The sequence below is a fragment of the Streptacidiphilus sp. PB12-B1b genome (assembly GCF_014084125.1).
Lineage (GTDB): Bacteria > Actinomycetota > Actinomycetes > Streptomycetales > Streptomycetaceae > Streptacidiphilus.
The window spans coordinates 7412175-7636423 of sequence record NZ_CP048405.1 but is presented as its reverse complement, the minus strand read 5'-3'; the positions used below and the strand labels follow the sequence as shown (position 1 = coordinate 7636423).

The window sequence follows — 224249 nt, the reverse complement described above, 5'->3', positions numbered from 1 at the left end:
GTTCGGTACCCAGGCGCTGTCCGGCATCCGGGTCAGGCGCGGACCGCGCCGGTGACCAGCCAGGCGCCGGTCCGGGCGCGGACGCACAGGAACAGCAGCCGGACGACCATGCACAGGTCGATGGCGATCCACAGCGCGACCAGGCTGCCGCTGCCCAGCACCAGCGCGACCGGCGCGTACACGGCCAGGGTGGCCAGCATCGCCCAGGCCAGGTAGGGGCCGTCGCCCGCGCCCATCAGCACGCCGTCCAGCACGAACACCACCCCGCAGACCGGCTCGCTGAGGGCGGCGGCCAGCAGCACCGGGCCGAGCTGGTGCCGGACCGCCGGGTCGGCGGTGAACAGCGGCAGGTAGAGCGGCCGGGTGAGCAGCAGCAGCGCGCCCAGCACGACGCCCCCGCCGGCGCCCCACTCCACCATCCTCCTGGTCGCGGCCCGGGCCCCGGCGGCGTCCCCCGCGCCGAGGCAGCGGCCGATGATGGCCTGTCCGGCGATGGCGATGGCGTCCAGGGCGAAGGCCAGGAAGCTCCACAGCGACATGGCGACCTGGTGGGCGGCGATCGAGGCGTCGCCGAGCCGGGCGGCGACGGCGGTGGCGATCAGCAGCACCGCCCGCAGGCTGAGGGTGCGCACCAGCAGCGGCGCTCCGGCGGTGGCGCAGGCCCGGATACCGGCCAGGTCGGGCCGCAGGCCGGCGCCGGTGCGGCGGGCGCCGCGCAGGACCACGACGAGGTAGGCGGCGGCCATGCCCCACTGCGAGACGACCGTGCCGATGGCGGAGCCGGCGATGCCCAGGCCCGCGCCGTAGACCAGGGCCAGGTTGAGCAGCAGGTTGACCGAGAACCCGGCGACCGCGACGACCAGCGGGGTGCGGGTGTCCTGGAGCCCGCGCAGGACGCCGGTGGCGGCCAAGACGCCGAGCATCGCAGGGATGCCCAGGGCGCTGATCCGCAGGTAGGTGACGGCATAGGGCGCGGCGGTGGCGGAGGCGCCGAAGAGGTGGCAGAGCGCCGGGGCCAGCGGTATCGAGGCGGCCACGATCGGCACGGAGAGGATCAGGGCCAGCCAGATGCCGTCGATGCCCTGCTGGACGGCGGCCCGGCGGTCGCCCGCGCCGACCCGCCGCGCGACGGCCGCGGTGGTGGCGTAGGCGAGGAAGACGAAGACGTTGACCAGGGTGGTGAGCAGGGCGGCGGAGATGCCGAGCCCGGCCAGTTGGGCGGTGCCGAGGTGGCCGACGATCGCGGAGTCGCCCATCAGGAACAGCGGTTCGGCGATGAGCGCGCCGAAGGCGGGGACGGTGAGGGCCAGGATCTCCCGGTCGTGTCTGCGGCGTCCGGTGGCGCTGGGTGTGGGAGATCGCATGGTCCTACCGTAGTCATCCACATGTAAGGGACGCAAGCCCCATAAGACCGTTACCGAAGGGTGCGGCCGGTAGTCGTTCGCGCACCCCTTGTCGGGATCGCTGCGGCGTTCGTGAAGTTTTTCTCCTGCACAGCGGGTGGACGAAGAAACCACAGGCCAGAGCGTTGCCGGAGGGATCTTCGCGGGGTTGTCCACAAGTTGTCCCCCGCGTCGTGCACAGCTTCGGGGCAGTTCTCCACAGCCGGGGCTCCGTCATCCACATGGCCTGTGGATAACCGTCTTGGAGTATGGGCTGTTCCCCCCTTAGCGTGGGCGCTCTGCCGACGCGCCACACCCGCGCGCTGGAGCCCGTTGTGTCAGAGCGGTGCCGTATAGAAGAGGTGACGCGCCGGTCCGCTCCGGGTCGGCGCGGGCAACGACCAGCAGGGCTCGGCACGGGAGGCGCGCGATGAGCGAGGTACGCGGGACAACCCCCGGCGGGAGCCTACGATGACCGACCTCCCCTACGACGTCCACGACGACGTCCCGCCGCCCGACGACGAGTGGCCGCCCCCGCCGGAGCCCGGCGGCGGCCCCGGCGACCGGCTGCCCTTCAAGCGCATCGGCGGCACCCCCGCCGACCGGGCCTCCTACTCGGCCGGCTCCGGGCGCGCCAACGGCCAGGGCGGCGGCCGGAGCGACCGCGGCGACGACCGCGACAACCGGGGCGAGGGCCGCGGCGGCTACGACGGCGGCTCGGCTGCGGCCGCGTACGAGCGCGTCCCCCCGCAGGACCTCGCCGCCGAGCAGTCCGTCCTCGGCGGCATGCTGCTGTCCAAGGACGCCATCGCCGACGTGGTCGAGGTCATCAAGCCCAACGACTACTACCGCCCGGCCCACGAGCTGATCCACGGCGCCATCCTCGACCTGTACGCGCGCGGCGAGCCGGCCGACCCGATCACCGTCGCCAGCGAGCTGGTCAAGCGCGGCGAGATCACCCGCGTCGGCGGCCCCTCCTACCTGCACACCCTCGTCAACTCCGTGCCGACGGCCGCCAACGCCGAGTACTACGCAGAGATCGTCCACGAGCGCGCGGTGCTGCGCCGCCTGGTCGAGGCGGGCACCCGGATCGCGCAGATGGGCTACGCCGCCGAGGGCGACGTGGACGAGATCGTCAACGCCGCGCAGGCCGAGATCTACGCCGTCACCGAGGCCCGGACCAACGAGGACTACGCCCCGCTCGGCGACATCATGGAGGGCGCGCTCGACGAGATCGAGTCGATCGGCTCCCGCTCCGGCCAGATGACCGGCGTCCCCACCGGCTTCGCCGACCTCGACGCGCTCACCAACGGGCTGCACCCCGGCCAGATGATCGTCGTCGCGGCCCGTCCCGCCATGGGCAAGTCCACGCTGGCGCTGGACTTCGCCCGCTCCTGCTCGGTCAAGCACAAGATCCCGAGCGTCTTCTTCTCCCTGGAGATGGGGCGCAACGAGATCGCCATGCGCCTGCTCTCGGCCGAGGCCAGGGTGGCGCTGCACCACATGCGCTCCGGCAACATGACCGACGAGGACTGGACCAGGCTCGCCCGGCGCATGCCCGAGCTGAACGACTCCCCGCTCTACATCGACGACTCCCCCAACCTGTCGATGATGGAGATCCGGGCCAAGTGCCGCCGCCTGAAGCAGCGCAACGACCTGCGCCTGGTCGTCATCGACTACCTCCAGCTGATGCAGGCGGGCGGCTCGCGCCGCCCCGAGAGCCGCCAGCAGGAGGTCTCCGAGATGTCCCGGAACCTGAAGCTGCTGGCGAAGGAGCTGGAGCTCCCGGTCATCGCGCTCTCCCAGCTGAACCGAGGCCCGGAACAGCGCACCGACAAGCGGCCGATGGTCTCCGACCTCCGCGAGTCCGGGTCGATCGAGCAGGACGCCGACATGGTCATCCTGCTGCACCGCGAGGACGCCTACGAGAAGGAGTCCCCCCGCGCCGGCGAGGCCGACCTCATCGTCGCCAAGCACCGCAACGGCCCCACCGCCACCATCACCGTCGCCTTCCAGGGCCACTACTCCCGCTTCGTGGACATGGCCCAGAGCTGACCCCGGCGCGGGGGCGGCTGCCGAGGTCAGGGTCTTCGCTGAAGGCCGGCGGGGGGACTTCAGCGTGGCCGGAGGCCGTCCATGAGGAGGTCGAGCAGGCGCTGGGCCTGGGCGGGGTCTCCGGACCTGGCGGCGACGGCGAGCATGGCGAGGACGCCGGCGGAGACGTCTTCTGCGCGAGCGTCGGCGCGGATGTCCCCGGCGGTGGCGCCGGCATCGAGGATCGTGGTGATGGCCGACAGGAGTTCCTGACGGGTGTGCGCGAGGGAGATCTCGCCGGAGTCGATCATGGCGAGCAGGGTGTCGGTCATGCCGTGCTTGGTGGCCAGCCAGTCCCCGAACAGGTCCATCCACAGGCGCAGCGCCTGCGCGGGCGGATGGCCGGCGAGCAACTCCCGTGCCCCGGACGTCAGTCGGACGACCTGGTCCTGGTAGACGGCGTCGACGAGCGCTTCCCGGGTCGGGAAGTGGCGGTAGACGGTGGCGACGCCGACGCCCGCCTGCCGGGCGATCGCGCGCATCGACGGCTCGGTGCTGGAGGTGGCGAAGGCGCGGGTGGCCGCTGCGAGCACGGTCTCGCGGTTGCGCGCGGCGTCGGCGCGCAGCTTCTGGGAGGCAGCCGGGGACGGGTCAGTGGTCATGTCTTAAACGGATCGCGTTCCATGTGAGTCGGTCATCGGGTTAGTCTAGGCCCGAGTCAAACGGAACGCGTTCCGATTAACCCCTGGAGGAGACCTCATGGCCGAAACCGCTTCCGCGCCGGGCACCATGCGCACGGTGCGCTTCCACCGGAACGGCGAGCCCGCCGACGTCCTGCGCCTGGAGACCGCTCCCGTGCCCGCGCCGGGAGCCGGCCGCATCCGCGTCGCCGTGCACGCGTGCGGACTGGCCCCGGCCGACTGGGCGCTGTGCCGCGGCCTCTTCCCCGGGGCCCTGCCGCGCGGCATCGGCTGCGACGTCTCGGGCATCGTCGAGGCCGTCGGCGCGGGCGTCACGGACGTGGCCGTCGGTGACCGCGTGTTCGGCACCGCCGACTTCGCCGGTCAGCCGAGCGCCGGGGCGGCGGACCGCGCCGTGCTGGACCACTGGTTCGCCGTGCCCGAGGGGCTGGACCTCACCCGGGCCGCCGCGCTCCCCATGGCGCTGAGCACCGCATCCTGGCACCTCGCGCGACTCGGTCTGACCGAGGACAGCACGATCCTGATCAACGGAGCCGGAACCACCGTCGGCTACGCGGCCGTGCAGATCGCCCTCGTCCGCGGAGCGCGGGTGATAGCCACCGCCGGAGAGACATACGCCGAGCAGTTGCGCGAGCTCGGAGCCACGGTGGTCGGCTACGGCGACGGCCTGGCCGAGCGGGTCAGGGCTCTCGGCGTCGGCCAGGTCGACCTCGCCTTCGACACCGCGCCGCCCGGCGGGGCCCTGCCCGAACTCGTCGAGATCGTCGGCGGTGCTCCCAAGCGGGTGCTGACCTGCTCCGACATGGCCGCGGCGGCGGGGCTCGGGGCCCGCGACACCTTCCACGAAGACCCCGCGACACGGACCGACGAGGAGCGCTTCGGCGTCTTCCCCGAGTTCGCACGGCTTGCCGCCGAAGGCAGGTTCACCGTGCCGGTCGCCGGAACCTTCCCCCTGGCGGAGTGGCGCAAGGCCCTGGAGATCAGCCTGACCCGGCACGCCCGCGGAAAGCTCCTGCTGCTGCCCGCCGACGGCGCCGAGTAACCGGAGAGACCGCCCGGGGCGTGACGGTCGAGGGCGCCGCGTTGGCGGACGAGGTCGGGCTCGAACAGGTGACCGTGTCGCAGGTGGCGCGGCGGCTCGGCGTGAAGGACGCGAGCCTCTGCACGCACGTCCGCAGCCTGGACGACCTGCGCGGACGGATCGCGCTGCTGGCGGCGGACGAGAAGACCCTGCGCATCGCGGAGGCGACCGCCGGGCGGGCCGGCAAGGAGGCGCTGGTTGCCTTCGCCAACGCCTGGCGGGAGTACGCCCACCAGCACCCGGGCCGCTACATGGCGACGCAGACCCCGATGCAGATCGGTGTTCGCCGCGGGCCTGACGAAGGACGGCGACACCGCGGCGCCGAAGGCCGAGGTCGGGCTCCCGCCGCAGGCGGCGGCGCGGGCCGAGCAGACGATGGCCGACCTGCCGTACTTCGTCGGACGCATCGTGCCCGCTTTCCTGTCCTGCACCCCGGACGTCCAGCGGCTGGGGGCACTGTCGGACCGGCTCGTCCTCGCCTGCGGCCAGGACTCCCGCGGCGAGCTGCCCTACCGCCCGGCCGCCTTCCTGGCCGAGCGCCTGGGCACGGAACCCCAGCACTTCCCCGGCGGTCACACCGGCCTGACCACCCACCCCGCCGAGTTCGCCGAACGCCTGCGCAGGGCCCTCGTGGCCTCGGCCTGAAGAACCGCAGCCCACCGGGTGTCAGGGGGTGGGGCGGAGGGATTGCAGGATGAGGGAGATGCCGAAGGCGAAGCGCTGGTCGAAGGAGACGTCCTCCAGGTGGGCGGCGACGCGGCTGAGGGAGGGGTAGCCGCCGGGGGCGAGGGCCGGGGCCAGGGTGTGGTCGGCGGTGTCCTGGAGTGCCTGCTGCTCCTGGGTCAGGCCGAGGGTGAGGTAGAGCACCGACCAGAAGGCCCAGGCGGCGTCGCGGTCGCTCAGGCCGCCGTGAAGCAGTGACTCGATCATGGCGTCCGCGAAGCGGAGGGTGGCCGGTTCGGCGGCGTAGGTGCCGGCGACGATCGCGGCCCCGTCGCGGTGGGCCAGCAGGGTGCTGCGGTAGCGGCGCGCCAACTCCCCGACGCGTTCCCGCCAGTCGTCCGGGAGGCCGTCCAGCGACACCCCGGCGACGATCGCGTCGGCCATGAGTTCCAGCAGCCGGGCCTTGGTCTTGGCGTGCCAGAGCACGGTGTTCATCCGGACGCCGAGCCGGTCCGCGGTGCCGCGCACCGAGACCGCCTCCGCGCCCTTCTCCTGCAACAGGTCGAGGGCTGCCCTGACCACGGTGTCGGGGTCCAGCCGGACCCGGGCCGGTGCTTCGGCGGATTCCTGGGCTTGCTTCTTGGTCACTGACCTAGTCTACTGGGTTGCGCAATTGGTCACCGACCAAGGAGAAGTCATGGAGCAGATCATCGTCGCCGGAGCCGGTCCCGTGGGGCTCTGGCTGGCCGCAGAGCTGCGGCTGTACGGCGTGCCGGTCACCGTCCTGGAGGCCCGGACCGAGCGCGACCCGCACTCGAAGGCGCTCACCGTCCACCCGCGTACGCTGGAGGTGCTGGCCTTCCGCGGCCTCGCCGAGCGCTTCCTGGCCGAGGGGATGCGCATACCGAGCGGCCACTTCGCCGCGCTGGCCGAGCGGATGGACTTCGGCGTCCTGGACACGCCCTTCCCGTTCACGCTCTCGCTGCCGCAGGCCCGCACCGAGGAGCTGCTGGAGGAGCACGCCCGGTCGGTCGGTGTCGAGGTGCTGCGCGGGCACCGGGTGACCGGCCTCGCCCAGGACGACGACGCCGTCACCGTGGACGTCGACGGGCCGGACGGCGTCCACCGCCTGCGCGCCGCCTACCTGGTCGGCTGCGACGGCACCCGCAGCGCCGTGCGCGGCGCGGCCGGGATCGACTTCCCCGGCACCGGCGCCACCGTCTGGGCCTGGCTCGGCGACGTGGTCCTGGACCAGCCGCCCGCCAGGCCGTCGGTCTCCGGGCCGAAGGGCGCGCTGATGGTCTTCCCCCTGCCCGGCGGGCTGCACCGGCTGGTCGGCAACGACGTGGACAGCCTGCACGCCGAGCGCCCCGGCCCGCTGGGCTTCGAGGAGCTGCGCGCCAACGTCCGGAAGATCGCCGGAACCGACTTCGGCATGCGCGACCCGCGCTGGCTCTCCCGCTTCGGCAACGCCACCCGCCAGGCCGAGCGCTACCGCGATCGCCGGGTGCTGCTCGCGGGCGACGCCGCCCACATGCACTTCCCCTCCGGCGGACCCGGCCTGAACGTCGGCATCCAGGACGCCACCAACCTTGGCTGGAAGCTGGCCGCGACCCTGGCCGGCGCCGCGCCGGACGGGCTGCTCGACAGCTACCACGGCGAGCGCCACCCGGTCGGCGCCGACCTGCTGCTCAGCACCCGCGCCCAGACCGGCCTGATGACCACCTACTCGCCCGAGGGCCAGGCGCTGCGGACCCTGCTCGGCCACCTGATCGCCACGGTGGGCGACTTCTCCAAGGAGCTGGCCGAGCGCGCCTCCGGCCTGGCGGTCGGCTACCCGGCCGGGCCGGACGCGCACCCGCTGACCGGCCACCGCGTCCCCGATCTGGCCTTCGGCGGCGCCCGGGACGATGCCGGACAGCAGCAGACCACGCTGTTCGCGCTGCTCCGGGACGGCCGCTACCTGCTGCTGGACCTGACCGGCACCGGCCGTGCGGCCGCCGGCGTCGAGCGGCCGGCCCGGGAGGTCCGCCCGGGGCTGGCCGTCCACAGCGTGCGGCTGACCGAGGGGCACGGACGGCCGGGCTGGTCCGAGGCGCGCGCCGTGCTCGTCCGCCCCGACGGGCATGTCGCCTGGGCGAGCGCCGAGCGCGACGACGACGCGCTGGCCGCCGCCGCCCGCGCGGCCGTGGCCGCCACCTGGCGCGGCTGACCGCCCTGCGGGGGCGGGTGACCGCCCTGCGGGTGCGGTTGATGGCCCTGCGGGCAGGCGGGCCGAAAAGGGGATCGACGGGCGGGGCGGGGCCCAGATAGCGTTTCCGGCATGTCTGATGTGACTGGCTCTGCTGACACCGGCGCCGCCCCGGTGCCCGGCCCGGTGCTGCTGCGGCAGCGGTTGCGGGAGGCGCTCACGGGCGCGATGAAGGCCCGCGACCGCGCCGCCGTGTCGGCGCTGCGCTCGGCCCTGGGCGCGATCGGGAACGCCGAGGCGGTCGAGCGTCCGGACTCCGTCGACGAGCGGCTGGCCATCGAGCAGATCCCGACGGGCCTCGGCGCGGCCGAGGCCGAGCGGCGGGAGCTGACGGAGCCCCAGGTGGCCGGGATCGTCCGGGCCGAGGTGGCCGAACGTCAGGCCGCCGCGCTCGACTACGAGCGGGCCGGACGCCCGGACCGGGCCGCGCTGCTGCGGGCCGAGGCCGCGGTGCTGACGGTGCAGCTGGACGCGCACGACGCCGGGCGGCCGACCGCCGCCACGCCCGGCTGACGTCCCCCGCCCCCGCGGCCGGGCGCGGCTGCGGTTGGATGGGGGGATGGAGACGACGCCTGCTGTGCACCCCGCCCTGTCCCGGCCGGAGCTGCTGGCCGCACCGGTCGCCGCCGCGCTCGCGCGCTGGAGCGACGCGGCCGCCGCCGAGGTGGAGGCGGCCGAGATCGATCCCGACCTGGCCGACACCGCCGTGTTCTGCGAACGCTACGGGGTCGCCATGGCCGACTCCGCCAACTGCGTGATCATCGCCGCCCGGCGCGGCGCCATCACCACCTATGCGGCCTGCATGGTCACTGCCACCACCCGCGCGGACGTCAACGGCCTGGCCCGGCGGCACTTGGACGCCCGCAAGGCGTCCTTCGCACCGGTGGACGCGGTGCTGGCGGCGACCGGCATGGAGTACGGCGGGATCACCCCGATCGGCCTGCCGGAGGGCTGGCCGGTGCTGGTGGACGCGGCGGTCGCCGCGCACCCCCGGGTGATCGTCGGCTCCGGCATCCGGGGCTCCAAGCTCTGGCTCCCGGGCCGACTGCTGGCCGGGCTCCCGGGCGCACGCGTGCTGGACGGGCTCGGCATCCCGCTCGGCTGAGGGCGGCGGCGAAGGGCGCGGCGGCGTCGGAGGGGTGGCGTCGCGGCCGGGGGTCAGCTCGGGGGTGCCAGGTCGGCGAGGCGGGAGCGGGCGGCTTCGGCGTCGGGTGCGCCCAGCCGGTCGAAGATCTGCACCGCCTCGGCCAGGGCCGTCCGGGCCTCCTCGGTGCGTCCGGTGCCCTCCAGGGCCTGGCCCAGGCAGGAGAGGGTCACGGCCCGGCCGTGCTCGGTGCCGATGGCCGCGCACAGGTCCAGCGCGACCCGGCAGTACTCGACGGCCTCGGCGTAGCAGCCCAGGGCCACGTACGCCTCGCCGAGGTTGCTGACGATGGCCGCCTCGGCGTAGCGGTGTCCGGCGGCGCGGCTCAGTTCCAGGCCCTGCTGGTAGCTGTCGACCGCGTCGCGAGGCAGCCCTTCGGCGATCTGCAGCATGCCGAGGTTGCCCAGGGTGACGGCGGCGGCGCCCGGGTCGTCCGCCTCCAGCTGGATGCGCAGGGCCTGCCGGGCGGCGTCGATGCCCTCGCGGTGGCGCCCCTGAGCGACCAGGACGCCGGTGAGGTTGGACAGGGCCAGCGCCTGCAGGTCGCTGCGGCCCATCTGCCGGTAGGCGTCGATGGCCGTACGCGTCACCTCGGCCGCCTCGTCGAAGCGGCGCAGGTCCAGGTAGGCGGTGCCCAGGCCGTCCCGCATCCGGGCCGCGCCGAGCGGTTCGCCCGCGCTCTCGGCGGCGGCCAGGCCGGTCTCGTAGGTGCTGACCCAGTCCGACCAGGGGCGGCGGACGATGAAGTACTGGCGCATGGCCTCCGCGAGCCGCCAGCAGAACTCGGCCGTGCCCGGCTGCTGCGCCCGGGCGCTGAGGGCGACCAGGGTGGGCAGCTCCGCCTCGAACCAGTCCAGGGCCTGGTCCGGGGTGCGGAAGCGGGGCAGCTCCGGTCCGCGTCCGGCGGGTCGCGGGGCGGCGGGAGTGCCGGCGGACGTCTGGCCGGAGGCCGCCTGGCCGGAGGGGCCGAAGAGGGCCGGGCGGCCGGCCGGGCGCAGCAGCTCGGCTGCGGACTCGGCGCCCGCCAGGTACCAGGACAGCAGCCGGTCCAGGGCCTGCGCGCGGGCGGCCGGGGGCTCCTCGGCGTCGGCCGTCTCCTCGGCGTAGAGCCGGGTGAGGTCGTGGAAGCGGTACTGGCCGCCGTAGGGCAGCTCCAGCAGCCGGTGGTCGACCAGCGTCTCCAGCACGGCCTCGGCCTCGTCGACCGGGATGCCGAACAGCGCGGCGGCGGCGGTCGCGCCGAACTGCGGGAGCCGGCCCAGCCCCAGCAGCCGGAAGCAGCGGGCGAGGCTGGGCCCGTCGCCGTCGTCCGGCCTGGGGTGCGGGCCCGGGCCCGAGGCCGGGGGTGCGGTGGCGCCGTGCAGGCCGGCGTAGCCCAGGGCCAGCCCGGCCCGGACCGACAGTTCACCGGCCGTCAGCTCGCTGAGGGTCCGCCTGGTGTCGGCCAGCCGGTCGGCGAGGCGGCCGATGGTCCACCGGGGGCGGGTCGCCAGCCGGGCGCCCGCGATCCGGACGGCCAGCGGCAGCCCGCAGCAGCTGCGCAGCACGGCCGCGACCGCCTCGGGCTCGCGCCTGGTCCGGTCGGCGCCGACGATCCGTTCGAACAGCGCGCGGCTCTCGTCCAGGGAGAGCGTCTCCAGGTCGACCGCCCGGGTGTTGGTCAGCGCGGGCAGGTCGTGCCGGGCGGTGACCAGCACCGACGAGGCCCCGCTGCCCGGCAGCAGCTCGCGGGCCTGGGCGGCGCTGCCGACGTCGTCCAGCACGATCAGCACCCGGAGCGGGGCCAGCACCGTGCGGTACAGCGCGGTGCGCTCCTCGGGCTGGGCCGGGACGGCGTCCGGCGGGGTGCCGAGGGCGCGCAGGAAGCGGCCCTGGACGTCGTGGGCCGAGACCGGGTCCGGGCCCGCGCCCGCCATGGCGGCGAACAGCTGGCCGTCCGGGAAGTCCGGGCGCAGCTGGTGGGCGACGTGCAGCGCGAGCGCGCTCTTGCCGATACCGGCCGGGCCGACGACCGCCGCCGAGCGGGGCGCGCTGCGGCCGTCCTGCGCGGGCGCCCGCAGGTGGACCAGCAGCTGCCCGGCGGGGGCGGTACGGCCGGTGAAGTCGTCGGTGAGAGGCGGCAGTTGGGCCGGGGCGGGCGGCGCGGAAGCGGCGGGTGCCGGTGCCCCGGGCGGTGCGGCGGAGCGGTGCGGGGCGGTCGGCGGGAGGTCCAGCTCCGGATCGCGGCAGAGGATGCGCTGGTGGAGTTCCTGCAGGGCGCGCCCGGGGGCGACCGCCAGCTCCTTCACCAGGGTCCGCCGGGTGCGCTGGTACGCCTCCAGCGCCTCGGCCTGGCGCTGGCTGCGGTAGAGGGCGAGCATCAGCTGCCCGGCGAAGCGTTCACGCAGCGGGTGCTCCTGGGCCAGCGCGGCCAGCTCGATCACCGCGCCCTGGTGCAGGCCGAGTTCCAGATCGGCCTGGAGCCGCAGTTCCAGCGCCTGCAGCCGGGCCTCGGTCAGCTGCCACACCAGCTCGCCCCGGCCGGCGATGCCCGGGACGTCCTGCAGCGGCGTGCCCCGCCACAGCGCCTGGCCCTGGAGCAGCAGCTCGCGGCAGGCCGCCCAGTCGGCGTCGGCGGACGCCTGCTCGGCCTCGGTCCTGAGCCGGGCGAAGCGGTGGACGTCGTACTCGTCCGGGGCGACCTCGACCCGGTAGCCGGAGCCCTGGGTGACCACGCGCCCGCCCGCCGCGCCCAGCAGCCGGCGCAGCCGCAGGGTGTAGCCCTGCAGGGTGGTCCGCGCTCCGGAGGGCGGGCGGCCGTCCCAGACGCAGGCGGCGAGCTCGTCCCACTCCACGGTGTGGTTGGCCCGCAGCAGCAGCGCGGCCAGCAGCGCCCGCTGACGCCGCGCCGAGACCTGGCGCTCGCCCGCGCCGTCGTCGACCAGCAGCGGCCCCAGCAAGCCGAACAGCATGAGTTCCCGCCCTGTGGATGCCCGCGTTCCGGATCGGTCCCTGCAGAGGTGTCAAGGTAACAGCAGGTCGGAGGTATAGACCAGGCTGCCGGGAGGTGCGTGCGCTCCGCTTGTCTCCCGCTGGTGCCGGGCGGGCGTCCGGCCGGGTGCGGGCGGTCGAAGGCGGGTGGCGCCGGGGCGGACGCGTGCGCCCCGCTTGTCTCCGGGTGGTGGAGCGGTCCGCCCGGCGGGCGGGATCTTGACCGTGCACGTGGTCCGAGCCAGGCTCACTGTGGCACCAGACGAAAGGGACGCAGTCGGCGTATTCGGCCCGCGGCGTCCGCTGTTCGAACGGTCCGGCACCTGGACCCCGCGGGGGTGGGCCCAGGCGCCGGGGGGCCGCGGTTCCGGGGGCACGGCGGCGCTCCCGGAACCGGTCCGGGCCGCCGGGCCGGGCGTCCGCGCGACGTCCGGCCCGGCGGCCGGGCACTGCCCGGCGTCGGCCTCGGCCCGGTGCCGACCGGGGACGGCCGGGGAGCGGGTCAGGCGACGCCCCGGGGGCGGAACTGGATGCTGATCCGCGGGCCGGCCGCTCCGGGGGCCTTGGGGACGCAGTGGTCCCAAGTCCGCTGGCAGGAGCCGCCCATGACCAGCAGATCGCCGTGGCCCAGGGCCTGCCGTACGGACGGCGCGCCGCCGCCGCGCGGGCGCAGCCGCAGGGTGCGGGGTTCGCCGACGGACAGGATGGCGACCATGGTGTCCTGGCGGCCGCCCCGGCCGATCCGGTCGCCGTGCCAGGCGACGCTGTCGCGGCCGTCGCGGTAGTAGCACAGCCCGGCCGAGCGGAAGGGTTCGCCGAGTTCGGCGGCGTAGTGCGCGCTCAGCAGCGCGCGGGCGCGGGCCAGCACCGGGTGCGGCAGCGGCTCGTCCTCCCGGTAGTGGGCGAGCAGCCTGGGCACGCTCACCACCTGCTCGTACATCTGCCGCCGTTCGGCGCGCCAGGGGACGGTCCCGGCCAGGCAGGCGAAGAGGTCGTCCGCGCCGGTGAGCCAGCCGGGCAGGACGTCGATCCAGGCGCCGTGCGCGAGCGCGGTCCGGCGCAGGCCGCCGAGCGGGCCGAGGCCGACCGGGTCGGCCGCCGAGAACAGGGATCCCTGGAACGCTGCCGTCATTCCTCCAGCGTACGTCCTGTTCGAATGTATTTTCGATTATGTGGCCGAGGTACGGACCGCTCCCCGGTCGGCCGTCCCCGGATTGCCGCCGGGGTGCGGGCGCCGGACGATTGAATCCGGTGCGGGGGGCACCTGGAAGCCTGTGCGAAGGGCACCGAGGGGAGCAGATGGCCGCGGCGACGTACGAGGCGGCGGGTCGACGGATGGCGTCCGGATGGTGACCCCGCACCGGCTGCTGGAGATCGACCGCGTGCGGCGGCGCTGGGCGGTGGCCGCCACCGTGGCCCGCTGCCTGGTGGCCACCGCCGTGATCATCACCATCTACTACTTGCTGCCGCTGGAGGACGCGCACCCGGACACCTCCACACTGGAGCGGCTGACCGTCGGCGGGCTGGTCTTCGTCGCGGTCATGGCGTACGAGCTGCGGCGCATCCTGCGCGCGGACCTGCCGCAACTGCGCGCCGCGGAGGCGGTGTTCGTCGCGCTGCCGCTGTTCCTGGTGGCCTTCGCCAGCGCCTACGTCTCGCTGGCGCACGCGGACCCGGCCAGCTTCAGCCAGCACCTCGGCCGGACGGCGGGGCTGTACTTCGTCGTGGTCACCCTGGGCACCGTGGGGTACGGCGACATCACCCCGGTCACCGACTTCGCCCGCATCCTGGTCAGCGCGCAGATCGTGGTGGACCTGGCGTTCCTGGCCCTGGTGCTGCGGGTCGCCGTCGGAGCGGCCCGGATGAGCCTGCAACGCGGGCGGCCGGACGCCGCCGAGGGCGCCGGGGGCGCCGGGCCGGACGTCGGGCCCGGTGCCGACGAGGGCACGGGTGACGGCGGGAACGGCGGCCCGGGGACACGGTAGCGCCGACGGCTCCGGCCGCGGGTGGGTTGTCGGCGACCGCCCGGTGAACATCTCGGCGACGGCTACCGTCTGTGGTCAATTTTCTGTCATGCCCACCGAATCCTCACGACCGTTGCCACCAGGAGGAATTGCCCCGATGGGCCCGCTGGGTGCCCTGCTGTCCCCTATGAAATGCACGGGAATGCCCGGTTCACCATCAATTGACAATCCAGTCCACTGAACTGACGATGTGGGTTGTCCTCATGGGGGAGAAGTGCCTCCGGTTGCCGGTGTTCCCGGCCTGACGCCCGCTGCGTGCGCGCCGTTGTACGTCCCCCCACGACGTCAACCCTGTGCTCTTGATCCAATCGATGGGGAGAACGTGTCCATATCCCGCCGAACCGCTGTCGCGGTGCGTACTCTCGGTGTCGCCTCCGCGGCAGCCGCGCTCAGCCTGGGCGTCGCCGGCAGTGCCTTCGCCTGCCAGATCGCCGACTTCCACGCCTCCGTGGCCTGCGACTCCACCAGCGGCACCGCCACCATCACGGTGACCGACAACGACGCCAACGGCCCCACCGCGCGGGTCGGCCTGTACAACGGCAGCACCCAGATCGGCAGCACGGAGACCGTCAGCGGCGGCACCCAGGGCAGCCCGGGCCAGGTCAGCTTCACCAACGTGCCCTGGCTGTCCAGCGGGGAGTGGACTGTCCACGTGACGGTCAAGCACTACATCGACGACCAGACCATCGAGGTTCCGGCGACCGGCGGCGCGTGCTCCGCGCCCACGCAGCCGACGACCCCGCCCACGCAGCCCACCACGCCTCCGAGCACGCCCCCACCACCGCGCCGCCCACGTCCGCGCCCACCACGCCGCCGACCGGCTCGCCCACCACCCCGCCCAGCGGTGGTGCCAGCTCCTCGCCGTCCACCAGCGCCTCCGCCCCGGCGGCCTCGCCGTCCACCAGCGTGGACTCCTCGGTGTCGGCCTCGCCCAGCGGCCCCGCCCTGGCCGAGACCGGTGGCGGCAACGACAGCGGCCTGATCGCGGGCATCGCCGGGGCGCTGGTCGTCGCCGGTGGTGGCGTGGTCTTCGCGCTGCGCCGCCGCAGCGCCGCCGGACGCCACTGACATTTCATCACGTCGCTTCTCCCTCATGAGAGTTGGGGGAGAAGCGCGGACGCCGGACAGGCGCGTGCGGTGCTCCGTACGCGCCTGCGGTGCGTCCTCCGGGCCGCCGCCACCCCTGCCGAACTGGGGTCAACTGCCGTGACTGGACTGGACAACCTGGTCAATGAGCTGGTCCGGAAAGGGATTTGGGGGTACAAAGAAGGTGGGCCGTCCCCCAGTCGGGTGGCTGCTCCGACAGACCTTCGCCGACTCCGCCGCGAGCACACCAACCGGACCAGGGTGGCCGCCGACGGCAGTCGCACCGCTGCGACCGCGACCGCCGCAGACCCGCAGCCGTCCGCACCAGAACCGCACCGCACCCGCATCCGGGACGTGCGCCGCTCCGAGGGTGGTGATCGACCGGTGCACGAACCGTGCCCCGACGCGCGCCCGCGTCCCGACAACTCCCCTGCGGCGCCGCCCCTTACGGCGCCCCCGGCGCCGGCCGACTATGGCTGCGTCTGCACCCTCACCACCCACGGGCGGACCGTGGTGCGGCTCGTCGGCGAGATCGACCTCGCCACCAGCAGCCTGATCACCACCCACCTGATCCAGGTCACGGCCGGTGCCCGCCCGTCGGTCGTGGTCGACCTGCGGGCGGTCACCTTCATCGACGCCGCCGGGCTCGACCCGCTCGCCAGGGCCCGCGACCGGGCCCTGCGCCGGGGCGGCGAGCTGGCGCTGATCTGCACCGACCCGCGCATCCTGCGCACCCTGCGACTGGCCGGGCTGCTGCCGGTCTTCCCGCTGGTGCCGCCGTCCGCGGCGGCGTCCATGCCCGTGCCCGCGCCCGTGCCGAGGACCGGGCGCCGCTCGGACGCCTGACGGCACCCGCGCGACCGGCGCCGGGCACACAGCGGCTTCACCGTAGCGGGGTACGCACGGCGATGGCGAGGGTTTGCCCCGGTCTGGCTGCAAACGATCGTCCGTGACCGGTTGCGGCGGGCCCGGCTGCGCCGCTGGTCAGCGGCGGTATCGGCGTTGTCGGCGACCGCTCCGGCGGCCCGGCGCGCCCGGACTCCCGGCTCCCGGTGCCAGGCACGCCTGCGGGCGGGGAAGTCCAGGCGGGGGTGCGGATGGTGAGCCTGTCATGCCGCGGTGCGGGGGGCGGCTTCCGGCCGTATCGCCACGATTGGTAGTCGTTCGGTTGCTTTGCGCGTTTGTCCTGGGCCAGGGTCAAGGGGGAAGGGCCGTCGTAGCCGACATCGCGGGCGTGTGTTTCACGTGAAACGTGCGCTCGCCCGGGTCTGGACGTGGTGGGTTCCGTGAGTGCAGGGGTATCGCAGGGTCCGGTCGGCCCGAGGGCGGGGCTGCGGTGCGCGGCCTGCCGTCGCGCGGTGCGCCCGATCCGGCGCCACCCGCGGCAGCCGGGCCGGCACCCGCGCCGCCGCCCGGCCGAGGCGCGGACGCCCCGCCGGAGAAGACGCCGGCTGCCCGGCTGCGGAGGGGTCGGCGCCGCCCGGCCGCCCCGGTCGGCCGCGGGCAGGACCCAGTCGCCCCCGCGCGCCCGCCGCCTGGCCCGCACACCCCGCGCAGCGCCCCCCGCCCCCGGCCGCCGCCCCGCGCCCCGGAAGCCGCCGACAGTCCGGCCCTCCCCGGAGCCCAACAGAAGACCGCGCCCGTGGCCGCCCGTATGAGGGGCGGCCACGGGCGCGCTACGGCCCGGCCGGCCGCGCCGGCCGTGGCGGCCGGGCGCAGTCGCTCAGGGGCGGTGCAGCTAAGGGGTGGTGCAGCTAAGGGGTGGTGTAGTAGCCCTCCACGTCGGCGATGAGCTGGACCGTGCCCCCGGAGCCGTTGTAGAAGTCGACCGCTCCGTCCACCACCGGTACCACCACCAGGTTGGGGATGGTCTCGCCGGTGGTGAAGTTGAGGTTGGACGCCGTTGGCAGGGGCTGCCCGTCCGCGAACACCGTCAGGTGTCCGGCCGTGGTCGGGGCGGTTGCGGTCACGTTCAGCACGACCGCGGTCACCGTCCCCGAGATCGGCAGGCCGGGCAGGTCCGTGACGTTCAGGGAGACGGCCGCGTCGGGGGCGATCGCGCCTCCGGCGCCGCCCAGCCCGGAACGGGTGTCGATCGCCCGGATCGGCCGCACGGCCTGGAACGACGATCCGCTGGGGCCGAAGTACCCGGAGATGTCGGCGAGGAGGTCGGCGGTGCTGCCGGAGGCGTTGTAGAGGTCGACCTTTCCGTTCGTGACGGGGACGACGACCAGGTTGGGGATGGTCTGTCCGGCGGTGAAGTTGAGGTTGGATGCGGTGGGCGCGGGTTGGCCGTCGGGGTAGACGGTGATGTGTCCGGCGTCGGTGGGGTCGACCACGGTGACGTTCATGGTGACGGCGGTGACGCCGCTGCCGGGGACGCCGCCGCGGCCGTCGACCTGGAGCGCGACGGTGCCGTCGGCCTTCACCCGGGCCTTCGGAGCGCCCGTGCCGTTACGCGTGTCCAGGATCCGCGACGGGCCGACCGTGGTCAGCGCCGAGCCCTTGCCGTCCGCCGTGTCGTACCCGGTGACGTCGGCGAGGAGGTCGGCGGTGCTGCCGGAGGCGTTGTAGAGATCCACTTTCCCGTTCGTGACGGGGACGACGACCAGGTTGGGGATGGTCTGTCCGGCGGTGAAGTTGAGGTTGGACGCGGTGGGCGCGGGTTGGCCGTCGGGGTAGACGGTGATGTGTCCGGCGTCGGTGGGGTCGACCACGGTGACGTTCATGGTGACGGCGGTGACGCCGCTGCCGGGGACGCCGCCGCGGCCGTCGACCTGGAGCGCGACGGTGCCGTCGGCCTTCACCCGGGCCTTCGGAGCGCCCGTGCCGTTACGCGTGTCCAGAATCCGCGAGGGTGTCACCGGAACGAACAGGCTGTTCGGCGTGGGGCTGGCGGCCGTGACCTTGTACGCGTCGGGCAGGTACCCGGGGGAGGGTGTGCCCGCCGAGTATCCGGCGTTGTCCACCACCAGGTCGTAGCTGCCCGGGGCGAGGCTGAAGGCGTTGAGCGTCAGGGTCAGCGCGGTGCCGGTGGAGTTGATCCCGGTTGCCGTGAACGCGTAGCCCGATGACGGGCTGCCGTTCTGGGCGAGGGCCACCGGCGTGCCCAGATTCAGATTGGTGCCGTGCACCACCACCTGGCTCTCCGAGCCGGCCGGCCCGGAGGCGGGCGTCAGCGAGGAGACCGTCGGCGCAGGGGGCGGCGTGGCGCAGCCCTGCTGGCACACTCCCTGCACGGTGTAGCCGATCGGCGTCGGCGCGGTGCTGGGGGTGAGCAGCATGACGGCCTGCGTCGGCTGGGTGACCGAGTAGTTCTGACAGGTGTAGCTGAACTGTCCGACGTTGTTGCCGTTGCAGTAGCCGATGCCGTTGGTCCAGTTGGCGGTGGAGAACATGCTGATCCAGGGCACGTTGGCGCCCGCCTCGGTGTCCGTGCCGTAGACGCTGAACTCCTCCCAGGGCTGTTCGGGCTTCAGTTGCACCACGGCGCAGTACGCGGTGGAGGTCTCGGTCAGCGTCCCGCTCATCGGCGCGAAGCCGTTCACGGACAGCTGGTGCGCGGTGCACTGCGGAGCCCAGCCGGAGGCGGTGCCCACCACCCAGGCGTCCACGTGCGCCGGTATGGCGATCCCGGCGTAGTTCGCGGCGGTCACGATCAGCTGGTAGCTCGCGGAGCCGGTGAGCTGGCAGGAGACGCCCCACTGGCGGCAGACCTCGGTGCCTGCGGCGTTGGTGACCTGGAGCACCGCACCGGCCGGGGCGGGCGTGTTGGTGCGTACGTCCGTGTAGATGTCGTCAGCCGCAGCGCCGGTGACCCGTATGCAGGCGGTGTCCAGGGCCGAGGTGAGCAGCAGCCCGGTGGAGGGGCCGCCGACGGTGGTGGAGGCGGGCTTGGAGCAGTCCGCGGTGGAGGTCACGTCCCGGCGTACCAGGCGGTAGGTGTCGGCCTGGTCGGTGGAACTGCTCATCAGCGCGGTGTAGGCGACGCCCGGCTTGAACGCGCAGATGGCGGTGGAGTTGCCGAAGCAGACGGGGGCCCCGCTGGGGTCGTTGATGTTGATGGAGCCGTCCACCTTGTTGGCGATGTTCGAGTAGTCGATCATCTCCCCGGTGGAGTGCTGGTTCGCCGGAATGCTGAGGCACTTGATGGTCGAGGTGGTCGTCAGTGAGACCGTGGCGCCCCAGGAGCCGCCGTAGCCGGACTGCGGCCAGTCGGTGCAACCCGTGGTGGAGCTGGTGTGCTGGACCACTACCGAGTAGCCGTCTCCCGGGTACAGCTCGGAGAGGACCGCCCGGAACGGCGCGGTGCCGGTCAACGGGCAGACGGCGTAGCTGAAGTCGGCGCTCGGGCACTGCTGGGCCCCGGTTGCGTCCAGGACCTGGATCTGCGGCTCGGTGCCGTCGGCGGTGGGCTGGTCGAACACGTAGTCCGACTGGCCGGAGGCGGTCGGCAGGGTGAGGCAGACCTCCTCGCCGACACCGGCGAACGGCCCGGTCGCCGGACCGGTGCCGAAGTCGGTGTCACCGGTGGCCTTGCAGCCCTTGCTCTCGTCCGCCGCGATGAACACCACAGCAAAGTGGGTGACCGTGCCGGGGGTCACGTTGGCCACGAAGTTGTAGCTGCCGACGGCCAGTTGGCAGCTCGGCCCGGAGTTGGTGCAGGCCGGGGTGCCGTCCGGCTGGTAGAGCGTGCCGCTCAGGCCGCCGGTGTCCGGGCTTGCCGCGTAGACCTGGTACTGGCCGGCGGTGGTGACGTCCAGGGTGCGGCAGGCGACGGTGGAGCCGGTGTCCGGCGCGGTGCCGTAGCTCTGCTGGGGGGCCGCGACGCAGCCCTGCGGCTGGGAGACGGTGTTCAGCTGCAGGTAGTAGCTGTCGGCTGCGGCGTTGATGTCGCTGGCCAGCGCCCGGTACGGGGCGGTGCCGGTCAGGGTGCAGACGCCGTCCTGCTCGCCGCAGACCTGGGTGCCGGTCGCGTCGAAGACGGCGACAGTCACCTCCTGGTACGGATCGGAGGCCGAGTTGACGTCCAGCACGCTGCCGCTGGCTGCCGCCAGCGTGTAGCAGGCGCCGGTGGAACCCGCGGGGAGCGTGCCCTGCATGGTCGGTGCGGCGAACGAGGTGTCGACGGTGGTACAGGAGGTGTCCGAGAGCAGCGGGGTGTACGCCAGCGTGTAGCCGGCACCGTCGTTCTGGATCTGCACGGTGTACGTGCCGGCCTGCGAGGTCGCGCACTGCGAAGCGGTGTAGTTGTCGGTCGGCTGGCAGGAGACGCTGCCGGCATTGGGTGCGGTGACGGCTGTCTGCAGGTCCTGGCCGCTGCTGTTGATGGCGCGCACCAGCAGCAGGTCGGTGCTGTCGGGCAGCGTCAGCGTGTAGCTGTCCGTGCCGGTGGCGGAGGGCGTGGTGCACGGGTAGACCGTGTCCGCGGTGATCGCCCCGGAGCAGGTGTCCGCCACGGTGCTGTGGGCGAGGGCGCTGCGGACCGCGGCCGCGCGGAGTTGCTGGGCGTTCTTGGCGGCAGCGGGCGTGCGCACCGAGGGCGGCGACGTCGGCTTGGTGACCGCCTTCGCCCGCGCGGGTTTGGCCGTCTGCCCGGCCGCGGGCCTGGTGGCAGGCGTCTTCGCGCTGCCTGGCCTCTGCGGGGCAGCTGGTGCCTTGGCTGTGGCCGCCTTGGTCGTCGTCGGCTGGACCACGGCCGCGTAGGCGGCTCCGGTCGGGCCGACCACCGTGACCAGCACGGCGACGAGCAGTGCGGCCACGCCTGTCAGGCGTTTGTGCCGGTGTGTTCCGGATAGTGGCATTCGGGTGCCTTCCCCCCTTTTTGCGCCATTCCCGCCTCTGTGATAGTGCGGGGGCCTGTTGAGCAGGCGGAGCCTAGCAAGACCCGCTGTCACCGGCAGCCCCATATTCCGGGCCGCAGTACGCTCGATGTACGTGCTGTCCACAGCGGGAGTTGACATGACTGGTCAGCGACAGTCGGATGAGCCGCCGGGCCCTCTGGAGGAGTTGGAGTCGGCCGGTGTGGACGATCTCTTCCTGCCCCGCTCGAAGTCCGGCCACCGGCCCGATGCGTCCGCCCCGGTGCTGGGTGACGAAGCGGAGGAACTCTCCTGGGGCCTGCCGCCGGGCAGGGCGGCGCGGCCGGCTGGGCACCCGTCCCGGGCCGAGGACTGGGAGGGGCCCGAGCTCGACGGCTGAGTCGAGTCGTGGGGCGAGCCGTCCAGCAGGCGACGCAGACCGGATCATGCGGAGGTTGCCGTGGTCAGGGGTGAGTCGGTCAGGGGCGAGTCGGTCGGAGGCGAGCCGGTCAGGGGCGGGTCGACCGGCGAGGCGCCGACCGGTGGCGGCGAACAGGTCGGCTCCCGGGTGCGGGAGGACGGCCGATGGCAGGCGTTCGGCGGTCGGCTGGTCTCCGGGCTGCGCGCGGTCCGCGACTCCGGGCCCGGCGCGCTGCTGCGGCGCTTCCCCTTCACCCTGGCCACCGTCGGCCTGATCCTGGTGGCGGGCCTGGCCCTCGGCGCGCTGGGGAATCCGCTGCAGCAGCGCTCCTGGTATCCGGACGTGGCCTTCGGCCTGCCCTCCTTCGAGCACAACCGCTGGTGGACGCTGCTGACCGGCTCGCTGCTGGGCGCGCAGCCCTGGGACTACCTCGCCATCCTGCTCGGCATGCTGCTGCTGGTGGGCTTCGCCGAGGCCCGGATGGGGACGCGCTGGGCCGCCGCGGTGACCGTGGTCGGGCAGGTGTGCGCCGTCCTGCTGGCTGCCCTGGTGCTGCTGGTGCTGCGGACGACCGGCTGGTCCTGGGCGGTGGACGTCTCCCACCAGCTGGACGTCGGCTTCTCCGCCGGGATGCTGCTGGCCGGTGCGATGGCGTCGGCGACCCTGCGCTCGCCGTGGCGGCTGCGGCTGCGGCTCGCGCTGATCGCCTACGTGACGGTGTCGCTGCTGTACGTCGGCACGGTCTCGGACGTGGAGCACGCCCTGGCGGTCGGGCTGGGCCTGGCGGCGACCGGCTGGATCCGGGTGCCCGGCCGGGTGGACGCCTCGGGGCAGCTCTCCCGGCGCGAGTGGCGGCTGCTGGCGGTCGCGGGCCTGGTGCTGATCTCGGCGATCTGGGTGATCGTCTGGCTGGCCCCCAGCCGGGGGCCGCTGGGCTCCACCTACGGCCTGGGAGCCTCCTGGGCGCAGACGCTGATCGGCCTGGCCCTGGCCGCGCTGCTGGTCAACGGCCTGCGGAGGGGACGCCGCCGCTCCTGGCGCTGGACCGGCGCGGTGGCCACCGCCTATGTGCTGCTCGGGCTGCTCATCGCGGTGGTCTTCACGGTCGCCAAGGCGACCGGCAACCCGGTCACCATCACCGGCGGCGCGGTGCTGATCCCCACCGCCGTGCTCTGGGCCGCCGAACTGGTGCTGCTGGTCCTGGGCCGCGAGGCGTTCCGGGTGTCCTCGCGTCCGCTGCTGCGCCGGCGCGCCGGTAAGGCGGCCGACCTGATGCAGCGGGCCCCGGCCGGCGGCCGGGGGTCGGAGCCTACGGCGGTGCACGGCCATGACGACGCGGTCGCGCTGCTGCAGCGCTACGGCGGCGGCCACCTCTCCTGGATGACCACCTGGCCGGACAACTCCTACTTCTACGCCTCCTCGGAGCAGTCGTACGTGGCCTACCGCGAGCACGCCGGGGTGGCGGTCGCGCTCGGCGATCCGATCGGCTCGGAACAGGCCCGGGAGCGGGCCGTGGTGGAGTTCGCCGAGCAGTGCGACAGCTCCGGGCTGATCCCCTGCTTCTTCTCGGCGACCGGCCAGGTGGCCCGCGCGGCCGAACCGCTGGGCTGGCAGCACGTCCAGGTGGCCGAGGACACCGTGATCGAGCTGGAGCAGCTGGAGTTCCGCGGCAAGTCCTGGCAGGACGTGCGGACCGCGCTGAACCGGGCCAGGAAGGAGGGCATCGACTACCGCCCGGTCACCCTGGCCGAGGAGCCCCGGGCGCTGGTGAGCCAGGTCCGGACGCTGTCCGAGGAGTGGGTCGGCGACATGGGGCTGCCCGAGATGGGCTTCACCCTGGGCGGTGTGGAGGAGGCGCTGGATCCCCGGGTGCTGGTGGGCCTGGCCCAGGACGGCTCCGGGGTGATCCAGGGCGTCACCTCCTGGATGCCGGTCTACGGCGGCGACGGGGCGGTGGAGGGCTGGACGCTGGACGTGATGCGCCGCCGCCAGGGCGGATTCCGGCCGGTCGTGGAGTTCATGATCGCCTCCAGCTGCCTGGCCTTCCGTGAGCGCGGCGCGCAGTTCGCCTCGCTGTCCGGCGCGCCGCTGGCCCGCAGCGCACCGGCCGAGGGGGACGGCGGTGACGGCGGACGCGCCCTGGAGCGGTTCCTGGACCAGTTGGGGGAGAAGATGGAGCCGTACTACGGCTTCCGGTCGCTGCACGCCTTCAAGGCCAAGTTCCACCCCCGCTACGAGCCCATGTACCTGATCTACCGCGACGAGGCCGACCTGCCCCGGATCGGCGTCGCGCTGACCCGCGCGTACATGCCCCAGGCCGGGCCGCGCGACCTGCTGCGGGCGTTCGCCAAGCCCAAGGCGTGAGCCCGCCGTCCGAACCGAGCCGGGAGCGGGAGCGCGCGGGTCAGTCGTCGGGTGCGCCGCCGAGGAAGTCCTTGAACGCGTCCATCCGGGTGCGTCGGCCGGGCGGGTAGCGCTTGCGCGAGCGCCGCTCGCCGCGCGAGCCCGGCCGGTACCGCCAGCGAGCCCACGGCGAGCCCGGCTTGGCCAGCCGCAGGCAGGCCACCAGGGCCACGAACGGGACGAGCAGGCCGATGATGCCGAGCGCGTGCTTGCCCTTGAGGATCGCCACCAGCGACAGCAGCACGTTCACGGCCAGGCCGATGGCCAGCGAGATCCGGTTCTCCCCGGCGGTGCCGGAGAGCGGGTTGATCCCGGCCAGCAGGAACAGGCCGACGCCCGCCGCGATGAACACGGCGTCGACGGACTTGCGGCCCTCGCGCGACCAGTAGACGTCGTCCAGGTGCAGCCACAGCGCGAACTCGTCCAGGGTGAGCGCCGCGCCCAGCCCGAACATCACCGCCAGGATCTGCCCGCCCGGGCTGCCGGGCTGGTAGGTGAACTCGATGGCCCCGGCGACCAGCATGGCGATGATGCCGTAGACCTCGTGGTGCACATGGGTGTCGCCGACCTCCATGTTGCGGAACGGCCCCCGGCCCGAGCGGATCAGCCGGGTGACCAGGCGGGTGGCCACGAAGGTGACGATGAACGCGAGCATCATCCACAGGCCGAGGCCGAAGCTGCCCACGCTGAGGTCCAGGGTCACGCTGACGCCCCTCTGCACGGCCGCACCGGGCATCGGCGCGGTCACCGGGCAGCCCGGCACCGGCCGCGATCTGCCCCCTATGCCCTATCTTGCACACCCGGACCGGTGCCCGCAGTGAACCGGCGAACCAGGCATGTCGGGAGCGTCGGCGGTGACGAATCCGGCATTGCCGTCACGCCCGCCGGCAGAGCCGACACCCCTGCTGCCGGGCGCCCGGGCCACGTGTAGGATCCCGATCCTCATACCCGGCAGTGATCACGACTGCTGCCTCAGCGGGCCCAACGAGCCCGCTCCTTCGGGGGATGCCCATGATGTCCGATCACCTGATATTCGATCGCCCACGCCTGCGAACGGCGGCGGCCGCCGCCTTGCTGCTCGCCGCGACCGCACTGGGGGGCGGCACCGCAGCCGCAGCCGCCACCCCCTCGGCCGGAAGCTCCTCGGCCGGTAGCTCCTCGACCGGAAGCGCCCTGGTCGGGACGCCGGTCACCTTCGCCGGGCCCGTCCAGAACGACCCGGCCCCCGACCACCTGCTCAGCGCCGGCACCACCGGCTTCCTGCACCAGCCCGCGGGCGGCACCGACTACCTCTGGACCACCTACGGCACCGGCGGGACGACGACCTCGCTGGGCACCCTCGGCGCCACCGGCGAGCGCTCCGTCGACGCCGGCTGGTACGGCGCCGGCTCCGACCTGGTCGCCTCCTACCAGCGGACGTCCGCCACCCAGGCCACGGTCACGCTGACCGACATGGGCCACGCCGCCGCCACCAGCACCGTGCAACTGGGCTCGCTGACCTACGGCGGGACGTACGGCGACACGGTGATCGGCTTCGAGCCGCAGGCGTCCGGCGGCCCGTGGGCCGACTCCGTGCACCTGCTGCGCGCCGACGGCTCCGGCGGCACCACCGACACCCCGGTCACCGGCATCCCGGCCGGGGCCGACGTCTACGCCCGGAACACCGCGGGTGACGCCGCCTCGGCCTTGGTGCAGTACCGCGACTCCACCGGCGCCTGGCACCAGCTGATCGTCGACCTGGCCGACGGCACCAGCACCCCGGTCGTCCTGTCCACCACCCTGGTCCAGGCGGCGCAGGTCACCTTCACCCCGACCTCGATCGTGGTCGCCCCCACCGTCGGGAGCAACGTCCTCTCGTTCTCCCGGACCGACCCCACCGCCCTGGCGCAGTTCGTCGTGGTGAGCAACCTGCCGCGTCCGCTGGCCTTCTCCAGCGCCGCCCAGGTCGGCAGCTCGGTGCTGACCCTCGGCTCCCCCGGCGGCGGCCTGTGGAGCAGCCCGCTGAACGGCGGCTCCTCCGACGAGGTCCTCCAGCTGGCCCAGGACCAGATCCTGGAGACGCCGGACGGCGGCGCCCTGGTCGAGGGCGCCCCGCAGGCGGCCGTCGGCGGCTCGTGGAACTGGGGCTACTACCGGTTCTCGGCCGCAGCCGCGGGCCCGCAGCAGACCGCCCCGATGCAGATGGTGCCCGAGCCCGTCAGCGGCCTCTCGCTGGACAAGGGCCAGCTGGACATGGTCAGCGGCGATCCGGCCGCGGCCGGCACCTACCAGCTGACCAGCCGCACGGTGAACCCCCAGGCCACGCCGCCGGTCTCGGCCCCCACCACGCTGCAGGACCTCTACGCCCCCAGCGGGGTGACCGCCTCCGGCAACGGCCAGGCGGCCTTCGTCTACGGCGGGCAGATCGAGGACACCCAGGAACCCTCCGGCACCCACTTCGTCCCCGAGGCCACCGGCCGGATCGCCGACGCCGACGGCGACTACGTGCTGAGCGGCGGCGGCGACACGGTCACCGCCGGTGACTTCGCCACCCAGGACGCGCTCGGGTCGATCCGGACCGACGCCGCCGGGGCGGCCGCGCTGTGGCACGGCTTCGCGTACGTCGGCGAGAACGCACCGACCGGTGCGGTCGGCGTGATCGACCTGGCCGAGCAGCGGGTCGCCGCCACCCTGAACACCGGCGCGCCCTGCGCCGTCACCGACGTCCAGGTCACCGACCGCTGGCTGTACTGGGACTGCGACACCCACACCGCGGGCGTCTACGACCTGGCGACCGGCGCCCGGTTCCGGCTGCCCGCGAGCGGCTCCGGCTACGGCGACGCGCTGCTCGGCGACGGCTACCTGGTCCACCACGACCCGGTCGCCCAGCAGCTGGTGATCGACGACATCCACACCGACCAGGCGGGGGCCTCCTCCGCGTTCGCCGTCCCGGCCCAGGGCGCGGCCACCGCCGACCGGCGGGTCAGCTGGACGGTGGACCGCTACAGCCAGGAGCTGGCCTGGCAGGACGCCAGCGGAACCGTCCACATCGCCCCGGTGGACGTCCCCGCCTCGGCCGCCTGGACCTTCGGGTACACCGCGCCGAGCGTGCCCGGCTGGCTGGTCCCGATGGCCTACTCCTTCGACAACCAGACCCAGTGGCGGGTGTGCACCGGCGTCCGGATCTCCCCGAGCCGGATCCTGACCACCGCCGACTGCGAGACCGGCCACGGCGACGACGACTTCGGCTGGACGTACAGCGGCGCAGGCGTGCTCCAGGGCGGCGGCGGCGCCCCGCAGTACCTCCTCGACCAGGGCTACAAGTCCGCCACCGGGCAGGACGACCTGGCTGTCGCCGCCACCGGCAACGCCTCGCGCACCGTGGCGCCGCTGGCCGGGGCCTCCGACAGCGCGCTCTACCGGCCCGGCACGGCGGCGACGTTCTACTCCTGGTCCGGCCTCGGCTGGGACGGGGGAGCGGAGTACCGCACCCCGCACAGCGAGAGCACCGTCGTCGACTCCGCCGCCACCTGCACCGCGCTGCTCGGCCACGCGCTGCCGGCCGGCTCGCTGTGCACCTCGCCCGCGCCGGGCGCACTCTGGGCGGCGGCGCAGGACCAGTGCACCGGCGACGCCGGGGGTGCACTGGTGGCCGGCGGCAAGGTGATCGCCACCGCGGCGACCCCCGCCACCGGCTGCGCCGCCAACGGCGTCCGGGTCTACACGGCCACCGCGCCGGACACCGCGCTGATCGTCGGCTGGGGCCGTGACCTGGGCGCCTGGGGCGACGGACTGACCTTCGGCGGGATCACCGCACGCAGTTCGGACGGCATCATCTACGCCTTCTGCTCCAGCGACATGAACGACTGCCTCAAGGGCGAGACCGGCAACCTGGTCGACGGCCAGGACGAGTACAACGTCGCCGTGTCCGCCGGGGACATGGACGGCGACGGCCAGCAGGACGTCCTGATCCGCAGCAATTCCGGCGCGCTCTACCGCTTCTGGGGCCTGGGCTACGGCGATGTCGACCTGGACACCAAGGACAAGGTCTGGCTGGGCAACGGCTGGAACGCGTACAAGACCATCCTGGTCCCGGGCGACCTCACCGGCGACGGCATCAGCGACGTGCTGGCAGTGGACGGCTCCGGCACCATGTGGCTCTACCCCGGCACCGCCAAGGGCGGCCTCGGCGCCCGGGTCCGCATCAGCGGCGGCTGGAACGCCTACAACCTGATCACCGCCCACGGCGACCTGACCGGCGACGGCATCGCCGACGTCGTGGTCCGCGACCCCCAGGGCCGCCTGTGGACGTACGTCGGCAACGGCAAGGGCGGCTTCCAGACGCACCGGGTGTACGTCGGCTCCGGCTGGGGCGGCTTCAACGCGCTGGTCGTCGGCGGCGACCTCACCCAGCAGGGCCGGATGCAGCTGATCGGCCGGACCTCCGGCGGCACCTGCTACCTGTACACCTCCAACGGCGCCGGCGGCTTCAGCTACAACGGCGCGGTCGGCGGCAACGCCTGGATCAAGGCGGCCCGGCTCAGCTGACCTCCGACCCGCGCCCCTCCGGGCCGCACCACCCCGCGCCGCGCGCCGTCCCCGACCCGGGGGGCGGCGCGCGGCGCCGTGAACGGCCCGCACGCCCCGCGCTTTCGGAGCCGAAAGCAGGTGTGCGCCGGGGTGCGCGGGGAAGCCTGGAGACGTGGGGTCGCGGCCTAAGGGAGGTTGCCATGAGCCTGCCCATGAACGAGAAGCGGATCCTGGCCGACATCGAGCGGGATCTGACGGCGCTCTACCCCCGCCTCGGGCGGCGGATGGCGTCCTTCGGCGGTCCCGCCGCGACCGTCCACCGGGTACGCGGCGTGCTGCGCCGGCGGGCCCGGCTGGCGGTCGGCGCCGCAGTCCTGGCCGGCGGCATCATCGCGCTCGGCGTGCTGGCGATCGTCCTGGACTCGGCCACCTTCGGCGCCTGGAGCGTGACGCTGGCCGCTGCGGCCGCCGGAGTGATCGCCGTCTGCGCCGTCGGCCGCGACACGGACAGCCACGGTGCGGGAGCGGACAGCCACGGGTCGGACGCCCACGGAACCGGCAGCCGCGGGGGCGGCGACCCCGCCGCGCACTGACCGCTGCGCGCTGACGGCCGGACGGGGTACGGGTCCGGGCGCACAGTGGCACGCGCGCGGCAGCCGCACGGAGGGGCCATGGGCATGGCGGCAACTCATCGATCGACGTTGGGCTCCCTCCTCGGCGCTGGCGCATGCGGCTGGCGATCGCCAGGCTCGCACCCCGCTTCCGCCTGGGACAGACTTCGCCGGGTCTGCAACGACGGGCCCCGGCGCAGAGCGCACGTGTCCGGGCGTGAGGACGGCTGCCTCCCGGGCAGGCGGCTGACCACCCGGGGGCCGAGAACCGGCAGCTCGCCGCCACCGGCTTCCGGGACCTGGCCGGGCGCCGCCGCAGAGGCGTGGGTACGGCGCTGCTGTGCGCGGTGCTGTCGGTGCCGGAGGCGGAGGGGCGCACCCGGGGTGCACGGCCACGGCCCGCTGATGGCGGCGACGGCGAACCTCGCCGGGCTTCGACCGCACCCACGGCTGGTTCCGGCAGTAGCTGACCGTAGCCGTAGCCGTAGCCGTAGCCGTAGCCGACGCCGACGCCGACCCGGCCCGACGCCGACCCGGCCACGCGCGCTGTCGCCGGGCTACCGGCTGGAGCACTGGGCCGGGGCGGCGACCGAGCCGTCGGCCGCCTCGTCCGCGCGCACGCGGGAGGCTGTCCACGAGCCACTGGCGAGGTCGTCGGCCGGACTGAGCCGGAGCTGCGCCCGGCTGACCCCCCGGGGGCGGCCGCGCAGCGGCTCGCCGCCGTCCGCGCCGCCTTGCGGCCGAGGCTCCCGTTGCGGCCGGGTTTCTACCACCGGCCCCGATCCCGCAAGGGATATGACGGTTCGTCAGAACAAGGTCGGTGGGCCGGTGGGGAGTGGTTCGGGCAGGGGGTCGAGGCCGGGGACAAGGGCGCTGACCTCGTCGTGGAAGCGTCGGGCGAGGGTGAGGGCCTCGTCGTTGTTCGGGGTGTGGATGAAGACCGTGGGCGAGCGGCCCTCGCGCAGCCAGTCGGCGACGGTGGCCGTCCAGTGGTGCCAACTCTCAGCCGACTGCTGCAGGTTGTCCCTGCTGATGTAGCGCACGACCGGGTCGGCGGTGAGCGCGCGGGAGCGGCGCGGCAGCCGGGGCTTCTTCTCCCACGCCTCGCGTTCCGCCGCGCTGGTGGGTGGGGCGGCGAACAGGTCGGTCGTGTCGAAGGACGTCCACTCGGCGCCGACACCGTCCAGGACCCGCTCCAACCGCCCCTCCCAGCGCGGGTCTTCGAAGAACGCGGGGTGGCGGACCTCGACGGCGTAACGGAACTCGCGCGGCGCCCGGTGCAGGAACGCGGCCAGCGAGCCGAGGTCCGACGGGCCGAAGGAGGCCGGAAGTTGGATCCACAGGGCGTGCACGCGCGGGCCGAGCGGCGCGACCACGTCGACGAAGGCCCGCACCTGGGCGTCGGTGTCGGTCAGCCGGCGCTCGTGGGTGATCGGTTTGGGCAGCTTGAACAGGAACCGGAAGTCCGGTGCGGTCTGCGCGGCCCAGGACTCGACCGTGGCGGCGGACGGCGTCGCGTAGAAGGTGGTGTTGCCCTCGACCGAGTTGCACCAGCTCGCGTAGGCGCGCAGGCGCTCCCGGGGCGCGAGCGGGTGCGGCAACAGGCTTCCCTGCCAGGCGGTGTGGGCCCACATCGCGCATCCGACGTGGAGTTTCATAACCCGAGCCTAACGGACGCCACGAACGCCCACCGGACGCCCAACGGACGGCCGAGCGTCAGGACGGCTGGTCGACGGCGAGATCCTGGGTGCCGATGACGGAGAGCAAGTCGAGTTTGTCGACCGCGTCGGTACCGGCCACCGGGCTGAACCACAGCAGCCGCTGACGGCCGTCCTCGCTGAGCAGGTTGAGGCAGTTGACGTCGACGGGCCCGAGCACCGGGTGCAGGATGCGCTTGCGGTCGCCGCGGCGCACGGCCACCTCGTACCGCTCCCACAGCACCGCGAACTCCGCGCTGCGCCGCAGCAGTTCCTCGACGATGGCGGCGGCCTCGCGGTCGTTGTGGTCGCGCCGGGCGACTGCGGCGCGCAGGTCGGCCACGAACGTCCCGGACTGGTGCTCGTGGTCCTCGGCCGGGTAGATCTCGCGGGCGGCGGGGTCGGTGAACCAGCGGTAGACGAAGCTGGCCGGGAGGCCGGTGGCTGCGGGCACCGGCCCGAGCAGGGCCAGGGCCAGCCGGTTCTGCACCAGGGTCACGTGCAGATCGGTGATGACCCGGGCGGGCGTGCCGGTCAGCCGGTCCAGCAGGTCCAGCATCCCGGGGTGGACGTGCGCCGCCGGCCCGGCCGTCGGCGGTAGGGGCCGCCCGGCGAGCCGGTACAGGTGGTCGCGCTCGTCGGACGTCAGCCGCAGCGCCCGGGCCAGCGCGGCCAGCATCTGCTCCGACGGCTGCGCCCCGCTGCCGCGCTCCAGCTCGATGTAGTAGTCCACGGACGCCCCGGCCAGCTGCGCCACCTCGTCCCGCCGCAGGCCCGGTACCCGGCGCCGGGGCCCGGTGGGCAGCCCGACGTCGGACGGGCGGATCCGGTCACGCCGTGTTCGTAGGAAGACGCCGAGGTCAGCCAGGTTCATACCCCCAGTCTGCCCGGTGGCCCGCCGTGGAGGGCCGCCGAGGCAGGGGCTGCCGACCCCTGGGTCGACGCCAACTGGTTACCCCCGCCGAACCGGTCCAGGGTGAAGGAGTCGGGGTCGCCGAGGACCGCCCGGGAACCCCCGGGAACACCGGGCCCAGGACCATCGAGGATTCGGAGGAGCCCATGACCGGGTCATCACACCGCACCGCCGTCGTCACCGGCGGCACCCGTGGCATCGGCCGCGAGATCGTCACCCGCCTCGCCGAGGACGGCCACGCCGTCGTCATCGGCTACGCGGGCCGCAAGGACCTCGCGGACGAGGCCGTCGCCGCAGTACGCGCGGCCGGCGGCGAAGCCATCGCCCAGCAGGCGGACGTCGCCGACGAGAACGCCGTCGCCGCCCTGTTCGACGCCGCCGAGACCGCCTTCGGCGGGGTCGACGTGGTCGCCCACGCGGCGGGCAGGATGGCGCTGTCCAGCGTCGCCGAGCTCGACCTGGCCGTCCTGGACGACCTGCACCGCACCAACATCCGCGGCACCTTCGTCGTCGCGCAGCAGGCGGCCCGCCGGCTGCGCCCCGGCGGCGCCCTGATCACCTTCTCCACCTCGGTGGTCGGGCTGGCCTTTCCCGAGTACGGCGCGTACAGCGCCAGCAAGGGCGCCGTCGAGGCACTGACGCTGGTCCTCGCGCGCGAGCTGCGCGGCAGGGACGTCACGGTGAACAGCGTCGCCCCCGGCCCGACCGCCACCGACCTCTTCCTCGAGGGAAAGGACGAGCTGACCGTCGCCCGGCTGGCTGCCCAGCCCCCGCTGGAGCGGCTGGGCACGCCGGGGGACATCGCCGAGGTCGTCGCCTTCCTGGCGAGCCCGCAGGGCCACTGGGTGAACGGCCAGGTCATCCGCGCCAACGGCGGCATCGTCTGACCGCCCGGCCGGTCCGAACCACCCGCACCACCCGAGTCGTCTGAAAGGAGGGGCCATGATCGTCCTCATCACCGGAGCGTCCTCGGGCTTCGGCGCGCTCACCGCCCGCGCCCTGGCCCGGGCGGGCCACACCGTCTACGCGGGCATGCGCGCCACCACCGGCCGCAACGCCCCGCGCCTGGCCGAACTGGCCGAGCTCGCCACGGCCGAGGGCGTCGACCTGCACGGAATCGAGCTGGACGTGCAGGACCAGGGCTCGGCCGACGCGGCCGTCGCCCGGATCGCCGCCGAGCAGGGCCGGTTGGACGTCGTCGTCCACAACGCCGGGCACATGGTGCTCGGCCCGGCCGAGGCGTTCACCCCCGAGCAGCTCGCCGAGCTGTACGACGTCAACGTCGTCGGCACCCAGCGGGTCAACCGGGCCGCGCTGCCGCTGCTGCGCCGCCAGGGGTCGGGCCTGCTGGTGTGGGTGGGCAGTTCCAGCACCCGCGGCGGCCACCCGCCCTTCCTGGCACCGTACTTCGCGGCCAAGGCGGGCATGGACGCGCTCGCCGGGAGCTACGCCGCCGAGCTGATCAAGTTCGGCATCGACACCGTGATCGTGGTGCCCGGCGCGTACCCGCACGGCACCGAGCACTTCGCCCACGCGGGCGCCCCGGCCGACGCCCGCCGGGCCGCCGAGTACGACAGCGCGTACGGGGAGTTGCGCGACCGGATCGCCCAACGCCTCGCCGACATCTTCCCCGACGGCCACACCACCGACGAGGTGGCCGAGGAGATCGTGCGCGTCGTCGGCCTGCCCGCCGGGCAGCGGCCGCTGCGCGTACACGTCGACCCCAGCCGTGACGGCAGCGATGTCGTCTCGATCGTCAACGACCGGATCAGGGCCGAGTTCTACCGCCGCATCGGCATCGGTGAACTCCTGCCCGCCCTGGCCGGCCGCTGACACCACCCGGCATCAACCGGACAGCACACCAACAAGACAGGAAACCGCACCATGCCTTTCGCCAACTTCAAGGTCCTCGCCGGAACCCTCACCCCGGAGCAGAAGGAGACCATCGTCCACCGCACCACCGACCTGTACGCCGAGATCTACGGCGAGCAGGCCCGGCCCAACACCATGGTCCTGGTCGAGGAGGTGGCCGACGGCGGCTGGGGCATCGGCGACAACGTGCTCACCCTCGCCAAGCTCCACGCCCAGGACTGACCCGCCCCGCCCAGGGGGCCCGGCCGGTGGCGGCGCCGGGACGTTCAGAACGCGTACCGGACCCGCAGCCAGGGAGCGTGGTCGGCGATGAGGTCCCGGAGGCGGGCGAGAGCCTTCTGCTTGACCTCCAGCGCGTAGCGGACGTTGTCCGCGCCGTTCTCCGAGCGCTTGGCCTCCTGGGCGGCCGGCTGCCAGAGGACGTCCTCGGCACGGGGGTGCCAGCCGAGGTTCACCTCGTGCAGCTGCCGGTTGTGGGTCAGCATGATGACCTCGGCGGCCGACTGCTGCTTCACCCGGGCGGGCAGCACGTCGTCCAGGTGGGCCAGCAGTTCGGCCCAGTCCCGCTGCCAGCCCGGGCGCAGCACCACCGGGGAGAGGTTGAAGTGCACCTCGTAGCCCGCGTCGAGGAAGGCGGCGGCGGCGGCGATGCGGTCCGCGACCGGGCTGGTGCGCAGGTCCAACAGACGCGAGTCGCTCGCGGGCATGACCGAGAACCGCACCCGGGTGCGGCCCTGCGGATCCAGCGCCAGCAGGTCGGGATTGACGAACTTGGTGGCGAACGACGCCTTGGCGGTGGGCAGAACGCGGAACGCAGCGACGAGATCGGCGGTGTTGTCGCAGACCAGGGCGTCGACGGAGCAGTCGCCGTTCTCGCCGATGTCGTACACCCAGGCGTGCGGGTCGCACTGGTTGGGCTCCCGCTTCGGCCCCTGCGCCTGTACGTGCCGCCGGATGTGCGCGGTGATCGCCTCGATGTTGGTGAACAGCGTGATCGGGTTGGCGTAGCCCTTGCGGCGGGGGACGTAGCAGTAGGCGCAGGCCATGGCGCAGCCGTTGGAGGCCCCGGGGGCGATCCAGTCGGCCGAGCGCCCGTTGGGGCGGGTGGTGAGGGTCTGCCGGACGCCCAGGACCAGGGTCTCGGTCTTGACGCGGGTCCAGCGGGCGACGTTGCCCTGGTTGCCGTGCAGGGAGGGGATGCGCCAGTGGCTCGGCACCTCGGTGACCGGGACGCCGGGCAGCCCGGCCATGATCTGCCGACCGCGCGGCGAGGCGAGCGCGGCCGGCTCGGCGTACACCTCGCGCACGTCCAGCATCCGCCGCGCCTGCGGGCTGTCACGGAACCCGCCGTCGCGCGGAGGGGGCGGGGGCGCGGCGTCCTCCCACCCGAACAGCGCCTGCTGCTCGGGCCGTTGGCGTTCGGGCCGCTGCTGCTCGGGCCGCTGCTGCTCGGGCCCCTGCGCGGAGGGGCCGGTCGGGGGCTGGGTCACGGCGCTGCTCCTGTCCTGGTCACGGTCCTGGCCCACTCCCCGCCGAGGCCGGACCCGGCCCGGGCTGACCCGGTCCCGACCGGCCCGACCTGATCGCCGAGGGCGGATCCGACCCTACGCGGGGCCCGCGCCCGGGCGGGCGCAGGCACGACCGGGCGCGTCCCGGGGGCCGCACCCCACCGGCCGCCGGGCATGCCGGAGTGTCGGCGTGCGGGCACGGAGGGACGCTGGCAGCATCGGTCCGGCCGGGAGACCTCACGGCCGCCGGGCGCCGCACCGCACCGCACCGCACGGCGGCGGTCCGTCGGCACCCCCGACCCACCCCGCCCCGGTCCCGGCGTCCCGACACCCGTCGTCCCCGAAACGGACACGGTCACGGAGACGGAGACGGTCACGGAGACGGCGACGACCGCGAGAGGCGGACCGCATGGCCGCACGCCCCCACTGGCTGTTCGGCGACCAGCTCGGTCCGCACTTCCTCGATCCGCGCCACGGCGGACCGGACGCCCACGCGCCGGTGGTCATGGTCGAGGCCCGCGCGGTCCTGCGCCGCCGCCGCTTCCACCGCGCCAAGGCCCATCTCGTGCTGTCGGCCATGCGGCACCGCGCGGCCGAGCTCGGCGAACGGGTCAGCTACGTCCGGGCCGAGACCTACACCGACGGCCTGGAACAGGCCCTGGGCGAACGGCCGTCCCGCCGTACCCGCCCGGCGGCAGCCCCGTGCGCCGACAGCCGGTTGACGGTCTGCCACCCCACCTCGCGCCGGGCGCTGGAGTTCGTCGGCGCGCTCGACGAGGTGGAGGTCCTGCCCGCGCGGGGCTTCCTGGTGGACCGGTCCGACTTCGCGCAGTGGGCCGGTCGGGGCAGCGGTCAGGGCAGCGGGCAGAGCCTGCGGATGGAGGGCTTCTACCGCTGGGTGCGCGGGCGGCACGGCCTGCTGATGGACGGGGACGAGCCCGCGGGCGGCCGGTGGAACCTCGACCACGACAACCGCGAGCCGCCCCCGCGCGGCAGCCGCACCCTGGACGTCCCCGGCCCGTGGCAGCCGTCCGAGGACGAGATCGACGAGGAGGTCCGGCACGACCTCGACCGCTGGGAGCGCGACGGCGAGGTGTCGTTCGTCGGCCGGGACGGCCCGCGCCGGTTCGCCGTCACCCGGCGCGAGGCGCTGGCCGCGCTGCGGCACTTCGTCGCCCACCGGCTGCCCGACTTCGGCCGCTACGAGGACGCCATGCTCGCCGCCGACCCGGTGATGAGCCACAGCCTGCTGTCGGTGCCGCTGAACCTCGGACTGCTCGACCCGGCCGAGTGCGTGGAACGCGCCGAGCAGGCATGGCGTACCGGCGCCGCGCCGCTGAACAGCGTCGAGGGCTTCGTCCGGCAGATCGCTGGCTGGCGCGAGTACGTCTGGCAGCTGTACTGGCACTTCGGCGAGGACTACCGGGCCCGCAACGAACTGCGCCACACCGCCCCGCTGCCCGACTGGTTCCTGGAGCTGGACGCCGACGCGGTCACCGCCCGCTGCCTCTCCACCGCTCTGGCCCAGGTGCGGGACACCGGCTGGACCCACCACATCCCCCGGCTGATGGTCCTGGGCAGCCGCGCGCTCCAGGACGGCTGGGATCCGGCGGCGGTGACCGACTGGTTCCACCGCTGCTTCGTCGACGGCTACGACTGGGTGATGCTCCCCAACGTCGTCGGCATGTCGCAGTACGCCGACGGCGGGCTGATGACCACCAAGCCCTACACCTCCGGCGGCGCGTACATCCACCGGATGAGCGACCTGTGCGGCCCCTGCGCCTACCGGCCGACCGACCGCACCGGCGAGCACGCCTGCCCCTACACCGCCGGCTACTGGGCGTTCCTGCACCGCCACCGCGACCGCCTCGCCGCCAACCACCGCACCGCCCGCGCCGTCCAGGGCCTCTCCCGGCTGAAGGACCTGCCGCAACTGCTCGCCGCCACCGAGCAGCGCGGCGACGCACCCCCCTGACCGCGCGCCCCCGCCGCCCTCCCGCCGTGTCGCGCGGTGCCACCGGTTGGGGTCAGCGCTCCACGGTGCCGGTGATCCGGCCCCGGGCGAGGACGGGGGTGCCGACGGAGGACAGGAGGGCGCGGGGTCGGGCCCGCTCGGCTGCGGCCCCGCCCGGGGTGGCGCCCAAGGGGGCTGCGAGGGCGAAGAGTTGGAAGGTGTAGTGGTGCGGCCCGTGGCCCTTGATCGGCGCCGGGCCCTGGTATCCGCGCCCGATGACGGAGCGCAGCAGCGTGACCCCGGTGCCGGGTTGCCGTCGGGCCAGGGCGCCGGGCGCCAACTCCCGGACCGCCGGGTCGATCAGGGCCATGCAGTGGACGGCGGGCCTGGCCTGGGGGACGTCGGTGTCCTCGACCACCAGGAGCAGTTGGGCGGTGGCCGTCGGCGGCGGACTCCAGGCCAGCTGCGGGGAGAGGTTGCGGCCGCCGATGTACTTGGCCCAGTGGTCCTGCGGGATCGTCCCGCCCTGGTCGAAGCTCCGGCTGCTCAGCTCCAGCGGTTCGGCGGCGTGCAGGTTCGGCCGATTCCAGGCCGCCTGGGCCTCGCCCGACCTGCGGTTCTTCAGGAGCCGACCGAGCAGGCTCATCGGGTCGCCCCCAGCATGTCCAGGATCTCGCCGGTGGTGGCGGTCTCGCCGAGCTTGGGGAAGACGCGTCCGACGCTGTGCCGGTGCGCCTCGGCGTCCGGGTCGGCGACGGCATCGGTGGCCAGGACGACGTGGTAGCCGTGGTCCGAGGCCGAGCGCGCGGTCGACTCGACGCCCGAACTGGTGGAGATGCCGGTCAGGACGACCTGTGTGGCACCAAGGTCCCGCAGCAGCGTGTCCAGGCCGGTGTCGTGGAACGCGCTCCGCCGCCGCTTGCTGATCAGGTGGTCCGTCGGCTGGACGTCGAGCTCGTCGATCAGGTCGGTCCAGCCGGGCGGGAGGGCGGACGCGGCTTCGGACCGGCCCCGGTCGGTGCGCCCGGGAGCGCGTCCCGTGACGTTGACCAGGACCACGGGCAGGCCGCATCGCCGGAACGCCGCCGCCAGCTCCGCCGACCGCCGGACTGCGCCGGTGACGGCCTCGTCGCTGTGGGCTGTGACGATGCCTTTCTGCAGGTCGATCACGACCAGCGCGGGTGTGGGGTCTATCGCTGTCAGGGCCATGGTGTCCTTCCGCATGGGTGGTTGACGGCGGGCCGTACGCGCGGTGGGCTCGCCTTCGGGCCGCCGGGTCAGATGCGCTGGGCCAGCCGCTCGAGCAGCGGCGCTGCCGCCGCGAGCTGCTCCAGCTCCTTCGGTGTGAAGCCGTCCGCCAGTGCCTGCGCGATCAGCTCCGTACGGGCGCTGCGCTTGTCCGCCAGCGCCTGCCGACCCGCGCCGGTCAGCGCCAGCAGCACGCGCCTGCCGTCCTGCGGGTCCGGGTTGCGCTCGACCAGGCCCCGGGCCTGGAGGCCGCCGAGCGTCGCCCCCATGGCCTGCGCGGTGATCTGCGCCTGCCGGGCCAGGGCCGACGACGTCGTCGGGCCCGCGTGGTCCAGCAGCGACAGGGCGGCCCGCTCGGGCATGCTGAGCTCGCCCTCGACCCGCACCTGACGCGCCCGCCGCAGCAGCGCGCCAACGCTCGCCAGCAGGGCCGTGGCGAGCGTGCCGGTGCCCAGCTCCTCGCTCATGTACTAAGGCTACTTTATCAATCAGCCTTAAGAAAGTCGGTGGTCCGGCGGTCCACCGCCAGCAGCACCCGACACGCCCGCGCGGGAGCCATGGCACCTTTGACTGGATCAACCAGCCGCGCCAGGCTGCCTGTTATGGGTTCCTCGACATACCGAACGGCCAAGCTCACCGCGCCTCTCGTGCTCGCGTCGGTTCTCCTGAGCGGATGCGCGGGGAGCCACGCCCCCGCATCGACCCGCACCGCCTCCGGCACCGCGCCGTCGCCGACCGCACCGGCGCCGACGTCGCCGACGGCCCCGACCGCCTCGCAGAGCAGCGCCGCCGAGCCCGCCCTGGTCGCGGTCGAGCGCCGCTACCACGCCCGGCTCGGCGTCTACGCGCTGGACACCGCGACCGGGCGCACGGTGGCCTACCGGGCGGACGAACGGTTCGCGTACGCCTCCACCTACAAGGCCCTCGCCGCCGGGGTCCTGCTCAAGCGGGACACGGACGCCCAGCTCGACCGCGTCATCACCTTCGGCGCCTCGGACCTCACCTCGTACTCCCCGATCACGTCCCAGCACCTCGGCACCGGCATGACCGTGCGCGCCCTCATCGCGGCCGCCCTGGACTACAGCGACAACACCGCCGCGAATCTGCTGCTGGACCAGCTCGGCGGGCCCGCCGGGCTGCAGGCGGCGCTCCGCAGCACCGGCGACACGACCACCGACGTCAACCGGACCGAACCGACGCTGAACCAGGCCACCCCCGGCGACCCCCGGGACACCAGCACCCCGCGCGCTCTCGGCACCGACCTGCGCGCCTTCGCCCTGGGCGACGCGCTGCCCAGCGGCCGGGCGCAGCTGTTCACCGCCTGGCTGCGGGCGAACACGACCGGCGGCCCCTACATCCGGTCCGGCGTCCCGGCCGGCTGGAAGGTCGGCGACAAGACCGGCAACGGCGGATACGGCACCCGCAACGACATCGCCGTCGTCTGGCCGACCAGCGGCGCCCCGATCGTCATCGCCGTCCTGTCCGACCGGGGCTCCGCGGGCGCCTCCTCCGACGACCCCCTGATCGCGGACGCCACCAAGGCGGCCCTCGCCGCCCTCGCCTAGAGCGGCGCTCGCCCAGGGCGGCGCTCAGGACGCCTGCCCGGCGCCGGTCATCATGGCGATCCAGCTGTGGGGCGCGTCGTCGCCGAGCATGAGGCCGTAGACGTCCTCGCCCCCGGCTTCGTCGGCGGTGCGCGCGAACACGGCCGGTCGGCATCTACGCCTTGCCGGCGGGCCTGCCGCAGACGCTCGTCGCAAGCGGGACGGTGGACCGTAACGGCAACTTCTCCGCCTGGTACAAGGTGACCCGGAACACCCGCTTCTCCGCCTGGTTCACCGGTGACTACTTCTACGGCACCGCCTGGGCCGACCGATGGGTCAACGGCTACGCCGCCATCGCAGACGTCCTGGTCAACTCCTATGGCAGCAAGACGTACGCGGGCTACAAGTTCCAGCTGTTCCACAAGTCGAAGCCGCCTGTGATGGGCATCGCGGTCGGTCCGGACAAGGGCAACCAGTGCATCACCGTGTACGGCCAGTGGTACAACGCGGGTGCCTGGCACAACCTTGCTCCGCTGGGGTGCTTCTCCCTCAACAACAACGGGGTGGTCGGGATCCGGCTGGACTTCGGCAGCTTCCCGCTGGGATCGCACTTCCGCATCGAGCCCCAGTACGGCGGTGACGGTATCAACGCTGCGACCTGGGGCAACTGGCTCTACATCAGCGTCACCAACTGACCGCACCACCAACCGTCCCGGACCTTCCGCACCCGCCCGCGCCTCCCGGCGTTCAAGGGCCGGTTACGTGCCAGTGGGCCCTGTTCACGGGGCGATGACCGAAGTGGTCCAGTCCGCCTGGTCCGGGCCGAAAGGCGTCGCGCCTGCGTGGCGCCATTGTCATCCTCTCGTCGGCCGGTTGCGTACATCCCTGTGACCGGCACGGCAGCCACGAGGGTTGCATGGCGGTTCCGACTTTTGGTGGCTACGTCCGTCTCCCGTTCGGGACCATCGAAGCCGAGCTGACGGACCTGGTGGACGCGGCGGGCTGGACTCAGGTCGAAGCGGCGAGGCGGAGAACGAGGACCGCCCGACGAGATCGGTGGTGCGGCTCGGGCGGTAGCTCCGGGGTGGCAGCTGCGGGCATACTGTCGGTAATGACAAATATGCGTATGGCCAAGCGCCACCTGCCGTCCAGTCCCTTCAAGCACGTAGCTGCGCCTCCGGGCGAGCTCTTCGCGGTGGGCAGCCGAGTCACCCACGACGTCTACGGCCTGGGCCGGGTCACCGCGGTCGAGGAGGGTGTCGCGGTCGTGGTGGACTTCGGTGCGATCCTGAAGCGCGTCGCCAGCCCCTACGCCAAGATGACCGGCCTGTAGCGGTTGTCCGAGCTCGGCCGGGGCGCCGCCGCCGCACTGGCAGGGCCGAGACGACTGCCGGGTTGGCCTGCGTGGTGTCGGCCGGCGTCTGCAGCTTTGCCCTGCACTTTTCTGCCGAGCATCGCCCGTAGCGCCCCTATGCCTGCTACAGTCGTTCTTGTTGCAGTTGTGGTTCCCATGAACTTATGTGTGCGCCTGCTGGCTTTTAGCGACAGGCGCATTTTTGTTTTCCCGGACATGCTCCGGGCTGGTCATCATCACGGCGGCGCGAGACGCGCGGCATGCGGGTTTCGGTACAGGCCCCATCAAGGAGAAATTTATATGGCTACTGGCACTGTGAAGTGGTTCAACGCGGAAAAGGGCTTTGGCTTCATCGAGCAGGACGGTGGCGGCGCTGACGTGTTCGCCCACTACTCGAACATCAACGCCCAGGGCTTCCGTGAGCTGCTTGAGGGCCAGAAGGTCGAGTTCGACGTCACGCAGGGCCAGAAGGGCCCGCAGGCCGAGAACATTCGTCCGCTCTAACGCCTGACCGCAGCACGTATCGCTGCGAAGCACCTGCCCGCACCGCACACGCGTCGGCGCGGGCAGGTGGCACCACCCTCCTGAACTTCTTTCCGGCCCGTTGTCCGGGCCCTCTGGCTCCGCCACCGGCGACCCACCCTCGCGAGACGCTCAGCGCCGCGTTCGGGTGCCGCCCCTGCCGTGACTCTCTGGTTTTTCTTCTTGCGAGTACGGTTCGAGGTTTCTGCCGCCCCGCCTTTCGGGCGTGCGCCGACCGTAGGTGACGTGCCGCACGGTTCCACCGTCCACGCCCCGCATTCATTCTTCCGGCCCGTTCGTGTGATCTCCCCGCGCCCGCTCCGGCGCGGCCTGGAGCCTTCCTCGACACGCGCCCCCTTGAGGAAGGTCCTCCCGTGATCCGCTCCAACCGCTCTTCCGACCGCAGTTCCAGCCCCCATGCCCGCGCGAACACGCGCACCGAAGGCACCGGAGAGTCCTCCTACGGACGCCGCCCCAGCACCGGCCGGCGCCCCGCAGCCCCGAGGGGACGTCAGAACTCCTCCGCACAGGGCGAGTTCGCGCTTCCGGCCAGCACCACCCCCGCCCTGGCGGCCGTTGAGGCGTTCAGCGACCTGGACATGCCCCGCGCCCTGCTGGACACGCTGGCGCGGCAGGGCGTCACCGCGCCGTTCCCGATCCAGGCGGCAACGCTGCCCAACTCGCTGGCCGGGCGCGACGTGCTGGGGCGCGGCCGGACCGGTTCGGGCAAGACCATCGCCTTCGGCCTGGCCGTGCTGGCCCGCACCGCCGGCCGCAGGGCCGAACCGCGCCAGCCCCTGGCCCTGGTGCTGGTCCCCACCCGCGAACTGGCCCAGCAGGTCACCGACGCCCTGACCCCCTACGCCCACGCGGTCCGGCTGCGGCTGGCGACGGTGGTCGGCGGCATGTCGATCAGCCGCCAGGCCCAGGCCCTGCACCGCGGCGCCGAGCTCGTGGTCGCCACCCCGGGCCGGCTGAAGGACCTGATCGAGCGCGGCGACTGCCGCCTGGACCAGGTCGCCGTCACCGTCCTGGACGAGGCCGACCAGATGGCCGACATGGGCTTCCTGCCCCAGGTCACCGAACTCCTGGACCAGGTCGCCCCCGGCGGGCAGACCATGCTCTTCTCCGCCACGCTGGACCGCAACGTCGACCGCCTGGTCCGCCGCTTCCTGAACGACCCGGTCACCCACTCGGTCGACCCCTCCTCGGCGACCGTCAGCACCATGGAGCACCACCTGCTCCACGTGCAGAACAGCGACAAGAACGCGGCCGTCGCGCACATCGCCTCCCGCACCGGCGGGGTGATCATGTTCACCGACACCCGCCACGGCGCCGACCGCCTGGTGCTGGAGCTGCTGGCCAACGGGGTCAAGGCGGCGGCGCTGCACGGCGGCAAGTCCCAGCCCCAGCGCACCCGCACCCTGGACCAGTTCCGCAACGGCCAGGTCACCGCGCTGATCGCCACCAACGTCGCCGCCCGCGGCATCCACGTCGACGGCCTGGACCTGGTCGTCAACATCGACCCGCCCACCGACCACAAGGACTACCTGCACCGCGGCGGACGCACCGCCCGCGCCGGCGAGTCGGGCACCGTGGTCACCCTGGTCCTGCCCAACCAGCGCCGCGAGATGACCCGCATGATGCACACCGCCGGCATCACCCCCCACACCACCCAGATCCACTCCAGCGACCCCGAACTCGCCCGCATCACCGGAGCCTGCGCACCCACCGGCATCCCCGTCGTGATCAGCAACCCGGTGATCGAACGCCCCCGCCGCGACGCCCGCTCCGGCCGCAGCAACCCGCGCAACCGCCCCACATCCGCCACCACCCGTACCGCCCAGGGCACCCCCGGCACCCGCAGCCGCTCACCCCGGCGCGCCCCCGTCGCAGCCTAGGAACTGGGCATACGACATCCCCCACCTGCGGAGATGGCTACGGGGCAAGCACATTGGCGTCGGGTCTGTACGGTCTTCGGTGTAACTCCCGATCATGGAAGTAGCACTGATGAGCGACGTGACTGCCAAGGTTGAGGCGGTTGAAGAGGTCCGTTCGGTCGAGTCGCCGGCGGACGTGCTGGACGAGCAGTTGATCAGCCAGCTGGTGGACCGGGCCCGCGCGGGCGGGCTCCAGCTGACCGGTGAGGGAGGGCTGCTGCAGCAGCTGACCAAGCGGGTGCTGGAGTCCGCGCTGGAGGGCGAGATCACCGATCACCTCGGCTACGAGAAGCACGATCCGGCCGGTTCGGGCAGCGGCAACAGCCGCAACGGTGTCCGCTCGAAGACCGTGCTGACAGATGTCGGTCCGGTGGAGATCACCGTTCCGCGGGACCGTGATGGCAGCTTCGAGCCGCAGATCGTCAAGAAGCGCCAGCGCCGGCTGACCGGCATCGATGAGATGGTACTGTCGCTGTCCGCGCGGGGTCTGACGCACGGTGACATATCCGCCCACCTGGCCGAGGTCTACGGCGCGAGTGTGTCCAAGCAGACCATCTCGACCATCACCGACAAGGTCATGGACGGCATGGCCGAGTGGCAGAACCGGCCCTTGGACCCGGTCTACCCGGTGATCTTCATTGACTGCATTCACGTGAAAGTCCGCGACGGCCAGGTGGCCAACCGGCCGATCTACGTGGCTCTGGCCGTGACCGTCGAGGGCACCCGCGACATCCTCGGCCTGTGGGCCGGCGACGGCGGCGAAGGTGCCAAGTACTGGCTCCAGGTGCTGACCGAGATCAAGAACCGCGGCGTCCAGGACGTCTGCATGGTCGTCTGCGACGGACTCAAGGGCCTGCCCGACGCGATCGGCACCGTCTGGCCCCAGGCAGTGACGCAGACCTGCGTCGTTCACCTTCTGCGGGCCTCGTTCCGCTACGCGGGACGCCAGGACTGGGACAAGATCTCCCGCTCGCTCAAGCCCGTCTACACCGCGCCGACCGCGCAGGCCGCCGAGGACCGGTTCCTGGAGTTCCAGGAGGAATGGGACGACAAGTACCCGGCGATCGTGCGGCTTTGGGAGAACGCCTGGGCCGAGTTCGTTCCGTTCCTCCAGTTCGACGTCGAGATCCGTCGGATCGTCTGCACGACCAACGCGATCGAAAGCGTCAACGCGCGCATCCGCAAGGCCGTCCGCGCCCGCGGGCACTTCCCCAACGAGGCCGCCGCGCTGAAGTGCGTCTACATGGCCGTCATGAGCCTGGACCCCACCGGGCAGGGCCGCAAACGCTGGACCATGCGATGGAAGCCCGCACTGCAGGCCTTCGACATCGCCTTCGACGGCCGACTCTCCATCGGCCGCCGCTAACTCACACCAACGAGTTACACCGTTGACTGGACAGGCCCTTGGCGTCCGCATCGCCCGCAAGGGGATCGACTACGGGAGGGCTTCCGCCAGGAAGGGGTAGTCCGTGTAGCCACGGTGGTCGCCGCGGTAGAACGTGGTGCTGTCGGCCTCGGTGAGCGGTGCGCCGACCTGGAGGCGGTGCACCAGGTCGGGGTTGGAGACGAACAGTGTCCCGAACGAGAGGATGTCCGCCAACCCGTCGTCGATCAGGCGCAGTTGGCGGGGTCCGGCGGGCCAGTCGTGGTGGGTCTCGTGCGGATTGAGCATGAACACCCCTGCCCAGCGCTCCCGTAGCTTCCTGGTGAGGTCGCGGTGGCCCGGGAACTCGAACACGTGCAGGTACGCCAAGTCGCTCGGCAGACCGTCGACCAGGGCCGGATAGAGCGCGTGCGGGTCGGGCTCGTCGAGGCCGAAGGCGGTGCAGCCGGGGGAGATCCGCAGCGCGAGCCGTTCGGGGCCGATGCGCGCGGCGACGGCGTCGACGAGGTCGAGCGGGAACCGGACGCGCCCGGCGATGCTGCCGCCGTAGCGGTCGGTGCGGCGGTTGGCGTTGCCGGAGAGGAACTGCTGGATGAGGTAGCCGTAGGCTCCGTGCAGTTCGACGCCGTCGAACCCGGCGTCGATCGCGTACGCGGCCGCGTCGGCGAAGTCGGCGATGGTGTCCGCGATGCCCTGCGTGGTCAGCGCGTTCGGCACCGGGTACGGCTTGCGCACGGCCGGTTCGCCGCCGTGTACGCGCACGACGCCCTCGGCGGCGCACGCGGACGGCGCGAGCGGGTGCAGCCCGCTGCCGAGGAGTTCGGGGTGGCTGTTGCGGCCGGCGTGCATGAGCTGTGCGTAGATCCGGCCGCCCGCATCGTGCACCGCGCCGGTCACCTGGCGCCAGGATGCGGCCTGCGCGGCTTCGTGCAGACCGGGGGTGTCGGTGTAGCCCTGGCCGACCCGGCTGGGTTGGGCGGCTTCTGCGACGATCAGTCCGGCGGTCGCGCGTTGCCGGTAGTACTCGGCCATGAGCGGGGTCGCCGACAGACCGTCGCCGTAGGCGCGGCGGCGGGTCAGCGGGGCCATGGCGACGCGGTTGGGGAGGGCGAGCGGGCCGATGGTGACCGGGTCGAACGCGTGGGGCATCGGGACTTCCTTCGCGGGGCGGCGGGTGTGCGTGCCCCTTCACCATCCCCTCGCGCCGGGGCCCGAAGGGGGAACACCGTCCGAGCGGGCGCGATCCGACACCAAGGCCTCGTGCGCGGCGCTATCCGACGATCGCAGCCGCCCCCTTGAGCACCCGTGTGCTCGGCGCGGTCTCCACCGACAGCAGTCCGGGCAACGCCGCCACCGGGCCCGTCAGGTACGCGTACAGGGCCGTGCCCGTGGGGCACCGCACGCTCGCGTACAGGTTGGAAATGCCGGTGGTGGCCGCCGCGAAGTTCACCTGCGGATGCCCCGCCAGCGTCTCGCCCGCAGCTGCCAGCTCACCCGGCGCGACCCGCAGCCACAGCGCCGCCGACGTCCGCGAGCCCAACAGTGCCGGGTCGGCGTCGACGTCGAAATACACCACCCCGCCCGAGCGCAGCTCCGCCAGCCGCCGCCGCACCGTCGTCTGCGACCAGCCCGTCGCCGTGGCCAGTGACCGGAACCCGGCCCGTCCGTCCCGCGCGAGCGCCTCCAGCAGCGCCTCGTCCTGCCCCGACAGTTCCACCGGCTCGGTCACGGGTTCCACCGCCGGTGGCCGCAGTCGCGCGCACTGCTCCGCCGTGAGCGGTCCGTTCTTCGTCAGCGTGCTCTCGCTCCCCCCGAAGAAGGCGTGCAGCACGCGATGCGCCGTCACCTCGGTGACCTGGGGCAGACGGGGCAGGCGGGACAGCACGCTCGACGTGTCCGTCACCGTGTGCACCATGCACAGGATCTCCGCGCCGCCCGAGGCGATCTGCACCCACGACGTCTCGGCCTGCTTCGCCAGCCCTCGCGCGAGTCCCGCCACCGCCTCCGGTACGCACCGCACCCGCACCAGCCACAGCTGCCCTCCCACCGCCTCCGGCCACACCGCGCCGATCACCCGAACGCCCGCCTCGTTGCGCAGCCGCGCGTACCGGCGCGCCACCGTCTGGTCCGAAACCCCCAATACTGCACCGACCAGCGAGAACGCGACCCGCCCGTCGATCTGGAGCGCCTGCAGCAGCCCGCGTTCGACCGTGTCCAGCATGTGTTCCTCCGCCCCCTTGGCAAATCTCTCAACGCTCATTATCTTCATGTTAAGAGACTTTCTGGTTCGCGGAAGGAGACAGCCATGGCATGCGACGAACTCGACGTCATCGTCGTCGGCGGGGGTCCGGTGGGGCTGATGAGCGCGGCGCTGCTGGACGCGGCAGGCGTCCGGGTGGAGGTGTACGAGCGCAACGCCGGGCCCAGCACGGTGTCCAAGGCCACCACCATGCACCCGCGCACCCTGGAGGTGCTCACCATGCTGGACTTAGGCGCGGGTCGGCGGGTCGGCGACGTCCTGGTGGAGCAGGGCAGGAAGGTCCCGCACGCGCACTTCGCCGCGTTGGCGAGCATGCTGGACTACAGCGGCCTGGACACGCCGTTCCCGTTCGTCCTGATGATCCCCCAGTGGCGGACCGAGCACGCGCTCGCCGACTACCTAAGGGCCTGCGGCGTCCCGGTGCACTACGACGCCGAGGTGACCTCGATCGTCCAATCCCCGGACGCGGCAAGGATCACGGTCGGCGGCAGGACGCGGCAGGCGGCCTATGTCATCGGGGCCGACGGCGCGCACAGCACGGTCCGGCACGCCGCAGGCATCGACTTCCCCGGCAGCACGCCCACCATGGTCGGCTTCGTCGCTGACGTGGCGGTGGCCGAACCGGCGCAGCAGGCACGGTACTTCTGGCACCAGGAGGCCGGCCTGGCCGCCGTCGTGCCGCTGCCCGGCGGCGAGTACCGCGTCTTCGGCGTCGAGGCGGCCGACACCGGGCTGACCGGCGACCAGGCGCGGCGCCGACAGGCCGAACCGCTGACGATCGAGGAGCTGCGGACCGCGCTGCACCGCATCTGCGGCACGGACTTCGGTGTCCACGACCCGTCATGGCTCTCCCGATCGGGCAACAGCAGCAGGTACGCGCGGCGCTACCGCGACGGCAGGCTGCTGCTCGTCGGCGACGCCGCCCACGTCCACCTGCCCGCCGGCGGCCAGGGCCTGAACGTCGGCCTCCAGGACGCCGTCAACCTGGCCTGGAAACTCGCCGCCGAAATACACGGCTGGGCCCCGGACCAGCTGGTCGACGGCTCGGCGGGGTACGAAGCCGAACGGCGCGCCGTCGCCCAGCGCCTGCTGGTCGACACCCTGGCCCAGGACGCGTTGATGCACACCTTCAGCCCCTCGGGACAGGCACTGCGCGAACTCTTCCGCGGACTCATCGCCCGGGGCGGCGAGGTCGCCCAGGAACTGTCCGGCTGGCTCTCCGGCCTTGAGGTCACCTACCCACGGCCCGAAGGGACTCATCCGCTGACGGGGGTGAAGGCACCGGACGGTGTCCTCGGCGGCGACGGACTGCTGCGCTCCCTGCGCCCCGACCGTTTCCTGCTGCTGGACTTCAGCCCGGACGGAGCGTACGCGAAGCTGGGTTCCGCACGGGTCGAGGTTCGCACCGCGCAGCGGCACACCGGCCCGTGGGCCGGCGTCCACGCGGCACTGATCCGCCCGGACGGGCACGTCGCGCACGCCGTCGCCACGCCCGGACCCGCGGGCACCGAAGCCGCTGCCGGACCCGCCGCCGGACCTGCTGCCGCCGCCGAAGCCGCCGTCGCCGAACTCGCCGAAGCGGTCACCGCCTGGACACTGCCGACGGTCCGCCGCCCGCCCGGCCCGACCCCGCCGGGCGAGGCATGATGCCGCGCGGCCTGCCCGCCCTGGCGGTCGGCGCGTTCGGGATCGGGGCGACCGAGTTCTCCGTCATGGGCGTGCTGCCGAAGGCCGCGAAAGGGGTACGCCGACGGCGCGGCACTCGGCGGCGCGACCATCGGCTCGGGCCCAGGCTACGGCGCCGTGAGCCCGGCCGGTGCGCTGCTGACACTGATCGGGCGCGTCCTCGCCCTGTGCTCCGGCAGACTCGACCGGTCCGCGGCTCCGGAACCGGCGATGCGGGAACACAGAGAACCCCACCCCTCCCCGTACGAGGAGCACACACCGAATGACAGCGGAAGGCGGCGACCGCCGAGTGGAACAGGACTACGTCGACCAGCTCATCGAGGTCGTCGCCCGCACCCACGACCCGGCCGTGACCGAGGCCAAGGCGCTGGCCTACCGACTGCGTAGGCTCGCGCACCGGCTGGAGACCGACATCAAGCGGGAACTGACCCCCCAGGGCATCGACCTGTGGGAGTTGGAACTGCTGGGCTGCCTGATGCGGACCGAGCCCCACCACCGGCTCTCCGCAGGGCAGCTCATGGCACAGCTTCAGCTGACCTCCGGCGCGATCACCAACCGGGTCGCCAAACTCGAACAGAACGGCTGGGTGACCCGGGACCTCGACCCGAATGACCGCCGCTCGGTCCTCGTCACCCTCACCGCCGCCGGAGCCCGGCGTGCCCAGGAGGTGTTCGCAACCAAGACCAACACGGAGTACACCCTGCTCTCCCCGCTCTCCCCGGCTGCCCAGCACCGCATCAACAACGAACTGCGCACCCTGCTGCTCTCCCTCGAAGGGCCGGCCTGACCCGCGCCCGCCCCCGGCCGGACCCCGTCCAGGACCGGCTGCGGGCCGAGCAGGACGGGGCCCTGTCGGCGGGCCGGCTCACCAGGGGACGACCCCGTTTCGTCGTCGAACAGCCGACCGGTCGGGCCGTCGTCCGACCGGGTGGACGGTGACGGCGTTGAGGTAGGTCTTCGCCGGGCGTGGTGTGCAATGCCAGGGCCCCGACGGGGCTTGACCGGTTCACGATCCGCAGGTGCTGCGAACGGCGCGGCAGCGGCAGCACCGCGTTGGTGCCCCGACCTCCCGAGGGGCCGACGGCTCAGCTGCGGAGCCTGACGCAGCTCCTGGTGAACGAGCGCATTCCTCATTCGTGCGGAACCGGCTCTCGCACATGCGAGTGCCCGAGGCACAGTCGATGACCGGCCTGACCCACCTTCACCGCCGCCATCCACCGGCGTCGCTTCACCGGCAATGCCCGGTCGATCCTGTCAACGACCGCTCAGTACCGGAACGGACGGATCCCGGTCATCGACCACCCCTGCGCGAGTCGGCCGTCGCGCACCGTCAGCAGGTCGGCTCCGCCCACGACGTCGCCGTCCGGGCCTGTGGACGTCCACAGGAACGCGACGCGCCCGCGGGCGGGGTCGACGACCGGTGACCGGTGAACCGCGACAGCCCCGCCGGACCACCGTGAGGCCAGGCCGGCCAGGCCGTCCGGACCGGCCGCGTCACCGTCCGGGCCCGCCCCGGAGAACAGCGTGAAGTCGCCGGTCACCAGGTCCCCGGCCGACGAGGCCTCGCCGTTGCGCAACCGCAGCCAGCGGTGCAGCAGGTCCTCGATCAGGGTCGGGTCGGCCGGGCCGAACCCCTCCGCAGCGGAGTCCGGCCGTTCGCAGCGGCGCTCCGCCACGAACGTCCAGTTCTCGTCGACGAGGTCGCCCCGCAGGACGTTGACGTCCATCCCGCTCCGCACCGTTCCGTCGGGCGCCCGCACGTCCCACAGGTATGCGAACCGGTCACCGCCGTCGGCGAGCACCCGCGGGGTGAAGGCGTTGGCGCGCTCCACGCGGTACCGGGCGGCGCACCGCTCCTGCTCCTGCGCGCCGACCGCCGAGTCCAGGCTGGTGAGGCGGTCGGACCACTGCACGCACGTGTCGGTCATCAGATCATGTGCCAGGGACGGGTCCTCGTCCCACATCCGGCACCAGAGGGTCATGCGCTTCTCGTTGTTCATGCAGACCAGCCTCGCAAACCGCGGCGACACCGTCCTGTCGGTGTTCCAGGTCACATTCCGGGGGCCGGCCCGGGGCCGGGCGGCTCGGCTCGTGCCATGCTCCGACAGGAGGGCGGCCGGCTGCCGCGGTGCGGTGGCAGGTTCGGGTCGGGGGTTCGACCCGTGTCACGATCCGGCGGGTTCGGCGGCCAGCCGCCGCAGTTCGGCTGCCCACTCCTGCCCGCGCGGGACGACCCGTTCGTCCGACAGTTCCGCCGACGCGATCCGGTCCAGCTGGAAGCCGCGTACAGCGGACCGGAGCCGGCACCAGCCCGCGAGATACCAGCCGGACGGTCCCCACAGCAGCCCCAGCGGTTCGACGTCGCGCGCCGTCACGGCACCCTCCCGATCGGTGTAGCCCAGGCGCACGACCCGCCCGGAGACCAGGGCGTCGCCGATGACGTCGCCCCACGCGGCGCCGACGGCGGGCGAGTGCCCGCCGACCCGCCGCACCCGGTCGGCGAGTTCGGCCTCCCGTCGGCGCACGTCAGCGGGCAGCACCGCCAGCACCTTCTGCGCGGCGCGGCGCGCAGCCGCCGCCAGCGGGAAGGCGCCCGCCGCCCGCACGGCGACACCGACGGCCAGCGCCTCGCCGGGCGTGAGCGTCACCGGCGGGAGCGTACGGTCGCGGTCCAGGCTGTAGCCGCCGACCCGCCCGGTGTCGCTGCGGATCGGCAGCCCTGACTGCCTCAGCGCGTCGAGATCCCGCTCGACGGTACGCACACTGACCTGGAACCGCCGCGCCAGCCACGGGGCGCTGCGCGGCCTCGGCGAAACCGCTCGCAACTCCTCGACCATGGCGAACAGGCGATCAGTGCGGTTCACCCACCCAGAATAACGTCTCGCCACTCTCCCAACGGCTCGCGCCGGCCGCCGCCACCTCCGCACCAGGCTCCGCAAACACCCTGAGTACGGGTACCTCAGCCCGCTCGAATCCAGAGCCAGACTGCGGCACGGCTCCACCCCCGCAGCGTAAGCAATCGCTGTCAGGGAGGAACTTCACAGCCTCAAGGACCTCATGCGCGCATGAGCCAGTCCTCGACCCGCGCCGCGATCATCCACCAGCACTCCAGCAGGGTCCAGGCCAGTCCGTAGCAGTCATCCGGTCCGAAGCACTCGACCAGTGCACTTGCCTCCTCCGCGGTCACGGGTCCGGAGATGGCGCGCAGCTGCCGGCCGCGTCGGTTGATCTCCTCTTCGGTACCGCTCCAATCAGGGAGGGAGCCGTCAGAGATGAACGCCAGCACTTCGGATCGCATCGCGCCGTGATCTGACGCTGCTTGCACGGCTGCGAGAGCCAACCCCGGCTCTGAGCTTGGGAATCACAGCGGGTAGCGGCCCTAATCGCGCCCTGACCTGCACGAACGTGGGCTGACGGTTCCCAGTGCTCGGTCCGTTGATCCTCTTGATTCACCGTGGCTGACCGCCCTATCTGGTGCACATCTGGTGCGCGGGCGCGGGCGGAGTGAGGGGTGGGTCATGCCACCATTCCGGCCCCGAGGTGGCTCCCGGAGGCCATCCACTGCCACCCCCCTTGAACTCCGCCGCACGAGTGCAGACCCGCGAGTCGCAATGCTCTCAACCGTAGGGCCTGACACTGACAGGCCACGAGTCCTGGAAGAGTCCGTTCCCGGATGGCGACTGACCAGGCGATCCGCTGACCTGCGGCGGAGCGTCGCTCTCGCCGTTGTTCCCCGCGACTCCCCGCCGTTGCCCTTCAGGACGGGCATACAGCGGGCATGCCGTTCAGTTGGCGTCCAGCACTCCGCGCAGACCCTTGATCATGAGGAAAACCCCCAAGGCCACGAACAGGCAGAGACCAGCCCGGTTTATCACGACGCCAGTGCGATAGAACTTGCGTTCTGGTCTCATGCCCCCGCGAAGGTTGATCCGGTAGGCGACCCCTCGGAAGTTGATGACATAGGCCACGAAGGCGAGTGTCAGCACGGTGCTGACAGACAAAAGGACCCAGTAGCCCGACGGGCTCAAGTGGTTAACGTCGATCACATTTGCAGCCAGCACTTGGCCTCCCCTGCGGGCAGTCTATCGATGTGCTGCGGGGAACTCCGTCGGCGTCATAGGCACGGCAGATGTCGAAGAAGTGATGCACCAGTTCGATGACCTGCGGCCAAACCGCCGACCCCTCCCCCTGAGCTGTGGGAGAGCGGTCGGCGGTTGTCGTCGTTGTGCACCCTTGGTCACCCTCGCACGGCCCCGAGACGACCCAAGGGGGCTGGTGGGGTCTGGTGGCTCGGCTGGCTCAAGGGTGAGGCGGTCCCGCAGGGGGTTTGCCGTGCTGGGCTACAAAGCTCGCGTAGTCCTCAGTCTCAAAGTGATCGACTGCGCCAAACAGGAAGCGCAGCTCTGCGATCTGTCTCCAGCCACCTGTCAAGTATGCCTGCACTGGAGGCAGAGGCGGTTGGGGTTCGCACACCCATTTGCCATCGACGCAGCGGATCTTGATGGTATTGGGTGCGGTCATGCGCGGAAGGCTATCGCTGTCGGGGTCAGCTCTGGGCCGGGCCCCCGGCTCTCCGCAGGAACCACACCCCTCCCCGCAGCCCCCACCCTTAGCCACGATCTAATACTCCAGCCGTAGATCGTGATCTTGCTACTGCTTGGCGGCGAAGGTGTGGAGGTAGAGGTCGCGAAGGACACCGAGTTCGCCACCATGGTGAGCGGTTTCGTCCAGGGCATGAAGGGCCAGCAGTAGGTAGCTCTCCTGGGCGTATGCGCCAGCCCGGGGACCCATGGGCTGGAGAAGGCGGTCATCGCCGAGGGATTCAACTCGGGTTCGGAATCGGGACCAGTCATTGGTCAGCATCCGCACGCCTTCGGCCGCCGTGCCCGGCCACAGATGCCGGTCACCGCTCTGGGATTCGTCTTCAAAGAAGCGGCCGTAGCCGCGCAGGCAGTCCGCACCGATGTGCCAAGTGCGCCAGGCGATCGTAGTGAACGGCGCCGGTCGGGCATCGCCTGCGGGCTGTGGGTCGGCACGGAACACACCGTTCGTATCCGCACGGAGCGTCATGCACGAGGCAACGGGCTCCCAGAGGTATTCGGCGTCGGTGAGGCCGTCAAGGCGAGCGATGGTTCTGGACCGTACGTCGTCAAGGGTTTCGAGCAGATCTCTGGTGACGGGGCCGGGTGAGGCCATTGGCAGCTCCAGGTTCGCCGATGGGTGCGGCCACCGTTGATCATCAGTGTGTGAAGACAGAAGATCATGAAGTGGCCGCGGGGCACAGCGTAGACCCTGCCCACTGGCAGAGGGCCTTCGAGGGCCTGATGGACCGGATCGCGGGCCGGTTCGCGCGTGTCGAACCCCGCCGACGGATACGGCGGCTGGTGCTCGGACTGCTCTCGGACCTGCCCCGGAAGAACTGCTGGACCATCGCCGAGTGGGCCGGGGAGACGAGCCCGGACGGCATGCAGCATCTGCTGAACCGCGCCAAGTGGGACGCTGACGCCGTCCGTGATGACGTGCGCGAATACGTCGTTGATCACCTCCGCGACGAGGCAGCGGTGCTTGTTGTCGACGAGACCGGCGACGTGAAGAAGGGCACCCACACCGTCGCCGTCCAGCGCCAGTACACCGGCACTGCCGGCAGGATCGAGAACTCCCAGGTCGCCGTCTACCTTGTCTACGCGGGCGAGCGGGGACACGCGGCGGTGGACCGGGAGCTGTACATCCCGCGCTCCTGGACGTGCGACCCGGAACGCTGCCAGGCAGCGGGGCTCGGCGAGAACACCGTCTTCGCGACCAAGCCTGAACTGGCCCGCACGATGATCGAACGGTTTCTTGACGCCGGGCACCGCGTCAGCTGGGTCACCGGGGATGAGGTCTACGGCGGCAACCCGAAATTGCGGACGGCTCTGGAAGGACACGGCATCGGCTACGTCCTCGCGGTGGCCTGTTCGACTGAAGTCCCCACCCAAGCAGGCAAGTTCCGGGCAGACCGCCTGGCCAAACTGCTGCCGAAGCGGGCCTGGCAGAAGCTGTCGGCCGGACGCGGTGCGAAGGGGAACCGCTTCTACGACTGGGCGGTCATCGACCTGAACGCCACCTGCCCGGGCCGCCACCAACTGCTGATCCGGCGCAACCGCGTCACCAGTGAACTCGCCTACTACCGGTCCTTCTCACCCCAGCCGGTGCCGCTGACGGAGCTGGTGCGGGTCGCCGGATCCAGATGGCGGGTGGAGGAGACCTTCCAGACTGAGAAGGGACTGGCCGGACTCGATGAGCATCAAGTCCGCCGCTACTCCTCCTGGACCCGCTGGGTCACCCTCGCCATGCTCGCCCACGCCTTCCTCGCCGTCGTCCGTGCCGACGAACACACCCGCCGTCCTGGGCCGGCAGACCTGGTCCCGCTGTCCTGCAACGAGATCCAGCGCCTGTTCATCGCGCTCGTCGTCCGGCCGGTCCACGACGCGGCCCACCGGCTCAGCTGGTCCGACTGGCGACGCCGCCATCAAGCCCGGTCTCGCACCAGCCATTACCGGCGACAGGCCGCATCCCGGACATGAAGATCACGATCTACAGCTGGAGTACTAACCGGTGGCCGCTGGCCGGGCCTTGGCCATCCCGGAGCCGGAGCGCCCCCGCCGGAGGCATTGTTCTGACCGGTGGGCTGGGATCTGGGTCAGCCCTCGCTGGTATCCCTGTCTGAGCAACTGGGCGCGCGGGGTGGCTGGCGCGCTGGAGCGGGGCGGAGACAGGAGCGGCGGCGCGTTGGACGCGCCGCGCGCCCGGAGGAGCGTTAGCGACGACGGGCCTTGAACTCGTAGAGAAGGTTGTTACTCACTGAACTCCGAGCGCCGGTTGGTGAAGGCGCAGAGCAGGGTGTAGCGGATGACTGGCTTGCCGGGCGGTGGAAGCAGAGGCAGGTAGAGCACCGGGCGGGCGGTCCACTCAAGGTGTGAGCCTGGGAAGGTTGCTGTGATGGTGATGGGCTGACCGCCGGTCAGGGCGGCGACGGCTTGGGCGTGATCGCTGGCCATCCAGCGGGTGAGGTGGTCGTGCTCGTTGGGGTCGACCGTGTAGAGGATGGTGCCGAGGCCGTGGCGGATCCAGCGGATTGCCTGTGCTGCGTCGGTGGCGTTGTGGAGGGCCACCAGTTCGGGGCCTTCGCCTGTGGCCGGGTTCATGGAGCGGCACTCGCTGCGGTAGCCACGGTGGATCAGAGATGCGGCTTGGATGGTCATGGGATGCCTTCCAGCAGGTGGGGGAATGGGGGTGGGGTGGAGCGGTGGTCACTGAGCCGGGATCTGGAGTACGGCGGTGACAGTGCGCCCGAGGTGGTCACCGGTAATCGCGACCTGGTGGGCGAGGACGTGGACGATGTCGAGCCCGCGGCCGTGAGTGGCATCAGCGCCGGCCTGCTGCACTTCGGGGGAGTGGAGCTTGGTGCCTCCGTCGGTCACGGCGACTGTGAGCGTGTCCGGGCAGACAGTGACGGTGACGAGGAACGTGCCTCCGCCGTCGGAGCTGGCGGTGTGGCGGAGGGCGTTGGTGCTCAGCTCGCTGACGATCAGGGCGGCGTCGTCGGCGCATGGTGTCTCGCGGAGGATTTCGCTCACCCAGCGGCGGGCCCGGCTGATTTCTTGTGGGCAACCTGGGCAACTGAGCCCCCAGACCCGTGGACTACTCATATACTCGTCCATATAAGTTCCTTTATGCTGGTGGGCCGCCATGGGTAGTCGCTTCGAGCTAGATGAGTTTGACGCCGTCGTGCGCTCGGACGGCTGCCGGTGCCACGGCGTCCAATGCGTCCAGGACGCGGATCGCATATGCCTCGTCGGCCAGGTCGGTGACCTCGTCGCGGCTGGCCCAGCGAAGTGCGCGGGTCTCGTCGCCGGTGGTCAGGTTGCCGTCGAGGGCCTCGCAGCGGAAGACGAGGGACACGATCAAGCCGGTCATGTTTTTGTACACGCCAGTGAGGACGGCCGGAAGCGCGATCTTGATGCCGGTCTCTTCCAGCACCTCGCACTGGAGGGCGTCGGGGATCGTCTCTTCCGGTTCGAGCACGCCGCCCGGGGGCTCCCAGTGGCCGTTGTCCCGGCGCTGAACCAGAAGCGCGCGGCCCCGGTCGTCGACGATGACTCCGGCGACGCTCACGGAGTGGGGGCGGTCAGTGCTCACGTTCCTCAGTCCCCTCGAATGGCTAGGCTCTCCACCGTAGCAATAAAACTCACCTGCTCGTCTAGATGTCCTAAGGAGTGCAAATGCCGCCTCTCTCCTCCGGCCTGCTCGGTGCGCTTGATGCGACCAGCGACCGCGCCGTGTTCCGCCAGATCGCTGACCAGCTGCGTGAGGCGATCGACAAGGGGCGTTTCGCCGAGGGGGACAAGCTCCCCTCCGAAACGGAGCTGATCGAGCACTACGGCGTATCGCGGATGACCATCCGCAACTCGATCTCGGTCCTCCAGGGGGAGGGGTTGGTTGCGTCGGAGCACGGCAAGGGCGTGTTCGTCCGCCCGCGCCCCCCGGTCCGGCGCCTCGCCTCCGACCGCTTCGCCCGCCGGCACCGCGAGCAGGGCAAGTCGGCCTTCACCGTGGAAGCGGAAGCGGTCGGGGGCCACGCCGAGGTCGACGGCCTGGTGGTGCGCGAAGAGAAGCCGTCCCAGGACATCGCTACTCGCCTGGGGGGTGCCCGCAAGGTCCTCGCGCGGCGTCGCCGCTACCTGCTCGACGGGCGGCCGGTCGAGTTCGCCGTGTCGTACCTCCCGCTCGACCTGGCGCGGAACACGCCGATCGCCGAGCCCAACCCGGGCCCCGGTGGCATCTACGCCCGCCTCGAAGAGCTGGGCCACCGCCTCGACCACTTCGATGAGGAGGTCAGCGCCCGCATGCCCACCCCGGAGGAGGTCAAGACGCTCCGCCTGGCGTCCGGAGTACCGGTGATCCACCTGATCCGCACGGCGTACGACACCGAGGGCCGTCCGGTGGAGGTCTGCGACACGCTGATGGCGGCGGACGCCTATGTTCTCGCCTACCAACTGCCTGCCACCTGAGGGTCGATGGGGGCGCCAGCGGGGTCGCCGGTGTCATCTCCTGGAACTCGTACACGGCAACACGCCAACTTATCTAGACGAGTAGCTGACTCCCGTGGCACAGTGGTTCCCGCAGCCAGCTTCGCCGGTTGCAACCAGTGTTACTTGTATAGACGAGTAGCTGTCTTGATGAGGAGAAGGCGTTGCGTTCCATTCGAGTTGAGACCTCGTCGGCAACGATCCTGCTGACCGAGGCCCCGGAGACCAAGGTCAAGAACCGGCAGACCGGCGAGATCGCCAAGGACGCCGTCAGCGGCGAGACGCTGAAGACGGTCGGGGTCGTCTACATCGAGGACGGGGAGTCCTCGCTGATCAAGGTCACTATTCCGGAGAGCGGGGTGGGAGAGGGCCTGGCCCTCGGTTCGCCGGTCTCGCTGCCCGGTCTGGTGGCCCGCCCGTGGGAGAGCACGTTCAACGGCCAGCAGCGGCACGGCATCGCGTTCCGTGCCACAGCCGTGATGGCCGGTGCTTTCCCGATGGCGATCGGGGCCTGACGGAATGTCGGACCTACTGACGCTCATGGAGGTGGGTGGTCCGGTCGCCGCGCTCGGTGGTGGGGCTGCCTACCTCCGGGCCCAGCGCCCCGCCGCCTACTGGTGCACAGTCGGCCTGCCGCTCTCCACCGCGCGGCTGCTGGGTTCCTACGGCTCGGTCATGGACGCGTGCGGGCTGACCGTCGCACCGTCCAGACCGCGTGTCATGCCCGACCGGGCCACCGCCCGCCGCGAGGTACGGCCGGTTCAGCCGCACGCGGGGATCTGTCCGACCTCGACCGGCATGCGCGGTCGGGGAACGGTTGGGCAGCCCGAGGAACGGTGATTGCTACGAGGAGCGCGCAAGGGGCGCGGCCGATGATTTGCGCTCGAACAGCAAAGAGGCCCGGCCTGGGGATCATGTCCCTAGGCCGGGCCTTTTCTGTGGAGCGGGTGACGAGAATCGAACTCGCGCTCTGAGCTTGGGAATCTCAAGATCCTTGACCGCATTTCCCCAGGTCAGGGCGATACAGCCTCCACCATGTCGCCCCGATCAAGGGTCGGCCATGGCCACTGTTGACTCCTGCGTACCGCTCCTACCGGTGCGCGGGTGGTGCGCCGAGCTTCGGGGAGGGTCGATACGGAAGGGGCACCCTGCGATGTCAGCCCTGATCGGTAGCTTGTTGCTGGCACGTGCGGCTGCGCGTGAGTCCTCTGGGGGAAGGCGTAGTTCATGGGCGCGAAAACGGGATTGCTGATCTATTCGCACGGTGCGGCGGCCGACGCCCTGCGGCGAGCGACAACGATGGACGCCCGCCGCACGGCCGCACTTCTCGCCCGCGTCCACCCGGGCTGCGAGATTCAGTCCGCAGACGGCAACACTCTCGGCGACGGGACCTACCCACCCGATGGAGTCTCCTACCTGGCCGCCTTTGAGGACGCGGAGGTCATCTGCGACCGCCAGTGGATGGACTACCTCCCGTCCGAGTTGCCCGCTCACCTTGTCGAGGCGAGCGCCGGTCGGAGACTCGTCCTGCACGCCATGCACAGCGTGGTGGACGCACTCACCTTCGCGGTCTGGGAGGACGGCCGGCTCATCCGCTCCCTCAGCCTGTCCCCCGACAGCGGAATCATGGAGAACATCGGGACGCCCTACGCCTTCGAAGCGCCGTACTGGGCCGGTCAGCACCCGGTGGACCCCGACCCCGACTGGGAGGACGAGGAACCGTATCCGCTGCCGTTCCATCCCCTCGAACTCGGCGAGGACGCCCTGCGCACCTTGGCCGGATTCATCCTGGAGGGCCAGCCGCACCCAGACGATGTGGACCCGTACACCATCCCACTGAACGGCTACCGGGTGACCGCCCCCCACGCCCCCGATCCAGCACTGGCGCGAGCCGCTCTCGAACGGGCCGTGAAGTCCATGGGCCCACCTCGGATCCTCCGCTTCAATCCCGACGGCTCAATCACCACGTCGGCCGGCGCATAGACCGCTGAACGGCTACCGTGCAGCCGTGACCAGCCCAGTACTGCCCCCACTGCTCTTCCTCGACGTCGACGGACCGCTCATCCCCTTCGGGGCGACACCGGAGCAACTCCCGGACGGGTATCCGACGTACCGGACCCCGCCCGAACTACGGGGCGTCAGCGCGAACCCACTCCTTGCCAGAATCGATCCCGCGCTCGGCCCCCTCCTCGCGGCCCTGCCGTACGAACTGGTCTGGGCCACGACCTGGATGGCCGACGCCAACGAGTGCGTCGCGCCCCGCCTCGGACTGCCGCAGCTTCCGGTGGTGGACTGGCCAGACCCCTCGGACGACGACGAGTTTGGCGCACTGCACTGGAAGACGCGCCCGCTGCTGGCCTGGGCCGCCGACCGACCGTTCGCCTGGGTGGACGACGAAATCACCGACGCAGACCGTGCCTGGGCAACCGCCCACCACCGCGGCCCCAGCCTGCTCCGACGCATCGACCCCAGCTTCGGCCTGCTGCCGGACGACTTCACCGCGCTCACCGCATGGGCCGCCGCACTCGGCCCACACTGAACACCGGCCCGTGTCAGAAACCCCCGTGCCGTCCCCTGCCCACCGCATCTAGGCTGCCGCCATGGATCGCAACCAGCGGGTGACAGGTGCCGTCGTTGGCTCGGCGGTCGGTGACGCGCTCGGTGCGCCCTTCGAGTTCAGCAGGGAACGCACGTTCTCCAAGCGCTTCCCGCAACCGGACCCCGACAAGGAGATGTGCGGAGGTGGAAGCTGGGAACCCGGCGAGGCCACCGACGACACCCAGATGGCCGTCCACCTCGCCGAATCCCTGCTGGAGCGCGGCGGCCTGGACCTACCGGACATCTTCGACCGCTTCCAGCGCTGGGCCACCGACGACCCCATGGACATCGGCCTCCAGACCGAGAGCGTGCTGACCAACGGCTACCCCTGGGACCAAGCCGCCGCCGTTCACTTCCAGACCCACCACCGCGCCGCGGGCAATGGCTCGCTGATGCGCGCCACGACCTCCGCCGTCTACTTCGCCCGCTCCGGGCAGCAGACCACTATGGACGCGGCCCGCCGCATCGCCGCCCTTACCCACGGAGACCCGGCCGCCTGGGAGGGCACCGCGATCTTCCACGAACTCGTCCGCATCGCCCTGGACGGCGACGACCCCCTCGCCGCCCTGCCCGACATCCTGCCCCTGATCGACCCGGACCAGCGCGAGCGCTACGCCGTCGTCCTGGCCCCCGACTGGCACCCCGACCAGGCCACCGAGTTCAACGGCGCCGTCTGGCCCTGCCTCGGCTCCGCTGTCTGGGCCCTACGCACCACCACCTCCTTCGACGCCGCCCTCCGCACCGCTGTCGACCTCGGTGGCGACACCGACACCGTCGCAGCCGTCACCGGCGGCCTCGCCGGCGCGGTCTACGGACTCGACGCCGTCCCCGCCCCGTGGACGCGCCCGCTCCATGTCCTCCTGCCGGGATCCGGCGGCCGGGAGCTGGATTTCACCGACTTGGCGGAACTCGCCGCGCGCCTGGAGAAGCAGCCGGTCGAGTAGGTCAGCTATGGTGCGGAGCCTCGAAATTGGCTGGACTACGAGCAAGCCCCGGGCTACTGGCCTGGGGCTTTGTATTGGAGCGGGTGACGAGAATCGAACTCGCGCTCTGAGCTTGGGAAGCGTTGCCGAACCAGCCGGGGGAAACCAGCTTTGACCTGCACGTTAGCCCCGCCGTACGCGTAGCATCACATGATCAAATGTGCCGCGGGTTCCCGTGGTTTACCGCCTGGCTCCGCCCCAAGGGGCACGCCGGGGGCACGCACGTACAATCACTCACTGGTCGGCCTCAGCTTGGGTGGGGCTGACTCACTCTTGGTGTCGAGCGCCCGGATGATGCGCCATGTTGCCTCGGTGGGCACTTCATGCTCCCAGACGCGCACAACGGTCCATCCTGCTGCCGTAAGGGCCTCATCTGCAGCTCGGTCACGGGCGACGTTACGCTCAAGCTTTGGCCCCCAGTACTGACCGTTCACGCCTGGCTGTCGGCCGTGCTCGGGGCAGCAGTGCCAAAAACAGCCGTCAACGAAGACGGCAACCTTCGCACGAGTGAACAGGATGTCCGGCCGGGGGCGCACGCCATCCAGGTCCAGGCGAACATCGACGCGGTACCGCTTGCCTGCACCATGCAGCAGCGAGCGGATCTCGCGCTCAGGCTTGGTGTCCCTGCGCTTGATCGCAGCCATGTTGCGCGAGCGGCCTGGCGTCGGAGGCTGCAAGGCAGTTGGATCGCTACTGTGGGCCATCAGTCACATCGTACTCACGAGTGTCAGACGCGTGGTGTTCGATGAGACAGGATAGTAGTCCTGTTGTAGGTCCCGATCCGGAGGTACGAGCGTGGCTGATCTGTCCGCCCTGGAGATCTGTGCGGGCGCTGGAGGACAGGCGCTCGGTCTTGAACTGGCAGGCTTTGACCATGCCTTGGCTGTCGAGCTTGACCAGAACGCTGTGGCCACGCTTCGCGCAAACAGGGAATGGGATGTACGTTCTGGTGACGTTGCCGACGAAAGCGTCTGGAATCCGAAGGAATACGTGGGAATCGACCTCCTCGCTGGTGGCGTCCCATGCCCTCCGTTTTCGATTGCCGGTAAGCAGCTCGGCGCCGCGGACGAACGTGATCTCTTTGCGTGGGCCGTTGAACTTGCGGGCAATGTAAAGCCGCGGGCGCTTCTCCTGGAAAACGTACGCGGCCTATCTATGCCACGTTTTTCGGCCTACCGTCAGCACGTCAAGGACCGACTGAAGGAACTGGGTTACTGGTCCGACTGGAAGCTACTGCACGCCAGCGACTACGGGACGCCTCAGCTGCGTCCTCGTTTCGTCCTAGTTGCTATGCGGCATGAAGATGCGCAGTGGTTCGAATGGCCAGACGAATCGCCGTTCGTTGGGTCTGTGGGAAGCGCCCTTTATGAGCTAATGGCGGCAGATGGTTGGTCCGGAGCTGCCGACTGGGCGAAGGGCGCGACTGGCATTGCTCCGACCATCGTTGGCGGCTCCAAAAAGCACGGTGGCGCTGACCTGGGACCGACACGGGCGAAGGCAGCTTGGCGTGCCCTTGGAGTGGACGCCCTCGGAGTGGCCGATGCGCCGCCAAACTCCTCTCATCCTCGGTACTTTGTCCCAAAGCTCACGACCGAGATGGTCGCCCGCATCCAAGGCTGGGGCGCTGAACCAGCATATGAGTGGACTTTCACGGGCCGTAAGACTACTCGTTACCGTCAGATTGGAAACGCTTTTCCGCCGCCGGTGGCCCGCGCAGTGGGCACATCAATCGCGAATGCATTGAATCGCAAGGGTCAGCCCAAAGACGTTGCTGATGTAGAGAACGAAGTCATGCATGATCACCTCTATCTTGCACTAAAGGCGACTTCAACTTTCCTGACCGAAAGAGAATTGGTCAAGCTGTCCGGCGAGAAGATTGATTCCGCGACTTTCGAGCGACGGATGGCAACTCTTGCTCGAGACTTTGTAATCGATGAAGTAGAGCAGATCGAGGGCCGCGCGTATCAGCTCACGGGCTTCAAGGGATTCACTGGCCAGGCCGACCATGAGCGGCATGCACGATTTGCCGAGGAGCGTTCGCGCATTAGCTAGGATTCACCCAAAGTCCGTTGCAGATATGACATCAGCTGTTCGCGCTCGTTGTGTGAGAGATTTCGGGCGCGATCGTATGCTTGATCAAGTCGCGATCGGCTTCGTTCGCCACTTTGCATCCAGCTAGAAAGCTGACGGAGCTCTGCAGTTCTGAGCTGCCTGATTTCGGCAACTACTTCGTCGTACTGCTCGGGATCCGGAAGTTCGTTTCGAACTGTCTCATTGCACCGCGAGCACTCGGTTCGCCAGTTATCGATATCATCGGCGGCACCGCGAGACCGAAGCCTTTCCTGAGGCACACGGTGCCCAATCGTAAGACGGGCTTTAGCATTCGGCTCCCCTGGGTAGGATTCACCGACCCCAATTCCGCATACCCGGCAGCGTGATCCGTCACGATCGAGAACGATCCGCCGGACACGCTGAGAAGGCCTGAATGCCTGCTGAGCAGCGCGTTCCTCGTCAATCCAAAGCTTGGCACCCTTCACCTCTACCCGGTAGGTATCCGGCGGGAGTTGGCGGTCATCCTTATTGGAGGGAATTTCCCACCCTGCATCCCGGAGTTCCCGCAGCCGCCGGTTGAGATGCTCGGAGCTTCCTTCGAGATCTGATCCGAGGGCGGAGCGGAGCTCACGCATTGTGAAAGTGTCCCCTAGTTCCTTGCGGAACCACAGATAGGCGGCAACTCGACCGACCTGCCCAAATGGTCGCTGCGTGCCTGGCCGATAGGACAACTCCCACCAGAGGGTGCCATCGGGAGCTCTTGATTCGTCGTAGTCACTCGCATCCGCAGGCATGTACCGGATTATGGCCGGCTCTGCCGATCGATGCCCAGTGATCGCAGAACTATCCGTTGGCCTCTGGAGTCTCACGAAAGACTCTGTCCACATAGCTACCGATCAGCCTGGCGTGCCAAGGTGGAAGGTGCGGCTCCGCAAGGGCACGACGATGCCCGCTGCTATCCCGTCTGCCGTCGTCCCACACCTCGGTGGAGCGGGCCTGCCCCCTGGGTGTCCAGGTGGAGCGCCCTACTGGACGTACGACCTGGACACCCAGGGGGCAGGCCTGCTCGGCTCTGCCTGGGGCGACGGCAGACGGGATAGCAGCTCCACACCTCAACCAGAACCAACCTGAACGCGCTGGCTGGACCGTGGTCATCCCGGAGCCGGGGCGTTCCCCGCCGGAGGCATCGTCTGAAGCCACTGCGCTCGGCACTACCCTTGGCCGCTCGGGGTTCGCCCTGCATGCCCCTTGGCCTATCTCTTGCGGGCGCGGGGTCCGGCGAGCCGCGCGGAGCGGGGCGGAGACAGGAGCGGCGCGCGAGCGCGCCGGACCCCGCGCCCGGCGGAGCGGCAGCGACGCCGGGTGCCTTGATACAGGGGAGAAACTTGGAACAGCTCCGCTGGCTACGGCTTGGCGTCAGCACGCTCGGCAAGTCCGCGCAGCTCTGGCGAAGCTGACCTCCCTGCGACAAGCATGAGTTCGCGAATCGTCTCGCGCGCCGCGATGTGAGTACTGACCATCTCTGGAGCAAGCTCCTCAGCCTGGAGCAAGTACTCCAGAGCTTCGCCTGGCTGGCGTCGCTGGGCATAGGCCCGGCCTAGATCCATCAGCAAGCGTGCCCGCCGCTCTACCGAGAGGCCAGACGCGTCGATGCCCTGGCTGATGTCGATGGCCTCACCGGCATCGCCCAGCTCGACAGCGCTGGCAACGGCTTGGATCTCAACGTTCGTAGGGCCAAATTCGAGATTGAAGTCGTTGCGATCTTCGCCGATTCGCCGGGCAACGGCCCGGGCTAGCCCGATCTCATCCCGCGCCTTGGCACGGTCACCCGCCTTCGCGTGCACGGTGGCGAGCTGAAGATGGAGAGCGCCAAGAACGGAAAGTGCCTCAGGTTCGCCATCCACCTCGGTGTACTGATGCAAGGCATTCACCGCCGTGGTGGCGGCATGCTCAGCCTGGTCGAGACGCTTGAGGCGGACGAATGCCTGCGAGAGTCGATAGATGCCAGCGAAGACCTGAAGCGGTTGGCCGGACCGTTCGGCTGCACTGATCGAGCGGTCAGCCGCCACCCATGCGGCATCTGGCTCGTCCTGGCGGACGAACGCCGCGGCAAGGGCCTGGTAGGTGCGTCCCAGAAGTTGCCACAGTTCAGGGCGGTCTTTGGCCGGTGCGGTGCGGGCTGCCCGCTCGAGCCGCGGGATCAGGGGTCCGAGACTGGCGCTCAGTTCCGCGAATTTGTCGGCGTGTGTCAGATCCCAGATGCGATCAACTGCTGCTCGCAGCTCGGGAAGGCTGGCCCGGTTGCTGCCCGTCTGGTCTGAGAGCAGAACCTCAGGCACGGGATGGCCGGACAGGAGCAGCCGGGCCTGGTCGAGGTCGTTTGGCTTTACTTCGTCCGCGATCGCGGAGGACGGCGCGTCCAGCTCGGGGAGGTCGGGCCGCAGCGTCGCGCGCGAGACCCCCAAGGCATCGGCCAGCATGCGGAGCACAGGAAGGCGGTTGACGGGCTGGATGCCCCGCTCCACCTGTGAGAGCCAACTCGCAGTACGGCCGATTTCTGCCGCAAGCTCGGCTTGGCTCTTGTCTCGCTCCCTGCGGTACGCGGCAACTCTGGCCCCGAACGCGACGTCCTCAGCGGTCACGCTGCCACCGGCCCCTTGCCTGCCTGTGCGTCCAGGAAGGTGACCTGCAGGGCGTTGATGTACTGCTCTCGCTCGGCAAGGAAGTGCTTCGTGTGGGGCTGCTGCTCGTGGGCGTCGAAGGCGTCGCGATCGGCGTACAGCTCGTAGAAGACCCTGACGTTGGGCTCATCGGGGACGGTGTGCACCACGTAGATCAACGTTCCCGGCTCGTGGGCCTTGATGCCCTCCGCCGTTTGCGACACGAGCTGATCGAACCCGGCTGCTGCTGTCGCATCGTGCAGCTCGAACCGGACGACCAGACCAAACCCGCTGCTCATGGAGCCTCCTATGTAGTCACAGACAGAGTCCCAGAATCACAGCAGGACTGCTACTCGCAGATTCTCTTGACTCGCAGTTTTTCTGTGAGTACTGTCATAGACATCCTGCTACTCGGTGTGAGTGCCGGGTGCCGACTCTGGGAGTTGCCCAATGCGTTCCATCCCCGTGGACACGTCGAATGCCATGATCATGCTGGCTCTGCTGCGTGGGCCGAAGATCAAGGACCGCAAGACCGGTGAGCTGGCCACCGATGCCGACACCGGTGCGACGATGATGCTCGTGGACGTCACGTTCATCGCGGACGGTGCGGCCGAGGTCCTGTCCCTGTCCGTCCCCGAGCCCGGCATCCCCGAGGGCCTGACCCCCGGCATGCCGGTGCGGCTCACTGGTCTGGTGGCCCGGCCGTGGGAGAACACCTTCGGCGGGGAGAAGCGCTCCGGCGTTGCCTTCCGCGCCGCTGCCGTGACCGCGATGGCTCCCGTGACGGCGAAGGGCTGACCTGCCATGACCGCAGAGCAGATCCTGATCCTGATCGGCCTGTTAGCCGTGGTGGCTGGGCTGGAGGTGGCGCGTCGGGTACGTCCGGGCGTGTTCTGGGCGCTGGTGGGCCTGCCGCTGGTCCTGGTCCGCTTCGCGGCTACCTACCGCTCGACCATGGAGGCCTGCGGGCTGACGGTCCCGCCCTCGCGGCTGCGGCTGCTGGTCCTGCGGGCCGCGTCCCGTGAGCGGGAGATCCGCCCGGTCCCGCCGAAGATCCGCCGTATCCGCCCCACCACCACCGGCCTGCGGGTCCGCCTGCGCCTGGCCCCAGGACAGGAACCGGACGACGTGGCCGCGGCAACCGAGCGGCTGCGGCACACCTGGGGCGTGCACGGCGTCCACGTCCACCCCGTCAAGCCCGGCACGGTCGAACTGCGGCTGGTGGGCTTCGACGTCCTGCGCAAGGTGATCATGCCCCGCAAAACCCCCGGTGCCGGGCCGCTGTCGATCCCAGTGGCGGTGCGCGACGACGCGACCGTGTTCCTGCGCGAATACCTCGTCGTGCCCCACGCGCTGACCCTGGGGGCCACGCTGTCGGGCAAGTCGGTGTATGTGCGCAACCTGATCGCTGGACTGGCTCCGCAGCCGGTGGCCCTGGTGGGCATCGACTGCAAGCGCGGGGTGGAACAAGCCCCGTTCGCGCCGCGCTTCACGGCGCTGGCCACCGATCAGGAGCAGGCCGCGAAGCTCCTGCCCGCCCTGGTGGCGGAGATGGAGGAGCGCTTCGACCTGATCCGTTCCTGGCAGGGCTTGCCGGATGCGACCCCGGCGGAGTCGATCACCTCCGACATCTGGGGCCTGCCGGAGTCGGTGCGCCCAGTGCCGCTGGTGCTGCTGATCGATGAGGTCGCGGAACTGTTCTTCGTGCCGTCCGCGAAGGAGGAGAAGCGCCGCGACCAGATGGTCACCGACCTGATCCGCCTGGCCCAACTCGGCCGCGCGGCAGGGATGTTCATCGAGGCCTGCGGGCAGCGCTTCGGCTCGGAACTGGGCAAGGGAGCAACGATGCTCCGCGCGCAGCTCACCGGCCGGGTGGTGCACCGCGTCAACGACATCGAAACCGCCCGCATGGGCCTGGGCGACATCGCCCCCGAGGCCATGGCCGCGGCCTGCGAGATCCACCCCGACCGGCCCGGCGTCGCGGTGGCCGGGAACACCTCGGGTGGCTGGTCCCGCATCCGCACCCCGTTCCTGACCCTGGCCGACGCGGCCGCCACCTGCCGCACCTTCGCCCACCTGACCCCTGAGATCGCGGCCCTGGCACAGTTCCGCCCGCCGCGCCCGGTCCCGGCCCCGGTGACTGACCACCCCTCGCTGGTCAAGCCCATCCCGGTCACCGACTAACACCCCCTGCACCACAGTCGGCGTGACCGCTTCGCGCCCTGTCCCTACCCCCACCATGCCCGAAACCGGAAGGAGTTGACGTGCCGGACCTCTACTTCGCGGAGGGCGACCCGCGCCGCGACGACGTGAACCGCCTGGGTGACCTCTACGAATGCCTCAAGCATTACGTCTGGTCCCGCAAGGGCACCGCCGCCTACGACCACCAGTTCGCCACGGTCGTGGCCTCCGCGCTGGAAGCGGAGCACTCGGCCTGGAACCGCGGCACCTACCCCCCGGCCGGGCACGACTTTGCCCGGCAGGACTGACCGATGGCCACCGCCCGCAAGCGCACCCCCGCGAAACCCAAGCCCGCCCCGGCCCCCGTGCCGTGTGAGCCGTGCGAGGGGACCGGCCTGGTCTCCACAACGGTCCGCGTGGGCCGCCGTCAGCGCAACGTCGGCTCCCAGCAAGGCGCATGCCTGGCCTGCTGGGGCACCGGCGAAACCGTCCCCGACCCGAACTGATCCACCCCACGACCGCCGGTACCGGGCGGCAGGCCATCCCCTCGCCCCGCCCGGTCCCGGCCCCAACCCACCTGGAGGTGAACCGACATGCGCCGCGCCCTCGCCCGCGTGAACCCCGTCCTTGTTCAGGCCCTGATCGCCGCCGCCCTGTCGTTTGCTCACCTGCACGACATCGCCACCGCCGCCGGGCAGCACGGCTGGAAGGGCTGGGCCTACCCCGTCTCCGTTGACCTGCTGCTCGTCGCCTCCTGGCGCAGGCTGCGGACTAACCGCGCCACCGGCGCACCGATCCGCCTGGCCTGGGTCTGGTTCATCGTCGCCCTGACCGCATCCCTCGGTGCCAACGTCGCCACCGCCGGACTCATGGACCTGCACGCCGTCCCCTCCTGGCTGCGCATCCTCGTCGCCGGATGGCCCGCCGCCGCCTTCCTCGGCGGCACCCTCCTCGCCCACACCACCACCCCCGCCGAACCGGCCAAGGTCAATCCGACCCCCGGACCTGCTCCGGCCCCGGCCCCGGTCCCGGTGGAGCCGACGCCGGAGCCCGTCTACCTGCCCGCACCCACCCCGGCCCCGGCGCCGGTCCTGAGTGCGGCACCCGCGCCGGCCGAATCGGCCAACTCGACCGCCCCCGCTGCTGCGGTGCCTGCGCCGTTGCTGGCCCACGCGCGGAAGGTCGCCGACGAACACGCCACCCGCACCGGCTCCCCGATCGACACCGCGACCCTACGCAACCGGCTCGGCATCCCGCCGCAGCTCGCCGCCGCCATCACCGCCCAACTCACCTGACAGGAGACCTGAGCCCATGCCCCGACCCACCCGCTTCCGCGACGTGATCCGCATCGGACCCGTCCAAGTCGGCACCCACTACGACCAGCGCGGACACCTGCGCTACGCCGCCGTGTGCACCGCCCCGCGCTGCGACTTCTCCGCCGACTACCACAACCGCCCCGCCGCCGAACTCGCCGCCCGCACCCACCGCTGCACCCCCAACTAGCCAACAAGGAAACGCAGATGACCATCTCGCTGCCCCTGGTCGTGGTCCTGGCCCTGCTCGCCTGGATGGCCATCAAGTTCTTCGCCGTCCGCCTGTGGATCGTCGCCGTCCTGGTCCTGCTCGGCTTCTACCTCGCCCACAGCTTCCTCGCCCCGGCCATCGACTCCACCACCCGAACCGGTGTCCACATCGTCAACGACCACTGACCCCGCCCGCCCCGGCTCAACCCCACGAACAGGAGAACCGCCATGCTCCGCCCCCGCTACCCCGCCCCGACCGTCTACCCGACCACCATCGTCCAGCCGACCGCGCCGCCCGCCGCGCTCGCCCCGTACACGCCCCCGGCGGCACCTGTGGCCCCGGTCTATCTCACCCACCCCACCCCTGCCCGGCGTCCGGTCGCCCCCTACGTGGCTGCCGGAGCTGGGGCGGTCGCCGCGGTCCTGGTCGTCGGCACGGTCCTGACCGCGCTGCTCCTCGCCGTCGCGGTCACCGCGCTGTCGCTGGCCGTGGTCGCCGTGGTCCTGCGCCTGCTGCTCAACCAGACCAACCAGGGGCGATGACCATGACTGTCTACGTGGACGAGCTCATCGACTACGGCGACTTTGCTCGTGAAGTTGGCTTGCGCACCACCCGCTGGGGGCACCTGACGGCCGACACCCGTGAGGAAATGCACGCCTTCGCCGCCTGTATCCGCCTGCGCCGCGCTTGCTTCCAGGACCACGGCAATTACCGCTGGCACTACGACGTGACTCCCGGTAAGCGCGCCGCTGCGCTGCGCCACGGGGCTCAGTCGATCGACCGCGCAGGCCTGGCCGCTCTCATAGCCAAGCGCTACGCCGCGCACACCTAGTTCCGCCTCGGGGCGACCGCCCGATCCCTGCCAGGAAGACCGGTCGCCCCGAGCACCCTGCCCGCCCAACAAACGAAACAGGAGACCACCATCATGCCCGGCCCCACCACCACTGACAGCCGCGTGTGCGCGCACTGCGACGGCTTCCCCACCGTCGAGATCACCACCGGCGCACGCCGCCTGGACGGCACCCGCGCCACCATCACCGCCCACTGCCCCAACTGCCACGGCACCGGCCACACCACCCCGGCGCGTCCGACCCTCGCCATGAGCGGCAGGTGATCGCCATGGCGCTCCTGAACTGGCGTGACAGCTCCCACTGGTCCGACGCCCCGGCCCCGTGCGTGCTGTGCGACAAGCCGACCAACCTGCGCTCGGACCGCGGCAAGCCCGTCCACAAAGTCTGCGCCGAGGACTGGACCTCCACCCACCCCACAACGGCCACCGCCACCCCGGGACGGAGGAACCGCCGGTGACCACACCTACCCTGGACCCTGAGACCCTGAGCGACCTGGTGCGCGTCGCCGCGCGCCCGGACTTCGACCGGTGGCGGCACCAGGTCGCCCGCACCGGCGGCTGCGCGGCCCCGATCCGCATGCGCGGCTGGACCCGCACCACCGACCGCAAGACGGGCGTGGTCCTGCACCAGTTCTCCACCCACGACCAGCCCGACGGGGTACTGCGCCTGGCCTGTGGCAACCGGCGTGCCTCGCGCTGCCCCTCGTGCGCGGCCACGTACTCCGCCGACACGTACCACCTGATCCGCGCCGGGCTGGTCGGCGGCACCAAAGGCGTCGGCACCGGCGTGCGCACCCACCCCCGGGTATTCGCCACCTTCACCGCCCCCTCCTTCGGCCCGGTCCACAACCGCCCCGACCGCGGCACCTGCCGCTGCGGAACCCACCACCCCGACGGTGCCGACGTGCTCGGCACCCCGCTGGCCCCCGAGCGGTACGACTACACGGGGGCGGTGCTGTGGAACAACTACGCCGGGGACCTGTGGCGCCTGTTCGGGATCTACCTGCGCCGCGAAGTCGCCGCCCACGCCGGAATCACCCAAACCGCCCTCAAGACGGTCGCCCGCGTCTCCTACGCGAAGGTGGCTGAGTTCCAGCGCCGCGGGGCGGTCCACTTCCACGCCGTGATCCGCATCGACGGCCCCGAGGGCACCGACGACCCGCCCCCGGCCTGGGCCAAAGTGGGGCTGCTGGGTGATGCGATCCGGGCCGCGGTCCGCCGCGCCGCCGTCGCTGTCCCGGCCGCCGGACCGCACCCCGCCCGCGCCCTGCACTGGGGCACGCAGCTCGACGTGCGGCCCATCAAGGCCTTCGGCGCAGGCACCGACCTGACCGAACAAGCGGTCGCCTCCTATGTGGCCAAGTACGCCACCAAGGCAGCCGAGAACACCGGCACCGTCGACCGCCGCGTCGGCAGCCGCGAAGCCCTCGACCTGCTAGGAGTCCCGCCACACCCGCGCCGCCTGATCGAAGCCTGCTTCGACCTGGACCGCCACTACCCCGAACGCCGCCTGATGGCCTGGTCCCACATGCTCGGCTTCCGCGGCCACTTCGCCACCAAATCCCGCCGCTACTCCATCACCCTGACCGAGATCCGCACCGAACGCGCCGACTACCGCGCCGCCGAACAGCGCGCCGCCCTCGCCCTACCCGACCCCGACGACCCGGACGCTGGGACGGTGCTGACCCTGGCCCACTGGGTCTACGCCGGACAGGGCCACACCCCCGGCGAATCCCTCCTCGCCCAAACCATCGCCGACGACCTGCGCGAAACCCGCCGCCTGGGCCGCGAAGAACACGCCCACCTCATCGCCACAGAAGGAGCAGCATGACCAGCGCATCCCGTACCGCCGATCCCCTGCTCACCGTGGCCGAGGTCGCCCAACGCCTTGGCACCTGGAAGGACTCGGGGGAGCGGTTCCCCCGGCGGCTGATCGCCGAACGCCGGATCGAGTTCGTGCGCATCGGTCGCCACGTCCGTATCCGCGAATCCGTCGTAGAGGCCTACATCGACTCGGGCACGGTATTGCCCCTGACCCGGCGCACGCGCCGACTGAGGACAGCCGTCTGATGGCGACGAACCGGCGGCAGTTCGGCCGCATCCGCAAGCTCGCTTCGGGCCGTTGGCAGGCTCGCTATCCCGACCCGGAGGGCCTGTTGCGGCCTGCTCCGGATACGTTCCGCACCAAACGTGAGGCCGAGGTCTTCCTGTCGCTCATGGAGACCGATCTCCGGCGCGGTGACTGGCGCGACCCTGACGCGGGGGCGGTCAACTTCCTGGAGTACGCGGAAGCCTGGATCAAGGAAAGGGACCTTCGGCCGACCACTCTGGAGCTGTACGCGCGGCTGCTGCGGCTGCATATCGCCCCGACCTTCGGCAAGTTGGACCTCGCCCAAATCACGGCGCCGCGCGTGCGGGCCTGGCGTACTGCGCTCCTGGAGGCGGACAAGCGGATCACCGCTGCCAAGGCGTACCGGCTACTGCGCTCGATCCTGGCGACTGCTACCGATGACGACCTGATCCGGCGCAACCCGTGCCGAATCCGGGGCGCGGGCAAGGAGTCGTCCCCGAGCGCGGGACGGCGACGATCGAGCAGGTCTATGAGTTGGCCGAACTGGTGGGCCTGCGCTGGCGGGCGTTGGTGCTGCTGGCCGCATTCACCACGCTGCGGCCGGAGGAACTGGCGGAGCTGCGGCGGAAGGACATCGACATGACGGCCTCGACCGTTCGGGTCCGGATGGCTGCCCCGGAGCTAACCACGGGCCGCCGGGTGGTCGGCGACACCAAGTCGGACGCTGGCAAGCGGGTGGTGACCATCCCGTCTGTGATTCTTCCGGAGATCCAGCACCACCTGGATGTCTTCGCGGAGAAGGGGGCGAACGGACTGGTCTTCGTTGGCCCGGAGGGTGGTGCGTTCCGGCGCTCGTCCTTCGGGCGGATCTGGCGCAAAGCCCGCGACAAGGCGGGCCTGCCGGAGTTCCGGTTCTACGATCTGCGGCACACCGGGAACACCTTGGCAGCGGCAACCGGGGCCAGTCTCAAGGAGCTGATGTCGCGCATGGGGCACGCCTCGGTTCGGGCCGCGATGATCTACCAGCACGCCACATCCGAGCGTGACAGGAAGATCGCAGACGGCATGGATGCGGAGATCAAGAGCAAGCGCAGCGGGGGCGCGGCTAACCCGGCCGGAGAGGCTCCTCCGGGGTGAGGGGCACGTAGGGGGCACGACCGCCAAAACGGTGCTGGAAAGCAAAGAGGCCCGGTCCGGGGATCATGTCCCTGGCCTGGGCCTTTAGCTGTGGAGCGGGTGACGAGAATCGAACTCGCGCTCTGAGCTTGGGAAGCTCATGTTCTACCATTAAACTACACCCGCGTGATCGGCCGTCAGGGACGGCTGATGTTGCTCACTCTACCCCATGGTCGTCGGGGTGTGCATCGAGCGGCTCGGGGTGTTCCGGGTGGGGGTGGTGGGCGTACTGTGGCGGGCGGATTCCGGGGGTTGGGCGGCGGCGAGCCTTGAGGTGGAGTGTCCGGAACATCCCTTAATGTGATGCCGCCGCGCTGTGCGGTACGGGAGGTGACCGCGCGTCCACGGGTCCGCTGGTGCGGGCCAGTTGGTCCTGCTGCGCGGCGGTCGGCCGGGTGGGGCCGCGGCGGTCCGCCCGTATGCCGTCCGATGGGGAAAGGAAGCAATGGAGCGCACCGTCGTCCGTTGTGCCGAGGGGCACCTGTTCAGTACCGCCACGTTCCCGATGCAGAATCTCGGGGCCGGGCGGATCGGCCCCGGGCGGTTGATCCGCTGCCCCCGGTGCGCGCGGCTGCGCAGCTCCGTTCCGGCCGATCTCGCCGCTCTCAGCCGGGAGCAGATCCAGCAGGCGCTGCGGCGCGAGGCCGTCGAGTTCCTGGCGTAGGCGCGCGCTCCGGACGGGCTGCCCCCGCTGATTGGGCGGGGGCAGCCCCGGGCACGTAACCTCATGACGTGCTGCTCTCAGACAAGGACATCCGGACGGAGATCGAATCCGGGCGCGTGGTCATCGACCCGTACGACCCGGCCATGATCCAGCCGTCAAGCATCGACGTACGGCTCGACCGGTACTTCCGGGTGTTCGAGAACCACAAGTACCCCCACATCGACCCCTCGGTCGAGCAGCCCGACCTCACCCGGCTGGTCGAGCCCGAGGACGACGAACCGTTCATCCTGCACCCCGGCGAGTTCGCGCTGGCGTCCACGTACGAGGTCGTCACGCTGCCGGACGACCTGGCCTCCCGGCTGGAGGGCAAGAGCTCGCTGGGACGGCTCGGGCTGCTGACGCACTCCACCGCCGGCTTCATCGACCCCGGCTTCAGCGGGCACGTGACGCTGGAGCTGTCCAACGTCGCCACGCTGCCGATCAAGCTCTTCCCGGGGATGAAGATCGGCCAGCTGTGCATGTTCCGGCTGACCTCGCCCGCGGAGCACCCCTACGGCTCGGCCGAGTACGGCTCCCGCTACTTCGGCCAGCGCGGGCCGACGGCCTCCCGCTCGTACCTGAACTTCCACCGCACCCAGGTCTGAGGGTGCCGTAGTCCGGGGACGCGCCGGGAGGCCGCCGAGAAGCCGCCGGGGGGCCGCTAGCGGCGCTTGGGGGTGGTGACGGCGGTCAGCTCGCTGCCGTCCTCGCTGAGCCGCAGCTCGGTGCTGAGGCCCGCGAGCTCGCCGAGGCCGTGCAGGTGGGTACCGCCGCAGAAGATGGACGCGTGGCCCTCCGGCAGGTCGCAGGCCCAGCGGCGGCGGGCGGTCAGCTCGGGGCCCGGGGCCTCGACCCGGACCGGCGCCTCGGCCGCGACCCAGGCCGCCAGCTGCTCGTTGACGGCGGCGGTCAGCGTCGGCAGGTCGGCGGCGAGGTCGTCCGCCGTGAAGCCCTTCTTCCGCAGCGACTTCCCGATCCGGTAGACGTCGGTGCTGGCCTGGGCGTCCATCCGGGAGGTGTCCATGGCGAGGCTGTCGAAGTCCGGGTGGCCGAGGGCGTCGGCGCGGCCCGGGTCCTTGCGCCAGCGCGGCGCCAGGGCGGCGTTCAGGGCCAGGGCCAGCAGGTGGCAGCCGGTGTGGGCGGCGGACAGGGCGGCCCGGCGGTCGGCGTCCACCCGCAGCTCGACCGTCTCGCCGACGGCGACCGGCGCGCCCACCCCAGCGGCGGACCCGACGACGTGGACGACCAGCCAGGCCCACGCCTCGTCGCCGCGGCGGACCGGGATGTCCGGACCCAGCGACAGCTCGCCCTCGGGGCTGACCCCGCCGGTGACGCAGTCCAGCACCGGCAGCTCCGCGCCGTCCGCGGTCAGCAGGCTGCCGGTGTCGGCGGGCTGGTCCGGCCAGGTGTGGTCGAGCGGGTGGAACGGGGTGGTCCCGGTGACCACGCCGTAGCGGTCCTCGGGCAGCGGTACGACCGCCAGCACCGTGGAACTCCCGCGGACCTCACCTGCCGGGAAGGTCACCTGGGTGGACGCGGAGGGGAGGGACATGGGTGATTCTCCTGGTGCGGGGACGGCGCGGGTACGGCGCGGGACGGTGCGGGTGGGGTTCGGGCAACGGCGGTGGAACGGGTGATCGAACCGACTACCGGTCCATCTTCCCTCAGCCGACCGCGGGCAGGGTGATCAGGAGCAGCAGCGCGATCAGTTGCAGCGCCGCCGCGCCCGCGGCCTTGCCCCAGGGCAGGTCGTGCACCTGGCGCACCATGGCCGTCAGCAGCCAGGCGCAGACCAGCCAGGTGACCCAGCCCAGCAGCTGCACCACGCCGTTGGAGGGCGCCAGCACCAGCATCAGCAGCGCCCGGGGCAGGTTGGTGCCCCAGGCGATGAGCATGGACAGGCCGACGGTCGGGGCCCACGGGCCGTCGCCGCCGAGCCGGCGGGCCAGGCCGCAGGTGACGGCCCCGAAGACGATGCCGGTGGCGACGAAGCCCAGCGCGCTGAAGACCAGGGCGAAGACGGCCAGGCCGAAGGTGGAGTCGAACACCTCGCCCCGGAGGCCGCCGATGCCGAAGGTCGCCAGCACGCCGTACAGCCCGGAGACCGCCAGCGCCGGGCCCCAGACCTGGTGCGAGCGCATCTGCGCGAAGGTGCGGGTGGGGCGGCGGTATATCCCGGCGAGCAGCTCCCGCCAGGGGAGTCTGGCGGTGCCGACCTCGGGGTGCCGCTGACCGGCCCGGTAGGTGGTGATGTGCTCCACGGGCGCGGGCACGGACACCTCCGGGACGGTGAAGGCACGGGTGTGGCCCGGCTGGTCGCCGGGGTCGACGGCGACCGCCGGGGGAGCGCTCCGGGCGCTCTCACGGGTCCGGGTGAACGGAAGTCCTCTAGCACGCACCCTCTGACCGTACCCGCACTGTCCGACACGCGAGCACGCTTCCCGGGACGGACGCCCGGACGGGGCCCGGCGCTGCGTCGGCGCGGGGAGGGGTACGGGCGCGGGTCCGGGCGTGCGGCGGGGTGGGCGCCGCGCGGACGTCCGGGACGGGAGGGGCGTTGGCGCCGGCGCGGTAGGCGGTAGGGGCGCGGGCGTGCGGTGGGTGGGCACGGCGTGGATCGTGGGCGGGGGACGCCGGGCGGCCCGGCTGCGGGAGGGGTTCCGCGGCCGGGCCGGGCGGTGGGCGTCAGGGGCGGTCGGCTGGGCGGCCGGGGTGGGGGCCCGGCCGCCCGGGCCGGGGATGCGTCGTCAGGAGGTGGCGGGTTCCGGTTCGGGGGCGTCTTCGGCGGGGGCCTGCGGGAGGGCCTTGACGGAGTCCAGCAGCAGCTGGGCGACGTCGACCACGCGCAGGGCCTCCTTGGCCGCGCCCTCGCTCTTCTTGCCGTTGGCCGAGTCGGAGAGCATCACCAGGCAGAACGGGCAGGCGGTGGAGATGATGTCGGGGTTGAGCGACAGCGCCTCGTCCACGCGCTCGGTGTTGATCCGCTTGCCGATGCGCTCCTCCATCCACATCCGCGCGCCGCCGGCGCCGCAGCAGAAGCCGCGCTCCTTGTGGCGGTGCATCTCCTCGTTGCGCAGTCCGGGGACGGCGGCGATGATCTCGCGCGGCGGGGTGTAGACCTTGTTGTGCCGGCCGAGGTAGCAGGGGTCGTGGTAGGTGATCAGGCCCTCGACCGGGTTGACCGGCACCAGCCTGCCCTCGTCCACCAGGTGCTGCAGCAGCTGCGTGTGGTGGATGACCTCGAAGTGGCCGCCGAGCTGCGGGTACTCGTTGGCGATGGTGTTGAAGCAGTGCGGGCAGGTGGCCACGATCCGCTTGACCGGGGCGTCCTCCAGCACGGTGTTCAGGGTCTCGACGTTCTGCGCGCCGAGCATCTGGAACAGGAACTCGTTGCCCAGGCGGCGGGCGGAGTCACCGGTGCAGGACTCCTCCTTGCCGAGGATGGCGAACTTCACGCCCGCGGTGTGCAGCAGTTCGGCGAAGGCCTTGGTGGTCTTCTTGGCCCGGTCCTCCAGGGCGCCGGCGCAGCCGACCCAGTACAGGTACTCGACCTCGGCCGGGTCGATGTCCTCGCCGATGACGGGGACCTCGATGCCGGTCTCCTTCTTCAGCTCCTTCACCCAGTCCAGGCGGGCCTTGGTGGCCATGCCCCACGGGTTGCCCTTGTTCTCCAGGTTCTTCAGCATCGTCCCGGCCTCGGTCGGGAACGAGGACTCGATCATGACCTGGTAGCGGCGCATGTCGACGATGTGGTCGATGTGCTCGATGTCCACCGGGCACTGCTCGACGCAGGCGCCGCAGGTGGTGCAGGACCACAGCACGTCCGGGTCGATGACGCCGTTCTCCTCGGCGGTGCCGATCAGCGGGCGCTCGGCCTCGGCCAGGGCGGCGGCGGGGACGTTCGCCAGCTGCTCGGGGGTGGCCTTCTCGTTGCCCTCGGCGTCCTTGCCGCCGCCGGCGAGCAGGTAGGGGGCCTTGGCGTAGGCGTGCTCGCGCAGGTTCATGATCAGCAGCTTGGGCGAGAGCGGCTTGCCGGTGTTCCAGGCGGGGCACTGCGACTGGCAGCGTCCGCACTCGGTGCAGGTGGAGAAGTCCAGCAGGCCCTTCCAGGAGAACTGCTCGACCTGGGAGACGCCGAAGACCGCGTCGTCGGCCGGGTCCTCGAAGTCGATCGGGGTGCCGCCGGAGGTCATCGGGCGCAGTTCACCGAGGGCGACGGAGCCGTCCTGCTCGCGCTTGAAGAAGATGTTGAAGAACGCGAGGAAGCGGTGCCAGGCCACGCCCATCGAGGGGTTGAGGCCGATGGTGATCGCCCAGGTGAAGGAGATGGTGATCTTCAGCATCGCCACCAGGTAGATCAGGTTCTTCAGGGTGCCGGTGCCGAGGTGCGAGAACGCCGCGACCAGCGGGTAGGTCACGAAGTAGCTGGCCTCGTAGTGCGTGACGCCCTCGAGCGCGCCCTCCAGGCCGCGCAGCACCAGGATGCAGATGCCGATGCCGAGGATGACGTACTCGACGAAGAACGCCTGCCAGGCGATGGAGCCGGCGAAGCGGGACTTGCGTCCGGCCCGGCCGGGCAGCGACAGCAGCCGGACGACGATCAGCACCAGGATGCCGAGCGTGGTCAGGGTGCCGACGATCTCCTCGAAGACCAGGTAGGGCGCCCAGTGGCCGATGACCGGCAGCGCGAAGTTCGCGTCGAAGATCTGCCCGAAGGCGGTGACCAGGGTCAGCACCAGGCAGAAGAAGCCGGTGGCGACGAACCAGTGGGCCACGCCGACGACGCCCCAGGTGGTCATCCGGGTGTGCCCGAAGAACTCCTTGGCGACGGTCTTGCCGCGTCGCACCGGGTCCGCGGTGCGGGCGCGTGGCGGCTCGTCGGCGCCGAGCGTGACGAAGGTGTAGATGTACAGGGCGGCGCGCGCGGCCAGCGCGGTACCGACCAGAGTCGTGACCAGTGAGATCACGATCGCGGCGAGCTGCATCGGCTCCGTCTCCTCGGGCTGCTGACTGGCTGCGTGGGATCGCAGGGAGAATCCCACCGAGTGTACCGGCCGGTAACTTAGCTGGGCGCCATCGCGGCGAAAACCACGTCCACATGTGACCGTGTCGTCACCGAGTCACCAGGGCCGATCAGCCGGACCATATCGCCCATGGGCCCCTTGTGCCCCTATGTAGCCCGTCACACCCGGAAGCACTGGTCCGGTCGTGGTCCGGGCGGCACCCGTTCGGCGCCCGGTCGGCATAAGGGATCAATAAAGTTGAGCCGTCACCACTCAGCTCTGTTGACGTACTCTGCTCCCGGGTGCATGATTGAGCCTGTTCTACTCAACTTGTTTCTGGAGGGTTCCACGATGGCTCGTGCGGTCGGAATCGACCTCGGTACGACGAACTCTGTCGTCAGCGTCCTCGAAGGCGGTGAGCCCACCGTCATCACCAACGCCGAGGGCGCCCGGACCACACCGTCCGTCGTCGCCTTCGCAAAGAACGGCGAGGTGCTGGTCGGCGAGGTTGCCAAGCGCCAGGCGGTCACCAACGTGGACCGGACCATCAGGTCCGTCAAGCGCCACATGGGGACCGACTGGAAGGTCAACATCGATGGCAAGGACTTCACCCCGCAGCAGATGAGCGCCTTCATCCTGCAGAAGCTCAAGCGTGACGCCGAGGCGTACCTGGGCGAGAAGGTCGCGGACGCGGTCATCACCGTCCCCGCGTACTTCAACGACTCCGAGCGCCAGGCCACCAAGGAGGCCGGTGAGATCGCCGGCCTGAACGTCCTGCGCATCGTCAACGAGCCCACCGCGGCCGCCCTGGCCTACGGCCTGGACAAGGACGACCAGACCATTCTCGTCTTCGACCTCGGCGGCGGCACCTTCGACGTGTCCCTGCTGGAGATCGGCGACGGCGTGGTCGAGGTCAAGGCCACCAACGGCGACAACCACCTCGGCGGTGACGACTGGGACCAGCGGGTCGTCGACCACCTGGTGAAGCAGTTCCAGAACGGCCACGGCGTCGACCTGTCCAAGGACAAGATGGCGCTCCAGCGTCTGCGCGAGGCCGCCGAGAAGGCGAAGATCGAGCTCTCCTCCTCGACCGAGACCACGATCAACCTGCCCTACATCACGGCCTCCGCCGAGGGCCCGCTGCACCTGGACGAGAAGCTCTCCCGCTCGCAGTTCCAGCAGCTCACCGCGGACCTCCTGGACCGCTGCAAGACCCCGTTCCACAACGTCATCAAGGACGCCGGCATCCAGCTGTCCGAGATCGACCACGTGGTCCTGGTCGGCGGCTCCACCCGTATGCCCGCCGTCGCCGACCTGGTCCGCGAGCTGACCGGCGGCAAGGAGCCCAACAAGGGCGTCAACCCGGACGAGGTCGTCGCCATCGGCGCGACCCTCCAGGCCGGCGTGCTCAAGGGCGAGGTCAAGGACGTCCTGCTGCTCGACGTCACGCCGCTGTCCCTCGGCATCGAGACCAAGGGCGGCATCATGACCAAGCTGATCGAGCGCAACACGACCATCCCGACCAAGCGCTCCGAGATCTTCACCACGGCCGAGGACAACCAGCCGTCCGTGCAGATCCAGGTCTACCAGGGCGAGCGCGAGATCGCGGCGTACAACAAGAAGCTCGGCATGTTCGAGCTGACCGGCCTGCCGCCGGCGCCCCGCGGCCTGCCGCAGATCGAGGTCACCTTCGACATCGACGCCAACGGCATCATGCACGTCTCCGCCAAGGACCTCGGCACCGGCAAGGAGCAGCGCATGGCCGTCACCGGCGGCTCCGCGCTGCCCAAGGAGGACATCGCGCGGATGATGCGCGAGGCCGAGGAGTTCGCGGACGAGGACCACCGCCGCCGCGAGGCCGCGGAGACCCGCAACACCGCCGAGCAGCTCGTCTACACGACCGAGAAGTTCGTCAAGGACAACGAGGACAAGGTCCCCGCCGAGGTCAAGGACGAGGTCGCGTCCGCCGTCGCCGACCTCAAGGAGAAGCTGAAGGGCGAGGACAGCGCGGCCATCCGCGAGGCCACCGAGAAGCTCTCGACCACCTCGCAGAAGCTCGGCCAGGCGCTGTACGCCCAGACCGAGGGTGCGGCCGCGGCCGGTGCGCCCTCCGACGCCCCGCACGACGCGGCCGGCGCCGAGGACGACGTCGTGGACGCCGAGATCGTCGACGACGAGAAGCGCGACGGCGGTGCGGCGTGACCAAGGAGACGCAGGGCTTCGCTGAGGAGCCCGGCGCCGCCACCACCGGCGAAGGGAAAGGGGCCGCCGACAAGGCGGCCCCGGCCCCCGGTGCTTCGGAGGGCGCGGCGACGGGTGCGGGCGACGCCGCCGGCGGTGCCGCCGCCGGCGCCGAGGAGCTGGCCGACGCCCGCAAGCAGCTCGCCGAGCGGACCGCTGACCTGCAGCGGCTCCAGGCCGAGTACCAGAACTACCGCAAGCGGGTCGAGCGGGACCGGGTGACGGTGCGTGAGATCGCCGTGGCCGCCCTGCTGGAGAACCTGCTGCCGGTGCTGGACGACATCGGCCGCGCGCGCGAGCACGACGAGCTGACGGGCGGCTTCAAGTCCGTCGGCGAGTCGCTGGAGACCGTGGTCGCCAAGCTGGGGCTGCAGCAGTTCGGCAAGCAGGGCGAGCCCTTCGACCCGCAGCTGCACGAGGCCCTGATGCACAGCTACTCGGCGGACGTCGAGGAGACCACGTGCGTGCAGATCCTGCAGCCGGGGTACAAGATCGGCGAGCGGATCATCCGCCCGGCGCGCGTCGCCGTGGCGGAGCCCGAGCCCGGCGGTTCCGCCGCCGGCGAATCCTCCGATGAGGACGCCAAGGGCGACGGTGACAGCGAGGACTGATCCGGTGGAGACTGTGGGGCCGTACGCCGGGTTTTCCGGGGTGCGGTCCCACCGTCCCATCACACCGACTGCTTCTGCGGCACCTGCGGAGAGGAGGGAATCCTTTTGAGCGGCAAGGACTATGTGGAGAAGGACTACTACAAGGTTCTGGGCGTGCCCAAGGACGCCTCCACCGCGGAGATCAAGAAGTCCTACCGAAAGCTGGCCCGGGAATTCCACCCCGACGCGAACAAGGGGAATCCCGAGGCCGAGGAGCGCTTCAAGGAGATCTCCGAGGCCAATGACGTGCTCTCGGACGCCAAGCGGCGCAAGGAGTACGACGAGGCCCGGGCACTGTTCGCCAACGGCGGCTTCCGTACCGGCGCCGGCGCCAACGGCGGCTTCGGCTTCGACCTGGGCGACCTGTTCAACGGCGGCCAGCAGAGCGGCACGTTCGGTGGCGGTGGCGGCGGCGGGCTGGGCGACGTCTTCGGCGGCATCTTCAACCGGGGCGGCGGCACCCGTACCGCCCAGCCCCGGCGCGGCGCGGACGTCGAGTCCGAGGTCACGCTGAGCTTCGTCGAGGCGGTGGAGGGCACCACCGTCCCGCTGCGGATGACCAGTCAGGCCGCCTGCAAGGCGTGCTCCGGCACCGGCGCCAAGGCCGGCACCACCCCGCGGGTCTGCCCGACCTGCGTCGGCACCGGCCACGTCCAGCGCGGCCAGGGCGGCTTCGCGCTGTCCGAGCCGTGCCGCGACTGCAAGGGCCGCGGCCTGATCGTGGACGACCCCTGCGAGGTCTGCCACGGCAGCGGCCGGGCCACCTCGGCCCGCACCATGCAGGTGCGGATCCCGGCGGGCGTCTCCAACGACCAGCGGATCCGGCTCAAGGGGAAGGGTGCGCAGGGCGAGCGCGGCGGCAACCCCGGTGACCTCTACGTCACCGTGCACGTCCAGGACCACCCGGTGTTCGGCCGCAAGGGCGACAACCTGACCGTGACCGTCCCGGTCTCCTTCCCCGAGGCCGCGCTGGGCGGCACGATCCGGGTGCCGACCCTGGGCGGCCCCCCGGTCACCCTGAAGATGCCCCCGGGCACCGCCAACGGGCGCACCATGCGCGCCCGCGGCAAGGGCGCGGTGCGCAAGGACGGCACCCGCGGCGACCTGCTGGTCACCGTCGAGGTCGCCGTTCCGCCGTCGACCGAGGGCGAGGCGCTGACGGCACTGGAGCAGTACCGCGAGGCAACGGCCGCGGAGGACCCGCGGGCGGCTCTGTTCAAGGCAGCGGAGGAGGCGTGAGGTGAACGAGGCAGACAGCGGGCGCGGCGCCGGCGGCGGCCCGATCGGCGTGGGGCTCGGCGGCGGCCTGCCCGGCGGGGTGCCCGGCAGCCGCTCGGTGGGCGAGGCGCCCGGGGCGGCCCGGGCGGGCGCCCGCGCGGCGTACCAGCTGACCGAGTACACCCCGGTGTACGTGATCTCGGTGGCCGCGCAGCTGAGCGGGCTGCATCCGCAGACCCTGCGCCAGTACGACCGGCTGGGCCTGGTCTCGCCGGACCGGACGGCCGGGCGCGGTCGGCGCTACTCGGCGCGCGACATCGAGCAGCTGCGCGAGGTCCAGCGGCTGTCCCAGGAGGAGGGCATCAACCTCGCCGGGATCAAGCGGATCATCGAGCTGGAGAACCAGGTGGCCGCGCTCCAGTCGCGGGTGGCCGAGCTGCAGGGCGAGGTCGCCAGCGCCGGTCTGGCCGCCACCCAGCGCGAGGCGGCGGTGCACGCCTCCTACCGCCGGGACCTGGTGCCGTACGCGCCCGCCAGGCAGAGCAGCGCACTGGTGGTGTGGCGGCCGAAGCGCCGTGGTGAGTGAGCAACTGCCCATGCTGGAACGGGTACTGACGTTCGAGGGGCCGTACCCCAGGTGGGTGCGGCCCCTCAGGCGTCAGGCCGTACGGCCCGGGCGACTGGTGGGCACAGGCTCAGTTCCAGGCCAGGTCGGCCGGGGTTGCCGCGACACGGGACGCCGTGTTCCCAGTCGAGACTGTCGCCGAAGCGGTGCCGGTACTGAACACCAGCGCCGCAGCACAGACGGACAGAGCCAATGCGACAGTACGAACGTAGCGACGAGCAGAGCGCATGACACCACTCCCTTCCGAGTGGGGGATCACGGTGAGCGGGTGATCCTCGGTGAGTGCGAAGGTCCTACGGCCGTGTGGGCCGAACAGTCATCCATCACAATGGGGTACAGAACGGCGTCGACTCGGCGTTCGAGGGTGGCAACAAGTGGCCGATCTCGAAGTGGCCAGAGAATAATTCTGTCTAAAAAGGGATAAATTGACAATGACGGGTGTGCCACAGCCTCCGAACCTGAGCCCTGGTGCCGTGGCCGTCTACCGGGTGGCTCTGGGGGACGGTGAACTCCGCATGGACACGGCAGCGGACATCACCGGGCTCAGCAACGACGAACTCGCTCGTTACCGGGACGAACTGTTGCGTTGTCGATTGCTTCAACCGTCGGCGAAGGATGAGCAGACACTGCTGCCGGTGAACCCGGAGATCGCGGCCGCGCGCCTGGCCGAGCCCCTCGAGGAGACCATTCGTTCGTACCGCGAGGCGGTGGACTCTACCAGGGAGACGCTGCTGAAGCTCATGCCCGCGTATCTGGGCCGTACCATGTACGGGCCGGTCAACGGCGGCGTCGAGACCGTCTCCGACCCGGCCGAGGTGCAGCACCTGGTGAACCAGGCGTCGGAGAAGTGCTGCAAGGAGATGCTGAGCGTGCAGCCCGGCGGCTTCCGCGACCCGGTGGCGCTGGAGGCCAGCCTGCCCAAGGAGTTGGAGGCGCTGGAGCGCGGAGTCCGGTTCCGGGTGCTCTACCAGCACCCCACGCGCGCCCAGTTGAGCCTGCGCTCGCACGTGGCCGCCATCGTCAAGGCCGGTGCCCAGGTGCGCACCGCCGACCAGCTGGCCGAGCGGATGTTCATCTTCGACCGCGAGGTCGCCTTCATCCCCAAGCGCAGCAGCACCGACCAGGCCCCGGGCGCGGTGGTGGTCCGCGAGCCGGTCCTGATCGCCTTCCTGTGCGCGCTGTTCGACCAGTTCTGGGTGTCGGCCGTCCCGTTCATCACCGACGGCCCGGGCTACCAGAACGTCTCGGACGACCTGCGACTGGCCATCCTCGGGCTGCTGTCGCAGGGGCTCAAGGACGAGGTGGTGGCCCGCCGGCTGGGCATGTCGGTGCGCACCTGCCGGCGTCACATCGCCTCGCTGATGCAGGAGTTGGGCGCGGAGAGCAGGTTCGAGGCCGGGGTGAAGGCGGCACAGCTCGGCCTGCTCAGCAAGGAGCTGCACGAGTAGCGAAACACCCACATGCCAGTGGGGGGTAACTACATGACACAGCCATCGCGTGGACGCACAGGTGTGCGCCCCTGCACCATCGATACATCCCCCCGGATGGGTCGCCGGCGCCGGCCACCTCACCTCACAGGTCCCCCGTCGTACAGGGACTTGATGTTAACAGGTCAACTATTGCGATGGAGTGGAACATGAGCGAGTTGCAGGACGTGGAGGAGCAGACCCGCGTCACCGAGGACGAGCTCGCCGCCGACGCACGGCGCAGCCTGCGTGTGTTCCTCGCCGCCCCCTCGCTGCGGCTGACCGGCCCGGCCGACGGCGTGTTCCCGCTCGCCCTGCGCGGCAAGGTCACCGCCCTGCGCGACGCCCTGCTGGACGCCGGTGTGACCGTCTTCAGCCAGCACCACGACGACTGCTGGGCCACCCGCGGCCTGGGCACCGGCTTCCGCGTCCCCTCCGCGTTCCGCGGGATGCAGTCCGCCGACCTCGCCTTCGCCTATGTCGAATCGCCGCTCTCCGCCGGCGTGGGCATGGAGCTGGGCTGGGCCTCCGCCCTGCGCAAGCCGCTGGTGCTGCTGGTCGACCAGGCGGCGGCGCACAACCCGATGATCGCCACGCTGGAGGAGGTCTCCCCGGTGCTGCCGATCCAGTTCGACGCCGGCTGGTCGGCCAAGAACCTCCGGCACGCCGTGATCACCGCCCTGGACTGGGCCGACACCTCGCTGGCCTACCCCGAGTCGGCCTGAGCCCGAAGCCTGGGCCCGAAGCCTGGGCCCGGGTCCGGGCCCGACGCACGAGTCAGGGGTCCGGGCCCGAGGCGTGGGCCCGGGCTCCGGCCCCGGCCGTCTGAGCGGCGGCCGTCAGAACTTCGGGATGCCCCGGGCCTCGCGTGCGGCCTCCGCAACCGCCGCCAGGTCCGCCCCGGTCGAGGCCAGCACGCAGGCCGCGATCGCCCCCTCCACGAACGGCGCGTCCACCAGCAGCACGTCCTCGCGCTCCAGGTCCGCCAGGACCAGCCGCGCGGTGAGGACGGAACTGCCCAGGTCCGGTACGACCAGCACACCGCCGCCGCGGTCCGCCTCGGCCACGGCGGCGGCGATCAGCTCGTAGCTGGTGCCCAGCCCGCCGTCCTCGGTGCCCCCGGCGACGGCGATCGGGACCAGGCCGGCGGCCAGCTGGTCCATCAGGGTGCGCAGCCCTTGCGCCAGGTCGCGGCTGTGCGAGACGAGTACGATGCCAACATCAGTCATGCTCGCCCATGCTAGTGCCGCCTCCGCCACCCTGAGGAGCCGCGCCGTGAAGAAGCTGATCAATTCCCCGGACGAGGTCGTCGCCGATGCCCTCGTCGGAGTAGCCGCAGCCCACCCCTCGTTGCGGGTGGACGTCAAGGAACGAGTGGTGTCCCGCGCGGCGCAGACCCGCGTGGGCAAGGTCGCCCTGGTCTCCGGCGGCGGCTCCGGCCACGAGCCGTTGCACGGCGGTTTCGTCGGCCTCGGCATGCTGGACGCCGCCTGCCCCGGCGAGGTCTTCACCTCGCCCGTGCCCGGGCAGATGCTGACCGCCGCGCAGCGCGTGGACGGCGGCGCCGGCGTCGTCTTCGTGGTCAAGAACTACACCGGTGACGTGCTGAACTTCCAGCTGGCCGCCGAGCTGGCCGAGGAGGAGGGCGTCCCGGTGCAGACGGTCCTGGTCGACGACGACGTCGCGGTCCAGGACTCCACCTACACGGCCGGACGGCGCGGCACCGGCGCCACGCTGTTCGTGGAGAAGATCGCGGGCGCCGCCGCCGAGCGCGGCGACAGCCTGGCCGAGGTCGCCGCCCTGGGCCGCCGGGTCAACGCCGCCTCCCGCTCCTTCGCGGTGGCGCTGACCTCCTGCACCACCCCGGCGGCCGGTCGGCCCGGCTTCGACCTGCCCGAGGACGAGATCGAGGTGGGCGTCGGCATCCACGGCGAGCCGGGCCGCAGCCGGGAGAAGATCCGCCCGGCCCGCGAGATCGTCGCCGACGCGCTGGCGGCGATCCTCGCCGACCAGCCGCTGGAGTCCGGCGAGGAGGTGATCGCCCTGGTCAACGGCATGGGCGCGACCCCGCTGCTGGAGCTGTACATCGTCTACGGCGAGGTGGCCGCGCTGCTGTCGGCGCGGGGCGTGCGGATCGCCCGGAATCTCGTCGGCAACTACGTGACCAGCCTGGACATGGCCGGGGTGTCGATCACCCTGTGCCGGGCCGATGCCGAGCTGCTGGCCCTGTGGGACGCCCCGGTGGACACCCCGGCCCTGCGCTGGGGGGTGTGACCCGAATGGCCCAACCGGACGAGGCCGGTCTGCTGGACGCCGACGGCGCCCGCGCCTGGGTGCTGGCCCTGGCCGAGGCCGTCGAGCAGACCTGCGAGCAGCTCACCTCGCTGGACGCGGCGATCGGCGACGGCGACCACGGCACCAACATGCGCCGGGGCCTGCGCGCCGTGGTCGAGGCGTTGGACGGCTTCGACGCGGCCACCCCCGGCGAGGTGCTGAAGAAGGCCGGGATGACGCTGATCTCCAGCGTCGGCGGCGCCTCCGGCCCGCTGTACGGCAGTGCCTTCCGGGCCATGGGCAAGGCCCTGGACACCCCGCAGGCCGACGCCGGGCAGCTGGCCGGGGCCTTCGCCGCCGGCCTGGAGGCGGTGCAGCGGCTGGGCGCGGCCCAGGTCGGCGACAAGACCATGGTGGACGCCTGGGCCCCGGCCTCGGCCGCCTTCGCCGCCGAGGCGGTGCGGGGCCCGGCCGCGGCCTCCGCCACCGCGGCGCGGGCGGCCGAGGAGGCCGCCCTCGGCACCGTGCCGCTGCAGGCCCACAAGGGCAGGGCCTCCTACCTGGGCGAGCGCAGCATCGGCCACCAGGACCCGGGCGCCACCTCGACGGCGCTGCTGTTCCGGACCCTGGCCGACGTCCTGGCCGGGGGCCCGGAGTAGCCGGCCGGGACCTGCCGTCCGGGCGGCCGCGGTCACCCGGACGGCCCAGCGCTCCGCTGCGCGGTCCGGCTCAGCGCCGGGGTGCGGCGATGCCCATCAGCCGGTCCCGCAGCACCGGGAACTCCGCCCGGGTCTTGGCCACCAGGCCCGGATCGAGGTCCACGGTGATGACCTCCTCGCCGTCCCCGGCCTCGGCCAGGACCGTGCCCCACGGGTCCACCACCAGGCTGTGCCCGGCCTGCTCGACGCCGCCGTTGGTCCCGGCGGTGTTGCAGGCCAGGACGTAGCCCTGCTCCTCGACCGCCCGGGCGCGGGCCAGCAGCGTCCAGTGCTCGCGCCGCCGGGCCGGCCAGGCGGCGGGGACGACGAAGATCTCGGCGCCCGCGTCCAGCAGCGTCCGGAACAGCTCCGGGAAGCGCAGGTCGTAGCAGGTGGCCAGGCCCAGGGTGGCGAAGTCGGTGGCGGCCACCGAGATCTCGGTGCCCGGGCCCATGGCGGCGGCCTCGCCGCTGTCGAAGCCGAAGCGGTGGATCTTCCGGTAGGTGTGGGCCAGCTCGCCGGAGGGCGAGAACAGCAGCGAGGTGTTGTAGAGCGGCCCGTCGGGGTCGCGTTCCACGATGGACCCCGCGTGCAGCCAGACGCCGGCGCTCCTGGCGGCCTCGGCCATCGCCTCGGCGGTGGGGCCGTCCAGGGTCTCCGCCCCGGACGACCACAGGTCGTAGGCGAAGCCGCCGAGGTTCCACAGCTCCGGCAGGACCACCAGGTCGCTGGCGGTCTGGGCGCGGACCAGGGCCGCGACGCGGTCGCGTCGGGCGTCCACGGACTCGTTCGGGTTGACGTCGATCTGCAGCAGTGAGGCGCGCACAGTACCACCCGCTCTGGGAAGGGCTCTACGATCAACACGTGAAAGCGCTGACCCGGTGACATAGGGGAGCGTAACGTGCCACGTGTGCACCCGTCGGCTGTGACGAACGGTGCGAGGGGCACGAGGAAACCGATCGAGCGTCCGCCGCCGGGGTGCCCGGAGCCAAGGGGTCAACAACGTGACCGACACGCAGATAGTCCAGGCGTACGCCGACGCCTGGACCCAGTCCATCGAGGCCGTCTCCGAGTTGGTGGCACCGCTCACCGAGGGCGAGTGGAACCGCCCCACCGAGTGCCCCGGCTGGTCGGTACGTGACGTGGTCTCACATGTCATCGCCATGGAGACGGAGCTGCTGGGCGATCCGCGTCCGATCCACACCCTGCCGCGCGATCTGCGGCACGTCGTCGACGAGTTCACCCGCTACTGCGAGGTGCCGGTCGACAAGCGCCGCTGCCACACCGGGCCGGAGATGACGGCCGAGCTGGAGTACACGGTCATCCGCCGCGCCCGCGCCCTGCGCGACACCCGCTATGGGCCCACCGACGAGGTGCGCTGGCCGATGGGCCCGTACGCCCGCGACATCCCGTACCACCAGCTGCTGCGGGCCCGGGTGTTCGACGTCTGGACGCACGAGCAGGACCTGCGCCGGGCGCTGCGCACCCCGGGCGGCCTGGACTCGGCGGCGGCCGGGGTCACCCGCGACTACCTGGTGGAGATGCTGCCGAAGGCGGTCGCCAAGCTGGCCGGGGCACCGGCCGGGACGACCGTGGTCTTCGACGTCTCGGGCGCCCAGGAGTTCATGCGCACGGTGCGGGTGGACGAGCACGGCCGGGGCAGCGTGGACGAGCAGGTGCCGCTGGCCCCGGCGGTCCGGCTGACCCTGGACTGGGAGACCTTCGCCCGGCTGGCCTGCGGCCGGATCGCACCGGCCGCCGCGGGCGTCAAGGTCGAGGGGGACGAGGCGCTGGCGCGGCGCATCCTGGACAACTTCGCGGTCACTCCCTGAGCGGTCACCGCCGGGCGGTCACCGCTGACCCCGGGCGGCGGCCTCAGCCGGCCGGGCGGGTGCGCGGCCGGTGCAGGCCCAGCTCCGCCTCCCGGCGGGCGGCCAGCGGGCGCAGCCGGACGATCTGGCTCAGCCCGAGCGCCATCGGCAGGTACAGCACGCAGAAGGCCAGCCGGAAGGCGTGCGGGGTGTAGCCGTTGCCGCCGCCCGGGGTGAGCAGGTCCAGCACCAGGCCGATGCCGAACAGCGCCAGCACGGCGGCGACGAAGCCGCCCATGTTGACGATGCCGGAGACGGTGCCGCCGCGCTCGGGCGGGTTGACCGGCCGGGCGTAGTCCAGGCCGACCAGGGAGGCCGGGCCGTTGCTGCCCATGACCACCACCAGCACCAGCAGCAGCCACATGGGCACGTGCGGCCCGGGCCAGCTGAGCACTGCCGCCCACAGCGCGCCGGTGCCCAGCACCACCGAGAACACCAGCGGGGTCCGGGCGGCCGGGCGGCGTGACATCAACTGGCCGAACAGCAGCGCGAATCCCATGCTGACGACGATGATCAGGGAGAGCAGCCCGGCGGCCGTGGCCCGGGACTCGCCCTGACCCTGCATCAGGAACGGCATGCCCCAGAGCAGCAGGAAGGCCGAGGCGGGGAAGGCCGTGGTGAAGTGCACCCACAGCCCCAGCCGGGTGCCCGGCTCCCGCCAGGCCGCCCGGATCTGCGGCAGCAGCGGCGGCCGGGCCGGGGCCTGCTGCCGCTCCCGGCCGGGGTCGTGGGCCGGGTCGCGGAACAGCGGTGCGCGCGGGCGGCTGTCCGGGGTCTCCCGCAGGAACAGCAGCACCACGGCCAGGACGCCGAGGCCCAGCAGCGCGGTGCAGCCGAAGGTCGGGGTCCAGCCGGCGCTGTGCAGCACCTGCGACAGCACCAGCGTGCTGACCAGGTTGCCCACCGTGCCGACCAGGCCGGTGAGCTGCGCGATGAACGGGTTGCGCCGGGCCGGGAACCAGCGCGCGCCCACCCGCAGCACGCTGACGAAGGTCATGGCGTCGCCGCAGCCGAGCACCGCGCGGCAGGCCAGGGCGGTGCCGAAGTCGGTGGTGAGGGCGAAGCCGAGCTGTCCGGCGGTGAGCAGCAGCAGCCCGCAGCTGAGCACCCGGCGCGGGCCGAAGCGGTCCACCAGCAGGCCCACCGGCACCTGCATCCCGGCGTAGACCAGGACCTGCAGGATGGCGAAGGTGGAGAGCGCCGACGGGCCGATGCCGAAGCGCGCGGCGGCGGCGATCCCGGCCACGCCCAGGCTGGTGCGGTGGACCACGGCGAGGACGTAGACGCTGACGCCGATGCCCCAGGCGAGCCAGGCGCCGCGTCCGCCGGGGGCGGCTGTCGCGGGCCCGGGCGCCTGCCCGGCCGGGGGCGCGGTCGGGGGCGCTGTCGGGGCGGTGAGGGCGGTGGCGGGGGTGGAGACGGCAGGGACCAGCGGCATGGCGGAGTCGGCAGACATGATGCACTCATCCTATGGAGGGATGAATTGCCGTCGGCCGCCGGGATTTTTGCGGTGGTTGCCGGTGGTTTGTCGCCCGGGCCGGGGCGTCCGGTCAGTGGCTGAGCGCGTAGTTGTACAGGTAGAAGATCTTGTTGTCGAAGACCGGGCTGTAGCTGATCCAGGAGTTGGGGCCGCCGTACTGCAGCCCGCCGATCAGGCCGATGACGTCCCCGGTGTTGGTCCGGGAGTCCAGGTGGATCAGCCACGGACTGCCCGAGGTGCCCGAGTAGAAGCCGGTGCACAGGAACTGCATCTGGGTGTAGCCGGTCAGCTTTGTCGTCCAGTTCCAGCAGGTGACGGCCTTGTCGGCGGGCGCCGAGGCGGTCTCCGGGTAGCCGGTGACCCCGGCCCAGTTGCTGTAGGTGGGGGTGCGGGTGAGCACGTTGCCGCCGGTGACGTTCTGCAGCAGCCGCCCCCTGGTGTCCGGCGCGACCTTGGCGAAGGCGTAGTCGTAGTCCGTGCCGGTGCCGGTCGCCGCGTAGTGGCTGTCGGTGTAGACCGACTTCACCGACCAGATCCCGTACGGCTGGGTGCGCGCGCCCGCCTGGTAGTCGGGGACGAACGCCACCCAGTAGCCGGGTCGGCAGTGCGCCGCCGTCATGATCAGGTTCTTGCCGGGGCTCTGCACCACCGACGCCGTGCAGTAGTGGGTGGTGAGGTTCTTGTCGGCGTAGACCAGGATGCCGATCGACGGGCGGGCGTTGTCGTACGAGTGGCCCAGCGTGTTGTCGCTGCCCACCGAGGAGGTCCGGGCCAGGTCGGAGCCGCGGCCCGGGGTGGCGCCCTTGGGGCCAGCGGCGACGGGCGAGGCGGCCGCGGCGGCGAGCCGGGCCGGGGTCCAGAACTGCTGCAGGCTCTCGGTGGAGACCGAGGCGGAGGCGGTGGCCGTCCGCCGGGGCGCGACCGCGGTCGGGGCCCCGACGGCGGAGCCGCCCCCGGCCGCGCCGGTGCCGGTGGCCGTCACGGCGCTCCGGCCGGGCTGCGCCTGCGTCCCGATCAGCTGCCTGACCTGGGCGTCCGCCGCCGGTGAGAGCGAGGCCGCCAGCACGGCGGCCAGGCCGATCCCGGTCGCCAGCGACCAGGCGACGGCCTTGCTGCGCCCCCGCTTGCGTGCTCGCTTGTGTCCCACGTGATCCCCCGTACGCCCAGCCGACAAGATCGAACGAATGTATCAGCGATCGGTGACCCGGCTGTGCGCGGCCTCCCGAACAGCCGCCGGACGCCCGGATTCCCTCCGTGGGGCGGCAGTTGGCGCCCGGGCGGCCCCGGCGGCGGCACCGGTGCCGTCACCGGCGGCGGTGCCGTCACCGGCCGCGGACGGCCCAGCTGACCGTCGCGGTCATCCGGTCCCGGCGGAACGCCTCGTCCCGCAGCCAGGGCGTGCCGTCCTGCACGGCCGCGGTGACCTCGACCCACTGGCCCGCGCCCAGCCCCAGCCGGGCGGTGTCGAGCCGGTCGCCGTCGACCGCGGCGGCCGGCGCCCGGTGGCTGTCCACCCGCCAGTCCACCGTCAGCTGCCGCGCACCGACCAGCGGCACCGGGAAGACCCGCAGCTCACGGGGGGCGGAGACGACCCCGGGCGCGGGGTCGGCCCGGTCGATCGGCCGGACCTGGCGGTACAGCGACTCGATCAGCGCCTCCCGGGAGGGCAGGTTGTAGACCCCGCCCAGGGTCCGCATGATCGAGTCCCGGGTGGGCCGGTACAGCCCGTTGCCGCCGGGGTACGCCCCGACCGTGCCGCCGGTCGGGTCGGCCGCGCCCAGCCAGCGCCACCACTTCACCTGCTGCCGCAGCATGTCGGCGGCGTCGGTGGTGGCCAGGTTGGGAAAGCCCGGATCCGGCGGCGCGGCGTCGTACTCGTCGCCCAGGCCCCCGACCGAGTGGCCGAACTCGTGCTGCACGATCTGGTCCGCCTCCGGGGAGCCCGCCGCCAGCGTGGCCAGCCCGTTGCCGCCCTCGCCGCCGTACGAGTCGGAGTTGGCCAGCGCCACCACGTACACCCGGCCGCCGGGGCCGTGGCTGCGGCCGGTGTAGCGGTCGACCGCGCCGTCGTCCGCGCACAGCAGCCGGGGCAGGCCGTCGCAGCCGAAGTGCATGCCCAGCGGGGAGCCGGGGTGCAGCCCGGACACCGGCGAGACCACGTCCAGCCGGGTGACGTCGAAGAACCGCTGGTAGCTGCGGAACGGCTCGACCTCGGTCAGCGCCCGCCAGACCGCCGCCGCCTGGCTGCGGTAGCGGGGCAGCTCGGCGGCGGTGTAGCCGTCCCCGAGCAGGACGATGCTGATCCGGTTGGCCGGGCTGCCGTTGGAGACCAGCTGCCGGCTGCCGACCAGGCCGAGCCGGGGCCCGGCCGCGGCCGGGCGCGCGGCCGAGGCGGGCTGCAGCGGCGCCGGCCCGAGCGGCAGCACCAGCCCGAGCAGCAGCGCCGACAGCAGCGCCACCGGCCGGGCCCGGGTGCGGGTGAGGGCTCGGACGCCGGCGGGCAGGTACGCGGCGGCCCGGTTGCGCGGGCGGCGCATCGGTGGCATGGGGATACTCCTCCGCTTCACTGAACCGCGGAGGAGTACCCAGGCCCCTCGTCCGATCAGCGGCCGTCAGGCCGCTGTCACCCCGACGGGTCAGCCCCAGCTGATGAGCTTCTTGGGCTGTTCCAGCACGGCGGCGGTGTCGGCGAGGACCTTGGAGCCCAGCTCGCCGTCGACCATGCGGTGGTCGAAGGAGAGTGCCAGGGTGGTCACCTGGCGTGGCACCACCCGCCCCTTGTGCACCCAGGGCATCTCCCTGACCTGGCCGAACGCGAGGATGGCGGCCTCGCCCGGGTTCAGGATCGGGGTGCCCGAGTCGACGCCGAAGACGCCGACGTTGGTGATGGTGACCGTGCCGCCCTGCATGTCGGCCGGGGAGGTCTTGCCCTCCCGGGCGGTGGCGATCAGGTCGGTCAGCGAGACCGCCAGCTCGGTCAGGGTCTTCGAGCCGGCGTCCTTGATGTTGGGGACGATCAGCCCGCGCGGGGTGGCGGCGGCGATGCCGAGGTTGACCCGGCGCTTGTGCACGATCTCCTGGCTGGCCTCGTCCCAGGCCGCGTTCACCTCCGGGTGGCGGTGGATCGCGGTCAGCAGGGCCTTGGCGACCAGCAGCAGCGGGCTGACCCGCACGCCCGCGCCCAGCTCGCCGGACTCCTTCAGCTTCCGGACCAGCTTCATCGTGCGCGTGACGTCGACCTGCACCCACTCGGTGACATGCGGCGCGGTGAACGCCGAGGACACCATCGCGGCGGCGGTGGCCTTGCGGACGCCCTTGATGGGCACCCGGACGTCGCCGTGGTCGGCGGCCAGCGGCGCGGCGGCGGCCACAGTCGGGACGGCCGGTGCGGCGGCGGCCTGGACCGGCGCGGACGCGGCCGGGGCCGCGACCAGCGCGTGGACGTCCTCGCGGGTGATGGTGCCGTTCGGGCCGGTGGGGGTGACCGTGCGCAGGTCCACCCCGAGGTCCTTGGCGAGCTTGCGGACCGGCGGCTTGGCCAGCGGACGCGCGCCCTCCGCGACGACCGCCGGGGCGGCCTGCGGAGCCGGTGCGGCGACCGGGGCCGGGGCGGCTGCCACCGGAGCGACCGGGGCGGGGGCCGCCGCCGCTGCGGGCGCGGTCTTGCGGGCGCGGCGCTGGGCCGCGCCGGTACGCGGGCCGTAGCCGACCAGCACCTCCCGGCGTGCGGGCTCGGACTCGGTCTCGGCGGTCTCGGCGGCCGGTGCGGGCGCGGCCGGTGCGGCCTGGGCGGGCGGCTCCTCGACGGCCGCGCCGCCGGTCACCGCGACGCTGATGATGACCTGGCCGACGTCGACCGTGGTGCCCTCGCTGAAGAACAGCTCGCGGACCACGCCGTCGAAGGGGATCGGCAGCTCCACGGCGGCCTTGGCGGTCTCGACCTCGCAGACGACCTGGCCGTCCTCGACCTTGTCGCCCGGCTGGACGAACCACTTGAGGATCTCGGCCTCGGTCAGTCCCTCGCCCACGTCGGGCATCTTGAACTGGCGTACGGACTCTTTGGTGGTGCTCATGACGGTCTCCTCACACCCTCAGAAGGCCAGGGCGCGGTCGACAGCGTCGAGCACCCGGTCGAGATCGGGCAGGAAGGCGTCCTCGACCCGCGAGGGCGGGTAGGGGGCGAAGTAGCCGCCGACGCGCAGCACCGGGGACTCCAGCGAGTAGAAGCAGCGCTCGGTGATCCGCGCCGCCAGCTCCGCGCCCAGGCCCATGAAGACCGGCGCCTCGTGGACGACCACGGCCCGCCCGGTGCGGGCGACCGACTCGGCCACGGTGTCGAAGTCGATCGGGGACAGCGAGCGCAGGTCCACGACCTCCAGGTTCTGCCCGTCCTCGGCGGCCGCCGCGGCCGCCTCCAGACAGAGCTTGACCATCGGGCCGTAGGCGATCAGCGTCAGGTCGCGGCCGGGCTTGGCGATCCGGGCCTGGTGCAGCCCGATCTCCGCAGCGCCGTTCGGGTCCAGGGCGGCCTTGTCCCAGTAGCGCCGCTTGGGCTCCAGGAAGATCACTGGGTCGTCGGAGGCGATGGACTGCCGCAGCATCCAGTACGCGTCCACCGGGTTGGAGGGCGCGACCACCTTCAGGCCGGCGGTGTGCGCGAAGTACGCCTCGTGCGACTCGCTGTGGTGCTCGACCGCGCCGATGCCGCCCGCGAACGGGATGCGGATGGTGACCGGCAGCTTGATGTGGCCCAGCGCCCGGGCGTGCATCTTCGCCAGCTGGGTCACGATCTGGTCGAACGCCGGGTAGACGAACCCGTCGAACTGGATCTCCACCACCGGGCGGTAGCCGCGCAGCGCCAGGCCGATCGCGGTGCCGACGATGCCGGACTCCGCCAGCGGAGTGTCGATGACCCGGCTCTCGCCGAAGTCCTTGTGCAGGCCGTCGGTGACCCGGAACACCCCGCCCAGGCGGCCCACGTCCTCGCCCATGACCAGCGTCTTGGGGTTCTCGTCCAGGGACCGCCGCAGCGCCTCGTTCAGCGCCTTGACCATCGTGTACTGCGTGGCGGCCATCAGTTGTCCTCCCCTTCCGCGTCGAAGGAGGCAGCGTAGGCCAGGTAGCCCTCGCGCTCCTCGTCGACCAGCGCGTGGCCCTCGGCGTAGACGTGCTCGAAGATCGAGGACGGATCGGGGTCGGGCATGGTGCGCACGCCCTCGCGGACGCGCTTGGCCAGCTGCTCGCTCTCGGCCTCGACCGACTCCAGGAAGTCGGCGTCGGCCCAGCCCTCGCGCAGCAGGTACGACTTGACCCGCTCGATCGGGTCCTTCAGCCGCCAGGACTCCAGCTCGTCGGCGATCCGGTAGCGCGTCGGGTCGTCCGAGGTGGTGTGCGCGCCCATGCGGTAGGTGAACGCCTCGACCAGCACCGGGCCCTCGCCGTTGCGGGCCCGGTCCAGCGCCCAGCGGGTCACGGCCAGGCAGGCCAGCACGTCGTTGCCGTCCACCCGCACGCCGGGGAAGCCGAAGCCGGAGGCGCGCTGGTACAGCGGCACCCGGGTCTGCTTCTCGGTGGGCTCGGAGATGGCCCACTGGTTGTTCTGGCAGAAGAAGACCACCGGCGCCTGGTAGACCGAGGCGAAGGTGAACGCCTCGGACACGTCGCCCTGGCTGGACGCGCCGTCGCCGAAGTACGCGATCACCGCGTCGTCCGCGCCGTCCTTGGTGATGCCCATGGCGTAGCCGGTGGCGTGCAGCGTCTGCGAGCCGATGACGATGGTGTACAGGTGGAAGTTCTTCTCGTCCGGATCCCAGCCGCCGTGGTTCACCCCGCGGAACATCCCCAGCAGGTTCAGCGGGTCCACACCCTTGCACCAGGCCACACCGTGCTCGCGGTAGGTCGGGAAGGCGTAGTCGCCCGGGCGCATCGCCCGGCCCGAACCGACCTGCGCGGCCTCCTGGCCCAGCAGCGAGGCCCACAGGCCCAGCTCGCCCTGGCGCTGCAACGAGGTCGCCTCGGAGTCGAAGCGCCGCACCAGCACCAGGTCGCGGTAGATCGAGCGCAGCTCCTCCGGCGTGGTCTCCACGGAGAACTGCGGATGCTCCACCCGCACGCCCTCAGGGGTCAGCAACTGGACCAGGTCCGGCGGGCCGGGCTCCGCAGGGGCGCCGTTGGCGGCGCGGGCAGCCTTCGCCGCCGCCGCCTTGCTCTTGACGGTCACGTTCACTCCTCGGTCTCTCCGGCCTCCGGGATTGCCGGCAACCGGTCCGGTCGCCCTCTCCATGCTCTTCGCGCGGGGTGTGCGCAAGCGGTGAGGATCGGCGGTAGGTGTGCCCTGATCCTGCAGGAGAACGTTACCCAGCGGAAGACCCTGTCGCTTCTGTCCTAGGACGTCCACGTATTTTTCCCGGTCGGCGAAACCTGCTGAACATGAACAAATGCGGACATCAGGGTTGACCACTCCTGTCACTCCGATGCCATCGCGCCCCATCCGCACCCCGTTCGCGCCCCTGCGCAGGCTGGTGATCCTGCGGGATCGGCCCCGGAACAGGCTGTACAGCCGATACCATCGGAGCGTGACACAGTGTCGGACCGCTGCGCCGGCGGTGCCGGATACGGTGCACGGGATTCCGGTCGCGGCGGTGCTGCGGCGCTATCAGGACGTCATCGCCATCTCGGCCGAACGGGTGAGCCAGGGCCTGCTGAACCGTGCCCTGCGGATCACCGGACCGGCCGGCGGCTACTTCCTCAAGCAGTACCGGGACGATGCCAAGCATTCCTCGGGCGGTGCCATCGCGGCCCAGCACCGGGCCGTGGCCGGGCTGCGCGACCTCGGCCTGCCGACCGTCCCGCCGCTGGGCGCGCTGGACGGGCGCACGGTCGTGCTGCTGCGCGGGCGCCGCTACGCGCTGTTCCCGTGGGTCGAGGGGGAGCACCGCGCGGGCACCGCTCTCGACCGAGAGCAGTGCTCCGCACTCGGAGCGCTGCTCGGCCGGATGCACAGTGCTCTCGCCGAACTGCACCCGCCGGTCCCGCAACCGCAGGCCCTCCCCGGCGCCGACCCGGCCCAGACCCGGCGCACCGTCGCCGACCTGCTGGCGCTCGCCCGCGAGCGCACCCCGCAGGAGCCGCTGGACGCCCTGGCCCGGCGCCGCCTGCGGGAGCGGCTGGAGCTGCTGGACGCGTACGGCCACCGCCGCCCCGCCCCGGACGCCGCCCCGCCCGTCGGCTGGGTCCACGGCGACTTCCACCCGCTCAACGTGCTCTACCGGGGCTCCGAGGCCGCCGCCGTGGTCGACTGGGACCGGCTCAGCGTCCGCCCCCGCACCGAGGAGGCGGTGCGGGCGGCCACGCTGTTCTTCCACCACCCCGACACCGGCGTACTCGACCTGCCCCGGCTGCGCCGCTACGCCCGCGCCTACCGGGAGGCCTCCGGCAGCACCCCGGAGCAGGTCGCGGCCGGCGTCCACCGGGTGTGGTGGGAGCGGCTCAACGACTTCTGGATGCTGCGCTGGCGCTACCAGCGCCGGGACCTGCGGGCCGATCCGCTGTTCCCGGCCGCCAGCGCGCAGATCGCCTGGTGGTGCGAGGAGTACGAGCAGGTGCTCGACGCCTGCGTCAACTAGGGCCTCAGGAGGTGGGGTTGTTCCCGCCGCCGTGGTTGTTGCCGCCCGGCCCGGGGTTGCCGCCGCCCGCCTGGTTGGGCGGGGTCGAGGTGTCGGCGGGGTCGGTCGGCGGCGCGTCGGTCTGGGTCGGCGGCGCCGTGGTCGGGGGCGCCGACGGCGTGCTCGACGGGGTCGAGCTGGCGGTGCTGGACGGGGTGCCGCTGGCCGACGGCGTGGTGGACGCCGAGGCCGTGGCCGGGGTGCTGGGCGTGTACGGCACCGTCTGCGAGTAGGTGTCGCTCGGCGCGGTGCTGGGGGTGGTCTCGGTGGGCGCGGGAACGCTGGGCTGGCCCGAGTCGCTGGGCGTGGTGCTGGTGCTGGTGGAGGCCACCGGCGCCGGGCTGCCGCCGCCGGAGTGCCGCATGGCCAGGGCCACGCCCACGGTGATCGCCGCGATGGCGACCAGCACCGCGATCACCGCGAACACCGCCCGGCGGCTGTTGCGCCCGTCGTGGGTGTCGTACGGGTCGTCGTAGGGCCGGGCGCCGCCCGCCAGGGACGCCGCCTGGGTGCCCATCTGCTGGGTGGCGGCCGCGCCGCCGATCGCGCCCATGGCGGTGGTCCGGTAGCCGCCCGGGTCGCCGACCACGGTCGGGGCCGGACCGCGGCCGGACGCCGGGGTGGGCAGCACCTCGGTCATCGCCGTGCCCTGGTGCATGGTCCGCAGCGCGTGCTGGACATGCGCGCGCATCTCGTCGGCGCTCTGGAACCGGTCGTCCGGGTCCTTCGCCAGCGCGCGCAGCACCAGCGGGTCGAGCATCGCCGGGACGCGCCCGTTGGCCTGCGACGGCGGCACCGGGGCGTCCTGCACGTGCTGGTAGACCACGGACAGGGGGGTGTCGCCGGTGAACGGCGGGCGCAGCGTCAGCAGCTCGTAGAGCATGCAGCCGGTGGCGTACAGGTCGGAGCGGCTGTCGACCGGCTTGCCCAGGGCCTGCTCCGGCGAGAGGTACTGCGGCGTCCCCATGACCATGCCGGTCTGGGTCATGGTGCTGGTGGCCCCGGTCAGCGCCCGGGCGATGCCGAAGTCCATCACCTTCACCGCGCCGGTGGTCGTGATGATCACGTTGGCGGGCTTGATGTCGCGGTGCACGATGCCGTGCCGGTGGCTGTAGGCCAGCGCCTCCAGGATGCCCGCCGAGATGATCAGCGCCTGGTCGACCGGCGGCGGCTCCTCGCTCTGCAGCAGCTCCCGCACGGTGTGGCCCTCGACCAGCTCCATCACGATGTACGGGACGGTTTCGCTGCCGTGGGCCTCCTCGCCGGTGTCGTACACGGCGACGACGGCGTGGTGGTTGAGCGAGGCGACGGCGTGCGCCTCGCGGGTGAACCGCATCCGGGCGATGGCGTCCTCGGCGAGGTCCGGGCGCAGCACCTTGATGGCGACGGTGCGGCCGAGCCGCGCGTCCTGGGCCGCGAAGACCTCGGCCATGCCGCCCCGGCCGAGGCGGCGGGTGAGCCGGTAACGGCCCTCGCCGAAGAGGGACAGGCCGCCGGTGGAGGTGATCTGCTGCTCCTGCGACACCATTTCGGTCGGCGGATACGGCCGGTCACGCGGGGCGGGGCTGCCGAAAGCGGGCGTCACATCGGTGTCGCCACTGTCAGGTCGTGCGGAGTCACGCTGCGCGTCCGTGCCGTCAGCGCCACTGGCGTGCTCGTTGTCTGCCATTACTCTCCGCCGTCGGTCATCCGTCTGTGCACCCGGTGTCGCCGGGCTGGTCACCCACTGTCACGCTGCGCCGTCCGCGCGGGTCTTCAGAGCACGCTACCGGTTTCTCGGCGTGCGCGTGGTGGCCGGACCGCCCGTTCGCCGCACGGTGCACCGGCCCGATCCGGGCTCAGTCCGCGGACGGGTCGGCCTGGGCGGCGGCCACCGGCGCGGGTCGACCCAGGCCGCTGCCGTCGGAGTTGTCCTGATTCCGCGTCACCAGGGCCCCGATCAGGCCCAGGACGACCAGCGCACCGATGATCACGCCGACGATGATCGCCGCGATCCCGCACCCCCGGGCCGAGTTGGTGCGTGGGCGCACCGGCGGCATCGGCATCGGCGCCGGGCGTCCGGCCAAGCCCGGCGGCGGCGTCGCCGGGCGTATCGGCGGGTGCTGCGGCACCGGCGCGGGCCGGTACGGCGGCGGGGTCGCCATGCCCGGCCGCCCGTACGGCGGCGGCGTCTGCCGGGGAGGCATGGTCTGCCTCGGCGGCATGGGCTGCATCGGCTGCTGGTACGGCGGACGTTGCGGCTGCTGGCGTCCCGGTCCGGCCGGGCCCGGGCGGTACGGCTGCTGCTGCAGGCCTGGGCCGTACGGCGGCGGGCTCAGCGGCAGTGACGGCTGCGGGCCGGTGTACGGCGGCGGCACCGGCTGCTGGTACGGCTGCTGCGGCGCGGGCGGCGGCGTCCCGAGCACCCCCTGGGCCTGCGGGAACACCGCGTTCGCGCCGGAACCGCCGACCCCGGGACGGCCCGGGTAGGGCCCCTCGCCGGTCAGCAGCGGGGTGTTGGCGCCGGCGCTGCCGGTGACCCGCTCGCACTCGGCGCGCATGGTGTCGGCGTCCGGGAAGCGGTGGGACGGGTCCTTCCGCAGCGCCCGGGCGACCAGCGCGTCCACGCCCGGCGGCACGGCCGCGTTGAAGGCGGACGGCGCCGGGGGCGTCTCCTGCACGTGCTGGTAGGCCATGCCCAGGGCCGAGTCCGACTCGAACGGCAGCCGCCCGGTGAGGAGTTCGAACAGCAGGCAGCCGACCGAGTAGAGGTCCGAGCGGGCGTCCACGCCCTTGCCGAGCGCCTGCTCCGGGGAGAGGTACTGCGGGGTGCCCACGACCATGCCGGTCTGGGTCATCGACGTCACGCCGGACTGCATGGCCCGGGCGATGCCGAAGTCCATCACCTTGACCACGCCGCGCGGGGTCACCATGACGTTGGCGGGCTTGATGTCGCGGTGCACCAGGCCCTGTTCGTGCGAGACGGCCAGCGCCGACAGCACCCCGCCGGTGATCTGCAGCGCCCGGTCGGTGGGCATGGCGCCGTGCTCGGCGATGTCCCGGCGCAGCACCGCGCTCAGCGTCGAGCCCTCGACGTACTCCATGACGATGAAGGGGACCAGCACGCCCTCGTGGTTGAGGTCCTCGCCGCTGTCGTGCACCTGCACGATGTTGGGGTGGTTGAGCCGCGCCACCGCCTGCGCCTCGCGCCGGAAGCGCTCGCGGAACGACGGCTCCCGGCTCATCTCGCCCAGCATGGTCTTGATGGCGACCGGGCGGTCCAGGACCGTGTCGTCGGCGAGGTGGACGGTGGCCATACCGCCCTGGCCGAGCAGTTCCCCCAGCGTGTAACGACCGTGGCCGACCGTCCGAACCGCGCCGCTGCCGCCGCTGCCCTGCTCACTCATCAGTTATCTCTTCCCCCCGGCGCGCTGCAGCGCAAGCCAGCGACCGGCGCCTGTCGCGTACCAAGACGTAAGGCTATCGGGCGCCGAGGACCCGCGTCGCGGGGGTTCCGTGCCTGATTCCGTACCGTGACGACAATCTGACCGCACCCCAGGTCCGGGTGTCGACCCCGCGCCCGCACTACCGGCGGGTAGGGCGGTGCCCGCCGCCGACAGCGCCCCCCGGCGCACCGGCCGTGCTGCCACAGGTACGTGCTGCAGGTGCGTGCTACAGGTAGGGGCCGGAACGCACCGGGCCGTGGCCGTCCTCGTCGTCCTCGCCGGAGCCGGGCATGCCGGGCGGCAGCGCCCGCCGCATCTGCTCCAACTGCGCCCGTGCGGCCATCTGCTGGGCGAACAGCGCGGTCTGGATGCCGTGGAACAGCCCCTCCAGCCAGCCCACCAGCTGGGCCTGGGCGATCCGCAGCTCGGCCTCGCTGGGGATGGCCTCCTCGGTGAACGGCAGCGACAGCCGCTCCAGCTCCTCCACCAGCTCCGGGGCCAGCCCGGCCTCCAGCTCCTTCACCGAGCTGGCGTGGATCTCCTTCAGCCGCACCCGGCTGGCCTCGTCCAGCGGGGCCTGGCGGACCTCCTCCAACAACTGCTTGATCATGCTGCCGATCCGCATGACCTTGGCCGGCTGCTCCACCATCTCCGTGATCGGCAGCTCGCGGGGCTCGCCCGTGCCCTCGCTGCCGGCACCGGCGGCACCTCCTCCGGCTCCGCCCGGGGGCAGGGCACCGACGGGCATCCCGTCGGGACCGACGATCAGGACCTGGGGGCCGTCTTCCGGCCGCGCGTTCATCGGCATGCTCATACGTCCATTGTCTCGCACCCGGGCCGGTCCGGGGGCTGCACCCCGGAGAACGGGATCTCCGATCGCACAGGTGTCCCGGTCACAGCCGCCGCAGTTTCCAGCCGAACAGCGCCGCCCCGGCGCCGATCAGCGCCAGGCCCACACCCAGCGGCAGCAGCCGGTGCCGCAGTGTGCCCGCGTACCCGGCGGTCCCCGGCGCGGGCGCGGCGATCGGGCTCGGCTGCCCGGCCAGTGCCCCCGGCGGCAGCGGCGGCGGGCCCGAGGCGTCGCTGCGCCGCTCCCGCCACTCCTCCAACGGCTGTTCGGCGGCGGCCACGGCAGCCCCGGCATCGGCCGAGGCGGCGGAGGCGGCGGCCGAGGCGGCTGCGGCCACGGCGGCGGCCTTCGCCGAGGCGGCCTGGGCGGCGGCCGCGGCGGACACCCCGGCGGCGGCGCTGTTGCCGCCCGCCCCCGGCGGCGCGGGTGACACGGCGGTGGCGAGCGCCGGGCCGGACGCACTGCCGGACGCGGAGGCGCCCCAGGGAGCGGGGCCGGTCACCGCACCGGCCGGGCCCGAGGCCGTCCCGCTCCCGGGCCCGCCGGGCGCGGCCGGGTCCGGACCGGGCCCGGCCGGGTCCGGACCGGGCCCGGCCGGGGGCGTCCGGCCCGGGGCGAACGGCAGCATCGGCAGGGGGACGTCCGGCAGCGGCACCCCGGAGTCCGCGACCGGGACGACCGGCGCGGCCGGTGTGGCCGTGCCGCCGCCCGGCACGGCACCGGTCGGTCCGGGCAGCGCCTGCACCGGCGGCGCGGGCGGGGTCACCTCCGGCTCCGGGCCCTCGGGCGGTACGGCCCACCGCTGCCACCCGGCGACCGTCGCCTGCCCGGCCCGGCCCCCGCGCGGCAGCCGGACGGTGCGGCCGTCCGGGAGCCGCAGCAGCAGGCCCGCCCCGGGGCAGCCGTAGGCGACGGCTTGGGGTGCGGCCTGGGGTGCGGCCGGGCTGACGGCGGCGGGCGCGGCTGCGGCGAGTGCGGTGCCTCCGCAGGGGCCCGCGAGCGCGCCCAGGGCGAGCGCGGGGACGGTGAGGACGCCGAGGCCGGTGAGGCTGACTGCGCTGCGACGGGGAACGGCCACGATGTGCGTCCTCCAGGCCGGCGAGGGCTGCTGGGCCCGGATCGTGCCGACTCCGGATCTTCCTACGACGTTCCCATATATCCATAAAAACGGCATGTCAGACAGGATGCGCACCCCTCGCGTCCGCCGCGGCTCCGAGACATCACCGGGTCGGCCCAGCCGGACCGCGTCCGGCGGGCGCGGGTAGCGTCACCCCCATGAGCCCGGCGCCGCCGCCTTACCGCAGCACGGCCGACGACCTCGGCCGCCCGGTCCGGCTGGGTGCGGTGCGGCGGGTGGTGTCGCTGGTGCCCTCGCTGACCGAGGCGATCGCCGCCACCGCCCCCGGCCTGCTGGTCGGCGCGACCGACTGGTGCACCCACCCCGCCGACCTGGAGGTCGCCCGGATCGGTGGCACCAAGAACCCCCACACCGCCCGGATCATTGCCCTCGCCCCCGACCTGGTCGTCGCCAACGAGGAGGAGAACCGCGCACCCGACCTGGACGCTCTGCGGGCCGCCGGGATCCCGGTCTGGGTGACGGAGGTCCGCACCCTGGACCAGGCCCTGCGCTCGCTGGAGCGGATGCTGACCACCGCCTGCGGCCTGCCCCGCCCCGGCTGGCTCGACCGCGCCGAAGCCGCCTGGCAGGCCGTCCAGCAGGGCCAGGACGATGGCCAGGACGATGGCCAGGACCAGGACCGGGCCCTGGCCGCGCCGGTCCGCGCTGTCGTCCCGATCTGGCGGCGGCCGTGGATGGTGCTGGGGCGCGACACCTTCGCCGGCGACCTGCTGCGCCGCCTCGGCGTCCACCAGCTCTACGCCGACCATGCCGAGCGCTACCCGGCCGTCCCGCTCGACCGGCTGCGGGCGGCCCGGCCGGAGCTGGTCGTCCTGCCGGACGAGCCCTACCGCTTCACCGCCGAGGACGGCCCGGAGGCGTTCCCGGGCGTGCCCGCCGCCCTGGTCAGCGGTCGGCACCTGACCTGGTACGGCCCCTCCCTGGCCGAGGCCCCGGCGGTCGTGGCCGCCCAGCTCCGCCGGGCCCGGCCCTGGGACGGGCCCCCGCCGGGCTGACCGCGCGGCGCCCCGCCGCCCGAACGCCCCTGGCGGAGGCCGGATGGGGGTAGCGTCGGCCGCATGCGTGCAATCACCATTGCCGAGCCCGGCGGCCCCGACGCCCTGGTTCCGGCGGATGTCCCCGACCCCGTGCCCGGCCCCGGCGAGGTGCTGGTCCAGGTGGCCGCTTCGGCGGTGAACCGGGCCGACGTACTGCAGCGCCAGGGCTTCTACGACCCGCCGCCCGGCAGCTCGCCCTACCCCGGGCTGGAGTGCTCCGGGCGGGTCCTGGAGCTCGGCGAGGGCGTCAGCGGCTGGGCGGTCGGCGACGAGGTCTGCGCCCTGCTCTCGGGCGGCGGCTACGCCGAGAAGGTCGCCGTCCCGGCGGGCCAGCTGCTGCCGCTGCCCAAGGGCCTCGACCTGGTCAGCGCGGCAGCCCTGCCCGAGGTCGCCTGCACGGTCTGGTCGAACGTCTTCCAGGTGGCGTTCCTGCGCCCGGGGGAGACGCTGCTGGTGCACGGTGGCTCGTCCGGTATCGGCACCATGGCGATCCAGCTGGGCAAGGCCGTCGGCGCGAGGGTCGCGGTCACCGCCGGGAGCACCGCCAAGCTGGACGCCTGCCGGGCGCTGGGCGCGGACACCCTGATCAACTACCGCGAGCAGGACTTCGTGGAGGAGCTGCGCGAGACCACCGCGGGCAGCGGCGCGGACGTCATCCTGGACGTCATGGGGGCCAAGTACCTGGACCGCAACCTCGACGCCCTGGCCGTCAACGGCCGCCTCGTCGTCATCGGCATGCAGGGCGGCATCAAGGCGGAGCTGAACCTGGGCAAGCTGATGACCAAGCGCGCCGCCATCGCCGCCACCGGCCTGCGCGCCCGCCCCCTGGACGAGAAGGCGGCCATCGTCGCCTCCGTCCGCGAACACGTCTGGCCCCTGGTCGAATCCGGCACGGTCAAGCCCGTCATCGACCGCGCCCTGCCCCTGGCCGAAGCCGCCGAAGCCCACCGCCTCATGGAATCCAGCACCCACATCGGCAAGATCCTGCTGACGGTCTGACGCGACCCGCCTCGGAACAGGACAGCCATGGGGAGTGGTACCAGCCGGGTCCTGCCGGTCAGACGTCCTGCCGGTCAGATGTTCTGCCGGTCAACGACCCGGTGGTGGCTGTCGTACTCGGTCAGGGTCTTCGTGTGCACCCCGGCGCCGACCGCGATGACATAGGCGCTGAAGTCGGTGCCCGGGATGGTGACCTTCGGGACGGTGACCTGCGCGGCGTTGCCGAAGGTCATCGTCGCCGAGGACACGTTCCCGACCGGCGTGCCGTAGACCAGGCTGAAGCCGCCGACGAAGTCGTTCTGACCGACCCCGCCCAGGTTGGTGCTCATGTCGTGCGGGCCGGTGGCCGAGTCGCACTGCACCCCGTAGGGCGCGCTCGGCTTGCCGTCGACAGCCACGGCCAGACACACCAGCCCCACCGGGTTGTGCCCGGGGGCGTAGGACGACGGGGTGACCGGGTAGTACACCAGCTCGGCCGACCAGGTGTGGCCGTCCAACGTGCCGTGGCCGAGCGGGGCCGACCGCGGGGCCGTCGACTTCGGCGCGGCCGTGGGTACCGGGGTGGGCGCCACGGAGGGCGCGGCCATCACCGGAACCTGCTCCCGACGGGAGCCGTCGTCCCGGACGGCGCTCCACGACAGCAGGAGCGCAGCGGACGCCAGGCAGGCCGCCGCCCCCATCCGCACCCGGCGGCTGCGGATCCGACGGGCCCGTCCGGCGTGCAGGATCTCGGCGACCGGCGCCGGGGACGGGGCGATGCGGCTGGTCGATCTGGCCAGCGCGTCCTGGAGCTGGTCTGTCACGAGTTCGCTCCCATGAGGTAGGCGGCTTGGTCGGCAAGGGCCGGATCGGCACGGAGCTTGGCCAGCGCGCGTGACGCCTGGCTCTTCACGGTGCCCACGCTGCAACACAGTTCATAGGCGACCTCCTCCAAGCTGAGGTCCTCCCAGTACCGCAGCACCACCACCGCCCGCTGCCGCTCGGGCAGCCCGGCGAGGGCCGCGACCAGCAGGTCGTGGTCCTCGCCGGCACCGGACGGCGGCGACGGGGTCTCCGGCAGGAACGGCATCAGCAGCTGGGCCACCCGACGCCGCCGCACCCGGCTGCGGTTGTTGTTCACCAGCGCGCGCCGCACATAGCTTGCGACACCGTCCCCGCGGATCCGCCGCCACTGCGGGTACACCTTGGCCAGTGTCGTCTGCACCAGGTCCTCGGCCTCGTGGAAGTCGCCGGTGAGCAGGTACGCGGTGTGCACCAACGCACCCCACCGGGCCGCCACGAACTCGCTGAACTGGGCGTCGTCGCCACCCTGGGCTGAGCCACTGCGCACGAATCGCTGTCCTCGGGTCGGTTCGGGGTCTTCGGGCCGCAGCCTCGGAAGCCTCAGAGCTTCTGCTGGCTGACCAGGTGGTGGTGGCTGTCGTACTCGTAGAGGTTCTTCATCTGCAGGTGCGCGGCCACCGGGATGACGTAGGCGCTGAAGTCGGTGCCCGGAATGGTGACCTTCGGAACGGTGATGGACGGGGCATTGCCGAACGTCATGGTTGCCGAGGCCACATGCGCCAGCGGCTGGCCGAAGAACAGGCTGCTGCCGCCCGCGTAGTAGTCCTGACCGTAGTCGCCCAGGTCGCCGCTGGGGTCGTGCGGCCCGGTGACCGACATGCACTCCTCCCCGTAGGGGTTGGTCGGCTTGCCGTCCACGGTCACGGCTATGCAGAGCAGTTCCTTGGGGTTGTGGCCGGGAGCGTAGCCCGCCGGGGTCTTCGGGTAGTACACCAGCGCCGCTGACCAGCGATGGCCGTCCATCACGCCCGCGCCCAGCACCCGGCTCTCCGACTTGGCAGGGGAGCTCTTCTGCGCCACGGCCTGCTCCGACGCCGGCTGCACCACGGCCTTCGACGCCACCGTCCGGCTCTGCGCAGACTGCGGCTGAGCGGCGGACGCGGACGAGCTCAGCGCGAGGCCGCTCAGAGCGGCGACCGCAGTCGCACCGGCCAGGACCACCTTGATCTGCTTCATCGACACAGTTCTCCTCACACCATCAGGTCAGGCCGCAGAAGCGACCGGTGAAGCCAACCCTCACGCCCATAAGTACTCCCGCCCCGCCCGCCCGGGTTGCACGGGATCCGCGGAGCTTTTCGCCGTGCGCCGCCACCCCACAGCGATCCGACTGGACGCCGGGCAAATCACCCTGGGGGTACCGTCCCAAGGTCGAACGTCTTCCAGGTGGCGTTCCTGCGCCCGGGGGAGACGCTGCTGGTGCACGGTGGCTCGCCACCCTGCATTCCGCGTCAGGATCCTGCTCCAGTTCTGAGCCGCTTCGCCGCCCGCTCGACGGTATGGTGACTGGTATGGCAACGAAGAAGTACACGGTGACCCTGCCGGAGGAGCTGGCGGAGGAGATCCGGGCCGAGGTGGGCTCCGGCGGGTTCAGCCGCTATGTTGCGCAGGCCATAGAGCGTCAGCGGGAGCGCGACCACCTGCATGAGTTCGTCGGCTGGTGGGAGGGTGAGCACGGGGACGTCACCGATGAGGAGCTGGCAGGCGCGGAGGCGGAGAGGCTCGCACTGCAGCGCCGGCACGCGGACCGCAAGGCCCGGTCCGTGCCGGACCGCAGGGCGGGCTGATGTCCGAGCTCGTCTATCTGCTCGACAGCGAGGGCCTGTCCCAGGCAGTCCTCGGACATCGCTCGATGGGGGCCCGGCTCAAGGACGCAGACCGGTCCGGGATCCGGGTGCTGACGACCTCGATGACGCTCATCGAGGCGTATCACGGCCGGGTCAAGCGCAGTGCCTGGGCCTGGACACTCTCCAAGATCGCCGTTGAACCCGTCACGCGGGAGATCGCAGGAGAGGCGATCGGGCTGCTGGAGGCTGCGGGCCTGCACGGGCACACGTACGCCATCGATGCCGCTCTCGCAGCCGTGGCACTGCGCCAGCGCGGTGATGTCACCGTCTTCACCTCCGACGAGGAGGACATGAGGCTGCTCTGCGGCGACCGGATCGTCGTCCAGCGGATCTGAACACATCGGCAAGATCCTGCCGACGGCCTGTGCGCTTCGGGTCAGACCGTGATGACCTGCACCCTTGGCCCGCCAGGACCGCGTCCATGGCGTACGTGTGGCCGTGCAGCCCGTGGTGGCGCAGGAGGACGGCAGCCTGGGCTGCGAGTTCCCTGGTGACGTCGCAGATGTCGATGCGGGACAGCACCCAGGCGATGCGCGCCGGATGGACGCGCTCGTAGTCGGCCTCCAGTGTGGTCATCGCGGAGGTGACCACCCGGATGCCGCTGCGTCCCGGAGTCGCAGGGCGGCATCGGCGAGGGCTGTGTCGCCCCGGGCGCCAACCCTTAGGAGCACGTCCCTGGAGACAGCGGGTCAGTCGGGGGTGTCCAGGGACTGGAGGGCGGCGCGGACCTGGGTGCGGAGCCAGGCGTGGGCGCGGTCGTCGGCGTAGCGCCGGTGCCAGGCCAGGACGACCGGGATGGGCGCCGCGTCGAGCGGCAGCGGGAGGACGCGCAGGCCCAGCTCGCGCACCGCGGCCCGGGTCATCTGCTCGGGGACGGCGACCAGGATGTCGCTGTCCCGGGCGACGTGCAGCGCGGCCGTGCTGGTGGGGACGGCGGCGACCACGCGCCGCCGCAGGCCGCGCTCCTCGAGCAGGTCGTCGATGGGGTCGCGCAGGCGCCCCCGGCGGGAGACGGTGACGTGGTCCGCGGCCGCGTAGGCGTCCAGGGTGAGGCCGTCGGCGGCGCCGGGGTGGTCCGGGCGCAGGGCGACGACCAGGCGGTCGTGGGTGACCGTCTCGTGGTGGACGTCCGGCAGCTCCGGCGCGGTCGCGCCGATCTCCAGGTCGACCCGGCCCTGGCGCAGGTCGCTGCTGTCGGTGCTGGTCTCGCCGAGCAGCCGCAGGCGCACCTGCGGGGCCTGGGACCGGACGGTGGCCAACAGGGCCGGGCCGATCGCGTTCACCACGGCGTCGTGCCAGGTCAGGGTGAAGGTCCGGGTCAGCGTCGGCAGATCCGGTTCGTGTTCGGGCGCCAGCACCGACTGGGCCTGCTGGACCAGGGCGTGCACCTGCTGGCGGACGGCTAGCGCGCGCGGCGTCGGGGTCATCGTCCTGCCGGTGCGCACCAGCACCTCGTCGCCCATGACGTGCCGGATGCGGCCCAGCGCCCGGCTCATGGCGGGCGGGGTGAGGTGCAGCCGGTCGGCGGCGCCGGCCACGCTGCCTTCCTCCAGCAGGGCGTCCAGCGCGGTCAGCAGGTTGAGATCCAATTGCATGGGAGTAACTCTAGAGCTTACGAGCATGCAGTTGACGTTATCTGTGCTGATTTCTAGCGTGGAGTCCAGCGGTGAACACCTCCCCCGCACTCCATCCGGAAGAAGGCAGAGAAGTCATGACGATGCGTCAGCAAGTGGGAGCAGGGCCCGCGTTCGACGGAGTCAACGCCGACCGTGCGGCGGACGAGGCGCTGCTGGGCGGGGTGGTCGCGGCCGTCGTCGCGGCCGGTGCGCACCTGCGGGAGCGCTTCACCCCGGACGCCCGCCCGGGCAGCCTCGCCGAGGTCGTCGCGGCGATCCACGCCAACGACGCGGCCTCGCTGCGGTTCCTGCGCGAGCCGCTGGAGCGGCTGCGGCCCGGCGCGGCCTGGGCGGAGGACGAGCTGGAGAGCGGCGCGCTGCCGTCCGGCGAGTGGTGGGTCACCGACGCGGTCGAGGGCAACATCAACCACATCCACGGCATGACCGAGTGGTCGGTGACCGCCACCCTGGTCCGCGACAACCGGCCGGTGCTGACCGCCGTGCACCTCCCGCTCACCGGCGACACCTACACCGCGGTGCGCGGCGGCGGCGCCTTCCTGAACGGGGTCCGGCTGAGGGCCTCCGCCAAGGCCGGGCTGGACGCCGCGCTGGTCGGCACCGGCCAGGCCCGGCCCGGCGAGTCCGCGGACACCTTCCGCCGGATCGGCCTCTCGGTCGCCGCGATGCTGAGCAGCGCCCTGGTCACCCGGGTGTCGGTGCCGGCCACCATGCAGCTGATCCAGGTCGCGGCCGGGCGCATGGACGTGTTCTGGCAGTTCAGCGACGTGCGCTCGGGCCTGCTGGCCGGCGCGCTGCTGGTGGCCGAGGCCGGCGGAACGGTCACCGACGCCGCCGGGGCCCCCTGGAGCCTGTCCAGCCCGGACTTCCTGGCCGCCGCGCCCGCGCTGCACGCGGCGGCGGTCGAGGTCCTCGCCCCCATCCGCTGAAACGGCCACCGGCCACCGTCCACCAACCCCACCACCGAACGGAGCACCACCGTGAGCAGCACCGCACCCACCGCCGTCACCGTCCTCGGATCGGGACGGGTCGCCACCGCGCTCGCGGGCGGCCTGGCCCGGGCCGGGCACCAGGTCACCGTCGGGACCAGGAGCCCTGCCCGGGCGGCGGCGGCCTGGACCGGTGCGCCGGTCGGCTTCGCCGAGCCCGAGCAGGCCGTCCGGGGCGCCTCCGTGGTCGTCAACGCCACGCCGGGCGACACCAGCCTGGAGCGGCTGGGCGCGCTCGGCGGGGCGCTGCGCGGCACGGTCCTGGTCGACGTCGCCAACGCGACCGTGCGCGGCGGCGACGGCACGCCCGGCGGCCTGCTCTACCCCGGCGACAGCCTGGCCGAGCGGCTCCAACAGGCGCTGCCCGCCACCCGCGTCGTCAAGACGCTGAACACCATGGCCTCCACCGTGATGACCGACCCGCGCAGCCTGGCCGTGCCGCCGACGGCCTTCCTGTCGGGCGACGACCCGGACGCCAAGGCGCTGGTCGGCGGGCTGCTCGCGGATCTGGGCTGGCCCGCCGACTGGATCGAGGACCTCGGCGGCATCGCCACCGCCCGGGGGCCGGAGGCGCTGATGCTGCTGGTGCCCTCGATCATGCGCAACCGGGGGCCGCAGCCCTTCGCGCTCGCCGTCGCCGGGCCCGCGCCGCGCTGACCGCCCGCGACGGGTCAGCCGTTGGCGACGACCGAGCTGGCGTCGTTGCTGCTGATGGTGACCGGCTGGTCGTTCTGCAGCTCGCTGAAGAGGGTCTTGGACTGCGACTGGTCCCACAGCACGGTGTCGCCGTCGGTCTGGGTCTCGTAGTTGGCGTTGGAGATCGGCACGGTCAGCGAGTGGCCGCTGCCGCCGGAGACGCTCTTCATCGCCCAGAACATCTGCGCCAGGTCGTACGGGTTCATGTTCTTGTCGACGCTCAGGGTGTCGATGCCCGCGCTCAGCACCGGGTACAGCTTGAACGGGTTGAGCACCGTCGAGGGCGTCGCGGCCTGGTGCGCGACGGCGGCCAGGAACTTCTGCTGGTTGGCCATCCGGCTGAGGTCCTGCTGCGCGGCCTGGTGCCGCTCGCGGACGAACTCCAGCGACTGCGCGCCGTTGAAGGTCTGGCAGCCGGCCTTGAAGTCCGCGCCGGACGCCTGGTCCACCAGCGGCTGGCTCAGGCACATGTGCACCCCGCCGAGGGCGTTGACCAGGTTGACGAAGCCACCGAAGCCGATCTCCGCGTAGTGGTCGATGTGGATGCCGGTGTTGTACTCGACGGTCTGCGCCAGCAGCGCGCCGCCGCCCCAGGAGAACGCGGTGTTCAGCTTGTGCGTGGTCGCCGGGTAGTGCTTGCCGGAGGAGCCGGTGAACGCCGGGATGGTCACGTAGCTGTCGCGCGGCAGGCTGAGCAGGGTGTCGCCGTTGGATCCGATGTGCAGGATCATCATCGAGTCGCTGTTGCCGAACTGGCCCTCGTCGTCGGAGCCGGTGTGCAGCTCCTTCTGCTGCTGCGGGGTCAGGTTCTGGCGGTTGTCCGAGCCGGCGATGAGGTAGTTGGTGCCCTTGCCCAGGGCCGGCTGGTTCGGCAGCGCGCTGAGGTCGACCGTCCGGTCGAGCTTGTTGTCGGCCCAGACGTAGGTGCCGATGGAGGTGGCGACGAGCACGGTCACCACGGTGAGCGCGCCCCAGGTGATCCGGCGGCGCCAGTTGGGCCGGCCCTTGGTGCGGGTGCTGCCCAGGCCGCCCCCGGAGCCGGAGCGTCCGGCGCGATAGGTGGTGGCACCGCCGCCGCCGTTCCCGGGCTGCGACGACGACGACGGCGCGCCGCCGCTGTACGACTCCGTGCTCCGGCCCGGCGCGGGCACGGTGCGGCGCGGGGACAGCCCCGGCGGCAGCGGCGGCTCGCCCTGCGCGGGCCGTGCCTGCGCGGGCGGCGGTCCGTAGCCGCCGGAGCGCTGCTGTGTCTGCGGCATCGAGCGCGTCGCGCGATCCGCGTCGCCGCCGTCGGTCCTGCCCTCAGGCCATCCGTTCATGTATCGAAGTGTGCCCGCTCTCGGGGGTCGCAGTGAGGCCGTGGCGGTTCCGTAGCAGATCTGTTGAATTCGCCGCACAGCGCTGTGACAGGGGCCCCGGCCCCTGACCGGCGGCGGCCCCGACGGCATAGGCTGTGCGGCACGGGTCGGAGGGGGAGGGCGACGGTATGGACGTCGGCGAGCTGTGGTGGATCGTTCCAGTGGTGATCGTCGGTGGCGGCCGGCTCAGCGAGGTCGGCCGGAAGGCCCTGAAGACCCGCCACCAGCGGAAACTGGACCTGCTCACGGCAGAGGAGCAGAAGCGGCTCGCGGTCGAGGCGGCCAGCCGCCCGCCCGAGCCGGTCTGCGGCTGCACCCACCACCTGGCCAAGCACGACCGGTCCGGGAAGTGCCACGAGACGGTCGAGGCCCCGATCGCCTGGGACGCGGAGCGCAAGCCGGTGCAGTACGAGTCGCGGCCGTGCAACTGCCAGCAGTACATCGGCCCGGAGCCGCTGGGCACGGTCTTCGCCCAGCCGATCACCGACCAGCGCTGAGGACCGGGCCTTTCGGCCGGCGGCCGGCGGTCAGTGCGCGGTCGGGACCACCCGGTGGATGGCGATCACCCGGTCCCCCTGTTGCAGCGCCGCCGCCTGCGGGTCCGTGTAGAGCAGCCGCCGCCCGCCGCGGACGACCGCGACGACCAGGTCGCCGCAGTCCTGCGGGGCGCCGCCGACCTCGGCGTCGGTGACCTCGCGGTCGATCATGTCCAGGCCGCCGCCGACGGTCAGCAGGTCGTCCAGGACCGCGCCCGCGTTGGGGCTGAAGGTGGACATGCCGAGCAGCCGCCCGGCCGAGCCGGAGCTGGTGACGACCACGTCGGCGCCGCTCTGCCGCAGCAGCGGCGCGTTCTCGTCCTCGCGGACGGCGACCACGATGGTGGCCGTCGGATTCAGCTGCCGGGCGGTGAGCGTGATCAGGACGGCGGTGTCGTCCCGCTGGGTGCCGATGATGATCTGCGCGGCGTGCTGGGCCTCGGCCCGGCGCAGCACCTCGGTGCGGGTGGCGTCGCCGAGGACTCCGACCAGGCCGTCGTCGTTGGCGCTCTGCACCGAGCGGTGCTGCGGGTCGACCACCACGATCCGGCTCTTGGGCGCGCCCTTCAGCAGCAGCGTCTCCACCGCGTGGCGGCCCTTGGTGCCGTAGCCGACGACCACGGTGTGGCCGCTGCGGGACGGGTCGGTCAAGGCGGCCCTCCAGTTCTTGATCCGCCACAGTTGGCGGCTCCGGGCGGTCAGCACCTCCAGCGTGGTGCCGACCAGGATGATCAGGAAGACCACCCGCAGCGGCGTGATCAGCAGCACGTTGACCAGCCGGGCGTCGGCGCTGACCGGGGTGATGTCGCCGTAGCCGGTGGTGGAGAGGCTCACCGTGGCGTAGTAGACCGCGCCCAGGAAGTCCAGGTGGGCGTGGGCGTTGTCGTGGTAGCCGGCGCGTCCGGTGTAGACCAGGGCCACGGTTGCGGCCAGCACCAGCAGAGCCAGCAGCAGCCGCCGCCGGACCTGCCGCAGCGGCGGCCGGTTGGCGGCGGGCATCAGCACCTGGCGCAGCTCCGCGTCCTGGTCGCGGTAGGTCCGCGCGGCCCGGCGGCTCATCCCGCCGGGACCTCCAGCACCTCGACCCCGGCCCCTGCGGGCAGGCCGCCGGGCGGCACCACGGCCAGCCCCTCGGCCAGGGCCAGACCGCGCAGCATCGCCGGGCCGTCGTACGACAGCGGCAGCGCGCCCTGCCGCGGCAGCACCACCGGGACGAGCCGGGTGTCCTCGCGGTGGCCGGGCAGCGGCGCGGCGGTCCGCACCAGGTACGGCTCGGTCGGCGGGCATCCGGCCAGGGCCCGGAGCAGCGGCTCGGCCAGGGTCGCCGCGCCGGCCACGGCGGCCAGCGGATTGCCGGGCAGCCCGATCAGGTGGCGCCGGACGGTCTGCCCCTCGGCGGAGGGCAGCGCGGCCAGCACCATGGGGTGCCCGGGGCGCACCTGGACGCCGTCCACCAGCAGTCGCGCGCCGACCTCGGCCAGTGCCGAGTGCAGGAAGTCGACCGGCCCGGCGGCCGTCCCGCCGGTGGTGACGACCACGTCGGCCGGGCTGTGCCGGAGCGCGTCGCGCAGCAGCCCCAGATCGTCGCCGACCCGGCGCACGGCGAGGATCCGGGCGCCGTAGCCGCGCAGCCAGGACGGCAGCAGCGGGCCGAGCGCGTCCCGGATCCGGCCCTCCCGGGGCAGCCCGGAGTCCAGCAGCTCGTCGCCGAGGACCAGCAGCTCGACCGTCGGCCGCCGGTACACCGTCAGCTCGTCGCAGCCCGCGGCGGCGGCCAGGCCGAGCACGGCCGGGGTGACCGCGGTGCCCGGCGGCAGCAGCGGCTCGCCGCTGTGGCACTCCTGGCCGCGCGGGCGGATGTCCCGGCCCTGGTCCAGCGGCCGGGCGCCGCCGTCGTGCAGCAGCCGGGCCTCGCCGTGGCCGGGCCGGACCCGGCCGTCCTCGCTGCGCAGCACCGCGGTGGCGCCCGGCGGCAGCTGCGCGCCGGTGGCGATGCGCACGGCCGTGCCGTCGGCGAGCGTCCCGGCGCCGTGCTGCCCGGCGAGCAGCTGGTCCTGGGGCGGACGGCTGCGCTGCGGGGCGGCGGGGTCGGCGTCGGGGGCGGCGTTCGGGTCGGGGTCGGCGGCGTCGGCGTCCGGGGCGGGCCGGGCGTCGGGGTCGGCGGGTCCGGTGGCGAGCCCGGCGTCCAGCAGCCAGGGGCCCGGGCCGGAGACGGCCCAGCCGTCCATCGCCGAGGTGTCGAACGCGGGCAGGTCGGTGAGGGCTTCGAGCGGGGCGGCGAGGAAGCCGCCGAGGGCGTCCGCGAGCGGCAGCCGGACCGCCTCCAGCGGCGCACCGGCGGCGCGCAGCGCCCGGCGGCGGGCCTGCGGCCAGGGCAGCCCGGCGTCGTCGCGCCCGCCCGGCCCGCGCGGGGCCGCGCCGGGCGGTGCGGCGGCGGGGTCGTGGCGGTCGTCCGCCGCGGCGTGGTCGTACGGCAGGTCGGCGGCGCTCGCGGCACCGGCCGGGGGGTCCGCCGGCGCGGGGACGGCGGAGCGCACCAGGAACGGGTACGAGCTGAGCAGGTCGCTCTCGGGCGCGGAGTCGACGCTCATGCGCTGGGCCCCTCCGGCTTCCAGCCGTTCGCCAGCGCGGACACCTTGCGGTTGGCCTCGGCGACGGCCGCCGGTCCGCCGCCCGCCTGCGCCGCGGCGTAGCCGACCAGGAAGGCGGTCAGCGGCGCGGCAGGCCGGGCGACCCCGTGGGCGACGTCCCTGGCCATGTCGAGCAGGCCGGGCGCGTCGACGTCCAGGTCGATCCCCAGTTCGGACTTGGCAGCAGCGATCCAGTCATCCAGCATCCCCCCATCGTCGCCGATCCCGGAGCCGACCGCGTGCAGCGGGTCGTCGCGTTTCGGAGTCCACCCGTTCACCGCGCCGCGCGGCGGGGTTGGCGGGCGGTCAAGCGGGGTGGGCGGCTGGGGCGGAGTGGGGCCCGGCCCAGCGGCTGGGGCGTCGGGTGGTCAGCCGGGGGGTCGGGCGGCGCGGAGGCGGGCCTGTTCGAGGTCGGGCCAGGTGTCGCAGTCGGTGGCGACGGCGTCCGGGTCGGCGAGCCGGTGCGTCGGCAGGGCGCCGACCAGGCGGCGCAGCGGCTGACCGGCCGGATCGGGCAGCCGGGCCAGCGCCGCGCGCAGGGCGGCGGTGCGGTAGGCGGCGGCCAGCGGCTGCTCGCGTCCGTCCGCGTCGACCAGGACGGCGGCGTCGGCGCCGTCCGACCCGCCGAGGGCGGCGCGGAGGCGGGCGGCGCTGGGGGCGTCGAAGAAGGGCAGGTCGGCGGCGAGCAGCAGCACCGTTTCGGCGGTGACGTGCGGCAGGGCGGCGGCGACCGCCGCGACCGGGCCGCCGCCGGGTGGCTGCTCGCGGGCCCAGCGGACCGGACGCGCGGTGGTCCGCTCCGGGCCGACCACCACCGTCGTCCGGGCGTCCGCGCAGGCGGCCAGCACCCGGTCGAGCATGGTGGCGCCGCCGACCGCGAGGCCCGGCTTGTCCGCGCCGCCGAGGCGCCGCGCGGAGCCTCCGGCCAGGACCACCGCGTCGAACGCCGTCGGCTGTGGCGCTGCTGTCGTCATCCGGCCAGTATCGTCCAGCACTGCTGCCGGTGGCTCGGAGGGCAGGTCAGAGGGCGTGCTCGGCCAGGATCGCGCCGATCTCCTCCTCGTACGCCGGGGCCGGGCCGAGGAACAGCTCCAGGTACTTGGCCCAGGCGTGGTAGCGGTGCAGCGGGTAGTCCAGGTCCGCGCCGATGCCGCCGTGCAGGTGCTGCGCGGTGGAGGCGATGGTGCGCACGCCCTCGGCCGACCACACCTTGGCGGTGGCCAGGTCGGCGGCCAGCGGCAGCCGGTCCGGCAGCTCCGGGTCGTCCAGGCCGATCCGCCAGGCGGCCTGCCACAGGGTGGCCTCCATCGCCTTCAGGTCGATGTAGCGGTCGGCGGCCTGGACGGCGACGGCCTGGAAGGTGGCCACCGGGTGCCCGAACTGCTCGCGCCCGCTGGTGTAGTCGGCGGTGATCCGCAGGATCTGCTCGCCCAGGCCCAGGCAGAGCGCGGCGGTGCCGACGATCAGCAGCCCCCGGACGTACCGCCACGCGTCGCCGGACAGCGAGGGCGCGCCCAACTGCGCCGGGGGCCGGACCCGCGCGCCGTCGAACACCATCTCGGCCATCAGCTCGCCGCGGGCGGAGACCTGGCGGCGCAGCTCCACCCCCGGCGCGTGCGGATCGACCAGCAGCAGCAGGGTTCCGGCGTCGCACCGGGCGGGCACCAGCACCCGCTCCACGACCTGCGCGTACGGGACGGCGGTCTGGCTGCCGTGCAGCGTCCAGCCGTCCGGGCGGCCGTCGTCGCCGAGGGCCGGTTCGGCACGGACGGCCAGGTCGGCGGGCTCGTGGCCGCTGCTGCCGTGCGGGGCGACGCCGAGCAGCAGCCGCCCGGCGGCGACCTCGGGCAGCAGCCGTCGGCGCTGCTCCTCGCTGCCGAAGCGCTGCACGGCCAGCGCGGCGGCGCCGGTCTCCAGCAGCGGCACCCGCGCCAGCACCCGGGCGGACTCGCGCAGCACCAGGCACCAGGCGACCGGGTCGAGGCCGGAGCCGCCGTACTGCTCGCCCAGCGCGATGCCGGGCAGATCCGACTTGGCGAGGCGCTGCCACAGCTCGCGGTCGATGTCGTCGGAGACCGGTTCGACGCCGACGGCGGGGCTGGGGACACCTCCGTCCGGAGCCACGTCGGCGAAGGCCGCGCGGGCGGCCTCCGCTGCGGCCTGCTGCTCCTCGGTGAGGGTGAAGTCCACGGATGCCCCTTCCACGACCGGATGTGACGATCCGTCAGACTAGAACAGGTTCTAGGAGATGGGAAGCCAGGCGGCCGTCCCGGACCTGCGGCAGCCGCCGGGAGAACGGCAATCGCTGTCGCCGACCGGACGCGATCAGTACCTTTCTCGCAGACCCTCCAGACGCAGCGAAACGGGTACGCATGGCGGAGCAACCCAGCACGGCGGCCACCCCGGACCACTCCATACCCGACCCCGACCCCGACCCTGAGTCGTCCGCGTCCGCGTCCGCGTCCGCGCCCGCGCCCGCAACCGACCCCGACGCCGACCCCGAGGCCCCGGCCGGGCCGCGCCGGTGGTCGCGGGGCGCGCTGGCGGTGCTGGGCACGGCCGCCGCCGTACTGCTCTGCGCCACGGCCTGGCACCTCGCGGCGGTGTTCCTCTCCATCGCGCCCGCCAACACCCTCTCCACCAGGTACCAGCACCAGATCGACGGCTACGTCTATCCCGAGTTCGAGCAGAACTGGCAGCTTTTCGCGCCCAACCCGCTCCAGGAGAACATCGCCGTCGAGGTCCGGGTGCAGACCCTGGCGCCGGACGGCTCGAGCCCGCAGTCCGGCTGGATCAACCTGACCGCCCAGGACATCGCCAGGGTCCGGGACAACCCGGCCCCCAGCCACGCCGACCAGAACCTGTTGCGCCGGGCCTGGGACTACTACACCTCCTGGCACAACCAGAACACCGGCGCCTCCCTCGGCAGCGGCGGCCCGCTGTCGGTGGAGTACCTGAAGCGGATCGCGCTGCAGCGGATCGGCCGCGACTGGCGGGGCGAGCCGATCGCCGAGGTGCAGTTCCGCTCGGCGACCACCCCGGTCGTCGGACCGGCCTGGACCGGCGCGCCCGCGAAGGCCACGACCAGCTACCTCACCCTGCCGTGGTGGCTGGTGACCGACGCCGACGACCAGGGGCTGGCCCGGTGACCGCACCCGCTCCCGCCTCCCGACGCGGCGCCCCGGGCGCGGTGCGCGCCCTGCTGCCCGCCGACCGCCTCGCCGTCGGCTGGGCGGCCTTCACCGGCCGGGCCCTCGCGCCGTACCAGGCCGCCGTCGTCCGCATCGGCTTCGCGCTGTGCTTCGGCGGCTTCCTGCTCCGCGAGTGGCCGAACCGGCGGGTGCTCTACGGCGACCGGGCCGCCTGGAGCGTGGACCTGGCCCGGCAGATGCTCGCCGGGAACCACGCCTTCTCGCTGCTGGTCTGGTCCGGCGACCGCTGGTGGTTCGAGACCGTCTACACCGCCGCGATCCTGGTCAGCGCGCTGCTGCTGCTCGGCTGGCGGACCCGGACGATGTCGGTGCTGTTCCTGGTGGCCGTGGTGTCGGTGCAGAACCGCAGCGTGCTGCTGGGCGACGGCGGCGACAACGTGGTCCACCTGATGGCGATCTACCTGGCCTTCACCCGCTGCGGCCAGGTGTGGTCGCTGGACGCCCGGCGCAGAAGGCTGCGCCCGGAGCAGGCCGACGGCGGCCCGGCCGGGGTGCGGCTGTGGGCGGCTGTCGGCGCGCTGCTGGCCTGGGCGCAGTTCAGCGGCATCGCCAAGCTGGGGATGCTCGCCCCCGGCGTGTACAGCTGGAGCACGGTCTTCTGGGGCTTCTGGCTGCTGGCCGGGGTGTGGTGGTGGCTGGGCCGACGCGATCCGCTGGGCGAGCCGCGCGCCGTCATGGACGCCCTCGGCACCATGCTGCACAACTGCGCGATGCTGGTGGTCGCGGTCGAGGTCTGCTTCATCTACGCGACGGCGGGCTGGTACAAGATCCAGGGCTCGCTCTGGCAGGGCGGCAGCGCGCTGTACTTCCCGCTGCACCTGGACTACTTCAACCCGTGGCCGGGCCTGTCCGGGCTGCTGGCCGCGCACCCGGTACCGGTCTTCCTGATCACCTACGGCACGGTGATGGTGCAGGTGTCGTTCCCGTTCCTGGTGTTCAACCGGCGCATCAAGAACGTCCTGCTGGTGCTGATGATGGTCGAGCACGCGGCGATAGCGGTGATGCTGGGCCTGCCGTTCTTCTCGCTGGCCATGATCTCCGCCGACGCGGTCTTCCTGCCCACGCCGTTCCTGCAGTGGCTGGGGGAGCGGGTGGTGCGCGCGGCGGCCGGGGTGCGCGCCGGGTCCGCGTCCGGAAGCCGCCCCTCTTTCGAGGGACACCGCGACAAACCTCTGTCTCCCTCGCGCCCGGCACCGCACACTGGCTTGCATGCGCATGGAGATGGCGGGGGAGGCGCAGCGCCCGGACCGGGTCAGTGAGGACTTCGCGGCCGCGACGCCCGATGCCCTGGTACTGCTCGACGGTTCAAGCTCGCCCGCGGCGATGGAGTCCGGCTGCGAGCACGGCACGGCCTGGTACGCGCGGCGGTTGGGCGTGCACCTGCTGGCACGGCTGATCGACCGGCCCGACCGGACGATGGCCCAGTGCCTGGCGGACGCGATCGCCGAGACCGCGTCGCTGCACGGCGCCCGCTGCGACCTGGCCCACCCCAACACCCCGGCCGCGATGGTCGTCGCCGTACGCCGCCGGGGCGCGGCCCTGCAGTACCTCGTCCTCGGGGACTCGCTGCTGGTGCTGGACCGTTTCGGCAGCATCGCCGTCATCGGCGACAACCAGCCTTTTCCGGCGGGCGAGCAGCTCCGCCGGGAGGTCCACGCCACCACCCCGGGCAGCCCGGAGCGGATGACCCTGCACATGCGCTACGCGCTGGCGGTCAGAGCCGCCCGCAACACCGACCACGGCCCGTGGATCGCCGCCGCGCTGCCGAAGGCCGCCGACCATGCGGAGACCGGCAGTGTCCCGCTGTCCGAACTGCGGGCGCTGGCGGTGCTGAGCGACGGGGCGTCGCGCTATGTCGAGCGCTTCGACCTCGGCGGCTGGCCGGAGGCGATGAAGCTGCTGGACGAGCGCGGCCCGGCCGAACTGCTGCGCCGGGTACGGGAGGTGGAGGCCGGCGACACGGCCTGCGCACGCTGGCCGCGCGGCAAGGCCCGCGACGACGCCACGGTGGTGTACGCCCGGATGTAGCCGGCCCGGCCGCTCCGCCGGTTCCTGCCTGTGGCCACAGGCAGGAACCCTCATGCGGACGCGCTCGGCGCTGCCCAACTGCTGGCCAGGTGCTGCCTAGTTGGTGACGGTCCAGTACTGCCAGCCCGAGTTGCTGCCGCCGTTGGCGATGTCGCCGCCGTAGCTGACCTCGGTGCGGAACTCGTAGTTCTTGGGCCAGCTCGGCGTGAACTGGACGCCGTACACGCTGCCGGTCTGCAGCGCGAAGGAGTGCGGCGTGTTGGCCGAGACCCAGGCGTTGTTGACGTACGCCTGGACGGTGACCGTGACGTTCTCGCCGGACTTGTTCGGCGTGACCGTGCCCTGCAGGGTCGGGACCGACGAGGCGTGGAACTCGCGCACGGAGTGCCCGGCCCAGCTCTTGGTGGCGTAGTAGCGGCTGAAGCTGCCGGAGGTGGTCGAGCCGACGTGCACGGCCACGCCCTTGGTGGTGGTCGCGTTGTAGGCCGCGTCACCGGAGAAGCTCGCCCACCAGGTGCGGGTCTGCGACTCCCAGTAGCGCACCGACAGGTTGCCGGCGCTGTTGACCTTGCCGCTGGCGGCGAGGTAGGTGGCCCCGTTGCTCCAGTTGCGGGCGTAGAGCGAGACGGTGCGGTTGGTGGCGGTCGCGCCCAGGTGGATGTTGACGGTGATCCACTGGCCGTAGGCGACCGAGGTCGAGCTGTACGTGGCGGTCAGCGTCGCGGCCTTCTTGACGGCGGTCTGCGTCGTGGTGGCGTGGGTCGTGGCGGGCGCGGCGGCCATGGCCGGCGCAGCCGCCATGCCGATGACGCCGGCGGCAGCGGCCAGGACGGTCCCCACGGTGGTACGGAACTTCACTTGTGGCCCCCAGATGTGCGTGCCGGAGCACGGGCGCGATGCGAGCAGGGAAGCCCCCTGCTTCCTCGCTTTCGCGCCAACAATCAGGACAGTACGACACCGCACTGACAGTTCTCATCCGGGGCCCACAATTCGCACAGCCCGCTGCGGATATCAGTTGTGTTCTGCCGGGATTCGTCCGAATCGACCGCTCTGGAAGTCCTCCACCGCCTGCTGGAGTTCGCGGTGACTGTTCATCACGAACGGCCCGTAGTGCGCGACCGGCTCGCGGATCGGACGGCCGCCGAGGATCACCACGTCCAGGTTGGGCGAGCGCGACTCCTGGGTGGAGTCGGCCTGGACGGTGATGCTGTCGCCGTCGCCGAAGACCACCGCCTGGCCCATGCCGAACGGCCGCTGCTCGGCGCCGACGGTGCCGCGTCCGTTCAGCGCGTACACCAGGGCGTTGAAGTCGCTGCGCCAGGGCAGCGTGACGGCCGCGCCGGGGCTCAGGGTGGCGTGGATCATCGTGATCGGCGTGTGGGTGGTTCCCGGGCCCTGGACGCCGCCGATCTCGCCGGCGATCAGGCGCAGCACCGTGCCGCCGTCGGGGCTGGCGAGCAGCTTGACGTTGGCGCCGGAGATGTCCTGGTACTTGGGCTGGATCAGCTTGTCGGAGGCAGGCAGGTTGACCCACAGCTGCAGCCCGTGGAACAGGCCGCCGGAGACGACCAGATCCTCCGGCGGGGTCTCGATGTGCAGGATGCCCGAGCCGGCCGTCATCCACTGGGTGTCGCCGTCGCCGAGCGCGCCGCCGCCGCCGGTGGAGTCGCGGTGGATGAACTTGCCGTCGATCAGGTAGGTGACGGTCTCGAAGCCGCGGTGCGGGTGCCAGGGGGTGCCCTTGGGCTCTCCGGCGGCGTACTCCACCTCACCCATCTGGTCCATCATGATGAACGGGTCCAGCAGTTTCGTGTTGACGCGGGCGAACGCGCGGCGCACGGGGAAGCCCTCCCCTTCGAAGCCCTCGGGCGCGGTGGCGACCTGGACGACGGGGCGGGGGACGGCGATGGTCGGGTCCGGGGTCTCCACCCGCGGCAGGACCAGCGGGTTCTCGACGGTCACTGCGGGCATGTCAACCTCCTGAGCTGCCAGGTCGGCGGTGTGCCGACGTCAACCAAGGTAGTTGAAGCGTCAACATAAAGCAAGTTGAAATTTCAACCATGTGCCCACGCGTGTGCCGGCGGTTGGCATCAGTGCAGGTCAGGAATGATCTGGGCGTTCAGCCGTACATCCGGCGCATGGTGAAGTCGACCATCTGCTCCACGGCCTTGGCGTCGAACACCATCCGGTGCTCGCCCTCCATGTCCATGGCGAAGCCGTAGCCGGTGGGCAGCAGGTCCAGCACCTCGGCGCCGGTCACAGTGAAGTACTTGGAGTCCTTGCCCGCGTAGCGGCGCAGCTCCTTCAGCGAGCTGAACATCGGGATCACCGGCTGCGGGGTGTTGTGCAGGGCCAGGAAGCCGGGGCGCTCGCCGCGCGGGCAGAACACCTTGGAGGTGATGAAGATGGCCTGGAAGTCCTCCACCGGCAGCGAGCCCGTGGTGAAGGCGCGGACGGCGTCCGAGAGCGACGGCGGGGAGGGTTCGGGGTAGAGCGGCTGCTGGGGCTGCTGCTGCCCGTAGCCGCCGAGGTCGGGCCCGCCCATGCCGGGCTGGCCCATCGGCTGCTGCTGTTGCTGGTAGGGGCCGCCCTGGTAGCCCGGACCGGTGCCGCTCGTCGTCTGCTCGTAGCCGTACACAGGCTCAAGGCTATCGAGTCCGGCGTCCTCCGGACGGCCCACCGGGCTTGAAATAAGTTACCAATGGGTAGCATCATGGGGGGTACCGCTGGGATAGGGGGCGCCGAGGGCGTCCGTACAGAACCCGGCACCTAGCCGTTGCGATCACCGGAGCAGGTAATGGGTCACTACAAGTCGAACCTCCGCGACCTGGAGTTCAACCTCTTCGAGGTCCTCGGACGTGACGAGGTCTACGGCAGCGGACCGTTCGCTGACATGGACGTCGACACGGCGAAGAGCATCCTCGCCGAGATATCCCGCCTTGCCGAGAACGAACTCGCCGATTCCTTCGCCGACGCCGACCGCAACCCGCCGGTCTTCGACCCCGAGACCAACACCGCGCCGGTGCCGGACACCTTCAAGAAGAGCTACCAGGCGTACATGGACGCCGAGTGGTGGCGGCTGGGCATCCCCGAGGCCATCGGCGGCACCCCCACCCCCTCCAGCCTGATCTGGGCCTACGCCGAAATGATCCTCGGCTCCAACCCGGCCATCTGGATGTACTCCTCCGGCCCCGCCTTCGCCGGCGTCATCGCCGAGGAGGGCACCGAGGAGCAGCTGAAGGTCGCCAAGCTGATGGCGGACAAGGGCTGGGGCTCCACCATGGTCCTCACCGAGCCCGACGCCGGCTCGGACGTCGGCGCCGGCCGCGCCAAGGCCGTCCAGCAGGCCGACGGCACCTGGCACATCGAGGGCGTCAAGCGCTTCATCACCTCGGGCGAGCACGACATGTCCGAGAACATCGTCCACATGGTGCTGGCCCGCCCCGAGGGCCACGGCCCCGGCACCAAGGGCCTGTCGCTGTTCATCGTCCCCAAGTACGACTTCGACTGGGAGACCGGCGAGCTGGGCGAGCGCAACGGCGTCTACGCCACCAACGTCGAGCACAAGATGGGCCTCAAGGCCTCCAATACCTGTGAGCTGACCTTCGGCGACCGCCACCCGGCCAAGGGCTGGCTGCTCGGCGAGAAGCACGACGGCATCCGGCAGATGTTCCGCATCATCGAGTTCGCCCGGATGATGGTGGGCACCAAGGCCATCGCCACCCTCTCCACCGGCTACCTCAACGCCCTGGAGTACGCCAAGGAGCGCGTGCAGGGCCCCGACCTGGCCGAGTTCCTCGACAAGACCGCGCCCCGGGTCACCATCACCCACCACCCCGACGTCCGCCGCTCGCTGCTCACGCAGAAGGCGTACGCCGAGGGCATGCGCGCCCTGGTCCTGTACACCGCGACCGTCCAGGACGACATCGCGCTGCTGAAGGCGCGCGGCGAGTCCGCCGACGCCGCCGAGCGCCTGAACGACCTGCTGCTGCCCATCGTCAAGGGCTACGGCTCGGAGAAGTCCTACGAGCAGCTCGCCCAGTCCCTGCAGATCTTCGGCGGCTCCGGCTACCTGCAGGAGTACCCGATCGAGCAGTACATCCGGGACGCCAAGATCGACACCCTGTACGAGGGCACCACCGCCATCCAGGGCCAGGACTTCTTCTTCCGGAAGATCGTCAAGGACCAGGGCCAGGCGCTGACCGCGCTGTCCGAGCAGATCCAGAAGTCCGTCGCGGGCGGCCTGGGCGGCGACGAGCTGGCCGCCGAGCGCGAGTTCCTCGCCTCCGCCGCCGGCGACCTGGAGGCCATCGTCGGCGCCATGCTCGCCCAGCTCGGCTCGGTCGAGCAGGACACCCGCAACATGTACCTGGTCGGCCAGAACACCACCCGGCTGCTGCTCGCCTCCGGCGACGTCGTCATCGGCTGGCTGCTGCTGCGCCAGGCGTCGGTGGCCCAGGCCAAGCTCGCGGCCGGCGCCTCCGAGAAGGACAGCGCCTTCTACCAGGGCAAGATCGCGGCGGCCCGCTTCTTCACCCGGACGATCCTGCCGCTGGTCCACGGCCAGCGCCTGATCGTCGAGGCCGTCGACAACGCGCTGATGGACCTGCCCGAGGCGGCGTTCTGATCCCGCGCTGAGCCGCGCAGCCGCGCCATCCCGCGCACTGGGCGGCACGCCACGGCGTGACGGGGCCCCGAGGCACTGCCTCGGGGCCCCGTTTCCGTACCGCCCGCGTTCCCGCGCCTGCCCTGTTCCGTTCCCGAACCGCGCCTGCCCGGAAAAGTCGCGGCAACACGCGGCACCGTGCAGCAACCTGCCGCCGGGGCCCGCACACGTCGGTCGGATGGCCGTAACCCGCCGGTAAACCGCCCGCAAACCACCCGAACCGGGCGGCCCGACGACCGCCCGCCGCCGAAAGCCGGATCCTTACCGGGCAGTCAGCCTGTGGCGGCCCTGTGGAGCGGACGAATCCCGCCATGCTTCGGGCGTAGGCTCGACCGCAGACGGCCTCACGCCGCCCCTGCTCGCCTACCCTCACTCAGGAGCAGCATTGACCAGCGCAACCGGCGTGGGCACTGTGGCCTTCGACCGCAGCCACACCGACGACCTCATCGCCTACCTGCAGGCCAGCCCCTCGCCCTACCACGCGGTGGCCGGCGCGGCCGAGCGGCTGGAGAAGGTCGGCTTCCGCCAGGTCGAGGAGACCAGCGCCTGGGAGGGCACCCCCGGCGGCCGGTACCTGATCCGCGGTGGCGCGCTGATCGCCTGGTACGTCCCGGAGAACGCCACCGCGGCGACGCCGTTCCGCATCGTGGGAGCCCACACCGACTCGCCGAACCTGCGGGTCAAGCCCATCCCGGACACGGGTGCGGCGGGCTGGCGGCAGGTCGCCGTCGAGATCTACGGCGGCGTGCCGCTGAACACCTGGCTGGACCGGGACCTCGGCCTCTCCGGCCGGCTGGCGCTGCGCGACGGCAGCTCCCGACTGGTCCAGCTGGACGAACCGCTGCTGCGGGTACCGCAGTTGGCGATCCACCTGGACCGCAGCGTCAACGACGGCATGGTCCTCGACCGCCAGCGGCACCTCACCCCGATCTGGGGCCTCGGCAGCCCCACCGAGGGCGCGCTGATCGAGTACGTCGCCCGGTCCGCCGGGATCGATCCGGCCCTGGTCTCCGGCTGGGACCTGATGGTCCACGACATCCAGCCGCCCTCCTACCTGGGCCGGGACCGGGATCTGCTGGCCGCCCCGCGCCTGGACAACCTGCTCTCGGTGCACGCCGGCGCAGCCGCCCTGGCGTCCGTCTCCGGCAACCCCGGGCTCGCCTGCGTCCCGGTGCTGGCCGCCTTCGACCACGAGGAGAACGGCAGCGAGTCCGACACCGGCGCCAAGGGCCCGCTGCTGGCCACCGCCCTGGAGCGCTCGGTCTTCGCCCGCGGCGGCACCCTGGACGACCGCGCCCGGGCGCTGGCCGGAACGGTCTGCCTCTCCTCGGACATGGGCCACGCCGTGCACCCCAACTACAGCGAGCGGCACGAGCCGGGCCACCACCCGCTGCCCAACGGCGGCCCGATCCTCAAGGTCAACGTCAACAACCGCTACGCCACCAACGGCATCGGCCGCGCGGTCTTCGCGGACGCCTGCGAGCGGGCCGGGGTGCCCTGGCAGACCTTCGTCTCCAACAACGCCATGCCCTGCGGCACCACCATCGGCCCGATCACCGCCGCCCGCCTGGGCATCACCACCGTGGACTGCGGCATCGCCGCGCTGTCCATGCACTCCTCGCGGGAGCTGTGCGGCGCCGACGACCCGTTCCTGCTGGCGGCCGCGCTCAAGGCGTTCCTGGAGGGCTGACCGCAGCTCCGCCCGCTCTGCCCGCTCCGCCCCGCCGACGGCCCAGCGCCGTCGGCGGGGGGCCGGGCCTACTCGTCCATCCCGGCCAGCACCAGCGGCAGCCGCGACGCCGCGCCCGGAACCAGCCGCACCGGCACGCCCCAGTCCTGCTGGTGCACATGGCAGGTCGGGTACTCGATCGACGGGTCGTCGTCGCAGGAGGCCGCCATCGCGCTGATGTGCAGCACCCCCTCGGTGACGGCCGGGTTCAGCCGCAGCGGCCGGTGCAGCGCGGTGTCCGCGCCCGCGCCGTCCAGCAGCAGCTCCGCCGGGGTGGAGCTGACCAGCAGCCGGGTGGCCGGGCCGTAGGACTCGTCCAGCTTCTGCCCGCTGGGCGGGGTGAAGATCACGTCCAGCTGCAGGGCGCCGGGGGCGACCTCGGTGGCCGGCCGCTGGGTGCGGTGCGCGGTGGCCGCGACCTGCAGCGCCTCCTCCGGCAGCCGCAGCCGGGTGAGCCGGTGCCGGGCGGACTCGACCACGACGATGTCGCCGTCCACGACCACCGCGCCGCTGGGCTCGCGCAGGTCGGTCGCCAGGGTGCTGACCTCGCCCGCGGCGCCCTCCTCGGTCGGCGGGGCGTAGCGGCGCAGCGCGTGGTTGTAGGTGTCGCAGACCGCCACGGAGCCGTCGGGCAGCGCGGTCACGCCGAGCGGGTGCTGCAGCAGGGCCTGGGCGGCGTCGCCGTCCCGGTGGCCGAAGTCGAACAGCCCGGTGCCGACAGCGGTGCGGACGGTGTACGACCCGTCCGTTTCACGTGAAACATGGCGAAGCGCGGAGGTCTCGGAGTCCGCGACCCAGAGCCGGTCGGCCGTGGCGGCCAGACCCGAGGGCTGGGCGAACCACGCCTCCGCGGCCGGGCCGTCCACCAGGCCCTCGTTGGTGGTGCCCGCGGCGGCGGCGACCGTCGCCGTCTGCGGGTCATAGGTCCACAGCTGGTGCGTCCCGGCCATGGCGATCCAGACCCGGCCGTCGAACCAGGCCACGTCCCACGGCGAGGACAGGTCCACCTCGCGGCCCGGGCCGGACGTCGGCGAGTTCTGCCACCACTGGCGGCCGGTGCCGGCCAGCGTGCTGACCGCGCCCGAGTCCAGCTCGACCCGGCGCAGCGCGTGGTTCACGGTGTCGGCGACGACCACCGCGCCGTCGGGCAGCAGGGCCAGCCCCTGCGGCTCGCTGAAGCGCGCGCTGTCCGCCGGGCCGTCCGCGAAGCCCCGCTCGCCGCTGCCGATCCGGCGGACCAGCGTCTCGCCGTCCTCGGCCAGCTCCGCGAGCGAGTGGTGCCCGGAGTCGGCGACCAGGTAGCCCCCGGACGGCAGCCGGATCGCCTTGCCGGGGAAGCGCAGCACGCCGGGCTCGGCCGCCGGCGGCACATACGGGCTGTCGCCCCGGCGCAGCGTGCCCTTGGCGGCGTGCTCGGCCTCCAGCTCCTCCACCAGCGCGGCGATGGCGTGCGCATGGCCCTCACCGGCGTGCTGGGCCACCACGTAGCCCTCCGGGTCCACCACCACCAGCGTCGGCCAGGCCCGAACCGCGTACTGCTTCCAGGTCACCAGCTCCGGATCGTCCAGCACCGGGTGCTGCACGTCGTACCGCGCCACCGCGTCCACCACGGCCTGGTGCTCGGCCTCGTGCACGAACTTGGGCGAGTGCACTCCGACGATCACCAGCGTGTCGCGGTGCTTCTCCTCCAACTCCCGCAATTCGTCCAGGACATGCAGACAGTTGATGCAGCAGAAGGTCCAGAAGTCCAGCAGCACGATCTTCCCGCGCAGATCGGCCAGGGTCAGCGCCCTGCCGCCCGTGTTGAGCCAACCGCCCGCGCCGACAAGTTCGGGGGCGCGTACCCGTGCACGTGTAGCCATGCCTGTATCCAACCCCATCGGCCCGTGCAGGCATTCCGGGCGATGCCGGCGGGGATGCCCCGGCACTTCACGTCAGGGCGGTGTCACCATGACTGCACTCCTCTTCCTGGACGGGGCTTCCTGCCGTCGACGCGGGCGCGACGACGAATCTCCGGAGCCGCTGATGTGCCTGCCGCAGAGCGCGCGTGCCGTTCGGAGGGGCGGGGCCGGGTTCAGGAGGGGTGGAGGGGGGCGGCGGTCTTGATGAGGGGGGCGTCCCGGGAGAGCTCGCGGAAGCCGACGCCGTAGTACAGCTCGCGCGCGCTGGGGTGGGCCGGTGCGCCCAGGCAGGCGACCGTGGCGTGGGTGGCGCCGGCGGCCCGCGCCAGGTGCATCCCGTGCAGGAGCATCGCCCGGGCCAGGCCCCGACGCCGGTAGTCCGGATGCGTGCCGACCGGCTCGAACTCCACGGTCCTGTTGGCCTCGTCGAGCCACATGATCGTCGAGGATGCCATCGTCCCGTCCGGGGCCTCCACCAGGAGGTGCAGGTCGCCGCGGTACGCCGGTGTCTGCCGGACGCCCTGGTAGCCCTCGGCCGAGTACGTCGAGGGGGCCCATGCGTCCAGATGGGCCTGGACCGCCGCCTGCGCCCCGGCCTCGTCTGCGGTGCGGAACCGGAAGCCGTCCGGCAGCGCCGGCTGTTCCAGGTCCGCGAGGTCGCGCTCGTTGAGCTGGGTCCAGGACCCGGCGTCGCCGAGCGAGGCCGGGTCGGCCTGGTAGCCGTGCGCCGCCCACCGCCGCAGCCCGAACTCGTCGGCGGCGCCGGCCAGCACCGTGCGCTCGAGCCGTGCTGCCGTGCGGTCGTACCAGGCGATCACCTCGTCCACCAGCGCGGCGTGGTCGGGATGGACCTGGTACGCCAGGTAGGCGCCGGTGACGTCCGTCACCGAACCGTCGCTCCGCCGCACCCGGCGCGGAAGCCGGGCCCAGCCCCAGGCCACCAGCTCCCCGCCGGAGAACCACAGCTGACGCGGCCACCTCGTGCCCTCGGCGGCATGTCCCCTGCCCCAGTTCCACGCCAGCTCGCCGAAGGACGCGTCGCCGTTCACCAGGTCCGGACGCAGCGCGGTGACCCGCTGCGCCAGGCCCTGCATGAGCCGAACGTCTGCGGCGGACACAAGCTCCAAGCTCGTCATGGTGCGCCACTGTGTCAGGACTCCGCCGGACCGTCGAACCCTTTTCGGGCCACCGGTCGGGGCACCCCGGCACCCAGGCGCGCAGGTGGGCGGGGTCAGTGGCTGAGGAGGTCGGCGGTGGCGGCGAGGATGGCCAGGGAGAGCGCGGTGGTGAGCAGGACGCCGCGGTCGGCGAGGGGTTCGGCGATCGTGTATTCCTGGGCGAAGATGAAGGGTGGTGGGTGGCGGTGGATCCGGGACGAGCGGTGCGGGGGTGATCGGTGTGTGGGCGGGCATGGCGTCGGAGGCGGGCTCGGGCCGGGCGAACGAGGACTTCGCGGCGGTGGGCCCCGGGGTGGCCGTGGTGGTGGACGGGGCCGGGACGCCCGACGGCCTGCCGACCGGCTGCGTGCACGGGACTGCCTGGTACGCGCGGCAGTTGGCGGTGGCGCTGCACGCGCGGGCGACGGCGGGGAGCGAGGCAGGGAGCACGGCACGGGGCGTGGCCGGGGGCGGGCAGGGGCTGGACGGGTGTCTGGCGGACGCCGTCGAGGAGGTTGCCGCGATGCACGGCGGCGGCTGCGACCTCGGCGATCCGATGACGCCCTCGGCGACCGTGGCCGCCGTCCGGTTCCGCGAGGACGGGGCGGGCCTGCTGGAGTGGCTGGTGCTGGCGGACGCCACGGTCGTCCTCGACCTCGCCGGACCGCGCCCGGGACAGGACTCGGGACAGCGCCCGGGACCGCGCCCGGGGCCTGGGCAGGGCGCGGAGCCGGGCGGCCCGGTGGTGGTCTCGGACCACCGGGTGCAGCAGGTGGTGCGGGATCAACGGCTGCGCCTGGCAGACGAGTTGGCGGGCCTCGACCGGACTCGGCGGCTGCATGCGCTGGTCCGGGCGCAGCGGTCGGCGATGAACGTCCAGGGCGGCTACTGGGTGGCGGCCGCCGATCCGAAGGCCGCCGCCGAGGCGCTGACCGGGTCGGTGCCGCTGGCGCGGGTGCGGACGGCGGCGCTGCTGAGCGACGGGGCGGCGCGGGCCGTCGACGACTTCGGGGTGTTGGACTGGCCCGGCCTGCTGGCGCTGCTCGCCGCGCAGGGCCCGGAGGGCCTCATCGCCCGCACCCGGGAGCTGGAGCGCGGCGATCCGGACGGGCGGCGCTGGCCCCGGGGCAAGCGGCATGACGACGCGACCGCGGTGGTGCTGCGGTCGCGCGGCAGGTAGGCCCAGGCAGGCCCGGGGCACGCCCGGGCGGGCCCGGCGGGGCGGGGGCTATTCGCCGGTGGCGCCGTCGAGCCGCTCGCGGAGCAGGTCGGCGTGGCCGTTGTGGCGGGCGTACTCCTCGATCATGTGGGTGAGGATCCAGCGCAGCGAGAAGACCTCCTCGCCGTGGCTGCCGGTGGCGTCCAGCGACTCGGCGGCGTCCACGATGGCGCGGGAGCGGGCGCAGGCCGCCTGCCAGAGGGTGAAGGCCTGGTCGGGATCGGCCGACTCGACGTCGAAGACGCCGCCGTCGGTGTCGCCGCGCGGCCAGTGGCGCTCGACCTGCTCGCCGAGCAGCACCATCTGGAACCAGCTGCGTTCGACCTCGGCCAGGTGCCGGACCAGCCCGAGCAGCGACAGCGAGGAGGGCGGCACGGCCCGCTCGCGGAGCTGCGCGGGGGTGAGCCCGGTGCACTTCCACTCCAGCGTCTCGCGGTGGTACTGGAGGAAGGCGGTGAGCGTCGCGCGCTCGTCCGCCTGGAGCGGGGGTTCGTTTCTCTGGTGATCCTGCATGGCCCCATCATGGCGAGTGCGCTCCTCGCCCGCTCGGCATTTTCCGTCCCGTGCCCATGCCCGGGCGCAGCCCCATGCGTATGCCCGGCCCACCCCCGTCACAGCAGTTGCGGCGCGGGTCGCGGGCGGGCGTCCGGGTCTGTGGCAGGGTCGGACCGACGCGGCTCGAACCGGCGTGGCGGGGAACACGTCCCCGTAGGTGACGGACGACAGACGGAGGCGGCATGAGGTACCTGTTGCGGGACCGGATGTTCTCGATCGGCGACGACTTCTGGATCACCACCGAGCACGGCGAGAAGGTCTTCCTGGTCGACGGGAAGGTGCTGCGGGTCACCGACACCTTCGAGTTGAAGGACCAGCAGGGCTACAAGGTCGCCGTGATCAAGAAGAAGCTCGTGAGCATCCGCGACGCGATGAAGATCGAGCGGGACGGCGAGGTGGTGGCGACCGTCAAGAAGAAGCTGTTCACCCCCTTCCGTGACAAGTACGAGGTGAATCTGGCGGACGGCCGTGAGTACGAGGTGCACGGCAACTTCCTCGACCACGAATTCGCGGTCGAGGAGAACGGCCACCGGATCGCGCACGTCTCGCGCAAGTGGTTCTCGTTCCGGGACACCTACGGCATCGACATCCAGGACGACCAGGATGTTCCGCTGCTGCTGTCCGTCGCGGTGTGCGTGGACCACATGCAGGCGGCGGAGCACGAGACCAAGCTGTAGGTCCGGAGCGGGCGGCGAGGGGAGGGCCCGCCGGGCGCGCGCGATCCGCGCGGACGCCCGGCGGGCCCTCTTCCGTCCCCGAACGCGTCCCCGAACGCGTCCCTGAACGCGTCCCTGAACGCGTCCCTGAACGCGTCCCGGAACGGTGCCTTCGGTGCCGCCGGTGCTTCCGCAGACTAGTTGAGTGGAATAGACTCAACTTATGTCACGTTGACCGTGGCATAGCGCAGCGCACAGCGCTCCGGAGCAGCCGCCCGGCAGTCGAGCACAGCGAGTAGCAGGAGGACAACCAAGCGTGGACGCGAGCAAGCTCACCACCAAGGCACAGGAAGCCCTGTCGGCCGCGATCCGGCAGGCGTCGAGCGCGGGCAACCCCGATGTCACCCCGGTGCACCTGCTGCTCGCTCTGCTGGAGCAGCCGGACGGCATCGCCAAGCCCCTGCTGGAGGCCGTCAAGGCCGATCCGGCGCGGGTCCGGGCCGCGGCCGAGCGGCTGAGCGCCGCCCAGCCCAGCGCCCAGGGCTCCACGGTCTCCGCGCCGCAGATCGCCCGGCAGCTGGTCGCCGTGCTGAACGAGGCCGGCGCCCGGGCCGCCGACCTGGACGACGCCTACGTCTCCACCGAGCACCTGCTGGTGGGCCTGGCCGCCGAGGGCGGCCAGGTGGCCGACGCGCTCAAGGCCGAGGGGGCGACCCCGAAGGCGCTGCTGGCCGCGTTCAAGGACGTGCGCGGCAGCGCCCGGGTCACCTCGCCGGACCCGGAGGGCACCTACAAGGCCCTGGAGAAGTACGGCACCGACCTCACCCAGGCCGCCCGCGACGGCAAGCTGGACCCGGTCATCGGCCGCGACCAGGAGATCCGCCGCGTCGTCCAGGTGCTCTCCCGGCGCACCAAGAACAACCCGGTGCTGATCGGCGAGCCCGGCGTGGGCAAGACCGCCGTGGTCGAGGGCCTGGCGCAGCGCATCGTCGCCGGGGACGTCCCGGAGTCGCTGCGCGGCAAGCGCCTGGTCGCGCTGGACCTCAGCTCCATGGTGGCCGGCGCCAAGTACCGCGGCGAGTTCGAGGAGCGGCTCAAGGCCGTCCTGGCCGACATCAAGCAGAGCGAGGGCCAGGTCGTCACCTTCATCGACGAGCTGCACACCCTGGTCGGCGCGGGCGCCGGCGGCGACTCCTCGATGGACGCGGGGAACATGCTCAAGCCGATGCTGGCCCGCGGCGAGCTGCGGATGGTCGGCGCGACCACGCTGGACGAGTACCGCGAGCACATCGAGAAGGACGCCGCGCTGGAGCGCCGCTTCCAGCAGGTCATGGTCGGCGAGCCGTCGGTCGAGGACTCCATCGCCATCCTGCGCGGGCTGAAGGGCCGCTACGAGGCGCACCACAAGGTGCAGATCTCGGACGCCGCCCTGGTCGCCGCCGCGACCCTGTCCAACCGCTACATCACCTCCCGCTTCCTGCCGGACAAGGCCATCGACCTGGTGGACGAGGCCGCCTCCCGGCTGCGCATGGAGATCGACTCCTCCCCGGTGGAGATCGACGAGCTGCAGCGCTCCGTCGACCGGCTGCGGATGGAGGAGATGGCCCTGGACAAGGAGTCCGACGCCGCCTCCGTCGAGCGGCTGGCCCGGCTGCGCCGCGACCTGGCCGACCGGCAGGAGCAGCTGGCCGCGCTGACCGCCCGCTGGCAGCAGGAGAAGTCCAGCCTGAACAAGGTCGGCGAGCTGAAGGAGCGGCTGGACGACCTGCGCGGCCAGGCCGAGCGCGCCCAGCGCGACGGCGACTTCACCACCGCCTCCCGGCTGATGTACGCGGACATCCCGGCCGCCGAGCGGGAGCTGGCCGAGGGCCAGGACGCCGCCCGGTCCGAGGCGTCCAGCGCCTCCATGGTCAAGGAGGAGGTCGGCCCGGACGACGTCGCCGACGTCGTCGCCTCCTGGACCGGCATCCCGGCCGGTCGGCTGCTGGAGGGCGAGACCGCCAAGCTGCTGCGGATGGAGGAGGAGCTGGGCCGCCGGCTGGTCGGCCAGACCGCCGCCGTCCAGGCCGTGTCGGACGCCGTGCGCCGTTCGCGCTCGGGCATCGCCGACCCGGACCGCCCCACCGGCTCGTTCCTCTTCCTCGGCCCGACCGGCGTCGGCAAGACCGAGCTGGCCAAGGCCCTGTCGGACTTCCTCTTCGACGACGAGCGGGCGATGACCCGCATCGACATGAGCGAGTACGGCGAGAAGCACTCGGTCGCGCGGCTGGTCGGCGCGCCCCCCGGCTACGTCGGCTACGAGGAGGGCGGCCAGCTCACCGAGGCCGTCCGCCGCCGCCCGTACAGCGTGGTGCTGCTGGACGAGGTGGAGAAGGCCCACCCGGAGGTCTTCGACGTGCTGCTGCAGGTCCTGGACGACGGTCGGCTGACCGACGGGCAGGGGCGCACGGTGGACTTCCGCAACACCATCCTGATCCTGACGTCCAACCTGGGCTCGCAGTGGCTGATCGACCCCAACCTGGACGACGCCGCCAAGAAGGCGCGGGTGCTGGAGGCGGTCCGCACCGCGTTCAAGCCCGAGTTCCTGAACCGGCTGGACGACATCGTGGTGTTCGAGCCGCTGGGCACCGAGGAGCTGGCCCGGATCGTCGACATCCAGATCGCCTCGCTGGGCAAGCGCCTCGCCGACCGCCGGCTGACGCTGCACGTCACTCCGGCCGCCCGGGACTGGCTGGCGCTGACCGGCTACGACCCGGCGTACGGCGCCCGGCCGCTGCGCCGTCTGGTCCAGTCCGCCATCGGCGACCAGCTGGCCCGGGCGATCCTCGGCGGGCAGGTGCTGGACGGCGACACCGTGGACGTCGACTTCGACCAGGCCACGGACCGGCTGACGGTGCGCGCGGCCGAGCGCACCCCGACGTCGCTCACGAAGCAGGGCTGAGTTTGCCCGGCGGACGCTTCGCGGGAAGGGGCTGATGAGGCAGGATGGAAGAGCAAAGTCTTCGTGAAGGGAACTCGTCTCGATGAGCATCGACCCGTCGTCCATCCCGTCCTTCGGGGTGCCGCAGCCGCCGCAGCAGCCGTCGGGCGAGCCCGGTCCGCCGCCGGTGATCGTGCCGGACCAGGAGCTGGTCAAGCAGCTCCTGGGGCAGATGGAGCTGAAGTTCGCGGTCGACGAGGAGGGCGACCTGCTCGCCCCCTGGGAGGGCTTCCGCGTCTACTACATGTTCCGCGGCGAGCAGAAGGAGCTGTACGCGGTCCGCGCCTTCTACGACCGCGCGCACGACATCGAGTCCAAGACCGAGCTGCTCGAGGCCCTGGACGAGTGGAACCGCGAGACCCTGTGGCCGAAGGTGTACACCCACACGCATGACGACGGCGTGGTCCGGGTCATCGGCGAGTCGCAGATGATCGTCGGCATGGGCGTGAACATCAACTACTTCGTGGCGATGACCGCCAACTGGACCCAGTCCGCGGTGGCCTTCGACCAGTGGCTGGCCAACCGGCTCGGCCTGGTCGAGGACGTCGACGGCGAGGACGGCGAGGGCCCGGCGGACTCCGAGGGCTGACCCCGGGGACTGACCTGGCGGCGGACGCCACGACGGCGGGGCCGGAGCGCACAGCGCGCACCGGCCCCGCCGTCGTCCGTTGCTCCGGGACGGCGGCGAGCGGACGGTGCGCGGCTCAGATGGCGTACTGCCAGACGGTCAGCATGTAGCTGCCGAACCAGCAGCCGAAGAAGGCGATCAGGCCCAGCGCCAGGTACCCGTTGGCGCGCCGCGCCCGGGCCAGCGAGGACGCCAGCGGCAGCACCGCCAGCAGCACCGGGACGAGCAGCCGCGGCTTGGAGTGGTAGTAGTTGCTCTGCCCCAGCGAGGCCGCCAGGATCAGCATCCCGTACACCGCCAGTGGCGGCCAGGGCCGCTCCAGCAGCCCGGCCAGGCAGCCGAGCACGTAGCCGACCAGCACGAAGGCCACGCTGACCGGCACCCAGCCGTCGCTGCCGTGCAGGGTCGAGGCCACGAAGTCGACGGTGCTGCTGCCCCAGTCCCAGGCCGTGCCCCAGCCCGCGGACTGGATGTGCACCCAGCCGTCCGGGCTGCCCACCCGCAGCCCGACCCAGGCCAGGTACGCGGGCGTGCCGGCGCAGCCGAGGAGGCAGCCCGCCACCATCCGCCAGCCGGTCCGCCGCTCCCGGCGCACCGCCAGCAGCGCGGCCACCACCAGGGCCGCCGCGACCGCTGTCCCGGTCGAGCGGGTCAGCCCGGCGCAGCAGGTCAGCAGCCCGGCCCAGAGCCAGGACTCCCGCCGCGCGGCCAGCAGCGCGGCGGCGGCCAGCAGCAGGAACAGGCTCTCGGTGTAGGCGATCCACAGCGACACCGCCATCGGCTGGCAGAACACCAGCGCCACGGCGAAGCCCGCCACCCGCTCGGAGACCAGGCCGCACAGCAGCCGGTGCACCACCACGGCCGCGCCGAAGGCGCACAGCCAGGCCACGACCAGGGCCGCCGTGTCCGGGGCCAGCCCGGTGAGGGTGTGCACGATCCGGATCAGCAGCGGGTACAGCGGGAAGAAGGCCAGGTTGTTGCCGGTCAGCCGGCCGTCCGCGTAGGTGTAGCCGTGCGGGTAGCCGGACTGCGCGATCTGGACGTAGAACTGCGCGTCCCAGACGTGGAAGCGGCCGGCCAGGGTCTCGGTCGGGGTGTCCAGCCAGAGCAGCAGCAGGCAGTGCAGCAGCGCCGAGCCGGCGGCCACGCCGAGCGGCACCCGCAGCCGGTACCAGGCGGCGAGCGCGCGCCCCGGCGCGAGCGGGGAGCGCGCCCGCCGTGCCGCCCGCCCCCGGTCGGCTTCGCGCGCGCCGCGCGTTCCGGCGGGCGCGTCCGCCCGCGCGGCGTCGGCGGCGCCGCGCGCGTTGTCCAGCAGGGGCTCGTCCACCCGGGCATTCTCCCCCACCCGCCGCCGGGCGGTGTCACCACAAAGCGTTCGTGACCACGGTTGGCGATCCGTAAACTGTCTGTCGTGACCGACACGAACCAGCGCCCCGAGAGCCATGGGGACCACAGCGCCCTGGAGACCCTGCCGACCCAGTACGCGCCGGCGGAGGTAGAGGGCCAGCTGTACGAGCGCTGGGTCGCGGCGGGCTACTTCACCGCGGACGAGAAGAGCGACAAGCCGCCGTACACCATCGTCATCCCCCCGCCGAACGTCACCGGCGCGCTGCACCTGGGCCACGCCTTCCAGCACACGCTGATGGACGCGCTGACCCGGCGCAAGCGCATGCAGGGCTACGAGGTGCTCTGGCTGCCGGGCATGGACCACGCCGGGATCGCCACCCAGAACCGGGTCGAGCAGCAGCTCGCCGAGTCCGGGCTGTCCCGGCACGACCTGGGCCGCGAGGCGTTCGTCGAGAAGGTCTGGGAGTGGAAGGAGCAGTACGGCGGCCGGATCCTCGGCCAGATGCGCCGCCTCGGCGACGGCGTCGACTGGAGCCGTGAGCGCTTCACCATGGACGAGGGCCTGTCGCAGGCCGTCCAGACCATCTTCAAGAAGCTGTACGACGACGGCCTGATCTACCGCGCCGAACGCATCATCAACTGGTGCCCGCGCTGCCTCACCGCCCTCTCCGACATCGAGGTCGAGCACGAGGACAGCCCCGGCGAGCTGGTCTCGATCCGCTACGGGGACGGCGAGGAGTCCATCGTCGTCGCCACCACCCGGGCCGAGACCCTGCTCGGCGACACCGCCATCGCCGTCCACCCGGACGACGAGCGCTACGCTCACCTGGTCGGCCGCACCATCGCGCTGCCGCTGACGGACCGGCGCATCCCGGTCGTCGCCGACGCCCACGTCGATCCGGCGTTCGGCACGGGCGCGGTCAAGGTCACCCCGGCGCACGACCCCAACGACTTCGCCATCGGCCAGCGGCACGACCTGCCCAGTCTGAGCGTCATGGACGAGCACGGCGTCATCACCGTGCACGGCCCCTTCCTCGGCCTGGACCGGCTGGAGGCCCGCTCGGCCGTGGTCGGCGAGCTGCGCGAGCAGGGGCGCATCGTCGCCGAGAAGCGCCCCTACATGCACGCCGTGGGCCACTGCTCGCGCTGCCACACCATCGTCGAGCCGCGGCTGTCGCTGCAGTGGTGGGTCAAGGTCGAGCCGCTGGCCGCCGCGGCGGGCGAGGCGGTCCGCGACGGCCGGGTCCAGATCCACCCCAAGGAGCTGGAGAAGCGGTACTTCGACTGGGTCGACAACATGTACGACTGGTGCATCTCGCGCCAGCTCTGGTGGGGCCACCGCATCCCGGTCTGGTACGGCCCCCAGGGCGAGACGGTCTGCGTCGGCCCCGGCGAGCAGCCCCCCACCGGCGAGGGCTGGCACCAGGACCCGGACGTCCTGGACACCTGGTTCTCCAGCGGCCTGTGGCCGTTCTCCACCCTCGGCTGGCCGGAGCAGACCCCGGACCTGGCCAAGTTCTACCCGACCGACGTGCTGCTGACCGGCCACGACATCATCTTCTTCTGGGTCGCCCGGATGATGATGTTCGGCCTGTACGCGATGGACGGCCAGGCGCCGTTCCACACCATCGCGCTCACCGGCCTGGTCCGCGACCAGTTCGGCAAGAAGATGTCCAAGTCCTCCGGGACGGCGGTCGACCCGCTTGACTGGATGGACGAGTTCGGCGCCGACGCCGTCCGCTTCACCCTGGCCAGCGGCGCCAACCCGGGCGCGGACGTTCCGATCGGCGTGGACTGGGTCAAGGCGTCCCGCAACTTCTGCAACAAGATCTGGAACGCCACCCGCTTCGCGCTGATGAACGGCGCGACGCTGGAGGGCCCGCTGCCCGCCGCCGACCGGCTCTCGGCCGCCGACCGGTGGATCCTCTCCCGGCTCAGCGCGGTCGTCACCGAGGTCGACGGCCTCTACGACGACTACCAGTTCGCCAAGCTCAGCGACGCCCTCTACCACTTCGCCTGGGACGAGGTCTTCGACTGGTACGTCGAGCTGTCCAAGGCCACGCTGATCGCGGGAGGCCCGCAGGCGGACGCCACCCGCCGGGTCCTCGGCGAGGTCCTGGAGACCACGCTGCGGCTGCTGCACCCGGTCATCCCCTTCGTCACCGACGCCCTGTGGACGACGCTCACCGGCCGGGAGTCCGTGGTCGTCGCCGAGTGGCCGACCGCCGACGCCTCCCGCGCCGACGCCGCCGCCGAGCGCGAGATCGCCACCCTCCAGGAGGTGATCACCGAGGTCCGCCGGTTCCGCGCCGACCAGGGCCTCAACCCGGGGCAGAAGGTCCCGGCCCGGCTCGACCTGTCCGGCACCGCGCTGACCGCGCACGAGGCCGCGCTGCGCTCGGTCGCCAAGCTGCAGCAGGAGGGCGAGGGCTTCCACGCCACCGCCACCCTCACCGTCGCCGGCGCCACCGTCGAGCTGGACCTCTCCGGCACCATCGACGTCCCCGCCGAGCGCAAGCGACTGGCGAAGGACCTCGCGGCGGCGGAGAAGGAACTGGCGCAGGCCCGGGCCAAGCTCGGCAACGAGGCGTTCCTGGCCAAGGCCGCCCCCGCGGCGGTGGAGAAGATCCACGCCCGCCAGGCCAAGGCCGAGGCCGACATCGCCCGCATCACCGGCCAGCTCCAGGCCCTGCCCGCGAGCTGACCCCCGCACCGGGCCGGGCCCGCGCACGCGCCCGGCAGCACGGCGCACAGCCCGACCGCAGGGCGCACAGCCCGACCGAACGACCCCGACGGCCGGCCCCGGACAACCCCCAGCGGTTGCCCGGAGCCGGCCGTCGGCGTCCCGGCCCCCGGCCCGGGCTCCCGCTCCGGTGTGGTGGGCTTGCGTGCCACCCGGCGCCGGTCCGAGGATGAGCCCGAGCCGAGCCACGAGCCGAGCCACAAGCCGAGGAGCTGGGGAATGACTGCTAGGCCGCTGCTGAACCGCAGGCTGGACGGGCTGGGGACGACCATCTTCGCGGAGATGTCGGCGCTGGCGACGGCGACCGGCGCCATCAACCTGGGCCAGGGGTTCCCCGACACCGACGGCCCGGCCGAGATCGCCGAGGCCGCGGTCCGCGCCATCCGCGAGGGCAGGGGCAACCAGTACCCGCCCGGCCCCGGCATCCCCGAGCTGCGTACCGCCGTCGCCGAGCACCAGCAGCGCTTCTACGGCCTCGATTACGACCCGGACACCGAGGTCCTGGTCACCGCGGGGGCCACCGAGGCCATCGCCGCCGCCATGCTCGCGCTGCTCGAACCGGGCGACGAGGTGATCGCCTTCGAGCCGTTCTACGACTCCTACGCCGCCTGCATCGCCATGGCGGGCGCCACCCGCGTCCCGCTCACCCTGCGCGCCCCGGACTTCCGCCCCGACCTGGACCGGCTGCGCGCGCTGGTCACCCCGCGCACCCGGCTGCTGCTGCTCAACACCCCGCACAACCCCACCGGCACCGTGCTCACCCCCGCCGAGCTCGCCGCCATCGCCGAACTCGCCTGCGCGCACGACCTGCTGGTGGTCACCGACGAGGTCTACGAACACCTCGTCTTCGACGGCGCCCACCACCCCATCGCCGCCCTCCCGGGCATGCGCGACCGCACCGTCTCCATCTCCTCCGCCGGCAAGACCTTCTCCTTCACCGGCTGGAAGGTCGGCTGGGTCACCGCCTCCCGCGAGCTGGTGGCCGCCGTCCGCACCGCCAAGCAGTACCTGACGTACGTCAGCGCGGGCCCGTTCCAGTACGCCGTCGCCGAGGCCCTGTGCCTGCCCGACGCCTACTTCACCACCCTGCGCACCGACCTGCTGCGCAAGCGCGACCTCCTCGCCGACGGCCTGCGCGCGGCCGGCTTCGACGTCTTCACCCCGCAGGGCACCTACTTCATCACCACCGACATCACCCCCTTCGGCGAGAAGGACGCCTACGCCTTCTGCCGCGCCCTCCCCGAACGCTGCGGCGTCGTCGCCATCCCCAACTCCGTCTTCTACGACGACCCCGACGCCGGCCGCACCCAGGTCCGCTTCACCTTCTGCAAGCGCGACGAGGTGCTGGCGGACGCCGTCGACCGGCTCCAGGGGTTGCGCGGGTAGCCGCTGCCTGCCGGGAATCAGTGACGGGTCGGGAGCGAGTCGGCCCAGCGCCGCCACGCGTCCGACGGCACCGTGCGCTGGGCGTCCGTCGGCTCGGTCGGCTACTCATCATTGAAGGCCTGGGCCGCAGCGGCTCGCCGTGGCGGCCCCATCGGCCAGCACACTGTGATCTGCGTCACGCGATGCGGATGTCGACCAGTCTTGCTGCGCGCGGGCGCGGGCGTGCGCGGATCGTTTGGCCTGCAGCGCCTCCGTTCCGCCAACTGCGCAGTGCTGCTGCGCAGTGATGCTGCGCAATATCAGGGGTCAAGTCAGGGGGCATCGCATGAAGTCGGTCTTCGAGTTGCTTGAGAAGGCGATGCAGAGCACGGAAACCACTACGTGGACGGCGGCGGGGTTCCGGTGGTCATGCCGAGAGACCTGGCCGGTATCGGCATCAGCGCCGACGGCATCCGGAGGATTCCTGAGGAACGCGCCTCAAGCCTGGACCGGTTCCGGCTTCAGCCCGGTGACATCGTGGTGGCACGGCGGGGCGAACTCGGGCGTTGCGCTGTGGTGCGCGAGGCGGAGAAGGGCTGGCTCTGCGGAACAGGATGCTTCCTGCTACGACCGGCAGGTGACGTGGATCCGGACTATCTCGCAGCCTTTCTCCGTAGTCCGGAGGCTCGCGCGTGGCTTGATTCCCGCTCCACCGGGAGCATGACGATGAAGACCATCTCTTTGGACGTGCTGGCTGCTCTTCCTGTCACCCTGCCCGATCCTGAGGTGCAGCAACTAGTCGCCCGTTTGATGCGGAGCGCTGAAGAACACGACCGTCTGATGATGGAGGGCTTGGTGAGTACCCAGCGGATCCGCGATGACGCGCTTCGCGGGCTCTTCGGTGAGCAAGGCTGACCGCGACGATCTGGTTCACGGTAGAGGATATGGACCACCCGTGGGACGTGTACTAGTCTTGGTACATGTCCATGAAGCGAACGAACGTCTACGCGGATCCTGAGGATCTCACCATCATCAAGGAGGCGGCTGCACGTCGCGGCATCAGCGAGGCCGAGATCATTCGACAGGGCATCCACCTGGCCGCCATGGCCAACCGCGTCTGGGATGAGCCCCTGTTCTCCCGCACCTTCGAGGGGTCGGGCCGCACGCCCTCGAAGGAGGACGTGCAGGAGGCGGTGGCCGAGGCCGCCAAGCGCGGGACCGCGCCGGACGCCGCCGCGTGATCGTTGTTGTCGCCGACACGTCGGGCCTGCTGGCCGCACTGGACTCGACGCACCCTGAGCACCAGGGAGCGAACGAGGCCATCATGGCCGCAGGCCTGTTGGTCATGTCCCCGCTGCTGCTGGCCGAACTCGATCACGTCGCCACCCGGGAGCTCGGACGGGACGCTGCGATCAGCGCGGTCGACGACATCCGGCGCTGGATGCGCGTGGGCCGCGTCCTCGTGGCCGAGGTCACCGAATCGCATCTCGGCGCTGCGCAATCGCTGCGCGCCCGTTACGGATCATTCAACCTCGACCTTGCGGATGCGGTGAACGTGGCCTTGGCGTCGGAGTACGACACAGATGCCGTCCTCACGCTCGACCGCCGTGATTTTCGCGCGTTGCGCCCCCTGGGCCGTCACAAGTCCTTCCGCCTCCTGCCGGATGACCTCCCCATCTGACCGCGGAGGCAGCAGCTCGGGCAGCGTGCATGGGTGGATGAAGACGGAGTGGCCTGGGTCACCGCCTCCCGCGAGCTGGTGGCCGCCGTCCGCACCGCCAAGCAGTACCTGACGTACGTCAGCGCCGGCCCGTTCCAGTACGCCGTCGCCGAGGCGCTGCGCCTGCCCGACGCCTACTTCACCACCCTGCGCACCGACCTGCTGCGCAAGCGCGACCTCCTCGCCGACGGCCTGCGCGCGGCCGGCTTCGACGTCTTCACCCCGCAGGGCACCTACTTCATCACCACCGACATCACCCCCTTCGGAGAGAAGGACGCCTACGCCTTCTGCCGCGCCCTCCCCGAACGCTGCGGCGTCGTCGCCATCCCCAACTCCGTCTTCTACGACGACCCCGACGCCGGCCGCACCCAGGTCCGCTTCACCTTCTGCAAGCGTATGGGAGCTATGGATGCAGCAGTCAAGGGATTGACCGAAGGGCTCGCTGAGCTGCGGAAACGCTAGCGGTTGGGGCAGAGTCCAGGGGGCGACCCACCTCCACCCGTACGCAGTTGCCCGTTCCGGCGGAAGCGTGTGTGCCCTGTGTCCCGCCGGTGGCAGGCAAGCCACGTCTCGACGTCCTCCGGCGTCACGTGCTCGCTGCTGGATTCGCCGCAGTCGGCATCGTCGCCAGTGACGCACTCGGCGGCGTACGTCGGTGCTGCCGTCTCGTCACGGGCGATCGCGTAGTTCCGGAAGCGGTACCGGGTCGTCATACCCATCATCACTCCGGCCGCTGGCCGCCGGCCTCAGTGCCCGGCGGTGCCGTCCCAGGGCAGTGGGTCCGGGCACCGCTGCCACCACCAGCCGCGGAGTGCCAGTTCGAGACGGGGCAGCGCGAGGGCATCGCTCAGGGCCGCCCCCTCGTCGTCGGCGGTCCCCGTTCGGAAGTCATCGTCGACCTGGGCCAAGGCGATGGTGAGAGCCCCGGCAACCTGTGGGTCGAGGCCGGGGAGGAGAGCGTCCAGTGCGTCGCGGGTTTCCAGGTCCTGCTGGTAGTAGTCGGCCGGGTACCAGCCGTCCGGGGGCCAGTTCGACTTCATCCGGACCACCAATGCCTCCCATGCACCCAGGCGGGTTCGGGCGTACCACTCCGGATCCGCCGCGCCGCTGGGGCTCGCCTCGGTGGCCGCCCCTTGCCGGTCGCCCAGCCACTTGCTGAACGCCGTGGTCACTGGGGTGGGGACACGGCATTCCCGGATCACCTCCGGCTGCTGCTCAACCCGCAGATCGGGGAAGCCGGGCACCTGTTGTCCCACCGCGTCGATGGTGTACCCGGCGTCCTCCTGGTCCGACTCGTAGAGGCGCGCACGAGTGCGCAACCCACCAGGCGCTGTCAGCCAGTAGGCGCTAGGCGGGAACGACTGGGCCGGGCAGATCACGACCTGCCCCAGCCCCTCGGCCAGAGCGGCTGCAAGACCCACTTCGGACAAGGGCTCTGGTGGGTCATCGGCCGTGGTGACCTCCAGGGCCCAGGTGACGTCACCGTAAGCCTGCTCGTACGTGCAGCCCACGGCGGCATCCCAGTTCCGGTTTTCGTAGTCGTCCGCGTCCGAGACGTCCACATCATCGGGGGCGACGGCAAAAGCAAGAGCCAGCGTGGCCCTTACGCGGTCCGTCGCCAGCGATCCCATGAGAAAGAAGTTGTACATCACGCGAAGATCCGATTGAAGAGGGCCAGTGCGGTGGCGATGGATTGCGGGTCATTGACGAAGTGCGGCGCTCTGGTGAAAGCCATCACTTTCGCCGGATCGCCCCCTGCCTTGATGAGCTCCTTCAGAGCCGAGTACTCGTTCCGGCTCAGATTGACGATCCCGTCACCCGATGCCGGGAACACGGTGCCGGACGGCTCAATGCCGTAGCTTCTCCCGTTGATCGTGTAGCGCTGGGTCTCGGGGTCCCATTGTGCATTCCCAGCCGCGATCTGCGCGATGTCGTCGTTCACCGCTTGCTCGTGGCCCCGGAGAATAAGGCTGTTCTCGGCTTTCGGGGGACCGGCCTTCACACCGGAGACGGTGTGCCTTTTGTTGACCGGGCGCAGAGTCTTGCCGCGTGCGCTGCCCGCTATGTTGTCCCCCGCGGGCCAGGGCGGTCCTTCCGGAGGAACTCCCGGCCCGCCAGGACCGACGTTGTGTGTCTGTGGCGTTCCTGCCTCGCCGTCGCTCTGCCCGGGGGTGAGTTCATCTGAACCTGCTCCCGCCGCTTTCCCTTCGGCGGATTTGGTGAGGTTGTCGACGGTGTCGGCCTCGTTGGTGGCGGCGTTGTCGGCCACTTGGCCGGTCTTCTTCTCGGTGTCCTTGAGGATGCTGTGGTAGGCATCGGCGAAGTCGTGGGAGAGGCCCTGTTCGGCTTTCCTGGCGGCGTCTTCGAGGGCGCGGGCTATCTCTTCGCTCATGTGAAGCTCAGCCCCGCGATGCTGCCGGAGAAGGTCTGGGCGTGGCCTTGGACGGCCTGGGCGTGCTGGGCGAAGGTCTTGGCGTGGGCGCGCAGGTCGTCGGGGTGGATGGTGAAGCCGTCGCCGGGGCCGTTGCCGGAGACGCCGAGCATGTCCTCGAGGGCGGAGTAGGTCATGCCGGCGACGGCTTTCTGGATGACGCCGAGCAGCGGAGTCAGGGCGGCTTCGACGACTTCGGCGATGATGTACTGGATGAGGAGCTGCTTCATGTAGTCGACGGCCTGTTCGGCTGCTTCGACGATGAGGGCTTCGGCTGCTTCGGCGAGGCCGAGGGTCGCCACGGCTGCTGCCTGGTCGGCGACGAAGGAGACCGCCAGGGCGGTGAGTTCGGCGATGCAGCTGAGCTTCATGGTGACGATGTAGTCGGCGCCCGCGTCGAGCGCGGTGGCCAGCGCGCCGCAGGCGCCGAGCAGGTCGGTCATGTGGCCCTGGGACAAGTGGGCCCACTTGGATACCAGCAGGTCGTAGGAGTTCGCCTGGTAGGACGTGCCCATGGCCTTGACGGTGGCGGTGGCCTGCTGGTGGGTGCCCTCGATGTCGGAGGCGAAGGTGCGTACGTGGCCGGCGAACTCGCGCACGGTGTCCTCGTTCACCATGGGCCAGTTGACCCCGATGCACTGCAGGAAGGTCACCACCTCGCTGGGCAGCTCGATCGCCATCCGCACCCCCGTACGTATCCGCCGACTCGGCGTCGGCTCACGTTATCAAGCGTCGCAAGCACGTTCGGCGGCGCCGGAGCGCGAGGGTCTGGGGGAGGTTACGAAATGGTGATGGTTTTCATATCTACCCGATCTGGCTAGGAGTGGGAATCATTTTCATCTAGCGTGGGTGGGGTACAGCTTCGCCGGCCCCGAGGAGAGCCCGCCCCATGACCGTTGCCGCACCGCCGCACCGCCCGGAAGGGCGCCGCCGCCTGGCCGGGACCGCCCGCGTCCGGACCGCTCTGGCCGGGGCCGCCGGGGTGGCGGCGCTCGGGCTGGTCGCGGGCTGCGCCACGGTCGGCCCGGCCGGGGCGGCGTCCGGCGACGCGGCCGGGGGCGGCGGGGTGGTGCGGGTGGTGGCCGCGGAGAACTTCTGGGGCAGCATCGCCGCCCAGCTCGGCGGCGCCCACGCCCGGGTCACCAGCATCATCAGCAACCCGGACACCGACCCGCACGCGTACGAGCCGACCACCGCCGACGCCCGCACCCTCACCACCGCGCAGCTGGCCATCGTCAACGGCGTCGGCTACGACGGCTGGGCCGACAAGCTGCTGGCCACCAACGCCGACAGCGGCCGCACCGAGCTGAACGTCGGCGACCTGGTCGGCGTCCGGCCCGGCGGCAATCCGCACCGCTGGTACTCGCCGGACGACGTCCGGCAGGTCATCGCCCGGATCACCGCCGACTACAAGCGGATCGACCCCGCCGACGCCAGCTACTTCGACCAGCGCCGGAGCGTCTTCGAGACGCAGACGCTGGCGCCCTACAACCAGGCCGTCGCGGGCATCCGGGCGGCCTACGCGGGCACGCCCATCGGCGCCTCCGAGTCGATCGTGACGCCGCTGGCCGAGGGCCTGGGGCTGAAGCTGATCACCCCGGAGACCTTCCTGGACGCGATGAGCGAGGGCAGCGACCCCACCGCCGCCGACAAGACCCTGATCGACCGGCAGATCCGGGAGAAGCAGATCAAGATCTACGTGTACAACACCCAGAACTCCACCCCCGACGTCATCGCCCAGGTCGACCTGGCCAGGCAGGAGGGCATACCGGTGGCCACCGTCACCGAGACGCTCAGCCCCGCCCGGGACACCTTCGAGCAGTGGCAGGTGACCGAGCTGCAGGGGATCGCCGCGGCGCTGAAGGCGGCGGGTGCCCGATGACCATCAGCCAGACTGCCGGTCCCGGCAGCGCCACCCCCGCAGCCACCCCCGTGCTGGAGCTGCGCGACGCCGCCGTCCGGGTCGGCGGCCGCACCCTCTGGTCGCATGTCCACCTCTCGGTCCGGGCAGGCGAGTTCGTCGCCGTGCTGGGCCCCAACGGGGTGGGCAAGTCCACCCTGATCAAGGTCCTGCTGGGGGTCCAGCCCGCCGCCGAGGGGGAGGTCCGGGTGCTCGGGCTGCGCCCCGGCCAGGGCGGCGACCGGGTCGGCTACCTGCCGCAGCGCCGCTCCTTCGGTGCCGGGCTGCGGATCCGCGGCGTGGACCTGGTCCGGCTCGGCCTGGAGGGCGACCGCTGGGGCGTGCCGCTGCCCGGCAGCCGCCGGCGCAAGGAGCAGGCCCGGCGGATCGACGAGGTGGTCGAGCTGGTCGGCGCGGGCGGTTACGCGCACCGCCCGATCGGCGAGTGCTCCGGCGGCGAGCAGCAGCGGCTGCTGATCGCGCAGGCGCTGGTGCGCCGCCCCTCGGTGCTGCTGCTGGACGAGCCGCTGGACAGCCTGGACCTGCCCAACCAGAGCGCCGTCGCCGCGCTGATCGGCCGGATCTGCCACCAGGAGGGCGTGGCCGTGATGATGGTCGCGCACGACGTCAACCCGATCCTGCACCACCTGGACCGGGTGGTGTACATCGCCGAGGGCGGCGCGGTCTCCGGCTCCCCCGAGGAGGTCGTCACCTCCGCCACGCTGAGCCGCCTGTACGGAACGCCGGTCGAGGTGCTGCGCACCTCCGACGGGCGGCTGGTCGTCGTCGGCCAGCCGGAGGCGTGACGCCATGCAGGTATTTTTCAGCTGGAACCCGGTCGCCGACTTCCAGCAGATGTGGTCGTTCCCGTTCATGGTCAACGCCTTCCGGGCGGGCGCGGTGGTCGCGCTGGTCGCCGGGGCCATCGGCTGGTTCATGGTGCTGCGCCGACAGTCCTTCGCCGGGCACACCCTGGGCGTGGTGGCCTTTCCCGGCGCCTCCTTCGCCACCCTCGCCGGGATCAGCACCGGCTTCGGCTACTTCGGCTTCTGCCTGGCCGCCGCCCTGGTCATCGCGCTGCTGCGGCGCGAGGGCCGGGACGCCGGGGCGGAGGAGTCGGCGGCCACCGGCGTCGTCCAGACCTTCCTGCTGGCCTGTGGCTTCCTGTTCATCGCGCTCTACAAGGGGCTGTTGAGCGGCCCGGAGGCGATCCTGTTCGGCAGCTTCCTGGGCATCACCGCCGACCAGGTGCTGGTACTGGTGCTGGTCGGCGCGGCCGTGTTGGCGGCGCTGGCCCTGATCGGACGCCCGCTGCTGTTCGCCTCGGTGGACCCGCAGGTCGCGGCGGCGCGCGGGGTGCCGGTGCGGGCCCTGTCGATCGTCTTCCTGCTGCTGCTCGGCGCGGCGACGGCGGAGGCCGCGCAGATCACCGGCTCGCTGCTGGTCTTCGCGCTGCTGGTGCTGCCCGCGGCGACCGCGCAGGTGCTCACCGCCCGCCCGGCGCTGAGCCTGGCGCTGACCCTGGCCGTCGGCTTCGCGGTGACCTGGGCGGGGCTGGTCGCGGCCTGGTACTGGCCCTATCCGCTGGGGTTCTTCGTGACCAGCTTCGCCTTCGCCGGCTACCTGCTGGCCCAACTCGCCACCCGGCTGCGGGGAGCCCGCGTCCGTGGGGCCCGCGTCCGGGGGGCCGTCGCCGGGAGGGCGGTCGCGTGAGCGTCTGGAGTCAGGACTTCTTCCACCACGCCCTGCTGGCAGGGACGTTCATCGCCCTGGCCTCGGGCCTGGTCGGCTACTTCCTGGTGCTGCGCGCCCAGGTGTTCACCGGCGACGCGCTCAGCCATGTCGCCTTCACCGGCGCGATGGCGGCCCTGGCCGCCGGGTGGGACCTGCGGCTCGGCCTGTTCGTCGGCTGCGTCGGCGCCGGCCTGCTGCTGGCCGGGATCGGCCGCCGGGGGCGCGCGGACGACGTGGTCATCGGCAGTTCCTTCGCCTGGATCCTCGGCCTGGGCGCTTTCTTCCTGACGCTGTACACCACCTCGCGCAGCGGCTCGGACGTCGGCAACGCCGGTACCAGCGTGCTGTTCGGCTCGATCTTCGGGCTGAGCGGCGGGCAGACCCTGGTGGCCGTCCTGATCGCGGCGGGCATCACCGCCGTGCTGCTGCTGATCGCCCGTCCGCTGCTGTTCGCCACGCTGGACGAGGCGGTCGCGGCGGCGCGCGGGGTGCCGGTGAAGCTGCTGGGGCTGGGCTTCCTGGCGCTGGTCGGCGCCTGCGCGGGGGAGGCGACGCAGGCGGTGGGCTCGCTGCTGCTGCTCGGCCTGCTGGCGGCCCCGGCCGGTGCGGCGCTGCGGCTGACCGACCGGCCGTACCCGGGGCTGGCGTTGTCGGCCGGACTGGCGGTGGCGGAGATGTGGATCGGGCTGGCCCTGAGCGCGACCTTCACCAGCCTGCCGCCGAGCTTCTCCATCATGGCCGCGGCCACCGCCGTCTACGCGCTGGCCTGGGCGCTGTCCGGACTTACCCGGAAGGGTGTCGCGGCTTCCGCGCATTGACGCGGTCGCCTACCGTGCGAGTGACCCCCGCAGGGGTGAACTTCGGTACGGATAGTGCCTTCTGGCAATGCCTGCGGCATGTGTCAGTGAGCGGCGTCGGAATCGCCGTGGCCGGTGGGACGTGTTCCTTCCCTACTCCGGGCCTGTTTTGACATGTCACTGTGCAGAACGGGCGGACGGCCCGGCCCGGGCGCGAGGCAATCAGCCAGGGAATGATGGCTCCGCGGGGAAGTTGGGTAAATGCTCAACAAGCGCGGATTATTCGTGCTTCCCTGCTTCCTGAGTCCCCGAAAGTCACTCCGCCGTAAGGCAGTCGCGTCCACTGACAGCTGCGCCCGCAGCCGGTGGACGGACGCCCTCCTCGGCGCCGTCGAGCGACCCAAGTACGCGGAGCCACGAATGCTCACCACGCTTCAGACGACTTACACCGACACCCGCGCCGGGGATCTGGCGTGGTGCCTCGGCGGCGGCCAGCTGCCCGCACTCGCCGTCCTGGACCTGAGGATCGGCCCGACCGATCTCCAACTCCGCCTGCTCGGAGCCTCGCACCAGGTGATCCTGGGGTCGGGCGAGGAGGAGTGCTCGGAGACCGTCGCCTGCCTGCCCGGCCGGCGCACCCCGCTGCCGGCCCGGGTCGCCGAGTGCGTCCACGGCTGGGAGTACGAATTCGCCGCCCAGGTGGAATCGTTCCAGGAGGAGGGCTTCGCGCGGCGCGCGCAGGAACTCCTGGCCCTGGTCGAGAACCATCCGCACGGTCTGGCCGGGGTCTTCCCCGGGGATCCGAATGCCTTCACCGCACTGCTCGCGGGCGGCGGTGAGCGGGAGGTGTTCTGGCGCACCTGGCACGCCTATCCGCAGGAGGGGCGACTGGTGTGCACCCGGTCCTCGCTCAGGCTCCGGGAAGGCGAAGCGGAGCGCGGTTGAGACATGGCCGACCTGGTTCCGGAAGTGCCGTGCGGACGTTCGGACAAATAGCGCGCCTGAGCGACGGGTCAATACCGTGCGACGTCGGCTCAGCCCATCGGGGGAAGGGCTGGTGACCTGACGTCGCCTAGCGTTTATATGTGATCAGCCAAACCGCAGCACCCCCAGTCACCCAGGCCGTCGGCGGTCGGGCCGCCCGGTGGCTGGTGCTGCTGGCGGCCTTCGTCTGCGCCGCCTGCGGACTGGTGTACGAGCTCGAACTGGTGGCGCTGGGCAGCTACCTGCTCGGCGATTCGGTGACGCAGGTGTCGGTGGTGCTCTCGGTGATGGTCTTCGCCATGGGCGTCGGCTCGCTGCTGGCCAAGCGCTTCACCCGCCGCCCGGCGACCGCCTTCGCCGTGGTCGAGAGCGCGCTGGCGGTCGTCGGCGGGCTGTCGGTGCTGCTGCTGTACAGCTGTTTCGTCTGGTTCGGCCACTACCGGGTCGCCCTGGTCGCCGTCGCCACCGTCATCGGCGTGCTGATCGGGGCCGAGATCCCGCTGCTGATGACGCTGATCCAGCGGATCCGGCGGCAGGACGCCGGCCGGGCCGTGGCCGACCTGTTCGCCGCCGACTACGTGGGCGCGCTCGTCGGCGGTCTGGCCTTCCCGTTCCTGCTGCTGCCCTGCCTGGGCCAGGCCGAGGGCGCGCTGATCACCGGCGGGATCAACGCCGTCGCCGGCGGGGCGGTCGTGCTGTGGCTGTTCCGGGAGGAGCCGCCGCGGCGGCTGCGGCCGCTGCTGTGGAGCCTGTGCGGGGTGGTCCTGCTACTGCTGGCCGTCTCCGCCGCGCTGACCGGGGCGTTCGAGCGCGCCGCCCGGCAGGCGCTGTACGGCGCGCCGGTCCGCTTCAGCAGCCAGAGCCGCTACCAGGAGGTCGTGCTGACCGGCCCAGGGCCGGGGCCGGGCCCGGGGCCGGGCAGCGAGCGGGTGCCGCCGCAGCGCTCCGCCGCCGACGGCTACCCGCCGCGCGGCCCCGGCCCGGCCGCGCTGGCACCGGCGCCCTCCGGCCCGGCCGCCCTGGCCCCGGCCGCGCTCGCCGAGCAGGGGCAGGCCGAGCAGCGGCAGGGTGAGCAGCAGCAGCAGGGTGAGCAGCAGCAGGACGAGGAGCTGCGGCTGTACCTCGGCGGCCGGATCGCGGTCTGCGGCGACGACCAGGCCCGCTACCACGCCGCGCTGGTCCAGCCCGCGATGACCGGTCCGCGCGCCCGGGTGCTGGTGCTCGGCGGCGGCGACGGCCTGGCCGTCCGCGAGGTGCTGCGACACGCCGACGTCCGGCAGGTGACCGTGGTCGAGCTGGACCCGGCCGTGCTGCGGCTGGCCCGAACCGACCCGGTGCTCTCCCGGCTCAACGGCCGTGCGCTGAGCGACCCCCGGGTGCGGGTCCGCACCGCCGACGCCTTCGACTGGCTGCGGGCCGCCGTCCGGCGCGGCAGGCGGTACGACGTGGTCATCGCCGACCTGCCCGATCCCGACCTCGACCAGGGCCGCAAGTTCTACACCGAGGAGTTCTACGGCCTCGCCGAGCGGCTGCTGGCCCCCGGCGGGCGCCTGGCCGTCCACGCCGGGCCGGTGACCGGGAGCTTCTGGAGCGCCGACGCCTCGGTCCGCGCGGTCGGCCTGCGCACGGTGGACTACGCCGTCCCGGCCGGGCCGGACTGCGGCGGGCCCGCCGACTGGGGCTTCATCCTCGCCGCCCGCAGCACGCCCCGGCTGTGCCTGCCGGCCGACCTGCCCGAGGCGCCCGGCCTGGACCAGGCCGCGCTGCGGCTCGCGGCCGTCCTCGCCGACACCCGCAGGCCGACCCGCGCCGCCGCGCCGTCCACCCTGCTGCGCCCGGGGTGAGGCGTGGGGTGAGGCGGGCGGCGCGGACGGGCGGCGCGCGGCCGGCGGCAGCGCCGCCGACGGCAGAAAACACCGCTCCTCATACGTCCCTTCCATGCCCACAGGTCTGTACGCTCCCAAGGTATGGAGCATGAGGTTCAGGTACCGCTGTCGCCGCACACCGTCCGCCGGTCGCTGCGCCGCCCCGAACTGCTGGTCCGCTGCCTGCCGGGGTTCGTCCCGGCCGAAGAGGCAGGTCCGGAGGCCGGTCCGGACGGCTCGGTTCTGGCCGGACGCATGAAGCTGCGCATCGGCAGCTCCTCCATCACCTACCGGGGCACGCTCCGCTTCGAACCGGACGACGCACCGCCGACCCCTCCGGCGCAGGGCGGGCCCGACGGCGCGGGCGACGATCCCGGGCTGCTGGTGTCGGTCGCCGCGCAGCAGGCGGTGGGCGAGGGCGAGGTCGCCGGGACGGTGCGGGTGGCCGTGCTGCCGATCGAGACCGGCGAGGGCGAGCAGGAGGGCGCGGAGCGCAGCCGCATCATGTTCGACTGCGCCGTCAGCGGCAAGGGCCGGATAGCGGAGATCGACCCGCAGGCCGTGGTGCTCGCCTCGCGCCGCCTGCTGGATCGTTTCTGCGCAACCTTCGTGGTGGAGCTGGACGTCGAGTCCCCGCAGGACCCGCAGCTGTTCCAGGAGCTGGACGGGCTGCCCGACCTCGGCGACCTCGGCGACTTCCCCGGGCTCTCCGACCTCTCCGAGCTGTCGGACCTCTCCGAGCTGTCCGACATCGACTCCCCGGACATGTTCCTGATCGAGGAGTCCGTCGGCACCGGCCCGCAGGGCGTGGACGAGCCCTGGCCGGACGAGCCCGCGCTGCGTCGCAGCATGGTCGGCCGCTCCGCCGAGGAGGTGGACCACGCGCCGCCGCGCGGCCGCTACGGTCCCGCCCTGCCGCCGCGCAGCGCCCGCTCCCGGGCCGCCGCCCGCTGGGGCGCGCCGGAGCGCCGGATGGGCGAGCCGCCGTCCGCCGAGACCGAGTACAGCCGGGTGCCGTGGCTGGTCGGCGGCGGGGTCGCGCTGGTCGGCGGCGCGGTGCTGCTGGCCCGCGCCCTGCGCAGACGCTGACCCCCGTACGCACGGCTCACGCACGGCCCACGCCCGGCGCCCCCGTACCGGCGTCCGTACCGACGTCCGTACCGGCGCTCCCGGGACGCCGACGCCGCGCCCCCGGCCGGGGCGCGTACCGTCATCGGCGAACCACGCATCCGTCACGACGTACCCGCGCCGCCGCTCGCCCGGAGGCGCACTGCCTGGAGGTCCCGTGTCCCGCTCCGCCCCGACGACGTCGCTGCCGCCGGTCCTGCTCTCCGCCGGGGAGGCGCAGGTGACCGTCCTGCCCGGCGACGGCTGCCGGCTGGGCAGCCTGCGCGTGGGCGGCACCGAGCTGCTGCGGACCGCCGAGGACGAGGGGGCGCAGCCGGGGGACGTCTTCGGCTACGGCTCGTTCCCGATGGTCCCGTGGAGCGGGCGGGTCGACCACGGCCGCTGGCGGAACGCCCAGGTCAGCCATGAGCTGCCGATCGACATGCCGCCGCACGCCATCCACGGCACCGGCGTCCGCGCCGCCTGGGCCCCGGCCGCCGCGCCGACGGCGGAGGCGGGGGCCGCGAGCGCGGCGTTCTACTACGACCTGGCCGCCCCCTGGCCGTACGCCGGCCGGGTGACCCAGCTGTTCGAGCTGACCCCGGACTCGCTGCGGACCACGCTGTCGGTGGAGACCGCCGCCGACTCCTTCCCGGCCCAGGTCGGCTGGCACCCCTGGTTCCGCAAGCGGCTGAGCGCCGGCGGAGCCGCCGCCCGGCTGGACTTCGCCCCGGCCTGGCAGGAGGAGCGCGGCCCCGACCACCTGCCGACCGGCCGCCGAATCGATCCGCTGCCGGGCCCGCGCGACGACTGCTTCGGCATGCCGGAGGGGGTCGCCGCCACCCTGGTCTGGGAGGGCGAGCTGAGCCTGGGGATCAGCTCCGACTGCGCCTGGCTGGTGGTCTTCGACGAGCAGGCGGACGCCATCTGCGTGGAGCCGCAGTCGGGCCCGCCGAACGGCCTGAACACCGCTCCGCGCCTGGTCACCCGTATCGAGCCGTTGGAGGCGAGCACCACCTGGAGCTGGCGGCGGCCCTGAGGCGGTGGCCCTAAACTGGTGCCTCATGAGCAACCACCGCGACGAGCTTCTCGACGAGATCAAGGCCAAGGCCGTGGTCCACGGCAAGGTAACGCTGTCCTCGGGCCTGGAGTCCGACTACTACGTCGACCTGCGCCGGGTCACCCTGGACGGCCACGCCGCCCCGCTGGTCGGCCGGGTGATGCTGGACCTCACCGCCGACCTGGACTTCGACGCCGTCGGCGGCCTCACCCTGGGCGCCGACCCGGTCGCCACCTCGATGCTGCACGCCGCCGCGGCGCGCGGCAGCCGACTGGACGCCTTCGTGGTCCGCAAGGCGCAGAAGGCGCACGGGATGCAGCGCCGGATCGAGGGCACCGAGGTCAAGGGCCGCCGGGTGCTGGTGGTCGAGGACACCTCCACCACCGGCGGTTCGCCGCTGACCGCGGTGGAGGCGGTACGCGAGGCCGGGGGCGAGGTGGTGGCGGTCGCGGTGATCGTGGAGCGCGGCGCGGCCCCGGCGATCGAGGCCGAGGGCCTGCCGTACCTGGCCGCCTACCAGCTGGCCGACCTGGGCCTGTGAACTGCCGCCGGGGAGAGCCGGTGAGAGCCGGTGAGAACCGGTGAACGTTCGAGCCGGCAGCCCGCGCGGGCTGCCGGCTCGCCGCGCCCGGGGCCGGGGCCGGGGGTCGGATCGGGCGTCGGCGGCGTCAGCTCTTGCGGTGGCGTCCGCCCGAACCGGCCGCGCCGACCGGCTCGGTCGGCGTCGCGGAGCCGGAGCCCGCGGCGGCCTGGCCGCCGTCCTGCTTCTTGCGGTTCCGCAGCAGCTCCCGCAGCATCGGGGCGATCGAGACCAGCACGATCAGCCCCATCGCCGGGATCAGGTACTTGTCGATGAGCGGGGCGAGCGCCGCGCCGAACTGGTAGCCGATCAGCAGCATGGCCTCGGTCCAGACCAGCCCGCCGATGACGTTCCACACGAAGAACTGCCCGGCGGGCATCTCCAGGGTGCCCGCGACCGGGTTGAGGAAGGTCCGCACCACCGGGATGAACCGGGCCATCAGCACGGCCTTGGCCGGGCCGAACTTGTGGAAGTACTCCTCGGCCTTCTCCACGTGCTCGCGCCGGAACAGCCGCGAGTCCGGCCGGTTGAACAGCTTCGGGCCGGCCTTGGCGCCGAGCAGGTGGCCCAGCTGCGCCCCGGCGATGGCGCACACCGGCGCCCCGATCATCAGCAGGTCCAGGGGCATCCGGGTGCCCAGGGTCTTGAGTCCGGCGCTGGACGCCGCGACGCCCGCCAGGACCAGCAGCGAGTCGCCGGGCAGGAAGAATCCGATGAGCAGCCCGGTCTCCGCGAAGATGATCGCAAGCAGGCCCCAGGTGCCGACCTGCGAGATCAGGGCGTTGGCGTCGAGTACGTTCAACGCGAGATACGTGGTCACCCTGGCAGGGTAGCGGGCCTTGCCATCAGCCCCCTGTGAAGGGCGGCCTTTTCCCGGCGGATCATGCCGGTAATGAGCTTTTGAGATGGTCTGACCGGACTGCGGGTGAAAGGCGCAATCCGTCCCGGGCCCAGGTGAAGCCCGGGGCCGGGGATGGGAGAATGGCGCCGGTGCCCGGCCCTGGTCGGGGTAGCAGCAGTATCCGTAGGCGCATCACCGACAACAGGAGCGGATTCGAATGCCCATCGCAACTCCCGAGGTCTACAGCGAGATGCTGGACCGGGCAAAGGCAGGCAAGTTCGCCTACCCGGCCATCAACGTGACGTCCACGCAGACCCTGCACGCCGCCCTGCGCGGTTTCGCCGAGGCCGAGAGCGACGGCATCATCCAGATCTCCACCGGCGGTGCGGAGTTCCTGGGCGGCCAGCACAACAAGGACATGGTGACCGGCGCGGTCGCGCTGGCCGAGTTCGCGCACATCGTCGCGGTGAAGTACGACATCACCGTCGCCCTGCACACCGACCACTGCCCCAAGGACAAGCTGGACGGCTACGTCCGCCCGCTGCTGGCGATCTCCGCCGAGCGCGTGGCCCGCGGCGAGAACCCGCTGTTCCAGTCGCACATGTGGGACGGCTCGGCCGAGACCCTGCACGACAACCTGGAGATCGCGGAGGAGCTGCTGGCCCAGGCCGCCGCCGCCAAGATCGTCCTGGAGGTCGAGATCACCCCGACCGGCGGTGAGGAGGACGGCGTCTCGCACGAGATCAACGACAACCTCTACACCTCGGTCAACGACGCCGTCCGCACCGCCGAGGCGCTGGGCCTGGGCGAGAAGGGCCGCTACCTGCTGGCCGCCTCCTTCGGCAACGTCCACGGCGTCTACAAGCCGGGCAACGTCGTGCTCAAGCCCGAGCTGCTGCGCGAGCTGCAGGACGCCATCGGCGCGCAGTACGGCAAGACCGACCCGTTCGACTTCGTCTTCCACGGCGGCTCCGGCTCCAGCGCCCAGGAGATCGCCACCGCGCTGGAGAACGGCGTGGTCAAGATGAACCTCGACACCGACACCCAGTACGCCTTCACCCGCCCGATCGCGGACCACGTGTTCCGCAACTACGACGGCGTGCTGAAGGTCGACGGCGAGGTCGGCAAGAAGAGCACCTACGACCCGCGCACCTGGGGCAAGCTGGCCGAGGCCGGGATGGCCGCCCGCGTGGTCGAGGCCACCCAGAGCCTGCGCTCGGCCGGCACCCGGCTGAAGTAGCCACCGGCGGCCACGCGCAGCGCCCCCGCACCCGTCGTCGTCACCGGGTGCGGGGGCGCCGTGCGTTCCGGCCCGGCCTGGCTAGCGCTTCAGCTCGGCGTACGCCTCGGGGCTGCTGTCCTTGAGGAAGGACCAGCAGCGCTCGGCCTCGTCGGTCTCCTTGATCGCCTCGGCGGCGCGGGCGAGCGCGGCCAGGCAGCGCAGGAAGCCCCGGTTGGCGCGGTGCTCCCAGGGCACCGGGCCGTGGCCCTTCCACCCCGCGCGGCGCAGCGCGTCCAGCCCGCGGTGGTAGCCGGTGCGGGCGTAGGCGTAGGACTCGACCACGTGGTCCTCGGTGAAGGCGTCGTCGGCGAGCATGGCCCAGGCGAGCGAGAACGTCGGGAAGTCCGCCGCGACCTGGACCGGTGAGGCGGACTGCTCCGCCAGCAGCCGGTACGGCTGCTCGTCCTCCGGAAGCAGCGTGGGTTCGGGCCCGCCCAGCAGGTTCGTGTGAATGCTCATGGGATGCAGTCTGCCACCCGTGGATATGGGCTCTGTGAGGAACGGGCGTCAGGCCGCCGGGGGGACGGCCTGGGGGACGGTCAGCCGCCAGGCGCCGGGCGCGACGGTCCAGGTGCGCTCGCGGACCGGGCCGCTCACCGCGTGGTCGGCCTCGTAGGTGAACAGCCCGCCGGTCACGCTGATCTGCTGCGCCCGGCAGCGGTACGGCCCGCCGAGCACGCCCGGGCTGCTGACCAGCACCTCCATCAGCCCGCCGGTGGCCGCCCCGGCGCTGCCGGGCGCGACGGCCCCGCCGGGCGCGACGGTGCCGCGGCCGGGCTGCCTGGGGGCTCCGGGGCCGCGCCGCTGGCCGCGCCCGGCGGCCGGGGCGTCCTGGGAGGAGGCGTTCCGGACCGAGATCAGCCCGACCGGGTGGTCCCGGTCGGCCAGCAGCCGCCCGTCCGCCTCGATCCGCAGGAACTGGCCGGGTGCGCCGCCGTGCGCCAGCAGCGGCCCGGCCACGCTCCGGGCGGCGCTCCAGGCGGAGCGGCTGAGCTGGGTGCACCAGGAGCCGATGAGGCTGCCGTGGGCCCGTCCGGACGCCACTCCGTTCGCCCTTGGCGAACATGCTGCATGCGGATCCTTCCCGTGTTCCACCCCTGGTGCGGGGGCGTCCAGGACCGCCCCGGGAGCGGTCCGTCCGGCGTGCGCGACGGCCCTGTCGGCGGCCCCCGGCCCGGGCGGCTGCTCGGCCACGCCCCGGCCCGGAATCCGCAGCCCGCCGAGGACCACCCCGCCGTCCTCGTCCACCAGCAGGTCGAGCCGGCGCTCGGCCCCCGGGCGACCGCCCTGGCGGCCTCCACCGGGCGGCTCGCGGCCCCGAGTGACCTGGCCAGAGCCACTTTGTGGCCCTTTCCGACCGGGATGATCCCGACAGGTCCCGCCTCCAGTTCGCAGTGCCGGTGCAACAGCTGAACGACCTGGTGCAGGGCGTGATCGTCACCGATCACAACCAGTCGCCGACGACCCCTGCGCGAAAGCACCCGCTCCAGCTCGGCGAGGTCCCCGGGCACCACCGCCTTCACCGCGAAGGCGGCGCCGAGGACGTCCCTCGCCACCCTCACCGACTCCCCGTCCAGGGCCAGTGCCGTGGGCGACACGACCACCAGAAGGGCCTCTCCCGCCGAATGCGCAGCCGACACCGCGGTCCTTCCTCGGGTAATCTCTCGGTGTAAGAGCCCCTTGCGCTGTTGCGCCAGGGGCTTGGTCTATCCGGGGCCAGAACGGCGGCCTTCCCGCCGTCTGTTGTGCCCCGCCCGAAAGGGGTGTACGCCTGTGCCCGCACTTGTGCTGGTCGGCGCTCAGTGGGGCGACGAGGGCAAGGGGAAGGCCACCGACCTCCTCGGTGGCTCGGTCGACTACGTGGTCCGCTACCAGGGCGGCAACAACGCCGGTCACACGGTGGTCGTGGGCGATCAGAAGTACGCACTTCATCTGCTCCCCTCCGGCATCCTCAGCCCCAGTTGCACACCGGTGATCGGCAACGGCGTGGTCATCGACCCGGCCGTGCTCTTCTCCGAGCTGGTCGGCCTCCAGGAGCGCGGCGTGGACACGTCCAAGCTGCTGGTCTCCGGCAACGCGCACCTGATCACCCCGTACCACCGGACCCTGGACAAGGTGTCCGAGCGCTTCCTCGGCAAGCGCAAGATCGGCACCACCGGCCGCGGCATCGGCCCGGCCTACGCCGACAAGATCAACCGCGTGGGCATCCGGGTCCAGGACCTCTTCGACGAGAGCATCCTGCGGCAGAAGGTCGAAGCCGCGCTGCACGACAAGAACCAGATCCTGGTCAAGCTCTACAACCGCCGCGCGGTCCCGGCCGACCTGGTCGTGGACGAGTACCTGGGCTACGCCGACAAGCTGCGGCCCTTCGTCGCGGACACCGCGCTGGTGCTCAACCAGGCGTTGGAGCAGGACAAGGTGGTGCTGATGGAGGGCGGCCAGGGCACCCTGCTGGACGTCGACCACGGCACGTACCCCTTCGTCACCTCGTCCAACCCGACGGCGGGCGGCGCCTGCACCGGATCCGGCATCGGTCCCACGAAGATCAACCGGGTCATCGGCATCCTCAAGGCGTACACCACCCGCGTCGGCTCGGGCCCGTTCCCGACCGAGCTGCTGGACGCCGACGGCGAGGCGCTGCGCCGGATCGGCGGCGAGCGCGGGGTCACCACCGGCCGCGACCGCCGCTGCGGCTGGTTCGACGCCCCGATCGCCCGCTACGCGACCCGGGTCAACGGCCTCACCGACTTCTTCCTGACCAAGCTGGACGTGCTCACCGGCTGGGAGCAGATCCCGGTGTGCGTGGCGTACGAGATCGACGGCAGGCGGGTGGAGGAGCTGCCCTACTCGCAGACCGACTTCCACCACGCGAAGCCGATCTACGAGAACCTGCCGGGCTGGTCCGAGGACATCACCAAGGCGCAGACCTTCGAGGACCTGCCCAAGAACGCCCGGGCGTACGTCAAGGCGCTGGAGGAGATGTCCGGCGCGCCGATCTCGGCGGTCGGCGTCGGTCCCGGCCGCACCGAGACCATCCAGATCAACTCGTTCCTGGACTGACCCGGCCCCTCGCCCGGTACGGCCCCCGTCGCTCGCGCGGCGGGGGCCGTACGCGTTCCGGGCCGCCGCATCCTCCCCTTTTGCACTAGTGCAGATATTGATTGCACTTAGTTCAAAAAGTGCCTAGGGTCGGGGCATGCCCGCCAAGACACCCGCACCCGCCACCCTCTCCGGCCGCCACGTCCGGCTGGAGCCGCTGACCCCGGACCACGTCCCCGAGCTGTTCGCCGCCGGCGGCGGAGACGACGAGGTCTGGCGCTGGCTCGGCCACCCCACCCCCCGCACCGAGGACGAGCTGCGCGCCATCGCCGCCGACCTGCTCGCCCGGCCCGACGCCTACACGGCCTTCGCCGTCGTCGGCCTCGCCTCCGGCCGGGCCGTCGGCTGGACCACCTACCTCGACTGGGACACCCGGGACGAACGCCTGGAGATCGGCTTCACCTGGTACGCCCGCGCGGTCTGGCGCAGCCCGGTCAACACCGAGTCCAAGCTGCTGCTGCTCACCCACGCCTTCGAGGACCTGGGCATGGGCCGGGTCCAGTGGAAGACCGACCACCTCAACCAGCGCTCGCAGAACGCCATCGCCCGGCTCGGCGCCCGGCCCGAGGGCACCCTCCGCCGGCACCGGCTGCGCCCCGACGGCAGCTGGCGCGACAGCGTCTACTTCTCGATGCTGGCCGACGAGTGGCCGGCCGCCAAGGCCGCGCTGGTCGCCCGGCTGGAACGGGGCTGACCATGGCCGAGCCGACCGTCACCCCGGCCCGGGCCGAGGACAAGGCACGCTGGCGCGAGCTGTTCGAGGGCTACGCCGCCTTCTACGCCACCGCGCTCGGCGACGCCGACTACGAGCGGGCCTGGTCCTGGATCCACGACCCGGCCCGGGAGTCCCGCTGCCTGCTGGCCCGCGACGCCGACGGCCGGCCGATCGGACTGGCCCACTACCGCGCCTACGACTCGCTGCTGCGCGGCACCTGCGGCTTCCTGGACGACCTCTACGTCGACCCGGCCCACCGGGGCAGCGGCGCGGCCGACGCGCTGCTGCGGGAGCTGAACCGGATCGGCGCCGAGCAGGGCTGGCCGGCGGTGCGCTGGAACACCGCCGAGGACAACTACCGCGCCCGCGGCCTGTACGACCGGCACGCCGTCAGGACGGTCTTCCTGACGTACAGCATGACCCCCGGCACCGGCGCGTGATCGACTCTGACAGGGTGTCGCCCGAGGGCCGGATCGCCTGGCAAGGTGTTCATTCTCGTCCTCGGGCGGCCTCCGTAGGCTGGCGCTCATGAGCATCCCTGTCGACTCCGCTGCCGGGCAGGCCGTCAAGGCCGCCGACCGTGCCCACGTCTTCCACTCGTGGTCCGCGCAGGCCCTGATCGATCCCCTCGCCGTGGCCGGCGCGTCGGGCTCGTACTTCTGGGACTACGAGGGCAACCGCTTCCTCGACTTCTCCTCGCAGCTGGTGAACACCAACATCGGCCACCAGCACCCCAAGGTGGTCGCCGCGATCCAGGAGCAGGCCGCCAAGCTCTGCACCTTCGCCCCGGCCTTCGCCGTGGACGTCCGCAGCGAGGCCGCGCGGCTCATCGCCGAGCGCACCCCGGGCGACCTGGACAAGATCTTCTTCACCAACGGCGGCGCCGAGGCCAACGAGAACGCCATCCGCATGGCCCGGCTGCACACCGGTCGGCAGAAGGTGCTCTCCACCTACCGCTCGTACCACGGCGCCACCGCCAACGCGATCGCGCTGACCGGCGACCCGCGCCGCTGGGCCAACGAGACCGGCGTCTCCGGCATCGTCCACTTCTGGGGCCCCTACGCCTACCGCTCCCCTTCCACGCCGAGAACGAGGCGCAGGAGTGCGAGCGCGCGCTGGCGCACCTGGAGGAGACCATCGCGTTCGAGGGTCCGCAGACCGTCGCCGCGATCATCCTGGAGACCGTCGTCGGCACCGCCGGCATCCTGGTCCCGCCGGCCGGCTACCTGGCCGGCGTCCGCGAGATCTGCGACCGCTACGGCATCGTCTTCATCCTGGACGAGGTCATGGCCGGCTTCGGCCGGACCGGCGCGTGGTTCGCCGCCGACCACTGGGGCGTCACGCCCGACCTGCTGACCTTCGCCAAGGGCGTCAACTCCGGCTACGTGCCGCTGGGCGGCGTCGCCATCAGCGGGGCGATCGCGCAGACCTTCGCCGAGCGCCCCTTCCCCGGCGGCCTGACCTACTCCGGGCACCCGCTGGCCTGCGCCTCGGCCGTGGCCACGATCAACGCCATGGCGCAGGAGGGCATCGTCGAGAACGCCCGGCGCCTCGGCGAGGACGTCATCGGCCCCGGCCTGCGCGAGCTGGCCGAGCGCCATCCGGTCATCGGCGAGGTCCGGGGCCTCGGCGTGTTCTGGGCGCTGGAGCTGGTCAAGGACCGCGCCACCCGCGAGCCGCTCACCGCCTACAACGCGGCCGGCGCCGCCGCCGCGCCCATGACCGAGCTGGCCGCCGCCTGCAAGAAGCGCGGCCTGTGGCCGTTCGTCAACATGAACCGGCTGCACGTGGTGCCGCCGTGCAACAGCAGCGACGCCGAGGTCAAGGAGGGCCTGGCGATCCTGGACGAGGTGCTGACGCTGGCGGACGCGCACACCGTCTGACCACAACCGTCACAGGTCCGGACCGGTCGCGGCCCCGAAAACCCGTTGGGAGACGGGCTTCGGGGCCGTACCATTGGGGTCGCTATTGCGGTCAATTCATCGCAATCACCCGGTTCGCACAACTGCTCCACCCGTCCGCCCCTGGTCCGCCCCACGTCCGCCTCTGTCGTCCACCCCGGGAGGGTCGCCGTGCCGCGTGGCCGCCGCGACCCCGGCCCTGCCCTGCAACGGCAGGTGCAGCGCAGCAGCCTGCGCGAGCAGGTCGCGGGCGCGCTGCGGGAGGAGATGATGGCCGGGCGGCTCGCCGCCGGGACGCACTTCACCGTCAAGGAGATCGCCGAGCTGTACGGCGTTTCCGCCACCCCGGTGCGCGAGGCGCTGCTGGACCTCGCCGCGCAGGACCTGCTCTGGAGCGAGCACAACCGCGGCTTCACCGTCCCCCAGCTCACCTGGGACGACTACCTGGACGTGGTCGAGGCCAGGACCCTGGTCACCGACGGCATGTTCCGCCGGCTGGGCAAGGGCATCCGCAGCGTCGACTGGAGCCGGATGCCCTCGTTGCAGCGCCGCGCCGAGGCCGCCGCCCGCGCGGCCGTCTCCGGCCAGCTGGACGTGCTGGTCGGCTGCGACCGCCGGTTCTGGGGCGAGCTGGCGGGCCTGATGGGCAACCGCAAGCTGGCGGACTACCTGGACTGGCTGCGGGTCCAGTACTGGATCTTCGCCGCCCCGCACCTGCGCGGCCGCGACGACGTCGCCGTCTTCTGCTGGTCGGACCACCTGGCGCTGACCGAGCGGCTGCTGGCCCGGGACCGGCAGGGCGTGCACCGGATCCTGATGGGCTACAACCAGCAGTCGCTGGAGCAGATGGCCGAGCTGTGCGGGGAGAGCCTGGACGACGACCCGGTGGCCGGCTTCCTGCGCAGCTTCCACCCGCCCGCCGGGCCCGACGACCAGGCCCCGGCCGGGACCGTCGCGGACGGCGTCCCGCTGCCCCGGCAGGCGCTCGGACCGTCACGGTCGGTAGGTCAGTTGCCGGTCCGGTGACGCTCCGTGCGCGCCCGGGCCACCGCCGTCACCGGTGCCGCTGACCGCCGACGGCTCAGCCGTTAGGGTTGAGGCGACCGTCTCCCGACCGGTGCCTACGCGCCCAGGAGTGCCCGTGGCCTGTGACATCTGGCTCGTCCCGCTTGTCGATGTGCTCGTGCACAGCCCCGACAACCCGTTCGCCGAGGACCTGGCGGTCTACAACGCCTCACTCGCCGCTGGCGGGCTGCCCGAGGTGCCCATCTTCCGCTACATGCCGGGCCTCAGCGGCGACGTCGAGCCGATCGCCGCCTTCGACTACGACTCCCTGCACTTCCTGCGCCGCGCCTACCTGCTGCAGCTCACCGGCCTGGACGTGACCCCGGTGGACGCCCTCGGCGGCGACTACGAGCAGCTGCTGGAGATGTTCGAGGAGGCGGCCGAGGGCTCGCACCTGGTCTGGCACTTCGACCACGCCGGCGCGTACGTCCCGATCGACTTCGAGCGGCCGATCGTGGACGACGCCCTGCTGGCTGCCGGGGGGCCGCTCGGCTCCGCCCAGGGGCTGCTGCGCGAGCTGCAGGCGGTGGCCCCGTACATCGGGATCGACCACCAGCTGCCGCCGGTCCCGGTGCGGCCGGTCGCGCCGACCACGCTGGAGGGCCCGGCCTACCCGCCGCCCGGCAACGACGGCCCGTTCGCCCGCGAGCGGCACGCCTGGACCGGGCTGCACGCCGCCGCGGTCCGGGCGCTGGGCCAGGGATCGATGGTCGTCTTCGCCTGACGGCAGCGCCCGCTTGTGCAGCTGGACGGCGGTGGGGGCGGGTACGGACCTCCGTACCCGCCCCCACGGACGTCGTCATCGGCGTCACCGCGCCGGCCGTCAGCGCAGCGGGGACTCCGGCGGCCGCTGGCGCGGCATCGTCGGCCGTCCGCCCGCGCCCAGCGACGGCAGCACCCGCACCTGCGCGCCCGAACCCTCGGTGCGCCCGCCCCACACGCCCGCCGCCTGCGTCGGCAGCTGCGTCATCGAGGCCCGGAACTCCAGCATCCACTCCGAGGTCTCGGTGCGGACCATGTCCGAGACGTCCTCGCAGAAGCGGCGCAGCACGCCCAGGCAGCGCTCGGCGGCCTCGCTGGCGGTGCCCTCGGTCGGGCCGAGCACCTCGCGCACGCACTCCGAGGCCCAGTCGAACTGGAACGCCTCCAGCCGCCGCTGCAGCGCCTGGCCGGTGCTGACGTCCCGCATCCAGCCGCTGGTCAGGCCGAAGGCCCGGTCCGCGCCCAGGCAGGCGGCGGCGAGCAGCAGCAGCACATAGCCCCAGTCGGTCACCCCGTGCCGGACGCCCGTCAGCCCGACCAGCGGCAGCGCCGCCCCGGCCGCGCCGAGCAGCGCGGCGAGGTAGCGCAGCAGCCGGGCCCCGCGGCGCTTCCAGCGGCGGTCCCGCTGGTACCAGTCGATGGCCTCCAGGGCGCGCTCCTCGGACCAGCGGTACAGCTCCTCCAGCCGCTCGGCCGGCTCGCCCCAGTCGCCGAGCGGGAACTGCCGGACGCTGAGGTCCCGCCCGCGCGGGGCGCTGCCGGTGGCGGTGTCGCGCTCGGCGCTGGTGGCCGAGGCCGCCGACCGCTGCTCATCGGGCCCCGGCTCGGAACCCCAGGGGCTCTCTTCGGGCTGCATATCGGGCTGGCTCACCGCGAGAACTCCCTGTCCTTCGGCCCATCGGGCCCGATCGTCCCAGTCTGCAAACACCACTTCTTACCGCCAAATGGCTGACCATGGTTGCAGATTCGCCGGTATTGGTGCGGTGGGGGCCACCCCGGACCGGTACGGAACCCATGGCAGCCGCGTTGCGCTGCTCCATTGTGGTCCCCCGGGTTTCACCCCTTCGAGTGGGTGGCTCCCGGGAGCGGATCTGACCCCCGGGCGGTGCGCGGCGCAGCGCGGGTCCGGGGGCCGGGAGCGCAGGCACTAGGCTCGTCCCGTGAAGGTCCTCGTTATCGGCGGCGGCGCCCGCGAACATGCCCTGTGCCGCGCGCTCTCCCTCGATCCGCAAGTCACAGCCCTGCACTGCGCCCCGGGCAACGCCGGGATCGCGCAGACCGCCCAGGTCCACCCGGTCGATCCGCTGGACGGCGCGGCCGTCGCCGACCTGGCCGCCGAGCTCGGCGCGGAGCTGGTGGTCGTCGGCCCGGAGGCGCCGCTGGTCGCCGGGGTCGCCGACGCCGTCAGCGCGCGCGGCATCCCGGTCTTCGGGCCGAGCGGCGAGGCCGCCCGGCTGGAGGGGTCCAAGGCGTTCGCCAAGGACGTGATGGCCGCCGCCAACGTGCCCACCGCGCGCTCCTACGTCTGCACCACGCCCGAAGAGGCGGCGCACGCGCTGGACGCCTTCGGCGCCCCCTACGTGGTCAAGGACGACGGTCTGGCCGCAGGCAAGGGCGTCGTGGTCACCTCCGACCTGCAGGCCGCCCTGGAGCACGCCGCCGCCTGCGAGCGGGTGGTCATCGAGGAGTTCCTGGACGGCCCCGAGGTCTCGCTGTTCGCGGTCTGCGACGGCGTCACGGTCGTCCCGCTGCAGCCCGCCCAGGACTTCAAGCGCGCCTACGACGGCGACGAGGGCCCCAACACCGGCGGCATGGGCGCCTACTCGCCCCTGCCCTGGGCCGATCCGGAGCTGGTGGACGAGGTGCTGCGGACCGTGCTGCAGCCCACCGTGGACGAGCTGCGCCGACGCGGCACGCCCTTCTCCGGGCTGCTGTACGCGGGCCTGGCGATCACCTCGCGCGGTGTGCGGGTGATCGAGTTCAACGCCCGCTTCGGAGACCCGGAGACCCAGGTCGTGCTGGCCCGGCTGAAGACCCCCCTCGGCGGGCTGCTGCACGCCGCCGCCACCGGGCACCTCGCCGACTTCCCCGAGCTGCGCTGGAGCGACGGCGCGGCGGTGACCGTGGTGATCGCCGCCGAGGGCTACCCGCAGGCCCCGCGCGGCGGCGACCCGATCACCGGGCTGGCCGAGGCCGAGGCCGCCGACGGCACCGCCTACGTCCTGCACGCCGGGACGAAGCTGGCGCAGGACGGGACGACGGTGCTGAGCGCCGGCGGCCGGGTGCTGTCGGTCACCGCCACCGGCAAGGACATCGCCGAGGCCAGGGGCCGCGCCTACGAGGCCACCGAGCGGATCGCGCTGGCCGGGTCGCACCACCGCGGGGACATCGCCGCCCGGGTCTGAGCATCGCCGCCCGGGTCTGCGCCCGGCGCCCGGGGGCCGACCACCCGCCGGGAGCAACAGCCCCCGCCCCGCGCCGCCGCCCGGCCGCGCGGGGCGAACGGTCCCCCGGAGGCACACCCTTCGAGTGAAGAGGAGCCGATCCGGCTGACGCCCACGCGCCTTCGGCCTTATGGTGCCCAGGACCGCGCAGCCCGGCACACCCGGCAGGGCCGCCGCGGTGCCGCCGCGCGGGTACTCCGAGCGGCGAGGGGGCAAGCTGCGGTCCATGGGGAATCACTGATCCGAGTGGTTCCGGACCGTTCCTGGAACGCCGGTCGGCGCGCGGACGTCGGATCAGACAAGAACCTGATCCGACCCCGACGCACCGGGGCCGGCATGCGTTCAGCGGCAGGGGGTGATCCGAGAGATGGCCGGTACGAACGCCACCACCGGCGTCCAGTCGGCGCGGGCGCACGCGCGGGCGGTGCTGCGGCTGCGCGGCCGGGCGCTGGCCGTCGCGGTGCTGCCCGCCGCCGCGGCAGCGGTGCTGATAGCGGGCGGCCTGACCGGGCGCCTCGGCGCGGCCGGGGCCCCCGACGCCCCCGGCTGGGACGCCGCCCGCTGGGCGGTCTCCGCCGTGGCGCTGGCGGTGCTGCTGCTCACCGCCGGCTTCGCGCTGGCGGTCAGCCGGGCCGAGCGCCCGCAGGTCCCCGCCGTTCCGCTGTCCGGGACGGACGCCCCCGAGCTGTACCGGCTGGTCCGCGAGGTCGCCGAGCGGATGGACGTGCCCGCGCCCGCGCGGATCGCGCTCACCCCCGACTGCGACAGCTGGCTGGAGGACCCGCCGGACCGCCCGTCCCGCTCCGCACCGGCCGCCGCCGCCGACGGCCCGGACGGTCCGGGCGGCGGCGACACCCTCGGACGCGGCCGCTCCGCCGAGCCGGTCGCGCCCACCCTGGTCATCGGCTCGCCCTTCATCTGGTGGATGCGGGTCGCCGAGCTGCGCGCCCTGCTCGCCCCGGTGGTGGCCGGCACCGCCTGCTCCGCCGACCCGGACATCGCCGCCGCCCGCCGCTTCGTCCGCGGCCTGGACGCCGCCCTCGGCCTGGCCGCCGACGGCCGCCGGGGCGCCCTGTGGAAGCGCCCCGCGCTGCTGCTGCTCGGCCGCGCCTGCGCGCTGCTGCTGCGCCGCAGCGCGCCGCACGCCGCCGAGATGGAGCGCTCCGTCGCCGCCTGGGCCTCCGAACAGGCCCGGCAGGTCGACTACGGGCTGCGGCTGGCCGCCCAGGAGCAGGTCGGCCTGGCCTATGCGGGCTGGGACCGGCTGCTCACCCGGGTCGCCCTGCCCGCCTGGCGGATAGGCCGCTGGCCGAGCCGGCTGGACGCGGGCGTGGTGTCGGCGCTGACCGAGCTGTCCCGCCGGGACCGGCTCGCCGAGGGTTTCGAGACCCGCCTCGGCGAGCGCCCCGCCTGCGACCTGCTGGAGGAGCCGGGCCGGGTGGACGAGGCCGTCTCGCTGCTCGCCGCCCGGCTGTTCTCCGGCGGGCACGGCCTCGGCCGCCCGGATGCCGCAGCCCAGGGCAGTACCTGGTCGCCGGTCGACTGGGAAGAGTACCCGCAGGCCGTGGTGGAGCGGATCTGGCGGACCCGCGCCGCCCGGCTGGGCTCCGCCCTGGCCGGGGCCTCCACCGTGGCCGTTCCGGCCGCCGGGGCCGGGCCGACTGATCTGGCCGGGGTGCTGGAGCGGCTCCGCCGGGTTCCGGGGGCCGAGCTGGGCGTCCGGCTGGCGGCCCTGGCCGAGCGCCCGGTGGTCGCCTCGCAGCCCGTCCGCACCGGCGCCGACCTGGTGGCCGAGCACCTGGCCGCCCTGGTCTGCTGCGCCGCGCTGGACGCCGGGGCCGCCGAACCGGGCCTGGACTGGCTCGACGGCCCGGCGCTGGTCGTCGGCGGGGTCCGCCGCACCGACCTGGCCGCCCCGGTGGCCCTGGCCGTGGAGAGCGGCGACGAGGCCCCGCTGCGGGCCTGGCTGGACGAGGTCGGGGTCCGGCTGGAGAAGCCGGTACGGCTGGTCTGACGCTCCGGCCCGGTCCGGCAGTCCGGTCCGGCCTCTGCTGCGATCCCTCGCGGACCCGTACGATGAGGGAGCACCCGTGGTGAACGGTCGGGAGCGCTGGGTGATCGCCGTGCGCCCTGACGGCACGTCACGTTCCGGGGTACGGTACCGGCCACGGGGCGCCGGCCCGGGGCGGCCCGGGCTCGGGCCGGTCCGCCCGGGACCAGTCCAGTCAGGGGGTGAGCGCGGGGATGGACCACAGTCGCCGCTGGGAGTCAGGGGCGCTCGCGCACGGCGCGACCGATCCCTTCGGCCAGGGCCCGCTGCCGTGGCTGCGCGGCGCCGACCGGTACTTCGACGACACCGGCCTGATGGTGCCCTGGTACGTCGACCTGGGCCAGACCCAGGGCCAGCTGCCCCGGGCGCGCCGCGCGCCGGAGGACGACCAGAGCCCGACCATGGGCCGCCCCCGCGCCTCCGACGACGTCGGCGGGCAGATCAAGGGCTTCGCCGCGCCCGCCGCCGACGTCGGCGGCTCGCTGGACCTGCGGGTGAGCGTCCGCCCGGCGCAGGAGTTCACCGTCGACGTCTACCGGATCGGGCACTACGCCGGGGCGGGGGCCCGGCACGTCTCCGCCAGCCCGAGGCTGTCCGGGCTGGTCCAGCCCGCGCCGCTGGTCGCCGGCCGCACCGTCTCCTGCCACCACTGGTGGATGTCCTGGCGGCTGCAGATCCCGCCGCACTGGAGCCCGGGCGCCTACGTCGCGGTGCTGACCACCGCGGACCACCAGTACCGCAGCCACATCCCGTTCACCGTCCGGGCCGGCCCGGTCGCCGCCGACCTGCTGCTCCTGCTGCCGGACGTCACCTGGCAGGCGTACAACCTCTACCCGGAGGACGGCCGCACCGGCGCCAGCCTGTACCACGCCTGGAACGAGAAGGGCGAGCTGCTCGGCGAGGAGGAGGCGGCCACCACCGTCTCCTTCGACCGCCCCTACGCCGGGGCCGGGCTGCCGCTGCACGTCGGCCACGCCTACGACTTCATCCGCTGGGCCGAGCGCTACGGCTACGACCTGGCCTACGCCAACGCCACCGACCTGCACGCCGGCCGGGTGGACCCCTCCTGCTACCGGGGCCTGGTCTTCCCCGGCCACGACGAGTACTGGTCGGCGGCCATGCGCGGCGCGGTGGAGCGCGCCCGCGACCACGGCACCTCGCTGGTGTTCCTCAGCGCCAACAGCATGTACTGGCAGGTCCGGCTGGAGTCCGGGGCGACCGGTGAGGCCGACCGGCTGCTGGTCTGCGGCAAGCGCCAGGGCGAGTCGGCGCGCAGCCTGCTCTGGCGCGACCTGGGCGAGCCCGAGCAGCGGCTGCTGGGCATCCAGTACGCGGGCCGGGTGCCGGAGCCGGTGCCGATGGTGGTCCACAACACCGGCCACTGGCTGTGGGAGGGCACCGGCCTGCACGACGGCGACCGCATTCCGGGGCTGGTCGCGGGGGAGTCCGACCGCTACTTCCCGAGGACCCCGCTGCCGGAGCACACCGAGCGGGTGCTGCTGGCTCACTCCCCCTACCGGGACGCCCGCGGCGCGCCCCGGCACCAGGAGACTTCGCTGCACCGGGCGCCGAGCGGCGCGTACGTCTTCGCCAGCGGCACCTTCTCCTGGTCCCCGGCGCTGGACCGGCCGGGCCACACCGACGAGCGCATCCAGCGGGCGACGGCCAACCTGCTGGACCGCATCTGCAAGGTCCACTGAATCAGCGGCCTTCGGAATCCGCTGTGAAAGACTCGTGGCGGCCCCCTTCCCCCACGTTCTTTCATCTAGGGACTCACCTTGAGCGGATTTGTCGAGAAGCCCGAGCCGGTGCAGGTGCCCGGCCTCATCCATCTGCACACGGGCAAGGTCCGCGACCTCTACCGCGACGAGGCCGGCCGACTGGTGATGGTCGCCAGCGACCGCACTTCGGCCTTCGACTGGGTGCTGCCCACCGTCATCCCCGACAAGGGGCGCATCCTCACCCAGCTGTCGCTGTGGTGGTTCGAGCGGCTGAGCGGCATCGTCCCCAACCACGTCATCTCCACCGAGGTGCCCGCCGGGGCGCCCGCCGACTGGGCCGGGCGCACCCTGGTCTGCCGCAGCCTGGAGATGCTGCCGGTGGAGTGCGTGGCCCGGGGCTACCTGGCCGGCTCCGGCCTGGCGGAGTACCGGGAGTCGCAGACGGTCTGCGGCATCGCGCTTCCGCCCGGCCTGGAGGACGGCTCGGAGCTGCCCGCGCCGATCTTCACCCCGGCGCTCAAGGCCGAGGTGGGCGAGCACGACGAGAACGTCCCGTACGAGGAGGTGGCCCGCCGGGTGGGCGCGGAGACCGCGGCGACGCTGCGGCAGACCACCCTGGCCGTGTACGGGCAGGCCCGGGACATCGCCCGCGACCGGGGGATCATCCTGGCCGACACCAAGTTCGAGCTGGGCTTCGCCGAGGGCGCCGACGGCGAGCGGCAGCTGGTGCTCGGCGACGAGGTGCTGACGCCGGACTCCTCCCGCTTCTGGCCCGCGGACGAGTGGGAGCCGGGCCGGGCCCAGCGCTCCTTCGACAAGCAGTTCATCCGGGACTGGCTCGGCTCCCAGGAGTCCGGCTGGGACCGCCGCTCGGAGGAGCCGCCGCCCGCGCTGCCGGAGGAGATCGTCCAGCGCAGCCGGGCCAAGTACGTGGAGGCGTACGAGCGCCTCACCGGGCTCAACTGGGACTGACGCCCGCCGCGGTGCCCGCCGGTCGACCCGACCGGCGGGCACCGGCCGCTGCTGCCACACATACCGCTGCGCCGCACACGAACGACGAAGGGCGCACTCGATGAGTGCGCCCTTCGATCCTTCTGGAGCGGATGACGGGATTCGAACCCGCGACCCTCACCTTGGCAAGGTGATGCTCTACCACTGAGCCACATCCGCATGGCGTTCGCCTTCGATTTCCTTCGGCCTGCTGGCCTCCGGTCCTTTCCGGCGAGTCCTACTCTACCTGATCCCCCGAGTGGCTTTCGCCATCCGGTCGGACCGTCGAGTGGAGCAGGTGACAGGGATTGCACACTGTGCCTCTCCCCTGGAAGGGGAGCGCTCTACTACTGAGCTACACCTGCGAGTCCACCCCGTTGACCTGGCCTTTCGGCTTCCGTCTCCGGCGTGTTCCGCTGAAGAGAACACTAGCCCATCCGGCAGGCGTTGATCGCCCGGGCGGGGTGGTTTGCCCGATTTGGACCAAAAGTCTTTTTGATCCCGGGAGGGCGGCGCCGTCCGGCCTCAGCTGGCCTCGGAGAACGCCTCGTACACGTGCTTGGGCAGGCGGCCCCGGGCCGGCAGCTCGATGCCCCGCGACTGGGCCCAGGCGCGGACCGTCTTCGGGTCCGGTGCCACCTCGGTGTGGCGGATCGCCTTGCCGCTGCGGCTCTGCTTGCGGCCGGCCGCCACATAAGGGGCGAGCGCGTCGCGCAGTTTTTCGGCGTTCCTGGAGGACAGGTCGATCTCGTACGACTTCCCGTCCACCGCGAACTGCACGGTTTCCTCGGCCGCCCCGCCATCGATGTCGTCGGAGAGAGTGACCACTACGCGCTGAGCCATGATGCCAATCCTCTCGGGATCGGCCATCGTCGGAGCGATGGCGGAAGCCCGCAGGTCGGAGGTGTGTTCTGGGGCCCGCATCAGTGCGGACACCACTGCCGGCCGGGTTCGGTGCAACGCCGTTCCCGGTGGCACCATTCTGCCCCTAAAGCCGACGAAAATCGATGAGGCAACTTTTTCTTCTCGATATTCCGTGTCGGTTCGATACCTCGCCGATACTCGGTCGAAACCTATGGACAGTGGAGCTGGGCTGCTGGTATTGCGAGCGGCCCGCAGATCTGCGCGCTGAACTGCGCTGTTGATGCCCGGAACGCGGATGCGGGCCGCCTGAATGCGGCGAATGAGGTATTTCCGGACGTTGCGGTCGGCAGATTTCGCCGCAGGCGCGCTTGTGTGATCGTCCGCACGGCAACGGTCATCTACGCGCGTCGCCCTGGATGACAATCCAAACACGCTCCCGGCCCCCGGTACGCTGGAGTTCCCCCCGCACCAGACACCACCGGGAGTACCCGTGGCACGCGTCGTTGTCGACGTCATGCTCAAGCCGGAGATCCTCGACCCCCAGGGACAGGCGGTGCAGCGCGCGCTGCCGCGCCTGGGCTTCGCCGGGATCGCCGACGTCCGCCAGGGCAAGCGCTTCGAACTGGAACTGGAGGGGCCGGTCGACGAGGCCGCCCTCGCCCGTATCCGTCAGGCCGCCGAGACCTTCCTCGCCAACACCGTCATCGAGGACTTCACCGTGAGGGTGGAGGAGCAGCAGTGACAGCCCGCATTGGCGTCGTCACCTTCCCCGGCTCGCTGGACGACCGCGACGCGCAGCGCGCGGTGCGGCTGGCCGGCGGCGAGCCGGTCGCGCTGTGGCACCGCGACAAGGACCTGCACCAGGTCGACGCGGTGGTGCTGCCGGGCGGCTTCTCGTACGGCGACTACCTGCGCTGCGGCGCCATCTCCCGGTTCTCCCCGGTGATGGGGACGATCATCGAGCAGGCCGCCGTCGGCCTGCCGGTGCTCGGCATCTGCAACGGCTTCCAGGTGCTGTGCGAGTCGCACCTGCTGCCGGGCGCGCTGACCCGCAACGACAGCCTGCACTTCGTCTGCCGCGACCAGCGGCTGCGGATCGAGAACACCGCCACCGCCTGGACCGGCGCCTACGTGCCCAACGCGGAGATCACCGTCCCGCTGAAGAACGGCGAGGGCCGCTTCGTCGCCGACGAGCGCACCCTGGACGCGCTGGAGGCGGAGGGCCGGGTGGTCGCCCGCTACCTGGACGTCAACCCCAACGGCTCGTACCGGGACATCGCCGGCATCAGCAACGCGGCGGGCAACGTCGTCGGCCTCATGCCGCACCCCGAGCACGCGGTGGAGCCGCTGACCGGCCCCGGCACCGAGGGCCTCGGTTTCTTCGCCTCGATCCTGAAGCAGCTGGTGAACGCCTGATGAGCCTCGACACCGTCAAGCACGCGACCGGTACCCCGGACGCCGAGCAGCCCTGGGCCGAACTGGGGCTCAAGCCGGACGAGTACGCGCGGATCCGGGAGATCCTGGGCCGCCGTCCGACCGGCGCCGAGCTGGCCATGTACTCGGTCATGTGGTCGGAGCACTGCTCCTACAAGTCCAGCAAGGTCCACCTGAAGCAGTTCGGCGAGAAGGCCCCGGCCAACGACGCCATGCTGGTCGGCATCGGCGAGAACGCCGGCGTGGTGGACGTGGGCCAGGGCTACGCGGTCACCTTCAAGATCGAGTCGCACAACCACCCGTCCTACATCGAGCCCTACCAGGGCGCGGCCACCGGCATCGGCGGCATCGTCCGCGACATCCTGGCCATGGGCGCCCGCCCGGTCGCGGTGATGGACCCGCTGCGCTTCGGCGCGCCGGACCACCCGGACACCCGGCGGGTGCTGCCCGGGATCGTCGCCGGCATCGGCGGCTACGGCAACTGCCTGGGCCTGCCCAACATCGGCGGCGAGGTCGTGTTCGACCCCTGCTACCAGGGCAACCCGCTGGTCAACGCGCTGTGCGTGGGCGTGATGAAGCACGAGGACATCCACCTGGCGCAGGCCTCAGGGGCCGGCAACAAGGTCATCCTGTACGGGGCGCGGACCGGCGGCGACGGCATCGGCGGCGTCTCCGTGCTGGCCTCGGAGACCTTCGACGCGACCGGCCCGGCCAAGCGCCCGGCGGTGCAGGTCGGCGACCCGTTCCAGGAGAAGCTGCTCATCGAGTGCACCCTGGAGGTCTTCCGGGAGAAGCTGGTCCTGGGCATCCAGGACCTCGGCGGGGCCGGCCTGTCCTGCGCCACCAGCGAGCTGGCCTCGGCCGGCTCCGGCGGCATGCGGGTCGAGCTGGACACCGTGCCGCTGCGCGACGCCACGCTCTCGCCGGAGGAGATCCTCATGAGCGAGTCGCAGGAGCGCATGTGCGCCATCGTCGAGCCCGGCAAGGTCGAGCGCTTCCTGGAGATCTGCGAGAAGTGGGACGTGATCGCCACCGTCATCGGTGAGGTCACCGAGGGCGAGCGGCTGGAGATCTTCTGGCACGGCGAGCAGATCGTGGACGTCCCGCCGCGCAGCGTCGCCCACGACGGGCCCACCTACCAGCGGCCCTTCGCCCGGCCGTCCTGGCAGGACGCCCTGCAGGCCGACGCGCCCACCGCCGAGCGGCTGAAGCGCCCGCAGAGCGGCGAGGAGCTGCGCGCCGCCGCGCTGCAGCTGGTCGGCTCGCCGAACCAGGCCGACAAGTCCTGGATCACCAGCCAGTACGACCGCTACGTCCTCGGCAACACCGTGCTGTCGGTGCCGGAGGACTCCGGCATGGTCCGCATCGACGAGACCACCAACCTAGGCGTGGCCATCGCCACCGACGGCAACGGCCGCTACGCCAAGCTCGACCCCTACACCGGGGCGCAGCTGGCCCTGGCCGAGGCGTACCGCAACGTCGCCGCGACCGGCGCCAAGCCGCTGGCGGTCTCCGACTGCCTGAACTTCGGCTCGCCCGAGGACCCGGACGTGATGTGGCAGTTCGCCGAGGCCACCCGCGGCCTGGCCGACGCCTGCCAGGCCCTGGGCACCCCGGTGACCGGCGGCAACGTCTCGCTGTACAACCAGACCGGCGAGACCGCCATCCACCCGACGCCGGTGGTGGCCGTCCTCGGCGTCATCGACGACGTCAACCGGCGCACCCCGATCGGCTTCGCCGAGGAGGGCCAGCTGGTCTACCTGCTCGGCGACACCGCCGACGAGCTGGGCGGCTCGGCCTGGTCCCAGGTCGCGCACGACCACCTGGGCGGGCTGCCGCCCCGGCTGGACCTGGAGCGGGAGCAGTTGCTGGCCGAGGTGCTGATCGCGGGCTCCCGCGACGGCATGGTCGACGCGGCGCACGACCTCTCCGACGGCGGCCTGGTGCAGGCCCTGGCGGAGAGCTGCCTGCGCGGCGGGCAGGGCGTGCGGCTGGTCGTCCCGGACGGCCTGGACCCGTTCGTCTTCCTGTTCAGCGAGTCGGCCGGGCGGGCGGTGGTGTCCGTGCCGCGCAGCGAGGAGCTGCGGTTCACCGAGATGTGCGGGGTGCGCGGGCTCCCGGCCACCCGGATCGGCGTGGTGGACGGCGACAGCATCGACCTCCAGGGGCAGTTCACCCTGCCGCTGGCGGAGCTGCGGGCCGCCCACACCGGCGTCATCGAGGCCCTGCTCGGCTGACGATCCGTCAACTGGCATGCGCCGCTGCCCCCGTGACCACGGTCGCGGGGGCAGTGGCATGTCCGGGCGGAGGCGGCGGCTGTTGCGCCGCTGTGACAGGAGGCCGACAGTTCCACGATCTTCGGCTGACAGGCTTCTCTCATCGCACCGAGCAGCAACGATCGAACGGGTGGGCACCACCCGACCGTGGCGGCGCGGCTCAGCGACCGGCACAGCCATCCACTCACCCCAAGGACACGCCATGTCTGCCCGCCTCCGCCGCACCGCCGCCGCCGTCGTCCTCACCGCAGCCGTCACCGCGCTGCTGCCCACCGTCGCCGACGCCGCCACCGCCCACGCCCCCGCCGCCGTCAACGGCACCAAGGGCAACGGCCTGACCATCAGCGACGGCACCAGGTACGTCGTCATGAACGGCACCCGGGTCGACTTCGGCGTGACCGTCCGCGACCTGGCCTGGAACCCCAGCGGCAGCAAGGCCGCGTTCATCGACGGCAGCGGCAACCTGGACGTCGCCAACGCCAACGGCACCGGCCGGGTCACCGTCGCCAAGAACCCCGGCCGGCAGACCTGGTCCCACCCGACCTGGCAGGTCGCCGCCGCCTCCGACGGCGTCCCGGCCAAGGACAACCTGATCTTCGCCGCCGAGAAGAGCGGTACCACCCGGCTGGAGACCGTGGTCGCCACCGCCCACGACGCCACCCCGGCGCTGCTGCCGCTGGAGCACTACTTCGGCGAGGGCGAGACCAGCCTGCCGCAGACCGGCAACACCTGGCCGAACGCCGCCGGGGGCTACGGCAGCGCCGTCTACGAGAACACCCGCACCGGCGACGTCTACATCCGCGACGACTACCTGCGGCAGCAGGGCGGCGTGCTGGTCAAGGGCTCCGAGCCGGCGCTCTCGCCCGACGGCGACGAGGTCGTCTTCGTCCGCTCGGTCGCCGGACACGACCACATCTTCGAGGAGACCTTCGGCCAGACCAAGGCCACCGTCCGGGACCTCACCCCGCACGGCACCAGCTACTACACCGAGCCCACCTGGTCGCCGAACGGCAGCACCATCGCCTTCCGCACCCCCGACGGCATCGACACCCTGGTCGTGAGCGGCTCGCACAACCCGGTCCAGGTCTCCACCTACACCGGCCTGGCCGCCTACCGCGGCTGACCCCGCACCGCCCCGACCGTGCCCGCCGGGCCCGGACCGCACTCGGTCCGGGCCCGGCGGCGCGGGTGCGGTACCTTCGCGGGCGTGACCGACGACGCCGCCCTCACCCTGTTCCAGGAGCACCGGCGGGTGCTGTTCGGCATCGCCTACCGGATGCTGGGCAGCGCCACCGACGCCGAGGACATCCTGCAGGACGCCTGGCTCAGCTGGAGCCGGGTGGACACCGCCGCCGTCGCCCAGCCCCGGGCCTACCTGGCCAGGACCGTCACCAACCTCTCGCTCAACCGGCTCGGCTCGGCCGCCGCCCAGCGCGAGGCGTACGTCGGGCCGTGGCTGCCCGAGCCGCTGGTGACCGCCCCCGACGCCGGCGAGGGGGTGGAGCAGGCCGAGCAGGTCTCGCTGGCGGTGCTGGTGGTGCTGGAGTCGCTCTCGCCGCTGGAGCGCGCCGTCTTCGTGCTCAAGGAGGTCTTCGGCTTCGCGTACGCCGAGATCGCCGGGATGCTGGAGCGCACCGAGGCGTCGGTGCGGCAGGTCGGCCACCGCGCCCGCTCGGCGGTGCAGGCCCGCAAGCCGCGCTACCAGGCCCCGGCCGAGGTGCGCCGCCGGGTCACCGACGAGTTCCTGGCGGCCTGTGTGGGCGGCGACCTGAACCGGATGATGGCGCTGCTCGCGCCCGACGTCACGCTGTGGAGCGACGGCGGCGGCAAGATCCGCGCCGCGCTGCGCCCGATCGTCGGCGCCGACAAGGTGGCCCGCTGGATCTTCGGCATCCTGGTCAACCGCCCGCTGCCGGACATGTCGGTGCAGCTGGTGGACGTCAACGGCGCGCCCGGGGTGCTGGTGCTCTCCGGCGCGGTACCGGACAGCGTCCTGTGCGCGGAGGTGGACGAGCGCGGCATCACCGGCATCCGGGTGATCCGCAACCCGGACAAGCTGCGCCACGTCACCCCGCCCGCACCGGCCTGACCTCTATGGCCGCGCGCGGGCGCGGGCGCGGGGGAGCGGCCTGGCGGCGTGGGCCGGTCCGCCCCTAGGCTCGCCGCATGCCGTCTGCCGCCCGCCGCGTGCGCGTCCGCACCTACGACCCCGCCCGGACCCGCGACGCCCTGCGCGGGCAGGCCCAGGCGCTGGTGGACGCCGTCCACGGGCTGTGCGAGCGCGCCGACGCCGAACAGCTGCTGGCCGCGCCCACCCGGCTGGACGGATGGCGGGTACGGGAGCTGGTCGCCCACCTGGGCAGCGCCTTCGACGCGCTCACCGACCGGCTGGGCCTCCCGGCCGCCGACGGCCCGCCGCTGTCGCCCACCGACTGGGTGACGGCCACCCGCACCGCCGCCCCGGCCGTCGCCGACCGCGCCCGGCAGCGCACCGGCGCCGACGCCGGGCAGCCCGACGCCGGGCACGACACCGGCGCCGACGCCGGGCAGCCGTTCGGCGGGGCGCCCGCCGAGGTGGCCGCCGCGCTGGAGGCCGCCGTCCGGCGGGCGCTGCGGCTGCTGGACGGGGACCACCCGGCCGAGCTGCGGCTGCCCACCCGCTACGGGACGATGCTGCTCGGCGACTTCCTGGTCACCCGGCTGGTGGAGGCCGTCGTCCACGCCGACGACCTGGCCGACGCCCTGGCCCGCGCCGATCCGGCCGGTTTCGGCCCGGCCGACGGCTTCCGGCACGACCGGCAGGCGCTGGCCAGCGTGGTCCGGCTGCTGGCCGACACGTTGGCGGTGCAGGCCCCCGGCGGCGCCGTGGAGCTGCGGATCCCGCCGTTCGCGGTGGTCCAGTGCGTCCAAGGCCCGCGGCACACCCGGGGCACCCCGCCCAACGTGGTGGAGACCACGCCGCTGGCCTGGATCCGGCTCGCGTCCGGCCGCACCAGCTGGGCCCGGGCCACTGGCGCCGACGGCGACGTGGCGCAACTCACGGCCAGTGGCGAGCGCAGCGACCTCTCCTCGCTACTGCCCGTGATGGGCTGAGTCCGCAGGGCACGGATCTACGCGTGTCCACAACCCGGGCCGTGACCTGCGGTTGTCCCCCGTTCGGCTGCTACCGCCGGACTGCCCTAGACTCGGTAGCGTGCCACGCGGTGACGGACGACTCAGCCATGACCTCCTTCCCGGCGAGAAGGGCCCCCAGGACGCCTGCGGTGTCTTCGGTGTCTGGGCCCCCGGTGAAGAGGTCGCCAAACTCACCTATTTCGGGCTGTACGCCCTGCAGCACCGCGGACAGGAGTCCGCGGGCATCGCAGTGAGTAACGGCTCGCAGATCCTCGTCTACAAGGACATGGGCCTGGTCTCGCAGGTCTTCGACGAGACTTCCCTGGGCGCGCTCGTCGGCCATATCGCCGTCGGGCACGCCCGCTACTCCACCACCGGCTCCTCGGTGTGGGAGAACGCCCAGCCGACCTTCCGGGCGACCGCCCACGGTTCGCTGGCGCTCGGCCACAACGGCAACCTGGTGAACACTGCCGAGCTGGCGCAGATGGTCGCCGACCTGCCCGGCGAGCAGCACATCTCGCGCTCCGGCCGGTCGGCCGTCACCAATGACACCGACCTGGTCACCGCGCTGCTGGCGGGCTCCCCGGAGCTGACCATAGAGGAGACCGCGCAGCAGGTCCTGCCCAAGGTCAAGGGCGCCTTCTCGCTGGTCTTCATGGACGAGCAGACCCTCTACGCCGCCCGCGACCCGCAGGGCATCCGCCCGCTGGTGCTGGGTCGGCTGGAGCGCGGCTGGGTCATCGCCTCGGAGACCGCCGCGCTGGACATCGTCGGCGCCTCCTTCATCCGCGAGGTCGAGCCCGGCGAGCTGATCGCCGTGGACGAGAACGGCCTGCGCACCTCCCGCTTCGCCGAGGCCAAGCCCAAGGGCTGCGTCTTCGAGTACGTCTACCTGGCCCGCCCGGACACCACCATCGCCGGGCGCAACGTGCACCTCTCGCGTGTCGAGATGGGCCGCCGGCTGGCCAAGGAGGCCCCGGCCGAGGCCGACCTGGTGATAGCGACTCCCGAGTCGGGCACCCCGGCCGCCATCGGCTACGCCGAGGCCAGCGGCATCCCCTACGGCTCCGGGCTGGTCAAGAACGCCTACGTGGGCCGGACCTTCATCCAGCCCAACCAGACCATCCGACAGCTGGGCATCCGGCTCAAGCTGAACCCGCTGAAGGACGTCATCCGCGGCAAGCGGCTGGTGGTCGTGGACGACTCCATCGTCCGCGGCAACACCCAGCGCGCCCTGGTCCGGATGCTGCGCGAGGCCGGTGCGGCCGAGGTCCACATCCGGATCTCCTCGCCGCCGATCAAGTGGCCCTGCTTCTTCGGCATCGACTTCGCCACCCGGGCCGAGCTGATCGCCAACGGGCTGTCGGTCGAGGAGATCGGCGCCTCCCTGGGCGCGGACTCGCTCGCCTTCATCTCCACCGAGGGCATGGTCGAGGCCACCGACCAGCCCCGCGAGCGGCTCTGCACGGCCTGCTTCACCGGTGAGTACCCGATGGAGCTGCCCGATCCGGAGCTGCTCGGCAAGCACCTGCTGGAGGCCGAGATCGCCTCCGCCGGGCAGCCCCCGGCGGTGCGCGGCGCGGGCAAGCACCGCACGGACGCCGACGGCGTGCAGTCCATGCTCGGCGGCATAGGGGCCGCCGACGCCCTGCGCCGACCGTAACGCCCTCACCCTCTCCACCCTCCCGACCCGAAAGGGCCGTTCCTGTGAGCGACCAGACCAGCAGCGCGAACGGCGGGGCGACCTACGCCGCCGCCGGCGTCTCCATCGAGGCGGGCGACCTCGCCGTCCAGCTGATGAAGCAGTGGGTCGGCAAGGCCACCCGGCCCGAGGTGGTCGGCGGCATCGGCGGCTTCGCCGGGCTGTTCGACGCCAGCGCCCTCAAGCGCTACGAGCGGCCGCTGCTGGCCTCGGCCACCGACGGCGTCGGCACCAAGGTGGCCCTGGCCGCCGCCCTGGACAAGCACGACACCATCGGCCACGACCTGGTCGGCATGGTCGTGGACGACCTGGTGGTCTGCGGCGCCGAGCCGCTGTTCATGACCGACTACATCTGCGTCGGCAAGGTCCACCCGGAGCGGGTCGCGCAGATCGTCAAGGGCATCGCCGAGGGCTGCGTCCTGGCCGGCTGCGCCTTGGTCGGCGGCGAGACCGCCGAGCACCCCGGGCTGCTCGGCCCGGACGAGTACGACGTCGCGGGCGCAGGCACCGGCGTGGTCGAGGCGGACGCCCTGCTCGGCGCGCACCGGGTGCGGGCCGGGGACGTGGTGATCGCCATGGCCGCCTCCGGGCTGCACTCCAACGGCTACTCGCTGGTCCGGCACGTGCTGCTGAACCAGGCCGGCTGGAAGCTGGACCGCCAGGTCGAGGAGTTCGGCCGGACCCTGGGCGAGGAGCTGCTCGAGCCCACCCGGATCTACTCCCTGGACTGCCTGGCGCTGGCCCGCTCCACCGAGATCCACGCCTTCTCCCACGTCACCGGCGGCGGCCTGGCGGCCAACCTGGCCCGGGTGATCCCGGACGGGCTGCACGCCCGGCTGGACCGCGGCACCTGGAACCCGTTGCCGGTCTTCCGCACCGTCGCCGAGGTCGGCCGGATGGAGACGCTGGAGATCGAGAAGACCCTCAACATGGGCGTCGGCATGGTCGCCGTGGTCCCGCCGGAGTCGGTGGACGCCGTGCTGGCGGTCCTGGCCGACCGGGACGTCGAGGCCTGGCTGCTCGGCGACATCGTCGAGCGCGGCGGCGAGTGGGACAACGGCGGAGCCGCCCTCTACGGGGCGTACGGGGCCTGACCGGCGCCGGGCGCGGCGGCCGGACCGTCGCCGCGCCCGCGCGGAACACCGCAGGACACCGCCGCCCGGCTGCGGCCGGTCGGCAGGCCGCGGCCCGTCGGTCGGCGCCGCTCAACGCCGAACAGCCGACCCGGCTGCCACCGGATCGGCTCCTCGACTGTATGGACGAATTCAGGCGTGTTTGCGGTACGGGACCTCAGTCTCGTCCTCATCATCCTCATCGTCGTCATCGCCGTTGTACAGCTTCGCGTACGACGCGTAGGGATCATCGTCCTCGTCGTCATCGAATCGCCGCGGATTGACCGACTCGTTCGAAGACGACACGCCCAGCTCGTTGGCCAGACGGGTTGGATCGAAACCCACGTCGCCGTACTTCAGCTGGCGGGCGACCTTTGCCTGCTTGGCCTTGGCCCGGCCGCGCCCCATGGCTCGACCCCCTCAACGACGGGGCTCATGGCCCCGAGTCTTGACACGCGTTCATGATTGAGAAACGACCCCTCACAAGTGAGAGGGCCGGTCCTTTGAGCAATAACGGTACCTGCTTACAGCGCCCTACGGTACGCCGCCCGTGCGACGTTGCGCACGCTGCTCCCACTCACGACCGTGTTGCTGCAGGTCACAAGGGTAGCGGGCGGGTTCCGCCGGTCACTTCCCGGGGCGGTCACGGGGATCGCCCCAGGAAGATTATCCCCCGTACGGGCAGCGGCTATCCACCGTTCGGGCCAGCAGGTGAGAACGCCGTTCCTGTCGCCCGCGGAGGCGCCGCCGGGGGCAGCGCCCCCGGTGCCGCCGCGCCCGGCCGGTCAGCTGTGGCGGCCGTTCGGGCGCCCGCCGGGGACCAGGATCGACCGCAGCCGGCCGACGTCGGCCATCCGCCGCTCGGCCAGCCGGTCGGCGGCCACCGCCGGGGGGACGCCGTCGGCCTGGGCCCGGGCGAAGATCTCCAGCGTGGTGTCGAAGATCTTCGCGGCCTTGGCCTGGGCGCGCTCGAAGACGAAGCCTTCTATCTCGTCCGCGACCTGGATCACCCCGCCCGCGTTCACCAGGTAGTCCGGCGCGTACAGGATGCCCCGGTCGGCGAGGTCCTTCTCGACCCCGGCGTGGGCGAGCTGGTTGTTGGCCGCGCCGCAGACCACCGAGGCGGTCAGGGCGGCGACGGTGGCGTCGTCCAGCGCGCCGCCGAGCGCGCAGGGGGCGTAGACGTCCAGGCGGGCCCGGATCAGGGCCTCGGCGTCGGCGGCCACCTCCACCCCGGGGTGCGCCGCCCGGACCCGCTCCACGGCGTCCGCCCGGACGTCGGTGAGCACCACCTGCGCGCCGTCCTCCACCAGGTGCTGCACCAGGTAGTGGCCGACCTTGCCGACCCCGGCCACGCCGACCCGGCGGCCGGCCAGGGTGGGCGCGCCCCAGCGGTGCTGGGCGCAGGCGCGCATGGCCTGGAACACGCCGAAGGCGGTCAGCACCGAGGAGTCCCCGGCGCCGCCGTACTGCGGCGAGCGGCCGGTCACGTAGTCGCACTCGCGGGCCACCACGTCCATGTCGGCGACGTAGGTGCCGACGTCGCAGGCGGTGATGTAGCGGCCGCCCAGGGACTGCACGAAGCGGCCGTAGGCCCGCAGCAGCGCCTCGGTCTTGATGCCGCCCTCGGCGGCCGTGGCCGGGTCGCCGATGATCACCGCCTTACCGCCGCCGAGGTCCAGGCCGGCCAGGGCGTTCTTGTAGGACATGCCCCGCGCCAGGTTCAGCGCGTCCTGCACGGCCTCCTCCTCGGAGGCGTACGGGTGGAAGCGGGTGCCGCCCAGGGCGGGGCCCAGGGCGGTGGAGTGGAGGGCGATGACGGCCTTCAGGCCGCTGTCGCGGTCGTGGCACAGGACGACCTGCTCATGGCCGTCCCCGGGGGCCGAGGCGGAATCGGACGCGAAGATCCGGTGCAGCACACCGGAGCGCTCCTGGACGTTGGTCACGGTGGTGACTCCATGTCGTTGTTCGGACGGCGTCCGCGGGTGTGGTGCGGACGCCCTCCCCGTGGGCGCCTGTGGCGGCGGCCCGAACGGGATGGCAGCAGCGTAGATCCCCCGGGCCCGGATGCGGGCGGTGTAGCCGAACTCCCACCCGCTCGGAACGTACCCGTCACTTCCGGGCCACAGCGGGCGGTCTCCGTGCGACGATGCGGGCGTGCCTACATTGCGGACCTCGGTGCGGCCCCCCTACGCCGCCTACTTGCGCGTGTACGAGCCGCTGACGGCCTTTCCGGAGCCGGAGCGCTCGTACTGGCAGGGCTACGCCGAGGACCGCCGCGACCCGGCCGGCGAGCAGCGGACGGCGCTGGAGGAGGGCCGCCGCCGGCTCGCCGACCTGATCGCGGTGCCGCCGATGGCGGTGCCCGAGCGGGAGAGCGGCGACGCCTTCGTGCACGAGCTGGACGGCGTCACCTACCTCTGCCCGTGGCGGACCCGGCTGCGCAGCTGGATCGCCCTGGAGGAGCTCCAGGCGGCCCTTCCCGCGCCGCTGCTGGACGCCGTGGTGCCTCCGGTGGTGCGGGCCCAGGCCGAGGCCGACTGGGACCGCTGGCGGGCCCGCCACCCGGACGGCCGCCCGTGGATCCTCACCAGCACCTGGAACGTCCCGGTCTCCTGGTTCCTGCTGTTCGACGACGGCGAGCGGGAGTTCGTCCCGGCGCTGCCGCAGGAGGCCCAGCAGGCGCAGCAGCCGCCGGAGGGGGCCGAGCCGCAGGGGCAGGGCGCGGGCGGCGTGAAGCGGCTCTCCGCGCCGGTGCTGCGCTACCGGACGCCGATGGCCCAGGCCCGGCGGCGGTTCGCCCGCGGCTTCCGGGTGCTGCGGGAGAACCTGGACGACGGGCCGCTGGTGGAGGCGGTCGAGGAGGTCGGCCGCTGGCTGGAGGAGTTCCACCCGCGCTCCCTGGTGGAGCTGGACTACGGCGGGCTGGTGCACGCGGTGGCCGAGGCGTCGCTGGCGGAGGACCACACGGCCCGGCAGGTCGCCGCCGGGGTGGCCGCGCTGCGCGAGGGGGACGCCCTGCTGGCGGCCCGCTCGTACCGGGCCATCACCGAGCGCTGGCGGCGCATCCAGGAACTGCAGTACGCGAACTGACAGCCTCTGACCAGGGGCCATCGTCCACGGAGCAGCCCGGGCCGGGGGTGGCGGGGTTCCGCCACGACGGATCACGCCATGGCCGAAGACGGGAGCTGTCGGACACGCGTGGCATCCTTCCCTCATGTGCCACAGGGTCACTTATCCCCCACCCACATAGGACCAACGTCGCGGATCGGGTCAATACCCCATCAACGTGACGTGACTCACCGTTGACGCGAAGTACTCTGAGCGTGCCAAAATAGGACAACCAGCCTCACTGTGGATCGATCCGGCTTGTTCGGGACGATTTGCGGGGGATTGAACAGTCTTCGCGGGGGAGCGGGGGGTCTGGTGCATGCCATGACCGATCGTCACGCTTGCGTGACTGTCCGTTATGACATGGTCCATCGCCATCCGCCGAGCTTGGACCCGCAGGGGTCAATTCCGATGGTTTGGCCGATGGGGCTGGACGGATGGTGTAGTTGTAGTGCCGAGGACATGCCGTTCGTCCTATTACCGACTTGGTCGGGGTGTGCCATTTCGGGCATCACGGTCCAAGGTGCAGAATTTGAAGGAAAGAACCGCGTTGGTTCGGTTCTCCCGAGGAGGCCGCTCATGACCGCTCGCACCCCTGATGCCGAACCGCTGCTTACGCCGGCTGAGGTTGCCACCATGTTCCGCGTTGACCCGAAGACGGTCACTCGCTGGGCCAAGGCCGGCAAGCTCACGTCGATCCGTACGCTCGGTGGGCATCGTCGTTACCGCGAGGCCGAGGTTCGCGCACTGCTTGCGGGTATCCCGCAGCAGCGTGGCGAAGTCTGAGGCCGAGCAGATCTGAGTCACCCCCTCCGGCCAATGCGTCGGCTGCCCTGTCAAGGGGCATGTCCGTTCGGCACGCAGTAATTGGAGGATCTTGAAAGACTTGAAGCCGTACCGAACTCCGCCGGGTTCGGTGCGGCTTCGGTTTTTTCTGTCCCCCGGTGCTGTCCGGGCGGGTGTTCCGCCCGGGCGCAGAGCAGTGCAATTGTATATATAAAATGGGCCGGTCCGGTGGAGCTGTCGGGGCCGGTGTGAGTGAAGACAATATAAGTGACGCCGGTCACAGTCCAGTGCTGCGGCCGGATGCGCGTCGGCGGATACGCGAAAGGCCCGAATCCGGTGGATTCGGGCCTTCCCTGCTGCGACCTCGACGGGACTTGAACCCGCGACCTCCACCTTGACAGGGTGGCGAGCTAACCAACTGCTCCACGAGGCCATACATCCCACCGGTCCGTCGTCCGGACTTCCTGTGCGACAACGGAGACTGTACTCCATGACCGGGGCCGAGGTCGAACCGTCGCCCGGCTGTCACGCGGCCACGCCGCAGGTCGGGGCGGTCACACCCCGGACGCCCCCAGCAGCGAGCCGACGGCGTAGGTCACCACCATGGCGATCACCCCGCCCGCCACATTGCGCAGCACCGCCGGACGCGCCGGCGCGCCGCCCATCCGCGCGCTCCCCCAGCCGCAGCCGGCCAGCGCCGCCAGCACCGCCGCCACCGTGATCGGCAGCCGCGCCCCGGCCGACGGCAGCACCATCGCCAGCAGCGGCAGCAGCGCGCCCGCGGTGAACGCCAGGAAGCTCGCCCAGGCCGCGTGCCAGGGATTGCTCAGCTCGTCCGGGTCGATGCCCAGCTCGGTCTCGGCATGGGCCCCCAGGGCGTCGTGCCGGGTCAGCTGGACGGCCACCTCGGCGGCCAGCTCCCGGCTCAGGCCCTTCTGCTCGTACAGCCCGGCCAGCTCCGCCAGCTCGGCCCCGGGCGTCCGGGCCAGCTCCCGGCGCTCCTGGTCGAGCGCGGCCCGCTCGGAGTCGCGCTGGGTGGAGACCGAGACGTACTCCCCGGCCGCCATCGACAGCGAGCCCGCCAGCAGCCCGGCCAGCCCGGCGGTGAGCAGCGCGTCGGCCGAGCTGGTGGCCCCGGCCACGCCGACCACCAGCCCGGCCGTGGAGACCACCCCGTCGTTGGCGCCCAGGACGGCGGCCCGCAGCCAGTTCAGCCGACCGCCGAGGCCGTCGCGGTGCGGCTCGTCATGGCCCGGCACCTCGCGGCCCGGTTCCTCGCGGCCCGGCACCTCCTGGTCCGGCACCTCGCGTGCCCCGTCGTCCGCCCCGCCCTGTGTCGCATCCTGCGCCCCACCGTTCGTCACACCGGCAGTCTGCCCCGCGCGCCGGGGATCACCGCGCCGGCGGGGCCGACCGGCGGGGCGGCCTCAGCCGAACAGGGCGAAGCCCGCGAAGGCGGCGGCCAGCCCCAGCAGCAGGCTGCCCATCACATTCAGCCCGGCCTCGGCCAGCGAGCCGTCCTCCAGCAGCCGCACGGTCTCGAAGGAGAAGGTCGAGAAGGTGGTCAGGCCGCCGCAGAAGCCGGTGCCGAGCAGCAGGTTCACATCCTGCGGCAGGTGCTGGTGCGCGGTGGCGGCCGCGATCCCGCCCAGGATGAACGCCCCGGAGACGTTGATCAGGAACGTCCCCCAGGGGAAGACGCTGTCGTGGCGGCCCTGGACGGCCCGGTCCACCAGGTAGCGGACCGGCGCGCCCAGCATGCCGCCGAGGAAGACCATGAGGAAGGGCATCAGCGGTTTCCTGCTTCCTGGGCCCGGCCCGGCGTCCGGGGCTGCTCGGCGTCGGGGACGGTGGCGGTGCGGCCGGCCTCAGCGCGGCTGCGCGGGCCGCGCCGGATCGGCTTCCCGGCCGCGACCCGGGCCAGCGCGACCCCGGTCCACACCGCCGCCAGCCCGGCCAGCAGGGTGGACAGCGCGTAGGCGTCGGCCAGCGCCAGGTGGTGGCCGGAGATCAGCCCCCGGGTCTCCGACATGTAGGTGGAGAAGGTGGTGAATCCGCCGATGAAGCCCACCCCGATGAAGGGCCGGCGGTACCGGGCGGGCGGCCACACCTCGATCACGTGGACCATCAGCAGCCCCAGCAGCAGGCTGCCGAGGATGTTGGCGGTGAACGTCGCCCAGGGGAAGCCCCCGGACGGCGTGGGCCAGGCCCGGGCGATCCCGTACCGGGCGATGCTGCCGAGGCCGCCGCCCACGCCGATCACCGCCAGCACGTCCCACTCGCGCGGCCGTCCGGCCCGCTGCGGGGGGAGGCCGGGCAGGTCCGGGTCCATCGGCAGGACCTCGGCGGGCAGCGGAGCCGGGATCGCCAGGTCCCGGCTGCGCTGCCGGTCCGAGGAGCGGTCGGCGGGGCGCTCGGGCCTGTCGCCGCCCGGGGGCGGGCCGTCCGCGGGCTCGGGGGGTCCGGCGGGCTCGGGGGGTCCGGCTGGTCCGGTGCTGGGCATCAGCGCTCCAGGGTGCGTGCGGCCGCCGCGGACGGTCGGCCGCAGGGTCGGGGAGCCCGCGCGGCGGGCCGCACAGCGGCGCCCGACACGGGTGGTGGCGGTGTCGCCTGTGCTGCTCGGGGCATGGTTCTCCTACCTGAAGTCAGGGTCGCAGAGGCGACCGCCAGGTAGGGACCGTTGGCGACCGGTGTCCGGTCGCGGTTGTCGGCGAGCCCCTCCGCCGTCCTGCCCCACAGGATAGCCAACCCGCCGCGGCGACCGCGCGCGCCTCCCGGTCAGCCCGCCGCGGGCCCGTCGGCGGTGGGGGCGCCCGGGTCGGCGGTCGGGGCGTCCGGCGCGGCGGTCGCGGCGGCGGCGTCCGGGTCGGTGTCCGGGGCGGCCAGGCGCAGCGCCTCGGCGGCCAGGCCGGGATCGGCCAGCAGCGCGCCCAGCCGCTGGACCAGCAGGCCGGTGGGACCCTGCGGCCGCTCCTGGGCGAAGAAGCCGCGGAAGGCCGGAAGCAGTTCCGGTTCGTTGGCCAGGCTCACCAGCAGCATGGCCACGAACTCCTGCACCAGCCGCAGCTGCAGCTCCTCCCGGGGCAGCCGCGCGGGCTGCGGCTGGGACTCGTCCAGATCGGCCAGCCAGGCCAGCGCGGTGGTCTCGGCGTTGGCGATCCAGGAGCGGACGGTGAGCCGCACCCGGGCGCTGGGCACGGCCAGGTCGAGGTGGGAGACCACCTGCTCCAGCGCGGCCTGCCGGACCCGGTCGATCACCGCGCCGGTGCCCGGGCTGGCGGAGGCGGAGCCGCCGCGCAGCAGCGCCGCGAAGCCCGGCCCGTGCGACTCGACGAAGCCCAGGTAACGGCCCATCACCCGGTACAGCCGCTCGGAGAGCGGGCCCTCGCGGGGCTCCTCGAACAGCCCGGCCAGCTGCTCCCCGGCACGGCGGATGGCCTCCTCGTACAGGCCCTGCTTGCCGGGGAAGTAGTGGTACACCAGGGGCCGCGAAGCCCCCGCGGCGGCGGCGATCTCGTCGATCGACACCTCCTCGGGGGCCTGCTTGGCGAAGAACTCCAGGGCGACGGCGATGAGTTGTTCGCGCCGCTGCTCGACTCCGAGCCTGCGGCGCGGGGGTCGGGAGCTGGGTGATGCGCTCATGACGAACAGACTAGGCGCTGGCGCGGCCCCGCAGCGGTCGCGCCCGCCCACAACTCCGCTCGTCACCGAACTCCGCTCGTCACCGGGTGCCGGGGCTCACAGGTCGAGCACCAGCCTGCCCTCCCGGCTGCGGGAGACGCAGATCAGCATGGAGTCGCCGCGCTCCGCCTCGGTGAGCAACTGGTCGCGGTGGTCCGAGGTGCCGGAGAGCACCCGGGTGCGGCAGGTCCCGCAGAATCCCTGCTCGCAGGAGTACGGGGTGTCCGGCAGCCGCTCGCGGACGGCGCTCAGCACGCTGCGGTCGGCGGGGACGGCCAGCGTGCCGCCGCTGCGGGCCAGTTCGACCTCGACGGTGTCGCCCGAGGCCGCGCCCCCGGCCGGGTGGAAGCGCTCCAGCTGCGCGGTGGCGCCGGGGCGCAGCTCGGCGACGGCGGCGACCAGGGCGTCCATCAGCGGTTCGGGGCCGCAGACGTGGATCTGGGCGGCCTCGGGGGCGGCGGCGACGGCGGCGGCCAGGTCGGGCAGGCCCTCGGTGTCGGTGGCCACCAGGCGTACGTGGCGCTGCTCCGGATCGAGAGCACTGATCTCGTCGAGGAACGGCATGCTCGTCTGTGAGCGCCCGATGTACAGCAGCTGCCAGTCACCGCCGCGAGCGGCGATCTCGCGGATCTTGGGCAGGATCGGCGTGATGCCGATCCCGCCCGCGACGAACAGGTGAGCACTGCTCTCGTGAGCACCGCTCTCGTTTCGGAGCAGGGGGAAGCGGTTGCGCGGGGCGTGCGCGCTGACCCGCGCGCCCTCGGTGAGCGCCGCATGCACCTCCTTGGAGCCGCCCCGGCTGTCCTCCGTCAGCCGCACCGCGATCCGGTACGCCGTCCGGTCGGCCGGATCCCCGCACAGCGAGTACTGCCGGACCAGCCCCGAGGGCAGCAGCAGGTCCACGTGCGCCCCCGGCTCCCAGCCGGGCAGCTCGCCGCCGTCCGCCGCCGCCAGCCGCAGCTCGGCCACGCCCTCGGCCGGCTCCCGCCGCCCGGCGACCACCAGCTCCAGCGTGCCCGCGGCCCGGGCCGCCGCCAGCGCCGCCGGTGAACTGGCCAGGTACGCCAGTGCCTTGGCGGTCGAGCCCTCCTGGGTGGGGTGGTAGCGGCGGCGCATGTAGCGGGGCACGGCGGAGAAGATGTCCCGGGGCGCGGGCACCAGCTCGGCCTTCGCAGCCCGCACCCAGTCCCGGATGTGCGGTTCGGCGGCCCGGCGCTCGGCCGGGCTCAGCTCGGGGTCGTTGGCGATGAAGAACTTCACGCCGCGCACCCACAGCCAGAACATGGTCGGGAACACCGTGGTCATGGTGCGCAACCGACGGCCGTAGCCGCCGTCCAGGTGCTGGAACACGTCGAAGGCCACCGAGCGGTGCTCGACCTCCTCCGCGCCGTGCCAGCGCAGCAGGTCGACCATGGTCGGGTCGGCGCCGAAGCGTTCGAAGCCGCGCGCGTCCAGCACCCACTTGCCGAGGACGGCGGTGTAGTGCTCGATCGCCGCGATGATGGCGACCCGCTCCAGCAGCCACCACTTCTTGGCCAGCGGCGGCGCGGTGTTGTCGCCGAGCAGGTGCTCGAAGAACCAGTCCATCTGCGCCGTGTAGGGGGCCGGGTCCAGCCCCTGCGCCACCAGGTGGTCCAGCACGGTGGAGTGGGCCTGGGAGTGCATGGCCTCCTGGCCGATGAAGCCGATCACGTCCTCGCGCAGCTGCGGGTCGCGGATCAGCGGCAGCACCTGCTTGTAGACGTCGACGAACCAGCGCTCACCGGCCGGCAGCAGCAGGTGCAGCACATTGATCATGTGGGTGGAGAAGGGGTCGTCCGGAACCCAGTGCAGCGGGGTCGCGCTCCAGTCGAAGGCGACCCGGCGCGGCCGCAGGGCGTTGTACTCGGTGGACACGACGGTCATGGGAATCCTCCTGCAACGGCTAGCGGGGCGTCAGGTCACGGCGGGCGATGAGCCGCAGGGCGCCGGGCGAGAGCCGGCGCAGGGCCGACCCGATCCGGGCCTCGGCGGCGACGGGGACGACGGCGCGGTTCTCCCGCACCGCGCGCAGGACGGCGTCGGCGACCCGGTCCGGGCCGACGTTGCGCAGCCGGTAGAGGCGTTCCGCGTTGCCGCGCAGCCGCTCCTGCTCCGCGCCGTCCACCCCGACGTAGCGGGTCGCCCGGGCGATCCCGGTGTTGACGAAGCCGGGGCAGACCGCGCTCACGCCCACGCCCTGGCCCGCGAGTTCGGCCCGCAGGCACTCGCTGAGCATCAGCACGGCGGCCTTGGTGGTCGCGTAGGCGGGCAGCGTGCGTGAGGGCGTGAAGGCCGCCGCGGAGGCGAGGTTGACGATGTGGCCGCCCTCGCCGCGCTCCTTCATCTGCGCGCCGAACAGCCGGCAGCCGTGCACCACGCCCATCAGGTTGACGCCGAGCACCGCCTCCCAGTCGGCGGTGGTGGTGTCCAGGAACGCGCCGCCCATGCCGATCCCGGCGTTGTTGACGACGATGTCGGGCGTGCCGTGCTCGCTCTGGACGTCCTTGGCGAAGGCCTCCATGGCGGCGCTGTCGGAGACGTCCACGGTGTACGCGTGGGCCGGTACGCCCAGCAGTGAGGCGAGTTGGGCGGTGCGCGCGCCGGAGTCCCGGTCCAGGTCGGCGGCGACGACGGTGGCGCCGCCCTCGGCGAAGGCCAGTGCGGTGGCCCGCCCGATGCCGCTGCCCGCGCCGGTCACCACCACCAGCCGCCCGGCGAACTCGGGCCTGGCGGCCTGCTGTTCGGCGGTGCGGGCCTGGGCGCGGTCCAGCGCGGGGGCGGCCGGGGCGCCGTCGATGTGCGCGGCGAACTCCTCGATCCAGCGGGCCAGCACGCCTTCGTGGGTGAGCGGAGCCCAGTGCCCGGAGCGCAGCGGGCGCCGCCACAGCCGCTCCGCCCACGGCTGCGGGGCGTCCCCGGCCAGCGCGGGGGAGACGTACAGGTCCTTCTGCGGCAGCACGACCTGTACCGGGATGCCGGTGCGGCGCTGCCGGGGCCGGGCCATCCGGGGCAGCATGTTGGCCCGGTACAGGGCCAGCCCGCGGACCGCGTCGGCGGGCAGCGTCGGCGACGCACCGCCCCGCGGCACCCCCTCGACCGCGTGCTGCAGCGCGGGCCACGCCCTGGCCAGGCCGGTCCGCCACAGCAGCGGCGGCAGCAGCGGCAGTTGGAACCAGCCGACGTACCAGGAGCGCAGGCTCTGTCCGGCCAGCTGCGCCAGCCCGCGCGGGCGCGGGCTGCGGGCCCGGGCGCGGAACCAGTGCGCGGCGTGGTCCAGGCAGGGCCCGGAGACCGAGGTGAAGGAGGCGATCCGCTCCGCCAGCGCGGTGCCGGTGACCGCCTCCCAGGACTGGATGGAGCCCCAGTCGTGCCCGACCAGGTGCACCGGCCAGTCCGGGCTGACCGCGTCCAGCACCGCGCCCAGGTCGGCCTCCAGCGCGGCCAGGGTGTACGCGCCGATCCGCCGCGGCGCGCCGGAGGCCCCGGCGCCGCGCACGTCGTACGCCACCACCCGGCGCCCGGCGGCGAGCAGTCCGGCGACCGGCCGCCACACCGCGTGCGTGTCGGGGTAGCCGTGGACCAGCACCACGGCGGGCGCGGGCGAGTCCGGATCGCCCCACTCGTACACGGCCAGCCGAACCCCGTCCGGCGCGGTGACGAAACTGCGGCGGCCGTCGTCGGCGGGGGCGGCGCCGGGGGTGCGGGTGCTCATGCGGCCTTCTCCTTCGCGTCCTTGGCTTCCTCAGCGGCTTGCGTGGCTTGCGTGGCTTGCGTGGCTTGCGAGGTTTGCGCGGCTTTCGCGTCCTCGGCGGCTTGCGTGCCGTCTGCCTGCTGCGACCAGCGGCGGACGTGCGGCAGGTCGTCGTCCAGCCAGTAGGCGTCGTCCTCGGTGACCACCAGCAGCTCCTCGAACTTGGCGCCGACGCCGCGCAGCCCGAGGTGCGGCTCGACCGCCCACAGGCCGGGCGTGGGTGCGTGGGCCGAGGCCCTGCCGTCCGCCCACAGGGGCGAGCGGTGCTGCAGCCGCTCGGCGACCAGCTCCCGCCCGAGGGTCTGCAGGCTGCGGACGCCGAACCCGGCGACGACGGTGCGCGGGCCGCGCGTCCGCAGCCGGGTGACCTGGTGGGCGAGGACCCGGCCGGGGTAGACCCGGTGCCGGTTGTCGTAGCCGTGCCGGGCCGCCAGCGCGTCCACCGCGCGGTAGATGTCGGCCAGCGGACGGCGCTCGCGCACCTGGTCGAGGATCAGCTGCCGGTACTCCCGCAGGTCGTCCATGATCTGCTGCTGGACCCGGTTGCCGCCGAGGCTGCCGGCGTAGCCGATGTCGGCGGTGTAGCCGTCGGCGACCGGCGCGCAGTCGAGGATGAACGGCATGCCCTGCTCCAGCCGCCGGTCGGTCGGAAAGAACTGCAGCGGCGTACGGAAGCGGTGGAACACCGTCCGGGCGCCGAACCAGGCGAAGGGCACGTGGAACCAGTCGTCCGCGCCGTTCGCCTCCAGCCACGCGCGCATCCTGCGGGCGGCCTGCCGCTCGGTCACCCCGGCCTCGAGCCCGCCCGCCACAGCCTCCGCGCAGCGGTACGCGAGCTGCTGGACCTCGCGGAACCTGTCCAGATCCTCCGGCGTCCAGGCCGGCTGCTTATTAGACATTGTGTCAACATAGCGCGCGGCCCCCTCCCTCACCAGGCCCCGCACACCACGAATCCGCCCCCCGGGCAGAGCCCGGCACCGAGCGTCGGGGGCGCGGCGGGAGTGCTGCCGGACGGGCGGCGGTGTACGGCCGGGGCGAAGGCAGCCCCCGCTGACCGGGAACCGAGGGCCCGGGGCGGATGTCGGCGCAGATGGGTGCCTGAGGCGGGAGGTGCCGCCCGGACGGCCGGGGCCTGCTGGCGGCTCGGCCGGGGTTTGCTCACGCTCGGCCGGGCCGCCCCGTGACGGGTACGAGGCCGCCGCCGTGACGGGAGCGGGCTGCCGCCCTGGGGCCGGTTGCTCGCCGTCTTCTCACCGCCGCGCCCGGCCGCGACGTCACCGCTCGGGCCCGACGGGGTTCGACCGCTGCGGGCTGCCGGCCGCCTGGTGGCGGCCCGGGTCAGGCGGTGGTGGGGGACGGGAGGGGGCTGCCGCAGCGGTCGCAGTAGCGGGCGGTCGGGTCCGGGGCGACCCGGTCGCAGGCGGGGCAGACGCGGGCCAGCAGGCAGGGGGCGTCGCCGCCCTCCGCCGGGGGCGCGGGCGGCGCGGCGAGCGCGGACCGGGCGGCGGCGAGGCCCTTGATGTCCAGGCCCGGACGCCGTTGGTGGGCCGTGAGGTACACCAGGCCCTCGGAGCCTGCGTGCAGCGAGCGGCGCGAGCCCCGGGGCAGCCAGGCCACCGTCCGGGCGTGCAGCTCCTCGCGCGGCTCCGCCCCCCGCCCCAGGTGGCCGCCGCCCTCGACCACGACCAGCAGCACGTCCAGCTCGCCCTCGACGTGCTCGCCGACCTCGGCGCCGGGTGCGAGCCGCACCAGGTTGGCGTCCAGCTGGCGGCCGGGCTCGGCCAGCCGCCACAGGGCCCCGCCCTGCTGCGCCGCCGCCTGCCGCAGGCGTTCGTCGAGATCGGCCAGGACGTGCGCGGTCTCGCGGGTCGGGGACATCCGGACCGCCTCCTGATCAGCTGTCGGCCATCGGCCGGTCGGGCCCTCCGCATCGTACAAGCGGGCCCCGATCCCGCTCCCGGCCCCCGTGCCCAGCCCACGGTGCTCGGCGCTCACGTGGTCAGCAGGACCCCGGCGTAGGACACGCCCGCGATCATCACCCAGGAGGCCAGGCCGAGCAGCAGCGCCCGCCCGCCGGTGCGGACCAGCCTGCGCACGTCCACCGCGCTGCCCAGCCCGAACAGCGCCGCCGCCAGCACCAGGCTGTCCAGCGACTCGACGCCGTCGACCACGCCCGCGGGAACCGTCCCGGTACTGCGGACGGCGACCATGGCCAGGAAGCCGACCACGAACAGCGGCACGATCGGCGGACGCCTGGCGCCCACCCCGGCCGCCCCGCCTGCGCCGGACCCTGCCCCCGGCCGCATCCCCGGCGCCGCGCTGCGGGCCCGGCGGCGGGCGAGGGCCGTCCCGGCGACGATCGGCGCCAGCAGCGCCACCCGCATCAGTTTGACCACCACCGCCTGCGCCAGCGCCGCCGGTCCGGCCGTCTGCGCGACCGCCACCACCTGCCCCACGTCGTGCACGCTGGCCCCGGCCCAGCGGCCGAACTGCAGATCGCTCAGGCCGAGCGGGTGGTGCAGCAGCGGCAGGACGACGATGGCCAGGCTGCCGCACAGGGTGACCAGGGCCACGGCGGTCACCACGTCGTCCTCCTCGCTGTCGGTGACGCCGTTCATCGCGGCGACCGCCGAGGCCCCGCAGATGGAGAAGCCGGTGGCGATCAGCAGCGCCTGATCGCCGGGGAGGCCCAGGCGTACGCCCAGCCAGCGGGTTCCGAAGAAGGTCGCCGCGACCACCGCCACCACCACGGCCAGCGTCTGCCAGCCCAGCGCCAGCACCTCGCCGAGCGCCAGCTTGAGGCCGAGCAGGACGACGCCGAACCGCATCAGCCGCTTGCCCGCCAGGTCCAGGCCCGGCCTGGCGGCGGTGGGCAGCAGCCGCAGGTTGCGGGCCAGCACGCCCAGGACGACGGCGGCGGTGAGCGTGGCCACGGTGGGCAGCAACCGGTCGATCTCCCAGGCCAGCGCGGTCCCGACGGCAGTGCAGGCCAGCCCGGGCCCCAGCCGCCGCACCGCCTCCGCCCCGCCCCGGCCGCGCCGGGCCGTGGGCGTCGGCCCGGGCCCGGGCATCGGCGTCGGCTCTGGCGTCAGCGCGGGCGTGGGCGTCGGCGTCCGCCCTGGCGTGGGCGTCGGCGTCGGCCTCGCCGAAGGCCCGGGCGGGTGGCGGAGGAGGAGGGAGGGACCGGCCAGGTCGGAGGCGTCGTCGGCCCGGACCCGTCGCAGAGGGGTGATCACCGTTCCACGCTGCTCCCGCAGCCCCCGCCCCGGTACCCGGCAATCAGCAGGCACATCATAGGGTTTTCCTATGAGCACCGTTCCGGCAGGCGACGACCGGCCCGCCCCCGTCCCCCGGCGGCTGCCCGATCTGCACGCCCTGGAACTGCTGGTCGCCGTCGCCCGGACCGGCAGCCTCGGCCGGGCCGCCGCCCGGCTGGGCATCAGCCAGCCCACCGCCAGCAGCCGGATGCGCACCCTGGAGAAGCGCATCGGCCTGCCCCTGCTGCAACGCACCACCACCGGCTCCCAGCTCACCGCCGCCGGGGTACTGGTCACCGACTGGGCCGCCTCCGTCCTGGACCAGGCCGACGCCCTCGCCGAGGGCATCGCCGCGCTGAAGTCCCAGCTCCAAGGCGATCTGCGGATCGCCGCCAGCCTCACCCTCGCGGAACACCTGCTGCCGGGCTGGCTGATGGCGATGCGCACCCACTACCCGCAGGTCCACGTCGGGCTGCGGGTCACCAACAGCCGGATGGTCGTCCAGGCCCTGCGCCACGGCGAGGCCGAACTCGGCTTCATCGAGGGCCCGTGGACCCCCAGCGACCTGGCCTCACTGCCGGTCGCCCGCGACCGGCTGATCGTCGTCACCGCACCCGGCCACCCGTGGACCCGCCGCCGCCGACCCGTCTGCGGCGAGGAGCTCGCCACCGCGCAGCTGCTGCTGCGCGAGGCCGGATCGGGCACCCGGGAGACCCTGGAACGCGCGCTGCGCCCGTGGCACGGCCCGTCCGTGCCGCTGCTGGAGCTGGGGTCCACCGCGCCCCTGCGCAGCGCGGCGGCGGGCGGCGCCGCCCCGGCGGTCCTGTCCGACCTGGCGGTACGCGACGATCTGGCCGCCGGGCGGCTGGTGGAGATCCCGGTGGACGAGGAACTCGACCTGCGGCGGACCCTGCGCGCGGTCTGGCCGGTCGACGCCGACCTGCCGGAAGCGGCCAAGCACCTGCTGTGGATCGCCCAGACCGGGGCCGCCGGTCCGACCGCCCCGGCCTGAGCGCAGCCTTGGGCCGAGCGACGGGGCAGACCGCCGCGCCGCCCGCTGGAAGGATGGCGGCATGGAGATCTGGATCAACCCCGCCTGCTCGAAGTGCGCCTCCGCGCTGTCCCTGCTGGACGAGGCCGGCGCCGACTACACCGTGCGCCGCTACCTGGACGACCCGCCCACCGCCGCGGAGCTGGAGGCGGTCCTCGCCCGGCTCGGCCTGGAGCCCTGGGACCTCGCCCGCACCGGGGAGCCGGTCGCCGCCGAGCTCGGCCTCGCCGACTGGCCCCGGGACGCCGCCGCCCGCGACCGCTGGATCGGCGCACTCGCCGCGCACCCGGCGCTGATCCAGCGGCCCGTCATCACCGCGGACGACGGCGCCGCCGTCATCGGCCGCACGCCCGAAGCCGTCCGCTCAGTCCTCCCCGCGAGCCCGGAGCGTCCGGCGAGCCCGGCGCGGGCCTAGGCGCTCGGCAGCTCCACCCCGAGGGCCTGGACGAGGAAGTCCCGCTCCAGCCGCAGCAGGTTGTCCGCCACCCCCTCCCGGGCGACCAGGTGGCCCGTCCCCGGCAGCGGCAGCACCGTGTGCGGGCGGCCCGCGGCGAGCAGCGCCGCCGACAGCCGCAGCGTGTGCGCCGGGTAGACGTTGTCGTCGGCCAGCCCGTGCACCAGCATCAGCGGGCGGGCGAGCCGGTGCGCGAGCGGCAGCAGCGAGCAGCGCTCGTAGGCGTCGGGCTGGACGTCCGGGTGCCCGAGGAACCGTTCCTCCCAGTAGCTGTCGTACAGCCGCCGTTCGGCCGGGGCCGCGCCCGCGACCGCCGCGTGGAAGACGTCCGGGCGCAGCAGCACCGCGCCCGCCGCCAGGTAGCCGCTGAACGACCAGCCCCGGATGGCGACCCTGCCCAGGTCCAGATCGGGATGGCGCTCGGCGGCGGCGTGCAGCGCGTCCACCTGGTCGTCCAGGACGGGACGCAGCCGGTCGCCGAGGATGGCGCGCTGCCAGGCCACCCCGCGCCCGGGCGTGCCCCGGCCGTCCGCGACCAGCACGGCGAAGCCCTGCTCGGCGAACCACTGGCAGACCGCCGGCTGCCAGCCCTGCGCCAGGGTCACCAGCTGCATGGCCGGGCCCGCGTAGGGGCTGAGCAGCACCGGGAGCGGGCCCGAGCCGGGCCGGTGCCAGGACGGCAGGTGCAGTCGGCTGCGCAACTCCCGGCGGCCCAGCGTGAGATGGACCGGCCGGGGGACGACCGACGGCCGTTCGGCGAGCACCGCGATGGAACCGGCCGGGCGACCTGCGCGCAGCACGGTCACGGTGTGCCCGTCCGGGGTGCGGCTGTCCAGGACGACGGTGTCGCCCCCGGCGGCGGCGGTGTGCACCCCGGCCGCCGCCGACAGCTGCTCGAAGCCGCCCTCGGGGGAGTACGCCCAGACGTGGGTCTGCAACGGGTCCGCGCTCGCGGTGAACATCACCCGCTCCCCGACCGCCCCCAGCACCGCCCTGACCTGCAGTCCGGCCGGGGTCGGGCGGTCGCCCACGCGGATGCCGCGATCGTCGCCGCGCACGCACGGCAGCACCGGCACGCCGGAGGCGGTGTGCAGCGGCGTGCCCGGCGTGACGTCCACCCAGGCGTCGTCGCTGAGCCGGGCCACCGCCGCGACCTCCCCCGTCGCCGGGTCCGCGCGCAGCACCAGCACCGTCCGCTGGTCCCGGCTCTGCACAGCCACCACCGGCCCAGCCCCGCCCCACTCCGCCGCAACCAGATACTCAACCCCCTGACCCCACCGCCAGCCGTCCCCCGCGCTCTGGCCCGCGTCCCCGCCCAGCCCTGCGCCTGCACCCGGTTGCTCCGCGACCTCTGCGTGCTCCGCGCCTGCGCTCTGGCCCGCGCCCCCGCCCAGCTCCGCGCCCGGGTTCGGCTCTGCGCCCTCGCCCTGCTCTGCGCCTGCGCCCTGCCCGGCGTCCGCGCCCCGCCCCGCGCCTGCGCTTTGCTCTGCGCCTACGCCCCGCTCCGCGCCCGTGCCCGGCCCCTCGCCTGCACCCGGCTCCGCGTCCGCGCTCTGCGGCAGTCGGACCGGGACGCATCGGCCGTCGACGTCCACCAGCAGCAGCGACGTCCGGGCGTTGGGGGTGCCCGCTGCCGGATAGGGCACCGAGCGGGGCGGCCGGTCCGGGTGGACCGGGTCGGCGATGTACCGCCGCTGCACCCCGGCGGTGTCCACCCGCGTGACCAGCAGCGCATCACTGCCGGGCGACCACCAGTACCCGCGCGACCTGCCGATCGAGGCCCGCGCGGTGTAGTCCGGCAGCCCGTACGTCACCTCCCCCTCCGAGCCGATCCTCTCCGAGCCGGGCCCCTTCGCCCCGGTCCCCTCCGAGCCGGGCCCCTTCGCGCCCGGCGCGTCTGCCTCCGCGTCGGGCCCGGTCAGCGCCCGGTCCTGCGTGCCGTCCGCCCGGACGACCCGCAGTGCGCCGCCGGCGGCGTAGGCGATGAGCGTCCCGTCCGGCGAGGGGCGCGGGTCCGCCGCCGGGCCGGGCGTCGGCAGCCGGCGCGCCGCGCCCCCGTCCGTGCGCACCGTCCACAGCTCCCCGCCGACGGTGTACGCGACGACCACCGCCTCCCGGTCGGCGGCGTACGCCTCCACCCCGGCGCCGCCTGCGGGCTTCGCCAACGCCCGCTCCCGCCCGCCCTGGTACAGCCACAGCACCCCGCGCGCATCCGTCCCCGACACCGACCGCAGGAACAGCACCCGCTCCCCGTCCGCGGAGACCACGAACCCCTGCGGCACCCCCGACGAGAACCGCCGCGTCCGCGCGAACTGCCCCGGAAACCCCTCGACGTCCGCATTCCTGCTCCCCTCCATGGGCCCCCACTCGCTCTCTTCCCACCCGGGACGCTCGTTGCTGATTAGCCGTCAGAACCCCTGAAGGCCATGAAAAAGCCCCTAGCGAGGGCTCTCGCTCAGGGGCTGGTCGTGCGCATCCGCCGCTCACCGCGGCGCCCCGCCATTCTATCGCGTCCCGGTGGTGCGCGGCGTTGATCAGGCAGCGACGCCCGTGCCGTGGCCACACGTGATGCCATAGTGCAGGCGTTGCAGCTAAAATGCATGCATGACAGCGATCACCATCCGGGACGTCACGGACTCGACCCTCGAAAGTCTGAAACTCAAGGCCGCCCGAGGCGGAAAGAGCCTCCAGGCGTACCTGCTCGACCTCGTCACCCGAGAGGCGGCGACGCCCACACTGGCCGACATGATGGCTCGGCTCGATCGGGAGACCCGTACCGAGGTCAGCACTTCGGACATCCTCTCCGCGATCGAGGACGGCCGGGAGCGCCGGTGAGCGCGACTGTCGTCATCGACTGCTCCGCCCTGGTCCGCGCTCTCACGGACAACGGCCCCGCCGGGTTCGCCGTCCGCAGCCGTCTCGGCGGGCTGGAGGGGCTCGCCGCCCCTGGCTTGCTGGACTACGAGATCGTCTCGGCCCTCTTCGGCATGGTGCGGGGCGGCAAGCTCACGGAGAAGGAGGCCATCAAGGCCGTCGCCGACTACCAGGCCCTCGCCATCACCCGTCACGAGACCCTGATCCTCTGGCAGCGGGTCCGCGAACTGCACCACAACATCAGCGCCCACGACGCGCAGTACGTCGCCCTGGCGGAAACCCTCGGCGTGCCCCTGGTCACCAGCGACGCCCGAATCCAGCGCAGCGGCGCAGCCAAGTGCATCGTCGAAGTCTTCTCCTAGCCAGCCGGAGGCGGTCGCCGACCGGCACCCGGTCAGACGAAAAATGCCCCGGCTCCGGTGCGGAGCTGGGGCATTCCTGCTGGTCATGCGAGGTGGCCAGGGCCGGGGTCGAACCGGCGACCTTCCGCTTTTCAGGCGGACGCTCGTACCAACTGAGCTACCTGGCCGAACTCCCCCCGAAGGGGGAGGTACAGCGACCTCGACGGGACTTGAACCCGCGACCTCCACCTTGACAGGGTGGCGAGCTAACCAACTGCTCCACGAGGCCTCGTACAGGCGAGCCTGCACGCGGTTTAATGCGTACCCCCAACGGGATTCGAACCCGTGCTACCGCCTTGAAAGGGCGGCGTCCTGGGCCACTAGACGATGAGGGCAATGGCCCTCCCGGCTTCCTTGCGGCCGTCGGGGACGTTCAGAAGCATATGGGATGGAGCCGGAGATCGCCAAAATGGATTCCACCGGCCCCGGAGCGCGGGGCTGCGGGCCCGAGGAGCGACGTGCTGCAGATGACCAGGGAACGGTTCGAGGAACTGGTGGGCGAGGCGCTCGACCGGATCCCGCCGGAGCTGACCCGGCTGATGGACAACGTCGTGATTTTCGTCGAGGACGAGCCCGAGCCCGAGCAGGGCGGCCCGGACGGCGGCCCGACCGGCGGGTCCGAGTTGCTCGGCCTGTACGAGGGCACGCCGCTCACCGAGCGCGGCGAGTGGTACTCCGGGATGCTCCCGGACCGGATCACCGTCTACCGCAACCCCACGCTGCGCGTCTGCGGCAGCGCCGAGGAGGTCGTCCGGCAGGTGTGCGTGACGGTCGCTCACGAGGTCGGCCACCACTTCGGGATTTCCGACGCCCGGCTGCACGAGCTCGGATACGGCTGAGCGGATACGGCTGAGCGGCGTCCGCTCCCGTGTCCTGCCGGGCCCTGTCGCCGTTGACACGGCGGGGGCTGTCGCGGACGGCCGCTGAGCGAAGAAAGCGGGGCCGCGCGGGTGGGTGCACGGGTGGGTACAGGTGATTCCCGGTTGAGCCGGGTCGTGGGAGCCGGCCGGCTCGTCGGAGCTGTCGCCCTCGGAGTGCTGGCGGCGGGGGCGATGAGCGGCTGCATGGCGGTCGACGGCAGCGTGCCGGCCGCCCCGGGCGTGCCGCTGCCGCAGGGCAGGCCCAGCCTCGGGCACGAGCAGGGCGGCCTGATCGAGATGCCGCCCGGCGTCCGACACCGCGGCGGCGCCGCCCCGGCGGCGGACAAGGGCAGCCCCAGTGCCGGGGCCAGCGGTACGGCCGCTCCCGGCGCCACGGCCAAGCCCGTGCCGGGCAGCGGCGCCAGCCGTCCCGCCGGGGCGGCCACCGGCTCGCCGGGTGCCGCCGGCGGCGCGGCGGGCGGTGCCAACGGCGGTGGCTCGGGCGGGACTTCGGGCGGCGGTGCGGGCGCCGGCTCGGCCAGCGCGAGCGCCAGCGCCCCGGTCAGCGTCGCTCCGCCGCCGACGAGCGCGCCGCCCACGCAGGCCCCGCCCTCCCCGTCCGCGAGCGCCCCGGCCTCCTCGGGCCCCACGCCCTGACACCCCGGGCAACCCCGGCCGCGGACCGCGATTGCGGGCGGCCGCGGGCCGAGGTGCCGTCCTGGGCGCCACCGGCCCCGGACGACCACAGTGACCGACGACCGCAGTGACCTGCATCTCATCGCAGCGCGGACCGGCCAGGAATACGCGGGAAGGAGCTACCGTTGAGACTCACGTACGGTCCCACCAGGGGGCCGGTGATGGTGCAGTCGGCCGCTCGGCCCTGCACCGGCGCCGACAGCGCGTCGGCGCGCAGCCTCCGCTGCCCCAAGCGGGTGATTTGCACGCTGGATCACCGGTAGGCTATCTTGGTAGATCGTTGTTTGTTCCATTTGCCCGGCGCCGCTGTTACGTAAGATTTCAGGCGCCCTGGCGCGTACCGTGCACTCCGTGGCTGACCGCATTGAGGCGGTTGCAGTTGAACCCCGCGGATTTGGCGCGTGCCAACACCCGGAAGGTTCTTCATGTCTCTCGTTGACGACGACCGCTTCGTCATGCCCGAAAACGGCTCCGAAGCCTCTGCCGCCGCCACGGTCAGCACCACCATCCCCACCGACGACACCACTGACGTCACCACTCACGTCACCGACAGCGCCGCTGTCGACACCGACACCGCCCAGGACTCCGCCTCCGCCTCCGTCGAGAGCGTCGAGTCCGCCGAGCCGGTCGAGCCCGCTGAGCCCGCTGAGCGCAAGGTCACCTTCGGCGACCTCGGCCTGCACCCGGACCTCGTTCGCACCCTCGGCAAGAAGGGCGTCACCGAGCCCTTCCCGATCCAGGCCGCGACCATCCCGGACGCGCTGGCGGGCAAGGACGTCCTCGGCCGTGGCCGTACCGGCTCCGGCAAGACCCTGAGCTTCGGCCTGCCGCTGCTCACCCGCCTCGGCGGCAACCGCAGCCAGGCCAAGCGTCCGCGCGGCCTGATCCTGGTCCCCACCCGCGAGTTGGCGATGCAGGTCGCCGACGCCCTGGAGCCGTACGGCTCGGTGCTCGGCCTGCGCCTGAAGGTCGTGTGCGGCGGCACCTCGATGTCCAACCAGATCTACGCGCTGGAGCGCGGCGTCGACGTGCTCGTCGCCACCCCAGGCCGACTGCGTGACCTGATCGACCGGGGTGCCTGCAACCTGGACGCCACCGAGGTCATCGTCCTGGACGAGGCCGACCAGATGGCCGACATGGGCTTCATGCCCGAGGTCACCGAGATCCTCGACCAGGTGCCGGCCGGCGGCCAGCGGATGCTCTTCTCCGCGACGCTGGAGAACGAGATCGACACCCTGGTCAAGCGCTACCTGAAGAACCCGGTCACGCACGAGGTCGACCCGTCGGCCGGCGCGGTGACCACCATGACCCACCACGTCCTGGTCGTGAAGCCCAAGGACAAGGCCCCGGTCACCAACGCCATTTCCGCCCGCAAGGGCAAGACGATCATCTTCGTCCGCACCCAGATGGGCTGCGACCGCGTCGCCGAGCAGCTGCGCGACGCCGGGGTCCTGGCCGACGCGCTGCACGGCGGCATGACCCAGGGCGCCCGCACCCGGACGCTGGCGGACTTCAAGGAGGGCTACGTCAACGTCCTCGTCGCCACGGACGTCGCCGCGCGCGGCATCCACGTCGACGACGTCGACCTGGTCCTGAACGTCGACCCGGCCGGGGACCACAAGGACTACCTGCACCGCTCCGGTCGCACCGCCCGCGCGGGCCGCTCCGGCACGGTCGTCACGCTGATCCTTCCGCACCAGCGCCGTTCGGTCTTCCGCCTGCTGGAGGACGCCGGGGTCGAGGCCACCCGCCACATCGTGGACGGCGCCTTCGACGCCGACATGGTGCGGATCACCGGCGCCCGCTCGCTGAGCGAGGTCCAGGCCGAGTCCGTCGCCACCCAGGCCAAGCAGGCCGAGCGCGATGTCGTCGAGCTGACCCGGGAGCTGGAGCGCGCCACCAAGCACGCCGCCGACCTCCGCCAGGACGCCGACCGGCTGGCCGCCCGCGCCGCCCGCGAGCGCGCCGCGCTGGGCATCGAGGACGACGCCCCGGCGGCCGACTCCGACGCGGCCGAGGGCACGGCCGAGACCCCGGCCGAGGCCGTCGTCCCGGCCCAGGCCGTCGCCGTGGCCGACGACGACGCGACCGCCTCCCGCCCGGCCGCCGCCCGCGCCGAGCGCGGCGGGTACGAGCGCCGCGACGACCGCGAGGGCGCCCGCTCCGGTGGGTTCCAGCGCCGGGACGACCGCGAGGGCGGCCGTTCGGGTGGCTTCGAGCGTCGTGACGACCGTGGTGGCAGCCGTTCCTTCGGTGACCGCGACGGTGCCCGCTCCGGTGGGTTCCAGCGCCGCGACGACCGCGAGGGCGGCCGTTCGGGTGGCTTCGAGCGTCGTGACGACCGTAGTGGCAGCCGTTCCTTCGGTGACCGCGACGGTGCCCGCTCCGGTGGGTTCCAGCGCCGCGACGACCGCGAGGGCGGCCGCTCCGGTGGCTTCGACCGCCGCGACGACCGTGGCGGCGAGCGCGGCGGGTTCCAGCGCCGTGACGACCGCGGCGCGAGCCGTTCCTTCGGCGACCGCGACAGCCGCTCCTCCGGTGGCTACCAGGGCCGCAGCGGCTTCGGCGAGCGCAGCGGACGCCCGTCCACCCCGTACCAGAGCCGCGACGACCGTCCGGCCTCCGGCAGCCGCTCGTACGGCGACCGCCCCGCCTCGGGCAGCCGCTCCTACGGCGACCGCCCGGCGTCCGGCAGCAGCCGCCCGGCCTACGGCCGCCGCGACGACCACCGTCCGGCCGCCGGCGGCAGCCGCCCTACCGGCGGGTTCCAGCGCCGCGACGACCGTGGCGGCAGCTACAACGGTGGCTCCTCGGCCCCGGCCGACCGCAAGCCCCGCTGGAAGAACTGACTGACCCGGCCGAACCGGCCGCATGCTGAAGACAAGGGCCGCTGCCCCTCCCGCACCCGGGACGGACAGCGGCCCTTGGCCGTGCCCCGCCCCACCCCGACGACCCAAGACCCGGGCCCGGGCGGATTCCCGATCACCGCATGGCACAATGGGGCGGTCAAGGGCCGCTAGCTCAATTGGCAGAGCTGCGGACTTTTAATCCGTAGGTTGTGGGTTCGAACCCCACGCGGCCCACCGACCGAGAGCCAGGTCAGAACAACTGACCTGGCTCTTCTGCATCCTGGGGAACCGGACAAGTCGGGCCCTGTTCGCCCGCTGCTGGACCGTCAGATGCTGCGCTGCGGGGCCGGGTGCCCTTGCGTGCCCGACGCTCCGACGTCCGCGAACTCGTCGCCGCCCTGTGGCCATCACCCTGGGGTGTGTGGGAGTGCATAGGACAGTGTGCCGTCGAGGGTGTGCACCCGCTGGGCGGTGCCGTCGACGGTGATCGAGAGTTCGTGCGGCAGCGGGCTGCCCGCGGACGTCCATTCGGCGTGAGCCTGCTCCATCTCGTCCCAGAGCGGTTGCGGCCCTCCCTGGACGGTGCGGCCGTCGTGGAGCACGTGGGCCCACGAGCCGTCGGAGCGATGCGCCAGGTACAGGCCCGGGACGTCGCCGTCGGGCAGGCCGAATGACACCACCTGCGGCATGGCCGCCCCCAGGATGAATGCGGTGGTCTCGTCCAGCGGCGGCACCAGCTTCGTGACGCGCTCGCCGGTTGCGGGGCCTGCCTGCGCCTGCAGCGCGTAGAAGCCGGGGTCGGCCTGGGAGTGCATCGGCATGAACGACGCCCGTTCCGGCAGGAACCTGCCGTGGCCGTCGGAGCCGACCAGGGCGAGCGCCGACCCGTGCAGGCCCGTCGTGACCGTCGCCAGCACCAGTCCGCCGGGGGCCAGTTGCTCCAGCCACGCGGGCGGGATCGACCGCACGGCGCAGGTGGCGATCACCCGGTCGTACGGTGCCCGGGGCGCATGGCCCAGGGCGCCGTCACCGGTGGCCACCGTCACGGCCAGGCCCAGTTCCGCCAGGCGCTCGCGCGCGGGCTCGGTCAGCGCCGGGTCGACGTCGACGGTCGTGACGTTGGCTCCGCCGAGGCGGTGGGCGAGCAGGGCGGCGTTGTAGCCGGTGCCGGTGCCGATCTCCAGCACGCTCATGCCGTCGGCGACGGCGAGGGCTTCGAGCATGCGCAGCATCAGGCCGGGCTGCGTCGACGACGATGTCGGGATGCCCTCGGTGATCTGGGTGAGCAGCGGTTCGTTGCGGTAGACGGCGTCCAGCCAGTCACGGTCACCCTGGTGCACAGCGACCATGCCTTCGGCGTCGGGCCGGTGGAAGGCGGGCAGGAACGCGTGACGGGGTGTGGCGAGGAGCGCGGCGTGCCACCGGGGCGTGCGCAGGTCTCCTGATTCGCGCAGCTGGTGGAGCCGGTCCACGACCATGTCGGCGGCGGCGTCCAGTTCCTCGGCGACGACCAGCACGGCGCCGCCCGGTGCGGCGGCGGTCACGACGCGGACGCGAAGTACGGGTCAGCGGTCTCGTCCGGCTGACTGTCCCAGTGGGTGTCGGTGGGCGAGGCGGCCAACGGCGTGGTGTACCAGGGCATTCCGTCGGCCAGGACGTTGAGCTGCTGCTCGGGGTCGTAGTCGGGGACGACGGGTTCGAGGCGCGTCGGGGTCTGTCTGCCGCGGGCTGACCGCGGCTAGGTTCCGTGTCCATGTCTGGTCTGAGGTCGAATCGGTTGTTCATGGCGGTGCTGCGCACGCTGGTGCTTTGTGGCGTCGGAACGGTGGTGGGGTTGGCGATGGGGGATCCGCTGGGGCGGGCCGAGTTGCTTGCCGCGCCGATTGGGCTCGTCCTTGGGGTTGCGGGCTACTTCCGGCGTAAGCCCGCGCCGGCGGAGGCCGACCGCGAGGGGTGACCCGGAGGCCGGTCCCGGCGTCGGGGTGGATAATGGCGCCCGGCCGGTGCGGTCCGGCAGGGGGGCGGTCAGTTCCGGGCACGGGGGGACGGCGATGGTGCCGTCCGGGGCGACGAGGTCCATGAGCTGGCGCGTCTCGGCCGGCTCGGCGGGGGTCATCAGGGCCATGGCGTCGCGCATGGGTGAGCCTTTGGGCAGTTGCGCGAGGTAGGGCTTGGCGATGGCGCCGATGCGCTTGATGGCGTCGGCCTGTTCCCTGGCGTGCTCCTCGGCCCTGCGCAGGTAGTCGGTGACGGCTTGGATCTCGGGGAAGGTGGCGTCGAGGGCGGTGTCGAGTTCGTCGGCGGTGAGGGGCTGGCAGCCGGGGTGGGTCCAGTTGCGGGGGTCGAGGCTGCCGTTGAGGTCCAGGCCGACCAGGAGCGCGACGGTGGCGGGGCGGACGGTGGGGGCGGTCATGATGGGCTCCTTCGCGTCGTGGTTTATAGGCGTTCGCTTGGGTTTTTCCTGATCAGCGAGGTTGATCTCTCTGTTCTGGCCCGTCGTCAACCCCTAGAGTTCGCGTATGCAACTCCGCATCAAGAAGACCCTCGCCGTCTTCGCCGTATTGGTCGGCATCAACCTGCTCTGGAGCATCCCCAACATGACCAAGTCGGGATGGCACTGGGCGATCACTCCCGGCTTCACGGCGTACACGTTGTTCAGCGTCGCGTACGCCGGGTTCGTGTGGTGGGCATACGGGCCTTCCGAGAGGGCGGTCGCTATGCGGGCCAAGGCCGAGGCGAAGAAGGCCGAGCGCCGTGCGCAGCGGCTGGGATGAGTAGTTGTCCGGCCGGGTCACGGGTAGCCTTCCTGCTCGGGCCTGCTGTTAGTGCTGCCGAGTGGGCCTTCGGACGGGCCCGCCCCCGGGTGATTCAGCTGGCGGTGTCGAGGCCGTGGTCGCCGGCGAGCCACTCGGCGTCGCCGACGGGTTGGCCGTGGATGGCGCGCATGGCGGCGGCGACCCGCTCGTCACCGATCCACGAGATCCAGAACCGGCCCTCCAAGAGCGTGGCCTTGATGTCGGCGACGGTTCGCGGCGGGCGCTTGTCGTCGGTGTAGTAGACCGAGACGCCGGGCAGTGCCTGGGTCTTGTCGCTCTCGGGGATGAGCACGTTGGCGATGTATTCGGCGGCCTCCTGGGCGATGCGGTCGCGGTCGACGTCGGTGGTGGTCACGGTGGTCTCCTTCGTGTTGTGGTGCTCGGCGAGCCGGACCCGTGCGGCCCGGGCGGCGTTGCGGTGCTGGACGCCGGCGTCGCGGTTGCGGGCGAACGCCTGGCGGACGGTGCGCTTGTCGGCGGCGCGGACCCGCGCGGCCTGGACCTGTTCGGCTACACGGGCGTCGGCCTCGGCACGGAGACGCGCGGCGAGGGCGGGATCGAGTTCGGGCATCACGACGCCGCCAGGTCCTTGAAGCGGGAGTCTTGAAGCGGGAGTAGTGCCCTTGGAAGGTGACCGTGATCGTCGCCGTTGGCCCGTTCCTGTGCTTCGCCACGATCAGGTCGGCCTCACCCGCCCGCGGCGTCTCCTTCTCGTAGGCGTCCTCGCGGTGCAGCAGGATGACCATGTCGGCGTCCTGCTCGATCGAGCCGGACTCCCGCAGGTCCGAGATAACCGGCCGCTTGTCGTTGCGCTGCTCGGGGCCTCGGTTCAGCTGCGAGAGAACCACCACGGGCACCTGCAGCTCTTTGGCCATCAGCTTGAGACTGCGAGACATCGCCCCGACCTCAACCTGGCGGCTCTCCACCCGGCGCAGACCGGACGTCATGAGCTGCAGGTAGTCGATGACCACAAGGTCCAAGCCATCGGGCTGCTTCATCCGGCTGCACTTCGCCGTGATCTGCATTGTCGTCAACTCCGTGGTGGCGTCGATGGTCAACCGGGCTCCGGAGACCGCGGGCATCGCGCGAGCAAAGTTGTCCCAGTCGTCCTTGGTCATGCCGCCCTGGCGCTGCATGTGGTGCAGCCCGATGCGACCCTCGGCGGAGATGGCCCGGTTCACGAGTTCCGTGCGGCTCATCTCCAGGCTGAAGAACGCGGTGTGCAGCCTGTGCTTGATGGCGGCCGATCGGGCAAAGTCCAAGGCCAGGGTTGACTTCCCGATGGCCGGTCGGGCGGCGATGACGATGACCTGGCCGGGGTGCAGACCGCCCGTGAGGGCGTCAAGGTCGGCGAAGCCGGTGGGGACGCCCTTGGTCTGACCGCACGGCGGGCCTCACCGACGATCGGGCCGTGGGCGCGCTCGCGGCCGGGCGAAGGGTCGAGCGGCAAAGAGATCGCCGCGTTCTTCGACGGCCTGGGGCCGGCCTCACCCGGCCTGGTGATGCTGTCGCAGTGACGGCCGGACGAACAGGGCCTCACCGGGGACGAGCGGATCGGGTTGTACGGCGGGGTGGCGCTCAAGCCCTGAGGCCGAAGCCTGGACCTGGCGCAGCGCTGCGGCTCACGGTCGCAGGGTGGGCAGCGTCCTTGAGACCGCCGTCACCGCCTTCGCCGTCACCCTGACCTGGCCTCGGCGCCACCACCGACACCTGGGTTGGCTCGCACCGGACAGTCACGGGGAAGCGCGTCTGATAGGCGCAATTCGGCCTACGCAGGCCAGTTCTGGGGTCTATGCGGCCGATCCGCCGTCTGCCAGACTGCCCGCACATCTGCACCGCGCACAGCAAGAGCACCTCCTGTCGTTCCATCCACCCTGACACCGGGAGAGCCAATGCGTCGCACTGCCCTACGTTCTGCCTTCGCCCCTCGAGTCCTCCCCGCGTGTCTGGGGGTGGCCATGGCCTCCTGTGCCGTGCTGGTCGCGGCGCCGGGAGCCCAGGCACTGGCGTCCCCGTCGACCTCCACGCCGTTCATCTCCTGCTTCTCGGAAGCCATCAACCAGACCAGGGGCGACGTCGAGTGCGGCACGGCGTCCTCCTTCGGAGTCGGCGCCGACACCTGGGCCTGGACGGTCAACTACATCACGTCCACGGCCAGCACCAGCGACGACCTGAGCTTCATCTGCGGCAAGGGCGACACCTACGAGATCGGCATGATCATTACCGACAGCCTCGGAGACACGGAGTCGGGCTGGACGTCGATCTCCTGCCGGACCGGCATCCCCGAGTGACCGTCGGCTGATCGGCCGGGCATCGGGAATCACCTGGTCCTGGCTGCCTGGCTTGCCTGGATGTGGGGTTGAGCCCGTCGGAGGGACGGGCTCAACCGGACGGGCCGGGCCCGTCGGGGTCACTCCTGGTTGGCTGCCGCGTTCATCTGCTGACGCAGGCTCTTGGGGCGCATGTCGGTCCAGACGTCACGGATGTAGGCCGTGCACTCCTCCTTGGTGCCCGTCTTCCCGGCCGGGCGCCACCCCAGCGGCGTGTCGCGGTCCGCAGGCCAGATGCTGTACTGCTCTTCGTCGTTCACGACGACCGTGTACGCGGTCTGGTCCTCGTCCATGGTGTGTCCCTTCGTGGTCGGTACTGACCTGGACAACGAGGTGCGCAAGCCGGGGACACGACGCGGCACGGCGGACGCCCTGGTCAGCGACGCTCACCACTACCCCTCCCACGCGCCTGACCTGGTTCGTCCCCGAGGTGGCGGGCGGCCAGGCGGGCGGAGCAGGGGTCGCAGATGACGAGGGTCCGGCCGCCGCTGTTCTGCTCGACGCCCAGGGCGCGGCCGGTGCGGGGGCGGTCGCAGTCGGTGCAGTACCCGGTCGCCCGGCCACCGCCGGCCTCCAGGGCAGCGATCTCGCGGAGGAGGGCGAGCCTGCGGTCCCGGGCGGACGGAACGGTCACGTCATCTCCCAGGCCACGCGGACGAGGACGGCCTCGGCCAGGAACCGGCCGTAGCAGTCGTCGTGGCTGACGCCGACCAGTTTCGACGAGCGGTCGCCGGGTCGGTGCCGGACGACCGGTGTGCCTGCGGGTTTGTCGCAGTAGTCGCAGAGCCTGACTGGTCTGGTGGTCACGGCGTCCTTCCTGGTGGCTCGTGCCGGTTGCTGCGGGTAGGTGCGGTTTCAGGTGCGGGCGAGCGCCCCGTACTCGGCGTAGGCGGTTTCCGCGCGGGGCAGCCAGGGCTCGCGGATCGCACCCCACGCGGCGACGTCGCCCCAGCCGGGCGATCGGACGTCCAGGCCGGTCAGCAGGGCCTCGACGGCGGCGGGCGGCCGGACGCGCCACGCCCGGCCGGTGGCTGCGGACACGATGGCGCTGACGTCCTCGCGGACCCCGGCGTCGGTGCTCACCGGCTGGCTGAGCGCCAGATAGCTGCCGGGCGGGGTCTGGGCGGCGAGGTCGGCGACGAGGTTGGCGGCGCTGCGCTGGTGCGGGATGCGCGCGGTCAGCCCGACCATCAGGACGGCCACCGGTCGGCGCAGGTCCAGCACGGACGCGACTTGGGGATGGAGCAGGATGCCTGAGCTCATCGGGTCGGCGGCCAGGACCGCCACGGAGCCGTAGCCGGAATCGGAATCACAGCCGGAGCCGTGCTTGTAAGCGCAGGCGCAGCCGCGCAGCGCCCGCGCCCGGGCCGGTGCCGTGACGTCGTCGTCCACGTACGCGAACCGGCAGGACCGGTCGACGCCCTGAGCCACCTCGTGCACGTCGGGTCGGCCCCGACCGGTCTCGGGATCGCTCAGACCGCAGCCCAGGTCGAGGAATTGACGCACACCACGGCTGGCCAGCCGGGCGACGACCAGGCGCCGAAACCCGTGCTGCGCCCGCGCCGCCCGGGCAGCGCCGGGCGCGGCGGCGGTCAGCTCGGCGAGGATCCGCTCGTCCAGCGGGTGCGTGGCCCGGCCGCCGGACAGGTAGTCCATGATCCTGGCCGCCGTCGGCGCGGGCGCGGGGCCACCGAAGCCGAAGCCGTGACCGGAGCCGAAGCCGTGACCGGAGCCGAGGCCGGTGGGCTGGGAGGACGTCATGACGCGGACCCCCGATGCTCGGCGCAGGCAACGACGGCCCAGGGCAGGACCGCACCGTCGCCGCTGGTCGTCTCCACATGCCCGACCGCGAGCAACGGACCCTCGGCATCGCCGCAGACGATGCACGCCCTGCCCTGCAGCCGGACCAGCGTCGCTCGGTCGACCGGCAACGCCAGCGGCATGAACTCCGTCGTGTTCACCATGTCACTGAACGTAAGGACGGTCGGGACGCCCCCTCTACGGTTTTGCGGGTCTTTGCGCGCGGATCAGGTCGCGCCCTTCGCCGCGTCGGCCAAGAGGGCACGAGCCGAAGAACCGTACAGGGCCATGCGTCCGAGGTTGATGAACGCCCGCTCGTACTGGGCGATCTCGCCGGGGGCCGTGATCGTGATCTGAGCGGACAACGTCTCCAGGCTCACCGTGGTGTCATCGAAGATGTGGAACGTGGCCATGGACCACATGGACGTCCAGTTCACCGAGAACGGGATGATGCCCAGCGCCACCGACGGCAGCGCCATGGCCTCCTGCAAGTGGGCGATCTGCTCGGCCATCACCTCACGGCCGCCGACGGGACGGCGCAGGACTCCTTCATCGAGGAGCGCCACGAACCGGTGGTCGCCACGGCGGAGAAGATCGGCCCGCCTGCGTCTGGACTCCACAGCGGCCTCGACATCGTTCGGGATGCCCCGGAACTCGGCGATGGCATTGAGCAGGGCCCGCGTATAGCCCGCAGTCTGCAGAAGGCCAGGTACCTGGGTTGAGGAGTAGACACGGAAGACGCGGGTGCGCTCGTACAGCGGCAGCGCGCTTTCCTGGAGCCGCCGTAGGCCGCCGTGCTGCTGACGGCGCCATTCCACGTACATCTGATCGACCTGGCGACTCGCGGCCACGAGGTCCGCTGCCTGGTCGTCGTGCCCGCAGGCCCGGCACCAGTCGTGGATGTCGGCCGCATTCGGGGCCGCTTTGCCGTGCTCGATCCTGGACGTCTTGGCCGCGTGCCATCCGCAGCGCGCCGACAGCTCCAACCCGGACAGGCCGGCGTCCAGCCGCATTTCCTTCAGCTGTTCAGCCACCCGCTCCCGGGCGGCCTGCGCGCTCGATGACGGGGACGTGGCCATGGCGATGTGTGTGGGGCTGAGCCGTCAGTGGATCTTGTAGTCCTCATGCGGGATGCCGCGCTCCCACGCGGTCTCGAACGCCGTCCGCACCATGCCGACGATGCGCGGCTCGGTGCACCACTCGCGTTCGACAACTTCCCCGTCACCGGAGAAGAACGTGAACTCGACCGCCTCGTCGTCGAACATCCACAGGTCGGTGCCCGGCAGCGCGATGTCGGCCGCACGGCGGCGAGGCAGCCAGCGGACCAGTTCGCCAGCGCTGAGGTTGGTCTCAGTGCCCGCGTGCTCGTACTTGATGTACTCGGTGACCGGCTCGGAGACGATGCGTGCCCGGCGGACCACAACGCCCCGGGCGGTCATGTCCCGGACGGTGTTCACCCATCCCGCCCGTGCGACGGCATCGAGGTGGGCGTCGCGGGTGCCGGTCGCACGCCAGCGGGCGAACCGCTCGGCCTCGCCTGCCACGCCGTAACAGTCCCGCATCTCAAGGTGCACGGCGGAGAACCGGGCCGTCTGGAACGGATCCTCAGCCGTCCAGTCCCTCTGCGACATCACATGCCTTCCTGAGAAGCGCCGCCATGCGGGCCGGTATGCGGATGATGTCCTCGTGATCCGGGATGCCGGGGGCGTGCCGGGGCGCGGGGCAGTCGTACACCTTGCTCCGCAACTCGTCACCGGCCTTCCAGCCCTGGAGGACGATCTCCATGGAGTCCGGGTCCACCCAAACCGTGGGTGAGTCCCGGTCATCCGTACTCGGGTCAACGCCGATGAACTCGAGGGCCATGATCTCTCCCTGGTTGAGGTCTCGATCGTCTGCTCACTCTCGATCCTGCCGTAACCGAGCGTCAAGAGGCGACCACATAGAAGAATTGGCTGTGCAATGACTTCCGACGCCGTCAGAACACGTGCTTGCGGTCGGCCGGACGAACGCTGTGGTTGCGCAGGGTGCTCTAGTCGAGTTTGGTGCGGCCGGTTTGGTGGCGGCGGGCGGGGGAGCGGCCTGCGCGGCGTTGGGGGGTGGGGCGTTGGCGTACGAGGCCGTCGGCGAGGTCGGGGGCGGGGTGGGCCGCTTCGGCGGGGGAGTGGCCGGGCTGGCAGCGGGCGCAGAAGACGGCGGATGCCGGGCCGTGCGGGTATTCCATGTCGGCCGGCGGCAGGTAGTGCGAGCCGCAGGCGGGCTCCTGGCAGAGGTAGATGGGTCGGCCGGTGTTGTCGGTGGTCATCAGACCCTCCCCAGTCCGCCGCAGGCTGTGCACTGCGATATGTAGGCGTGCCGGACGGCGACGCTGCTGCCGTCGGCATCGAGTTCGTAGGTGTACTCGACCTTCTCCGTCAGCCCCGTTCCGCCGCAGGACGGGCACTGCGTATCGCCCATGACGACCTCCGCTGGGGCTTCCTTCCACGGTAGCTGCCGGGGCTTCGCCCCGGGGGCGCAGTCACTCGAACGTGGGAGCGCGGGCGCGCGGGCGCGCCCCCACACCTCTCCCGCACGGCCACGGCGCGGGCTGCCGGCCGGGCCCCGGGCACGCCTGGACGGGGCGTGCCCGGGGCGGCGTGGCGGGGTCAGCCGGAGTTGGCGTCCTGCCAGGCGCCGCTGAGCGGGTCCTGGATGATCTCGCAGGTGGCGATGTTGTAGCTGCCGGTCGCCGTGGCCTTCGATATGACCTTGCCGTTGACCTCCAACTCGCAGGTCACGCTTCCGCCGTTGTCCAGCTGCGCGGAGATGCTGTAGTAGGCCGGGTCGCCCAGCGGATCGGTGACCTTCATGGGCACGTGCCCCTGGAGGCTGGACCCGGCCGCGCCGTACTGCACGTCCGCGCTGGAACCGGTGAGGACGTACGTGACGGTGCTGGACTTGGACGCCGCCGCGTGGCCGGTGCCGGTGGGCGCGCTGCCGGTCGCGGGCAGGGAGGTGGTGGCCGTGGTCTTGGAGCCGGCGACGGCCATGGCGATCACGACGATGACGACGACCGCGAGGACGCCGCCGCAGCCGAAGCCGAGGCAGCCGCGTAACGGCTTCTTCTTCGGCGCGGGAGGCGGTCCGTACGGCCCTGGCTGTCCGGGCATGCCGGGTTGGCCCCAGCTGGGTGTGCTCATGGTGTTCCCCCCACAGTGGTTGAGGGGGTCAGCGTTTCAGATGGGACTGACAGTTCGTCATGCCGTTGCCAGAGCGTTACGCAAAGCGATATCTGCTGGTGTCCTGGCGCGTGCGGGGCCGGGGCGGGCGGGGCGCGCCGGATCGTTTCTGCAGTCGCGGAACGTGCGTGCATAGGTCGCGGCGACGGGGGCAGGTGTGGGCCGAGGGCCCCGCTGTCTCCCCCGTCGGCGGGGCCCTCGTCACGTCCGCGATGCGGCTGGGCGCGGTGCGCGAGTGCAGGATCCGCGCGATTCGAACACTTGTCCACAGGGTTGTCCACAGCTGTGGACAACCTCCCGCCGGGAGCGGCGCGACCCGCCCTGGCGGCGTCCTACGCCGCCGCTTCCGCGCCGAGGGGCCCGGCGACGGGCCTGGCCGGGGGCTTGCGGAACAGCAGGGCGGCCTGCGGCGCGCGTCCCGGCACCACGGGCTTGCGGATCAGCCGGGCCTGCGTCGACAGCCCGGCGCCAGTGGCCAGTTCGGTGATGCGGTCCGGCGGCAGCAGGTGCAGATCGAGGGACATGGGGAGGCCGCCGTACCCCTCCTCCTTGCGGCGCCGTTCGTCGCCGACGTGGAAGCCCAGCAGCAGGTGCCCGCCCGGCGCGAGCACGCGGTGGAACTCGGCGAAGACCGGGGGCAGCAGCTCCGGCGGGGTGTGGATCACCGAGTACCAGGCGAGGACGCCGCCCAGACTGCCGTCGGCCCGCTCCAGCGCCGCCATCGTGCCTACGTCGAACCGCAGGCCGGGGTGGTCGCGGCGGGCCAGCTCGACCATCCCCGGCGACAGGTCGACGCCGGACGCGTCCAGGCCCAGGGAGTGCAGGAACGCCGTGACCTGGCCGGGCCCGCAGCCCGCGTCCACCACCGGCGCGCCGCCGTCCGCGCGTACCAGCTCGGCGAACGCGGCCAGCATCGCGCGGCCCAGCACATCGCGGGCGAAGGCCGGGCAGACGACCTCGGCGTAGGCGGCGGCGACGGTGTCGTAGGACGTACGGGTCTCGCGCAGGTGCAGCGGCAGTGGCTCGGCGGCGGCGTCCCGAGAGGTCGGCAGGGTCATGTGTCGCCTGCTGCATGATTGTTGCGCTGGCGGATCAGCGCGGCGAAGTCGGCGCGGCACTCGCCCATCGCCAACTCCAGCCAGGAGTAGCGGGCGGCCATCGCCATGAGCGCCGCGTCGAAGTCGCGGACGTCGGTCTGCGGGGCCGGTGCCCCGGCGATGCCCGGGCCCACGGAGAGTTCGAGCTCGAAGATGCGGTCGACGGCGGCCAGCAGCTCCTCGTACGCGGAGATCACGTCGGTGGCCAGCAGCGGCTGTGCGTGGGCCTCGGACGGCTCCACCTGCTCGCGGCGGCCGGAGGTGCAGATGAGCACGGAGTTGGCGGCGAAGTCTTCGGCGAGACTCCACAGCTCGGGATGTTCGTCGGGGTCCGTCTGGGGCACGGGTGCGCTTCTCCTCGGAGTCGTCGCCGGCTGCGCGGGCGGCACCGTGCTCGGCCGTTTCGCCGTACGGCCGCACGGTGGTGGACGCGGAAACCCCCGACCGGGGCGCGGCAGGGGGTTCGGGTCGGCCTGGGGCACAGGTGTGCACCAGGATGAGCGTCCCGTGTGATGGAGCGTCAGTCAAGGCGCACAGAAAGGCCGGTGGGCGAACAGGTGGTTCAAGTGCGGTCAGACGGAGGCGCCGACGACGCAGGTGTAGGAGCCGCTTCGGGCGGTGGTGAGGACCGCGCGGAGCCGGTGGTCCTGCGCGAGCGGCTCGGGCAGCCGGATCCCGGTGACGGCCGCCGCGACGTGCGTGTCGTACCGGTCGGTGCTCCGGCCAGGGCCGGACTGCACGCTCAACTCACCGGCCAGGGTGGTCATTTCCGTCCACAGGGTGCTGCCGTCCGGCTGGACCGCGTAGGCCAGGGTGCACACCGGCGGCTGCGGGGCTCCCGGGGGCGGGGGCCATGGCGCGCCCGGCGGCGGTGGCGGCGGAACCGCCCCCGGGCGCGGACGAAGGTGCGGCGGCGGAGGCTGCTGCTGTTGCGGGGGCAACGGGGCTTCTGCCGGCGGCTGTTGGGCCGGTAATGGCGAGACCGGATCGGCGGTGCCACCGGCCGACGCGGCTGCGGACGATCCGGTCGCGGGCGAACCGGGGCTCGGCGTACGGGCGTTGAGGGCGGTGACCACGATCAGCGGGACGAAGAAGACCAGCAGGACGACGATCCCGATCACCAGCGGGCCGTGCGGCCGACGCGGTGGGGGTTCACGAAAGGGCTCCGGTGAGCGGATGAACGCCATGCTCGATCTCTCCCGCTGGGTGTGGTCACGTCACACTGGCAGTTTTCAGCCGTCTGCTCGGGGTTCGTTGCCGGAACGTGACGATCACGGTGCAGCGGGAGGCGGGGCGGGAGCGGGGGAGCACGCGGGCCGGACCCGACAGTGGCGGTTCGCGGGCGGAGCGTGGCCTCTCGGCGGAGAGCTGACCCTCGGCGGATCGCGGCCTCTCAGGTGTCGGGGAAGCGGCGGACGTCCGTCCAGCCGTCGGCGGTCCGGCGGCGGATGTGGGTGACCAGGTACTCGCCGCCGCACTCCTTCTCCAGGGCGGAGGCCCGCTCGCGGGCCAGGTCGTCCGCCCCGGTGGCCTCGCCGAGCCACTCGGCGCGGAGCAGGCCGTCGGGCGTGGAGAACTCGAAGGTCCCAGGGCTGCCGATGCGCGGGTCGTCGTCGCTCATGTCACGCTCCTGCTCGGTCGTGGCCTCAGCCGCTCCCTCAATCGTCCCCCGGCGGCGCGCCGACTGCACATCGCCCCTGGGCTGCGGGAAGCGGTCGGGAGCCGGGCGCTGCGGAGCCGTGGACAGCGGTGGGCGACGGCGTAGCCTGGAGATGGAGGTCCCGTCGTCTCCCCCGTCGGCGGGGCCTTCGTCGTGCCCTCCGCGGGCACCGTTCCCCGGTCGTCACGTCATGCGGTCGGATGGTCACGCAGGGCTGATATGTTGCGCGGGTACTGCAGTCTCCACCCGCGAAAGGCACGCCTGTGCGCACCCGATTCACGAAGGTCCTCACCATCGCCGCAGCCTCCGCCGCGCTCCTCGGCGGTGCCGCGCTGGCCACCGCCGGGACGGCCTCGGCCGCCGCTCCGGCGCACGCCGTGCAGCCGATCGCGGTGCGGGTCGCGCCGCACCACCGCGCGCCGGTCCGCACCGAGCGGGTGTGGGTGGACGGCCGTTACGAGACCGTGCGCGTGCACGGCCGGGTGAAGCGCGAGTGGGTTCCGGGCCACTACGTCACCGTCGTGGTGCGCGGCCGGTAGCAGCCGCACCCGGCCGGTACGCAGTCGTACCTGTACGCAGCCGAAGGCCCCCTCTCCCGAGCGGAGAGCGGGGCCTTCGGTGTTGGCGCCCCGGTTGCCGACCCCCGGTGCGGACCGCATCGAATCTGTCGTACCTTCGGACCAATCCGTTCGAGTGACGGCGACGAAGCACGTGTGAGCAGCCCAGTCCTCGGAGGTGTACATGCACGCGGCAGCGCCCGGTGACCAAACCGTCGGCCCAGGTCCCGGCGCGTTGGAGACGCTTCTCGACCGTGTGTCCCGTGGGGACCAGCGTGCGTTCGAGACCGTCTACACGGCTGTGGCCGGGCCGGTGCTGGGCCTTGTCCGGCGGCTGGTGCGCGATCCCGCGCAGTCGGAGGAGGTCGCCCAGGAGGTCCTGATCGAGGTGTGGCGCTGCGCCGCGCGGTTCGATCCGGACAAGGGCAGCGCCATGTCCTGGATCATGACGCTCGCGCACCGGCGGGCCGTGGACCGGGTGCGCTCCGCGCAGGCGTCGACCGACCGCGAACAGCGCGTCGCCGCGCGCGACCATACGCCCGCCTTCGACGAGGTGAGTGAGCAGGTGGAACGGCGGCTGGAGCGCGAGCAGGTGCGCCGCTGCCTCAGCTCGCTCACGGAGTTGCAGCGCGAGTCGGTGCTGCTGGCCTATTACCGGGGATGCACCTACCAGGAGACGGCCGACCTGCTGGGGGCTGCCCTCGGCACGGTCAAGACCCGGCTCCGGGACGGTCTGATCCGGCTCCGCGACTGCCTGGGGGTGACCTCGTGACCACCGCCGACCTGCACACGCTCACGGGTGCGTACGCGCTGCACGCGCTGTCGGACCGGGAGGCCAAGGACTTCGCCCGCCATCTGGACATCTGCGACGCCTGCGCCCAGGAGGTCCGGGAGCTGCAGGAGACGGCGGCGCGGCTGGCGCTGGCCGCCGCCGAGGCGCCGCCGGCCGACTTCCGGGCGCGGGTGATGGCCGCCATCCCGGAGGTACGGCAGCTGCCGCCGCTGGTGCCGGACTCGCCGGAGGCGGGCGCTGCGCAGCGCGTCGGACGCTGGCGGCTGTGGAACCGCCGGCTGCCGCAGCTGGTCCTGGCAGCCTGCCTGGCGGTGGCCGTGGTCGCGGTCGGGGTGGCGGTGGACGCCGAGCACCAAGTGAGCCAGCAGCGCTCGCGTACGGCGCAGGCGGAGCAGCAGGCGGCGACGCTGAGCCAGCTGCTGGTGGCGCCGGACGCGACGTACCACACCGGCAAA

At 72.4% G+C, this 224249-nt stretch carries 217 protein-coding genes, 8 tRNA genes and 10 pseudogenes (1 of these 235 only partly in view); 127 read left to right on the top strand and 108 right to left on the bottom strand.

All coding sequences use genetic code 11. From position 1 onward, the window contains the following. Positions 1–32 precede the first annotated feature (32 nt). Positions 33–1364 carry an MATE family efflux transporter gene (locus GXW83_RS33455; RefSeq protein ID WP_182446856.1) on the bottom strand — a complete coding sequence of 444 codons (1332 nt, stop codon included), beginning with the start codon at positions 1362–1364 and terminating at the stop codon, positions 33–35. Between the two features lie 489 nt (positions 1365–1853). Between GXW83_RS33455 and dnaB the strand changes: the two genes are divergently transcribed. Beyond that, positions 1854–3437, top strand: coding sequence for a replicative DNA helicase (gene dnaB, locus GXW83_RS33450; RefSeq protein WP_182446855.1), 1584 nt, complete (start codon positions 1854–1856; stop codon positions 3435–3437). A gap of 59 nt (positions 3438–3496) precedes the next feature. Here the strand turns inward: dnaB and GXW83_RS33445 are convergent, their stop codons facing one another. Beyond that, positions 3497–4078 carry a TetR/AcrR family transcriptional regulator gene (locus GXW83_RS33445; protein ID WP_182446853.1) on the bottom strand — a complete coding sequence of 194 codons (582 nt, stop codon included), beginning with the start codon at positions 4076–4078 and terminating at the stop codon, positions 3497–3499. Positions 4079–4205: 127 nt separating this feature from the next. On the opposite strand from GXW83_RS33445, the gene GXW83_RS33440 reads away from it, so the two are divergent. The 3 genes and pseudogenes from GXW83_RS33440 to GXW83_RS33435 form a co-directional block, all read left to right on the top strand. Then, entirely contained in the window at positions 4206–5159 is a 954-nt protein-coding gene (locus tag GXW83_RS33440) for an NADP-dependent oxidoreductase (RefSeq protein WP_182447727.1), read from the top strand. Between the two features lie 20 nt (positions 5160–5179). Beyond that, positions 5180–5476 (top strand): annotated as a pseudogene (locus GXW83_RS34705) (TetR/AcrR family transcriptional regulator); the annotation flags it as partial. After that, positions 5475–5843 (top strand): annotated as a pseudogene (locus GXW83_RS33435) (alpha/beta hydrolase); the annotation flags it as partial. The pseudogenes GXW83_RS34705 and GXW83_RS33435, both read left to right, overlap by 2 nt. Positions 5844–5864: 21 nt before the next feature. On the opposite strand, the gene GXW83_RS33430 reads toward GXW83_RS33435, so the two are convergent. Continuing rightward, positions 5865–6509, bottom strand: a complete 645-nt coding sequence (locus GXW83_RS33430; protein ID WP_182446851.1) for a TetR/AcrR family transcriptional regulator C-terminal domain-containing protein — start codon at positions 6507–6509, stop codon at positions 5865–5867. Positions 6510–6558: 49 nt separating this feature from the next. Between GXW83_RS33430 and GXW83_RS33425 the strand changes: the two genes are divergently transcribed. From GXW83_RS33425 to GXW83_RS33415, 3 genes are all read left to right on the top strand, one after another. Beyond that, positions 6559–8073 carry an FAD-dependent monooxygenase gene (locus GXW83_RS33425; protein WP_182446849.1) on the top strand — a complete coding sequence of 505 codons (1515 nt, stop codon included), beginning with the start codon at positions 6559–6561 and terminating at the stop codon, positions 8071–8073. A 111-nt stretch (positions 8074–8184) separates the two neighbouring features. After that, positions 8185–8625 (top strand): GatB/YqeY domain-containing protein, encoded by a 441-nt coding sequence (locus GXW83_RS33420; RefSeq protein WP_182446847.1) that lies wholly within the window; start codon positions 8185–8187, stop codon positions 8623–8625. A gap of 46 nt (positions 8626–8671) precedes the next feature. Further along, positions 8672–9217 (top strand): YbaK/EbsC family protein, encoded by a 546-nt coding sequence (locus GXW83_RS33415; RefSeq protein WP_182446845.1) that lies wholly within the window; start codon positions 8672–8674, stop codon positions 9215–9217. Positions 9218–9270: 53 nt separating this feature from the next. Here GXW83_RS33415 and GXW83_RS33410 read toward each other — a convergent pair whose 3' ends face one another. Beyond that, a complete protein-coding gene (locus GXW83_RS33410; RefSeq protein ID WP_182446843.1) occupies positions 9271–12207 on the bottom strand; it encodes a BTAD domain-containing putative transcriptional regulator in 2937 nt (978 codons plus the stop codon). A gap of 521 nt (positions 12208–12728) precedes the next feature. Then, positions 12729–13358 (bottom strand): alpha-ketoglutarate-dependent dioxygenase AlkB, encoded by a 630-nt coding sequence (locus GXW83_RS33405; RefSeq protein ID WP_182446842.1) that lies wholly within the window; start codon positions 13356–13358, stop codon positions 12729–12731. Positions 13359–13572: 214 nt separating this feature from the next. Between GXW83_RS33405 and GXW83_RS33400 the strand changes: the two genes are divergently transcribed. Next, positions 13573–14211 (top strand): potassium channel family protein, encoded by a 639-nt coding sequence (locus GXW83_RS33400; protein ID WP_182446820.1) that lies wholly within the window; start codon positions 13573–13575, stop codon positions 14209–14211. A gap of 324 nt (positions 14212–14535) precedes the next feature. On the opposite strand, the gene GXW83_RS33395 is transcribed toward GXW83_RS33400, so the two are convergent. Beyond that, on the bottom strand, positions 14536–14865 hold the full coding sequence (locus GXW83_RS33395) for a hypothetical protein (protein ID WP_182446818.1): 330 nt from the start codon (positions 14863–14865) through the stop codon (positions 14536–14538). Positions 14866–14961: 96 nt separating this feature from the next. On the opposite strand from GXW83_RS33395, the gene GXW83_RS33390 reads away from it, so the two are divergent. Together GXW83_RS33390 and GXW83_RS35525 are read left to right on the top strand one after the other, a co-directional pair. Then, complete coding sequence (locus tag GXW83_RS33390) at positions 14962–15318, top strand: LAETG motif-containing sortase-dependent surface protein (RefSeq protein WP_182446816.1); 357 nt, start codon at positions 14962–14964, stop codon at positions 15316–15318. A gap of 69 nt (positions 15319–15387) precedes the next feature. Next, positions 15388–16182, top strand: a complete 795-nt coding sequence (locus GXW83_RS35525) for an STAS domain-containing protein (RefSeq protein WP_370466845.1) — start codon at positions 15388–15390, stop codon at positions 16180–16182. A gap of 908 nt (positions 16183–17090) precedes the next feature. Here GXW83_RS35525 and GXW83_RS33380 read toward each other — a convergent pair. Continuing rightward, complete coding sequence (locus GXW83_RS33380; protein WP_182446814.1) at positions 17091–21098, bottom strand: hypothetical protein; 4008 nt, start codon at positions 21096–21098, stop codon at positions 17091–17093. 199 nt (positions 21099–21297) lie between these two features. On the opposite strand from GXW83_RS33380, the gene GXW83_RS33375 reads away from it, so the two are divergent. Both GXW83_RS33375 and GXW83_RS33370 read left to right on the top strand, forming a co-directional pair. Continuing rightward, positions 21298–21537 (top strand): hypothetical protein, encoded by a 240-nt coding sequence (locus tag GXW83_RS33375; protein ID WP_182446812.1) that lies wholly within the window; start codon positions 21298–21300, stop codon positions 21535–21537. Positions 21538–21597: 60 nt separating this feature from the next. Beyond that, the gene (locus tag GXW83_RS33370; RefSeq protein ID WP_225447390.1) at positions 21598–23922 is read left to right on the top strand and encodes a bifunctional lysylphosphatidylglycerol flippase/synthetase MprF; all 2325 of its coding nucleotides are present in this window, start codon (positions 21598–21600) and stop codon (positions 23920–23922) included. 40 nt (positions 23923–23962) lie between these two features. On the opposite strand, the gene GXW83_RS33365 is transcribed toward GXW83_RS33370, so the two are convergent. After that, the gene (locus GXW83_RS33365; protein ID WP_225447389.1) at positions 23963–24664 is read right to left on the bottom strand and encodes a hypothetical protein; all 702 of its coding nucleotides are present in this window, start codon (positions 24662–24664) and stop codon (positions 23963–23965) included. A 311-nt stretch (positions 24665–24975) separates the two neighbouring features. On the opposite strand from GXW83_RS33365, the gene GXW83_RS33360 reads away from it, so the two are divergent. Together GXW83_RS33360 and GXW83_RS33355 are read left to right on the top strand one after the other, a co-directional pair. Next, positions 24976–28488, top strand: a complete 3513-nt coding sequence (locus tag GXW83_RS33360) for an FG-GAP-like repeat-containing protein (RefSeq protein ID WP_225447388.1) — start codon at positions 24976–24978, stop codon at positions 28486–28488. A 182-nt stretch (positions 28489–28670) separates the two neighbouring features. After that, a complete protein-coding gene (locus GXW83_RS33355; RefSeq protein ID WP_182446809.1) occupies positions 28671–29063 on the top strand; it encodes a DUF3040 domain-containing protein in 393 nt (130 codons plus the stop codon). An 824-nt stretch (positions 29064–29887) separates the two neighbouring features. On the opposite strand, the gene GXW83_RS33350 is transcribed toward GXW83_RS33355, so the two are convergent. Further along, a complete protein-coding gene (locus GXW83_RS33350; protein ID WP_182446807.1) occupies positions 29888–30739 on the bottom strand; it encodes a DUF72 domain-containing protein in 852 nt (283 codons plus the stop codon). 58 nt (positions 30740–30797) lie between these two features. Then, positions 30798–31652, bottom strand: a complete 855-nt coding sequence (locus GXW83_RS33345) for a helix-turn-helix domain-containing protein (protein WP_182446806.1) — start codon at positions 31650–31652, stop codon at positions 30798–30800. Between the two features lie 185 nt (positions 31653–31837). Between GXW83_RS33345 and GXW83_RS33340 the strand changes: the two genes are divergently transcribed. Genes GXW83_RS33340 through GXW83_RS33330 form a run of 3 tightly spaced genes read left to right on the top strand, consistent with a single transcriptional unit; the run spans position 31838 to position 33785 of the window. Continuing rightward, complete coding sequence (locus GXW83_RS33340; protein ID WP_182446804.1) at positions 31838–32578, top strand: SDR family oxidoreductase; 741 nt, start codon at positions 31838–31840, stop codon at positions 32576–32578. A gap of 55 nt (positions 32579–32633) precedes the next feature. Next, complete coding sequence (locus GXW83_RS33335; RefSeq protein WP_182446802.1) at positions 32634–33524, top strand: SDR family NAD(P)-dependent oxidoreductase; 891 nt, start codon at positions 32634–32636, stop codon at positions 33522–33524. A gap of 51 nt (positions 33525–33575) precedes the next feature. Then, complete coding sequence (locus tag GXW83_RS33330; protein WP_182446800.1) at positions 33576–33785, top strand: tautomerase family protein; 210 nt, start codon at positions 33576–33578, stop codon at positions 33783–33785. A gap of 44 nt (positions 33786–33829) precedes the next feature. Here the strand turns inward: GXW83_RS33330 and GXW83_RS33325 are convergent, their stop codons facing one another. Next, the gene (locus tag GXW83_RS33325) at positions 33830–34957 is read right to left on the bottom strand and encodes a spore photoproduct lyase family protein (protein ID WP_370466908.1); all 1128 of its coding nucleotides are present in this window, start codon (positions 34955–34957) and stop codon (positions 33830–33832) included. Between the two features lie 523 nt (positions 34958–35480). Here GXW83_RS33325 and GXW83_RS33320 point away from each other — a divergent pair. Next, positions 35481–37046, top strand: a complete 1566-nt coding sequence (locus GXW83_RS33320) for a cryptochrome/photolyase family protein (RefSeq protein WP_182446796.1) — start codon at positions 35481–35483, stop codon at positions 37044–37046. Between the two features lie 52 nt (positions 37047–37098). On the opposite strand, the gene GXW83_RS33315 is transcribed toward GXW83_RS33320, so the two are convergent. The 3 genes from GXW83_RS33315 to GXW83_RS33305 all read right to left on the bottom strand — a co-directional run bounded on the left by GXW83_RS33315 (position 37099) and on the right by GXW83_RS33305 (position 38740). Further along, positions 37099–37671 carry a YbhB/YbcL family Raf kinase inhibitor-like protein gene (locus tag GXW83_RS33315; RefSeq protein ID WP_182446794.1) on the bottom strand — a complete coding sequence of 191 codons (573 nt, stop codon included), beginning with the start codon at positions 37669–37671 and terminating at the stop codon, positions 37099–37101. Further along, complete coding sequence (locus tag GXW83_RS33310; protein ID WP_182446793.1) at positions 37668–38234, bottom strand: isochorismatase family protein; 567 nt, start codon at positions 38232–38234, stop codon at positions 37668–37670. The genes GXW83_RS33315 and GXW83_RS33310 overlap by 4 nt, the downstream gene beginning before the upstream one ends. 68 nt (positions 38235–38302) lie before the next feature. Beyond that, positions 38303–38740 (bottom strand): MarR family winged helix-turn-helix transcriptional regulator, encoded by a 438-nt coding sequence (locus GXW83_RS33305; RefSeq protein WP_182446791.1) that lies wholly within the window; start codon positions 38738–38740, stop codon positions 38303–38305. Between the two features lie 135 nt (positions 38741–38875). On the opposite strand from GXW83_RS33305, the gene bla reads away from it, so the two are divergent. From bla to GXW83_RS33275, 6 genes are all read left to right on the top strand, one after another. Next, positions 38876–39838: a class A beta-lactamase gene (gene bla / locus GXW83_RS33300; protein WP_182446790.1), complete on the top strand. Its 963-nt coding sequence runs from the start codon at positions 38876–38878 to the stop codon at positions 39836–39838. 203 nt (positions 39839–40041) lie between these two features. Next, positions 40042–40512, top strand: coding sequence for a hypothetical protein (locus GXW83_RS33295; protein WP_182446787.1), 471 nt, complete (start codon positions 40042–40044; stop codon positions 40510–40512). Between the two features lie 416 nt (positions 40513–40928). Then, positions 40929–41150: a hypothetical protein gene (locus tag GXW83_RS33290; protein ID WP_182446785.1), complete on the top strand. Its 222-nt coding sequence runs from the start codon at positions 40929–40931 to the stop codon at positions 41148–41150. 321 nt (positions 41151–41471) lie between these two features. Then, entirely contained in the window at positions 41472–41675 is a 204-nt protein-coding gene (locus GXW83_RS33285) for a cold-shock protein (RefSeq protein WP_034090357.1), read from the top strand. A 395-nt stretch (positions 41676–42070) separates the two neighbouring features. Next, on the top strand, positions 42071–43594 hold the full coding sequence (locus tag GXW83_RS33280) for a DEAD/DEAH box helicase (RefSeq protein WP_182447723.1): 1524 nt from the start codon (positions 42071–42073) through the stop codon (positions 43592–43594). Positions 43595–43712: 118 nt separating this feature from the next. Beyond that, entirely contained in the window at positions 43713–44999 is a 1287-nt protein-coding gene (locus GXW83_RS33275; protein WP_370466893.1) for an IS256 family transposase, read from the top strand. 69 nt (positions 45000–45068) lie between these two features. Here the strand turns inward: GXW83_RS33275 and GXW83_RS33270 are convergent, their stop codons facing one another. Beyond that, positions 45069–46166 carry an alkene reductase gene (locus GXW83_RS33270; RefSeq protein WP_182446783.1) on the bottom strand — a complete coding sequence of 366 codons (1098 nt, stop codon included), beginning with the start codon at positions 46164–46166 and terminating at the stop codon, positions 45069–45071. A 121-nt stretch (positions 46167–46287) separates the two neighbouring features. Then, positions 46288–47277: an Lrp/AsnC family transcriptional regulator gene (locus GXW83_RS33265; protein ID WP_225447387.1), complete on the bottom strand. Its 990-nt coding sequence runs from the start codon at positions 47275–47277 to the stop codon at positions 46288–46290. 45 nt (positions 47278–47322) lie between these two features. On the opposite strand from GXW83_RS33265, the gene GXW83_RS33260 reads away from it, so the two are divergent. Beyond that, complete coding sequence (locus GXW83_RS33260) at positions 47323–48924, top strand: FAD-dependent monooxygenase (RefSeq protein WP_182446781.1); 1602 nt, start codon at positions 47323–47325, stop codon at positions 48922–48924. Positions 48925–49225: 301 nt separating this feature from the next. Further along, positions 49226–49750: a MarR family winged helix-turn-helix transcriptional regulator gene (locus GXW83_RS33255; RefSeq protein WP_182446779.1), complete on the top strand. Its 525-nt coding sequence runs from the start codon at positions 49226–49228 to the stop codon at positions 49748–49750. A gap of 478 nt (positions 49751–50228) precedes the next feature. Here GXW83_RS33255 and GXW83_RS33250 read toward each other — a convergent pair whose 3' ends face one another. From GXW83_RS33250 to GXW83_RS33230, 5 genes are all read right to left on the bottom strand, one after another. Further along, on the bottom strand, positions 50229–50963 hold the full coding sequence (locus tag GXW83_RS33250) for a hypothetical protein (protein ID WP_182446777.1): 735 nt from the start codon (positions 50961–50963) through the stop codon (positions 50229–50231). Positions 50964–51128: 165 nt separating this feature from the next. After that, the gene (locus tag GXW83_RS33245; protein WP_182446775.1) at positions 51129–51827 is read right to left on the bottom strand and encodes a YafY family protein; all 699 of its coding nucleotides are present in this window, start codon (positions 51825–51827) and stop codon (positions 51129–51131) included. A gap of 191 nt (positions 51828–52018) precedes the next feature. Next, positions 52019–52261, bottom strand: coding sequence for a hypothetical protein (locus GXW83_RS33240; RefSeq protein ID WP_225447386.1), 243 nt, complete (start codon positions 52259–52261; stop codon positions 52019–52021). A gap of 487 nt (positions 52262–52748) precedes the next feature. After that, on the bottom strand, positions 52749–53024 hold the full coding sequence (locus GXW83_RS33235; protein ID WP_182446773.1) for a hypothetical protein: 276 nt from the start codon (positions 53022–53024) through the stop codon (positions 52749–52751). A 589-nt stretch (positions 53025–53613) separates the two neighbouring features. Next, on the bottom strand, positions 53614–54159 hold the full coding sequence (locus tag GXW83_RS33230; protein WP_182446771.1) for a DinB family protein: 546 nt from the start codon (positions 54157–54159) through the stop codon (positions 53614–53616). A 128-nt stretch (positions 54160–54287) separates the two neighbouring features. On the opposite strand from GXW83_RS33230, the gene GXW83_RS33225 reads away from it, so the two are divergent. Further along, complete coding sequence (locus GXW83_RS33225) at positions 54288–55526, top strand: IS701 family transposase (protein ID WP_182447720.1); 1239 nt, start codon at positions 54288–54290, stop codon at positions 55524–55526. Between the two features lie 270 nt (positions 55527–55796). Here the strand turns inward: GXW83_RS33225 and GXW83_RS33220 are convergent, their stop codons facing one another. From GXW83_RS33220 to GXW83_RS33210, 3 genes are read right to left on the bottom strand one after another with little or no spacing between them, the layout of a single operon-like run. Then, positions 55797–56204, bottom strand: a complete 408-nt coding sequence (locus GXW83_RS33220) for a hypothetical protein (RefSeq protein WP_182446769.1) — start codon at positions 56202–56204, stop codon at positions 55797–55799. Between the two features lie 48 nt (positions 56205–56252). After that, positions 56253–56651, bottom strand: coding sequence for an ATP-binding protein (locus tag GXW83_RS33215; RefSeq protein WP_225447603.1), 399 nt, complete (start codon positions 56649–56651; stop codon positions 56253–56255). Between the two features lie 58 nt (positions 56652–56709). Beyond that, complete coding sequence (locus GXW83_RS33210) at positions 56710–57117, bottom strand: NUDIX hydrolase (RefSeq protein ID WP_182447719.1); 408 nt, start codon at positions 57115–57117, stop codon at positions 56710–56712. Positions 57118–57224: 107 nt separating this feature from the next. Here GXW83_RS33210 and GXW83_RS33205 point away from each other — a divergent pair, with 107 nt between their 5' ends. From GXW83_RS33205 to GXW83_RS33180, 6 genes and pseudogenes are all read left to right on the top strand, one after another. Then, complete coding sequence (locus tag GXW83_RS33205) at positions 57225–58013, top strand: GntR family transcriptional regulator (RefSeq protein ID WP_182446766.1); 789 nt, start codon at positions 57225–57227, stop codon at positions 58011–58013. A 182-nt stretch (positions 58014–58195) separates the two neighbouring features. Further along, positions 58196–58546 carry a hypothetical protein gene (locus GXW83_RS33200; RefSeq protein ID WP_182446764.1) on the top strand — a complete coding sequence of 117 codons (351 nt, stop codon included), beginning with the start codon at positions 58196–58198 and terminating at the stop codon, positions 58544–58546. A gap of 4 nt (positions 58547–58550) precedes the next feature. Next, positions 58551–58841, top strand: a pseudogene (locus tag GXW83_RS33195) (conjugal transfer protein TraS); the annotation flags it as partial. Between the two features lie 417 nt (positions 58842–59258). Continuing rightward, positions 59259–60014, top strand: a complete 756-nt coding sequence (locus tag GXW83_RS33190; protein WP_182446762.1) for a hypothetical protein — start codon at positions 59259–59261, stop codon at positions 60012–60014. Between the two features lie 25 nt (positions 60015–60039). After that, positions 60040–60570, top strand: coding sequence for an HAD domain-containing protein (locus GXW83_RS33185; protein WP_182446760.1), 531 nt, complete (start codon positions 60040–60042; stop codon positions 60568–60570). A 61-nt stretch (positions 60571–60631) separates the two neighbouring features. After that, positions 60632–61573 carry an ADP-ribosylglycohydrolase family protein gene (locus tag GXW83_RS33180; RefSeq protein ID WP_182446758.1) on the top strand — a complete coding sequence of 314 codons (942 nt, stop codon included), beginning with the start codon at positions 60632–60634 and terminating at the stop codon, positions 61571–61573. A gap of 269 nt (positions 61574–61842) precedes the next feature. Here the strand turns inward: GXW83_RS33180 and GXW83_RS33175 are convergent, their stop codons facing one another. Further along, entirely contained in the window at positions 61843–62316 is a 474-nt protein-coding gene (locus GXW83_RS33175; protein WP_182446756.1) for a very short patch repair endonuclease, read from the bottom strand. Positions 62317–62407: 91 nt separating this feature from the next. On the opposite strand from GXW83_RS33175, the gene GXW83_RS33170 reads away from it, so the two are divergent. Beyond that, the gene (locus GXW83_RS33170) at positions 62408–63664 is read left to right on the top strand and encodes a DNA cytosine methyltransferase (RefSeq protein ID WP_182446754.1); all 1257 of its coding nucleotides are present in this window, start codon (positions 62408–62410) and stop codon (positions 63662–63664) included. Here the strand turns inward: GXW83_RS33170 and GXW83_RS33165 are convergent. The 3 genes from GXW83_RS33165 to GXW83_RS33155 form a co-directional block, all read right to left on the bottom strand. Beyond that, complete coding sequence (locus GXW83_RS33165; RefSeq protein ID WP_225447602.1) at positions 63661–64299, bottom strand: HNH endonuclease; 639 nt, start codon at positions 64297–64299, stop codon at positions 63661–63663. The genes GXW83_RS33170 and GXW83_RS33165 overlap by 4 nt on opposite strands. Positions 64300–65067: 768 nt before the next feature. Continuing rightward, positions 65068–66306: a helix-turn-helix transcriptional regulator gene (locus GXW83_RS33160; RefSeq protein ID WP_182446751.1), complete on the bottom strand. Its 1239-nt coding sequence runs from the start codon at positions 66304–66306 to the stop codon at positions 65068–65070. Then, the gene (locus GXW83_RS33155; protein ID WP_182446749.1) at positions 66303–66623 is read right to left on the bottom strand and encodes a putative quinol monooxygenase; all 321 of its coding nucleotides are present in this window, start codon (positions 66621–66623) and stop codon (positions 66303–66305) included. The genes GXW83_RS33160 and GXW83_RS33155 overlap by 4 nt, the downstream gene beginning before the upstream one ends. Positions 66624–66774: 151 nt before the next feature. Between GXW83_RS33155 and GXW83_RS33150 the strand changes: the two genes are divergently transcribed. The 14 genes from GXW83_RS33150 to GXW83_RS35515 all read left to right on the top strand — a co-directional run bounded on the left by GXW83_RS33150 (position 66775) and on the right by GXW83_RS35515 (position 74087). Continuing rightward, a complete protein-coding gene (locus GXW83_RS33150) occupies positions 66775–67122 on the top strand; it encodes a hypothetical protein (RefSeq protein WP_182446746.1) in 348 nt (115 codons plus the stop codon). Between the two features lie 6 nt (positions 67123–67128). Next, positions 67129–68508, top strand: a complete 1380-nt coding sequence (locus GXW83_RS33145; RefSeq protein ID WP_182446744.1) for an FtsK/SpoIIIE domain-containing protein — start codon at positions 67129–67131, stop codon at positions 68506–68508. A gap of 80 nt (positions 68509–68588) precedes the next feature. Continuing rightward, complete coding sequence (locus GXW83_RS33140; protein WP_182446742.1) at positions 68589–68813, top strand: hypothetical protein; 225 nt, start codon at positions 68589–68591, stop codon at positions 68811–68813. A 285-nt stretch (positions 68814–69098) separates the two neighbouring features. After that, positions 69099–69800, top strand: a complete 702-nt coding sequence (locus GXW83_RS33135) for a DUF2637 domain-containing protein (RefSeq protein WP_182446740.1) — start codon at positions 69099–69101, stop codon at positions 69798–69800. Between the two features lie 16 nt (positions 69801–69816). After that, the gene (locus GXW83_RS33130; protein WP_182446738.1) at positions 69817–70008 is read left to right on the top strand and encodes a mobile element transfer protein; all 192 of its coding nucleotides are present in this window, start codon (positions 69817–69819) and stop codon (positions 70006–70008) included. 17 nt (positions 70009–70025) lie between these two features. Further along, positions 70026–70214: a hypothetical protein gene (locus GXW83_RS33125; protein WP_182446736.1), complete on the top strand. Its 189-nt coding sequence runs from the start codon at positions 70026–70028 to the stop codon at positions 70212–70214. A 42-nt stretch (positions 70215–70256) separates the two neighbouring features. Continuing rightward, positions 70257–70571 (top strand): SpdD protein, encoded by a 315-nt coding sequence (locus GXW83_RS33120; protein WP_182446734.1) that lies wholly within the window; start codon positions 70257–70259, stop codon positions 70569–70571. Between the two features lie 2 nt (positions 70572–70573). Continuing rightward, the gene (locus tag GXW83_RS33115; RefSeq protein WP_182446732.1) at positions 70574–70861 is read left to right on the top strand and encodes a DUF4031 domain-containing protein; all 288 of its coding nucleotides are present in this window, start codon (positions 70574–70576) and stop codon (positions 70859–70861) included. Positions 70862–70954: 93 nt separating this feature from the next. Further along, complete coding sequence (locus GXW83_RS33110; RefSeq protein WP_182446730.1) at positions 70955–71143, top strand: hypothetical protein; 189 nt, start codon at positions 70955–70957, stop codon at positions 71141–71143. 5 nt (positions 71144–71148) lie between these two features. Then, a complete protein-coding gene (locus GXW83_RS33105; RefSeq protein ID WP_182446728.1) occupies positions 71149–71337 on the top strand; it encodes a hypothetical protein in 189 nt (62 codons plus the stop codon). Beyond that, positions 71334–72710 (top strand): replication initiator protein RepSA, encoded by a 1377-nt coding sequence (gene repSA / locus GXW83_RS33100; protein WP_182446726.1) that lies wholly within the window; start codon positions 71334–71336, stop codon positions 72708–72710. Before GXW83_RS33105 ends, repSA begins: the two co-directional genes overlap by 4 nt. Then, positions 72707–72949, top strand: coding sequence for an excisionase family DNA-binding protein (locus tag GXW83_RS33095; protein ID WP_182446724.1), 243 nt, complete (start codon positions 72707–72709; stop codon positions 72947–72949). Before repSA ends, GXW83_RS33095 begins: the two co-directional genes overlap by 4 nt. Beyond that, entirely contained in the window at positions 72949–73593 is a 645-nt protein-coding gene (locus tag GXW83_RS35520; protein ID WP_370466843.1) for a hypothetical protein, read from the top strand. Before GXW83_RS33095 ends, GXW83_RS35520 begins: the two co-directional genes overlap by 1 nt. Then, the gene (locus GXW83_RS35515; protein WP_370466907.1) at positions 73497–74087 is read left to right on the top strand and encodes a tyrosine-type recombinase/integrase; all 591 of its coding nucleotides are present in this window, start codon (positions 73497–73499) and stop codon (positions 74085–74087) included. Before GXW83_RS35520 ends, GXW83_RS35515 begins: the two co-directional genes overlap by 97 nt. Before the next feature lie 91 nt (positions 74088–74178). Here GXW83_RS35515 and GXW83_RS33085 read toward each other — a convergent pair. Further along, positions 74179–74252, bottom strand: a tRNA-Gly gene (locus tag GXW83_RS33085). A gap of 319 nt (positions 74253–74571) precedes the next feature. On the opposite strand from GXW83_RS33085, the gene GXW83_RS33080 reads away from it, so the two are divergent. Together GXW83_RS33080 and dcd are read left to right on the top strand one after the other, a co-directional pair. Continuing rightward, positions 74572–74790 carry a hypothetical protein gene (locus GXW83_RS33080; protein WP_182446722.1) on the top strand — a complete coding sequence of 73 codons (219 nt, stop codon included), beginning with the start codon at positions 74572–74574 and terminating at the stop codon, positions 74788–74790. A gap of 68 nt (positions 74791–74858) precedes the next feature. Next, positions 74859–75434 carry a dCTP deaminase gene (gene dcd, locus GXW83_RS33075; RefSeq protein WP_182446721.1) on the top strand — a complete coding sequence of 192 codons (576 nt, stop codon included), beginning with the start codon at positions 74859–74861 and terminating at the stop codon, positions 75432–75434. Positions 75435–75490: 56 nt separating this feature from the next. Here dcd and GXW83_RS33070 read toward each other — a convergent pair whose 3' ends face one another. The 3 genes from GXW83_RS33070 to GXW83_RS33060 all read right to left on the bottom strand — a co-directional run bounded on the left by GXW83_RS33070 (position 75491) and on the right by GXW83_RS33060 (position 79814). Beyond that, on the bottom strand, positions 75491–76381 hold the full coding sequence (locus tag GXW83_RS33070; RefSeq protein ID WP_182446719.1) for a metal-dependent hydrolase: 891 nt from the start codon (positions 76379–76381) through the stop codon (positions 75491–75493). 112 nt (positions 76382–76493) lie between these two features. Continuing rightward, a complete protein-coding gene (locus tag GXW83_RS33065) occupies positions 76494–77228 on the bottom strand; it encodes a Yip1 family protein (protein WP_182446717.1) in 735 nt (244 codons plus the stop codon). A gap of 348 nt (positions 77229–77576) precedes the next feature. Continuing rightward, on the bottom strand, positions 77577–79814 hold the full coding sequence (locus tag GXW83_RS33060; RefSeq protein ID WP_182446715.1) for a (Fe-S)-binding protein: 2238 nt from the start codon (positions 79812–79814) through the stop codon (positions 77577–77579). 369 nt (positions 79815–80183) lie between these two features. On the opposite strand from GXW83_RS33060, the gene dnaK reads away from it, so the two are divergent. The 6 genes from dnaK (at position 80184) to GXW83_RS33030 (ending at position 86757) form a co-directional block, all read left to right on the top strand. Continuing rightward, the gene (gene dnaK / locus GXW83_RS33055) at positions 80184–82034 is read left to right on the top strand and encodes a molecular chaperone DnaK (protein WP_182446713.1); all 1851 of its coding nucleotides are present in this window, start codon (positions 80184–80186) and stop codon (positions 82032–82034) included. Beyond that, complete coding sequence (gene grpE / locus GXW83_RS33050; protein ID WP_182446711.1) at positions 82031–82684, top strand: nucleotide exchange factor GrpE; 654 nt, start codon at positions 82031–82033, stop codon at positions 82682–82684. Before dnaK ends, grpE begins: the two co-directional genes overlap by 4 nt. 105 nt (positions 82685–82789) lie before the next feature. After that, entirely contained in the window at positions 82790–83962 is a 1173-nt protein-coding gene (dnaJ, locus tag GXW83_RS33045) for a molecular chaperone DnaJ (RefSeq protein ID WP_182446709.1), read from the top strand. A gap of 97 nt (positions 83963–84059) precedes the next feature. After that, positions 84060–84527, top strand: a complete 468-nt coding sequence (locus GXW83_RS33040) for a heat shock protein transcriptional repressor HspR (protein WP_304940996.1) — start codon at positions 84060–84062, stop codon at positions 84525–84527. Between the two features lie 554 nt (positions 84528–85081). Further along, positions 85082–86014 carry a LuxR C-terminal-related transcriptional regulator gene (locus GXW83_RS33035; protein WP_182446708.1) on the top strand — a complete coding sequence of 311 codons (933 nt, stop codon included), beginning with the start codon at positions 85082–85084 and terminating at the stop codon, positions 86012–86014. A 188-nt stretch (positions 86015–86202) separates the two neighbouring features. After that, complete coding sequence (locus GXW83_RS33030) at positions 86203–86757, top strand: hypothetical protein (protein WP_182446706.1); 555 nt, start codon at positions 86203–86205, stop codon at positions 86755–86757. A gap of 114 nt (positions 86758–86871) precedes the next feature. Here GXW83_RS33030 and dhaM read toward each other — a convergent pair whose 3' ends face one another. After that, positions 86872–87261 (bottom strand): dihydroxyacetone kinase phosphoryl donor subunit DhaM, encoded by a 390-nt coding sequence (dhaM, locus tag GXW83_RS33025; protein ID WP_182446704.1) that lies wholly within the window; start codon positions 87259–87261, stop codon positions 86872–86874. Between the two features lie 46 nt (positions 87262–87307). Between dhaM and dhaK the strand changes: the two genes are divergently transcribed. Beyond that, on the top strand, positions 87308–88306 hold the full coding sequence (gene dhaK / locus GXW83_RS33020; RefSeq protein WP_182446702.1) for a dihydroxyacetone kinase subunit DhaK: 999 nt from the start codon (positions 87308–87310) through the stop codon (positions 88304–88306). Positions 88307–88335: 29 nt separating this feature from the next. Continuing rightward, positions 88336–88965 (top strand): dihydroxyacetone kinase subunit DhaL, encoded by a 630-nt coding sequence (gene dhaL / locus GXW83_RS33015; RefSeq protein WP_225447601.1) that lies wholly within the window; start codon positions 88336–88338, stop codon positions 88963–88965. Between the two features lie 70 nt (positions 88966–89035). Here the strand turns inward: dhaL and GXW83_RS33010 are convergent, their stop codons facing one another. Next, positions 89036–89830, bottom strand: a complete 795-nt coding sequence (locus tag GXW83_RS33010) for a carbon-nitrogen family hydrolase (protein ID WP_182446700.1) — start codon at positions 89828–89830, stop codon at positions 89036–89038. 178 nt (positions 89831–90008) lie between these two features. Here GXW83_RS33010 and GXW83_RS33005 point away from each other — a divergent pair, with 178 nt between their 5' ends. Next, entirely contained in the window at positions 90009–90836 is an 828-nt protein-coding gene (locus GXW83_RS33005; RefSeq protein ID WP_182446698.1) for a maleylpyruvate isomerase family mycothiol-dependent enzyme, read from the top strand. Between the two features lie 43 nt (positions 90837–90879). Here GXW83_RS33005 and GXW83_RS33000 read toward each other — a convergent pair whose 3' ends face one another. From GXW83_RS33000 to pdhA, 6 genes are all read right to left on the bottom strand, one after another. Next, positions 90880–92331 (bottom strand): nitrate/nitrite transporter, encoded by a 1452-nt coding sequence (locus GXW83_RS33000; protein ID WP_225447384.1) that lies wholly within the window; start codon positions 92329–92331, stop codon positions 90880–90882. A 94-nt stretch (positions 92332–92425) separates the two neighbouring features. Then, positions 92426–93502 carry a serine protease gene (locus GXW83_RS32995; RefSeq protein WP_182446696.1) on the bottom strand — a complete coding sequence of 359 codons (1077 nt, stop codon included), beginning with the start codon at positions 93500–93502 and terminating at the stop codon, positions 92426–92428. Between the two features lie 175 nt (positions 93503–93677). Next, the gene (locus GXW83_RS32990) at positions 93678–94901 is read right to left on the bottom strand and encodes a M64 family metallopeptidase (protein WP_182446694.1); all 1224 of its coding nucleotides are present in this window, start codon (positions 94899–94901) and stop codon (positions 93678–93680) included. A 90-nt stretch (positions 94902–94991) separates the two neighbouring features. Beyond that, positions 94992–96428, bottom strand: a complete 1437-nt coding sequence (locus GXW83_RS32985) for a dihydrolipoamide acetyltransferase family protein (protein WP_182446693.1) — start codon at positions 96426–96428, stop codon at positions 94992–94994. Positions 96429–96446: 18 nt separating this feature from the next. Continuing rightward, the gene (locus tag GXW83_RS32980) at positions 96447–97430 is read right to left on the bottom strand and encodes an alpha-ketoacid dehydrogenase subunit beta (protein ID WP_182446692.1); all 984 of its coding nucleotides are present in this window, start codon (positions 97428–97430) and stop codon (positions 96447–96449) included. After that, positions 97430–98575 carry a pyruvate dehydrogenase (acetyl-transferring) E1 component subunit alpha gene (gene pdhA / locus GXW83_RS32975; RefSeq protein WP_370466842.1) on the bottom strand — a complete coding sequence of 382 codons (1146 nt, stop codon included), beginning with the start codon at positions 98573–98575 and terminating at the stop codon, positions 97430–97432. The genes GXW83_RS32980 and pdhA overlap by 1 nt, the downstream gene beginning before the upstream one ends. Before the next feature lie 355 nt (positions 98576–98930). Here pdhA and GXW83_RS32970 point away from each other — a divergent pair, with 355 nt between their 5' ends. Then, a complete protein-coding gene (locus GXW83_RS32970) occupies positions 98931–99980 on the top strand; it encodes a phosphotransferase (RefSeq protein ID WP_225447382.1) in 1050 nt (349 codons plus the stop codon). Between the two features lie 4 nt (positions 99981–99984). Here the strand turns inward: GXW83_RS32970 and GXW83_RS32965 are convergent, their stop codons facing one another. The 4 genes from GXW83_RS32965 to GXW83_RS32950 form a co-directional block, all read right to left on the bottom strand. Beyond that, complete coding sequence (locus tag GXW83_RS32965; RefSeq protein WP_182446688.1) at positions 99985–101547, bottom strand: protein kinase; 1563 nt, start codon at positions 101545–101547, stop codon at positions 99985–99987. Positions 101548–101857: 310 nt separating this feature from the next. Then, positions 101858–103405 (bottom strand): protein kinase, encoded by a 1548-nt coding sequence (locus GXW83_RS32960; RefSeq protein WP_182446685.1) that lies wholly within the window; start codon positions 103403–103405, stop codon positions 101858–101860. A gap of 265 nt (positions 103406–103670) precedes the next feature. Next, entirely contained in the window at positions 103671–104258 is a 588-nt protein-coding gene (locus tag GXW83_RS32955; protein WP_182446683.1) for a bacterial proteasome activator family protein, read from the bottom strand. Positions 104259–104337: 79 nt separating this feature from the next. Continuing rightward, positions 104338–105372 (bottom strand): hypothetical protein, encoded by a 1035-nt coding sequence (locus GXW83_RS32950; protein WP_182446681.1) that lies wholly within the window; start codon positions 105370–105372, stop codon positions 104338–104340. Positions 105373–105569: 197 nt separating this feature from the next. Here GXW83_RS32950 and GXW83_RS32945 point away from each other — a divergent pair, with 197 nt between their 5' ends. Continuing rightward, entirely contained in the window at positions 105570–106427 is an 858-nt protein-coding gene (locus GXW83_RS32945) for a helical backbone metal receptor (protein ID WP_182446679.1), read from the top strand. Between the two features lie 63 nt (positions 106428–106490). Next, a complete protein-coding gene (locus GXW83_RS32940) occupies positions 106491–107468 on the top strand; it encodes an NAD(P)H-quinone oxidoreductase (protein WP_182446677.1) in 978 nt (325 codons plus the stop codon). Between the two features lie 74 nt (positions 107469–107542). On the opposite strand, the gene GXW83_RS32935 is transcribed toward GXW83_RS32940, so the two are convergent. The 3 genes from GXW83_RS32935 to GXW83_RS32925 are packed head-to-tail and all read right to left on the bottom strand — an operon-like array spanning position 107543 to position 109487. Then, positions 107543–108271: a hypothetical protein gene (locus GXW83_RS32935; RefSeq protein ID WP_182446675.1), complete on the bottom strand. Its 729-nt coding sequence runs from the start codon at positions 108269–108271 to the stop codon at positions 107543–107545. Then, positions 108268–108798 carry a SigE family RNA polymerase sigma factor gene (locus GXW83_RS32930; protein WP_182446673.1) on the bottom strand — a complete coding sequence of 177 codons (531 nt, stop codon included), beginning with the start codon at positions 108796–108798 and terminating at the stop codon, positions 108268–108270. Before GXW83_RS32930 ends, GXW83_RS32935 begins: the two co-directional genes overlap by 4 nt. 53 nt (positions 108799–108851) lie before the next feature. Further along, positions 108852–109487, bottom strand: a complete 636-nt coding sequence (locus GXW83_RS32925) for a hypothetical protein (RefSeq protein ID WP_182446671.1) — start codon at positions 109485–109487, stop codon at positions 108852–108854. 332 nt (positions 109488–109819) lie between these two features. Between GXW83_RS32925 and GXW83_RS32920 the strand changes: the two genes are divergently transcribed. Both GXW83_RS32920 and GXW83_RS32915 read left to right on the top strand, forming a co-directional pair. Beyond that, positions 109820–110095 (top strand): hypothetical protein, encoded by a 276-nt coding sequence (locus GXW83_RS32920; RefSeq protein ID WP_182446669.1) that lies wholly within the window; start codon positions 109820–109822, stop codon positions 110093–110095. Continuing rightward, positions 110095–110490: a hypothetical protein gene (locus GXW83_RS32915; RefSeq protein ID WP_182446666.1), complete on the top strand. Its 396-nt coding sequence runs from the start codon at positions 110095–110097 to the stop codon at positions 110488–110490. The genes GXW83_RS32920 and GXW83_RS32915 overlap by 1 nt, the downstream gene beginning before the upstream one ends. Before the next feature lie 354 nt (positions 110491–110844). Here GXW83_RS32915 and GXW83_RS32910 read toward each other — a convergent pair whose 3' ends face one another. Further along, positions 110845–111750: a LysR family transcriptional regulator gene (locus GXW83_RS32910; protein WP_182446664.1), complete on the bottom strand. Its 906-nt coding sequence runs from the start codon at positions 111748–111750 to the stop codon at positions 110845–110847. Between the two features lie 122 nt (positions 111751–111872). Here GXW83_RS32910 and GXW83_RS32905 point away from each other — a divergent pair, with 122 nt between their 5' ends. Both GXW83_RS32905 and GXW83_RS32900 read left to right on the top strand, forming a co-directional pair. After that, complete coding sequence (locus GXW83_RS32905; RefSeq protein WP_182446662.1) at positions 111873–112718, top strand: inositol monophosphatase family protein; 846 nt, start codon at positions 111873–111875, stop codon at positions 112716–112718. Positions 112719–112769: 51 nt separating this feature from the next. After that, entirely contained in the window at positions 112770–113435 is a 666-nt protein-coding gene (locus GXW83_RS32900; protein ID WP_182446660.1) for an NADPH-dependent F420 reductase, read from the top strand. Between the two features lie 14 nt (positions 113436–113449). Here the strand turns inward: GXW83_RS32900 and GXW83_RS32895 are convergent, their stop codons facing one another. Further along, positions 113450–114793, bottom strand: coding sequence for an LCP family protein (locus GXW83_RS32895; RefSeq protein WP_182446658.1), 1344 nt, complete (start codon positions 114791–114793; stop codon positions 113450–113452). A gap of 167 nt (positions 114794–114960) precedes the next feature. On the opposite strand from GXW83_RS32895, the gene GXW83_RS32890 reads away from it, so the two are divergent. Further along, the gene (locus tag GXW83_RS32890) at positions 114961–115329 is read left to right on the top strand and encodes a hypothetical protein (RefSeq protein ID WP_182446656.1); all 369 of its coding nucleotides are present in this window, start codon (positions 114961–114963) and stop codon (positions 115327–115329) included. A 30-nt stretch (positions 115330–115359) separates the two neighbouring features. Here the strand turns inward: GXW83_RS32890 and GXW83_RS32885 are convergent, their stop codons facing one another. From GXW83_RS32885 to GXW83_RS32865, 5 genes and pseudogenes are all read right to left on the bottom strand, one after another. Beyond that, positions 115360–116427 (bottom strand): TrkA family potassium uptake protein, encoded by a 1068-nt coding sequence (locus GXW83_RS32885; RefSeq protein ID WP_182446654.1) that lies wholly within the window; start codon positions 116425–116427, stop codon positions 115360–115362. Then, positions 116424–117959: a molybdopterin molybdotransferase MoeA gene (locus GXW83_RS32880; RefSeq protein ID WP_182446652.1), complete on the bottom strand. Its 1536-nt coding sequence runs from the start codon at positions 117957–117959 to the stop codon at positions 116424–116426. The genes GXW83_RS32885 and GXW83_RS32880 overlap by 4 nt, the downstream gene beginning before the upstream one ends. After that, positions 117956–118210 (bottom strand): annotated as a pseudogene (locus tag GXW83_RS35510) (DUF6457 domain-containing protein); the annotation flags it as partial. The pseudogene GXW83_RS35510 and the gene GXW83_RS32880, both read right to left, overlap by 4 nt. A gap of 177 nt (positions 118211–118387) precedes the next feature. After that, a pseudogene (locus GXW83_RS35505) lies at positions 118388–118972 on the bottom strand (molybdenum cofactor guanylyltransferase); the annotation flags it as partial. Between the two features lie 46 nt (positions 118973–119018). Continuing rightward, a complete protein-coding gene (locus GXW83_RS32865; protein WP_182446649.1) occupies positions 119019–120188 on the bottom strand; it encodes an acyl-CoA dehydrogenase family protein in 1170 nt (389 codons plus the stop codon). A 182-nt stretch (positions 120189–120370) separates the two neighbouring features. Between GXW83_RS32865 and GXW83_RS32860 the strand changes: the two genes are divergently transcribed. The 3 genes from GXW83_RS32860 to GXW83_RS32850 are packed head-to-tail and all read left to right on the top strand — an operon-like array spanning position 120371 to position 123238. Beyond that, positions 120371–121147 (top strand): DUF5819 family protein, encoded by a 777-nt coding sequence (locus tag GXW83_RS32860; RefSeq protein ID WP_182446648.1) that lies wholly within the window; start codon positions 120371–120373, stop codon positions 121145–121147. Then, entirely contained in the window at positions 121144–122469 is a 1326-nt protein-coding gene (locus GXW83_RS32855) for an HTTM domain-containing protein (protein ID WP_370466841.1), read from the top strand. The genes GXW83_RS32860 and GXW83_RS32855 overlap by 4 nt, the downstream gene beginning before the upstream one ends. Beyond that, positions 122420–123238 carry a protein phosphatase 2C domain-containing protein gene (locus GXW83_RS32850; RefSeq protein WP_182446644.1) on the top strand — a complete coding sequence of 273 codons (819 nt, stop codon included), beginning with the start codon at positions 122420–122422 and terminating at the stop codon, positions 123236–123238. Before GXW83_RS32855 ends, GXW83_RS32850 begins: the two co-directional genes overlap by 50 nt. 96 nt (positions 123239–123334) lie before the next feature. Here GXW83_RS32850 and GXW83_RS32845 read toward each other — a convergent pair whose 3' ends face one another. The 3 genes from GXW83_RS32845 to GXW83_RS32835 form a co-directional block, all read right to left on the bottom strand. Next, a complete protein-coding gene (locus GXW83_RS32845) occupies positions 123335–124096 on the bottom strand; it encodes a hypothetical protein (RefSeq protein WP_182446642.1) in 762 nt (253 codons plus the stop codon). 153 nt (positions 124097–124249) lie between these two features. Then, positions 124250–125209, bottom strand: a complete 960-nt coding sequence (locus GXW83_RS32840; protein WP_182446640.1) for a pirin family protein — start codon at positions 125207–125209, stop codon at positions 124250–124252. Positions 125210–125357: 148 nt separating this feature from the next. Then, complete coding sequence (locus GXW83_RS32835; RefSeq protein WP_370466840.1) at positions 125358–125876, bottom strand: SseB family protein; 519 nt, start codon at positions 125874–125876, stop codon at positions 125358–125360. A gap of 159 nt (positions 125877–126035) precedes the next feature. Here GXW83_RS32835 and GXW83_RS32830 point away from each other — a divergent pair, with 159 nt between their 5' ends. Both GXW83_RS32830 and GXW83_RS32825 read left to right on the top strand, forming a co-directional pair. Further along, a complete protein-coding gene (locus GXW83_RS32830; protein WP_182446638.1) occupies positions 126036–127865 on the top strand; it encodes an acyl-CoA dehydrogenase in 1830 nt (609 codons plus the stop codon). Positions 127866–128289: 424 nt separating this feature from the next. After that, positions 128290–129594: a M18 family aminopeptidase gene (locus GXW83_RS32825; protein ID WP_225447381.1), complete on the top strand. Its 1305-nt coding sequence runs from the start codon at positions 128290–128292 to the stop codon at positions 129592–129594. Positions 129595–129662: 68 nt separating this feature from the next. On the opposite strand, the gene GXW83_RS32820 is transcribed toward GXW83_RS32825, so the two are convergent. Continuing rightward, complete coding sequence (locus GXW83_RS32820; RefSeq protein ID WP_182446636.1) at positions 129663–131495, bottom strand: NHL domain-containing thioredoxin family protein; 1833 nt, start codon at positions 131493–131495, stop codon at positions 129663–129665. A 212-nt stretch (positions 131496–131707) separates the two neighbouring features. Further along, on the bottom strand, positions 131708–132670 hold the full coding sequence (locus GXW83_RS32815) for a GNAT family N-acetyltransferase (protein WP_182446634.1): 963 nt from the start codon (positions 132668–132670) through the stop codon (positions 131708–131710). Between the two features lie 98 nt (positions 132671–132768). Here GXW83_RS32815 and GXW83_RS32810 point away from each other — a divergent pair, with 98 nt between their 5' ends. Together GXW83_RS32810 and GXW83_RS32805 are read left to right on the top strand one after the other, a co-directional pair. Beyond that, positions 132769–132927, top strand: coding sequence for a hypothetical protein (locus GXW83_RS32810; RefSeq protein WP_182446632.1), 159 nt, complete (start codon positions 132769–132771; stop codon positions 132925–132927). A 17-nt stretch (positions 132928–132944) separates the two neighbouring features. Beyond that, on the top strand, positions 132945–133871 hold the full coding sequence (locus GXW83_RS32805; RefSeq protein WP_182446630.1) for an integrase: 927 nt from the start codon (positions 132945–132947) through the stop codon (positions 133869–133871). Positions 133872–133919: 48 nt separating this feature from the next. Here GXW83_RS32805 and GXW83_RS32800 read toward each other — a convergent pair whose 3' ends face one another. Beyond that, positions 133920–134423: a DinB family protein gene (locus tag GXW83_RS32800; protein ID WP_182446627.1), complete on the bottom strand. Its 504-nt coding sequence runs from the start codon at positions 134421–134423 to the stop codon at positions 133920–133922. Between the two features lie 224 nt (positions 134424–134647). Here GXW83_RS32800 and GXW83_RS32795 point away from each other — a divergent pair, with 224 nt between their 5' ends. The 3 genes from GXW83_RS32795 to GXW83_RS32785 all read left to right on the top strand — a co-directional run bounded on the left by GXW83_RS32795 (position 134648) and on the right by GXW83_RS32785 (position 138690). After that, complete coding sequence (locus GXW83_RS32795) at positions 134648–135142, top strand: LURP-one-related/scramblase family protein (protein WP_182446625.1); 495 nt, start codon at positions 134648–134650, stop codon at positions 135140–135142. Between the two features lie 295 nt (positions 135143–135437). After that, the gene (gene clpB, locus GXW83_RS32790; protein WP_182446623.1) at positions 135438–138062 is read left to right on the top strand and encodes an ATP-dependent chaperone ClpB; all 2625 of its coding nucleotides are present in this window, start codon (positions 135438–135440) and stop codon (positions 138060–138062) included. Positions 138063–138144: 82 nt separating this feature from the next. After that, a complete protein-coding gene (locus tag GXW83_RS32785; RefSeq protein ID WP_182446621.1) occupies positions 138145–138690 on the top strand; it encodes a YbjN domain-containing protein in 546 nt (181 codons plus the stop codon). A 115-nt stretch (positions 138691–138805) separates the two neighbouring features. Here GXW83_RS32785 and GXW83_RS32780 read toward each other — a convergent pair whose 3' ends face one another. Continuing rightward, a complete protein-coding gene (locus GXW83_RS32780; protein WP_182446619.1) occupies positions 138806–140056 on the bottom strand; it encodes a mannosyltransferase family protein in 1251 nt (416 codons plus the stop codon). Positions 140057–140140: 84 nt separating this feature from the next. Between GXW83_RS32780 and GXW83_RS32775 the strand changes: the two genes are divergently transcribed. The 6 genes and pseudogenes from GXW83_RS32775 to GXW83_RS32750 all read left to right on the top strand — a co-directional run. Beyond that, positions 140141–142780, top strand: a complete 2640-nt coding sequence (locus tag GXW83_RS32775) for a valine--tRNA ligase (protein WP_182446617.1) — start codon at positions 140141–140143, stop codon at positions 142778–142780. A gap of 258 nt (positions 142781–143038) precedes the next feature. Beyond that, positions 143039–144205, top strand: a complete 1167-nt coding sequence (locus GXW83_RS32770) for a pyridoxal phosphate-dependent aminotransferase (RefSeq protein ID WP_182446615.1) — start codon at positions 143039–143041, stop codon at positions 144203–144205. 381 nt (positions 144206–144586) lie between these two features. After that, positions 144587–145099, top strand: a complete 513-nt coding sequence (locus GXW83_RS32765) for a restriction endonuclease subunit S (protein ID WP_225447380.1) — start codon at positions 144587–144589, stop codon at positions 145097–145099. Between the two features lie 65 nt (positions 145100–145164). Beyond that, the gene (locus GXW83_RS32760; RefSeq protein ID WP_182446613.1) at positions 145165–145425 is read left to right on the top strand and encodes a CopG family transcriptional regulator; all 261 of its coding nucleotides are present in this window, start codon (positions 145165–145167) and stop codon (positions 145423–145425) included. Then, a complete protein-coding gene (locus GXW83_RS32755; RefSeq protein ID WP_182446611.1) occupies positions 145422–145865 on the top strand; it encodes a PIN domain-containing protein in 444 nt (147 codons plus the stop codon). Before GXW83_RS32760 ends, GXW83_RS32755 begins: the two co-directional genes overlap by 4 nt. Before the next feature lie 48 nt (positions 145866–145913). Then, positions 145914–146366: pseudogene (locus tag GXW83_RS32750) on the top strand (aminotransferase class I/II-fold pyridoxal phosphate-dependent enzyme); the annotation flags it as partial. A gap of 284 nt (positions 146367–146650) precedes the next feature. Here GXW83_RS32750 and GXW83_RS32745 read toward each other — a convergent pair. From GXW83_RS32745 to GXW83_RS32735, 3 genes are read right to left on the bottom strand one after another with little or no spacing between them, the layout of a single operon-like run. After that, positions 146651–147556 (bottom strand): hypothetical protein, encoded by a 906-nt coding sequence (locus tag GXW83_RS32745; RefSeq protein ID WP_182446609.1) that lies wholly within the window; start codon positions 147554–147556, stop codon positions 146651–146653. Then, positions 147553–148296, bottom strand: coding sequence for a hypothetical protein (locus tag GXW83_RS32740; protein ID WP_182446608.1), 744 nt, complete (start codon positions 148294–148296; stop codon positions 147553–147555). The genes GXW83_RS32745 and GXW83_RS32740 overlap by 4 nt, the downstream gene beginning before the upstream one ends. Further along, positions 148293–149015: a hypothetical protein gene (locus GXW83_RS32735; RefSeq protein ID WP_182446607.1), complete on the bottom strand. Its 723-nt coding sequence runs from the start codon at positions 149013–149015 to the stop codon at positions 148293–148295. Before GXW83_RS32735 ends, GXW83_RS32740 begins: the two co-directional genes overlap by 4 nt. A gap of 209 nt (positions 149016–149224) precedes the next feature. Between GXW83_RS32735 and GXW83_RS32730 the strand changes: the two genes are divergently transcribed. The 9 genes from GXW83_RS32730 to pyrE all read left to right on the top strand — a co-directional run bounded on the left by GXW83_RS32730 (position 149225) and on the right by pyrE (position 158323). Then, entirely contained in the window at positions 149225–150217 is a 993-nt protein-coding gene (locus tag GXW83_RS32730) for a metal ABC transporter solute-binding protein, Zn/Mn family (RefSeq protein WP_182446606.1), read from the top strand. Next, positions 150214–151041, top strand: coding sequence for a metal ABC transporter ATP-binding protein (locus tag GXW83_RS32725; protein ID WP_182446605.1), 828 nt, complete (start codon positions 150214–150216; stop codon positions 151039–151041). Before GXW83_RS32730 ends, GXW83_RS32725 begins: the two co-directional genes overlap by 4 nt. Before the next feature lie 4 nt (positions 151042–151045). Further along, the gene (locus tag GXW83_RS32720) at positions 151046–151948 is read left to right on the top strand and encodes a metal ABC transporter permease (protein WP_182446604.1); all 903 of its coding nucleotides are present in this window, start codon (positions 151046–151048) and stop codon (positions 151946–151948) included. Further along, positions 151945–152787, top strand: a complete 843-nt coding sequence (locus tag GXW83_RS32715) for a metal ABC transporter permease (protein WP_182446603.1) — start codon at positions 151945–151947, stop codon at positions 152785–152787. The genes GXW83_RS32720 and GXW83_RS32715 overlap by 4 nt, the downstream gene beginning before the upstream one ends. 399 nt (positions 152788–153186) lie before the next feature. Continuing rightward, positions 153187–153711, top strand: coding sequence for a DUF2617 family protein (locus GXW83_RS32710; protein ID WP_182446602.1), 525 nt, complete (start codon positions 153187–153189; stop codon positions 153709–153711). A gap of 140 nt (positions 153712–153851) precedes the next feature. Further along, positions 153852–155594 carry a spermidine synthase gene (locus GXW83_RS32705; RefSeq protein ID WP_370466838.1) on the top strand — a complete coding sequence of 581 codons (1743 nt, stop codon included), beginning with the start codon at positions 153852–153854 and terminating at the stop codon, positions 155592–155594. A 123-nt stretch (positions 155595–155717) separates the two neighbouring features. Continuing rightward, positions 155718–156704 (top strand): hypothetical protein, encoded by a 987-nt coding sequence (locus GXW83_RS32700; RefSeq protein ID WP_182446601.1) that lies wholly within the window; start codon positions 155718–155720, stop codon positions 156702–156704. A 196-nt stretch (positions 156705–156900) separates the two neighbouring features. Next, positions 156901–157761 (top strand): aldose 1-epimerase, encoded by an 861-nt coding sequence (locus GXW83_RS32695; RefSeq protein WP_225447379.1) that lies wholly within the window; start codon positions 156901–156903, stop codon positions 157759–157761. A 25-nt stretch (positions 157762–157786) separates the two neighbouring features. After that, positions 157787–158323 (top strand): orotate phosphoribosyltransferase, encoded by a 537-nt coding sequence (gene pyrE, locus GXW83_RS32690; protein ID WP_182446600.1) that lies wholly within the window; start codon positions 157787–157789, stop codon positions 158321–158323. A 127-nt stretch (positions 158324–158450) separates the two neighbouring features. Here pyrE and GXW83_RS32685 read toward each other — a convergent pair whose 3' ends face one another. Continuing rightward, positions 158451–159182: a DedA family protein gene (locus GXW83_RS32685; RefSeq protein WP_225447378.1), complete on the bottom strand. Its 732-nt coding sequence runs from the start codon at positions 159180–159182 to the stop codon at positions 158451–158453. 232 nt (positions 159183–159414) lie between these two features. On the opposite strand from GXW83_RS32685, the gene fbaA reads away from it, so the two are divergent. Beyond that, complete coding sequence (fbaA, locus tag GXW83_RS32680) at positions 159415–160443, top strand: class II fructose-bisphosphate aldolase (RefSeq protein WP_304940995.1); 1029 nt, start codon at positions 159415–159417, stop codon at positions 160441–160443. Positions 160444–160524: 81 nt separating this feature from the next. On the opposite strand, the gene GXW83_RS32675 is transcribed toward fbaA, so the two are convergent. The 3 genes and pseudogenes from GXW83_RS32675 to GXW83_RS34990 all read right to left on the bottom strand — a co-directional run. Then, positions 160525–160944 (bottom strand): DUF3151 domain-containing protein, encoded by a 420-nt coding sequence (locus GXW83_RS32675; protein ID WP_182446598.1) that lies wholly within the window; start codon positions 160942–160944, stop codon positions 160525–160527. A gap of 48 nt (positions 160945–160992) precedes the next feature. After that, the gene (locus tag GXW83_RS34685; RefSeq protein WP_225447612.1) at positions 160993–161529 is read right to left on the bottom strand and encodes a hypothetical protein; all 537 of its coding nucleotides are present in this window, start codon (positions 161527–161529) and stop codon (positions 160993–160995) included. 287 nt (positions 161530–161816) lie between these two features. Beyond that, positions 161817–161966: pseudogene (locus GXW83_RS34990) on the bottom strand (diacylglycerol kinase); the annotation flags it as partial. 292 nt (positions 161967–162258) lie between these two features. On the opposite strand from GXW83_RS34990, the gene GXW83_RS32665 reads away from it, so the two are divergent. The 6 genes and pseudogenes from GXW83_RS32665 to GXW83_RS32640 all read left to right on the top strand — a co-directional run bounded on the left by GXW83_RS32665 (position 162259) and on the right by GXW83_RS32640 (position 167989). Beyond that, complete coding sequence (locus GXW83_RS32665; RefSeq protein WP_182446597.1) at positions 162259–163545, top strand: adenylosuccinate synthase; 1287 nt, start codon at positions 162259–162261, stop codon at positions 163543–163545. Between the two features lie 136 nt (positions 163546–163681). After that, a complete protein-coding gene (locus tag GXW83_RS32660) occupies positions 163682–164278 on the top strand; it encodes a GNAT family N-acetyltransferase (RefSeq protein WP_182446596.1) in 597 nt (198 codons plus the stop codon). A gap of 2 nt (positions 164279–164280) precedes the next feature. Beyond that, entirely contained in the window at positions 164281–164739 is a 459-nt protein-coding gene (locus GXW83_RS32655; protein ID WP_182446595.1) for a GNAT family N-acetyltransferase, read from the top strand. Between the two features lie 88 nt (positions 164740–164827). After that, positions 164828–166182: pseudogene (locus GXW83_RS32650) on the top strand (aspartate aminotransferase family protein). A 189-nt stretch (positions 166183–166371) separates the two neighbouring features. Continuing rightward, positions 166372–167226 carry a GntR family transcriptional regulator gene (locus tag GXW83_RS32645; protein ID WP_225447377.1) on the top strand — a complete coding sequence of 285 codons (855 nt, stop codon included), beginning with the start codon at positions 166372–166374 and terminating at the stop codon, positions 167224–167226. 115 nt (positions 167227–167341) lie between these two features. Next, the gene (locus tag GXW83_RS32640) at positions 167342–167989 is read left to right on the top strand and encodes a hypothetical protein (protein ID WP_182446594.1); all 648 of its coding nucleotides are present in this window, start codon (positions 167342–167344) and stop codon (positions 167987–167989) included. Positions 167990–168088: 99 nt separating this feature from the next. Here GXW83_RS32640 and GXW83_RS32635 read toward each other — a convergent pair whose 3' ends face one another. Then, entirely contained in the window at positions 168089–168898 is an 810-nt protein-coding gene (locus GXW83_RS32635; RefSeq protein WP_225447376.1) for an SLATT domain-containing protein, read from the bottom strand. Between the two features lie 289 nt (positions 168899–169187). Between GXW83_RS32635 and purD the strand changes: the two genes are divergently transcribed. The 4 genes from purD to GXW83_RS32615 all read left to right on the top strand — a co-directional run bounded on the left by purD (position 169188) and on the right by GXW83_RS32615 (position 175214). Beyond that, positions 169188–170432 carry a phosphoribosylamine--glycine ligase gene (gene purD, locus GXW83_RS32630; protein ID WP_182446593.1) on the top strand — a complete coding sequence of 415 codons (1245 nt, stop codon included), beginning with the start codon at positions 169188–169190 and terminating at the stop codon, positions 170430–170432. A gap of 406 nt (positions 170433–170838) precedes the next feature. Next, complete coding sequence (locus GXW83_RS32625; RefSeq protein ID WP_182446592.1) at positions 170839–172485, top strand: hypothetical protein; 1647 nt, start codon at positions 170839–170841, stop codon at positions 172483–172485. Positions 172486–172715: 230 nt separating this feature from the next. After that, the gene (locus GXW83_RS32620) at positions 172716–174221 is read left to right on the top strand and encodes a N,N-dimethylformamidase beta subunit family domain-containing protein (protein ID WP_182446591.1); all 1506 of its coding nucleotides are present in this window, start codon (positions 172716–172718) and stop codon (positions 174219–174221) included. Positions 174222–174299: 78 nt separating this feature from the next. After that, positions 174300–175214 (top strand): phosphoribosylaminoimidazolesuccinocarboxamide synthase, encoded by a 915-nt coding sequence (locus GXW83_RS32615; RefSeq protein WP_182446590.1) that lies wholly within the window; start codon positions 174300–174302, stop codon positions 175212–175214. A gap of 123 nt (positions 175215–175337) precedes the next feature. On the opposite strand, the gene GXW83_RS32610 is transcribed toward GXW83_RS32615, so the two are convergent. The 3 genes from GXW83_RS32610 to GXW83_RS32600 form a co-directional block, all read right to left on the bottom strand. Continuing rightward, positions 175338–175412 (bottom strand) — tRNA-Gly (locus tag GXW83_RS32610). A gap of 110 nt (positions 175413–175522) precedes the next feature. Continuing rightward, positions 175523–175597: transfer RNA gene (locus GXW83_RS32605), tRNA-Gly, on the bottom strand. 160 nt (positions 175598–175757) lie between these two features. Next, positions 175758–176075, bottom strand: a complete 318-nt coding sequence (locus GXW83_RS32600; RefSeq protein WP_182446589.1) for an Lsr2 family protein — start codon at positions 176073–176075, stop codon at positions 175758–175760. A 511-nt stretch (positions 176076–176586) separates the two neighbouring features. Between GXW83_RS32600 and purS the strand changes: the two genes are divergently transcribed. The 8 genes from purS to purM all read left to right on the top strand — a co-directional run bounded on the left by purS (position 176587) and on the right by purM (position 185716). Next, positions 176587–176838, top strand: a complete 252-nt coding sequence (gene purS / locus GXW83_RS32595; protein ID WP_182446588.1) for a phosphoribosylformylglycinamidine synthase subunit PurS — start codon at positions 176587–176589, stop codon at positions 176836–176838. After that, positions 176835–177512, top strand: a complete 678-nt coding sequence (purQ, locus tag GXW83_RS32590; protein ID WP_182446587.1) for a phosphoribosylformylglycinamidine synthase subunit PurQ — start codon at positions 176835–176837, stop codon at positions 177510–177512. The genes purS and purQ overlap by 4 nt, the downstream gene beginning before the upstream one ends. Then, complete coding sequence (purL, locus tag GXW83_RS32585; protein ID WP_182446586.1) at positions 177512–179767, top strand: phosphoribosylformylglycinamidine synthase subunit PurL; 2256 nt, start codon at positions 177512–177514, stop codon at positions 179765–179767. Before purQ ends, purL begins: the two co-directional genes overlap by 1 nt. A 241-nt stretch (positions 179768–180008) precedes the next feature. Beyond that, entirely contained in the window at positions 180009–180929 is a 921-nt protein-coding gene (locus GXW83_RS32580; RefSeq protein ID WP_182446585.1) for a PD40 domain-containing protein, read from the top strand. Positions 180930–181082: 153 nt separating this feature from the next. Continuing rightward, on the top strand, positions 181083–181895 hold the full coding sequence (gene sigJ / locus GXW83_RS32575; RefSeq protein WP_370466906.1) for an RNA polymerase sigma factor SigJ: 813 nt from the start codon (positions 181083–181085) through the stop codon (positions 181893–181895). A 77-nt stretch (positions 181896–181972) separates the two neighbouring features. Beyond that, positions 181973–182899 carry a sterol carrier family protein gene (locus tag GXW83_RS32570; RefSeq protein ID WP_182446583.1) on the top strand — a complete coding sequence of 309 codons (927 nt, stop codon included), beginning with the start codon at positions 181973–181975 and terminating at the stop codon, positions 182897–182899. A gap of 100 nt (positions 182900–182999) precedes the next feature. After that, entirely contained in the window at positions 183000–184583 is a 1584-nt protein-coding gene (gene purF, locus GXW83_RS32565) for an amidophosphoribosyltransferase (protein ID WP_182446582.1), read from the top strand. 44 nt (positions 184584–184627) lie between these two features. Next, positions 184628–185716 carry a phosphoribosylformylglycinamidine cyclo-ligase gene (purM, locus tag GXW83_RS32560; protein WP_182446581.1) on the top strand — a complete coding sequence of 363 codons (1089 nt, stop codon included), beginning with the start codon at positions 184628–184630 and terminating at the stop codon, positions 185714–185716. A gap of 171 nt (positions 185717–185887) precedes the next feature. Here the strand turns inward: purM and GXW83_RS32555 are convergent, their stop codons facing one another. Both GXW83_RS32555 and GXW83_RS32550 read right to left on the bottom strand, forming a co-directional pair. After that, positions 185888–186142 (bottom strand): DUF3073 domain-containing protein, encoded by a 255-nt coding sequence (locus GXW83_RS32555; protein ID WP_182446580.1) that lies wholly within the window; start codon positions 186140–186142, stop codon positions 185888–185890. Positions 186143–186519: 377 nt separating this feature from the next. Further along, a complete protein-coding gene (locus tag GXW83_RS32550) occupies positions 186520–187653 on the bottom strand; it encodes a Glu/Leu/Phe/Val dehydrogenase dimerization domain-containing protein (RefSeq protein WP_304940994.1) in 1134 nt (377 codons plus the stop codon). Positions 187654–187891: 238 nt separating this feature from the next. Here GXW83_RS32550 and GXW83_RS32545 point away from each other — a divergent pair, with 238 nt between their 5' ends. Together GXW83_RS32545 and bldC are read left to right on the top strand one after the other, a co-directional pair. Beyond that, positions 187892–188827: a hypothetical protein gene (locus GXW83_RS32545; protein WP_182446578.1), complete on the top strand. Its 936-nt coding sequence runs from the start codon at positions 187892–187894 to the stop codon at positions 188825–188827. A 597-nt stretch (positions 188828–189424) separates the two neighbouring features. Beyond that, on the top strand, positions 189425–189631 hold the full coding sequence (gene bldC, locus GXW83_RS32540) for a developmental transcriptional regulator BldC (protein ID WP_034089242.1): 207 nt from the start codon (positions 189425–189427) through the stop codon (positions 189629–189631). 359 nt (positions 189632–189990) lie between these two features. On the opposite strand, the gene GXW83_RS32535 is transcribed toward bldC, so the two are convergent. The 11 genes and pseudogenes from GXW83_RS32535 to GXW83_RS32490 all read right to left on the bottom strand — a co-directional run bounded on the left by GXW83_RS32535 (position 189991) and on the right by GXW83_RS32490 (position 200155). After that, a tRNA-Asp gene (locus GXW83_RS32535) sits at positions 189991–190064 on the bottom strand. A gap of 121 nt (positions 190065–190185) precedes the next feature. Beyond that, a complete protein-coding gene (locus tag GXW83_RS32530; RefSeq protein WP_370466905.1) occupies positions 190186–190920 on the bottom strand; it encodes a VIT family protein in 735 nt (244 codons plus the stop codon). A gap of 138 nt (positions 190921–191058) precedes the next feature. Continuing rightward, a complete protein-coding gene (crcB, locus tag GXW83_RS32525) occupies positions 191059–191421 on the bottom strand; it encodes a fluoride efflux transporter CrcB (protein WP_182446577.1) in 363 nt (120 codons plus the stop codon). Next, complete coding sequence (locus tag GXW83_RS32520) at positions 191421–192134, bottom strand: CrcB family protein (protein WP_225447375.1); 714 nt, start codon at positions 192132–192134, stop codon at positions 191421–191423. The genes crcB and GXW83_RS32520 overlap by 1 nt, the downstream gene beginning before the upstream one ends. A 275-nt stretch (positions 192135–192409) precedes the next feature. Continuing rightward, positions 192410–193273, bottom strand: a complete 864-nt coding sequence (locus GXW83_RS32515) for a TetR/AcrR family transcriptional regulator (RefSeq protein ID WP_182446576.1) — start codon at positions 193271–193273, stop codon at positions 192410–192412. A 96-nt stretch (positions 193274–193369) separates the two neighbouring features. Further along, the gene (locus GXW83_RS35500; RefSeq protein WP_370466904.1) at positions 193370–193723 is read right to left on the bottom strand and encodes a 2Fe-2S iron-sulfur cluster-binding protein; all 354 of its coding nucleotides are present in this window, start codon (positions 193721–193723) and stop codon (positions 193370–193372) included. Between the two features lie 627 nt (positions 193724–194350). Then, positions 194351–195217: pseudogene (locus GXW83_RS34670) on the bottom strand (metal-dependent hydrolase); the annotation flags it as partial. A gap of 19 nt (positions 195218–195236) precedes the next feature. After that, positions 195237–197045 carry an SDR family oxidoreductase gene (locus GXW83_RS32505; protein WP_182446574.1) on the bottom strand — a complete coding sequence of 603 codons (1809 nt, stop codon included), beginning with the start codon at positions 197043–197045 and terminating at the stop codon, positions 195237–195239. Then, a complete protein-coding gene (locus tag GXW83_RS32500) occupies positions 197042–197983 on the bottom strand; it encodes a M24 family metallopeptidase (protein WP_182446573.1) in 942 nt (313 codons plus the stop codon). The genes GXW83_RS32505 and GXW83_RS32500 overlap by 4 nt, the downstream gene beginning before the upstream one ends. 439 nt (positions 197984–198422) lie before the next feature. Next, positions 198423–198962 (bottom strand): hypothetical protein, encoded by a 540-nt coding sequence (locus GXW83_RS32495; protein ID WP_182446572.1) that lies wholly within the window; start codon positions 198960–198962, stop codon positions 198423–198425. Positions 198963–199075: 113 nt separating this feature from the next. Beyond that, the gene (locus GXW83_RS32490) at positions 199076–200155 is read right to left on the bottom strand and encodes a YeiH family protein (RefSeq protein WP_182447704.1); all 1080 of its coding nucleotides are present in this window, start codon (positions 200153–200155) and stop codon (positions 199076–199078) included. A 235-nt stretch (positions 200156–200390) separates the two neighbouring features. Here GXW83_RS32490 and GXW83_RS32485 point away from each other — a divergent pair, with 235 nt between their 5' ends. Together GXW83_RS32485 and GXW83_RS32480 are read left to right on the top strand one after the other, a co-directional pair. Then, positions 200391–201353 (top strand): LysR substrate-binding domain-containing protein, encoded by a 963-nt coding sequence (locus tag GXW83_RS32485; protein ID WP_182446571.1) that lies wholly within the window; start codon positions 200391–200393, stop codon positions 201351–201353. 61 nt (positions 201354–201414) lie between these two features. Then, positions 201415–201807, top strand: a complete 393-nt coding sequence (locus GXW83_RS32480) for an arsenate reductase family protein (protein WP_182446570.1) — start codon at positions 201415–201417, stop codon at positions 201805–201807. On the opposite strand, the gene GXW83_RS32475 is transcribed toward GXW83_RS32480, so the two are convergent. Further along, the gene (locus GXW83_RS32475; RefSeq protein ID WP_182446569.1) at positions 201804–204203 is read right to left on the bottom strand and encodes a prolyl oligopeptidase family serine peptidase; all 2400 of its coding nucleotides are present in this window, start codon (positions 204201–204203) and stop codon (positions 201804–201806) included. The genes GXW83_RS32480 and GXW83_RS32475 overlap by 4 nt on opposite strands. Positions 204204–204450: 247 nt before the next feature. Here GXW83_RS32475 and GXW83_RS32470 point away from each other — a divergent pair, with 247 nt between their 5' ends. Next, positions 204451–204681, top strand: a complete 231-nt coding sequence (locus GXW83_RS32470; protein ID WP_182446568.1) for an antitoxin — start codon at positions 204451–204453, stop codon at positions 204679–204681. Further along, positions 204678–205082, top strand: a complete 405-nt coding sequence (locus tag GXW83_RS32465; RefSeq protein ID WP_182446567.1) for a type II toxin-antitoxin system VapC family toxin — start codon at positions 204678–204680, stop codon at positions 205080–205082. Before GXW83_RS32470 ends, GXW83_RS32465 begins: the two co-directional genes overlap by 4 nt. Before the next feature lie 93 nt (positions 205083–205175). Here GXW83_RS32465 and GXW83_RS32460 read toward each other — a convergent pair. The 3 genes from GXW83_RS32460 to GXW83_RS32450 all read right to left on the bottom strand — a co-directional run bounded on the left by GXW83_RS32460 (position 205176) and on the right by GXW83_RS32450 (position 205456). Next, positions 205176–205249 (bottom strand) — tRNA-Phe (locus GXW83_RS32460). Between the two features lie 27 nt (positions 205250–205276). Further along, positions 205277–205350: transfer RNA gene (locus tag GXW83_RS32455), tRNA-Asp, on the bottom strand. A gap of 33 nt (positions 205351–205383) precedes the next feature. Beyond that, positions 205384–205456, bottom strand: a tRNA-Glu gene (locus GXW83_RS32450). 123 nt (positions 205457–205579) lie between these two features. Here GXW83_RS32450 and GXW83_RS32445 point away from each other — a divergent pair. The 4 genes from GXW83_RS32445 to GXW83_RS32430 all read left to right on the top strand — a co-directional run bounded on the left by GXW83_RS32445 (position 205580) and on the right by GXW83_RS32430 (position 209760). Next, entirely contained in the window at positions 205580–205960 is a 381-nt protein-coding gene (locus GXW83_RS32445) for a metallopeptidase family protein (RefSeq protein ID WP_182446566.1), read from the top strand. Positions 205961–206104: 144 nt separating this feature from the next. Continuing rightward, positions 206105–206638 carry a hypothetical protein gene (locus GXW83_RS32440; protein WP_182446565.1) on the top strand — a complete coding sequence of 178 codons (534 nt, stop codon included), beginning with the start codon at positions 206105–206107 and terminating at the stop codon, positions 206636–206638. A 464-nt stretch (positions 206639–207102) separates the two neighbouring features. Beyond that, positions 207103–209526 carry a DEAD/DEAH box helicase gene (locus GXW83_RS32435; protein ID WP_182446564.1) on the top strand — a complete coding sequence of 808 codons (2424 nt, stop codon included), beginning with the start codon at positions 207103–207105 and terminating at the stop codon, positions 209524–209526. A gap of 161 nt (positions 209527–209687) precedes the next feature. Continuing rightward, positions 209688–209760, top strand: a tRNA-Lys gene (locus GXW83_RS32430). Between the two features lie 173 nt (positions 209761–209933). Here the strand turns inward: GXW83_RS32430 and GXW83_RS32425 are convergent. Together GXW83_RS32425 and GXW83_RS32420 are read right to left on the bottom strand one after the other, a co-directional pair. Continuing rightward, the gene (locus tag GXW83_RS32425) at positions 209934–211070 is read right to left on the bottom strand and encodes a methyltransferase domain-containing protein (protein ID WP_182446563.1); all 1137 of its coding nucleotides are present in this window, start codon (positions 211068–211070) and stop codon (positions 209934–209936) included. Between the two features lie 194 nt (positions 211071–211264). Beyond that, positions 211265–211939 carry a hypothetical protein gene (locus GXW83_RS32420; protein WP_182446562.1) on the bottom strand — a complete coding sequence of 225 codons (675 nt, stop codon included), beginning with the start codon at positions 211937–211939 and terminating at the stop codon, positions 211265–211267. A gap of 106 nt (positions 211940–212045) precedes the next feature. On the opposite strand from GXW83_RS32420, the gene GXW83_RS32415 reads away from it, so the two are divergent. After that, a complete protein-coding gene (locus GXW83_RS32415) occupies positions 212046–212300 on the top strand; it encodes a hypothetical protein (protein ID WP_182446561.1) in 255 nt (84 codons plus the stop codon). Positions 212301–212394: 94 nt separating this feature from the next. Here the strand turns inward: GXW83_RS32415 and GXW83_RS32410 are convergent, their stop codons facing one another. Beyond that, entirely contained in the window at positions 212395–212913 is a 519-nt protein-coding gene (locus tag GXW83_RS32410; RefSeq protein ID WP_225447373.1) for a hypothetical protein, read from the bottom strand. A gap of 34 nt (positions 212914–212947) precedes the next feature. Then, positions 212948–213718 (bottom strand): annotated as a pseudogene (locus GXW83_RS32405) (DnaB-like helicase C-terminal domain-containing protein); the annotation flags it as partial. Between GXW83_RS32405 and GXW83_RS32400 the strand changes: the two are divergent. Next, positions 213662–213859, top strand: a complete 198-nt coding sequence (locus GXW83_RS32400) for a hypothetical protein (protein ID WP_182446559.1) — start codon at positions 213662–213664, stop codon at positions 213857–213859. The pseudogene GXW83_RS32405 and the gene GXW83_RS32400 overlap by 57 nt on opposite strands. 441 nt (positions 213860–214300) lie before the next feature. Continuing rightward, a complete protein-coding gene (locus GXW83_RS32395; protein ID WP_182446558.1) occupies positions 214301–214633 on the top strand; it encodes a hypothetical protein in 333 nt (110 codons plus the stop codon). A gap of 119 nt (positions 214634–214752) precedes the next feature. Here GXW83_RS32395 and GXW83_RS32390 read toward each other — a convergent pair whose 3' ends face one another. From GXW83_RS32390 to GXW83_RS32320, 15 genes are all read right to left on the bottom strand, one after another. Next, on the bottom strand, positions 214753–214965 hold the full coding sequence (locus tag GXW83_RS32390; protein ID WP_182446557.1) for an MbtH family NRPS accessory protein: 213 nt from the start codon (positions 214963–214965) through the stop codon (positions 214753–214755). An 83-nt stretch (positions 214966–215048) separates the two neighbouring features. Beyond that, positions 215049–215306 (bottom strand): hypothetical protein, encoded by a 258-nt coding sequence (locus GXW83_RS32385; protein WP_182446556.1) that lies wholly within the window; start codon positions 215304–215306, stop codon positions 215049–215051. Next, a complete protein-coding gene (locus GXW83_RS32380) occupies positions 215303–215479 on the bottom strand; it encodes a hypothetical protein (RefSeq protein ID WP_182446555.1) in 177 nt (58 codons plus the stop codon). The genes GXW83_RS32385 and GXW83_RS32380 overlap by 4 nt, the downstream gene beginning before the upstream one ends. 48 nt (positions 215480–215527) lie before the next feature. After that, on the bottom strand, positions 215528–216433 hold the full coding sequence (locus GXW83_RS32375; RefSeq protein ID WP_182446554.1) for an SAM-dependent methyltransferase: 906 nt from the start codon (positions 216431–216433) through the stop codon (positions 215528–215530). Next, entirely contained in the window at positions 216430–216636 is a 207-nt protein-coding gene (locus tag GXW83_RS32370; protein WP_182446553.1) for a hypothetical protein, read from the bottom strand. The genes GXW83_RS32375 and GXW83_RS32370 overlap by 4 nt, the downstream gene beginning before the upstream one ends. 63 nt (positions 216637–216699) lie before the next feature. Next, the gene (locus tag GXW83_RS32365; RefSeq protein ID WP_182446552.1) at positions 216700–217551 is read right to left on the bottom strand and encodes a helix-turn-helix transcriptional regulator; all 852 of its coding nucleotides are present in this window, start codon (positions 217549–217551) and stop codon (positions 216700–216702) included. 24 nt (positions 217552–217575) lie between these two features. Beyond that, complete coding sequence (locus tag GXW83_RS32360) at positions 217576–218103, bottom strand: DUF6879 family protein (RefSeq protein ID WP_182446551.1); 528 nt, start codon at positions 218101–218103, stop codon at positions 217576–217578. Next, entirely contained in the window at positions 218078–218335 is a 258-nt protein-coding gene (locus GXW83_RS32355) for a hypothetical protein (RefSeq protein WP_182446550.1), read from the bottom strand. Before GXW83_RS32355 ends, GXW83_RS32360 begins: the two co-directional genes overlap by 26 nt. Positions 218336–218501: 166 nt before the next feature. Then, complete coding sequence (locus GXW83_RS32350) at positions 218502–218774, bottom strand: hypothetical protein (protein ID WP_182446549.1); 273 nt, start codon at positions 218772–218774, stop codon at positions 218502–218504. Continuing rightward, a complete protein-coding gene (locus GXW83_RS32345; protein WP_182446548.1) occupies positions 218774–218926 on the bottom strand; it encodes a YgiT-type zinc finger protein in 153 nt (50 codons plus the stop codon). The genes GXW83_RS32350 and GXW83_RS32345 overlap by 1 nt, the downstream gene beginning before the upstream one ends. Before the next feature lie 188 nt (positions 218927–219114). Continuing rightward, the gene (locus GXW83_RS32340) at positions 219115–219648 is read right to left on the bottom strand and encodes a hypothetical protein (RefSeq protein WP_182446547.1); all 534 of its coding nucleotides are present in this window, start codon (positions 219646–219648) and stop codon (positions 219115–219117) included. Between the two features lie 371 nt (positions 219649–220019). Continuing rightward, the gene (locus tag GXW83_RS32335; RefSeq protein WP_182446546.1) at positions 220020–220745 is read right to left on the bottom strand and encodes a class I SAM-dependent methyltransferase; all 726 of its coding nucleotides are present in this window, start codon (positions 220743–220745) and stop codon (positions 220020–220022) included. Continuing rightward, positions 220742–221128 carry a hypothetical protein gene (locus GXW83_RS32330; RefSeq protein WP_182446545.1) on the bottom strand — a complete coding sequence of 129 codons (387 nt, stop codon included), beginning with the start codon at positions 221126–221128 and terminating at the stop codon, positions 220742–220744. Before GXW83_RS32330 ends, GXW83_RS32335 begins: the two co-directional genes overlap by 4 nt. 228 nt (positions 221129–221356) lie before the next feature. Then, complete coding sequence (locus tag GXW83_RS32325) at positions 221357–221971, bottom strand: hypothetical protein (RefSeq protein WP_182446544.1); 615 nt, start codon at positions 221969–221971, stop codon at positions 221357–221359. Positions 221972–222177: 206 nt separating this feature from the next. Beyond that, complete coding sequence (locus GXW83_RS32320; protein ID WP_182446543.1) at positions 222178–222405, bottom strand: hypothetical protein; 228 nt, start codon at positions 222403–222405, stop codon at positions 222178–222180. A gap of 302 nt (positions 222406–222707) precedes the next feature. Here GXW83_RS32320 and GXW83_RS32315 point away from each other — a divergent pair, with 302 nt between their 5' ends. From GXW83_RS32315 to GXW83_RS32305, 3 genes are all read left to right on the top strand, one after another. After that, the gene (locus GXW83_RS32315) at positions 222708–222983 is read left to right on the top strand and encodes a hypothetical protein (RefSeq protein ID WP_182446542.1); all 276 of its coding nucleotides are present in this window, start codon (positions 222708–222710) and stop codon (positions 222981–222983) included. A 202-nt stretch (positions 222984–223185) separates the two neighbouring features. Then, on the top strand, positions 223186–223773 hold the full coding sequence (locus GXW83_RS32310; protein WP_182446541.1) for a sigma-70 family RNA polymerase sigma factor: 588 nt from the start codon (positions 223186–223188) through the stop codon (positions 223771–223773). Further along, positions 223770–224249, top strand: partial view of an anti-sigma factor domain-containing protein gene (locus GXW83_RS32305; protein WP_182446540.1) — the 5' portion only. It continues 294 nt past the right edge of the window; only the first 480 of its 774 coding nucleotides appear in the window; its start codon is at positions 223770–223772; its stop codon lies off the right edge, out of view. The genes GXW83_RS32310 and GXW83_RS32305 overlap by 4 nt, the downstream gene beginning before the upstream one ends.

Coding starts and splice junctions, on each gene's coding strand:
- GXW83_RS33425 (WP_182446849.1), top strand. CDS start 6,559: ATGGAGCAGATCATCGTCGCCGGAGCCGGTCCCGTGGGGCTCTGGCTG.
- dnaB (WP_182446855.1), top strand. CDS start 1,854: ATGACCGACCTCCCCTACGACGTCCACGACGACGTCCCGCCGCCCGAC.
- GXW83_RS32720 (WP_182446604.1), top strand. CDS start 151,046: ATGCAGGTATTTTTCAGCTGGAACCCGGTCGCCGACTTCCAGCAGATG.
- GXW83_RS33410 (WP_182446843.1), bottom strand. CDS start 12,207: ATGCTGTTCGGCTTGCTGGGGCCGCTGCTGGTCGACGACGGCGCGGGC.
- GXW83_RS33125 (WP_182446736.1), top strand. CDS start 70,026: ATGACCATCTCGCTGCCCCTGGTCGTGGTCCTGGCCCTGCTCGCCTGG.
- dhaM (WP_182446704.1), bottom strand. CDS start 87,261: ATGACTGATGTTGGCATCGTACTCGTCTCGCACAGCCGCGACCTGGCG.
- GXW83_RS32905 (WP_182446662.1), top strand. CDS start 111,873: ATGCGTCAGCAAGTGGGAGCAGGGCCCGCGTTCGACGGAGTCAACGCC.
- GXW83_RS32600 (WP_182446589.1), bottom strand. CDS start 176,075: ATGGCTCAGCGCGTAGTGGTCACTCTCTCCGACGACATCGATGGCGGG.
- GXW83_RS32885 (WP_182446654.1), bottom strand. CDS start 116,427: ATGAGCCGCCGGGCCGCGCGGACCTACCGCGACCAGGACGCGGAGCTG.
- GXW83_RS33080 (WP_182446722.1), top strand. CDS start 74,572: ATGGAGCGCACCGTCGTCCGTTGTGCCGAGGGGCACCTGTTCAGTACC.
- GXW83_RS32955 (WP_182446683.1), bottom strand. CDS start 104,258: ATGAGCATGCCGATGAACGCGCGGCCGGAAGACGGCCCCCAGGTCCTG.
- pyrE (WP_182446600.1), top strand. CDS start 157,787: ATGAGCAACCACCGCGACGAGCTTCTCGACGAGATCAAGGCCAAGGCC.
- GXW83_RS33180 (WP_182446758.1), top strand. CDS start 60,632: ATGGATCGCAACCAGCGGGTGACAGGTGCCGTCGTTGGCTCGGCGGTC.
- GXW83_RS33145 (WP_182446744.1), top strand. CDS start 67,129: ATGACCGCAGAGCAGATCCTGATCCTGATCGGCCTGTTAGCCGTGGTG.
- GXW83_RS32985 (WP_182446693.1), bottom strand. CDS start 96,428: ATGAGCACCACCAAAGAGTCCGTACGCCAGTTCAAGATGCCCGACGTG.
- GXW83_RS33270 (WP_182446783.1), bottom strand. CDS start 46,166: ATGCCCCACGCGTTCGACCCGGTCACCATCGGCCCGCTCGCCCTCCCC.
- GXW83_RS33155 (WP_182446749.1), bottom strand. CDS start 66,623: ATGAGCAGCGGGTTTGGTCTGGTCGTCCGGTTCGAGCTGCACGATGCG.
- GXW83_RS32915 (WP_182446666.1), top strand. CDS start 110,095: ATGTCCGAGCTCGTCTATCTGCTCGACAGCGAGGGCCTGTCCCAGGCA.
- GXW83_RS33455 (WP_182446856.1), bottom strand. CDS start 1,364: ATGCGATCTCCCACACCCAGCGCCACCGGACGCCGCAGACACGACCGG.
- GXW83_RS32735 (WP_182446607.1), bottom strand. CDS start 149,015: ATGGCGATCGAGCTGCCCAGCGAGGTGGTGACCTTCCTGCAGTGCATC.
- GXW83_RS33165 (WP_225447602.1), bottom strand. CDS start 64,299: ATGCGTGAGCTCCGCTCCGCCCTCGGATCAGATCTCGAAGGAAGCTCC.
- GXW83_RS33205 (WP_182446766.1), top strand. CDS start 57,225: ATGCCGCCTCTCTCCTCCGGCCTGCTCGGTGCGCTTGATGCGACCAGC.
- GXW83_RS35500 (WP_370466904.1), bottom strand. CDS start 193,723: ATGGACGCCCTGGTCGCCGCCGTCGCCGAGCTGCGCCCCGGCGCCACC.
- GXW83_RS32360 (WP_182446551.1), bottom strand. CDS start 218,103: ATGTCGCAGAGGGACTGGACGGCTGAGGATCCGTTCCAGACGGCCCGG.
- GXW83_RS33315 (WP_182446794.1), bottom strand. CDS start 37,671: ATGAGCCTGCTCGGTCGGCTCCTGAAGAACCGCAGGTCGGGCGAGGCC.
- GXW83_RS32770 (WP_182446615.1), top strand. CDS start 143,039: ATGACTGCTAGGCCGCTGCTGAACCGCAGGCTGGACGGGCTGGGGACG.
- GXW83_RS33375 (WP_182446812.1), top strand. CDS start 21,298: ATGACTGGTCAGCGACAGTCGGATGAGCCGCCGGGCCCTCTGGAGGAG.
- GXW83_RS32700 (WP_182446601.1), top strand. CDS start 155,718: ATGGAGCATGAGGTTCAGGTACCGCTGTCGCCGCACACCGTCCGCCGG.
- GXW83_RS33415 (WP_182446845.1), top strand. CDS start 8,672: ATGGAGACGACGCCTGCTGTGCACCCCGCCCTGTCCCGGCCGGAGCTG.
- GXW83_RS33405 (WP_182446842.1), bottom strand. CDS start 13,358: ATGACGGCAGCGTTCCAGGGATCCCTGTTCTCGGCGGCCGACCCGGTC.
- GXW83_RS33000 (WP_225447384.1), bottom strand. CDS start 92,331: ATGTCTGCCGACTCCGCCATGCCGCTGGTCCCTGCCGTCTCCACCCCC.
- GXW83_RS32920 (WP_182446669.1), top strand. CDS start 109,820: ATGGCAACGAAGAAGTACACGGTGACCCTGCCGGAGGAGCTGGCGGAG.
- GXW83_RS33350 (WP_182446807.1), bottom strand. CDS start 30,739: ATGAAACTCCACGTCGGATGCGCGATGTGGGCCCACACCGCCTGGCAG.
- GXW83_RS32625 (WP_182446592.1), top strand. CDS start 170,839: ATGGCCGGTACGAACGCCACCACCGGCGTCCAGTCGGCGCGGGCGCAC.
- GXW83_RS32395 (WP_182446558.1), top strand. CDS start 214,301: ATGGCCTCCTGTGCCGTGCTGGTCGCGGCGCCGGGAGCCCAGGCACTG.
- GXW83_RS33060 (WP_182446715.1), bottom strand. CDS start 79,814: ATGCAGCTCGCCGCGATCGTGATCTCACTGGTCACGACTCTGGTCGGT.
- GXW83_RS32555 (WP_182446580.1), bottom strand. CDS start 186,142: ATGGGGCGCGGCCGGGCCAAGGCCAAGCAGGCAAAGGTCGCCCGCCAG.
- GXW83_RS32335 (WP_182446546.1), bottom strand. CDS start 220,745: ATGACCCTGCCGACCTCTCGGGACGCCGCCGCCGAGCCACTGCCGCTG.
- GXW83_RS33400 (WP_182446820.1), top strand. CDS start 13,573: ATGGTGACCCCGCACCGGCTGCTGGAGATCGACCGCGTGCGGCGGCGC.
- GXW83_RS32370 (WP_182446553.1), bottom strand. CDS start 216,636: ATGGTGAACACGACGGAGTTCATGCCGCTGGCGTTGCCGGTCGACCGA.
- GXW83_RS32785 (WP_182446621.1), top strand. CDS start 138,145: ATGAGCATCGACCCGTCGTCCATCCCGTCCTTCGGGGTGCCGCAGCCG.
- GXW83_RS32910 (WP_182446664.1), bottom strand. CDS start 111,750: ATGCAATTGGATCTCAACCTGCTGACCGCGCTGGACGCCCTGCTGGAG.
- GXW83_RS33225 (WP_182447720.1), top strand. CDS start 54,288: ATGGACCGGATCGCGGGCCGGTTCGCGCGTGTCGAACCCCGCCGACGG.
- dnaK (WP_182446713.1), top strand. CDS start 80,184: ATGGCTCGTGCGGTCGGAATCGACCTCGGTACGACGAACTCTGTCGTC.
- GXW83_RS33250 (WP_182446777.1), bottom strand. CDS start 50,963: ATGAACAACGAGAAGCGCATGACCCTCTGGTGCCGGATGTGGGACGAG.
- GXW83_RS32580 (WP_182446585.1), top strand. CDS start 180,009: ATGTCTGCCCGCCTCCGCCGCACCGCCGCCGCCGTCGTCCTCACCGCA.
- GXW83_RS32760 (WP_182446613.1), top strand. CDS start 145,165: ATGTCCATGAAGCGAACGAACGTCTACGCGGATCCTGAGGATCTCACC.
- GXW83_RS32795 (WP_182446625.1), top strand. CDS start 134,648: ATGAGGTACCTGTTGCGGGACCGGATGTTCTCGATCGGCGACGACTTC.
- GXW83_RS32965 (WP_182446688.1), bottom strand. CDS start 101,547: ATGGTGTCGCAGGAGCAGCAGATCACCTCCACCGGCGGCCTGTCCCTC.
- GXW83_RS32490 (WP_182447704.1), bottom strand. CDS start 200,155: ATGCCCGGGCCCGGGCCGACGCCCACGGCCCGGCGCGGCCGGGGCGGG.
- sigJ (WP_370466906.1), top strand. CDS start 181,083: ATGCTGGGCAGCGCCACCGACGCCGAGGACATCCTGCAGGACGCCTGG.
- GXW83_RS32960 (WP_182446685.1), bottom strand. CDS start 103,405: ATGAGTGAGCAGGGCAGCGGCGGCAGCGGCGCGGTTCGGACGGTCGGC.
- GXW83_RS33150 (WP_182446746.1), top strand. CDS start 66,775: ATGCGTTCCATCCCCGTGGACACGTCGAATGCCATGATCATGCTGGCT.
- GXW83_RS32840 (WP_182446640.1), bottom strand. CDS start 125,209: ATGCCCGCAGTGACCGTCGAGAACCCGCTGGTCCTGCCGCGGGTGGAG.
- GXW83_RS33190 (WP_182446762.1), top strand. CDS start 59,259: ATGGGCGCGAAAACGGGATTGCTGATCTATTCGCACGGTGCGGCGGCC.
- GXW83_RS33445 (WP_182446853.1), bottom strand. CDS start 4,078: ATGACCACTGACCCGTCCCCGGCTGCCTCCCAGAAGCTGCGCGCCGAC.
- GXW83_RS33265 (WP_225447387.1), bottom strand. CDS start 47,277: ATGAGCGTTGAGAGATTTGCCAAGGGGGCGGAGGAACACATGCTGGAC.
- GXW83_RS32495 (WP_182446572.1), bottom strand. CDS start 198,962: ATGTCCCCGACCCGCGAGACCGCGCACGTCCTGGCCGATCTCGACGAA.
- GXW83_RS32365 (WP_182446552.1), bottom strand. CDS start 217,551: ATGGCCACGTCCCCGTCATCGAGCGCGCAGGCCGCCCGGGAGCGGGTG.
- GXW83_RS33355 (WP_182446809.1), top strand. CDS start 28,671: ATGAGCCTGCCCATGAACGAGAAGCGGATCCTGGCCGACATCGAGCGG.
- GXW83_RS35520 (WP_370466843.1), top strand. CDS start 72,949: ATGGCGACGAACCGGCGGCAGTTCGGCCGCATCCGCAAGCTCGCTTCG.
- GXW83_RS33175 (WP_182446756.1), bottom strand. CDS start 62,316: ATGGCCCACAGTAGCGATCCAACTGCCTTGCAGCCTCCGACGCCAGGC.
- GXW83_RS33135 (WP_182446740.1), top strand. CDS start 69,099: ATGCGCCGCGCCCTCGCCCGCGTGAACCCCGTCCTTGTTCAGGCCCTG.
- GXW83_RS32655 (WP_182446595.1), top strand. CDS start 164,281: ATGGCCGAGCCGACCGTCACCCCGGCCCGGGCCGAGGACAAGGCACGC.
- GXW83_RS32480 (WP_182446570.1), top strand. CDS start 201,415: ATGGAGATCTGGATCAACCCCGCCTGCTCGAAGTGCGCCTCCGCGCTG.
- GXW83_RS32325 (WP_182446544.1), bottom strand. CDS start 221,971: ATGGCGTTCATCCGCTCACCGGAGCCCTTTCGTGAACCCCCACCGCGT.
- GXW83_RS33095 (WP_182446724.1), top strand. CDS start 72,707: ATGACCAGCGCATCCCGTACCGCCGATCCCCTGCTCACCGTGGCCGAG.
- GXW83_RS33285 (WP_034090357.1), top strand. CDS start 41,472: ATGGCTACTGGCACTGTGAAGTGGTTCAACGCGGAAAAGGGCTTTGGC.
- GXW83_RS32850 (WP_182446644.1), top strand. CDS start 122,420: ATGCGCATGGAGATGGCGGGGGAGGCGCAGCGCCCGGACCGGGTCAGT.
- GXW83_RS33215 (WP_225447603.1), bottom strand. CDS start 56,651: ATGAGTAGTCCACGGGTCTGGGGGCTCAGTTGCCCAGGTTGCCCACAA.
- GXW83_RS32805 (WP_182446630.1), top strand. CDS start 132,945: ATGGCGTCGGAGGCGGGCTCGGGCCGGGCGAACGAGGACTTCGCGGCG.
- GXW83_RS33230 (WP_182446771.1), bottom strand. CDS start 54,159: ATGGCCTCACCCGGCCCCGTCACCAGAGATCTGCTCGAAACCCTTGAC.
- GXW83_RS32515 (WP_182446576.1), bottom strand. CDS start 193,273: ATGAGCGCATCACCCAGCTCCCGACCCCCGCGCCGCAGGCTCGGAGTC.
- GXW83_RS32940 (WP_182446677.1), top strand. CDS start 106,491: ATGCGTGCAATCACCATTGCCGAGCCCGGCGGCCCCGACGCCCTGGTT.
- GXW83_RS32980 (WP_182446692.1), bottom strand. CDS start 97,430: ATGGCCGCCACGCAGTACACGATGGTCAAGGCGCTGAACGAGGCGCTG.
- GXW83_RS32415 (WP_182446561.1), top strand. CDS start 212,046: ATGCAACTCCGCATCAAGAAGACCCTCGCCGTCTTCGCCGTATTGGTC.
- GXW83_RS32620 (WP_182446591.1), top strand. CDS start 172,716: ATGGACCACAGTCGCCGCTGGGAGTCAGGGGCGCTCGCGCACGGCGCG.
- GXW83_RS33345 (WP_182446806.1), bottom strand. CDS start 31,652: ATGAACCTGGCTGACCTCGGCGTCTTCCTACGAACACGGCGTGACCGG.
- GXW83_RS32880 (WP_182446652.1), bottom strand. CDS start 117,959: ATGAGCGTCGACTCCGCGCCCGAGAGCGACCTGCTCAGCTCGTACCCG.
- GXW83_RS32660 (WP_182446596.1), top strand. CDS start 163,682: ATGCCCGCCAAGACACCCGCACCCGCCACCCTCTCCGGCCGCCACGTC.
- GXW83_RS33335 (WP_182446802.1), top strand. CDS start 32,634: ATGATCGTCCTCATCACCGGAGCGTCCTCGGGCTTCGGCGCGCTCACC.
- GXW83_RS32710 (WP_182446602.1), top strand. CDS start 153,187: ATGCTCACCACGCTTCAGACGACTTACACCGACACCCGCGCCGGGGAT.
- GXW83_RS33260 (WP_182446781.1), top strand. CDS start 47,323: ATGGCATGCGACGAACTCGACGTCATCGTCGTCGGCGGGGGTCCGGTG.
- GXW83_RS32990 (WP_182446694.1), bottom strand. CDS start 94,901: ATGCCACCGATGCGCCGCCCGCGCAACCGGGCCGCCGCGTACCTGCCC.
- GXW83_RS32475 (WP_182446569.1), bottom strand. CDS start 204,203: ATGGAGGGGAGCAGGAATGCGGACGTCGAGGGGTTTCCGGGGCAGTTC.
- GXW83_RS33340 (WP_182446804.1), top strand. CDS start 31,838: ATGACCGGGTCATCACACCGCACCGCCGTCGTCACCGGCGGCACCCGT.
- GXW83_RS32815 (WP_182446634.1), bottom strand. CDS start 132,670: ATGACGAGCTTGGAGCTTGTGTCCGCCGCAGACGTTCGGCTCATGCAG.
- GXW83_RS33030 (WP_182446706.1), top strand. CDS start 86,203: ATGAGCGAGTTGCAGGACGTGGAGGAGCAGACCCGCGTCACCGAGGAC.
- GXW83_RS33320 (WP_182446796.1), top strand. CDS start 35,481: ATGGCCGCACGCCCCCACTGGCTGTTCGGCGACCAGCTCGGTCCGCAC.
- GXW83_RS32890 (WP_182446656.1), top strand. CDS start 114,961: ATGGACGTCGGCGAGCTGTGGTGGATCGTTCCAGTGGTGATCGTCGGT.
- GXW83_RS32505 (WP_182446574.1), bottom strand. CDS start 197,045: ATGAGCACCCGCACCCCCGGCGCCGCCCCCGCCGACGACGGCCGCCGC.
- GXW83_RS32925 (WP_182446671.1), bottom strand. CDS start 109,487: ATGAAGCAGATCAAGGTGGTCCTGGCCGGTGCGACTGCGGTCGCCGCT.
- GXW83_RS33115 (WP_182446732.1), top strand. CDS start 70,574: ATGACTGTCTACGTGGACGAGCTCATCGACTACGGCGACTTTGCTCGT.
- GXW83_RS33290 (WP_182446785.1), top strand. CDS start 40,929: ATGACAAATATGCGTATGGCCAAGCGCCACCTGCCGTCCAGTCCCTTC.
- GXW83_RS32470 (WP_182446568.1), top strand. CDS start 204,451: ATGACAGCGATCACCATCCGGGACGTCACGGACTCGACCCTCGAAAGT.
- GXW83_RS33310 (WP_182446793.1), bottom strand. CDS start 38,234: ATGGCCCTGACAGCGATAGACCCCACACCCGCGCTGGTCGTGATCGAC.
- GXW83_RS32320 (WP_182446543.1), bottom strand. CDS start 222,405: ATGAGCGACGACGACCCGCGCATCGGCAGCCCTGGGACCTTCGAGTTC.
- GXW83_RS32340 (WP_182446547.1), bottom strand. CDS start 219,648: ATGAGCACACCCAGCTGGGGCCAACCCGGCATGCCCGGACAGCCAGGG.
- GXW83_RS32310 (WP_182446541.1), top strand. CDS start 223,186: ATGCACGCGGCAGCGCCCGGTGACCAAACCGTCGGCCCAGGTCCCGGC.
- GXW83_RS32500 (WP_182446573.1), bottom strand. CDS start 197,983: ATGTCTAATAAGCAGCCGGCCTGGACGCCGGAGGATCTGGACAGGTTC.
- GXW83_RS33305 (WP_182446791.1), bottom strand. CDS start 38,740: ATGAGCGAGGAGCTGGGCACCGGCACGCTCGCCACGGCCCTGCTGGCG.
- GXW83_RS32830 (WP_182446638.1), top strand. CDS start 126,036: ATGGGTCACTACAAGTCGAACCTCCGCGACCTGGAGTTCAACCTCTTC.
- purL (WP_182446586.1), top strand. CDS start 177,512: ATGAGCCTCGACACCGTCAAGCACGCGACCGGTACCCCGGACGCCGAG.
- GXW83_RS32375 (WP_182446554.1), bottom strand. CDS start 216,433: ATGACGTCCTCCCAGCCCACCGGCCTCGGCTCCGGTCACGGCTTCGGC.
- GXW83_RS32345 (WP_182446548.1), bottom strand. CDS start 218,926: ATGGGCGATACGCAGTGCCCGTCCTGCGGCGGAACGGGGCTGACGGAG.
- GXW83_RS32420 (WP_182446562.1), bottom strand. CDS start 211,939: ATGACCGCCCCCACCGTCCGCCCCGCCACCGTCGCGCTCCTGGTCGGC.
- GXW83_RS32800 (WP_182446627.1), bottom strand. CDS start 134,423: ATGCAGGATCACCAGAGAAACGAACCCCCGCTCCAGGCGGACGAGCGC.
- GXW83_RS33255 (WP_182446779.1), top strand. CDS start 49,226: ATGACAGCGGAAGGCGGCGACCGCCGAGTGGAACAGGACTACGTCGAC.
- GXW83_RS33360 (WP_225447388.1), top strand. CDS start 24,976: ATGTCCGATCACCTGATATTCGATCGCCCACGCCTGCGAACGGCGGCG.
- GXW83_RS32945 (WP_182446679.1), top strand. CDS start 105,570: ATGAGCCCGGCGCCGCCGCCTTACCGCAGCACGGCCGACGACCTCGGC.
- GXW83_RS32350 (WP_182446549.1), bottom strand. CDS start 218,774: ATGACCACCGACAACACCGGCCGACCCATCTACCTCTGCCAGGAGCCC.
- GXW83_RS32820 (WP_182446636.1), bottom strand. CDS start 131,495: ATGGCTACACGTGCACGGGTACGCGCCCCCGAACTTGTCGGCGCGGGC.
- GXW83_RS33105 (WP_182446728.1), top strand. CDS start 71,149: ATGGCGCTCCTGAACTGGCGTGACAGCTCCCACTGGTCCGACGCCCCG.
- bldC (WP_034089242.1), top strand. CDS start 189,425: ATGACCGCTCGCACCCCTGATGCCGAACCGCTGCTTACGCCGGCTGAG.
- bla (WP_182446790.1), top strand. CDS start 38,876: ATGGGTTCCTCGACATACCGAACGGCCAAGCTCACCGCGCCTCTCGTG.
- GXW83_RS33420 (WP_182446847.1), top strand. CDS start 8,185: ATGTCTGATGTGACTGGCTCTGCTGACACCGGCGCCGCCCCGGTGCCC.
- GXW83_RS33035 (WP_182446708.1), top strand. CDS start 85,082: ATGGACACGGCAGCGGACATCACCGGGCTCAGCAACGACGAACTCGCT.
- GXW83_RS32740 (WP_182446608.1), bottom strand. CDS start 148,296: ATGAGCGAAGAGATAGCCCGCGCCCTCGAAGACGCCGCCAGGAAAGCC.
- GXW83_RS33240 (WP_225447386.1), bottom strand. CDS start 52,261: ATGCGATCCGAAGTGCTGGCGTTCATCTCTGACGGCTCCCTCCCTGAT.
- GXW83_RS32390 (WP_182446557.1), bottom strand. CDS start 214,965: ATGGACGAGGACCAGACCGCGTACACGGTCGTCGTGAACGACGAAGAG.
- GXW83_RS32860 (WP_182446648.1), top strand. CDS start 120,371: ATGGCGGAGCAACCCAGCACGGCGGCCACCCCGGACCACTCCATACCC.
- GXW83_RS33220 (WP_182446769.1), bottom strand. CDS start 56,204: ATGACCATCCAAGCCGCATCTCTGATCCACCGTGGCTACCGCAGCGAG.
- GXW83_RS32520 (WP_225447375.1), bottom strand. CDS start 192,134: ATGCCCAGCACCGGACCAGCCGGACCCCCCGAGCCCGCCGGACCCCCC.
- GXW83_RS32485 (WP_182446571.1), top strand. CDS start 200,391: ATGAGCACCGTTCCGGCAGGCGACGACCGGCCCGCCCCCGTCCCCCGG.
- GXW83_RS32725 (WP_182446605.1), top strand. CDS start 150,214: ATGACCATCAGCCAGACTGCCGGTCCCGGCAGCGCCACCCCCGCAGCC.
- GXW83_RS33440 (WP_182447727.1), top strand. CDS start 4,206: ATGCGCACGGTGCGCTTCCACCGGAACGGCGAGCCCGCCGACGTCCTG.
- GXW83_RS33120 (WP_182446734.1), top strand. CDS start 70,257: ATGCTCCGCCCCCGCTACCCCGCCCCGACCGTCTACCCGACCACCATC.
- GXW83_RS32675 (WP_182446598.1), bottom strand. CDS start 160,944: ATGAGCATTCACACGAACCTGCTGGGCGGGCCCGAACCCACGCTGCTT.
- GXW83_RS32895 (WP_182446658.1), bottom strand. CDS start 114,793: ATGAACGGATGGCCTGAGGGCAGGACCGACGGCGGCGACGCGGATCGC.
- crcB (WP_182446577.1), bottom strand. CDS start 191,421: ATGCCCTTCCTCATGGTCTTCCTCGGCGGCATGCTGGGCGCGCCGGTC.
- GXW83_RS33110 (WP_182446730.1), top strand. CDS start 70,955: ATGCCCGGCCCCACCACCACTGACAGCCGCGTGTGCGCGCACTGCGAC.
- GXW83_RS32730 (WP_182446606.1), top strand. CDS start 149,225: ATGACCGTTGCCGCACCGCCGCACCGCCCGGAAGGGCGCCGCCGCCTG.
- GXW83_RS33330 (WP_182446800.1), top strand. CDS start 33,576: ATGCCTTTCGCCAACTTCAAGGTCCTCGCCGGAACCCTCACCCCGGAG.
- GXW83_RS32570 (WP_182446583.1), top strand. CDS start 181,973: ATGCCGTCTGCCGCCCGCCGCGTGCGCGTCCGCACCTACGACCCCGCC.
- GXW83_RS33070 (WP_182446719.1), bottom strand. CDS start 76,381: ATGTCCCTCCCCTCCGCGTCCACCCAGGTGACCTTCCCGGCAGGTGAG.
- GXW83_RS32435 (WP_182446564.1), top strand. CDS start 207,103: ATGTCTCTCGTTGACGACGACCGCTTCGTCATGCCCGAAAACGGCTCC.
- GXW83_RS32410 (WP_225447373.1), bottom strand. CDS start 212,913: ATGCCCGAACTCGATCCCGCCCTCGCCGCGCGTCTCCGTGCCGAGGCC.
- GXW83_RS32355 (WP_182446550.1), bottom strand. CDS start 218,335: ATGGCCCTCGAGTTCATCGGCGTTGACCCGAGTACGGATGACCGGGAC.
- GXW83_RS33130 (WP_182446738.1), top strand. CDS start 69,817: ATGCCCCGACCCACCCGCTTCCGCGACGTGATCCGCATCGGACCCGTC.